At 64.9% G+C, this 225,616-nt stretch carries 212 protein-coding genes, 3 tRNA genes and 3 pseudogenes (1 of these 218 cut by a window edge); 95 read left to right on the top strand and 123 right to left on the bottom strand.

What is annotated here, in order from left to right:
* The 4 genes from TSA1_RS03975 to TSA1_RS03960 all read left to right on the top strand — a co-directional run.
* Positions 1 to 867, top strand: partial view of an ABC transporter substrate-binding protein gene (locus TSA1_RS03975; protein WP_100175209.1) — the 3' portion only. The gene continues 369 nt to the left of window position 1, outside the view; only the last 867 of its 1,236 coding nucleotides appear in the window; the start codon falls outside the window, past its left edge; the stop codon is at positions 865 to 867.
* A gap of 120 nt (positions 868 to 987) precedes the next feature.
* The gene (locus TSA1_RS03970; protein WP_100180955.1) at positions 988 to 2,217 is read left to right on the top strand and encodes an ABC transporter substrate-binding protein; all 1,230 of its coding nucleotides are present in this window, start codon (positions 988 to 990) and stop codon (positions 2,215 to 2,217) included.
* 241 nt (positions 2,218 to 2,458) lie between these two features.
* Positions 2,459 to 3,688, top strand: coding sequence for an ABC transporter substrate-binding protein (locus TSA1_RS03965; protein ID WP_100175208.1), 1,230 nt, complete (start codon positions 2,459 to 2,461; stop codon positions 3,686 to 3,688).
* 207 nt (positions 3,689 to 3,895) lie between these two features.
* Positions 3,896 to 5,179, top strand: coding sequence for a glycerate kinase type-2 family protein (locus TSA1_RS03960; RefSeq protein ID WP_100175207.1), 1,284 nt, complete (start codon positions 3,896 to 3,898; stop codon positions 5,177 to 5,179).
* A gap of 61 nt (positions 5,180 to 5,240) precedes the next feature.
* On the opposite strand, the gene TSA1_RS03955 is transcribed toward TSA1_RS03960, so the two are convergent.
* The 8 genes from TSA1_RS03955 to TSA1_RS03920 form a co-directional block, all read right to left on the bottom strand.
* A complete protein-coding gene (locus TSA1_RS03955; protein WP_100175206.1) occupies positions 5,241 to 5,765 on the bottom strand; it encodes an NADH-quinone oxidoreductase subunit B family protein in 525 nt (174 codons plus the stop codon).
* 3 nt (positions 5,766 to 5,768) lie between these two features.
* Positions 5,769 to 7,295 carry a hydrogenase large subunit gene (locus TSA1_RS03950; protein WP_100175205.1) on the bottom strand — a complete coding sequence of 509 codons (1,527 nt, stop codon included), beginning with the start codon at positions 7,293 to 7,295 and terminating at the stop codon, positions 5,769 to 5,771.
* Between the two features lie 3 nt (positions 7,296 to 7,298).
* The gene (locus TSA1_RS03945; RefSeq protein ID WP_100175204.1) at positions 7,299 to 8,738 is read right to left on the bottom strand and encodes a hydrogenase 4 subunit F; all 1,440 of its coding nucleotides are present in this window, start codon (positions 8,736 to 8,738) and stop codon (positions 7,299 to 7,301) included.
* Positions 8,735 to 9,397 (bottom strand): hydrogenase-4 component E, encoded by a 663-nt coding sequence (locus TSA1_RS03940; RefSeq protein WP_100175203.1) that lies wholly within the window; start codon positions 9,395 to 9,397, stop codon positions 8,735 to 8,737. Before TSA1_RS03940 ends, TSA1_RS03945 begins: the two co-directional genes overlap by 4 nt.
* A gap of 3 nt (positions 9,398 to 9,400) precedes the next feature.
* Positions 9,401 to 10,357 (bottom strand): respiratory chain complex I subunit 1 family protein, encoded by a 957-nt coding sequence (locus TSA1_RS03935; protein WP_100175202.1) that lies wholly within the window; start codon positions 10,355 to 10,357, stop codon positions 9,401 to 9,403.
* Entirely contained in the window at positions 10,354 to 12,354 is a 2,001-nt protein-coding gene (hyfB, locus tag TSA1_RS03930) for a hydrogenase 4 subunit B (protein WP_100175201.1), read from the bottom strand. Before hyfB ends, TSA1_RS03935 begins: the two co-directional genes overlap by 4 nt.
* A 34-nt stretch (positions 12,355 to 12,388) precedes the next feature.
* Positions 12,389 to 12,664: a transcriptional regulator gene (locus TSA1_RS03925; RefSeq protein ID WP_142250090.1), complete on the bottom strand. Its 276-nt coding sequence runs from the start codon at positions 12,662 to 12,664 to the stop codon at positions 12,389 to 12,391.
* A gap of 322 nt (positions 12,665 to 12,986) precedes the next feature.
* Entirely contained in the window at positions 12,987 to 13,508 is a 522-nt protein-coding gene (locus TSA1_RS03920; RefSeq protein ID WP_100175199.1) for a MarR family winged helix-turn-helix transcriptional regulator, read from the bottom strand.
* 178 nt (positions 13,509 to 13,686) lie between these two features.
* Between TSA1_RS03920 and TSA1_RS03915 the strand changes: the two genes are divergently transcribed.
* Genes TSA1_RS03915 through TSA1_RS03905 form a run of 3 tightly spaced genes read left to right on the top strand, consistent with a single transcriptional unit; the run spans position 13,687 to position 17,232 of the window.
* Positions 13,687 to 14,727 (top strand): branched-chain amino acid ABC transporter permease, encoded by a 1,041-nt coding sequence (locus TSA1_RS03915; RefSeq protein WP_174718744.1) that lies wholly within the window; start codon positions 13,687 to 13,689, stop codon positions 14,725 to 14,727.
* 7 nt (positions 14,728 to 14,734) lie between these two features.
* Positions 14,735 to 16,504 carry a branched-chain amino acid ABC transporter ATP-binding protein/permease gene (locus TSA1_RS03910; protein ID WP_100175198.1) on the top strand — a complete coding sequence of 590 codons (1,770 nt, stop codon included), beginning with the start codon at positions 14,735 to 14,737 and terminating at the stop codon, positions 16,502 to 16,504.
* Positions 16,501 to 17,232: an ABC transporter ATP-binding protein gene (locus TSA1_RS03905; RefSeq protein ID WP_100175197.1), complete on the top strand. Its 732-nt coding sequence runs from the start codon at positions 16,501 to 16,503 to the stop codon at positions 17,230 to 17,232. Before TSA1_RS03910 ends, TSA1_RS03905 begins: the two co-directional genes overlap by 4 nt.
* 181 nt (positions 17,233 to 17,413) lie before the next feature.
* Here the strand turns inward: TSA1_RS03905 and TSA1_RS03900 are convergent, their stop codons facing one another.
* Entirely contained in the window at positions 17,414 to 18,040 is a 627-nt protein-coding gene (locus TSA1_RS03900; protein ID WP_100175196.1) for a pyridoxamine 5'-phosphate oxidase family protein, read from the bottom strand.
* Between the two features lie 120 nt (positions 18,041 to 18,160).
* Here TSA1_RS03900 and TSA1_RS03895 point away from each other — a divergent pair, with 120 nt between their 5' ends.
* Positions 18,161 to 19,045 (top strand): LysR family transcriptional regulator, encoded by an 885-nt coding sequence (locus TSA1_RS03895; protein ID WP_100175195.1) that lies wholly within the window; start codon positions 18,161 to 18,163, stop codon positions 19,043 to 19,045.
* An 85-nt stretch (positions 19,046 to 19,130) separates the two neighbouring features.
* Here the strand turns inward: TSA1_RS03895 and TSA1_RS03890 are convergent, their stop codons facing one another.
* On the bottom strand, positions 19,131 to 19,550 hold the full coding sequence (locus TSA1_RS03890; RefSeq protein ID WP_100175194.1) for a PaaI family thioesterase: 420 nt from the start codon (positions 19,548 to 19,550) through the stop codon (positions 19,131 to 19,133).
* Between the two features lie 222 nt (positions 19,551 to 19,772).
* Positions 19,773 to 20,942, bottom strand: a complete 1,170-nt coding sequence (gene pobA / locus TSA1_RS03885) for a 4-hydroxybenzoate 3-monooxygenase (protein ID WP_100175193.1) — start codon at positions 20,940 to 20,942, stop codon at positions 19,773 to 19,775.
* Positions 20,943 to 21,209: 267 nt separating this feature from the next.
* Between pobA and TSA1_RS03880 the strand changes: the two genes are divergently transcribed.
* From TSA1_RS03880 to TSA1_RS03840, 9 genes are all read left to right on the top strand, one after another.
* Positions 21,210 to 22,226: a TRAP transporter substrate-binding protein gene (locus TSA1_RS03880; RefSeq protein WP_100175192.1), complete on the top strand. Its 1,017-nt coding sequence runs from the start codon at positions 21,210 to 21,212 to the stop codon at positions 22,224 to 22,226.
* A gap of 230 nt (positions 22,227 to 22,456) precedes the next feature.
* Complete coding sequence (locus TSA1_RS03875; protein WP_100175191.1) at positions 22,457 to 22,966, top strand: TRAP transporter small permease; 510 nt, start codon at positions 22,457 to 22,459, stop codon at positions 22,964 to 22,966.
* Between the two features lie 2 nt (positions 22,967 to 22,968).
* Positions 22,969 to 24,288: a TRAP transporter large permease gene (locus TSA1_RS03870; RefSeq protein ID WP_100175190.1), complete on the top strand. Its 1,320-nt coding sequence runs from the start codon at positions 22,969 to 22,971 to the stop codon at positions 24,286 to 24,288.
* 224 nt (positions 24,289 to 24,512) lie between these two features.
* Complete coding sequence (locus TSA1_RS03865) at positions 24,513 to 24,971, top strand: DUF3237 domain-containing protein (RefSeq protein WP_100175189.1); 459 nt, start codon at positions 24,513 to 24,515, stop codon at positions 24,969 to 24,971.
* A 227-nt stretch (positions 24,972 to 25,198) separates the two neighbouring features.
* A complete protein-coding gene (locus TSA1_RS03860) occupies positions 25,199 to 26,008 on the top strand; it encodes a crotonase/enoyl-CoA hydratase family protein (protein ID WP_100175188.1) in 810 nt (269 codons plus the stop codon).
* On the top strand, positions 26,005 to 27,888 hold the full coding sequence (locus tag TSA1_RS03855) for a feruloyl-CoA synthase (protein ID WP_100175187.1): 1,884 nt from the start codon (positions 26,005 to 26,007) through the stop codon (positions 27,886 to 27,888). Before TSA1_RS03860 ends, TSA1_RS03855 begins: the two co-directional genes overlap by 4 nt.
* 25 nt (positions 27,889 to 27,913) lie before the next feature.
* Positions 27,914 to 28,675 carry an SDR family NAD(P)-dependent oxidoreductase gene (locus TSA1_RS03850; RefSeq protein ID WP_100175186.1) on the top strand — a complete coding sequence of 254 codons (762 nt, stop codon included), beginning with the start codon at positions 27,914 to 27,916 and terminating at the stop codon, positions 28,673 to 28,675.
* A gap of 12 nt (positions 28,676 to 28,687) precedes the next feature.
* Positions 28,688 to 29,107, top strand: a complete 420-nt coding sequence (locus TSA1_RS03845; protein ID WP_063200585.1) for an acyl-CoA thioesterase — start codon at positions 28,688 to 28,690, stop codon at positions 29,105 to 29,107.
* A gap of 78 nt (positions 29,108 to 29,185) precedes the next feature.
* The gene (locus TSA1_RS03840; protein WP_097660036.1) at positions 29,186 to 30,337 is read left to right on the top strand and encodes an ABC transporter substrate-binding protein; all 1,152 of its coding nucleotides are present in this window, start codon (positions 29,186 to 29,188) and stop codon (positions 30,335 to 30,337) included.
* Positions 30,338 to 30,537: 200 nt separating this feature from the next.
* Here TSA1_RS03840 and TSA1_RS03835 read toward each other — a convergent pair whose 3' ends face one another.
* Both TSA1_RS03835 and TSA1_RS03830 read right to left on the bottom strand, forming a co-directional pair.
* Entirely contained in the window at positions 30,538 to 31,266 is a 729-nt protein-coding gene (locus TSA1_RS03835) for a glutathione S-transferase family protein (RefSeq protein WP_100175185.1), read from the bottom strand.
* 36 nt (positions 31,267 to 31,302) lie between these two features.
* Complete coding sequence (locus tag TSA1_RS03830) at positions 31,303 to 31,563, bottom strand: hypothetical protein (protein ID WP_100175184.1); 261 nt, start codon at positions 31,561 to 31,563, stop codon at positions 31,303 to 31,305.
* Positions 31,564 to 31,676: 113 nt separating this feature from the next.
* Between TSA1_RS03830 and TSA1_RS03825 the strand changes: the two genes are divergently transcribed.
* Both TSA1_RS03825 and TSA1_RS03820 read left to right on the top strand, forming a co-directional pair.
* A complete protein-coding gene (locus tag TSA1_RS03825; RefSeq protein WP_097660039.1) occupies positions 31,677 to 32,375 on the top strand; it encodes a helix-turn-helix transcriptional regulator in 699 nt (232 codons plus the stop codon).
* A 5-nt stretch (positions 32,376 to 32,380) separates the two neighbouring features.
* The gene (locus TSA1_RS03820) at positions 32,381 to 32,704 is read left to right on the top strand and encodes a YkgJ family cysteine cluster protein (RefSeq protein ID WP_174718743.1); all 324 of its coding nucleotides are present in this window, start codon (positions 32,381 to 32,383) and stop codon (positions 32,702 to 32,704) included.
* A 100-nt stretch (positions 32,705 to 32,804) separates the two neighbouring features.
* Here the strand turns inward: TSA1_RS03820 and TSA1_RS39550 are convergent, their stop codons facing one another.
* Positions 32,805 to 33,203, bottom strand: a complete 399-nt coding sequence (locus TSA1_RS39550; protein WP_142250097.1) for a hypothetical protein — start codon at positions 33,201 to 33,203, stop codon at positions 32,805 to 32,807.
* A gap of 274 nt (positions 33,204 to 33,477) precedes the next feature.
* On the bottom strand, positions 33,478 to 33,825 hold the full coding sequence (locus tag TSA1_RS03810) for a DUF3307 domain-containing protein (protein WP_174719270.1): 348 nt from the start codon (positions 33,823 to 33,825) through the stop codon (positions 33,478 to 33,480).
* Positions 33,826 to 34,241: 416 nt separating this feature from the next.
* Between TSA1_RS03810 and TSA1_RS03805 the strand changes: the two genes are divergently transcribed.
* The 4 genes from TSA1_RS03805 (at position 34,242) to TSA1_RS03790 (ending at position 38,085) form a co-directional block, all read left to right on the top strand.
* On the top strand, positions 34,242 to 35,687 hold the full coding sequence (locus TSA1_RS03805) for a TAXI family TRAP transporter solute-binding subunit (RefSeq protein WP_100175180.1): 1,446 nt from the start codon (positions 34,242 to 34,244) through the stop codon (positions 35,685 to 35,687).
* A 115-nt stretch (positions 35,688 to 35,802) separates the two neighbouring features.
* Positions 35,803 to 36,021: a hypothetical protein gene (locus TSA1_RS03800; protein ID WP_100175179.1), complete on the top strand. Its 219-nt coding sequence runs from the start codon at positions 35,803 to 35,805 to the stop codon at positions 36,019 to 36,021.
* 158 nt (positions 36,022 to 36,179) lie between these two features.
* Positions 36,180 to 37,286 carry a cyclic nucleotide-gated ion channel gene (locus TSA1_RS03795; RefSeq protein WP_100175178.1) on the top strand — a complete coding sequence of 369 codons (1,107 nt, stop codon included), beginning with the start codon at positions 36,180 to 36,182 and terminating at the stop codon, positions 37,284 to 37,286.
* Between the two features lie 13 nt (positions 37,287 to 37,299).
* Positions 37,300 to 38,085, top strand: a complete 786-nt coding sequence (locus tag TSA1_RS03790) for an enoyl-CoA hydratase/isomerase family protein (protein WP_100175177.1) — start codon at positions 37,300 to 37,302, stop codon at positions 38,083 to 38,085.
* Here the strand turns inward: TSA1_RS03790 and TSA1_RS03785 are convergent, their stop codons facing one another.
* Positions 38,086 to 38,520, bottom strand: coding sequence for a DUF6157 family protein (locus TSA1_RS03785; RefSeq protein ID WP_174718742.1), 435 nt, complete (start codon positions 38,518 to 38,520; stop codon positions 38,086 to 38,088).
* 40 nt (positions 38,521 to 38,560) lie between these two features.
* A complete protein-coding gene (locus tag TSA1_RS03780; protein WP_100175176.1) occupies positions 38,561 to 39,205 on the bottom strand; it encodes a glutathione S-transferase family protein in 645 nt (214 codons plus the stop codon).
* 83 nt (positions 39,206 to 39,288) lie between these two features.
* Between TSA1_RS03780 and TSA1_RS03775 the strand changes: the two genes are divergently transcribed.
* Positions 39,289 to 40,269: a helix-turn-helix transcriptional regulator gene (locus TSA1_RS03775; RefSeq protein WP_100175175.1), complete on the top strand. Its 981-nt coding sequence runs from the start codon at positions 39,289 to 39,291 to the stop codon at positions 40,267 to 40,269.
* A 138-nt stretch (positions 40,270 to 40,407) separates the two neighbouring features.
* The gene (locus TSA1_RS03770) at positions 40,408 to 40,650 is read left to right on the top strand and encodes a hypothetical protein (RefSeq protein WP_100180952.1); all 243 of its coding nucleotides are present in this window, start codon (positions 40,408 to 40,410) and stop codon (positions 40,648 to 40,650) included.
* Between the two features lie 56 nt (positions 40,651 to 40,706).
* On the opposite strand, the gene TSA1_RS03765 is transcribed toward TSA1_RS03770, so the two are convergent.
* The 5 genes from TSA1_RS03765 to TSA1_RS03745 form a co-directional block, all read right to left on the bottom strand.
* A complete protein-coding gene (locus TSA1_RS03765) occupies positions 40,707 to 41,939 on the bottom strand; it encodes an EAL domain-containing response regulator (protein ID WP_100175174.1) in 1,233 nt (410 codons plus the stop codon).
* A 274-nt stretch (positions 41,940 to 42,213) separates the two neighbouring features.
* Complete coding sequence (locus TSA1_RS03760) at positions 42,214 to 43,179, bottom strand: fatty acid desaturase (RefSeq protein WP_100175173.1); 966 nt, start codon at positions 43,177 to 43,179, stop codon at positions 42,214 to 42,216.
* A 15-nt stretch (positions 43,180 to 43,194) separates the two neighbouring features.
* On the bottom strand, positions 43,195 to 44,211 hold the full coding sequence (locus TSA1_RS03755) for an alpha/beta fold hydrolase (protein ID WP_100175172.1): 1,017 nt from the start codon (positions 44,209 to 44,211) through the stop codon (positions 43,195 to 43,197).
* 157 nt (positions 44,212 to 44,368) lie between these two features.
* Complete coding sequence (locus TSA1_RS03750; protein ID WP_100175171.1) at positions 44,369 to 45,172, bottom strand: MBL fold metallo-hydrolase; 804 nt, start codon at positions 45,170 to 45,172, stop codon at positions 44,369 to 44,371.
* A 208-nt stretch (positions 45,173 to 45,380) separates the two neighbouring features.
* Positions 45,381 to 46,232, bottom strand: a complete 852-nt coding sequence (locus TSA1_RS03745; RefSeq protein ID WP_100175170.1) for an outer membrane protein — start codon at positions 46,230 to 46,232, stop codon at positions 45,381 to 45,383.
* A 512-nt stretch (positions 46,233 to 46,744) separates the two neighbouring features.
* On the opposite strand from TSA1_RS03745, the gene TSA1_RS03740 reads away from it, so the two are divergent.
* On the top strand, positions 46,745 to 47,464 hold the full coding sequence (locus TSA1_RS03740; RefSeq protein WP_245448096.1) for a helix-turn-helix transcriptional regulator: 720 nt from the start codon (positions 46,745 to 46,747) through the stop codon (positions 47,462 to 47,464).
* Here the strand turns inward: TSA1_RS03740 and TSA1_RS39545 are convergent.
* Entirely contained in the window at positions 47,386 to 47,712 is a 327-nt protein-coding gene (locus tag TSA1_RS39545; protein WP_174718741.1) for a hypothetical protein, read from the bottom strand. The two genes, TSA1_RS03740 and TSA1_RS39545, sit on opposite strands and share 79 nt — an antisense overlap.
* A gap of 15 nt (positions 47,713 to 47,727) precedes the next feature.
* Positions 47,728 to 49,341, bottom strand: coding sequence for an acyl-CoA synthetase (locus TSA1_RS03730; RefSeq protein WP_100180951.1), 1,614 nt, complete (start codon positions 49,339 to 49,341; stop codon positions 47,728 to 47,730).
* Positions 49,342 to 49,552: 211 nt separating this feature from the next.
* Here TSA1_RS03730 and TSA1_RS03725 point away from each other — a divergent pair.
* The 4 genes and pseudogenes from TSA1_RS03725 to TSA1_RS03710 all read left to right on the top strand — a co-directional run bounded on the left by TSA1_RS03725 (position 49,553) and on the right by TSA1_RS03710 (position 55,957).
* Positions 49,553 to 50,758, top strand: a pseudogene (locus TSA1_RS03725) (ABC transporter substrate-binding protein).
* A 248-nt stretch (positions 50,759 to 51,006) separates the two neighbouring features.
* Positions 51,007 to 52,074 (top strand): HlyD family secretion protein, encoded by a 1,068-nt coding sequence (locus tag TSA1_RS03720; protein ID WP_100175168.1) that lies wholly within the window; start codon positions 51,007 to 51,009, stop codon positions 52,072 to 52,074.
* Positions 52,071 to 54,842: a ribosome-associated ATPase/putative transporter RbbA gene (gene rbbA / locus TSA1_RS03715; protein ID WP_174718740.1), complete on the top strand. Its 2,772-nt coding sequence runs from the start codon at positions 52,071 to 52,073 to the stop codon at positions 54,840 to 54,842. The genes TSA1_RS03720 and rbbA overlap by 4 nt, the downstream gene beginning before the upstream one ends.
* Positions 54,843 to 54,844: 2 nt before the next feature.
* Positions 54,845 to 55,957: an ABC transporter permease gene (locus TSA1_RS03710; protein WP_100175166.1), complete on the top strand. Its 1,113-nt coding sequence runs from the start codon at positions 54,845 to 54,847 to the stop codon at positions 55,955 to 55,957.
* Here the strand turns inward: TSA1_RS03710 and TSA1_RS03705 are convergent.
* On the bottom strand, positions 55,920 to 57,155 hold the full coding sequence (locus TSA1_RS03705; RefSeq protein ID WP_100175165.1) for an OpgC domain-containing protein: 1,236 nt from the start codon (positions 57,153 to 57,155) through the stop codon (positions 55,920 to 55,922). The genes TSA1_RS03710 and TSA1_RS03705 overlap by 38 nt on opposite strands.
* Before the next feature lie 311 nt (positions 57,156 to 57,466).
* A complete protein-coding gene (locus tag TSA1_RS03700) occupies positions 57,467 to 60,523 on the bottom strand; it encodes an ATP-binding protein (protein WP_100175164.1) in 3,057 nt (1,018 codons plus the stop codon).
* 222 nt (positions 60,524 to 60,745) lie between these two features.
* Here TSA1_RS03700 and TSA1_RS03695 point away from each other — a divergent pair, with 222 nt between their 5' ends.
* The 3 genes from TSA1_RS03695 to TSA1_RS03685 all read left to right on the top strand — a co-directional run bounded on the left by TSA1_RS03695 (position 60,746) and on the right by TSA1_RS03685 (position 63,437).
* Positions 60,746 to 61,237 (top strand): hypothetical protein, encoded by a 492-nt coding sequence (locus tag TSA1_RS03695; protein ID WP_100175163.1) that lies wholly within the window; start codon positions 60,746 to 60,748, stop codon positions 61,235 to 61,237.
* Between the two features lie 32 nt (positions 61,238 to 61,269).
* The gene (locus TSA1_RS03690; protein ID WP_100175162.1) at positions 61,270 to 62,712 is read left to right on the top strand and encodes an MATE family efflux transporter; all 1,443 of its coding nucleotides are present in this window, start codon (positions 61,270 to 61,272) and stop codon (positions 62,710 to 62,712) included.
* Between the two features lie 179 nt (positions 62,713 to 62,891).
* Positions 62,892 to 63,437: a hypothetical protein gene (locus TSA1_RS03685; protein ID WP_100175161.1), complete on the top strand. Its 546-nt coding sequence runs from the start codon at positions 62,892 to 62,894 to the stop codon at positions 63,435 to 63,437.
* A gap of 335 nt (positions 63,438 to 63,772) precedes the next feature.
* On the opposite strand, the gene TSA1_RS03680 is transcribed toward TSA1_RS03685, so the two are convergent.
* Positions 63,773 to 64,891 (bottom strand): FAD-dependent oxidoreductase, encoded by a 1,119-nt coding sequence (locus TSA1_RS03680; protein ID WP_100175160.1) that lies wholly within the window; start codon positions 64,889 to 64,891, stop codon positions 63,773 to 63,775.
* A 79-nt stretch (positions 64,892 to 64,970) separates the two neighbouring features.
* Between TSA1_RS03680 and TSA1_RS03675 the strand changes: the two genes are divergently transcribed.
* A complete protein-coding gene (locus tag TSA1_RS03675; protein ID WP_210248333.1) occupies positions 64,971 to 65,669 on the top strand; it encodes a TetR/AcrR family transcriptional regulator in 699 nt (232 codons plus the stop codon).
* Here TSA1_RS03675 and TSA1_RS38725 read toward each other — a convergent pair.
* On the bottom strand, positions 65,661 to 65,951 hold the full coding sequence (locus TSA1_RS38725; RefSeq protein ID WP_145984262.1) for a hypothetical protein: 291 nt from the start codon (positions 65,949 to 65,951) through the stop codon (positions 65,661 to 65,663). The genes TSA1_RS03675 and TSA1_RS38725 overlap by 9 nt on opposite strands.
* Positions 65,952 to 65,981: 30 nt before the next feature.
* Positions 65,982 to 66,058 (bottom strand) — tRNA-Met (locus TSA1_RS03665).
* Positions 66,059 to 66,368: 310 nt separating this feature from the next.
* Here TSA1_RS03665 and TSA1_RS03660 point away from each other — a divergent pair.
* Positions 66,369 to 67,802, top strand: coding sequence for a coniferyl aldehyde dehydrogenase (locus TSA1_RS03660; protein ID WP_430649759.1), 1,434 nt, complete (start codon positions 66,369 to 66,371; stop codon positions 67,800 to 67,802).
* Positions 67,803 to 67,961: 159 nt separating this feature from the next.
* Positions 67,962 to 69,560: a GMC family oxidoreductase gene (locus TSA1_RS03655; RefSeq protein ID WP_100175156.1), complete on the top strand. Its 1,599-nt coding sequence runs from the start codon at positions 67,962 to 67,964 to the stop codon at positions 69,558 to 69,560.
* Positions 69,561 to 69,693: 133 nt separating this feature from the next.
* Here the strand turns inward: TSA1_RS03655 and TSA1_RS03650 are convergent, their stop codons facing one another.
* Positions 69,694 to 70,455 (bottom strand): SDR family NAD(P)-dependent oxidoreductase, encoded by a 762-nt coding sequence (locus TSA1_RS03650; RefSeq protein WP_100175155.1) that lies wholly within the window; start codon positions 70,453 to 70,455, stop codon positions 69,694 to 69,696.
* Positions 70,456 to 70,564: 109 nt separating this feature from the next.
* Between TSA1_RS03650 and TSA1_RS03645 the strand changes: the two genes are divergently transcribed.
* Together TSA1_RS03645 and TSA1_RS03640 are read left to right on the top strand one after the other, a co-directional pair.
* Positions 70,565 to 71,077 (top strand): CvpA family protein, encoded by a 513-nt coding sequence (locus TSA1_RS03645; RefSeq protein WP_100175154.1) that lies wholly within the window; start codon positions 70,565 to 70,567, stop codon positions 71,075 to 71,077.
* Between the two features lie 199 nt (positions 71,078 to 71,276).
* The gene (locus TSA1_RS03640) at positions 71,277 to 72,059 is read left to right on the top strand and encodes an SDR family oxidoreductase (protein ID WP_100175153.1); all 783 of its coding nucleotides are present in this window, start codon (positions 71,277 to 71,279) and stop codon (positions 72,057 to 72,059) included.
* Between the two features lie 49 nt (positions 72,060 to 72,108).
* Here TSA1_RS03640 and TSA1_RS03635 read toward each other — a convergent pair whose 3' ends face one another.
* Positions 72,109 to 72,585, bottom strand: coding sequence for a DUF3775 domain-containing protein (locus tag TSA1_RS03635; RefSeq protein ID WP_100175152.1), 477 nt, complete (start codon positions 72,583 to 72,585; stop codon positions 72,109 to 72,111).
* Positions 72,586 to 72,698: 113 nt separating this feature from the next.
* Here TSA1_RS03635 and TSA1_RS03630 point away from each other — a divergent pair, with 113 nt between their 5' ends.
* The 8 genes from TSA1_RS03630 (at position 72,699) to TSA1_RS03595 (ending at position 81,570) form a co-directional block, all read left to right on the top strand.
* Entirely contained in the window at positions 72,699 to 73,547 is an 849-nt protein-coding gene (locus TSA1_RS03630) for an MBL fold metallo-hydrolase (RefSeq protein ID WP_174718739.1), read from the top strand.
* 244 nt (positions 73,548 to 73,791) lie between these two features.
* Positions 73,792 to 74,634, top strand: coding sequence for a fumarylacetoacetate hydrolase family protein (locus TSA1_RS03625; RefSeq protein ID WP_100175151.1), 843 nt, complete (start codon positions 73,792 to 73,794; stop codon positions 74,632 to 74,634).
* A 188-nt stretch (positions 74,635 to 74,822) separates the two neighbouring features.
* Positions 74,823 to 75,434, top strand: coding sequence for a glutathione S-transferase family protein (locus TSA1_RS03620; RefSeq protein ID WP_100175150.1), 612 nt, complete (start codon positions 74,823 to 74,825; stop codon positions 75,432 to 75,434).
* A gap of 23 nt (positions 75,435 to 75,457) precedes the next feature.
* Positions 75,458 to 76,648, top strand: a complete 1,191-nt coding sequence (locus TSA1_RS03615) for a serine hydrolase domain-containing protein (RefSeq protein ID WP_100180949.1) — start codon at positions 75,458 to 75,460, stop codon at positions 76,646 to 76,648.
* A gap of 17 nt (positions 76,649 to 76,665) precedes the next feature.
* Positions 76,666 to 77,535: an MBL fold metallo-hydrolase gene (locus TSA1_RS03610; RefSeq protein ID WP_100175149.1), complete on the top strand. Its 870-nt coding sequence runs from the start codon at positions 76,666 to 76,668 to the stop codon at positions 77,533 to 77,535.
* Between the two features lie 211 nt (positions 77,536 to 77,746).
* The gene (locus TSA1_RS03605; protein ID WP_174718738.1) at positions 77,747 to 78,895 is read left to right on the top strand and encodes an alpha/beta hydrolase; all 1,149 of its coding nucleotides are present in this window, start codon (positions 77,747 to 77,749) and stop codon (positions 78,893 to 78,895) included.
* 65 nt (positions 78,896 to 78,960) lie between these two features.
* Positions 78,961 to 79,932 (top strand): iron exporter MbfA, encoded by a 972-nt coding sequence (gene mbfA / locus TSA1_RS03600; protein ID WP_100175147.1) that lies wholly within the window; start codon positions 78,961 to 78,963, stop codon positions 79,930 to 79,932.
* Positions 79,933 to 80,097: 165 nt separating this feature from the next.
* Positions 80,098 to 81,570 (top strand): amidase, encoded by a 1,473-nt coding sequence (locus TSA1_RS03595; protein ID WP_100175146.1) that lies wholly within the window; start codon positions 80,098 to 80,100, stop codon positions 81,568 to 81,570.
* A 168-nt stretch (positions 81,571 to 81,738) separates the two neighbouring features.
* On the opposite strand, the gene TSA1_RS03590 is transcribed toward TSA1_RS03595, so the two are convergent.
* Entirely contained in the window at positions 81,739 to 82,827 is a 1,089-nt protein-coding gene (locus tag TSA1_RS03590) for a Zn-dependent alcohol dehydrogenase (RefSeq protein ID WP_100175145.1), read from the bottom strand.
* Between the two features lie 45 nt (positions 82,828 to 82,872).
* Positions 82,873 to 84,657: an acyl-CoA dehydrogenase family protein gene (locus tag TSA1_RS03585; RefSeq protein WP_100175144.1), complete on the bottom strand. Its 1,785-nt coding sequence runs from the start codon at positions 84,655 to 84,657 to the stop codon at positions 82,873 to 82,875.
* A gap of 232 nt (positions 84,658 to 84,889) precedes the next feature.
* On the opposite strand from TSA1_RS03585, the gene TSA1_RS03580 reads away from it, so the two are divergent.
* Positions 84,890 to 85,591: an SDR family oxidoreductase gene (locus TSA1_RS03580; protein ID WP_100175143.1), complete on the top strand. Its 702-nt coding sequence runs from the start codon at positions 84,890 to 84,892 to the stop codon at positions 85,589 to 85,591.
* A gap of 118 nt (positions 85,592 to 85,709) precedes the next feature.
* Positions 85,710 to 86,540, top strand: coding sequence for an enoyl-CoA hydratase (locus TSA1_RS03575; protein WP_100175142.1), 831 nt, complete (start codon positions 85,710 to 85,712; stop codon positions 86,538 to 86,540).
* A 78-nt stretch (positions 86,541 to 86,618) separates the two neighbouring features.
* Here the strand turns inward: TSA1_RS03575 and TSA1_RS03570 are convergent, their stop codons facing one another.
* The 3 genes from TSA1_RS03570 to TSA1_RS03560 all read right to left on the bottom strand — a co-directional run bounded on the left by TSA1_RS03570 (position 86,619) and on the right by TSA1_RS03560 (position 88,323).
* On the bottom strand, positions 86,619 to 87,326 hold the full coding sequence (locus TSA1_RS03570) for a hypothetical protein (RefSeq protein WP_161497182.1): 708 nt from the start codon (positions 87,324 to 87,326) through the stop codon (positions 86,619 to 86,621).
* 100 nt (positions 87,327 to 87,426) lie between these two features.
* On the bottom strand, positions 87,427 to 88,050 hold the full coding sequence (locus tag TSA1_RS03565; RefSeq protein ID WP_100175140.1) for a GNAT family N-acetyltransferase: 624 nt from the start codon (positions 88,048 to 88,050) through the stop codon (positions 87,427 to 87,429).
* Between the two features lie 69 nt (positions 88,051 to 88,119).
* The gene (locus tag TSA1_RS03560) at positions 88,120 to 88,323 is read right to left on the bottom strand and encodes a DUF1127 domain-containing protein (protein WP_100175139.1); all 204 of its coding nucleotides are present in this window, start codon (positions 88,321 to 88,323) and stop codon (positions 88,120 to 88,122) included.
* A gap of 110 nt (positions 88,324 to 88,433) precedes the next feature.
* Here TSA1_RS03560 and TSA1_RS03555 point away from each other — a divergent pair, with 110 nt between their 5' ends.
* Positions 88,434 to 89,333, top strand: a complete 900-nt coding sequence (locus tag TSA1_RS03555; protein WP_100175138.1) for a transcriptional regulator GcvA — start codon at positions 88,434 to 88,436, stop codon at positions 89,331 to 89,333.
* 141 nt (positions 89,334 to 89,474) lie between these two features.
* Positions 89,475 to 90,806 carry an MFS transporter gene (tcuC, locus tag TSA1_RS03550; protein WP_100175137.1) on the top strand — a complete coding sequence of 444 codons (1,332 nt, stop codon included), beginning with the start codon at positions 89,475 to 89,477 and terminating at the stop codon, positions 90,804 to 90,806.
* A gap of 175 nt (positions 90,807 to 90,981) precedes the next feature.
* Here the strand turns inward: tcuC and TSA1_RS03545 are convergent, their stop codons facing one another.
* The 3 genes from TSA1_RS03545 to TSA1_RS03535 are packed head-to-tail and all read right to left on the bottom strand — an operon-like array spanning position 90,982 to position 93,645.
* The gene (locus tag TSA1_RS03545) at positions 90,982 to 91,395 is read right to left on the bottom strand and encodes a Rieske (2Fe-2S) protein (RefSeq protein ID WP_100175136.1); all 414 of its coding nucleotides are present in this window, start codon (positions 91,393 to 91,395) and stop codon (positions 90,982 to 90,984) included.
* 53 nt (positions 91,396 to 91,448) lie between these two features.
* Positions 91,449 to 92,561, bottom strand: coding sequence for an amidohydrolase family protein (locus tag TSA1_RS03540; protein ID WP_100175135.1), 1,113 nt, complete (start codon positions 92,559 to 92,561; stop codon positions 91,449 to 91,451).
* 25 nt (positions 92,562 to 92,586) lie between these two features.
* Positions 92,587 to 93,645, bottom strand: coding sequence for an amidohydrolase family protein (locus tag TSA1_RS03535; RefSeq protein ID WP_100175134.1), 1,059 nt, complete (start codon positions 93,643 to 93,645; stop codon positions 92,587 to 92,589).
* A gap of 168 nt (positions 93,646 to 93,813) precedes the next feature.
* On the opposite strand from TSA1_RS03535, the gene TSA1_RS03530 reads away from it, so the two are divergent.
* Positions 93,814 to 94,296: a CinA family protein gene (locus TSA1_RS03530; RefSeq protein ID WP_100175133.1), complete on the top strand. Its 483-nt coding sequence runs from the start codon at positions 93,814 to 93,816 to the stop codon at positions 94,294 to 94,296.
* A gap of 197 nt (positions 94,297 to 94,493) precedes the next feature.
* Here the strand turns inward: TSA1_RS03530 and TSA1_RS03525 are convergent, their stop codons facing one another.
* The 12 genes from TSA1_RS03525 to TSA1_RS03470 all read right to left on the bottom strand — a co-directional run bounded on the left by TSA1_RS03525 (position 94,494) and on the right by TSA1_RS03470 (position 107,739).
* Positions 94,494 to 94,802, bottom strand: coding sequence for a DUF1488 family protein (locus TSA1_RS03525; protein WP_245448094.1), 309 nt, complete (start codon positions 94,800 to 94,802; stop codon positions 94,494 to 94,496).
* Positions 94,803 to 94,848: 46 nt separating this feature from the next.
* The gene (locus tag TSA1_RS03520) at positions 94,849 to 96,318 is read right to left on the bottom strand and encodes an AMP nucleosidase (protein WP_100175132.1); all 1,470 of its coding nucleotides are present in this window, start codon (positions 96,316 to 96,318) and stop codon (positions 94,849 to 94,851) included.
* A gap of 217 nt (positions 96,319 to 96,535) precedes the next feature.
* Positions 96,536 to 97,870 carry an HlyD family type I secretion periplasmic adaptor subunit gene (locus TSA1_RS03515; RefSeq protein WP_100175131.1) on the bottom strand — a complete coding sequence of 445 codons (1,335 nt, stop codon included), beginning with the start codon at positions 97,868 to 97,870 and terminating at the stop codon, positions 96,536 to 96,538.
* 10 nt (positions 97,871 to 97,880) lie between these two features.
* Entirely contained in the window at positions 97,881 to 99,629 is a 1,749-nt protein-coding gene (locus TSA1_RS03510) for a type I secretion system permease/ATPase (protein WP_100175130.1), read from the bottom strand.
* Positions 99,630 to 99,893: 264 nt separating this feature from the next.
* On the bottom strand, positions 99,894 to 100,163 hold the full coding sequence (locus tag TSA1_RS03505; protein ID WP_100175129.1) for a GlsB/YeaQ/YmgE family stress response membrane protein: 270 nt from the start codon (positions 100,161 to 100,163) through the stop codon (positions 99,894 to 99,896).
* 218 nt (positions 100,164 to 100,381) lie between these two features.
* The gene (locus TSA1_RS03500; RefSeq protein ID WP_100175128.1) at positions 100,382 to 101,359 is read right to left on the bottom strand and encodes an ABC transporter ATP-binding protein; all 978 of its coding nucleotides are present in this window, start codon (positions 101,357 to 101,359) and stop codon (positions 100,382 to 100,384) included.
* Positions 101,356 to 102,771 carry an amidase gene (locus TSA1_RS03495; RefSeq protein ID WP_100175127.1) on the bottom strand — a complete coding sequence of 472 codons (1,416 nt, stop codon included), beginning with the start codon at positions 102,769 to 102,771 and terminating at the stop codon, positions 101,356 to 101,358. Before TSA1_RS03495 ends, TSA1_RS03500 begins: the two co-directional genes overlap by 4 nt.
* Complete coding sequence (locus TSA1_RS03490; RefSeq protein WP_100175126.1) at positions 102,768 to 102,965, bottom strand: hypothetical protein; 198 nt, start codon at positions 102,963 to 102,965, stop codon at positions 102,768 to 102,770. The genes TSA1_RS03495 and TSA1_RS03490 overlap by 4 nt, the downstream gene beginning before the upstream one ends.
* Entirely contained in the window at positions 102,962 to 104,023 is a 1,062-nt protein-coding gene (locus TSA1_RS03485; protein WP_174718737.1) for an ABC transporter ATP-binding protein, read from the bottom strand. The genes TSA1_RS03490 and TSA1_RS03485 overlap by 4 nt, the downstream gene beginning before the upstream one ends.
* 3 nt (positions 104,024 to 104,026) lie before the next feature.
* Complete coding sequence (locus tag TSA1_RS03480; RefSeq protein WP_100175125.1) at positions 104,027 to 104,929, bottom strand: ABC transporter permease; 903 nt, start codon at positions 104,927 to 104,929, stop codon at positions 104,027 to 104,029.
* A 4-nt stretch (positions 104,930 to 104,933) separates the two neighbouring features.
* Entirely contained in the window at positions 104,934 to 105,887 is a 954-nt protein-coding gene (locus TSA1_RS03475; protein ID WP_100175124.1) for an ABC transporter permease, read from the bottom strand.
* A 190-nt stretch (positions 105,888 to 106,077) separates the two neighbouring features.
* The gene (locus TSA1_RS03470) at positions 106,078 to 107,739 is read right to left on the bottom strand and encodes an ABC transporter substrate-binding protein (protein ID WP_100175123.1); all 1,662 of its coding nucleotides are present in this window, start codon (positions 107,737 to 107,739) and stop codon (positions 106,078 to 106,080) included.
* A 199-nt stretch (positions 107,740 to 107,938) separates the two neighbouring features.
* Here TSA1_RS03470 and TSA1_RS03465 point away from each other — a divergent pair, with 199 nt between their 5' ends.
* The gene (locus TSA1_RS03465; protein WP_100175122.1) at positions 107,939 to 109,534 is read left to right on the top strand and encodes an ABC transporter substrate-binding protein; all 1,596 of its coding nucleotides are present in this window, start codon (positions 107,939 to 107,941) and stop codon (positions 109,532 to 109,534) included.
* Between the two features lie 153 nt (positions 109,535 to 109,687).
* Here the strand turns inward: TSA1_RS03465 and TSA1_RS03460 are convergent, their stop codons facing one another.
* Positions 109,688 to 111,919, bottom strand: coding sequence for a CHASE2 domain-containing protein (locus TSA1_RS03460; RefSeq protein WP_100175121.1), 2,232 nt, complete (start codon positions 111,917 to 111,919; stop codon positions 109,688 to 109,690).
* 127 nt (positions 111,920 to 112,046) lie between these two features.
* Positions 112,047 to 117,941 carry a VCBS domain-containing protein gene (locus TSA1_RS03455; RefSeq protein WP_430649758.1) on the bottom strand — a complete coding sequence of 1,965 codons (5,895 nt, stop codon included), beginning with the start codon at positions 117,939 to 117,941 and terminating at the stop codon, positions 112,047 to 112,049.
* Between the two features lie 620 nt (positions 117,942 to 118,561).
* On the opposite strand from TSA1_RS03455, the gene TSA1_RS03450 reads away from it, so the two are divergent.
* Both TSA1_RS03450 and TSA1_RS03445 read left to right on the top strand, forming a co-directional pair.
* Positions 118,562 to 119,293: a transglutaminase-like cysteine peptidase gene (locus TSA1_RS03450; protein WP_100175120.1), complete on the top strand. Its 732-nt coding sequence runs from the start codon at positions 118,562 to 118,564 to the stop codon at positions 119,291 to 119,293.
* A gap of 86 nt (positions 119,294 to 119,379) precedes the next feature.
* Entirely contained in the window at positions 119,380 to 120,492 is a 1,113-nt protein-coding gene (locus tag TSA1_RS03445; protein ID WP_100175119.1) for a lysozyme inhibitor LprI family protein, read from the top strand.
* 182 nt (positions 120,493 to 120,674) lie between these two features.
* Here the strand turns inward: TSA1_RS03445 and TSA1_RS03440 are convergent, their stop codons facing one another.
* The 6 genes from TSA1_RS03440 to TSA1_RS03415 all read right to left on the bottom strand — a co-directional run bounded on the left by TSA1_RS03440 (position 120,675) and on the right by TSA1_RS03415 (position 127,527).
* Positions 120,675 to 121,874: an ABC transporter substrate-binding protein gene (locus TSA1_RS03440; RefSeq protein WP_100175118.1), complete on the bottom strand. Its 1,200-nt coding sequence runs from the start codon at positions 121,872 to 121,874 to the stop codon at positions 120,675 to 120,677.
* A 142-nt stretch (positions 121,875 to 122,016) separates the two neighbouring features.
* Positions 122,017 to 123,855, bottom strand: coding sequence for an AMP-dependent synthetase/ligase (locus TSA1_RS03435; protein WP_100175117.1), 1,839 nt, complete (start codon positions 123,853 to 123,855; stop codon positions 122,017 to 122,019).
* Positions 123,856 to 123,946: 91 nt separating this feature from the next.
* Complete coding sequence (locus TSA1_RS03430) at positions 123,947 to 124,735, bottom strand: ABC transporter ATP-binding protein (protein WP_100175116.1); 789 nt, start codon at positions 124,733 to 124,735, stop codon at positions 123,947 to 123,949.
* 4 nt (positions 124,736 to 124,739) lie between these two features.
* Positions 124,740 to 125,498, bottom strand: a complete 759-nt coding sequence (locus TSA1_RS03425; protein WP_100175115.1) for an ABC transporter ATP-binding protein — start codon at positions 125,496 to 125,498, stop codon at positions 124,740 to 124,742.
* Positions 125,495 to 126,646: a branched-chain amino acid ABC transporter permease gene (locus TSA1_RS03420; protein ID WP_100175114.1), complete on the bottom strand. Its 1,152-nt coding sequence runs from the start codon at positions 126,644 to 126,646 to the stop codon at positions 125,495 to 125,497. The genes TSA1_RS03425 and TSA1_RS03420 overlap by 4 nt, the downstream gene beginning before the upstream one ends.
* A 5-nt stretch (positions 126,647 to 126,651) precedes the next feature.
* Entirely contained in the window at positions 126,652 to 127,527 is an 876-nt protein-coding gene (locus TSA1_RS03415) for a branched-chain amino acid ABC transporter permease (RefSeq protein ID WP_100175113.1), read from the bottom strand.
* Positions 127,528 to 127,789: 262 nt separating this feature from the next.
* On the opposite strand from TSA1_RS03415, the gene TSA1_RS03410 reads away from it, so the two are divergent.
* The 5 genes from TSA1_RS03410 (at position 127,790) to TSA1_RS03390 (ending at position 132,771) form a co-directional block, all read left to right on the top strand.
* A complete protein-coding gene (locus TSA1_RS03410) occupies positions 127,790 to 128,539 on the top strand; it encodes an ABC transporter ATP-binding protein (protein WP_174719269.1) in 750 nt (249 codons plus the stop codon).
* Positions 128,536 to 130,065, top strand: a complete 1,530-nt coding sequence (locus tag TSA1_RS03405; RefSeq protein ID WP_100175111.1) for a permease — start codon at positions 128,536 to 128,538, stop codon at positions 130,063 to 130,065. Before TSA1_RS03410 ends, TSA1_RS03405 begins: the two co-directional genes overlap by 4 nt.
* Before the next feature lie 91 nt (positions 130,066 to 130,156).
* Positions 130,157 to 130,969 carry an MBL fold metallo-hydrolase gene (locus TSA1_RS03400; RefSeq protein WP_100175110.1) on the top strand — a complete coding sequence of 271 codons (813 nt, stop codon included), beginning with the start codon at positions 130,157 to 130,159 and terminating at the stop codon, positions 130,967 to 130,969.
* Positions 130,970 to 131,034: 65 nt separating this feature from the next.
* Positions 131,035 to 131,556, top strand: a complete 522-nt coding sequence (locus tag TSA1_RS03395; RefSeq protein ID WP_174718736.1) for a hypothetical protein — start codon at positions 131,035 to 131,037, stop codon at positions 131,554 to 131,556.
* Positions 131,557 to 131,718: 162 nt separating this feature from the next.
* Complete coding sequence (locus tag TSA1_RS03390) at positions 131,719 to 132,771, top strand: amidohydrolase family protein (protein WP_100175108.1); 1,053 nt, start codon at positions 131,719 to 131,721, stop codon at positions 132,769 to 132,771.
* A gap of 80 nt (positions 132,772 to 132,851) precedes the next feature.
* Here the strand turns inward: TSA1_RS03390 and TSA1_RS03385 are convergent, their stop codons facing one another.
* Positions 132,852 to 133,307 (bottom strand): cupin domain-containing protein, encoded by a 456-nt coding sequence (locus TSA1_RS03385; protein WP_100175107.1) that lies wholly within the window; start codon positions 133,305 to 133,307, stop codon positions 132,852 to 132,854.
* A gap of 236 nt (positions 133,308 to 133,543) precedes the next feature.
* Here TSA1_RS03385 and TSA1_RS03380 point away from each other — a divergent pair, with 236 nt between their 5' ends.
* Entirely contained in the window at positions 133,544 to 134,098 is a 555-nt protein-coding gene (locus tag TSA1_RS03380) for a hypothetical protein (protein WP_174718735.1), read from the top strand.
* A gap of 86 nt (positions 134,099 to 134,184) precedes the next feature.
* On the opposite strand, the gene TSA1_RS03375 is transcribed toward TSA1_RS03380, so the two are convergent.
* Entirely contained in the window at positions 134,185 to 135,441 is a 1,257-nt protein-coding gene (locus tag TSA1_RS03375) for an aminopeptidase (protein WP_100175105.1), read from the bottom strand.
* A gap of 112 nt (positions 135,442 to 135,553) precedes the next feature.
* Complete coding sequence (pcaB, locus tag TSA1_RS03370; RefSeq protein ID WP_100175104.1) at positions 135,554 to 136,915, bottom strand: 3-carboxy-cis,cis-muconate cycloisomerase; 1,362 nt, start codon at positions 136,913 to 136,915, stop codon at positions 135,554 to 135,556.
* A 515-nt stretch (positions 136,916 to 137,430) separates the two neighbouring features.
* Between pcaB and TSA1_RS03365 the strand changes: the two genes are divergently transcribed.
* Positions 137,431 to 139,002: a winged helix-turn-helix domain-containing tetratricopeptide repeat protein gene (locus tag TSA1_RS03365; RefSeq protein ID WP_100175103.1), complete on the top strand. Its 1,572-nt coding sequence runs from the start codon at positions 137,431 to 137,433 to the stop codon at positions 139,000 to 139,002.
* Between the two features lie 61 nt (positions 139,003 to 139,063).
* On the opposite strand, the gene TSA1_RS03360 is transcribed toward TSA1_RS03365, so the two are convergent.
* The 4 genes from TSA1_RS03360 to TSA1_RS03345 all read right to left on the bottom strand — a co-directional run bounded on the left by TSA1_RS03360 (position 139,064) and on the right by TSA1_RS03345 (position 142,091).
* Entirely contained in the window at positions 139,064 to 139,771 is a 708-nt protein-coding gene (locus TSA1_RS03360) for a hypothetical protein (protein ID WP_100175102.1), read from the bottom strand.
* Between the two features lie 87 nt (positions 139,772 to 139,858).
* Positions 139,859 to 140,590, bottom strand: a complete 732-nt coding sequence (locus TSA1_RS03355; protein ID WP_174718734.1) for a hypothetical protein — start codon at positions 140,588 to 140,590, stop codon at positions 139,859 to 139,861.
* A gap of 136 nt (positions 140,591 to 140,726) precedes the next feature.
* Positions 140,727 to 140,975 carry a hypothetical protein gene (locus TSA1_RS03350; protein ID WP_100175101.1) on the bottom strand — a complete coding sequence of 83 codons (249 nt, stop codon included), beginning with the start codon at positions 140,973 to 140,975 and terminating at the stop codon, positions 140,727 to 140,729.
* 141 nt (positions 140,976 to 141,116) lie between these two features.
* Positions 141,117 to 142,091 (bottom strand): NAD(P)H-dependent flavin oxidoreductase, encoded by a 975-nt coding sequence (locus tag TSA1_RS03345; protein ID WP_174718733.1) that lies wholly within the window; start codon positions 142,089 to 142,091, stop codon positions 141,117 to 141,119.
* Between the two features lie 125 nt (positions 142,092 to 142,216).
* On the opposite strand from TSA1_RS03345, the gene TSA1_RS03340 reads away from it, so the two are divergent.
* Positions 142,217 to 143,779 (top strand): AMP-binding protein, encoded by a 1,563-nt coding sequence (locus TSA1_RS03340; RefSeq protein WP_100175100.1) that lies wholly within the window; start codon positions 142,217 to 142,219, stop codon positions 143,777 to 143,779.
* Positions 143,780 to 144,123: 344 nt separating this feature from the next.
* Here TSA1_RS03340 and TSA1_RS03335 read toward each other — a convergent pair whose 3' ends face one another.
* The 7 genes from TSA1_RS03335 to TSA1_RS03305 all read right to left on the bottom strand — a co-directional run bounded on the left by TSA1_RS03335 (position 144,124) and on the right by TSA1_RS03305 (position 149,860).
* Positions 144,124 to 144,897 (bottom strand): thioesterase family protein, encoded by a 774-nt coding sequence (locus tag TSA1_RS03335; RefSeq protein WP_100175099.1) that lies wholly within the window; start codon positions 144,895 to 144,897, stop codon positions 144,124 to 144,126.
* Between the two features lie 11 nt (positions 144,898 to 144,908).
* A complete protein-coding gene (locus TSA1_RS03330; protein ID WP_100175098.1) occupies positions 144,909 to 145,877 on the bottom strand; it encodes an NAD(P)H-dependent flavin oxidoreductase in 969 nt (322 codons plus the stop codon).
* Positions 145,878 to 146,130: 253 nt separating this feature from the next.
* Positions 146,131 to 147,531: an aspartate ammonia-lyase gene (locus TSA1_RS03325; RefSeq protein ID WP_100175097.1), complete on the bottom strand. Its 1,401-nt coding sequence runs from the start codon at positions 147,529 to 147,531 to the stop codon at positions 146,131 to 146,133.
* Positions 147,532 to 147,568: 37 nt separating this feature from the next.
* Positions 147,569 to 148,108, bottom strand: coding sequence for a hypothetical protein (locus TSA1_RS03320; protein WP_100175096.1), 540 nt, complete (start codon positions 148,106 to 148,108; stop codon positions 147,569 to 147,571).
* Between the two features lie 213 nt (positions 148,109 to 148,321).
* A complete protein-coding gene (locus TSA1_RS03315) occupies positions 148,322 to 148,924 on the bottom strand; it encodes a YqaA family protein (protein WP_174718732.1) in 603 nt (200 codons plus the stop codon).
* A gap of 45 nt (positions 148,925 to 148,969) precedes the next feature.
* On the bottom strand, positions 148,970 to 149,374 hold the full coding sequence (gene hisE / locus TSA1_RS03310) for a phosphoribosyl-ATP diphosphatase (RefSeq protein WP_100175095.1): 405 nt from the start codon (positions 149,372 to 149,374) through the stop codon (positions 148,970 to 148,972).
* Positions 149,375 to 149,491: 117 nt separating this feature from the next.
* Positions 149,492 to 149,860, bottom strand: a complete 369-nt coding sequence (locus TSA1_RS03305; protein ID WP_100175094.1) for a hypothetical protein — start codon at positions 149,858 to 149,860, stop codon at positions 149,492 to 149,494.
* 226 nt (positions 149,861 to 150,086) lie between these two features.
* On the opposite strand from TSA1_RS03305, the gene TSA1_RS03300 reads away from it, so the two are divergent.
* The 6 genes from TSA1_RS03300 to TSA1_RS03275 all read left to right on the top strand — a co-directional run bounded on the left by TSA1_RS03300 (position 150,087) and on the right by TSA1_RS03275 (position 157,729).
* On the top strand, positions 150,087 to 151,130 hold the full coding sequence (locus tag TSA1_RS03300; RefSeq protein ID WP_174718731.1) for an ABC transporter substrate-binding protein: 1,044 nt from the start codon (positions 150,087 to 150,089) through the stop codon (positions 151,128 to 151,130).
* A gap of 85 nt (positions 151,131 to 151,215) precedes the next feature.
* A complete protein-coding gene (locus tag TSA1_RS03295; protein WP_100175092.1) occupies positions 151,216 to 153,012 on the top strand; it encodes a glucan ABC transporter ATP-binding protein/ permease in 1,797 nt (598 codons plus the stop codon).
* Positions 153,013 to 153,201: 189 nt separating this feature from the next.
* The gene (locus TSA1_RS03290) at positions 153,202 to 154,689 is read left to right on the top strand and encodes a D-alanyl-D-alanine carboxypeptidase family protein (protein WP_100175091.1); all 1,488 of its coding nucleotides are present in this window, start codon (positions 153,202 to 153,204) and stop codon (positions 154,687 to 154,689) included.
* Positions 154,690 to 154,878: 189 nt separating this feature from the next.
* On the top strand, positions 154,879 to 156,564 hold the full coding sequence (locus tag TSA1_RS03285) for a long-chain fatty acid--CoA ligase (protein ID WP_097662140.1): 1,686 nt from the start codon (positions 154,879 to 154,881) through the stop codon (positions 156,562 to 156,564).
* A 16-nt stretch (positions 156,565 to 156,580) separates the two neighbouring features.
* Positions 156,581 to 157,135, top strand: coding sequence for a DUF924 family protein (locus TSA1_RS03280; protein WP_100175090.1), 555 nt, complete (start codon positions 156,581 to 156,583; stop codon positions 157,133 to 157,135).
* 108 nt (positions 157,136 to 157,243) lie between these two features.
* Positions 157,244 to 157,729 carry a peroxiredoxin gene (locus TSA1_RS03275; RefSeq protein ID WP_100175089.1) on the top strand — a complete coding sequence of 162 codons (486 nt, stop codon included), beginning with the start codon at positions 157,244 to 157,246 and terminating at the stop codon, positions 157,727 to 157,729.
* Positions 157,730 to 157,824: 95 nt separating this feature from the next.
* On the opposite strand, the gene rnhA is transcribed toward TSA1_RS03275, so the two are convergent.
* From rnhA to ispH, 3 genes are read right to left on the bottom strand one after another with little or no spacing between them, the layout of a single operon-like run.
* Positions 157,825 to 158,289: a ribonuclease HI gene (gene rnhA, locus TSA1_RS03270; protein WP_100175088.1), complete on the bottom strand. Its 465-nt coding sequence runs from the start codon at positions 158,287 to 158,289 to the stop codon at positions 157,825 to 157,827.
* Positions 158,286 to 159,269, bottom strand: a complete 984-nt coding sequence (locus TSA1_RS03265) for a homoserine kinase (RefSeq protein WP_100175087.1) — start codon at positions 159,267 to 159,269, stop codon at positions 158,286 to 158,288. Before TSA1_RS03265 ends, rnhA begins: the two co-directional genes overlap by 4 nt.
* A gap of 6 nt (positions 159,270 to 159,275) precedes the next feature.
* On the bottom strand, positions 159,276 to 160,244 hold the full coding sequence (gene ispH / locus TSA1_RS03260) for a 4-hydroxy-3-methylbut-2-enyl diphosphate reductase (protein ID WP_100175086.1): 969 nt from the start codon (positions 160,242 to 160,244) through the stop codon (positions 159,276 to 159,278).
* A 266-nt stretch (positions 160,245 to 160,510) separates the two neighbouring features.
* On the opposite strand from ispH, the gene TSA1_RS03255 reads away from it, so the two are divergent.
* Positions 160,511 to 161,206 carry a DUF1013 domain-containing protein gene (locus TSA1_RS03255; protein WP_174718730.1) on the top strand — a complete coding sequence of 232 codons (696 nt, stop codon included), beginning with the start codon at positions 160,511 to 160,513 and terminating at the stop codon, positions 161,204 to 161,206.
* A gap of 140 nt (positions 161,207 to 161,346) precedes the next feature.
* Here TSA1_RS03255 and TSA1_RS03250 read toward each other — a convergent pair whose 3' ends face one another.
* From TSA1_RS03250 to TSA1_RS03220, 5 genes are all read right to left on the bottom strand, one after another.
* Complete coding sequence (locus TSA1_RS03250; protein WP_100175084.1) at positions 161,347 to 162,093, bottom strand: OmpW/AlkL family protein; 747 nt, start codon at positions 162,091 to 162,093, stop codon at positions 161,347 to 161,349.
* 181 nt (positions 162,094 to 162,274) lie between these two features.
* Positions 162,275 to 162,544, bottom strand: a complete 270-nt coding sequence (locus tag TSA1_RS03245; RefSeq protein ID WP_100175083.1) for a hypothetical protein — start codon at positions 162,542 to 162,544, stop codon at positions 162,275 to 162,277.
* 155 nt (positions 162,545 to 162,699) lie between these two features.
* The gene (locus TSA1_RS03235; RefSeq protein ID WP_100175081.1) at positions 162,700 to 164,610 is read right to left on the bottom strand and encodes a propionyl-CoA synthetase; all 1,911 of its coding nucleotides are present in this window, start codon (positions 164,608 to 164,610) and stop codon (positions 162,700 to 162,702) included.
* Between the two features lie 360 nt (positions 164,611 to 164,970).
* Positions 164,971 to 166,356, bottom strand: a complete 1,386-nt coding sequence (locus TSA1_RS03225; RefSeq protein ID WP_100175079.1) for a tetratricopeptide repeat protein — start codon at positions 166,354 to 166,356, stop codon at positions 164,971 to 164,973.
* Positions 166,357 to 166,443: 87 nt separating this feature from the next.
* Positions 166,444 to 167,208, bottom strand: a complete 765-nt coding sequence (locus TSA1_RS03220; RefSeq protein ID WP_100175078.1) for a tetratricopeptide repeat protein — start codon at positions 167,206 to 167,208, stop codon at positions 166,444 to 166,446.
* A 126-nt stretch (positions 167,209 to 167,334) separates the two neighbouring features.
* On the opposite strand from TSA1_RS03220, the gene TSA1_RS03215 reads away from it, so the two are divergent.
* Together TSA1_RS03215 and TSA1_RS03210 are read left to right on the top strand one after the other, a co-directional pair.
* Positions 167,335 to 168,879 carry a cation:proton antiporter gene (locus tag TSA1_RS03215; RefSeq protein WP_100175077.1) on the top strand — a complete coding sequence of 515 codons (1,545 nt, stop codon included), beginning with the start codon at positions 167,335 to 167,337 and terminating at the stop codon, positions 168,877 to 168,879.
* A 225-nt stretch (positions 168,880 to 169,104) separates the two neighbouring features.
* On the top strand, positions 169,105 to 169,875 hold the full coding sequence (locus TSA1_RS03210; protein ID WP_100175076.1) for a hypothetical protein: 771 nt from the start codon (positions 169,105 to 169,107) through the stop codon (positions 169,873 to 169,875).
* 190 nt (positions 169,876 to 170,065) lie between these two features.
* On the opposite strand, the gene TSA1_RS03205 is transcribed toward TSA1_RS03210, so the two are convergent.
* From TSA1_RS03205 to TSA1_RS03185, 5 genes are all read right to left on the bottom strand, one after another.
* Positions 170,066 to 170,872, bottom strand: a complete 807-nt coding sequence (locus TSA1_RS03205) for an SDR family NAD(P)-dependent oxidoreductase (protein ID WP_100175075.1) — start codon at positions 170,870 to 170,872, stop codon at positions 170,066 to 170,068.
* A 96-nt stretch (positions 170,873 to 170,968) separates the two neighbouring features.
* Positions 170,969 to 171,382 (bottom strand): DUF1850 domain-containing protein, encoded by a 414-nt coding sequence (locus tag TSA1_RS03200; protein ID WP_100175074.1) that lies wholly within the window; start codon positions 171,380 to 171,382, stop codon positions 170,969 to 170,971.
* Positions 171,343 to 173,460: a TRAP transporter permease gene (locus tag TSA1_RS03195; protein ID WP_100175073.1), complete on the bottom strand. Its 2,118-nt coding sequence runs from the start codon at positions 173,458 to 173,460 to the stop codon at positions 171,343 to 171,345. The genes TSA1_RS03200 and TSA1_RS03195 overlap by 40 nt, the downstream gene beginning before the upstream one ends.
* Positions 173,461 to 173,572: 112 nt before the next feature.
* Entirely contained in the window at positions 173,573 to 174,520 is a 948-nt protein-coding gene (locus tag TSA1_RS03190) for a TAXI family TRAP transporter solute-binding subunit (RefSeq protein ID WP_100175072.1), read from the bottom strand.
* A 375-nt stretch (positions 174,521 to 174,895) separates the two neighbouring features.
* Positions 174,896 to 175,375 (bottom strand): hypothetical protein, encoded by a 480-nt coding sequence (locus TSA1_RS03185; protein WP_174718729.1) that lies wholly within the window; start codon positions 175,373 to 175,375, stop codon positions 174,896 to 174,898.
* Between the two features lie 195 nt (positions 175,376 to 175,570).
* Here TSA1_RS03185 and TSA1_RS03180 point away from each other — a divergent pair, with 195 nt between their 5' ends.
* Entirely contained in the window at positions 175,571 to 175,885 is a 315-nt protein-coding gene (locus TSA1_RS03180; RefSeq protein ID WP_100175070.1) for a hypothetical protein, read from the top strand.
* A 175-nt stretch (positions 175,886 to 176,060) separates the two neighbouring features.
* On the opposite strand, the gene TSA1_RS03175 is transcribed toward TSA1_RS03180, so the two are convergent.
* Both TSA1_RS03175 and TSA1_RS03170 read right to left on the bottom strand, forming a co-directional pair.
* The gene (locus tag TSA1_RS03175) at positions 176,061 to 177,275 is read right to left on the bottom strand and encodes a hypothetical protein (RefSeq protein ID WP_100175069.1); all 1,215 of its coding nucleotides are present in this window, start codon (positions 177,273 to 177,275) and stop codon (positions 176,061 to 176,063) included.
* Positions 177,276 to 177,328: 53 nt separating this feature from the next.
* Entirely contained in the window at positions 177,329 to 177,955 is a 627-nt protein-coding gene (locus TSA1_RS03170; protein WP_174718728.1) for an NUDIX hydrolase, read from the bottom strand.
* Between the two features lie 71 nt (positions 177,956 to 178,026).
* Between TSA1_RS03170 and TSA1_RS03165 the strand changes: the two genes are divergently transcribed.
* The 4 genes from TSA1_RS03165 to TSA1_RS03150 all read left to right on the top strand — a co-directional run bounded on the left by TSA1_RS03165 (position 178,027) and on the right by TSA1_RS03150 (position 181,700).
* The gene (locus TSA1_RS03165; protein ID WP_174718727.1) at positions 178,027 to 178,452 is read left to right on the top strand and encodes a PaaI family thioesterase; all 426 of its coding nucleotides are present in this window, start codon (positions 178,027 to 178,029) and stop codon (positions 178,450 to 178,452) included.
* A 134-nt stretch (positions 178,453 to 178,586) separates the two neighbouring features.
* Entirely contained in the window at positions 178,587 to 179,609 is a 1,023-nt protein-coding gene (locus TSA1_RS03160; RefSeq protein WP_100180943.1) for an aldo/keto reductase, read from the top strand.
* Positions 179,610 to 179,626: 17 nt separating this feature from the next.
* Entirely contained in the window at positions 179,627 to 180,940 is a 1,314-nt protein-coding gene (locus TSA1_RS03155) for a tetratricopeptide repeat protein (protein ID WP_100175066.1), read from the top strand.
* A gap of 151 nt (positions 180,941 to 181,091) precedes the next feature.
* On the top strand, positions 181,092 to 181,700 hold the full coding sequence (locus TSA1_RS03150; protein WP_100175065.1) for a hypothetical protein: 609 nt from the start codon (positions 181,092 to 181,094) through the stop codon (positions 181,698 to 181,700).
* A gap of 3 nt (positions 181,701 to 181,703) precedes the next feature.
* Here TSA1_RS03150 and TSA1_RS03145 read toward each other — a convergent pair.
* A pseudogene (locus tag TSA1_RS03145) lies at positions 181,704 to 183,293 on the bottom strand (oleate hydratase); the annotation flags it as partial.
* Positions 183,294 to 183,357: 64 nt separating this feature from the next.
* Positions 183,358 to 185,184 (bottom strand): AMP-dependent synthetase/ligase, encoded by a 1,827-nt coding sequence (locus TSA1_RS03140; protein WP_174719267.1) that lies wholly within the window; start codon positions 185,182 to 185,184, stop codon positions 183,358 to 183,360.
* 112 nt (positions 185,185 to 185,296) lie between these two features.
* Between TSA1_RS03140 and TSA1_RS03135 the strand changes: the two genes are divergently transcribed.
* On the top strand, positions 185,297 to 185,644 hold the full coding sequence (locus TSA1_RS03135) for a DUF3088 domain-containing protein (RefSeq protein WP_100175062.1): 348 nt from the start codon (positions 185,297 to 185,299) through the stop codon (positions 185,642 to 185,644).
* Positions 185,645 to 185,806: 162 nt separating this feature from the next.
* Complete coding sequence (locus TSA1_RS03130; RefSeq protein WP_100175061.1) at positions 185,807 to 186,376, top strand: cysteine hydrolase family protein; 570 nt, start codon at positions 185,807 to 185,809, stop codon at positions 186,374 to 186,376.
* Here the strand turns inward: TSA1_RS03130 and TSA1_RS39255 are convergent.
* Positions 186,359 to 186,541 carry a hypothetical protein gene (locus TSA1_RS39255; RefSeq protein WP_174718726.1) on the bottom strand — a complete coding sequence of 61 codons (183 nt, stop codon included), beginning with the start codon at positions 186,539 to 186,541 and terminating at the stop codon, positions 186,359 to 186,361. The genes TSA1_RS03130 and TSA1_RS39255 overlap by 18 nt on opposite strands.
* Here TSA1_RS39255 and TSA1_RS03125 point away from each other — a divergent pair.
* Entirely contained in the window at positions 186,540 to 186,860 is a 321-nt protein-coding gene (locus TSA1_RS03125; RefSeq protein WP_174718725.1) for a hypothetical protein, read from the top strand. The genes TSA1_RS39255 and TSA1_RS03125 overlap by 2 nt on opposite strands.
* 31 nt (positions 186,861 to 186,891) lie before the next feature.
* Here TSA1_RS03125 and TSA1_RS03120 read toward each other — a convergent pair whose 3' ends face one another.
* The 7 genes from TSA1_RS03120 to TSA1_RS03090 all read right to left on the bottom strand — a co-directional run bounded on the left by TSA1_RS03120 (position 186,892) and on the right by TSA1_RS03090 (position 192,729).
* A complete protein-coding gene (locus TSA1_RS03120; protein WP_100175059.1) occupies positions 186,892 to 188,163 on the bottom strand; it encodes a flavin monoamine oxidase family protein in 1,272 nt (423 codons plus the stop codon).
* A 9-nt stretch (positions 188,164 to 188,172) separates the two neighbouring features.
* Positions 188,173 to 188,880, bottom strand: coding sequence for a RibD family protein (locus tag TSA1_RS03115; RefSeq protein WP_100175058.1), 708 nt, complete (start codon positions 188,878 to 188,880; stop codon positions 188,173 to 188,175).
* 22 nt (positions 188,881 to 188,902) lie between these two features.
* A complete protein-coding gene (locus TSA1_RS03110; protein WP_100175057.1) occupies positions 188,903 to 189,577 on the bottom strand; it encodes an FABP family protein in 675 nt (224 codons plus the stop codon).
* A gap of 234 nt (positions 189,578 to 189,811) precedes the next feature.
* Positions 189,812 to 189,991: a hypothetical protein gene (locus TSA1_RS03105; protein WP_100175056.1), complete on the bottom strand. Its 180-nt coding sequence runs from the start codon at positions 189,989 to 189,991 to the stop codon at positions 189,812 to 189,814.
* A gap of 294 nt (positions 189,992 to 190,285) precedes the next feature.
* On the bottom strand, positions 190,286 to 191,653 hold the full coding sequence (locus TSA1_RS03100; protein WP_210421880.1) for a toll/interleukin-1 receptor domain-containing protein: 1,368 nt from the start codon (positions 191,651 to 191,653) through the stop codon (positions 190,286 to 190,288).
* Between the two features lie 218 nt (positions 191,654 to 191,871).
* The gene (locus TSA1_RS03095) at positions 191,872 to 192,369 is read right to left on the bottom strand and encodes a hypothetical protein (protein ID WP_100180942.1); all 498 of its coding nucleotides are present in this window, start codon (positions 192,367 to 192,369) and stop codon (positions 191,872 to 191,874) included.
* Between the two features lie 111 nt (positions 192,370 to 192,480).
* The gene (locus TSA1_RS03090; protein ID WP_100175054.1) at positions 192,481 to 192,729 is read right to left on the bottom strand and encodes a hypothetical protein; all 249 of its coding nucleotides are present in this window, start codon (positions 192,727 to 192,729) and stop codon (positions 192,481 to 192,483) included.
* 301 nt (positions 192,730 to 193,030) lie between these two features.
* Between TSA1_RS03090 and TSA1_RS03085 the strand changes: the two genes are divergently transcribed.
* The 4 genes from TSA1_RS03085 (at position 193,031) to TSA1_RS03070 (ending at position 195,200) form a co-directional block, all read left to right on the top strand.
* The gene (locus TSA1_RS03085; RefSeq protein ID WP_100180941.1) at positions 193,031 to 193,576 is read left to right on the top strand and encodes a sigma-70 family RNA polymerase sigma factor; all 546 of its coding nucleotides are present in this window, start codon (positions 193,031 to 193,033) and stop codon (positions 193,574 to 193,576) included.
* Complete coding sequence (locus TSA1_RS03080) at positions 193,573 to 194,214, top strand: ChrR family anti-sigma-E factor (protein WP_100175053.1); 642 nt, start codon at positions 193,573 to 193,575, stop codon at positions 194,212 to 194,214. Before TSA1_RS03085 ends, TSA1_RS03080 begins: the two co-directional genes overlap by 4 nt.
* 79 nt (positions 194,215 to 194,293) lie before the next feature.
* Positions 194,294 to 194,878: an RNA polymerase sigma factor gene (locus TSA1_RS03075; protein WP_100175052.1), complete on the top strand. Its 585-nt coding sequence runs from the start codon at positions 194,294 to 194,296 to the stop codon at positions 194,876 to 194,878.
* 19 nt (positions 194,879 to 194,897) lie between these two features.
* Positions 194,898 to 195,200 carry a hypothetical protein gene (locus TSA1_RS03070; protein ID WP_142249798.1) on the top strand — a complete coding sequence of 101 codons (303 nt, stop codon included), beginning with the start codon at positions 194,898 to 194,900 and terminating at the stop codon, positions 195,198 to 195,200.
* Between the two features lie 28 nt (positions 195,201 to 195,228).
* Here TSA1_RS03070 and TSA1_RS03065 read toward each other — a convergent pair whose 3' ends face one another.
* Both TSA1_RS03065 and TSA1_RS03060 read right to left on the bottom strand, forming a co-directional pair.
* Complete coding sequence (locus tag TSA1_RS03065) at positions 195,229 to 195,630, bottom strand: DUF2177 family protein (RefSeq protein ID WP_100175050.1); 402 nt, start codon at positions 195,628 to 195,630, stop codon at positions 195,229 to 195,231.
* 91 nt (positions 195,631 to 195,721) lie between these two features.
* Positions 195,722 to 196,528, bottom strand: a complete 807-nt coding sequence (locus TSA1_RS03060) for a DUF1295 domain-containing protein (RefSeq protein ID WP_100175049.1) — start codon at positions 196,526 to 196,528, stop codon at positions 195,722 to 195,724.
* A 167-nt stretch (positions 196,529 to 196,695) separates the two neighbouring features.
* On the opposite strand from TSA1_RS03060, the gene TSA1_RS03055 reads away from it, so the two are divergent.
* The 4 genes from TSA1_RS03055 to TSA1_RS03040 all read left to right on the top strand — a co-directional run bounded on the left by TSA1_RS03055 (position 196,696) and on the right by TSA1_RS03040 (position 201,396).
* Positions 196,696 to 198,009: an NAD(P)/FAD-dependent oxidoreductase gene (locus TSA1_RS03055; protein WP_100175048.1), complete on the top strand. Its 1,314-nt coding sequence runs from the start codon at positions 196,696 to 196,698 to the stop codon at positions 198,007 to 198,009.
* Positions 198,010 to 198,049: 40 nt separating this feature from the next.
* The gene (locus tag TSA1_RS03050) at positions 198,050 to 198,796 is read left to right on the top strand and encodes a DUF1365 domain-containing protein (protein WP_245448089.1); all 747 of its coding nucleotides are present in this window, start codon (positions 198,050 to 198,052) and stop codon (positions 198,794 to 198,796) included.
* 3 nt (positions 198,797 to 198,799) lie between these two features.
* Positions 198,800 to 200,017, top strand: coding sequence for an SAM-dependent methyltransferase (locus TSA1_RS03045; RefSeq protein ID WP_100175046.1), 1,218 nt, complete (start codon positions 198,800 to 198,802; stop codon positions 200,015 to 200,017).
* A 251-nt stretch (positions 200,018 to 200,268) separates the two neighbouring features.
* A complete protein-coding gene (locus tag TSA1_RS03040; protein ID WP_100175045.1) occupies positions 200,269 to 201,396 on the top strand; it encodes a Bug family tripartite tricarboxylate transporter substrate binding protein in 1,128 nt (375 codons plus the stop codon).
* A 109-nt stretch (positions 201,397 to 201,505) separates the two neighbouring features.
* Here the strand turns inward: TSA1_RS03040 and TSA1_RS03035 are convergent.
* From TSA1_RS03035 to TSA1_RS02995, 9 genes are all read right to left on the bottom strand, one after another.
* Positions 201,506 to 201,581: transfer RNA gene (locus tag TSA1_RS03035), tRNA-Phe, on the bottom strand.
* 185 nt (positions 201,582 to 201,766) lie between these two features.
* Positions 201,767 to 201,949, bottom strand: a complete 183-nt coding sequence (yacG, locus tag TSA1_RS03030) for a DNA gyrase inhibitor YacG (RefSeq protein ID WP_100180940.1) — start codon at positions 201,947 to 201,949, stop codon at positions 201,767 to 201,769.
* Positions 201,950 to 202,092: 143 nt separating this feature from the next.
* Entirely contained in the window at positions 202,093 to 202,722 is a 630-nt protein-coding gene (locus TSA1_RS03025) for a Maf-like protein (protein ID WP_100175044.1), read from the bottom strand.
* A gap of 204 nt (positions 202,723 to 202,926) precedes the next feature.
* Complete coding sequence (locus tag TSA1_RS03020; RefSeq protein WP_100175043.1) at positions 202,927 to 203,394, bottom strand: arsenate-mycothiol transferase ArsC; 468 nt, start codon at positions 203,392 to 203,394, stop codon at positions 202,927 to 202,929.
* 72 nt (positions 203,395 to 203,466) lie between these two features.
* A complete protein-coding gene (locus TSA1_RS03015; RefSeq protein WP_100175042.1) occupies positions 203,467 to 203,964 on the bottom strand; it encodes a UPF0262 family protein in 498 nt (165 codons plus the stop codon).
* A complete protein-coding gene (hisD, locus tag TSA1_RS03010; protein ID WP_100175041.1) occupies positions 203,961 to 205,256 on the bottom strand; it encodes a histidinol dehydrogenase in 1,296 nt (431 codons plus the stop codon). Before hisD ends, TSA1_RS03015 begins: the two co-directional genes overlap by 4 nt.
* Before the next feature lie 145 nt (positions 205,257 to 205,401).
* Positions 205,402 to 205,851, bottom strand: a complete 450-nt coding sequence (locus TSA1_RS03005) for a DUF2948 family protein (protein WP_100175040.1) — start codon at positions 205,849 to 205,851, stop codon at positions 205,402 to 205,404.
* A gap of 82 nt (positions 205,852 to 205,933) precedes the next feature.
* Positions 205,934 to 206,593, bottom strand: coding sequence for an NAD(P)H-binding protein (locus TSA1_RS03000; RefSeq protein WP_174718724.1), 660 nt, complete (start codon positions 206,591 to 206,593; stop codon positions 205,934 to 205,936).
* Between the two features lie 26 nt (positions 206,594 to 206,619).
* Positions 206,620 to 207,558, bottom strand: a complete 939-nt coding sequence (locus TSA1_RS02995) for an SDR family oxidoreductase (RefSeq protein WP_100175038.1) — start codon at positions 207,556 to 207,558, stop codon at positions 206,620 to 206,622.
* An 84-nt stretch (positions 207,559 to 207,642) separates the two neighbouring features.
* Between TSA1_RS02995 and TSA1_RS02990 the strand changes: the two genes are divergently transcribed.
* Positions 207,643 to 208,272, top strand: coding sequence for a TetR/AcrR family transcriptional regulator (locus TSA1_RS02990; protein WP_430649757.1), 630 nt, complete (start codon positions 207,643 to 207,645; stop codon positions 208,270 to 208,272).
* A gap of 6 nt (positions 208,273 to 208,278) precedes the next feature.
* Here TSA1_RS02990 and TSA1_RS02985 read toward each other — a convergent pair whose 3' ends face one another.
* From TSA1_RS02985 to TSA1_RS02965, 5 genes are all read right to left on the bottom strand, one after another.
* On the bottom strand, positions 208,279 to 209,103 hold the full coding sequence (locus TSA1_RS02985) for an alpha/beta fold hydrolase (protein ID WP_100175037.1): 825 nt from the start codon (positions 209,101 to 209,103) through the stop codon (positions 208,279 to 208,281).
* A 129-nt stretch (positions 209,104 to 209,232) separates the two neighbouring features.
* The gene (locus TSA1_RS02980) at positions 209,233 to 209,742 is read right to left on the bottom strand and encodes a hypothetical protein (RefSeq protein WP_100175036.1); all 510 of its coding nucleotides are present in this window, start codon (positions 209,740 to 209,742) and stop codon (positions 209,233 to 209,235) included.
* Positions 209,743 to 209,933: 191 nt separating this feature from the next.
* Positions 209,934 to 210,242, bottom strand: coding sequence for an EthD family reductase (locus TSA1_RS02975; protein ID WP_100175035.1), 309 nt, complete (start codon positions 210,240 to 210,242; stop codon positions 209,934 to 209,936).
* A gap of 125 nt (positions 210,243 to 210,367) precedes the next feature.
* Entirely contained in the window at positions 210,368 to 212,074 is a 1,707-nt protein-coding gene (locus TSA1_RS02970; protein WP_430649792.1) for an FAD-dependent oxidoreductase, read from the bottom strand.
* A gap of 25 nt (positions 212,075 to 212,099) precedes the next feature.
* Positions 212,100 to 212,288 carry a hypothetical protein gene (locus TSA1_RS02965; protein WP_100175033.1) on the bottom strand — a complete coding sequence of 63 codons (189 nt, stop codon included), beginning with the start codon at positions 212,286 to 212,288 and terminating at the stop codon, positions 212,100 to 212,102.
* A 317-nt stretch (positions 212,289 to 212,605) separates the two neighbouring features.
* On the opposite strand from TSA1_RS02965, the gene TSA1_RS02960 reads away from it, so the two are divergent.
* Positions 212,606 to 212,680 (top strand) — tRNA-Thr (locus TSA1_RS02960).
* Positions 212,681 to 212,742: 62 nt separating this feature from the next.
* Complete coding sequence (locus tag TSA1_RS02955) at positions 212,743 to 213,093, top strand: RidA family protein (protein WP_100175032.1); 351 nt, start codon at positions 212,743 to 212,745, stop codon at positions 213,091 to 213,093.
* 974 nt (positions 213,094 to 214,067) lie between these two features.
* Here TSA1_RS02955 and TSA1_RS02940 read toward each other — a convergent pair.
* From TSA1_RS02940 to TSA1_RS02930, 3 genes are all read right to left on the bottom strand, one after another.
* Complete coding sequence (locus TSA1_RS02940) at positions 214,068 to 214,544, bottom strand: cyclic nucleotide-binding domain-containing protein (protein WP_100175031.1); 477 nt, start codon at positions 214,542 to 214,544, stop codon at positions 214,068 to 214,070.
* 83 nt (positions 214,545 to 214,627) lie between these two features.
* Positions 214,628 to 215,266, bottom strand: coding sequence for a ferric reductase-like transmembrane domain-containing protein (locus TSA1_RS02935; RefSeq protein WP_100175030.1), 639 nt, complete (start codon positions 215,264 to 215,266; stop codon positions 214,628 to 214,630).
* 12 nt (positions 215,267 to 215,278) lie between these two features.
* The gene (locus tag TSA1_RS02930; RefSeq protein ID WP_100175029.1) at positions 215,279 to 215,782 is read right to left on the bottom strand and encodes a peptidase associated/transthyretin-like domain-containing protein; all 504 of its coding nucleotides are present in this window, start codon (positions 215,780 to 215,782) and stop codon (positions 215,279 to 215,281) included.
* Positions 215,783 to 215,998: 216 nt separating this feature from the next.
* On the opposite strand from TSA1_RS02930, the gene TSA1_RS02925 reads away from it, so the two are divergent.
* Positions 215,999 to 216,994, top strand: coding sequence for an LLM class flavin-dependent oxidoreductase (locus tag TSA1_RS02925; protein WP_100175028.1), 996 nt, complete (start codon positions 215,999 to 216,001; stop codon positions 216,992 to 216,994).
* A 169-nt stretch (positions 216,995 to 217,163) separates the two neighbouring features.
* Here TSA1_RS02925 and TSA1_RS02920 read toward each other — a convergent pair whose 3' ends face one another.
* Genes TSA1_RS02920 through TSA1_RS02895 form a run of 6 tightly spaced genes read right to left on the bottom strand, consistent with a single transcriptional unit; the run spans position 217,164 to position 221,760 of the window.
* The gene (locus tag TSA1_RS02920) at positions 217,164 to 218,039 is read right to left on the bottom strand and encodes an amidohydrolase family protein (protein ID WP_100175027.1); all 876 of its coding nucleotides are present in this window, start codon (positions 218,037 to 218,039) and stop codon (positions 217,164 to 217,166) included.
* A 13-nt stretch (positions 218,040 to 218,052) separates the two neighbouring features.
* Positions 218,053 to 218,439, bottom strand: a complete 387-nt coding sequence (locus tag TSA1_RS02915; RefSeq protein WP_100175026.1) for a RidA family protein — start codon at positions 218,437 to 218,439, stop codon at positions 218,053 to 218,055.
* 25 nt (positions 218,440 to 218,464) lie between these two features.
* A complete protein-coding gene (gene hpaH / locus TSA1_RS02910) occupies positions 218,465 to 219,268 on the bottom strand; it encodes a 2-oxo-hept-4-ene-1,7-dioate hydratase (protein WP_100175025.1) in 804 nt (267 codons plus the stop codon).
* A 3-nt stretch (positions 219,269 to 219,271) separates the two neighbouring features.
* Positions 219,272 to 220,132 (bottom strand): fumarylacetoacetate hydrolase family protein, encoded by an 861-nt coding sequence (locus TSA1_RS02905; protein WP_100175024.1) that lies wholly within the window; start codon positions 220,130 to 220,132, stop codon positions 219,272 to 219,274.
* Between the two features lie 41 nt (positions 220,133 to 220,173).
* On the bottom strand, positions 220,174 to 220,791 hold the full coding sequence (locus TSA1_RS02900) for a flavin reductase family protein (protein ID WP_100175023.1): 618 nt from the start codon (positions 220,789 to 220,791) through the stop codon (positions 220,174 to 220,176).
* Positions 220,792 to 220,794: 3 nt separating this feature from the next.
* Complete coding sequence (locus tag TSA1_RS02895; RefSeq protein ID WP_100175022.1) at positions 220,795 to 221,760, bottom strand: Bug family tripartite tricarboxylate transporter substrate binding protein; 966 nt, start codon at positions 221,758 to 221,760, stop codon at positions 220,795 to 220,797.
* Between the two features lie 129 nt (positions 221,761 to 221,889).
* On the opposite strand from TSA1_RS02895, the gene TSA1_RS02890 reads away from it, so the two are divergent.
* The 4 genes and pseudogenes from TSA1_RS02890 to TSA1_RS40560 form a co-directional block, all read left to right on the top strand.
* Positions 221,890 to 222,681, top strand: a complete 792-nt coding sequence (locus TSA1_RS02890; protein ID WP_174718722.1) for an IclR family transcriptional regulator — start codon at positions 221,890 to 221,892, stop codon at positions 222,679 to 222,681.
* Positions 222,682 to 222,938: 257 nt separating this feature from the next.
* Complete coding sequence (locus TSA1_RS02875) at positions 222,939 to 224,234, top strand: O-acetylhomoserine aminocarboxypropyltransferase (RefSeq protein ID WP_100175019.1); 1,296 nt, start codon at positions 222,939 to 222,941, stop codon at positions 224,232 to 224,234.
* Between the two features lie 4 nt (positions 224,235 to 224,238).
* Positions 224,239 to 225,021 (top strand): alpha/beta fold hydrolase, encoded by a 783-nt coding sequence (locus TSA1_RS02870; RefSeq protein ID WP_100175018.1) that lies wholly within the window; start codon positions 224,239 to 224,241, stop codon positions 225,019 to 225,021.
* 68 nt (positions 225,022 to 225,089) lie between these two features.
* Positions 225,090 to 225,224 (top strand): annotated as a pseudogene (locus TSA1_RS40560) (DNA-binding protein); the annotation flags it as partial.
* Positions 225,225 to 225,616: the final 392 nt, after the last annotated feature.

Below are 225,616 nucleotides of genomic sequence, written 5' to 3'. Positions count from 1 at the left end.
CAGAAATATCTCAACGCCAAGAAGATCCCGCAGCTGTTCGTCGCCACCGGCGCCACCAAGTGGAACGATCCGAAGAACTTCCCCTGGACCATGGGTTGGCAGCCCTCATACCAGAGCGAAGCGCATATCTACGCGAAATGGCTGATGAAGGAGAAGCCCGACGCCAAGATCGCGATCCTCTATCAGAACGACGATTTCGGCAAAGACTACCTCAAGGGCACCAAGGACGGCCTCGGCGCCAAGGCCTCGTCCATGATCATCATGGAGGAGAGCTATGAGGTGTCCGAGCCCTCGATCGACGGCCACATCGTCAAGATCAAGGCGGCCAATCCCGACGTGCTGCTGATCTACACCACGCCGAAGTTCGCGGCCCAGACCATCAAAAAGACGGCCGAGCTCAGCTGGAAGCCGCTGCAGATCCTCACCAACGTGTCGATCTCGGTCGGCAGCGTGATGAAGCCGGCCGGCTTCGAGAACGCGCAGGGCGTGCTGTCGGCGGCTTACGCCAAGGATTCCACCGATCCCCAGTGGGCCAACGATCCCGGCATGAAGAAGTGGAACGAGTTCGTCGACAAGTACATGCCCGGCGCCGACAAGTCCGACACCAGCATGGTCTATGGCTATGGTGCTGCGTCAACCCTCGCCAAGGTGCTCGAGATGTGCGGTGACGATCTCACCCGCGCCAACATCATGAAGCAGGCCGCGAGCCTGAAGGACTTTGCGCCGGATACGCTACTGCCCGGTGTCAAGATCAACACCAGCCCGACCGACTTCGCCCCGATCGCCCAGCTCCAGATGCAGCGCTTCAAGGGCGAGAAGTGGGAACTGTTCGGCGAGATCATCAGCGGCGACGTCGCTTCCGAGTGACACGCTGACGTCATAGTCCGGCCCCGAGAAGCCCCCGCGAACGATCGCGGGGGCTTTTTGTTGACGACACACGCCAATCTTGTTCAATGCGGCGTCGAGCCAACTCGGGGTGGGAGAATGATGACTGCCGTTCGATTTCAGGTTGCGGCGCTTCTGGCCGTCGTCGCGTTGTGCACTGCGATGGGCAGCAGCGAGGTGCTGGCGCAGAAGAAATACGACAGCGGCGCTTCCGATACCGAGATCAGAATTGGCAATATCATGCCCTATAGCGGTCCGGCCTCGGCCTATGGCGCGATCGGCAAGGCTGAAGAAGCCTATTTCAACAAGGTCAATGCCGAGGGCGGCATCAACGGCCGCAAGATCAAGTTCATCTCCTATGACGACGCCTATTCGCCGCCGAAGACGGTGGAGCAGGCGCGCAAGCTGGTCGAGAGCGACCAGGTGCTGCTGGTGTTCGGTTCGCTCGGCACCTCCACCAACAGCGCCATCCGCAAATACATGAACGAGAAGAAGGTGCCGCAATTGTTCGTGGCAAGCGGCGCCTCGAAGTGGAACGACCCGAAGCAGTATCCCTGGACCATGGGCTGGCAGCCGAGCTACGCCAGCGAAGCGCGCATCTACGCCAAGTACATCATGAAGGAGAAGCCGGACGGGAAGATTGCCGTGCTCTACCAGAACGACGATTTCGGCAAGGATTACCTGAAGGGGCTGAAGGACGGCCTTGGCGCCAAGGCCTCGATGATCGTGCTGCAAGAGCCCTACGACACGTCCGAGCCCGCCATCGACGAGCACGTCGTGAAGCTGAAGGCCTCGGGCGCCGACGTCTTCATCAGCATCACCACGCCGAAATTCGCCGCGCAGGCGATCAAGAAGGCGGCGGAGATCAACTGGCATCCGGTCTACATCGTCTCCAACGTCTCGGCCTCCGTCGGCGGGGTGATCGAGCCGGCCGGTCTCGAGATCTCACAAGGCATCCTGTCGGCGACCTACACCAAGGACGGCTCCGATCCGCAGTGGAATGCCGATGACGGCATGAAGCGGTTCTACAACTTCCTCGCGCAGTACGACCCCAAGGCCAACAAGCTCGATGCCGGCGTCGTGTTCGGCTATGCCGCCGCGCAGACCATGGTGAAGGTGCTGCAGATGTGCGGCGACGACCTCACCCGCGAGAACGTCATGAAGCAGGCCGCCTCCCTGAAGGATTTCGAGCCCGACACGCTGCTGCCCGGCATCAAGATCAACACCGCGCCGGACAATTTCGCCCCGATCGAGCAGCTGCAGATGATGCGCTTCAAGGGCCGGAAATGGGAGCTGATCGGGGACATCATCTCCAGCGAGATGGATCATTGACGCGACGCAACTCAAAATCGCACCCGGATTGGTCAAACAACTCAAGACAGCCGCACCTTCTCGCAGTCGCACACGAGAGCCCTGCCGCCGCTGACTACTAAAGACGCAGCCCCTGCGACCCCGTCGCGGGGGCTTTCTGTTGAAGCCGTTGGCCAAATCGTATTGAATTGCGGCCGCGCCGCCAAAAACAATCAAGACAAAAAAAGGGACGCACACACACCAAGAAAATAGGGAGATAGGAATGCCCGCTGTCACCGGCAAACTTGCGGCCGCATCACTGGCGCTTGCGCTCATTGCGGCCTCGGCCTCCACCGCATCGGCCCAGAAGAAATACGATACCGGCGCGACCGATACGGAGATCAAGATCGGCAACATCATGCCCTACAGCGGACCGGCCTCCGCCTACGGCATCATCGGGCGGACCGAGGCCGCCTATTTCAAGAAGATCAACGACGAGGGCGGCATCAACGGCCGCAAGATCAACTTCATCTCCTATGACGACGGCTATTCGCCGCCGAAGACCGTCGAGCAGGCGCGCAAGCTGGTCGAGAGCGACGAGGTGCTGTTCATCTTCAACTCGCTCGGCACGCCGCCAAACTCGGCGATTCACAAATACATGAACTCCAAGAAGGTGCCGCAGCTCTTCGTCGCCACCGGCGCCACCAAGTGGAACGACCCCAAGGACTTCCCATGGACCATGGGCTGGCAACCCAACTACCAGAGCGAAACGCAGATCTATGCGAAATGGCTGTTGAAGAACAAGCCGGACGCCAAGATCGCCGTGCTCTATCAGAACGACGATTACGGCAAGGACTATTTGAAGGGCCTGAAGGACGGCCTCGGCGCCAAGGCCGCTTCGATGATCGTCATGGAGGAGAGCTATGAGACCTCCGAGCCGACCATCGACAATCACATCGTGAAGCTGAAGTCGACCGGTGCCGACGTCTTCATGAACATCACGACGCCGAAATTCGCGGCGCAGGCGATCAAGAAGAACGCCGAGATCGGCTGGAAACCGCTGCACTTCCTCAACAACGTCTCGGCGTCGGTCGGCAGCGTGCTCAAGCCCGCGGGCTTCGAGAATGCCCAGGACATCATTTCCGCGGACTATCTCAAGGACGTTTCCGATCCCGAGTGGAACAACGACCCCGGCATGAAGGACTTCCTGGCCTTCATGAACAAGTACTTCCCCGAGGGCGACAAGCTCGACCATGGCACCATCGTCGGCTACGGCGTGGCGCAGACCCTGGTCCAGGTGTTGAAGCAGTGCGGCGACGACCTCACCCGCGCGAACGTCATGAAGCAGGCGGCCAGCCTGAAGGACTTCCGCACCGAAGTGCTGTTGCCCGGAATCCAGATCAACACCTCGCCGACCGACTTTGCACCCATCAGCCAGCTCCGGCTCGAGAAGTTCAAGGGCGAGAAGTGGGAGCTGTTCGGCGACGTGATCAGCGCCGACGTCGGCGGCTAGCCGCCCGACGATCTGACGACGGAAAGCCTCCTGCGAGAGCATCGCAGGGGGCTTTTTCCTGCGTGCCGATTATGATCACGCGATTGCATAATCGTATGATGGCAAAGCCGACTTACGCTTCGGCGCCCAATGCGGTAGGCAGGGGAACGGCGGCGCTTGTCGCCACTCTGTTCCGTCTGTCCAATCCGTCTGCTCAAGGCCATCGTCATGACCGACCGACGTCCCCTGCTCCGCGCGCTCTATGACGCCGCCGTCGCCGCCGCCCATCCCAATGTGGTGCTGGCGCCGCACTTGCGGCCCGCACCCAGGGGACGCGTGATCTGCCTCGCCGCCGGCAAGGGTGCGGCCGCCATGGCCGCGGCGGCCGAGCGGCACTATCTCGACACGCTTCAGCTCGCACCGGAGCGCCTTGTCGGCATCGCCACCACGCGTCACGGCTACGGCGTGCCGACCCGCCGCATCCGCGTCGTCGAAGCCGGCCATCCCGTGCCGGATGAGGCCGGCCTGAAGGGCGCGGCCGACACGCTCGCGCTCGCAGGCGAAGCCGGGCCGGACGATCTGCTGCTGGTGCTGCTCACCGGCGGCGGCTCGGCGAACTGGATCGCGCCGAGCGAGGGCATCAGCTTCGCGCAGAAGCAGGCGGTCAACAAGGCGCTGCTGCGCTCGGGCGCGCCGATCGGCGAGATGAACGTCGTGCGCAAGCACCTCTCGCGCATCAAGGGCGGGCGTCTGGCGCGCGCCGGCAAGAATGCCGGCGAGATCGTGACGCTCGCGATCTCCGACGTGCCGCATGACGATCCTTCCGCCATCGCCTCGGGCCCCACCGTACCCGATCCGACCACGCTGGCCGATGCACGCGCGATCGTGGCGAAATACAAGCTCGACATCGACGACGCCGTGCGCCGCGCGCTCGATGACGAACGCAACGAAAGCTGCAAGCCCGACGATCCCGCCTTCGCGCGGGCGCGTTTCGAACTGATCGCGCGGCCCAAGCAGTCGCTCGACGCCGCAGTGAAGCTCGCGCGCGACTCCGGCTTTGAGACGATCGACCTCGGCGCCGATCTCGAAGGCGAGGCGCGCGAGGTCGCCGCCGCTCACGCCAGGCTGGCGCTCGACGCGCGCGCACGAGGCAAGCGCCTCGCGATCCTCTCCGGCGGCGAGCTCACGGTCACCGTGCGCGGCAACGGGCGCGGCGGGCCGAACCAGGAATACGCGCTGGCGCTCGCCAGCCTGTTCAAGGACACACCGAACATTTCGGCGCTCGCCGGCGACACCGACGGCGCCGACGGCGGTGCCGGCCACCCGACCGACCCCGCCGGCGCACTGATCGACGCGGCGACGTTTGCGAAGATGAAGATGCTGGGGCTGCAGCCGCAGGCCTATCTGGACAACAACGACGCGACCAGCTTCTTCGAGGCGACGGGAGATCTGCTGCAGCCGGGCCCGACGCTCACCAACGTGAACGACATCAGGGTGATCCTGGTGGATTAGAGCTCGCTTTGTTCGATGCCATCGCGGAGTCCGGCGCGCCGGCAATGACGGAGAGCGCGGCTTAACGCTTGGCGCTGACATGCTCGAGCAGCGCGAGCAGGCCCTTCAACAAGTCCGTCGGCGACGGCGGGCAGCCCTTGATATGCAGATCCACCGGCACGGTCTCGGACACGCCGCCGACGCAGGCGTAGCTGCCTCTGAAAATGCCGCCATCGATCGCGCAGCCTCCGACCGCGACGACCCATTTCGGATCGGGCGTCGCGTTGTAGGTCCGCTCCAGCGCCTGTCGCATGTTCTTCGTCACCGGACCGGTGACCAGCAGCACGTCGGCGTGCCGCGGCGAGGCGACGAAGCGCAGGCCGAAACGTTCGATGTCGTAGAAAGCGTTGGACAGCGCGTGGATTTCCAGCTCGCAGCCGTTGCAGGATCCGGCATCGACCTCGCGAATGGCAAGAGAACGCCCGAGCCTGGCCTGGGCCGCGCGGTCGACTTTCGTTGCAAGCTCCGCCAGCGCCGAATCGTCCGGCGCCGGCGCGGGCTCCGTCAACGAACCATGGGTGAGGCTTTCGAGCAGGGTCTTGCGCATGGTTTAGAGGTCCGCGCCCGAATAGGAACAGTTGAACGACTTGTTGCAGAGCGGGAAGTCGGCAATGATGTTGCCGTCGATCGCGGTTTCCAGCAACGGCCACTGGAACCAAGAGGCATCGCGCAGGTGGCAGCGTTCGACGCGCAACTCGCCATCGAGCCGCAGCCAAACCAGCACGTCGCCGCGGAAGGCCTCGGTGAGCGCCATGCCTTCACAAGGACCGCGGCCGATCCTGGGAGGCAGCGCGGTTTGCAGCCCGCCCGGCCCAAGCCGGTCGAGAATCTGCTCGATCAGCGCGACGCTCTGCTCGACCTCGCGAATCCGGATCCAGACCCGCGCATTGACGTCTCCGGCCTGGAGAACCGGCACCTCGAACGACAGCGCGTCGTAGGGCATGTAGGCCAGCGCCCGCCGCGCATCAAAATCGCGGCCCGAAGCACGGCCGACATAACCGCCGGCGCCGAACTGGCGCGCATACTCAGCCTTCACGATGCCCGTGGTGACGGTGCGGTCCTGTAAGGACGCCGTGTTGTCATAGAGCTCGATCAAGCGCGGAAAGACCTTGCGCAGCTCCGCGAGCAGCGCGCGCAGCGCGGAAACACCGTCCGGCGCGATATCGCGCGTCACCCCACCGGGCACGATGACGTCCATCATCAGGCGATGGCCGAACGCGACATTTGCGGCGCGCAAGCAGCGCTCGCGCAGAATACCGGTCTGGGCATGCATCAGCGCGAACGACGCGTCGTTGCAGATGGCCCCGATGTCGCCCAAATGATTGGCGAGCCGCTCCAGTTCCGCCATCAGCGCTCGCAATAGAGTCGCCTGCCTCGGCGCCTCGATCTGCAGCGCCGCTTCCACGGCACGCGCAAAGGCAAAGGCGTAGGCCACCGCGCTGTCGCCGGAGGTGCGGTTGGCGAGCTTTGCCGCGGCATCGAGGCTCGCGCCCTGCATCAATGACTCGACGCCCTTGTGGGTGTAGCCGAGCCACTGCTCCAGCCGCACCACATGCTCGCCATTGGCGGTGAAGCGGAAATGGCCGGGCTCGATGATCCCGGCATGGACGGGGCCAACCGCCACCTGGTGCAACGCCTCGCCTTCGGCCGGCAGGAACTGGTACGGCTGCACGTCGCGCGATGCATTGCGGCCGGAGAGCGGATAGGATTTGCCCCAGGCATGGTGATCGAGCCAAGGCCGGAGATCTGGCCGCAGATCGCCAGCGGCAGTGGGAACGAGCCCGAACAGATCGTGGATGGTCCGCTCCAGCCGAAGCGCCGGCGGATGACGGCTGGCAACGCTTGGAAATGTGCCGGCTGTACACTCGTAGGTGACGACCGCGATCTCGGCCAAGCCTCCATCGAGCAGCGCCATATGCACCGCCGCCGGCTCGCCCCAGAAGCCGAGCAGCGTGAGGCCTCCCTCGACCAGTCGATCGATCGCCGCCTGCCAACCCGCCTCCGTCACGACCGCGCGCGGCCAGGGCCGGTGCGACAGCACCGCGTTGACATGGGGGATGCTGTCGAAGATGCCCATGGCCTACCCCAGGAGCTTCGCGACGTTCTGGAAGCCAGTGACCAGCCCCGGCGGCAGATAAATGCCGGCCATCAGCACCAGCGCGAGATGCGTGAACATTGGCACATAGGACGCCTCCGCCGGCGCGGTAGGTCCCTTGGGTTCGCCAAACATCACGGAGCCGACGCGCAGCAGCAGGCCGCCGAGCGCGATGATGATGCCGAGCACCAGGATCATCGTCAGCCAGGGCGCGTGCGAGAAGGTCGAGCTCACCACCAGGAACTCGCTCATGAAGATGCCGAGCGGCGGCAGCCCGACGATGGCTATGACGCCGAGCATCAACCCCCAGCCGAGCACGGGATTGGTCACCGTAAGTCCACCGATGTCGGCGATCTTCTGCGTGCCCTTGACCTGCGCGATGTGGCCGACGGCGAAGAAGATCGCCGACTTGGTCAGGGAATGCATGGTCATGTGGAGGAGGCCGGCAAAATTCGCGAGCGGCCCGCCCATGCCGAAGGCGAAGACGATGATGCCCATATGCTCGATCGAGGAGTAGGCGAACATGCGCTTGATGTCGCGGCGGCGGTAGAGCATCAGCGAAGCGAAGATCACCGAGATCAGGCCCATCGTCACCATCAACGGCCCCGGCGCGATGGCCGCGAGATTGACCGCGAGCATCATCTTGAAGCGCAACAGCGCGTAGAGCGCCACGTTGAGCAGGAGGCCCGAGAGCACCGCCGAGATCGGCGTCGGGCCCTCCGCATGGGCATCGGGCAGCCAGGCGTGCAGCGGCGCGAGGCCGACCTTGGTGCCGTAGCCGAGCAGCAGGAAGACGAAGGCGACGTTGAGCAGCGCCGGGTCGAACCGTGCGGCGTGCTTCACCAGCACCGTCCACACCATGCCGTCGAGCCCCTCACCGACCACGGGGCGCGCCGCCATGTAGACCAGGATGGTGCCGAACAGCGCCAGCGCGATGCCTACGCTGCCGAGGATAAAGTATTTCCAGGCCGCTTCCAGCGCCTCGTGGGTGCGGTAGATGCCGACCATCAGCACGGTCGTCAGCGTCGCCACTTCGACTGCGACCCACATCAGGCCGATATTGTTGGCGACGAGCGCGAGGTTCATCGCGAACATCAGCGTCTGATACATCGCGTGGTAGAAGCGAAGGAACGTCGGCGTCAGGCGTCCGATCTCGATCTCGTGCTGGATATAGCTCGCGCTGAACACCGATGTGGTGAAGCTGACGAAGGTGGTCAATACGATGAAGACCTTGTTGAGGTCGTCCACCAGCAGATACTGCCCCGACACCGGCTCGACCACGAACAGCGAGAGCGAGGTCAGGAAGGTCGCGAGTGCGGCCACCACGTTCAGCTTCGCCGTCTGCACATAGCCCGGCAAAATCGCCAGCAGCGCTGCCGAGACCGCCGGGATCACGAGGATGGCGCTGAGGACGTCGATGTTCATCGCCGCTCTCCGCGGAAACGGTCGAGCGCCTGCATGTCCACGCTGTCAAAGCGCTCGCGGATGCGGAATAGGAAGATGCCGATCACGATGAAGGCGATCAGCACCGAGAAGGCGACGCTGATTTCGACCACCAGCGGCATGCCCTTGGCGCCGGTTGCCGCCAGCACCAGCCCGTTCTCCAGCGACATGAAGCCGACGACCTGGCCCACCGCGTTGCGCCGCGTCACCATGATCAGGAGCCCCAGCAGCACCACCGACAGCGCGAAGGCGAGGTCCTCGCGCGCGAGCGCATCTGCGCCCGGCGTCACCCGCAGCATCACCACCATCGACAGTGCGACGAGGCCGATGCCGGCCATCATGGTCAGCCCGATCCCGATCACGTTCTCGATCTCGCGGTGGATACCGAGCCGCTTGATGATCCGGTGCAGCGCCACCGGGATGATGATGGCCTTGAACACCAGCGCGATCAGCGCCGTGACATAGAGATGCGGCGCTTGTTGCACATAGGCCTGCCAGGCCACCGACAGCGCCAGCATGCCGGCATGCAGCGCATAGACGTTGAGCAGCGCATAGAGCCGGTCCTGGTAGAGCATCATGAAACTCGCCAGCACGAGGGAGCCGGCGAGCAGATGGGCGATGTCGAATTGCAGGCTACTCATCTCTCAGAGGCTCCCCGACACGAAGCGCAACAGGGTGGCGAGCAACGCCAGCATCAGCGCCGCGCCCAAGAACTCCGGAATCCGGAACACGCGCATCTTGGCGATCGACGTCTCGAACACGGCGAGCAGAAAGCCAAGAGCCGTCAGCTTGCCGAGATAGAGCAGCGCGCCGAAGGCGAGCCGGGCGACGCTCGAATCCGCAGTCGCCATCCCCCATGGCAGGAACACGCAGGCGATCAGCGAGACATAGAGCATGAGCTTGAGCTGTGACGATAGATCGATCAGCGCGAGATGCCGTCCCGAATATTCCAGCACCATGGCCTCGTGCACCATGGTGAGCTCGAGATGGGTGGCGGGGTTGTCGACGGGGATACGGGCGTTTTCCGCCAACGCCACGATGGTCAGTGCCACGAACGCCATGCCAAGCGACACGCGCAAGCCGACCGCGTCCGAGCCCATGAACTCGGCCACGTTGGCGAGCTGCGTCGAGCCGGCGATCATGGCGACCGAGAATACAGTGATCAGCATCGCGGGCTCGGCGAGGGAGGCGATCATGACCTCGCGGCTGGAGCCGATGCCGCCGAAGGCGGTGCCGACGTCCATGCCGGCGAGCGCCTGGAAGAAACGGGCGCTGCCGAGCAGCGCAATGATGGCGATGAGGTCGGCGGTCCAGGAGAACAACAGACCATTGCCGAAAGTCGGCACCAGCGAGACGGCGACCCAGGTGCCCGAGAACATCAGATAGGGAATGACGCGGAACAGCCATGACGCATTGTCCGCGAGCACGGCGTCCTTGCGCATCAGGCGAATGAGGTCGCGATAGGGCTGAAGCAGCGGCGGCCCTCGCCGGCGCAGCAGCCGCGCCTTCACCTTGCGCACGAAACCCGTGAGCAGCGGCGCGAGCCCCAGCACCAGCGACATCTGGGCGCCCTGGGAGAGGATGTCGCGCAGCGCGCTCATAGTGCCACCACCAGCAGCAGCACGATCAGCGCCACGAAGACCAGCGTCAGGTAGCGGCGAATGGTGAGGAACTGGAGGACATTGACGCGGTCCGTCGCAAAGCCGACGACCATCGCAATCGGCGCGTACAGCGCTTCCCAGATCAGATCGTGCAGTTCGACCCGGAGCCGCGCAGGACGCGGCGAGGACGGCGGCGGCATCTCGCCGATCTCGCGCGCGGCAAAGACGACGCTGCCGAACACGCGGCGGATCGGCTGCGAGAAGCTGGAAGCCGAATACTGGATCGCCGGGTTTGGATCGGGATGGCCGCAATCCCAGGCCGGTGCGCGGCGCAAGCGATCGGAGGCGAAACGGTGAATGGCTGATGCCGCCGCCGTGCCGCAGAGTGCCGCGAACACGAACACCAGAAGGCCGTTATAGGAGCTACGGCTTTCCGCAATCGGCACGATGGTGAGCCACTGCAGACCGACCTGATGCGGCATGATGTTGCCGACCATGGCCTTGCTCACTGGCGCCAGCGCATCGATGAACAGCCCGGGCAGGATACCGGCGATGAGGCAGAAGGCGGCAAGCACGAGCATCGCGGTCAGCGAGAAGCGGTCGGTCTCATGCGCTGACGCCGCGACGTCCGAACGCGGCCGGCCGAGGAAGCTGATGCCATAGAGCTTGACGAAGCAGGCCGCGGCAAGGGCGGCCGCGAGCGCCAGCAAGCCGCCGACCGCCGGAATCACCAGCTTGAGGCCCCAGGAGGGCAATTGCGGTGAGAGCAGGATCGCCTGGAAAGTCAGCCATTCCGAAACGAAGCCGTTGAACGGCGGCAATGCCGAGATCGCGACGCAGCCGATCAGCATCGCGAACGCCGTCTTCGGCATGCGATGGATGAGCCCGCCGAGTTTCTCCATGTCGCGCTCGCCTGTTGCTGCCAGCACCGCGCCGGCGCCGAAGAACAGCAGGCTTTTGAACAGTGCATGATTGAAGACATGCAGCATCGCCGCGGTGAAAGCCAGTGCCGCCACCCAGTCGAGCCCTTCCGCCTTGAAAGCCAGTGCCAGCCCGAGGCCGGTGAAGACGATGCCGATGTTCTCAATCGTCGAATAGGCGAGCACGCGCTTGATATCGCGCTGCATCAGCGCATAGAGCACGCCCAGCGTCGCCGTCGGACCGCCGACCAGCAACACCACCATGCTCCACCACCACACCGGTTCGGGCAGAAGGTCGAAGACGATGCGCACGAAGCCGTAGACGGCGACCTTGGTCATGACGCCGCTCATGAGGCCGGAGACGTGGCTGGGTGCGGCGGGATGGGCGAGCGGCAGCCAGGCGTGCAGCGGTACCAGGCCAGCCTTGGAGCCGGCGCCCAGCAGCGCGAGGATCACCACCGTGCCGGTCACTGCAGCGGAAGGATGTGAGGCCCGGATCGCATCGAAATCGTAACCTGCGCCGCTTACGAGCAGGCCGAACGCGAGCAGCAGCGCCAGCGTGCCGAAACTCGCCATCAATAGATAGACGTAGCCGGCGCGGATGTTCTCGGCCTCCCGGTGATGCGACACCACCAGCGCCCAGGAGGTCAGCGACATGAATTCCCAGGCGACCAGGAAGCTGAAGGCATCGTTCGCCAGCACGACGACGTTCATCGCTGCGAGATAGGCAGGATAGAACGGCAGCACGCGGCCGGGAGAGTCCTCGTGCCGGCCGTAACCGAGCGCGAAAAGGCTCGCAGCGACGCCGCCGAGATTGACGACGACGAGGAAGAAGGCGGACAGCGCATCGAGCCGAAAATGGGCACCGAGCCAGGGCAGGCCGATCGGCAGTGTCGCGCTCGGCGTTAGTTGAGGGGCATGGAGCAGATCGGACAGCGCCGTGACGCATAGCGTCGATGTGGCGATCAGGCATCCGCCGTAAACGATGAGCGAGCCGCGCGGGCGCGTCGACAGCACGACTCCCGCAGGCGCCAGAGCGAGCAGAGCCGCCACCGACCATAGCGCCACGGCGATCATGGCCGCTCCTGGATCATGATTTGCGCGCGCGTCGTCATCGCTCTTGGCCGCCCGCTCTCGGAGGTGGAGACCTCAGCCGCACGCCGCGGCCCCCGGCGCTCGACACCGCCCCCTCGGCGATCAGCTCGATGCCGGCAAGCGACAGCGCCTCAACCAGCTTCACCAGGGAATCGACGTTGCCGCGGATCACCCCTTCGGAGGCCTCCATGCGCTGGATCGTCGGCAGTGACAGCGAACAGCGCTGCGCGAGTTCGCGCTGGTCAATCCTGAGCAAGGCACGGGCGGCTCGAAGCTGCGCGGCGGTGATCACGGGCAGGATATCCGTGGCAGTTACGGTGCTTGATTAGGCAAGCTTAGAGTGCGCAGAATGACGTTTCAAGCATCAATTTCTATATGCGGCGCATCATACCGCTCGACGTTGCCAGGACTCCCTCCGGGGGCGTGAGGCGCGGCTCCCCAATCCGCAATTGCGGATTTACGTCAGGCCGTGTGGCCGTCGCGGATTGACGGAGCGACGCGGATGCCGGGACAAACCTGGTCAAGCCCTCGTCAAGCCCTGGCATGACGACCGCGCAAATGCAGCGCGAGCTTCCGGGGTCGCACCCGCGCGCGCCCAGGAACGACTGTCCGCCTCAGAACTCGTTCGCGATCTTCGAGAGCATCGCGATCAGGGCCTCGCGGTTGCTTTGCCCGAGCAGATCATTGAGCCGCGCCTCGTGCTTGGTGGCGACGAGCTTCTTGGCGCGGGCCAGCACGGCCTTGCCCTTGTCGGTCAGCACCAGGATGTGCGAGCGGCGGTCGTTGGTGGAGCGGATCCGGGCACAAAGATCGCGGCTCTCGAGATTGTCGAGCATCGCCACGAAGTTCGGCCTGAGGATGCCGAGGGTGGAGGCGATCTCGGTCTGGTTACGGCCCGGGTTCTTCTCGACCAGCAGCAGCACGGAGAACTGCGCCGGCGTCAGCTGCAGCGAGGCCATGCAACGCAAGAAGTTCTCGAACACCTTGAGCTGCGCCCGCTTCAGCACATAGCCGAGCTGCTCGGAGAGCTCGCCGAGCTGGAGGGTTTCCGCCAGCGGCTCGCCTGCGTCCTTGCGGCCCTTGGCCGCCTCGCCGGACTTTTCGGAGGACTTCTCAGCGGTCTTGGAAACGGTCATCGCCTCATGCTCGTAATCCCGCTAAATTCGGGTCGGGTCGTTCCTCACCCTTGATGTTATATTTGATAATTGTTATGGACCATATCAAATATCGCCAGTGCATTTCAATGGCTGTGAGGGGACCATCCACCGCAATTGCGGAGACCGGTCCTTAAATCTTGAGGGGGAGCGTCCGGTCTTGAATACCACCATCATGCTGTTTCTGGTGCAGGACGGCATCACCAATGGCGCGATCTATGCGCTGCTCGGCCTTGCGCTGGTGCTGGTGTTCGCCGTCACCCGCGTCATCCTCATTCCCCAGGGCGAATTCGTCACCTACGGCGCGCTGACCTATGCCTCGCTGGCCGCGGGCCAGATGCCGGGCACGGCGAAGCTCGCGCTCGCGTTGGGCATCGGCGCCTTCGGCTTCGACCTGTTCGTCGCCCGCAGGGCGCTGCATGGGCGCCTGATCCTGCGCAGCCTCGTCACCAACGTCGTGCTGCCGGCCGTCGTGCTGGCGTTGACCGTGTACTTCGCCGCCCAGAAGCCGCCGGTCGCAGTTGCGATCGTGCTGTCGCTGGTGATCGTCGCCATGATCGGCCTCTATCTCTACCGCATCGCTTTCCAGCCGCTGGCGCACACTTCCGTGCTGGTACTGCTGATCGCATCGGTCGGCGTCCACCTCGCGCTGCAGGGCCTCGGCCTGTTGTTCTTCGGCGCCGAAGGCCAGCGCGGACCCGCCGTGCTGGCGGGGTCGTTCACCGCGGGCGCGCTGCGCTTCACCGGCCAGAGCCTCACGGTCTACGGCATCACCATCGCCTTCATCGTCGGGCTCTGGCTGTTCTTCGGCCTGACGCTCTACGGCAAGGCGCTGCGCGCGACCGCCGTGAACCGGCTGGGAGCGCGGCTCGCCGGCATCCGCACCACGCTGTCGGGGCAGATCGCCTTCCTGCTGGCGTCCGTCATCGGCGCGCTGTCGGGCATCCTGATCGTGCCGATCACGACGCTCTATTACGACAGCGGCTTCCTGATCGGCCTGAAGGGTTTCGTCGCCGCGATCATCGGCGGCCTCGTCAGCTACCCCCTGACCGCCGTCGCGGCGCTGGTCGTCGGCATCGTCGAGGCGTTCTCGTCCTTCTATGCCTCCAACTACAAGGAGGTGATCGTTTTCATGCTCTTGATCCCCGTGCTGCTGCTGCGCTCGCTCGCCGCGCCTGCGGTCGAGGAAGAGAAGGACTGAGGCCAAGATGCAGAGCCGGCTTCCCATCACCATCTTCGCAGCCGTCATGGCGGCGATCCCGTTCGTTCCCGGCATGCCTCCGTTCTGGATCGTGCTGCTCGACAATATCGGCCTCGCGGCCCTCGTCGCGATGGGCCTCGTGCTGCTGACCGGCGTCGGCGGCCTGACCTCGTTCGGACAAGCGGCCTTCGTCGGTTTCGGTGCCTACACCACCGCGGTGCTGTCGACGGCCTACGGCCTGTCGCCCTGGCTGACGCTGCCGCTGTCGCTCGTGGTCAGCGGTTCGCTGGCGGTGCTGCTCGGGCTGATCACCGTCCGCCTCTCCGGCCATTATTTGCCGCTCGGCACGCTGGCCTGGGGGTTGGGGCTGTTCTACCTGTTCAGCAAGCTGGAGTTCCTCGGGCGCAACGACGGCATCTCGGCGATTCCGCCGCTGTCGATCGGCACGTTCAAGATGCTCTCGCCCGGCTCGATCTATTACGCGATCTGGGTCGCCGTGATCCTTTCGGCCCTGCTGACGATGAACCTCCTGGACTCCCGCACCGGCCGCGCCATCCGCGCGCTGCGCCGCGGCCATGTCGCCGCCGAAGCATTCGGCGTGCATACGCCGCGCGCCAAACTGCTGGTGTTCATCCATGCCGCCGTGCTCGCCGGCCTGTCGGGGTGGCTCTACGCGCATCTGCAGCGCGCGGTGAATCCGACGCCGTTCGGCGCGCAGGCCGGCATCGAATATCTCTTCATCGCCGTGGTCGGCGGCGCCGGCTATGTCTGGGGCGGCGTGCTGGGCGCGGCCATCGTCGTCGTGCTGAAAGAGGTGCTGCAGAGCTATTTGCCGCTGATCCTACCCGGCTCCGGCCAGGTCGAGACCATCGTGTTCGGCATCATGCTGGTGGCGCTGCTGCAGCTTGCGCCCGGCGGCCTCTGGCCCTGGCTGATATCGTTCCTGCCGGAAGCTACCCGTGGCAAGAAGCCCGACACCTCGTTGAAGCTGGAGCAGCGCACCCGCTCGCCCGGCGAGGCCAGCATCCTGCTCCAGGTCGAAAAGGCACGAAAGCAGTTCGGCGGCGTGGTCGCCGTCAACAACGTCTCCTTCGACGTCCAGGCCCGCGAGATCGTCGCGCTGATCGGCCCGAACGGCGCCGGCAAGAGCACCACCTTCAACCTGATCACCGGCGTGCTGTCGGCCACCTCGGGCTCGATCTCGGTGCTCGGCAAGAAGGTCGACAACGCGCCGCCGCAGGAGATCGTCAAGCTCGGAATCAGCAGGACGTTCCAGCACGTCAAGCTGGTCCCTGACATGACCGTGCTGGAAAACGTCGCCATCGGCGCCCATCTGCGCGGCCATTCGGGGCCGATCTCCTCGATGCTGCGGCTCGACCGCGCCGATGAGGCGAAGCTGCTTGCCGAAGCCGCCCGCCAGATCGAGCGGGTCGGCCTTGCCGACCAGATGCATCAGCTCGCAGGCAGCCTCTCGCTCGGCCAGCAGCGCATCGTCGAGATCGCCCGCGCGCTCTGCGTCGATCCGATGCTGCTGCTGCTCGACGAGCCCGCCGCGGGCCTGCGCCACATGGAGAAGCAGCAGCTCGCCAAGTTGCTGCGGGACTTGCGCGACGGCGGCATGAGCGTGCTCCTGGTCGAGCACGACATGGGCTTCGTCATGAACCTCGCCGACCGCATCGTGGTGCTCGATTTCGGCACCAAGATCGCGGAAGGCACCCCCGCCACGATCAAGACCAATCCCGAAGTGATCAAGGCCTATCTCGGAGTGGCGGCATGAGCGCGCTGTTGTCCGTCACCGACGCCCATGTCGCCTATGGCAAGGTCGAGGCCGTACGCTCGGTCTCGCTCGAGGTCGGCGCCAATGAGATCGTCACCATCGTCGGCGCCAACGGCGCCGGCAAGACCACGCTGCTCTCGGCCGTCATGGGCATCCTGCCGCTGAAGGGCCGCGTCACCTTTGCCGGTGAGGATCTCGCCCGCCTCGATATCGAGGACCGCGTCGCGATGGGGCTCGGTCTCGTCCCCGAGCACCGCGAATTGTTCGTCACCATGAATGTCGAGGACAATCTCGAGCTCGGCGCCTTCCGCATCGAGCGGAGCCGGGCGAAATCCTCGATCGAACGGGTCTATGCGCTGTTTCCGCGGCTCAAGGAGCGGCGCAAGCAGCTCGCCGGTACCTTGTCCGGCGGCGAGCAGCAGATGCTCGCGATGGGCCGCGCGCTGATGGGTGAGCCGAAGCTCCTGATGCTGGACGAGCCGAGCCTCGGCCTCGCCCCGATCATCGTCGCCGACATCTTCCGCATCGTCACCGAACTGCGCACCGCCGGCGTCTCCGTGCTGCTGGTCGAGCAGAACGCCCAGGCCGCGCTCAAGATCGCGGACCAGGCCTATGTGATGGAGCTCGGCGAGTTCGTGCTCAGCGGGAAAGCCAGCGACATCGCCGCGAACGAGCGGGTCGCGGCGAGCTATCTCGGCTTCCAGCACGAAGGCGAGAGCGTGTTGTAGCTCTTACCCTCCCCTGGAGGGGGAGGGTCGCTTCGCATGTAGCGAAGCGAAATGCGAAGCGGGGTGGGGTGACGGTCTCTCCCCGCGCACAGTGCCCGTGTTGAGAGATCACCCCACCCCGCTCGCGCTGCGCGCGATCGACCCTCCCCCTCCAGGGGAGGGTGAAAGAGCACCGCGCCGTTTAACTCGCAGTACCCTTCTCACCCTTCAGCGCCGCGACCTCCGCTTCCAGCTCCGCGATCCTCGCATCCCTCGCCGCCAGCGCGGCTGCCACATCGCCCGCGTCGAATTTCTGCGGGATGTGCTGCGGGCAGTTGGTGTCCCACGCGGCGATCTTGAACAGGATCACCTGCTCGGGCCGCGCACGATAGCCCTTCGGCATCAACGATGTCGTCAGCGCCTCGTCGTCCTCGACGACGCGCGCCTCGCCCCAGATCTTCACGCGGCGGCGATGGGTGTAATCCATCACGAAGATGTAGGCTTTGGGATTCTCGGACAGGTTTCCCTGGGTGATGTATTGCCTGTTACCGGCGTAGTCGGTGAAGGCGAGCGTCTGCTTGTCCAGCACCTTCAAGAACCCCTTCGGTCCGCCGCGGTGCTGGATATAGGGCTGGCCGTCGGCCGAGGCCGTCGCAAAATAGAAGCTGTTGGCATCGGCCAGGAACGCCGCGAGGTTCTCGTCGACCTCGGTGCGCCATCCGCGCTGCTCAGCGTGGGCATAGCCCTCGCGCGAGCCCTTTCGGGTCTGAATCGATTTCACCGCCGGCGAGAAGGCGACGTCGCTGGCATAGGTGTGGACTTCACTCATCGGAACATCTCCTGAAATTCCGGCGCATGTCTGCGTCTTCGCCTGTCAAAATGGACCTTTCTGCGACTAGAACAATCTGTCCTATTGACACTTCATCGTTGCAATATATGCAATAATCCCATGGACCGCCTCGAGGCCATGCACGTCTTCGTCACCGTTGCTGATCTGCGCGGCTTTGCCCCGGCGGCGCGCAAACTGAGGCTGTCGCCCTCGGCGGTGACGCGGCTGATCGCGGCGCTGGAGGAGCATCTCGGCGCCCGGCTGTTGCAGCGGACCACGCGGCAGGTGACGCTGACCGACGTCGGCACGCGCTACCTGGAACGCGCGCGGCGCATCCTCGCCGATGTCGAGGAGGCCGACGGCTCCGCCCGGGAGGAACGCAACCGGCCGAGCGGGCGCCTCGTGGTGTCGGCCCCGGTCGGTTTCGGCCGGCTGCATGTTGCGTCGGTGATGACGGCCTATCTCAAGCGCTATCCCGAGGTCGCCGCCGAGCTCAGGCTGTCGGACCATCTCGTCAACCTCGTGGAAGACGCTGTCGACGCCGCGGTGCGGATCGGTCATCTCGCCGATTCCTCGCTGGTTGCGCGCCAGGTCGGCGAGATGCGGCGGATCACGGTGGCGACGCCGGGCTATCTTAGGCGTCACGGCGAACCGAAGACACCGCAAGAATTGCTCGCGCATCAGACCATCGCGTTCGGCCCGTCCGCCATCTGGCATTTCGTTCAGGACGGTCGCGACATCGAGGTGACGACGGCCCCGCGCTTCGCCAGCAACAGCGCCGACGCCGCCCTGCAATATGCCGAGGCCGGCGGCGGCGTGACGCGCGTGCTGGCCTATCAGGCCGCCGAGGGGCTGAAGCGCGGGCGGCTCAAAATCGTGCTCGCGGCATACGAGCAGCCGGCGCTGCCGATCCATATCGTCTATCCGACCTCGCGCCTGCTCTCGGCCAAGGTGCGCGCGTTCATCGATCTCGTGGTGGAGACGGCAGAGTGGAGATTCGGGTGACGACCGTCATTCCGGGACTCGCGAAGCGAGCCCCCGGAATCTCGAGGTTCCGGGTTCGGTGCGTCGCACCGCCCCGAAACGACAACTAACCCTTCTTGGGCACCACGCGGAACGTGCCGCTCGCCCGCGCGATCACGGCGTCGTCGGCCCTCACCAGGCACTGCGCGAAGCAGATCGTATTGCCGGTCTTGATCGCTTCGCCTTCGACCGCGAGCCATTGGCCGATCCCGGCGGCGCCGACATAGTCGATCGACAGCGAGATGGTGACGAACGACGTCGTCCAGCCCGTCGCCTGGGCGCAGCTGTAACCCATGGCGGCATCCGACAATGCCGCGATCAGCCCGCCATGGATCAGGCCGCGCGCGTTGGTGTGTGGCGTCGCCAGACGCAAGCCCACGGTGACGCCCTTGTCGGTCTTTTTCGAATAGAGCGGCTCCCAGGGATCGGTCAGCGGCGCCTTGCGAAAATGCGGCTCGAAGCCGGCGGGGATGTCGGGAGCGGTCATGACTGTCTCGCGTTACCGTGTCGCCGGCATTGAACGCGATGGACGAGACGAACGCATCAATTACAAAGTTTTAAACGCGATTTGCGCGGGTGTTTGAAACACGGACGGCACCACAATGACGGAGCCGTAGAGTGGGCAAAGCGAAGCGTGCCCACGCGTTTTCGCAATCATGGGAAGGTGGTGGGCACGGCGCAAGAGCGCCTTTGCCCACCCGGCACTGTCTTAAAACGGCAGCCCCACGTAATTCTCCGACAATGACGTCATCGCGGCCTGCGACTGCGTGACGTAATCGAGCTCGGCGAGCTGGATGCGGGCGCCGATGGTGCCGGTGTCGGGGAATTTATGCAGCATCGAGGTCATCCACCAGGAGAAGCGCACGGCCTTCCAGACGCGCGCCAGTGCCGTGGCGGAATAGGCGTCGAGGCCTGCGCTGGATTTCTCGTCGTAGAATTCGCGCAAGGCGCTCGACAGATAATGCGCATCGCTGGCAGCTAAGTTGAGGCCCTTGGCGCCGGTCGGCGGCACGATATGCGCGGCGTCGCCGCACAGGAACAGCTTGCCGAAGCGCATCGGCTCGGCGACGAAGCTGCGCAGGGGCGCGATGCTCTTCTCGATCGAGGGACCGGTGACGAGGCCGTCGGCCGCCTCCTGATCGAGCCGCCGCCTCAATTCGTCCCAGAAGCGGTCGTCCGGCCATTGGTCGACATGATCCTCCAGCGAGCACTGCACGTAGTAGCGGCTGCGTTTGGTCGAGCGCATGGTGCAGAGCGCAAAGCCGCGAGCATGGTTGGAGTAGATCAACTCGTGGCTGACCGGCGGCGTATCCGACAAGATGCCGAGCCAGCCGAACGGATAGACCCGCTCGAACTCCTCGATGGCCGAAGCCGGAACGCTGGCGCGGCTGACGCCATGGAAACCGTCGCAACCGGCGATGAAATCGCAGTCGAGCGTGTGGGTGACGCCGTCCTTGACCCAGGTTACGCGCGGGTGACCGCCGTCGAAATCGTGCGGCTGGACGTCCTTGGCCTCGTAGACCGAGACGAGACCGGCGGCCTTCCGCGCATTCATCAGGTCGAGCGTGACCTCGGTCTGGCCGTAGATCATGACCGTCTTGCCGGTCGCGGCCTTCATGTCGATGCGATGACGGCGGCCGGAAAAGGCAAGCTCGATACCTTCATGCACTAGGCCCTCGGCATCCGCCCGGGTCCCTGCGCCAATCTGGTCGAGCAGCGCGACGGTTCCCTCCTCCAGAAGCCCGGCGCGGATGCGACCGAGCACATAGTCGGGGCTCTGCCGCTCCAGAATGACATTCTCGATGCCGTAAGCCTGCAGCAGTTGCCCAAGCAACAATCCGGCCGGCCCGGCCCCGATGATTGCGACTTTTGTCCGCAATACTTGCTCCTCCCGATCCTGTAGGCTTTCGTCGCGGCCCGCTTGTCGCTTCAGGTCGCGCGGGATAATTATACCATATAACGGTTGGGCAAAAGGGGAGTGCGGGTCGCCGCGAACGGCGACACATCCATGCAACAGGGCTGACGTTGAGGATGCGACAGAGCTGCGCGCCAGTTCCGGCTTGAACACGTCCGCCATTTAGATAACATGTTAATTAAAGAGACCGGGCCATCGAAGCCCGCCGTCGACAACAGGGAGAGACGTGTGATGAGGAAAGCCTGTCTGGCTTTGCTGCTGGCAGCAAGCGTGACGCCCGCGTTCGCGCAGGACAAGACCTTCGATTTGAAGATCTCACACTGGGTGCCGGCCTCGCATCCGCTGCAGAAGTCGCTGGAGGACTGGGCGGCCGCGGTCGAGAAGGATTCCGGCGGCACCATCAAGGGCAAGGTGTTTCCGGCCCAGCAGCTCGGCAAGGCGTTCGACCATTACGACATGGCGCGCGACGGCATCGCCGACGTCACCTACGTCAATCCCGGCTACCAGCCCGGGCGCTTCCCGATCGTCGGCGCCGGCGAGCTGCCGTTCCTGATCTCCGACGCCAAGGGCGGCTCGATGGGCCTGGACGCCTGGTATCGCAAATATGCCGAGAAGGAGATGAAGGACGTCAAATATTGCCTGGCGTTCGTCCACTCGCCCTCCTCGTTCCATTCCAAGACCAAGAAGATCGTGATGCCCGAGGACGTGAAGGGCATGAAGATCCGCCCGGCGCACGCCACCATGGCGAACTTCGTGACCTCGCTCGGCGGCACCAACGTGCAGTCCTCGGCACCGGAGGTGCGCGACATCATCGAGCGCGGCGTCGCCGACGGCGTCACCTTCCCCTGGGGCTCCCTCGTGCTGTTCGGCATCGACAAGGTGACCAAGTACGACATGGAGGCGCCGCTCTACACCACGACCTTCGTGTTCGTGATCAACAAGGACAAGTACAATGCGATGTCCGACAAGCAGAAGGCCGCGATCGACAAGAACTGCTCGGTCGAGATGGCGGGCGTGGTCGGCGAGCACTGGGGCAAGTTCGAGGACGCCGGCATCGACAAGGTGAAGGCGGAATCCGGCCACGAGGTCTACAAGCTGACGGCGGAGCAGACCGCAGCCTGGAAGAAGGCCGCCGAGCCTCTGGTCAAGACCTGGGCGGACGGAGCCAAGAAAGCCGGTGCCGATCCCGATGCGGCGCTCACGGAGCTCAAGGCTTCGCTGAAGAAGTACAACGCGCTGGCGGAGTGACGCCGCGGCGCGATCGGTCTCTCCTCCCCCTCTCCCCGTCCTTACGGGGAGAGGGCTGGGGTGAGGGGCCGCTTCCGCAAAAGATGGTGACAGATGGACTCGCGGAGAGTCCCCCCTCACCCGCATCGCATCTTCGATGCGATGCGGCCTCTCCCCGCACGCGGGGAGAGGCGAGGAGCCGCCGCCGGAGTCGAGATCGAACGATGACAGCACACGATGTGACCCCTCCCATGAAGCGCTCCTGGATGGATCGCGTGATCGACTCGATCGAATGGATCGCGGCCGGCTTCGTCGGCATCGTCGCGCTCGACATTTTCCTGTCGGTGCTGCTGCGCAACACGCTGAACTATTCGATCCCCGACAGCTTCGACATCGGCCGCATGCTGCTCGGCATCCTCATCTTCTGGGGCATCGCCGCGACCTCCTATCGCGGCACCCACATCACCGTGGATCTCGTCTGGGGCAATGTCGGGCCGCGCTATCAACGCTGGATCGACGTGTTCGCCACCCTGGTTCTGCTGTTCGTCGTTACGGTCCAGACCTGGACCTTGTTCGACAAGGTGCGCGGCACCTACAACGACAACGTCCAGACCTTCGACATGCACATGCCGACCTGGCCGTTCTTCGCGGTCGCCTGGATCGGCGATGTCTCGGCCGTGCTGCTGATCGCGATCCGCACCTACCGGCTGATTTTCCATCCTGAAGAGATGCACGACCCCAAATTGAAGGCGACGGAGTAATCATGAGCACCGATGCCGTCGCCTTAATCGGCTTCGTTTCCCTGTTCGTCCTGATGCTGCTGCGCGTGCCCGTCGGCATGGCCATGGGCCTCGTCGGCGTCTCCGGCTTCGCCTATCTCGTCAACGGCAATGCGGCGCTGAAGCTGGTCGGCCAGACCTCGATGCGCACGGTGACCGACTATACGTTCGGCGTCATCCCGATGTTCCTGCTGATGGGCTCGTTCGTGTCCAACTCCGGCATGAGCCGCGAGCTGTTCCGCGCCGCCAACGGCTTCGTCGGCCATTTGCGCGGCGGCCTCGGCATCGCCACCGTCGGCGCGTGCGGCGGCTTTGCCGCAATCTGCGGCTCGTCGGTGGCGACCGCCGCGACCTTCTCCGCCGTCGCCTATCCGGAAATGCGCCGCTTCGGCTATCCGCAGTCGTTCGCCACCGGCGTGATCGCGGCGGGCGGCACGCTGGGCGCGATGCTGCCGCCCTCCACGGTGCTCGCGGTCTACGGCATCATCACCGAGCAGGACATCGGCAAGCTCTTCATCGCCGGCATCATCCCGGGCTTGCTGGCGATGAGCATGTACATGATCACGATCTTCCTGATCGGCTATTTCCGTCCCGACTTCCTGCCCAAGGGCAAGGTGACCCCGTGGCGCGAGCGCTTTGCGGGCCTGAAGGAGATCTGGGCGCCGGTGCTGCTGTTCATCTTCGTGATCGGCGGCCTCTACGGCCTGCCCTATCTGCCGCGCTTCACGCCGACGGAAGCCGGCGGCGTCGGCGCCGCCGGCGCGTTCATCATCGGCGTGCTCACCGGCCGTCTCGACCGCGAGAAGATCCTGGCCTCGCTGCTGCAGGCGACGCGCACCGCGGCCGCCGTCTTCACCGTGCTGATCGGCGCGCTGATCTTCGGCTATTTCCTCACGGTGACGCAGACACCGCAGAAGGTGACCGAGTTCCTCACCGGCCTCGGTCTCGGCAGCTACGGCGTGCTGGCGCTGATCATGGTGATGTATCTCGTGCTCGGCTGCCTGATGGACGCCATGGCGATGATCATCCTCACCGTGCCGATCATCTTCCCCGTGATCACCCATTTGGGTTTTGACCCGATCTGGTTCGGCGTCATCATCGTGATGACCGTCGAGCTCGGCCTGATCCATCCGCCGGTCGGAATGAACGTCTTCGTCATCAAGAGCGTGGTGAAGGACGTCTCCTTCTCCACCATCTTCAAAGGCGTGATCCCGTTCGTGGTCACCGACCTGATCCGCCTGGTGATCCTGATCGCCTTCCCGCTGCTGGCAACTTGGCTGCCGACGCGGATGATGGCGAATTGAGGATTGAGACTGAATTGTCGCCGCGACGCCGGTGAGCTCCCTCGCCCCGCTTGCGGGGAGAGGGTTGGGGTGAGGGGGGAGCCTCCGCGGGGACGGTGACAGTTGGACTCGCGGAGACTCCCCCTCACCCGGAATCCGCGCTAATCGCGCGGATTCCGGCCTCTCCCCGCTTGCGGGGAGAGGCGAAGACATCGACGCCTTCTGACACGAAATTGGAGCAATCCATGACTCCCATTCTCGAGACCAAATACGTTTTCACCGTCACCGCTCGCATCGGCGACGTCGTCACCGCCGGCGAGACCGGGATCGGCGTTCGCCGCATCATCCCGATCATCGGCGGCGAGGTGACGGGCGCGATAGCAGGCAAAGTGCTGCCGTTCGGGGCCGACTTCCAGACCATCCGTCCCAACGAGCTGATCGACTTAGAGGCCAAATACGCCTTCGAGACCGACGACGGCGCCGTCGTCTATGTCGAGAACAAGGGCATGCGCTTCGGTCCCGTCGATCTGCTGCAGAAGCTCAAGCGCGGCGAGCCTGTTGATCCCAAGCTGATCTATTTCCGCACCGTGCCGAGATTCGAGACCGGACATGAGAAGTATCGCTGGCTGATGGAGCACATCTTCGTAGGCTCGGCCGCGCGTCACGCGGACCGCGTGGTGATCGACGTGCATCAGGTGGTTTGACCGCACGCTCCGCTGCCGTCCCTGGGCACGCAGGAACCCATGCCGCAGGATTTATCGATTGCGAACGGTCGGAGTACCGGACGACGGGCTTTCGCCAGACTTTCCCCTGGGGTTATGGGCCCCTGCATTTGCAGGGACGACACCGTATGCTGAGCCCGATTCTGCCGTCCTGACCTTGACTCCCCCAGAATTCGTTATACAACATAACTATTCTGATAAGGACGCAAATGACACAGGGAAACGCCGATACCGCGAAGGCGGGTGCCTCCGGGCTGCTCCGGATCGAGAGGGCGGACCGGGTTCTGACCGTGGGTCTGAACCGGCCGGCCAAGCGCAATGCGCTGAACGACGGCATCATCCTGGAGATCGGCGAGTGTTTTGCCTCCTTGCCCGAGGATATCGGCGCAGTCGTCATCCACGGCATCGGCGATCATTTCTCCTCCGGCCTCGATCTCTCCGAGCTGACCGAGCATGACGCGACCGGCGGCCTGCTCCATTCCCAGATGTGGCACCGGGTATTCGACCGCATCCAGTACAGCCGCGTGCCCGTGATCGCGGCGCTGAAGGGGGCCGTGATCGGCGGCGGGCTGGAGCTTGCCTGCTCGGCGCATATCCGCGTCGCCGAGCCCTCGACCTATTTCGCGCTGCCGGAAGGCCAGCGCGGCATCTTCGTCGGCGGCGGCGGCTCGGTGCGGCTGCCGCGGCTGATCGGCGTCGCCAGGATGATGGACATGATGCTGACGGGCCGCGTCTACAGCGCGACCGAAGGCGCCTCCTACGGCTTCGCGCAATATGTGACGGAAGCCGGCAACGCGCTCGGCAAGGCCATGGAGCTCGCGACCAAGGTCGCGTCCAACGCGCCGCTGACCAATTTCGCCGTGCTCCAGGCGCTGCCGATGATCGCGGAGGCCAATCCGCAGACCGGCCTGCTGATGGAATCGTTGATGGCGACCGTCGCGCAGAGCGACAAGGAAGCGAAGCGCAGGATCCGCGAATTCCTCGAACACAAGACCGCAAAGGTAAAGCCGAAGTCATGAGCGCGCAGCCGTCCTCTTCCAGCATGGAGCGCGGCGCGAGCACTTTCCCGCTGCGGCCCATCTCGTTCGGCGATCCCGTCGTCAACATCGAACGGCGCGACGACGGCACGATCTACCTGCGGCCCAAACAGCCGCTCGGCGACTATCCCGTCCGCATCACCGACCGCCTGCATCACTGGGCCAATACCACGCCGGACCGCGTCTTCATGGCCGAGCGCGAAGGCGGCCGCTTCTGGCGCAAGATCACCTATGCCGAGCTGCTCGTCGCCAGCCGGCACATCGCGTCGGGCCTGATCGCGCGCGGCCTGTCGGCGGAGCGGCCGGTCGTCATCCTCTCCGGCAATTCGATCGACCACGCCCTGCTCGCGTTCGGCGCGTTCTATGCCGGCATTCCGTTCTGCCCGGTGTCGCCGGCCTATTCGCTGGTGTCGAAGGACTACGGCAAGCTGTCCTATCTGATGAAGCTGCTGACGCCCGGCCTCGTCTTCGCCGAGGATGCCGACAAGTTCGCCGATGCACTCGCCGCCAATGTCTCGCTCGGCACCGAGATCGCCGCGTCCTATGGCCACGTGCCGGGCCGCGACGTCACCCTGCTCGCCGATCTCATGGCGACGCCGATCCGCAGCGATCTCGACGACGTCCACGGCAGGATCGGCCCCGACACGATCGCGAAATTCCTGCTGACCTCGGGCTCGACCGGCAACCCGAAGGCCGTCATCAACACCCAGCGCATGATCTGCGCCAACCAGGTGATGCTGCGCGAGACGCTCGCCTTCCTCAAGGACGAGCCGCCCGTCATCATCGACTGGCTGCCCTGGAATCACACCTTTGGCGGCAACCACAATATCGGGCTGACGCTCTACAACGGCGGCTCGATGTATCTGGACGCGGGCAAGCCGATGCCCGGCGGCATCGAGGAGACGGTGCGCAATCTCCAGGAAATCTCGCCGACGGTCTATTTCAACGTGCCCAAGGGCTATGAATCGCTGCTGCCCTATTTGCGCGACGATCAGGGCCTGCGCGCAAAGTTCTTCGACCGCCTGCACGCGATGTTCTTCTCGGGCGCCGCGCTCTCGCCGTTCATCTGGGACAGCCTCGACGAGCTCGCGGTGAAGGAAAAAGGCTATCGCGTGCCGATGCTGACCGGCCTCGGCGCGACCGAGACCGCGCCGTTCTTCATGTCGGTCAATCCGCGCACCAGCCGATCCGGCCATGTCGGCCTGCCTGTGTCCGGCAACGATGCCAAGCTGGTGCCGAACAACGGCAAGCTGGAAGTGCGCGCCAAGGGGCCGAACGTGATGCCCGGTTACTGGCGCCAGGCCGACATCACCGCAAAATCCTTCGACGAGGAAGGATTTTACAAGATGGGCGACGCGCTCAAGCCCGCCGATCCCGACGATTTCAACGCCGGCTTCGATTTCGACGGCCGTGTCGGTGAAGACTTCAAGCTCGCCAGCGGCACCTGGGTCAGCGTCGGCCCCTTGCGCGCGCGCCTCACGGCAGCCTGCGCACCGCTGGTGCGCGACGTCGTCATTGCCGGCATCAACCGGGACGAGGTCTCCGCGCTGGTCGTGCTCGACCTCGACGGCTGCCGGCTGATCAATCCGACGCTGCCGACCGACGATCTCCTCGTTGCGACGCGCGACCGGCTGGTCCGCGAAGCCTTCCGCGAGCGCCTGACCCGCTTCCTCGGCCAGGCCACGGGCTCGTCGACCAGGATCACGCGCGCCATCCTGATGGACACGCCGCTCTCGATCGACAAGGGCGAGGTCACCGACAAGGGCTCGATCAACCAGCGCGCTGTGCTCGAGCACCGCACCGAATTGATCGAGGAGCTCTACGCTGCCAATCCATCCAACCGTGTGATATCGGTCGGATAAGAAATCACCGCACCAGGAGAACGCCATGTTGTTGAAGGATCAGGCAGCCATCGTCACCGGCGGCGCATCGGGACTGGGCGCGGCCACCGCGCGAAAGCTGGCGGCGCAGGGCGCCAAGGTCGCGGTGTTCGACCTCAATGCCAAGCTTGCCGAAACCGTTGCCGCAGAGATCAAGGGCGTCGCGATAACCTGCGACGTTTCCGATGCCGCTTCCGCTGAAGCCGCGATCGCGCAGGCGATCAAGACCGTCGGCGCGCCGCGCGTGCTGGTCAATTGCGCCGGCATCGGCGTTGCCAAGCGCGTGGTCGGCCGCGACGGCCCGATGGCGCTCGCCGATTTCGACAAGGTGATCAAGGTCAACCTCATCGGCACCTTCAACATGCTGCGCCTTGCCGCGACCGAGATGTCGAAGCTGGAACCGCAGGCGACCGGCGAGCGTGGTGTCATCATCAACACGGCGTCCGTCGCCGCCTATGACGGCCAGATCGGCCAATCCGCCTATTCGGCCTCCAAGGGCGGCATCGTCGGCATGACGCTGCCGATCGCGCGCGAGCTCGCGCAGTTCGGCGTTCGCGTACTGACCATCGCGCCCGGCCTGTTCCTGACGCCACTGCTGGCGAACCTGCCGCAGGAAGCCCAGGACTCGCTCGCCGCCGCGATCCCCTTCCCGCGCCGGCTCGGCAACGCCGACGAGTTCGCCGCGCTCGCCCTGCACATGGTCGAGAATTCCTACCTGAACGGCGAAGTGGTGCGCCTCGACGGCTCGCTGCGCATGGCGCCGAAGTAGGGCAACAATCGCATGTTCGTGAACCGGCGCGAGGTCCAGATCCAGTGGGGTGATTGCGACCCCGCCAACATCGTCTACTACCCGCGCTATTTCGCGATGTTCGACGATTCGACCTCGACCCTGTTCGAGGTCGCCGGCTTCTCCAAGCAGGACCTGGTCCGCAAATACGGCCTGGTGGGCATCCCCATGGTCGACACGCGGTCCAAGTTCTACATCCCCTCGACCTATGGCGACTGGATCACCATCGAAACCAGAATCGAGAGCATCAAGCGCTCGAGCTTCGAGGTGAAGCACAACGTCTACAAGGGCGAGGCGCTCGCGATCGAGGGCTTCGAGACCCGCGTCCTGGTCGGCCGCGATCCCGTTAACCCCGACAAGCTGAAATCGGCACCATTCCCGGCGGAAATGGTAGCCAAGTTCACGGGAAGCTAAATCGCCGCATCACCAAAAGAGGGGGCTGAATTACCCCCCGATTTCTGCTTTCAAAGAAACACGTCAAGGGAGGAACAAATGAAACGCTTTTACCTGACCGCCGCCATCGCGGCTGCGACGCTCGCCTTGCCGGCGCTGCCCGCGCTGGCCCAGACCGCCGAAGTCACCATCGGCATCACCACCACCACGACCGGCCCGGGCGCAGCCCTCGGCATTCCCGAGCGCAACGCGCTCGAATTCGTGCCGAAGGAGATCGGCGGCGTGCCGCTGAAGGTGATCGTGCTCGACGACGGCGGTGATCCCACCACGGCGACCACCAACGCCCGCCGCTTCGTGACCGAATCCAAGGCCGACATCATCATGGGCTCGGCGCTGACGCCGCCGACCATCGCGGTCTCCAACGTCGCCAACGAAGCCGGCATTCCGCATTTCGGCCTGGCGCCGTTCCCGATCACGCCCGAGCGCATGAAGTGGTCGGTGGCGATGCCGCAGCCGATTCCGATCGTCGGCAAGGTGCTGTACGACCACATGAAGGCCAAGGGCGTGAAGACGCTCGGCTATATCGGTTACTCCGACTCTTATGGCGACCTCTGGTTCAACGACCTCAAGGCCCAGGCCGTGCCGATGGGCATGACCATCGTCGACGAGGAGCGCTTTGCCCGTCCCGATACTTCGGTGACCGGACAGGTGCTGAAGCTCGTTGCCGCCAATCCCGACGCGATCCTGGTCGGCGCCTCGGGCACCGCGGCCGCGCTGCCGCAGACCGAGCTGCGCGAGCGCGGCTACAAGGGCCTGATCTACCAGACCCACGGCGCCGCCAGCATGGACTTCATCCGCATCGCCGGCAAAGCGGCGGAAGGCGTGCTGATGGCCTCGGGCCCCGTGATGGATCCGGAAGATCAGCCGGACAGCGCGCTCACCAAGAAGCCCGGCCTCGCGCTCAACGCGGCCTATGAGGCCAAGTATGGCCCGAACAGCCGCAGCCAGTTCGCCGGCCATTCCTACGATGCGTTCGAGATCCTGAAGCGGATCATCCCTGTCGCGCTGAAGACGGCCAAGCCCGGCACGCCGGAATTCCGCGAAGCGATCCGCCAGGCATTGCTGTCGGAGAAGGACCTCGCAGCGAGCCAGGGCGTCTACAACTTCACCGAAAAGGACCGCTACGGCGTCGACGAACGCGCCCGCATCCTGCTGACGGTGAAGGACGGCAAGTACTCGCTGGTGAAGTAAGCGCGGCGCGATTGAGAGACGACGAGAGCCGGCCCGATGGGCCGGCTCTTTTGTTTTGTGTGTCCGTGAGATCGAGTTGCAGTGGGCGTGAAATCAAATTGAGTTCGGCCAACAGCACCACTCTCTCCGTTCCCTCCCCACAAGGGGGGAGGGAACGCACTTCCTGCGAGGTACGGGAAGGAGCCTCATCGCATCGGGCTTCACGCCGCCTGCCGCAGCGGCGTCCACGCGAACTCGGGATAATAGCCATCCATCATGCGATCGACATAGGCGGTGAGATTCGGAAACCCCTCGGCGCGCTCGCGCAGGGCCGATTCGAAGAACGGCGTGAGGATGCCGGCGAGCATGCCGAAGGCGGTGGCGTCGACGCCGCAGGGCTTGTTGCCCATCAGGAAGGACTTGTCGCCGAGCTGCACCGACAGCGCGAACAGCGAGCGCACGGCAAGGTCGACATCGTCGTCGGGCCCATGGCGGCCGAGCCCCGAGAGCAGATAGTTCTCGGCGACGCGGAATTGCGCATCCTCGCGCAGCTTCTCGCGATTGTGCTCCGGCGCGCCGTCGAAGAAATGCGCAGGGCCCTTGGCGAAATTGACCGGATCGACCCAGCGGGCGCCGACCAGCCCCCAATAGACGTGATGCTCGATCATCCGTTCGAACGCCCAGGCCTGCGCCCGCTCGGCCAGTGAAAGACCGGCGTCGAAATCAAAGCCGTAGCGACGTTCGATATGGGCGCGGATGAAGGTGGAATCGGCCACCGCCTCGCCACCGTCGTCGATGAACGGCAGCTGCCCCTTGGGCGAGGCCGGCGGCATCGCCCGCTCCTTCCGGTAGGGCAGTCCCGCCATCTTGAGCTGCACCTCGGTCTTGGTGACGAAGGGGCTGATTTCAGGCAGGCCGAAGCCGGTGCCGAAGCCGTAAAGTGTGATCATGCGATCTCTCCTGGACCTCTCGAAAGTTTGGGGAACCTAGTGGCCGGCTGCTGCCACCATGGTGGCAGCAGTCGTGATATCTTCTGCGAAGCGAGCCCCTCGCCAGGCGCGGCACATCACGTGGCGGACCAGCGCGTCGGCGGCCCGAACCAGCGAGCCTGTCACTGCGCCGGCGAGGGCAAACCGGAGGTCGACGGCCATGAGATCGAGCGAAACGAGGCGGCCGAATACCGCCACGGACCATGCCTGGGCCCGCAGCATCGGAATGACCGGGCCGAAATGGGTTGGAATGATCATGGACAAATCCTCTTCAGTCGCTGTGTTGTCCCGGTATAGAACTCCCCTGCTGCCAACATCCTGTCAGCAGCCGCGCGCCGCTTTCTGAAAAGATCACCGATAAGAGAATTGTCATGAGACGCGCCGACCGGCTGTTTCAGATCATCCAGGTGCTGAGACGCACGCGTAAGCCGCTGACGGCGGATGCCATCGCGGCCGAGCTCGAGACCTCGAAGCGCACGATCTATCGCGACATCGCCACGCTGATCGGCCAGCGCGTGCCGATCCGCGGCGAAGCCGGCATGGGCTACATCCTGGAAAAGGGCTTTGACCTGCCGCCCCTGATGCTGACACCCGACGAGATCGAGGCCGCAGTGCTGGGCGCACAGTGGGTCGCGGGCCACGCCGATTCCGCGCTGGCGCGCGCGGCCGAAGACTTGATGGCCAAGATTGCCGACACTGTGCCTGAGCGCCTGCGCCCCTTCGTGCTGGAGCCGGCGAGCCGCGCCCGGCCAAGCTGGAACAGGGAGCCGGACCGTCTCGACATGGTGCGCACCCGCACGCAGATCCACGAGGGCAAGAAGATCATGCTGCGCTATCGCGACGAGCAGGGACGCGCCAGCGAGCGCATGATCTGGCCGATTTCGGTCGGCTATCTCGAAGCCGTGCGGCTGCTCGCGGCCTGGTGCGAACTGCGCGGCGACTTCCGCAGCTTCCGCACCGACCGCGTGGTGGACGCGAACTATCTCGACGAGAAATATCCGGAGCGTCGCGACGTGCTGCGCGCAAGATGGCGGCAGAGCCTGGTCTGGGGCCCGCCAAAGGACACGTGACGAGTATGCAGCAAGATTTCCCCACCGATCCGTCGAGCTATTGCCAGAGTTGCGGCGCGTGCTGTGGCTATTCGGCCAACTGGCCGCGCTTCTCGGTCGAGAGCGACGAAGAGCTTGCAGCCATTCCGGAGGCGCTCGTCAACGCGCGTCAATCCGGCATGCGGTGCGAGGGCGATCGCTGCTCGGCCTTGCAGGGGGAAATCGGGAAAGCGACCGCCTGCGGCATCTATGCCGTGAGGCCGGAGGTGTGCCGCACCTGCATGCCGGGCGATGCCGAATGCGCGATGGCGCGGCGGAAGTTCGGGTTGCCCGTGATCGTTAGCGCATGATCCGGACCCGGAGGGCCGCGTTAGCGCAAAGTGTGCAGCGGTTTTCCGCGAGACAAACGCAAAGCGTTTGCGCGGAGATCATACGCCAACAAGGAGCCGCTTAAGCCGGAACCGCTTCGCTGATCTCGTCGTCGATCTCGTCGTCCAGCGGCGCGAGCACCGAAAGCGGCTTGGTCGACAGCGTGATCGGCTTGCGCCCGCCCGACAGCGACGGCGAGGATTTCGCCGTGCTCTCGCGCGACAGCGCGTAAAGCGTCGAGCCGACGCGCCCGCCGTTCTCGATCAGGTCGCGCTCGTTGCAGCTGCCTGCGATCGCGACCGCCAGCGAGTGCAGATGGCTGCGGCGATAGCAGAACAGCGCCAGCCTGGCGCGCGCGTCGGGGGAAACACTCTCAACCAGCCTCGGCAGGCCACTCTCGCTGGCGCGATACATCTCGCCAAGGAGCTCGTCGCGGACCGGGCAGAAATCGCTTTCAAAGGTATCGCGGCTTGAAAACATTGCAGTTCTCCCTCGTCTCGGGGAAGATGCAGTGCAATTCTCTAACGAAAGGTTAACCACCCTGGGCGGTAGTCACCCGGGGTGGTTGCGCCCTGGCCGCGAATCAGGGAGCCGGCGGACGGCTCACCTGTGGCCATCCTTCGAGACGCCCGCCTTTGGCGGGCTCCTCAGGATGAGGTCTGCTTCTGCTGCAAGACTCCAACCCCTCATGGTGAGGAGGCGCGAAGCGCCGTCGAACCATGCCGGCCGGCGGCTTCTCCAGATGGCCACTAACTCAGTTCGCCGCCATGAAGATGGAGAGGCCGAAGCCGGTGAGGTGGTGCAGGGCCTGGTCGACGCCGATCAGGGTCCAGAACCAGGGATGCTGGAGGTCAACACCGAAATTGGCCGAAACGAACCCCTTGGCGCGGTCGATCGTGATGTGGATCACGAAGTCGATCAGCGCCACGAACCAGAATTTCGGCGCCACGATCAGTATCAGCGGCAGTGCAACTGCAAGGTGAACCAGGCAGTGCACCAGAAGCGGCAGGGCCCAGCCGTGCTTTTGGTCCTTGCCATGCGCCATCCAGGCGGTCTGGAGGACGAAATCGGCGATGATGTGCTTGAAGGTGAGCAGCAACATCCAGCCAATGAGCGCTTCGACCGGAACCGCCGATGACATGGGTGGAAACGACAAGGCTGACGCCCTCATTGACGTGACAAGAAAAATGGGAGCCGTTCAGCGCAACTTCTTCTTGGACCAGTTCTGGACCGGTCAAATCGCCGGGACGCGCGATTTATGACATCTCCCGCGGAGGAATGCAGCCGGGGGAACCGGAAAATCGCCAAGTGTGGCTAACTGGTGATAGGATGACCAATCGCCGCGGACACATCGCGTAAGGTTACCGTCGGCTCGAAATTTGCATTCCGCGACCTTCGCGCTATCATTGAAGACAGAGAATATCGTTCTTTTTTCAGACGCTTACGAATTAGAGGGCGCTCGCCGCGATCACATTCGCGAGCCACCCGCCACCGAAAGAATAAGGCCAGAGTGCTGCCATGAGTGCTGAAGGCCCCATTTCGTCGCTGACCGAGCCGCCGCCCCGGCGACCCAAGGTGATCAAGACCAATCAACAGCAGGTCTTCCTCTACGTCGTGCTGACCCTGCTGTTGTCGCTCGCCACCGTCTGGGGTGGTCGCGCCTTGCTGCACAATTCGGAGACGCTGACCTTTGCCGCCGGCGCTCCCAACAGCGAGGAGGCGTTGTTCGCGGCCAAGCTCGCCGCCGTGCTCAACGCCAACGCCTCGCGCTTCCGGATCAAGATCGTCAACAACGCAGACGGCGCCAAGGCGCTCGCGCAGTTCGACCGCAAGCAGGCCGATCTCGCCGTCCTGCGCACCGACGCCAAGGTCCCGTTGCGAGCGCGCACGCTGGCGATCCTCGAGCACGATCTCGTGCTTCTGCTCGGTCCCGGCAACAAGAAGATCAAGTCGATCGCGGAGCTGAAGAAGAAGAAGGTCGCGGTCGTCGCCGAGAGTGAAGCCTCCCTCGCCTTCGTCCGCAGCATTCTCGACATTCCCGACGGGCCGGAGGCCGCCAAGATCCAGATGGCGCCGCAGGGCGCAACGCTGGACAAGCTGTTCGCAGCATCGAACGGCTTTGGCGCGGTGATCGCCATCGTCCATGCCTCCAAGGCCGTCAGGGACAAGGGCTATGAGCAACTCGCCAAGCGCGGCGGCTTCACCCTCAATGCAATCGACGAGGCCAAGGCGCTGGCGCGCAGGCTTCCCGGCATTTCCAGCGAAACGCTGACGGCGGGCACGCTATCGACCTCGCCGCAAATCCCCGACGACGACCTCGACACGATCGGGCTCGAATGGCTGCTGGTCGCGCAATCCAGGATGTCCCCGACCACGGCAGGCGAGCTCGCCCGTGTCGTCTACGAGAACAAGCCTGCGCTCGGGCTCGACAACGGCTTTGCCACAAGGATCGAGCCGGCCTCCGTCGAGAAGGACGCCTTCGTGATGGCGCACCAGGGTGCGGCCGACTACATCAACGACGACACCAAGTCGTTCATGGAGAAGTACAGCGACCTGATGTATCTGGGCGCCGCCGCACTCAGTGTCATCGGCTCGATCTTCGCGGCGATCTACGCCAAGATCACCCGCATCGCGCCCGAGAAGGCCAGCGAGCTCTCTACCGCCATCCTCGACATCGGCGAGCGGATCGAACACGCCCACTCCCTGGATCAGCTCGAATGCCTCCAGGACGAGCTGGAGGGCATCCTGCGCGGTGCCGTCATCGGCCTCAGAGACGGCACGATCAGTACCGACGGGCTCGACACCTTCAAGCTGGGCTACGAATTCGTCCGCGACGAGATCGGCATGCGCCGCGACTATCTGAAACGTCACGCCGGAGAGACCGAGGAGACGGTGCAGGCCGGCGGCCCTGCCCAGCACGACGAGAGCAATGTCGTCGTGGTGAAGACCGCCCAAAGTGCCTGAGGCGCGGGGTCTTGCCCCCGTTCCTGTCGGATGTTCCTTGTCGAGGACACCGCTTCATTCGGGAACTGGCGTGTTCTGCAACCGTTGGTTCGCGACTACAACCGGAGACCGCAGCATGCGTGCACTCCTCATCCTCCTCCTTCTGGGAATGCTGGCGGCGGCCGGCTATTTTGCTTATTCCGCAATAGCGATCCAAGGTGAGCCGATCCCGACGGAAGGCTACGTGGCGCTGGCGCTGGGCGCGGGGTTTTCCGTCGTGGTCGGCATCGGGCTGATGGTGCTGCTGTTCTTCAGCAGCCGCCGCGGCTACGACGAGCCGCCCCATTTCAGGTAGGCACCGCCAACGACGGCGGCACAGACCGGCCAGCCCGGCGCAGCAGCGCCGGCAAAGCCGCCTGCCGTCGTTGACGGCCTCCCCCCGGACAGGCACTTTGGCGCCGACGTCCCAACCGGGGCCTCGAGACCTGCCCCGAGACAAAACAGCCTTCCCGCATGTTCAAGCCGCTGATCTCCGCTTTGGCCCAGTTCACGGCCGCCACGGCCGGCCGCAACATGACCAAGGCGGCCTACGTCGCGGTGACCGTGGGCGTGCTCAGCATGGTGCTGCTGACGGACAACCGGGCCAGGGGGGCGCGCGGCTGGGTCGACAGCCTGCTCTGGACCTGCCTCGCCTATTTCGTGTTCGAATGGCTGGTCCGGCTACGCCACATGAGGCAACAGGGACGGCTTTCGCTCTATGTGTCCTCCTCCGCCGGCATCGTCGATGCGATCGGAGCGCTGGCCGTGCCGGCCGCGCTTCTCCTTGGCGTCGACCCCAGGACGGCTTGGCTGCTCGGCGTGCTCTGGGTGTTGAAGGTGATTCCGGGCATTCCTGGACTGCGGCAGCTTCGTCGCGTGCTGGTGCTGGAATCGGGGCCGCTGGTCAGCGTGCTCGTGATCTTCCTGACCGTGGTCTTCCTCGCCTCCGTCGCCGAATATTTCCTGGAGCGGGACGTACAGCCCCAGACGTTCGGCAGCGTGCCGGCCGCGCTCTGGTGGGCCGTCGTCACGCTCACGACCACCGGCTACGGCGATGCCGTGCCGGTCACGCCGCTCGGGCGCATGGTGGCGGCCGCGGTGATGATCTCCGGCCTCGGCGTGTTCGGCCTCTGGACCGGTATCCTGGCAACCGGGTTTGCCGCCGAGACGCGGCGCGACAATTTTCTCAAGACCTGGGAGTCCGTCAGCAAGGTGCCGTTCTTCGCGGCGCTTGGACCCGCCGCCATTGCCGACGTCACCCACATGCTGCGCACCATGGAGCTTCCTGCGCGCACCATGATCATCCGCAAGGGCGCGCAAGGCGATTGCATGTATTTCATCGCCGCCGGCGAGGTCGAGGTCGAGCTGCCCGGCAAGAAGGTGCAGCTCGGCGAGGGCGCCTTCTTCGGCGAGATGGCGCTGCTCGGCAACAACAAGCGCGGCGCCAACGTCTCGACCACGAAAGTGTCGCGGCTTCTGGTGCTCGATCTCGTCGACTTTCGCGTGCTGATGGCACGGCACCCGGACCTCGCCGAGACCATCGACGCGGAAGCAAGACGCCGCGCGCTCGAAAACAAGTAAGAAGGAGACAAGAATGTCGGATATCGCCGACGCGGCATCCAGCCCCGTGCTCGAAATCAACGGCGCGCGCGCCACCATCCGCCTCAACCGGCCAAAACATCTCAACCGGCTGCAGGCCGAGGATCTCGGCGAGCTCCTGAAATTGTTCGACCGGATCGAGGCCGATCCCGCCATCCGCGTGCTGGTGCTGACCGGCACCGGCCGCGCCTTCTCCGCGGGCTATGACCTCAATTCGGTGGCCGAGCGCGCGGTGAGCGCGAACGAGCAGCAGAGCGCGGGCTCGGCCTTCGAGGTGGTCGTCAACCGGCTTGAGGATCTCGGTGTGCCCACGATCTGCCGGCTCAACGGCGGCGTCTATGGCGGCTCGACCGACCTCGCGCTCGCCTGCGATTTCCGCATCGGCGTCGACACCGCCGAGATGTTCATGCCGGCGGCGCGGCTCGGGCTGCATTATTACCGGAGCGGCATCAAACGCTACGTGACCCGGCTCGGCGTCGACAATGCGAAGAAGCTGTTCCTGACGGCGCAGAAGATCAGCGCGCCGGAAATGCTGCGCATCGGCTACCTCACCGCGATGGTGCCGGAAGAGTCGCTCGACGAGGAGGTCGACAAGCTCGCCGGTATCCTCGCCGGCAACGCGCCGCAGGCCATGCGCGGCATGAAGCGCGCGATCAACGAATTCGCCCGCGGCGAGCTCGACGATCGCGCCGCCGACCAGCGCCACCGCGACAGCATGCGCGGCGACGAGATCAAGGAAGGAATCAAGGCGTTCGCGGAGAAGAGAGCGCCAAAATTCTGATCAGGCCCGCTTCGACCGCATCGCACGCTCCTGCGTGAGCTTGGGATCGCGGACGAGCGCCTGGTAGCGTTTGCTGTCGACGGCGTAGATCGCGATCCGGCCCTCACTGTCAGCATGAACGCCCCAGCCGAAGCGCTTGCCCAGGCTCGACGCCCTCATGCACGCCTGCCCCCGGGAAAAGAACGCTTCGCGAGCCGCATGCTTCTCCGTTTCCGTCGCCTTCACGTCGAGATCGCGTCCCGGCGCGGATGTCGCGAAGATCACGTCGTCGGAGGTGTGCTTGTAGGGCGCCTTGGCGATCATCCCGTATTGAAGGCACGCCACCGTCGGCTTCCCCGCGCGGAGCGGCGGCTCCTCGCCAGTACGCGCGGGACAGTCTTCAGCGACCTGGATGAAGGTATTGAAGCAGTTGGTCGTGTGCATCGGCTTCGTCATCTACAATCCAGGTTCATTGTCATCTACAATCCAGGTTCATTCAACCATCGGCAACCGCGGCATGCTGCGCCGCCATCTCATCGTCAGCGGCATTGATCCGCTGGAACGCGGGACGCGCTGTCATGCGCTCGGCATAGCGGACGAAGACGTCCTTTTTCGGCACGATGCCGAACATCATGGTCCATTTGAACGCGACGCCCCACAATACATCAGCAGCCGTCATGCGTTCGCCGAGCAGGTACGGCCCCTTCGACAGCTGTGCTTCGAGCGCCCCCAGCATGGTGTCGTAATCGGCATAGGGCGATTGCGTGATCGGGGCCGGCTCGCGCTGCATGAACTTGTCGATCAGCGCCGGCTCGAACGAGGCGCCGTAATAGGCGATCCAGCGCAAATATGGACCGCGCAGCGGATCGTTCAGCGCAGGCGTCAGACCTGCCTGCGGGAAGAGATCGGCGAGATAGATGGTGATCGCGACCTGCTCGGTCACCAGCGCCTCGCCATGGCGGATCGCCGGAACCTTGCCGAGCGGATTGACGGCGAGATAGGCGGGCCGACGCTGCTCGCCGGCCTTCATGTTGAGGACGTGGAGATCGTAGGGCGCGCCCAGCTCCTCCAGCAGCACCCGCGTGCCGGTGGCGCGGCTTTGCGGCGAGTAATACAGCGTGATGCGGTTCGAATCGGTCATGGCAGGTCTCCTGGGTACTGGCTGGCGCCCCCTTTTTACGCACCCATACCTGACATCCTGTGTCAGGTATGATTTAAGGAGTTATGCGTGCGAGCCGGATGCTGTCGATCCTCACTACCCTCCAGGCCAAGGGGCAGGTCACTGCGCCCGAGCTTGCGGAGGCCTGCGAGGTCTCGGTGCGCACGATCTATCGCGACATCGATGCGCTCGCAGCCTCCGGCGTACCTGTCTATGCCGATCGCGGCGCGGAGGGCGGCTATCGCCTGCTCGACGGCTACCGCGTTCGGCTGAATGGACTGTCGCAAAGCGAGGCCGGCGCGCTCTTCCTCGCGGGGCTCCCGGGCCCCGCTGCGGCGCTCGGGCTCGACGCGGCGATGATCGCCGCGCAGAACAAGCTGATGGCGGCCCTGCCGGTCCACCTGCGCGAAGACGCCGGACGGATGCAGGAGCGCTTTCATTTGGATGCACCGGGCTGGTTCGGCGAGGCGGAAGAACCAAAACATCTGCGCGCCATTGCCGGCGCCGCCCTGCGCGGGACACTGATCAAGATCCGCTACCAGAGCTGGCGCGCCGAGAAGCAGCGCCGCGTCGCACCGCTTGGCCTCGTGCTGAAGGGCGGCAGCTGGTATCTCGCAGGACAGGTCGACGGCAGCGTGCGCACCTATCGCGTGGCGCGCGTGCTCGACTGCACGGCGCTCGACGACCGCTTCGATCGCCCCGGCGATTTCGATCTCGCCGCCTATTGGCAGGCCGCGACGCTTCGCCTCGAGGCCGAGATGCATCCCAACGTCGCGGTGGTGCGGCTGTCGCCGCTCGGCGTCAAACTGCTCGACGCGCTGAGCCAGCCCTACGTCAAGGCACGCACACAGATCGAGGACAGCGCCGATGCGGACGGCTGGCGCATCGCGCACGTGCCTGTCGGCAAGACATCCTGGCACGCCGCGGCCGAGTTGTTGCGGCTCGGCCCCGAGGCCGAGGTGCTGGAGCCCGCCGATCTCCGCGACAAGATGATGAAGATGACGCAGGCGATGGCCGCGCACTATCGCGCGGCGCCGAAAGCCTGACGGCGGCATATTTTGCCGCGGGCCACGAAACATTCCTGAAACACGATTCTCCTCGTGCCGCGTGAACGCGATCGCATCTCGGCCCGACCGAGATGCAGGGACACAACAACGGCCCTAGCGCCATACTGGAGAATGAAGATGTTTCGTAAGCTTGCTCTTGGTCTGATCGCCGCCGGTTCGCTCGGCGCCGCCGCTCTCGCGCCCACCGCCGCCTCCGCCCACGGCTTCCATCACTGGGGCCATGGCTGGGGTCCGGGCTGGGGCTTCGGCGGTGTCTACGTCAACACCGGCGTCAGCAACTGCTACCAGGAGCGCGTTGTCCAGACCCGTCACGGCCTGCGCGTCCGCGTCGTGAACGTCTGCGCCTACGGGATCTACTGAGCCCGCCTGCATCGACTGGCGCAACCCCGGTCGTTCCGCGACCGGGGTTCGTCGTCTTAGCTCGCGAGCGCCGCCTGTGTCACGGAAGCGGCCTGTTCGTCCGCGAGGGAATTGCGCTCGGAGATCCATCGTTCGGCGCGCGAGCGCCGCAGCGAAGGCGCGAACAGGAAGCCCTGGGCGACATCGCAGCCGATCCGGCGGATGATCTCGAGCGCCTCCGGACTTTCGACGCCCTCGGCCACCACTTTCATGTTGAACGCCTTGGCAAGCGCGACCGAAGCATCGACGATCTTCATCATGTCGTCGTCGGATTCGCAGCCCTTGATGAAGGACTGGTCGATCTTCAGCTCGCTGAACGGCAGCCGCACCAGGGCCGCGAGCGACGAATAGCCGGTGCCGAAATCGTCGATGGCCGTCCCGATCTTCTTGATCCGCAGCCGGACCAGGATGTCGTTGGCGCGGTCGACGTCGGCCATCGCCGAGGTCTCGGTGATCTCCACCGTCAGCGAGGTCGGCGAGATGTGTTCGCGGCGCAGGATCTCCTCGATGCGGTCGGGCAGGGTCAGATCCGACATCAGCGAGCCCGAGATGTTGACGGCAATGGTGAAGCCGGGATTGCGCTCGATCAGCTTGCGGCCCTGCGACATCGCCGACGACAGGATGCAATCGGTCACCTCGCGCATGATGCCGGCTTCCTCGGCGATCGGAATGAAGATCAATGGCGAGACCATGCCGAATTCGGCGCTCCGCCAGCGTGCGAGTGCCTCGGCGCCGACGACTCTTCCGGTCTCGAGCGCGATCTTCGGTTGAAACTCGACGAAGAACTCACCGTCGGCCAGTCCGCGCAGGATTCTCTCCGGCGTGATCCGAAGCTGCGGCGAGGCGGACGACGCGGCCAGCGGTGCGCGCTGCGGCAATTCCAATGCACTGCGCAGGCGGTTCAGATCGAGCGGCTTGGTCAGGCATCCGCCGACCGACAACTTCAGCCCGTTCGCGACCCGTCGCGTCGCTTTCATGATGCGATCATCGCAGCCGCTGATGATCACGATCGACATCGCGCGCAGCCCGGCTTCCGCAACGAAGCGCAACAGCTCCACGCCGTCCCGCTCGCCGAGCGACAAATCGAGCGCCATGATTTCGAAGGTGTCGCGGGCCAGAAGCTCGGTTGCGGCCTCAAAGGAGGACGCAACGACCGTCTCGTAGCCGAGCTTCGCCCCGATCTTGCCGATCAGAACGCGCTGCACCAGGTCGTCGTCGACCACCAGAAGACGGCCTCTCGTCGCACTCATCACCAATTTCTCCAGACGTCGGCAGCGTTGATGGCACCAACATTAGAGCGGCGGTCTCGCCTGGTCATGAATACAAGACGGCTAAAACTTTCCAGATCCGGAAGCATTCGTTAGGCACGTTTTTGACGCCCTCAAGCGATTGATTCTTCTCGCACTTATGCGACGTGCGGCGGGACGGTACTCCAATGCTCTTCCTCATGCGCAAGTGCAATGAACGCGTCGTAAAGCTCGCTATCGGAAGCCGGCAAATGCCCGATAAATTACGGGGGCATCTTCAGCGGCGCGCGTCGATTGGCCCGGCCCGCAGCTGCCGATGAAACCAGGCCCAGGTCTCACGCGTCGTTCTGATGTAGCCGCGGCCGCGATGGACGATCTCGCCGTCGACGATCGCGTTCAGCTTCGGCAGCGCGTGAAACGGGATCGAGGGATAAGCGTGGTGCTCGACGTGATAGGGCATGTTCCACGCGAACCATTTGACGATCGCAGCGGTGTAGGTGGTGCGCGTGTTCTCGAAAGCGCTGCGGGTGCGCTCGCAGCCGGTGTGCTCGGCATAGAGATAGGGCCGCAGGAAGAACTGCCCGATCACGAGCGGGACGATCCAGACCCAGAGCAGCAGCGCCGACGAGAACCACAGCGACAGTGCAAGCAGCAGGGCATACAGCGCGACATAGGCACGCGCCTCCCTGACGATGACGGCGCGCTTGCCCTCGGGGATCCAGGGCACGACGACCTTGCCGGTGATCGCGTGGCCGAGCATCAGCCGTAGACGGCCGGCGACCTGGAGCAGGCCGCTATAGGCGATTGCGAGCTGCGTGTCGGATGTCGGCTTCACGCCGACGATCAGCTCGGGGTCCTTGTCCGGATCCTGGGTGTAGCGGTGGTGATCCCAGTGAAACAGGCAGTAATATTCGTAAGGCAGGCCGATGATGAAGGCCGAAAGATTACCGACCGCAAGATTGAGGCCGCGGCTCTTGAACGCGGTCTTGTGCGCGGTCTCGTGCACCGCCATGAACAGGAAGGCGACGACATAGCCCTGCACCATCATCAATGGCAGCGCCCAAAGCACGCCCCATGTCGACGACACCATCCAGATCAGCGCGCCCACGAGCGCGATCATCGCGTAATGGCCAAGGCTCTGGCCTGCGCCCCGGAGATCGGAGCGGACCGACAATTCGCGCAGCATCGCCGGCGTCAGCGGCTTCAGGCGATGGCCGGACTCTGAAACTGTCGCGTCGGTCATGATTGGATGCCTGTTCTATTTGTCGAGAAGTGCCGCGACCTCGGCCTTGAGAAAGGCCTGGTCGCGCGGATTGCTGACGGGATTGCCGGCGCGATGGCCGTGCAGCGACGGGATCGGATGCAGCACGGCGGACTTGGCGTTCACCAGCCGGCCGAGCTCGTCCTCGTTGTCGCGGACATCGAAATAGCGATCGGTCGCGCCGGGCATCAGCAGCATGTGCGCTTTGATCGCCGCCAGCGCGCGATCGAGATCACCACCGAATGCCTCACAGCGGCTGATGTCGCCCCGCTGCCAGATACCGACCTGCGCCAGGAGATCATTGGCGTCGCGCCGCGCGAACGTCGCGTCCCAGGTGCGGACGAGATAGTCCTCCAGCGAGGTGAAGCCGGCCTCGCGCCAGAGCTCGTCGCGATAGAAGCCGTGCGACATCGCCCAGCCGGCATAGACGCGCCCCATGGCGCGATAGCCGGCGACGGGTTTCTCGACGAAGCGGCCGTCGCGGAAGGCGGGATCGGCGGTGAGCGCGGCCTTCACGCTTTCCAGGAAGACGTAGTTGTAGGGGGCGCAACGCGCGCTGCCGCAGACCACGGCGGCCCGCTCCACCATGCCGGGATGCAGCGCCGCCCAGTGATAGGCCTGCATGCCGCCCATCGACCAGCCATACACCAGGGCCAGCTTCGAGATGCCAAAGCGCTCGGTGAGGAGCCTGTGCTGGACCGCGACGGCATCGTGATAGGTCACCTCGGGGAACGGCGCGGCGGTGTTCGACGGCGAGGATGACAGGCCGTTGCCGAGCAGATTCGGGATGATGACGAAGTAGCGCGTGGTGTCGAGCACGCCGTCGGGCCCGATCAGCCATTCGGTGTCGGTGTGCTGTGCGCTGAACGAAGTCGGATAGAGGATGACATTGTCCCTGGCCGGGCTCAGCGTGCCGTAGGTCTTGTAGACAAGCTTCAGCGCAGAGAGCACGGCTCCTGACTGGAGCGTGACGTCGCCTACCTCGAAGATCTGACCATCGCTTAGCGCCGTCATGCGTCCAACTCCCGCTCACGCGGCCGCAGAGCGCCGCGGCTTCCATCATGCATCGACCATGCCGGACCCGCAGCTGCGCCGTCGCAGCAGTTTTAATAACTGTACTTATAGTACAGTTATTAGCGGCCGGCAAGATAAATCCGCTTCTCCCGCCGGCTCAGGCGATGGCCGCAATGTAGCGCTCCACCGATGCCGCGAAGGCGGCCTTGGCGCCGCCGGCGATGTTGCGGCCCCACCACGCGCCATAGATGCGATCGAAGGCGAGCGGCTCGACGGCGGCCGCGATCCGCCGCACTGCGGTTGCGTTGAGCGGCATGTAGTTGGGATAGGAGTACATGAAGCTGACGAAGCGGCGGTCCATCGTCACCTGGGCGATGTCGCCGGTGAGCAGCGCGCCCCGGCCGTCCGCACTGCGCGCCGAATGCAGCATGGTGGCGCCGGCGAAATGTCCTCCAGTGCGCAGCAGCAGCGCGTCGTCGGAGATCCGAAGACTGTCGCCGGTCCAGTGCATGATCGAGGGATGCGGCCGCGTGACGAAGGCGCGATCGTCGGCGTGCAGATATATCGGCACGCCACCGAAAGCATCGCTCCAGTCGGCCACCGCGCCATAGTAATGCGGGTGCGAGATCGCGATCGCCTTCAGCCCGCCGAGCGCTGCGACATATTGAATGGCGTCGTCGGTTGCGAGCGGAATGCAGTCCCACATCACGCAGCCGTCGCCTTGCGGCACCAGCAGCGCGCGCTGCCCGATGGCGAAGCTCGGCTCCAGGCCGATGCCGGTGAGGCCGAGATCGTCGCGTCCGACCAGCCGATGCGTCTGCATGAGTTGCTCGCGCGTGAGAAAGGTCTGCCCCTTCCAATTCACGAACTGCCGCTCGTCCTCGCAGATCAGGCAGGAGGCCGGCGGACTCCCGCCGTTCGGGAATTGCGCGCCGCAGGTTTCGCAGGTCCAGAGAGGCATGAGCAGAGCTCCGTGGCAGGATCGCAACATGGCATCGCGGACGCGCCTTCAGCAAGGTCGATGAGCGGGGTGGCTCGAACCAACGCAGAAAGCGCCCGTTACGTTCAGTTCAATGCCAGAACGATTGGCCAGGAGGATCGCGACACACGAACAGCATGCTCAGGTATCGAGCCGTGGCCGAGGGACAGGCCACTGAGCCTCATCGAGATCACGGCGTAAATTGCCGGTTCAGACCGATCCTGAAGGTGTGAAGCTCGATGTCGCTGGCCGCAAGGCTCGTCGCGGGAATGGACAGGGAAAGCTGACGACCAAGGTTGAGATACAGATACTCCGCCTTGAGCGACCAATGCGGCGCGAACGCCCACTCTCCACCGCCGCCGACCGCATAGCCGATATTGTAGCCGCTGGCCGAGGCATGACCGTCCAGTGCACCGGGAAGACCGGGGATCGGGAAGTTGTTGGTCAGCCTGACATGGCTGCTGTCGAGACGTGCCTTGACATGCGCCCAGGCCAGACCGCCTGTCGCATAGAACAGCCAGTTGTGGCTGGCGTAACCGAGGCGGCCGCGCAGCGTGCCGAGATAATCGATGTCCTGCGTCACCGTCACGGTGCCGGTGTAATTGTCGAAATCGCCGACGAGGAAGACCGGGCGGAACGCATACGAGCCTGATGCGCGTCCGCCAATCCCGGCCGCGCTGACGTCGGCTTCAACACCGGCGACCAGATGGCCGCTCTGCCAATTGTAGCCGGCCTGCAGGCCGCCCAGCCAACCCGATTGATCGACACCGAGCGTGAACGGAGCAGATGCCGTCGAGGTGAGATTGTTCACGCCGGGAAACATCGCCAGAAGCGCGGCGGGATCGACCCGCGCAGCGTTGCCGTCGCCGGTGCCGTAGCCGGCGTGAACACCGGCATAGAAGCCTGTCCAACTGAAGCCGGCCGGCAGCAGCGCTGGCGGAGCCTTGAGCGCGATGTCGGCGGCCGTTGCATCGACGGCGCCGAGGGCACCAAGGCCAAGCGCCAGCAAAGCCGGCCGCCAATCGCGCGCACGAGGTGTCATTGGTCATTTCCTTCCAATTGGTCGATCGTTCGCCGGCGACGATAGGCAGGAAGCGATCCGCATTCGTGGCGAGGCGCGAAGCGCCGAATGGACTGAAATGAAAGGCGGCGGCAAAGCCGGAGCCTGTTGCGATCCGGGCACACCGGGCTGCGGCACCTGGTCGCGGTCTCAGCACGCCATCGCGAATGGCTTATCACGCAATCCGGCGCTTTTGCCGTTGCGGCGCACCAGACTAACGATACAACCTGCAGGACATCGCCAACTCACTGCCTTTCTGATCGATGATCCAGCCTCAACTCTCATTCGACGGCGACCCGAATGGCCAGGCCTATGAAAGATGGCGCGAGCAGTTCTGCCGTCAGGTCGCCAATGTCGATTTCGTCCCGGTTGGAGAAGGGCGCGTTCACCGGACCATTGCGCCGGCCATTCTTCCCCGTCTCAGGCTCTCGGCCTCGTTTGGCTCGCCGATATCTTTCGTGTCGCTGGGGACGAATGACGAACTGGTGATTACGATGTCGCCCAATTCAGCGCTCAGCGGCGCCATGGGGCATCGTCCGCTGGAGGTTGCCGCGGGCGACGTCACGATCGGCGACCCCTCGATCAAGGGCGCTCGGATCACCCAGATAGGGCATGGCAATTTTCAGACCGCGCTGCTGCCGCGCAAGGCGCTGCTGCGCGCCTGCCCGAATGCGGAGGATCTGATTGCAGGGTCGATCCCCGGCGCCAATCCAATCACGTCGATGTTCGTCCGATATTACGATCTCGCGCACGCTTATGCCGACAAGCTCGCGCCCGCGGAGCTCGATGCGGTCTCGCAGCATCTGTTCGATCTCGCCGTGCTGATGATCGGGGCCCGCGGCGACGTCGCCGAGGAAGCGCGGACGCGCGGCCTTGCCGCAGCGCGCCTGGAGACTCTCAAATCCGACATCCTGGCGCAGCTGGACAGTCCCGCGCTGTCGCTCACCGTCCTGTCAGCCGCGCATCGGGTCAGCCCACGCACGATCCAGCTGCTGTTCGAGCAGGCCGGCATCACCTACAGCGGCTTCGTGCTGGAGCAGCGCTTGCTGCGCGCCGAGCGGCTGCTCCGAAACCCAGCCATGCGCACCCGCAAGATCATCGAGATCGCGCATCTCGCGGGCTTCCACGACGTCTCCTACTTCCATCGCGCGTTTCGCCGTCGCTTCGGGCAAACGCCGGACGATGTCAGGAAGCTTTCCGGCGAGAGCAAATAGAGCTTCCTTCTTGCGCGTTCTCTTGACGCGAACCGATAGCCACTTCGTTCGAAAACGCTTTGGTCGAACTCGACCACGATCTTGCCGAAATGGCCGCCACCCTGCTGCATCAGCCGCAGCGCGTCCGGCACGGCATCGAAGCTGAACACGCGGTCACTCACTGCACCCGGTCCGGGCACAGGCTCGGGCAGATCGGCCGGCTCCATTCCCTCGATCGACCAGTCGCGCGCGACCTGCCAGGCTTTCATGGGAGGCGCTCCCTCTCAGGTGCCGAAGCTCTTCTGCACCGCCTTGTCCAGCGTCTCGCCGCCGACAAACCGCTGGCGCAGCTCGCGCTTGAGCAGCTTGCCGCTCGGATTCTTCGGCAACGCATCCACGAAGATGACGCGCTTGGGCACCTTGAAATGCGCCATCTGGCCGGCGCAGTGCTTGATGACGGATTCCTCGTCGAGCTTTTCGCCGCTCTTGACCACGACGATGGCCGTGACCGCCTCGATCCAGCGCGGGTCGGGCAGGCCGACGACGGCGACCTCCGACACGGCGGGAATGCGATAGACCATCTCCTCGACCTCGCGGCTGGCAACGTTCTCGCCGCCGGTCTTGATCATGTCCTTGACACGGTCGACCACGGTGATGTGGCCCTCCTCGTCGACGGTCGCGAGATCGCCGGAGTGGAACCAGCCGCCGAAGAACGCCGCCGCGGTCTTTTCAGGATCGTTGTAATAGCCGGAGAGCAGATGCGGCGAGCGATGCACGATCTCGCCGACTTCGCCGACCTTGACGTCCTCCATCGACGTGTTGACCACGCGCGTCTCGACATTGAGCACGGGCTTGCCGGCCGAGCCGGCCTTGCGCAGCTGGTCCTCCGGCCGCAGCACGGTCGCGAGCGGCGCGATCTCGGTCTGACCGTAGAAATTCCAGAATCTGACATTGGGCAGGCGGCGCTGGAGTTCGAGCAGCACCTCCACCGGCATGATCGAGGCGCCGTAATAGCCTTTCTGCAAGGTCGACAGATCGGTCTTGTCGAAGTTCGGCGAGCGCAGCATCGCAATCCAGATCGTCGGCGGCGCGAAGAACGACGTGATCTTGTGCGCCTGGATCAGCGCGAGAATGTTGCCGGCGGTCGGCTTGCCCGTGATGACGCCGGAGGCGCCAAGATAAACTTGCGGGCCCAGGAACACGTCGAGCTGGGCGCAGTGATAGAGCGGCAGGGCGTGCAGGAACTTGTCGTCCACGCTCATGCCGCCGTCGATGATGCAGCTGACATACTGCCACATCACCGCTTCATGGGTCAGCATCGCCCCCTTGGGCAGCGATTCCGTGCCTGAGGTGTAGACGATCTGCGCGAGATCGCGACTGTCGACCGACGCGTCCAGGAACGAGCCGTCGGCATGGAGCAGATCGTCGAAGGTGGTGAGGCCCGCGGGCGCCGACGCGGAATCTTCGCCCGGCAGCCAGATCATCTTCTCGACCGCGCAATCCTTCGCGCTTGCGGCCTTGGCCGGATCGACGAAATCAGGACCCGTCGCCAGCAGCTTTGCCCCAGAGCTCCTCAGGATGAAATTGATCTCGTCGGGATTGAGCATGAAGTTGATCGGCACCAGCACCGCGCCGATCCGCGCCGCGGCGAAGCGCAGCGTCGCGAAGGCATGCGAGTTGCGCGAGAGAACCGCGATGCGATCACCCTTCTTGACGCCGAGGCCGAGCAGGCCGCGGCCGAGCCGATTGCAAATCGCATCCATCTCGGCAAAGCTCCAGCTGACCTTGCCGCAGCTCACGGCGAGCTTGTGCGGTTCGCGGGCCGCGGAGCGGCGCAGCAGATCGCCGATCGAATGCTCGCGGGCTTTCGCGATCGTGGCTGCGGTCTCGCTGGACATATCCATCCCCTGAACTTCTGATGTTTGGCTTGGCCGCCCGCCTCGACGCCAATGAGGCGCGGCGCTTGCCGCTTTTGCTCCGCGGACCGTAATTGCGTCAATTGACCGCGTCAAATCGCACTTCGCGCCGGCGCCGTCGCGCAAGACCTTGCACTCCTCGGAGGCAAATCTAGGCTTTCAGCAACAAGAAACTTTACAGAGGGAAATGTTCATGTGCCGGAATACTCGCTTTGCCGTCACCGTTGGATTGCTGTTCGCGTCTCTGCTCGGTTCGGCTTCAGCCCAGCAGGCGCCGCTCAAGATCGGGGTGCTCTCCGATTTCTCGTCGGTCTATTCCGACATCGGCGGCCAGGGGAATGTCGAGGCCACCAAGATGGCGATCGAAGATTTTGGCGGGCAGATGTTCGGCAAGCCGATCGACATGGTCGCGGCCGACGTGCTCAACAAGCCCGACGTCGCCTCCACCATCGCGCGTAAATGGTGGGAGACCGAAGGGGTCGACATGATCATCGACCTGCCGACCTCGGCCACCGCGCTCGCGGTGATGGAGCTGTCGAAGCAGTACGAGAAGATCATGATCGTGACGGATGCGGCCAGCTCCGACATCACCGGAAAGTCCTGCTCGCCCTACACCGCGCACTGGACCTACGACACCTATGCCAACGCCCACACCGTCGGCAGCGCCATCGTCAAGAACGGCGGCGACACCTAGTTCTTCCTCACCGCCGACTACGTATTCGGCCATTCGGTCGAGCGCGACACCGGCGATGTCGTGAAGGCGGCGGGCGGCAAGGTGCTCGGCAGCGTCAAGCATCCGCTCAACACAGCCGATTTCTCCTCGTTCCTGTTGCAGGCCCAGGCGTCCAAGGCCAAGATCATCGGGCTTGCCAATGGCGGTGGCGACACCATCAACGCAATCAAGCAGGCCGGCGAGTTCGGCATCGTCGCCGGTGGCCAGAATCTGGCGGCGATCGTGATGTTCATCTCCGACGTGCACAGCCTCGGCCTCAAGCTTGCGCAAGGCCTGATCATCACCGAGGCCTATTACTGGGATCTCAACGACAAGACCCGTGCTTTCGGCAAGCGCTTCATGGAGCGGGTCAAGCGGATGCCGACGATGAACCAGGCCGCGACCTATAGTGCAACGTTGCACTATCTGAAGGCAGTGCAGGCCGCCGGCACCCGCGACACCAAGACGGTGATGGCGAAGATGCGCGAGCTGCCGGTGAAGGACGCCTTCACCGACAACGGCGTGCTGCGCGAGGACGGCCGCATGGTGCACAGCATGTACCTGTTCCAGGTGAAGAAGCCGGAGGAGTCGAAGGCACCGTGGGATTACTACAAGCTGCTCGCCGAAGTGCCCGCTGACCAGGCGTTCCGCCCGCTCAAGGACGGCGGCTGCCCGCTGGTGAAATGAGGCAGCCCGGATCAGGCCGATGGCAATCCGTTGAGCAGGCCTGGCTCGTCCGCTTGACCAATCAGGGCGGACGAGCGGCGACGACGCGGAGCCAAGAATACGGGCACTGACGCCTCGCGCCAACGTCTGATCTGCATCAAGTTGCGATGCAAAATTGGCTGCAATGTTGGGGCTGCCCTCCCCGCGCCATCAGCGGGCCGGGCGTACGTTTCTCAACAGTGGGCGCCGCCTCACGGCGTTTTGAACAGATGAAATTCACTCCGGGTCGCGTCATCGCCGCGATCGCCGTCCTCGTTGCTGGCGGCGGCTATTACTATTGGCAGCACCGCGATACCAACACGCTGCCGGCAGGCTTCGCCCGCGGCAACGGACGCATCGAAGCGGTCGAGATCGATATCGCGACCAAGACGCCGGGCCGGATTCGCGAGATCCTGGTCAACGAAGGCGACCTCGTGCGCGCGGGCCAGGTTCTGGCGCGTATGGACACCGAGCAATTGCAGGCCCAGCGCCGCCAGGCCGAGGCGCAGCTGCAGCGCGCCGCCATCAATGTCGAGACGGCCAAGAGCCTGGTGAATCAGCGCGAGGCCGAGCGCAAAGCGGCCGAGGCCGTGGTCGACCAGCGCATCGCGCAGCTCGACACCACGAGCCGCAAGCTCGATCGCTCCGAAAAATTGATCAAGACCAGTGCCGTGGCGCAGCAGGTCCTCGACGACGACCGCTCCGCCAACGCCACGGCGAAGGCGGCGCTCGCCGCGTCCCACGCCCAGGTCGCCGCATCGGAGGCCGCGATCAGCTCCGCGCGCGCCATGGTGATCGACGCCGGCGCTTCGGTCGACGCGGCAAAGGCCGCGATCGAAAGCATCAATGCCGACCTCAACGACAGCGTGCTGAAGGCGCCGCGCGACGGTCGCGTGCAGTATCGCGTGTCGCAGCCGGGCGAGGTGCTGGCCGCCGGCGGCCGCGTCCTCAACATGGTCGATCTCGGCGACGTCTACATGACGTTCTTCCTGCCGACGGCCGACGCCGGCCGCGTCGCGATCGGCGCCGAGGTTCGTCTCGTGCTCGACGCCATCCCGCAATATGTGATCCCCGCCAAGGCCACCTTCGTCGCCGACGTCGCGCAATTCACGCCCAAGACGGTCGAAACCGAGGAGGAGCGCCAGAAGCTGATGTTCCGCATCAAGGCGCATATCGCACCCGATCTGCTGCGCCAGCACGTCGAGCATGTGAAGACCGGCCTGCCGGGCATGGCCTATGTGCAGCTCGATCCGGCCGCGCAATGGCCCGACAACCTCAAGATCAAGCTGACGAGATGAGCACGACTGCCGCAGCCGAAGCACCGTCTGCCGTCGGCAGCGTGGTGCATCTGGAAGGCGTAGGCCTGAGCTACGGCAAGGCCCGGGCGCTCGAGTCCATCACGCTCGACCTGCCGGCCGGGTGCATGGTCGGGATGATCGGCCCCGACGGTGTCGGCAAATCCAGCCTGCTGTCGCTGATCGCCGGAGCCCGCGCGATCCAGCAGGGGCACGTCCACGTGCTCGGCGGCGACATGGCAAGCTCGCGCCATCGCCGCAACGTGTGCCCCGACATCGCCTATATGCCGCAGGGGCTCGGCAAGAACCTCTATCCGACGCTGTCGGTGTTCGAGAACATCGACTTCTTCGGCCGCCTGTTCGGACATCACAAGGTGGAACGGGACAGGCGGATCGCCGGCCTGCTGCGCGACACTGGTCTCGCGCCGTTCGCCGATCGGCCCGCCGCAAAGCTGTCCGGCGGCATGAAGCAGAAGGTCGGCCTGTGCTGCGCCCTGATCCACGATCCCGAGCTCTTGATCCTGGACGAGCCGACCACCGGCGTCGATCCGCTGTCGCGGCGCCAGTTCTGGGAATTGATCGCCTCGATCCGGAGCAGCCGGCCCGGCATGAGCGTGATCGTCTCGACCGCCTATATGGAGGAGGCGGCGCAGTTCGATTTCCTGATCGCGATGAACGCCGGCCGCGTGCTGGCGACCGGAACGCCCGCCGAGCTGAAACGGCAGACCGGCGCCGAGACGCTCGACGAGGCCTTCATCCGCCTCCTGCCCGAAGCCGATCGCGGCGACCATACCAAAGTGGTGATCCCGCCGCGGAGCGACGGCCATGAGGAGATCGCGATCGAGGCCGATCACCTGACCCGGCGATTCAACGGCTTCGTGGCGGTAGACGACGTCAGCTTCCGTATCAGGAAGGGCGAGATATTCGGCTTTCTCGGCTCGAACGGATGCGGCAAGACCACGACCATGAAGATGCTCACCGGCCTTCTGCCGGTCAGCGGGGGCACTGCACGGCTGTTCGGCAACACCATCGATGCCGGCGACATGTCGGTGCGGCGGCGCATCGGCTACATGTCGCAAGGCTTCTCGCTCTATTCGGAGCTCACGGTCGCGCAAAATCTCGATCTCCACGCGCGCCTGTTCCAGCTGCCGGCGGAGACCATCGGCCCGCGCATCAGCGAGATGGTCGCCCGGTTCGATCTTGCCGACGTCACCGATGCCCTGCCCGACGCCCTGCCGCTCGGGCTGCGGCAGCGATTGTCGCTCGCCGTCGCGATGATCCATGCGCCGGACATCCTCATCCTCGACGAGCCGACCTCCGGCGTCGATCCGGTCGCGCGCGACCGCTTCTGGCAGATCCTCGCCGAGCTCTCCCGCAAGGACAACGTCACCATCTTCGTCTCGACGCACTTCATGAACGAGGCCGAGCGCTGCGACCGGGTCTCGCTGATGCACGCCGGCAAGGTGCTGACGTCGGACACGCCCGCGGCCATCGTGGCCGCACGCGGCTCCGCGACGCTGGAGCAGGCCTTCATCGCCTGCCTGGAAGAAGCGATCGCCGACACCTCGGATGCAGCCATCCAGCCGGCAACCGCACCGGCCGTACCGGCCGGGACGACGGCAGCGTCGCGCAAGCGCGGCATGACGTTCAACCCGACCCGCATGCTCGCCTATTCCCGGCGCGAGGCGCTCGAGCTGCGGCGCGATCCGATCCGCGCCACGCTCGCGATCCTCGGCAGCGTGCTGCTGCTGTTCGTGCTCGGCTACGGCATCAGCATGGACGTCGAGAACCTGACCTTCGCCGTGCTCGACCGCGACGACAGCGCGATCAGCCGCGACTACAGCCTCCAGATCGCCGGGTCGCGCTATTTCACCGAGAAATCCCCCATCATCGACTATGCCGATCTCGACCGCCGCATGCGTGCGGGCGAGATCGGCCTCGCCATCGAGCTGCCGCCCGGCTTCGGCCGCGACGTCAGCCGCGGCCGCCATGTCGAGATCGGCGCCTGGGTCGACGGCGCCAATCCGACGCGGGCCGAGACGCTGCGCTCCTACGCCCAGGCGATCCACGCCGCCTGGCTGGCGCAGAAGGGCCGCGAGCTCTATGGCGAGGCGGCGATCGCCGGCTCCTACCAGCTCCAGCTGCGCTACCGTTACAATCCGGACGTCCGGAGCGTCGTCGCCATGGCGCCCGGCATTATCCCGTTGCTCCTGATCATGATCCCTGCGGTGCTCGCCGCCCTCGCCGTCGTACGCGAGAAGGAGCTCGGCTCCATTGTCAATTTCTACGTCACACCAGTGACGCGGCTCGAGTTCCTGCTCGGCACCCAGCTGCCCTACGTGGTGCTGGCCTTTGGCAATTTCCTGCTGCTGGTCGCCTTTGCGCTCGTCGTCTTCCGCGTTCCTTTCACGGGCAGCTTCCCGACCTATGCGGCCGCCGCGCTGCTGTACGTCACGGCCACCACCGGCATCGGGCTGGTCATCTCGGCCTTCATGAAGAGCCAGATCGCCGCGCTGTTCGGAACTGTGCTGATCACGCTGATTCCCGCGATCCAGTATTCCGGCCTGATCGATCCGGTCTCCTCGCTGCAAGGGGCCGGCAAGATGATCGGCCTTGTCTATCCGACCAGCTATTTCGTGACCATCTCGCGCGGCGCATTTTCGAAGGCACTGGGATTCGGCACGCTCCACAACGAGCTCCTGGCGCTCGCCGTCATGATCCCGGTGCTGGTCACCGCAGCTGCGCTGCTCCTGAAGAAACAGGCCCGCTGACCATGCGCCTTGGCAACCTGCTCCAGCTCGGAATCAAGGAATTGCGCGGACTGGCACGCGACCCGGTGTTGCTCGTGCTCATCGCCTATTCCTTTACGTTCGCGGTGTATGAGGGTGCCAACACGCTGCCGGAGACGCTGAACCGCGCCGCAATCGCCGTCGTCGACGAGGACCATTCGCCGATCTCGACGCGCATCGCGATGGCATTCACCGCTCCGTACTTCTCTACACCTCGGATGATCTCGCAATACGAGATGGACCGACGGATGGATGCCGGCCTCGACACGTTTGCCCTCGACATCCCGCCGGACTTCCAGCGCGACCTCCTGGCGCGGAAGGCGCCGTCAATCCAGCTCAACGTCGACGCGACGCGCATCTCGCAAGCCTTCAACGGCGGCGGCTATGTCGAGCAGATCGTCGGCGCCGAGATCGCGGAATTTCTGGCGCGAAACCGCCAGGCTCAGGCACCGCAGATCGACCTCGCACTGCGCGCCCGTTTCAATCCGGAGCTGAAGAGATCCTGGTTTGGCGCGGTCGACCACCTCATCATGTCGATCACCATGCTCTCGATCATCCTGACGGGCGCGGCACTGATCCGCGAGCGTGAGCACGGCACCATCGAGCATTTGCTGGTGATGCCGGTCACGCCGCTCGAAATCATGGTCAGCAAGGTGTGGTCGATGGGAGCCGTGGTGCTCGCGGCCTCGGCGCTGTCGATCGCCTTCGTGATCCAGGGATGGCTGGCGGTCATGATCGAGGGCTCGGTCGCACTGTTCCTGCTCGGCGCGGCGCTGCATCTGTTCGCCACCACCAGCATGGGCATCTTCCTCGCCACCGTCACCGGCTCCATGCCGCAGTTCGGGTTGCTCCTGATGATGACCCTGCTGCCGCTGCAGACCCTGTCGGGCAGCATGACGCCGCGGGAGAGCATGCCGCTCTTCGTTCAGGACATCATGCTGGCGGCGCCCAACACGCATTTCGTGATGCTGGCGCAGGCGATCCTGTTCCGCGGCGCGGGCCTCGAGGCCGTGTGGCCGCAGCTGGCCGCGCTCGCCGTGATCGGCGGCGTCTTCTTCGTCATCGCGCTGCGCCGGTTTCGCGCGTTTCTGGCCTAGCGGACGGGGCCGCAAGCGGAGCAGCTTCCGTTGCGGTCCCCGCGTCCTCGTCGTCCGTCACCTTCACGAACAGGTCGGGGACGCGCTTGACGCGATCGAGCAGCCAGGCCGCACCGGTCATGATGACGATGCCGGCGAGAGAGACGGCGAGTTGCTCCCACACGCCTTCCGAATATTGCGTCAGGATCCAGTGCGCGGAGAACGACAGGAAGACGCCCAGGCAGAAGATCGGCAGCGAGTGCTGCCCGCACAGGATGACGGGGCGCAGCCAGACCGAATGGAGCGCCGGCCATTTGCGCGAGACGCAGCAGGTCACCAGGATCGCCAGCGCGAGGAAATGGCTGAAGCGCAGCAGGTCGAGGTTGGACTTGTCGATCGGGTAGATCGCCTTGATCATCCATTTCGGGACGAAGGCTTCGAGCGCGTGGAAGTGCCAGGTCATCACGATGAGAAAGGCGAAGACGACCCACGCCGCCGCCAATGCCATCGCCGTCCTCGACCAGACCCATCTGCCGATCTTGTCGATCTGTCCGATGCCGCACCAGGCGGCGAAGATGAAGATCAGCTGCCAGCACAACGGGTTGAAGTACCAAGTCGTGCCCGGCGGATAGGAGGCGATGTTCCAGTCGAACCAGCGCGCCAGCCCAAAGAGCACGACGGAGCCGGCGAGCGTCAGGTTCGGCCGGCGCACAAGGCACCAGACGATGAAGGGCGAGGCGAACACCAGCGTGATGTAGAGCGGCAGCACGTCCAGATTGACCGGTTTGTATTTCAGCAGGATGGCCTGCTCGATCAGCTCGTCCGGATGCGCCAGGAAGTTGAACACGTTGAACTCATGCGCATACATCGGATTGTCGAAGCGGCGCGCCGTCCGTGCGACCTGCGCGGTGAACAGCAGGAACAGCATGATGTGCGCGACATACAGCGACAGAGCGCGACGCCAGAGCCGCTTGAGCGCGGCGAGGAAGTAACCGCCGGCGATGACCGGCCCGTAGAGCCAGCCGACCAGATAGCCGGAGATGAAGACGAAAACCTCGGCAGCGTCGCTGAAGCCGTAGTCGCGCAGCGTGAGCCAGGCCACGACCTCGTGCGGGATGTGATCGAGGAAGATCATCCACAGGCCGATGCCGCGGAACAGATCGAGCCGAAGATCGCGCTCGATCGGCGACAACAGGGCCTGCTGGTCCCGTGTGATCATGGCCCCGCCTCTCCAGCCGGGCGCCGCGCCATGGCAAACATCTCGATCAAAAAGTCATCCGGTCCCCGGGGCTGGTGTCAACGGTAGCCGAGCTTGGCCTTCATGCAAGGGACTTGTCATTGGCGAACGGGGCACCGCTGGGCGATTCTGCGCTCCGACCTCGAGCAGCGCCGATTCAAAAACTCGAAAACAACCCCATGCACAGTAGCGAGGGCCGCCTAAGCGCTTGCTTTGACTACGAAACTCAAATGACCCGTCGGGCAGGAAAATCGGCGCAACGGTATGATCGCACGGGCAACGACGAGCAACGGTCAGGCGGGCCGGTCGTCCCGGGCGAGCATCCCGGCCAGCATCGCTTCGGCCTTCTGCTGGAGCGGCTTGGCGCCGCTTTCGGAGGCGATCGCGATCGCCGCGCGCAGGGACGCCAGGACGGCGGCCTTGTTCGCCTCGGAGGCGGCAGGCGTCACGACGGCTTCGCCGACCAGGGCCTCGGCCTCGAGGCCGGAAAACCCCTGCTGGCGCGCGGTGTTGCGTGCCTCGCGCAGCATGTTCTGCGCCGCCTGACCATCGCCGAGGCGCCAGGTCGCGAGCGCGAGGTAGATCGAGCTGCGCAGCACGGCCGAGGTATAGCCGACCGCCCTCGCCTCCTCGCGCGCCTCGGTCAACATGCCGCGCGCCCGGTCGAACAGCCCCTGCTCCAGGTAAGCCATGCCGAGATGGCAGGCGAGCACCGGCACGAACAGGCGGATGCCGTGCTTCTGCGCCAGCACGAAGCCGTCCTCGAGAATGGCGGCGGCAGCTGTGGGATCGTTCTGACCGAGCTTCAGCCAGCCGCCGCTATAGGCGGCGGCGACGCGATCATAGGGCCGGCCCGTCTCCTCGGCGATCGCCTCGGCCTGTTGCTGGAGCTGCCCGGCGGCGGCGAACTCGCCCATGACGGTGTGGGTGATGCTGTTCATCATGCAGCAGAGGAGGAGGAGGTATTGCGGAGTCGTTCCGATGGGCGCATGGGCTTCCGGGTCGAGCAACCGGGCGCGGACCGCAGCCAACAGTTTTTCGGCGCTATGATAACGGCCGGCGACAAAGTATGCCTGCCCGAGACCATATTGCGCCAGATTGCTCCAGCCTTGATTGCCCCAGTCCGCCGCCAGGCGCACGACGGCCTCGCCGATAGCGACGGCCTCGCTCGGCGTTCCGTAGAAATTCTGCGCACTCGCTCTCACCGTCATGGCCGCGACTTTACGCTCGACGTCATTGATTGCGTCGGCCCGTTCCTCAGCTTCATTTCCGAGTTCCAACGCCCGAGCAACTGAACCAGACCACATGAAGGCCATCCGCGCCTCCATCCGGAGATCAACCGCGTCCGCCTCGCGCGACCGAGTTATTGGAGTTTTGTCGAGCGAGTTCATCGCGATTTCAAAGTAGTCGGCGGCATCCGCATAAGCCGAGCGCACCAGACATTTTCGTGCCGCGGCTCTCCCATAGCTAGACGCCTTCTGCCAATTCTTCGCTCGTGTCGCGTGATAGCAGAGCCTCTCGGGAGCATCGCGCCATGCTTCGTCGTTCTCGAATGCGGCCACGACGCGAGCATGTAAATTCTCGCGCACCTTTTCGACCATCGAGTCGTAGGTCACCTGGCGAACCATCTCATGCCGAAACTCGAGAGCGTCCTCCACCTCGCTATCAATCCTGACCAGCAGTTCGGCGCGATCGAGAGTAGAAAGGCAATTCTGCAACGCCTCTTCAGGCAGCCCGACGACCTTCCGCAGCATCGCTTCGCTCGATCGCTGACCTAGCGTTGCGGCGATCTGGAGAATGAAACGCTCCTGCTTCGACACGCGATCAAGCCGTGCCGCGATCACGCCTTGGATGCTGGCGGGGATACCGAGTTCATCAATGGGGCGCACGAGAGCAAGATCACCCCACTGACCGCGAAGCGTCCCACTATCCTTCAGCCCACGGCAAACCTCTTCGATGAAAAGGGGGACATTGGACGTATGAGAAATGATCCGATGCTTGAGGTCGGCATTCGTCTCGGAAGGACCGAGCATGTCCGCCAGCATTGCCAATCCAGAATCATCGTCGAGAGGCCGCATCGCGACGACTTCCGCGTGACAACTGGCGATCCAAACCGGCATGCCATCCGGCCGCGTGGTGAGAAGCACCAAAAGACCTCGCGCTCGTAACGAAGCGATCATGGCCACGACCGTGTCGCTCGCTCGATCGATCCAGTGCAAGTCCTCGATCAAAAGCACCGTGCGCTGGCGATGGGCCATACCTTCGATGATTGCGCAGCTCGCATCGGAAATCGCGCGTCTTCGAGCATCAGGCTCCAGGTCGTTCCACTGCGGATCGGATATGGGCAAATCGAGCACCGCATCGAGCGCGCACCGCTGAATCGCGGGCAGGTCCTTACGAGGATCGGCGGGATCATCGGGATCCTTTGCGGCCGCCTCCAGGATCGGAAGCAACACGCGCTTGAGCGTGCTGAACGGCGCTCCCTGAAGGTTTGGGCTGCACTCGGCGGCGACAAGGCTCCAGCCCTCGGCCCGCAGCCCCTGCGCGAACTCATGCGCGAGCCGGGACTTTCCGATTCCAGCATCGCCCAACAGCAGAACCGTCTGGCGGAGCTCGCTCGTTTCTTCGGCCGCACGCGCCAGCAGGGCGCGCTCCGTGGTGCGGTCGACGAACCGGGAGATGCTCCGCGCCCGTCGGACCCGCCAGCTCGACAGGTCACTCGCGCCCATAATCCTGTAGACCGGCAGGGGCTCATTGAAGCCGCGCAGCGTCTTGGACCCTAAAAACTCAAAACGGACGTGCCCATCCGCAAGGCTCTGGCAGGCTTCGGACACGTAGATCTGATTCGCCTCGGCAGCCGACTCCAGCCGCGCGGCCAAGTGCTGCGCAGCACCACCAATCTCGTAAACCTTGGAGAACTCGCTTGCGACCATGTAGGCGACGACGTGGCCGGAATGCAGGCCAACACGCACCTGAAGTCCGGGATCGCCCAGGCTCGCGACGCGCCGGACGAGTTCGATGGCGGCATGGCAAGCCAGCGGCGCATGGTTATCGTCCGCGATAGGGGCACCGAACACCGCGGCAAGCCCGTCGCCAAGCTCTTTGCTGACGATGCCGCCGAACTGCCGTACCGCGCCCCTCATCGCCGCCAAGGCCGGCTCCAGGCGCAAGACCGCCTCTTCCGGTCCCAACTCGGCAACGAGACCGGTCGAATCGATGACATCGGCGCGGAGGATCGTCACAAACCTCCGCTCATTGTCGGGATCAAGGCGATGCCCGACTGCTGCCCCGCATTTGCGGCACCAGCTATCGCCTGGGTCAATCATCGACTGGCACGCCTGGCAATTCATTCCTGCGTTCTCACCGGGCGCGGAGATGGCGCGCTCAATTAAGCGTAAGATTACCGATCGGGATATCCATGGCAATCAGTCTCGCACAGAACACAACTTATTGGGGTAGCTCTCTGGACGCGACGCTTTCTTGGATGGTAGCGTCTAAGAGCAGGCACTAGGCGGCGGATAAGCTTTGATACCTGGGCCACGAGCCCAGCAATTTCGATTGGGGAAAAGACGATGAGCGGACTGGCATATAGCGGCAAGGCATTTCGAGACTTGATGAACGCCAATTACTATCCCCTGGCGAACATGAAGAAGAGCGTCGCCAAGCTCAAGGCGTCGGACGACATCGATCTGCCGACCCTGGAATACGGCCAGTACCACCTGATCCTGACCCCACCCTCGAAATGGCCACAGGGAAGCGCCAAGTACTGGCACAAGGAAAAGGGCCGGGCGCGCGTCGATCTCAGCACCCAGCCGAACACCGTCCCCCTTTCCAGGGACGAGCCGGGCGTCATCCCGCTGACGCGATGCGACCTGCTCGATGCCTGCGTCCGGAAGTGCTTCAACTCCGAGCCGCCGATCCCGATGAAGACGAAGATCATCACCCACGCAGCCAGCGACGCCTACGCTCACCGGCACGAGATCCGGCTCGAGTGGGAGTACAAGAAGGGCTCGGACACGCCGACACTGCTCAATCTGACGATGGTCTGTCCGCACAGATCCTGAACACGATCCGAGCCCCAGGGGCGGATGCTCCGATGGAGACGCCCGCCCGCCAAGCGAAAGAAGACAGTCCGTTGCCGCCGACCGCGCAGGCAGCTGCGAACAAGCTGCTCGACGGACCGGTCCTGCACACGCTGCTCTCACTGGCCTGGCCGAATGCCATCGCATTCTCGGCCGGGACGCTGGTCGCGATCGCGGAGACATCCTACATCGGACAACTGGGCGTCGAATCGCTGGCGGCGATGGCGCTGGTGTTTCCCTGCGTGATGCTCACCATGAGCGTTTCGGGGGCTGCCATGGGTGGGGGCGTATCTTCAGCTATTGCGCGCGCGCTCGGCGCAGGTGACCGCGATCGCGCCGAGAGCCTTGCCACACACGCGCTTCTGATCGCGGTCTTCTTTGGCCTCGTCTTCATGCTGGGCATGCAGATGGGCGGCAGGCAATTACTGCAGCTGCTCGGCGGCAGGGGCGACGTGTTGGCGCAGGCAATCGCTTACAGCGAGATCTATTTCGGCGGAGCGGTGCTGACCTGGCTGGTCAATATTCTGGCCAGCATCCTGCGCGGCACCGGCAACATGAAACTGCCGTCGATGATGATCGTGAACTCCGCGATTTGCCAGACCATCCTCGGCGGGACGCTCGGTCTCGGCCTCGGTCCCGTGCCGCAGTTCGGCATGCCGGGAGTCGCTACCGGTTCTTTGATCGCTTATTCGATCAATATCGCGATCATGGCCTGGTATCTGTTCTCGGGCCAGAGCCGCATCGCTCCCCGGCTGCGCGGGTTTCGCATGCAGTGGCCCCTGTTTGTCGACATCCTCAAGGTCGGCATGGTCGCCTGCCTCTCCCCGCTGCAAAATACGCTGACCAACCTCATCTTCACCCATATGCTGGCCGTGTTCGGCACCGCGGTTCTCGCCGCCTATGGCATCGGGGCACGGCTCGAATACGTGCTCGCGACCATTGCCTTCTCCGTAGGCATCGGCTCGGTACCGATGATCGGGGTAGCGGTCGGCGCGGGGCGCATCCCGCGGGCCCGCCGTGTCGCCTGGACGACCGGCCTTGTCGCGCTCGTTGTGGTCGGAGGGCTCGCAAGCGCGGTCGCGCTCTTCCCGGATCCGTGGGTTAGCCTCTTTACCGACAATGCCGAAGCGCACGCCGCCAGCCGGCAATATCTCCGGACCGTCGCCCCGTTCTATGCCTTCATCGGGCTCGCCTCGGCGATGTACTTCTCGTCGCAGGGTGCCGGCAACGTGCTCGGTCCCGTGCTGGCGCAAACGGCGCGCCTGCTCTTCATCATCCTTGGCGGCTGGTATCTGACATCGCAGGCGGCAACAGCCGAGAGCTTCTTCATGCTGACGGCCGCGTCGATGATATTGCTCGGCCTTCTCTCTTGTGCAGCAGTTGCGTTGACTCGCTGGGGGCCGCGCATGACCGGCGCAAAGGGCTCGCTGAGCTTGGCGAATGCGGCGGACAAATAGCAGCGCAAGGTCACACCACGACGCTCTCAGGTTGCTTTCGTTGACGCCGCATCTGCACGAATGGTAGCGTTCGCAGTTGTAAGCTTTGGGGCACAAGCGTGGTTCATCATGGGCCACGCGGCTTTGGAATGTCTCGCCGGCACGCGTGCCAGTGCTCAGGCGAAGATCGGGAGCGATCGATGGGCGGAATTTACGACGACCAAAACTACAAGAACCTGATGAACGCCAACTACTACCCGCTCGAAAACATGAAGAAGAGCGTGGCGAGACTCAAAGCCTCCAAGCAGATCGACATCGAGACGATGGAATACGGCCAGTACCAGCCGATCCTGTCGCCGCTCGAGACGTGGCCGAATGGCAGCGGCAAGGTGTGGTTCAAGGCGCTCGGCCATGCCCGGCTTCAGCTCACCGCGCAGCCCAACACCACGCCGCTCTCGAATGACGAGCGCGTCGTGGTGCCGCCAACCAAATGCGCGCTGCTGGATGCCTCCATCCGCAAATGCTTCAACTCGGAGCCGCCGATTCCGATGAAGGCCGACATCACGCAGCATCAGCAGGACGACGTCAATTCCGACCAGCACGAGATTCGTCTGGTCTGGGAATACGGCAACGGCGAAGACCAGGCGCCGACGCTGCTCAATCTGACCATGGTCTGCCCTTACACGACCAAGTCGCGGAAGGCGGATGCCTCGGCAGAGGTTCGGCAGGAGCACTCTGCCAGGTAAGCTGCGCCACGGCAGCGGCCGGCCCGCGCTCCTGCTGGTCCGCTCGGAGACCGTCCCAAAACAAAAATGGCCCGCTCGCGCGGGCCATTTTCGTCCCGGATCCGGTCAAATCCGAATTTTGGCGCGGGGATAGGATTTGAACCTACGGCCATGAGCAGGCGGACACCCCGTCTAATCAACTGACAATCAATATGATCCCATCTGAAAATACTCTTATGCCGCCGGAGGCGTGGTGCCACCTGGCCCGACATGGCGGGTGAACGCGGTGAACGCGCTCGCTGCGCGATCGGAGACACGTTCGGCAACGCCAGCGTCGCTTGCCCGAAGCACCGTGGCTATTGCGCGGCGCCGAGAAAGTCGACGAGGCTGAAGGGCGCACGCTCACCCAGGCAAAGGTCCAGGACCCGGTGCGCGTCCACGGCAGCGGCCTCGCTGCGCGAGAACATCACCGCCTCATAGGCGGCCAGCGCGCCCTCGATGTCTCCAGCCCGAGCGGCTATGGCCTCGCCAAGCTCGGCCCCGTCGAGCATCGCCAGGTTTGCGCCGTCGCCGGCCGGCGGCGACAGATGCGCGGCATCGCCGAGCAGCGTCGCGCCGGGCGTGCGATTCCATCGGTGACCAACTGGCAGCGCATTGACCGTTCGCAGGACCAGCCCCGTGTCGCTACCTGTGATCAATGTGGTGAGAGTCGATGTCCACCCGTCGAATTCGGCTGCTATCCGGGCTTTCGCGATCGCTGTGTCGTTGAAGTCGATTTCTGCAAACCACGCCGCAGGTCGCATCAGTTGAACGTAGGTGTGAAGCGCGCCTGCCGGCTCCCGGTGCGCGGTGATCCCCTTGCCCGGTTCGAGCGCGAACATTCCGCCGGCTCCGACCGCCACAGCCGTTGCGGGGAATCGCCGATCAGCGTCGTGCAGGTAGGCCTCGACGAAGGACACGCCGACATAGGCAGGCTCCGCGTCTGACAACAGCGGGCGTACTTTCGACCAGGCGCCGTCGGCGCCGACAAGCAATTCGGTCTCTGCAGCCGAACCATCGGTGAAGGTCAGCTCGTGACGACCGGCGCCACAGGGCGTGGCTCCGACCAGTTTCCGCCCCCACTGGATCGTCCCGGCAGGCAAGGAGTCGATGAGGATGCGCCGCAGCTCGCCCCGAAGCACCTCGGGACGCCTGCCATCTCCGGGCTGGTCGAGCAGCACGTTGCCGTTTCGGTCGAGCGCGCGCGTCGCGTCGCCGCCCTCGTGAACGATCGCGCGAAACGGGTCTGTCAGGCCGGCCGCAGCGAGCGCGCGCTGACCGTCGTGTTCGTGAACATCGAGCTGGCCGCCTTGAGCGCGCGCGCTCTCGGAGGGCTCTGCTTCATAGATCGTGGCAGCGATGCCGTGGACGTGGAGTACACGGGCGAGGGTCAGGCCGCCCAAGCCTGCACCAACAATAGTAACGGAGGCGGTCATGGTGGTCCCTCGAGAGGATTGGAACAGTGTTCCATATAACATGGATTGGAACGACGTTCCAGGTATGCCATGGTGGCGCATGTCAAAACGGGCCCACCGGTCGGCGCGGCGCGCGGACGCCCTCTCCAAGGCGCGGATTGTTGAGGCGGCGATCGAGATTCTCGATGCGCGCGGGGAGGCCGCTCTGACATTCCGGGCGCTGGCGACACACTTGGCGACGGGCAGCGGGGCGATCTACTGGCATATCGCCGACAGGAACGGCCTCCTTGGCGCCGCGACGGGCGATGTTCTCGCCCGCGCTCTGGCGAAAGTGGCCAAGGAAAAGGAGCCAAGGGTCGCGATCCGCGCCATCGCGCTCGCGGCATTCGATGCGATTGACGCTCACCCCTGGGCAGGCGCTCACCTTTCCCGCGAACCATGGCATGCCGCGGTTGGAGAGATCTTCGAACGCATCGGCGAATGGCTCCAGCCGCTTGGCGTCCCTGTGCATGCACAATTCGACTGCGCCTCAGCGCTGACGAACTACATCCTCGGTGTGGCCGGCCAGAACGCGGCCAACGCCCGCACGCTTCCGCGCGGAACGGATCGCAAGGCCTGGCTGAAGGGCATAGCCAGCGGCTGGATTCAGGATGATCCCGAATCGCGTCCATTTCTTCGGCGGGTGGCGGCACAGCTGAGCGAGCATGACGATCGGCAACAGTTCGTCGCCGGCGTCGACTTCATCCTGGCGGGCGCCTGCGTCAAGCGAAACGCCTGCAGCGCAATGCGATCAAGATGAAACGCCATCGCGCTGCAGGTTGTTGTTTGAGCCTGATCTTGCGGAAATCCGCTGCACACCTTTCCGGATCATGCTCGAGGCGGGGCGGCGCTCAAGCTTCCGCGGTTTGCAGCTGACATGTCCGGCCTTCCGCCATGCACCGCCGAGGCCAAAGATATCAGGCTTCCTGAGCGCCTTCTTTTTCCCGATGCTGCACGAGCCGGCACTTTGCCGGCCCGCGCTCTTGCTGGTCCGCTCGGAGACCGCCCCCAAAACAAAAATGGCCCGCGCGATGCGGGCCATTTTCGTCTCGGATCCGGTCAAATCCGAATTTGGTTGCGGGGATAGGATTTGAACCTATGACCTTCAGGTTATGAGCCTGACGAGCTACCGGGCTGCTCCACCCCGCGTTAAACACCTGCGCGCCTTCAGTTTAGTCCCGGGGACGATCGGTTGAGGCCTGCGCTGTTCGCGTGGCTTTTCTCGTCCGTCCCAAAGGCTTCCTTGGAAGGCAACCCCGGGCAAGCCCTCGGGTGCGGGGCGTATGTACCAACCCAAGCTGCCTTTGGAAAGGGCTGCGGGAACGTTTTTTTTCGACTTTATGACAGGGGAATCGACCGATTTCCGCTGCGTTCCCTGCGCTCTTGCCAGAAGTTCCACAAAGGGCCAGCTTGCGGCAACAAGATGAGGGCCGAAACGCGCCCTCGAGGGAGAAACGCCGTGGACAAATCCGCAACGAGCGCCCCGGTCCGAGCGCTGGAGGAGGCCTTCCACGCCATGGTCGCGCGGTCGCGGGACGAGCCGGCGCCCGGCCTTGCCGAGCGGCTCGACCGGCTGGCGCGGCTGCGCAGCGTCGTCGCCGACAACGAAGAGCGTTTCCGGCAGGCGATCTCGGCCGATTTCGGCCACCGCTCGGCGGTCGAGACCACCATTGCCGAGACCATGCTGCTGTATTCGGAGATCCGGCACGCCACAAAGCACCTGAAGTCCTGGATGGCGCCGCAGCGGGTAGCGACCGCGCTGCAGTTCCTCCCTGCGCGCAACCGGCTGATGCCGCAGCCGCTCGGCGTCGTCGGCATCATCGCGCCGTGGAACTATCCGCTGCAGCTGACGCTGGCGCCCGCCATCGGCGCGCTCGCCGCCGGCAACCGCGTCCTGATCAAGCCGAGCGAGCTCACGCCGCATTTCGCAGGTCTGCTGAGAGAGACGATCGCCGCGAGGTTCGATGCGACGGAGCTGCTCGTCACCGGCATCGAGAGCGAGATCGCGCAAGGCTTTGCGCGCCTGCCGCTCGATCATCTCGTGTTCACCGGCTCGACCCGGGTCGGGCGGCTGGTCGCGGAGGCCGCGGGGCGCAACCTGACGCCGGTCACGCTCGAGCTCGGCGGCAAGTCGCCTGCGATCATCGACGCCTCGGCCGATCTCGAGGAGGCCGCCGAGCGCATCGCCTACGGCAAGCTGCTCAATGCCGGGCAGACCTGCATCGCGCCGGATTATGTGCTGGTGCCCGAACCTGCATTGCAGGCCTTCGCCGAGAAGGTGCGCGCCCAGATGCGGCGGATGTTCGGCACCGATCCTTCGAACAAGGACTACACCTCGATCATCTCGGACCGGCACTATGCCCGGCTCGAGGGCCTCGTCGCGGACGCGGCGCAGCGCGGCGCAAAAATCCTGCAGCCGGCGAAGGCGGACGACCCGAACTGGAAGGCGCACCGCAAATTCCCGCCGACGCTGATCGTCGGCGCGACCGATGCGATGGCGGCGATGCAAGAGGAGATCTTCGGCCCGGTGCTTCCCGTGCTCGGGTATCGCGATCTCACCGAGGCCATCGCCTTCATCAACCATCGCGACCGGCCGCTTGCCCTTTATTGGTTCGGCAAGGACGGCGCCGCGCGCGACGAGGTGCTGGCGCGCACCATCTCCGGCGGCGTCACCATCAACGACTGCCTGTTTCACTTCACGCAAATCAACCAGCCGATGGGCGGCGTCGGCGCATCCGGCACCGGCGCCTATCACGGCGAATGGGGCTTCCGCACGTTCAGCAAGCTGAAGCCGGTGTTCTACCGCTCCAAGTTCAACCGCCTCGCCGACCTCTATCCGCCCTATGGCGGCAAGATCGCGCGGCTGGAGAAGCTGATGCGGTTCATGTCGTAGCTAACAGTCGTTCTGGGGCGATGCGCAGCATCGAACCCGGAATCCATTCATCCGCATCAATGGTGGTGAGATGGATTCTCAGGTGCGCAATTGCGCACCATAGTTCGCGCTACGCGCGCCCCGGAATGACGAGAAAGAAAATGCAGGGGGAAACAAACATTGACTGACACATTCGATTTCGTCGTCGTGGGCGCGGGCTCAGGCGGCTGCACGGTGGCGGGGCGGCTGTCGGAGGATGCGGGGACATCCGTCGCGCTGCTCGATGCAGGCGGGCGAAACGACAGTTGGCGGATCACGACGCCATTCGGGCTCGCCCTGCCCTACCAGGCGGCCAATTGGGCGTTCGATACCGTGCCTCAAAAAGGGTTGAACGGCCGCATCGGCTATCAGCCGCGCGGCAAGGGTCTTGGCGGCTCCTCGGCGATCAACGCCATGGTCTACATCCGCGGCCACAAATCGGACTACGACCACTGGGCTTCGCTCGGCAACGCCGGCTGGTCGTTTGCGGACGTGCTGCCCTATTTCAAGGCTTCCGAGAACAATTCCGATTTCGACGGCGAGTATCACGGCAAGGGCGGCCCGCTGCATGTCAACCGGCTGCGCTCGGACAATCCGATCCACGATATCTTCCGTCAGGCCGCACGCGAGGCGCAGTTCCGCATCCGCGAGGACTTCAACGAAGACGACCACGAAGGGCTCGGCAGCTACCAGGCGACCCAGCACAATGGCGAGCGCTGGAGCGCGGCGCGCGCTTACGTGCAGCCCCACATGGATAAGCGCGCCAATCTGCGCGTCGAGACGGGCGCGCACGCCACGAAGATCCTGTTCGAGGGAGGGCGCGCGGTCGGCATCGAATATTTGCAGGGCAAACAGACGAAGCAGCTGCGCGCGCGCCGCGAGGTGATCCTTGCCGGCGGCGCCTTTCAGTCACCGCAATTGCTGATGCTGTCGGGCATCGGCGATGGCGAGGCACTCGGCAAGCACGGCATTGGCGTCGTCCATCATCTGCCGGGCGTCGGGCGCAATCTGCAGGACCACCCGGATTTCGTGTTCGTCTACGCCTCCGACTATCCGCACTTCGTTCACGCCTCGCTCGGCCGGCTGCCATCCCTGCTCCGCGCCATCCAGCAATATCGCCGCGAACGGCGCGGCCTGATGACCACCAATTTCGCCGAATGCGGTGGCTTCCTGAAGACCCGGCCCGATCTCGACGTGCCCGACATCCAGCTTCACTTCGTCATCGCGATGCTCGACGACCACGGCCGCAAGAAGCACAAGGAGGCGGGCTTCTCGTGTCACGTCTGCCTGTTGCGGCCGAAGAGTCGCGGCAGCGTCTGGCTGAAAAGCGCCGACCCGCTCGCAGCTCCCATGATCGATCCGAATTTCCTCGGCGAGGAAGAGGATGTCGAGAGGATGGTCGCAGGCTTCAAGACGACGCGCCGCCTGATGGAGACGCCGGCGCTGCGCGCGCTGCAGAAGAAGGACATGTTCACGGCCGACGTGCGAACCGACGACGACATCCGCAACATCCTGCGCGAGCGCGTCGACACCGTCTATCACCCCGTCGGCACCTGCAGGATGGGGACGGATGCGATGGCCGTGGTCGATCCGGCCTTGAAGGTGCACGGCGTCGAGGGATTGCGCGTCGTCGATGCCTCGATCATGCCGACGCTGATCGGCGGCAACACCAATGCGCCGACCATCATGATCGGGGAGAAGGCGGCGGATATGATACGGGGGGAGATGCGGGCGGGTTAGTCGCTGTTTCCGCTTTGTCGTTTCAGTGAGGCGCGAAACTGCCGCGTCATCCTCCGCTGTCGTCCCCGCGAAGGCGGGGACCGTCCGGGACGACAGCGGAGTGAAACTCGCTTGCCGAGTAATACGACGGCAGTCAATTCAGCAGGAAGCCACCATCCACCGTCACCACACTCCCCGTCATGTACCGCGACGCCTGCGAGGCCAGCAGCAGGATCGCGCCGTCGAGATCGGACTCGGCGCCGACGCGGCGCTGCGGGATGCGTTTGGCGAGACGCTCGCCTGCGGGCGTCGACCAGAAGGCGTGGTTCATCTCGGTGTCGATATAGCCGGGTGCGAGCGCGTTGATGCGGATGTTCTGTCCGGCGAGTTCCAGCGCCATCGCTTTCGTCGCCTGAATGATGCCGGCCTTGGAGATCGCGTAGGGCGACACCGCCTTCAAGACGCCGGTGCCGAGCACGGAAGCGATGTTGACGATGTTGCCCGACTGCTTGCGCGCGATCATGCGCCGCGCGATCTCGGTCGCCAGGAAATAGGCGCCCTTCAGATTGGCACCGATCACCGCGTCCCAATCGGCCTCGGTCTGCTCGGTCGCGAGCTTCTCGATGGCGATGCCGGCATTGTTGATCAGCACCGTGACGGGGCCCAGCGCCGCTTCTGCCGCATTCACGGCCGCGGCGATCGAGGCGATGTCGGTGACGTCGAGCGCGATCGCAGCAGCGCGGCCGCCCTTGCCGCGGATCTCCTCCTCCAGGCTCCTCAGCTTGTCAGCCTGCCGCGCCGCGAGCGCGACCGCCGCCCCATGGGCCGCCAGCACCCGGGCAAATTGCCGCCCCAGCCCCTGGCTCGCGCCGGTGACGAGGATGGTTTCTTTACTGACGTCGAATAGGTCTGACATTGGCACAATCCCTGGACTTTTGGAGGCATCAATACAGACGATTTTATCGATCTGAAACCGGAATGATCGGTTCGGCGTTCATTCGTTCCACCGAGGCAGGGCTTTGCTCATGAACAGTTTCGATCTCGCCGTCTATGCCGCGCTCGCCGTCGCGGTCGGCTTCGGCTTCAGGACCGGCCTGCTGCGCAGCGCCATGACCATCCTCGCCTATCTTCTCGCTGCACCGATCGCAGTCGCGCTGATGCCGCTGATCGCGCCGCAGATTGCAAGCAACCCGAATTCACCGCTGCTGCAGAACTGGATCTGGCTGTTCGGCATCTTCGTGGTGGTCGGCATGCTGTTCGGGCATATCGGCCGCATCGCGCTGAACGACACCATCGGCGAGGCCGGCATCGGCGACCGGCTCGGCGGCGCCGCGCTCGGCGCCATCAGGGTCGGCCTCGTCGCCACCACGCTGGTGCTGGTGTTCGACCAGATCGTGCCGGCCAACCGCCAGCCGCCGTTCCTCGCCGGTTCGCATCTGCGGCCGTTGTTCTCCACGGTCGGACAGATGGGCTTCAAGTCGCTGCCGCCGGAGGCGGCCTCCGCGATCGACCGCCTCAAGCAGGAGCAGCGCATCTGACGCGCGATAGGATCGCGCTTTGTTCTTGGGCATGATCTTTCCGGAAAACCGCCAACACTTTTCCGGATCATGCCCGCGCATTTGCATCGCTGGCGCACGGTCGCATGCATTTTGATGCGGGCCCATCCCTTACCAGCCGCGCCACATTTGGCTAGAGTGCCGCCATCCAAACCTGCCTGCTATTTTCGGGAGTGAAACTGTGGATCTTGGGATCAAAGGTCGCCGCGCCATCGTCTGCGCATCCAGCAAGGGCCTCGGCCGTGCCTGCGCCATCTCGCTGGCGGAGGCCGGCGTTGACGTCACGCTGACCGCGCGCGGCACTGAGGCTTTGAAGAAGACGGCGGACGAGATCCGAAAAGCCCATCCTGATGTGAAGGTCACCGAGATCGTCGGCGACATCACGACGCCGGCGGGCCGCGAGGCCGTGCTGAAGGCCTGCCCCGAGCCCGACATCCTGATCAACAATGCCGGCGGCCCGCCGCCCGGCGATTTCCGCAACTGGACCCGCGACGACTGGATCAAGGCGATCGACGCCAACATGCTGACCCCGATCGAGCTGATCAAGGCGACGGTGGACGGTATGATGGCGCGCAAGTTCGGCCGCATCGTCAACATCACCTCGGCCGCGGTGAAGGCGCCGATCGACATCCTCGGCCTCTCCAACGGCGCCCGCGCCGGCCTCACCGGCTTCATCGCCGGCCTGTCGCGCAAGACGGTGATCAACAACGTCACCATCAACGGCCTGTTGCCGGGCCCGTTCGAGACCGATCGTCTGACCAGCACCGCGAAGGGCGAAGCCGACAAGCGTGGCATCACGCCGCAACAGGTCCTGGCCGAGCGCGCCAAGCTCAACCCCGCCGGCCGTTTCGGCCAGCCCGACGAGTTCGGCTATGCCTGCGCCTTCCTGTGCGGCGCCAAGGCCGGCTTCATCACGGGCCAGAACATTCTGCTGGATGGCGGCGCATTCCCGGGGACGCTCTGACGTCCCCTCGCTCTCTCCCCGTCCTGCGGGGAGAGAGCACCTTGCAGGATCACCGCTGCTTGGTCGGCTCGTCTTCGTCCTGCTGACTCGGAGCGGAGGAATCGGCCGTCGTGCGCTCGCCGGTCCAGTCGATGCCGAATTCATCGAGCCCATCCGCGAGCAGGTCGCCCAGCATGGGTTCACCGAGCAGATAGTGCACGGTTTCGCGGCGCGGGCTGCGATATTCGGCACGCGCCTCCGCCGCGCGGGCGCGCAGATCGTCCCAATCGTCGATCGTGCCGTCGCCGCGACCGAGCCAGGTCAGCGCGACGAGATCGAGCTGCTCGTCCTCGTTCAACGCGATCATGAAGCCGCCGAGCTCCTGGACGACTGGATCGGAGCCGTCATCCTCGAGCACGTCGAGCGCATCGTCATCGCTCGGGTTCGAGCCGGAATCCGGATCGGAATCTCCCTCCTTGACGTCGAATTCGCGCGCCTTCTCGATGATGAAGGCGACCTTTTCAGCGGATATTGCAAGCTCTGGCATGGCTCCTCCTCCGGTTCCCGCGATAACGCCGTATCGCGTCAGATGATCCGTTGCGCTCGATGGCGGAAAACCGCATGTTCCGGCACCAAAGCAAGAACATGGGAAGACGTCGGATGCAGTGGAAGGTGGGCAGGGTCAAAATCACGAAAGTGGTGGAATTGGAGACGGTCGGCTCGACCCGCTTCATCCTGCCGCTCGCGGACCACGCAGAGATCCAGAAACTGCCCTGGCTGATGCCGCATTTCGCCACAGAGGAGGGACGGCTGAAGATGTCGATCCATTCGCTGGTGGTGGAGACGCCGACGCGCCGGATCGTGGTCGACACCGGGCTCGGCAACGACAAGCAGGGCCGCAACGTGCCGACCTGGAACAACCGCACCACGCCATTTCTGGAGATCATGGCTGCGGCCGGATTCGCTCCTGACAGCATCGACACGGTGCTGTGCACGCATCTTCACGTCGATCATGTCGGCTGGAATACGAAACTGGTCGATGGCCGATGGGTGCCGACCTTTGCGAACGCGCGCTATGTGTTCGGCAAGACTGAATACGAGCACTGGCGCGATCATTCCACCGAACCGGACAAGGCCGCGGTATTCAATGATTCCGTGCAACCGATCGTCGAGGCCGGCAAGGCCGACCTGATCGCGAGCGACCATCGGCTGTCGGACGAGATCAGCATGATCCCGACGCCGGGCCACAGCCCCGGCCATATGAGCATCCTGATCCAGTCGGATGGCGAGCAGGGCCTGCTCACCGGCGACGTTGCCCATCACCCCTGCCAGATGGCGCATCTCGACTGGTCCTCGACCGCCGATTCCGATCAGGCGCGATCGGCCGAAACACGGCGCGAATTGTTCGGCCGCTTTGCCGGCACGCCGACATTGGTGATCGGCGGGCACTTCTCGGCCGGCCATATCCAGCGGGACGGGGACGCGTTCAGGTTCGTGGCGCTGGGATGATCCGGTGTCCCGGACGCGGTGCAGCGTGCAACGCTGCTCCGCAGAGCCGGGACCCAGAATGCCGCTGCATGGGCCCCGGCCCTGCGGCGCACCGCTTCGCGCTGCGCTGCGTCCGGGGCACGAGACTGGCCCCGCCTGCCGAATTTCGAGAGCTGCAATGCATCCCTTTTCGGCGGTTGAATTTCCCGCCGCCCTGTTCCATGAAGCTGTTAACCGATCGGTCCATTCCTAGGGAGAAACGAGAATGAAGCTTGTTCGCTATGGCGAGAAGGGTGCGGAAAAGCCCGGCCTGATCGACAAATCCGGCCAGTTGCGCGACCTGTCGGCGCATGTGAAGGACCTCACGGGCGAGGCCTATTCGCCTGAGAGCCTGAAGAAGCTGGCGGGCCTCGATCCCGCCTCGCTGCCCGCCGTCTCGGGCAAGCCGCGGTTCGGCGCTCCCGTCACCGGCATCTCGAAATTCGTCGCGATCGGCCTCAACTATTCCGACCACGCCAAGGAGACCGGCGCCGACATCCCGAGCGAGCCGATCATCTTCATGAAGGCCAACACCTCGCTGTCCGGCCCGAACGACGCCGTCGAGAAGCCGCGCGGCTCGACCAAGCTCGACTGGGAAGTCGAGATCGCCGCCATCATCGGCACCCGCGCCAAGTACGTCTCGGAAGCCGACGCGCTGAACCACGTCGCCGGCTATTGCGTCTGCAACGACGTCTCCGAGCGCGCCTTCCAGATCGAGCGCCTGGGACAGTGGACCAAGGGCAAGTCGCACGACACGTTCGGCCCGCTCGGACCGTGGCTCGCAACCAAGGACGAGATCAAGGACGTGCAGAACCTGTCGATGTGGCTCGACGTCAACGGCCAGCGCCGCCAGACCGGCTCGACCAAGACCATGATCTTCTCCATGGCCAAGTGCATCTCCTATGTCTCGCAGTTCATGACGCTGCTGCCCGGCGACGTCATCACGACGGGCACCCCGCCCGGCGTCGGCCTCGGCATGAAGCCGCCGACCTTCCTCAATGTCGGCGACGTCGTCACGCTCGGCATCGAGGGCCTCGGCGAGCAGAGGCAGGAGATCGTGGCGGCGTAAGCTGCGACCTCCGCCCTCATCCTGAGGAGCGCGCAACGCGCGCGTCTCGAAGGATGCGCCACAAGCACGGTCGCCCGGCGTTCGCGCCGGGTGACGAGAGAGCCCCGCCCGTTGCCCATCCTTCGAGACGCGCGCCAAGGGCGCGCTCCTCAGGATGAGGTCTGTATGTTTGGACAGAGGTCATCCCGATGAAACTCTCCTTCTCCCCCGCCTCGCCCTTCGCCCGCAAGGTGCGCATCGCCGCGATCGAGCTCGGGCTGATCGACAAGATCGAATTCACGCCGGCGACCGTCGCACCGGGCACAGTCAACGAGGACTATTCGAAGATCACGCCGCTGAAGAAGCTGCCGGTGCTGATCACCAATGATGGCGACGTCATTCTGGATTCCTACGTGATCGTCGAATATCTCAACGAGATGGCCGGCGGCAGCCTGATCCCGGACTACGGCCCGCGGCGCTGGAAGGCCAAAACCAATCACTCCCTGATCAACGGCATGCTCGATTCCATGCTGCTGTGCCGCTACGAGAAGATGGTGCGGCCGCAAGGCCTGCAATGGCAGGCATGGTCGGACGACCACTGGAACCGGGCCTGGACCGGCATGGCGCGCTTCGAGAACATGCCCGAGGTGCTGAACGGCCCGTTCGACATCTCGCAGATCGGCCTCGTCTGCGTGCTCGGCTATGCCGACTTCCGCTTCGCCGATTGCGGCTGGCGCAAGGCCTATCCGAAGCTCGACGCCTTCCACCAGAAGATGCTGGAGCGCCCCTCCGTGAAGATCTCGGTGCCGCCGGCGGCGTAGCGGGATGGGCCAGGAGAATGACGGTGCACGATCAATTCTCCCGGTTCACAATTCTCGGCGCGGGCCTTGTGCTCGCGCTGTCCATCTCAGCAACCCATCTACGGGCCGAGAGCACGCCGCCTGGACAACAAGGCCAGGCCTGCGGATCGCCGTCATCGATCGACGATGGTTGGGAGATCGCCTCGCCCGACAATGTCGGCATGGACGGCGCACAGCTTTGCACCATCGCGGCGCGGCTCACGCAGAGGTCAACCGCGGTCCACTCGATCGTCGTCGTCAGGCATGGCAAGCTCGTCTTCGAGCAATATTTTCCCGGCTACGACCAACCCTGGGGACAGCCCGACGGCCAGTACAAATTTAACGCAACGACGAAGCACGACATGCGTTCGGCATCCAAGAGCGTGACGTCGCTGCTGGTTGGAATCGCGATCGACCGCAAGCTGATCGCGGGTGTCGATGAGCCCGTCCTGAAATTCTTCCCCGACTACGCGGCAGTGAAGCAGCCGGGATGGGACGCCATCACACTGCGGCATTTGCTGACGATGTCCTCCGGCTTCAAATGGGACGAGGCGCGGGACTGGACCGATCCGAAGAACGACGAGCCGCATCTCCTCACCGAGCCGGATCCGCTTGGCTACGTGTTGTCGCGACCAATCGCAGCACCGCCCGATACGTTATGGGCCTATAGTGGCGGCAGCACAGAACTGCTCGGAAACATCGTCGAGCGCGCCTCGAAGACGTCGCTGGAGGCGTTCGCGCGCGAGGTGCTGTTCCAACCGCTCGGCATTACCGATGTCGAATGGAAGAACTACAAGAACGGCAAGCTTGCGGCGGCCGCGGGGCTGCGCTTGCGGCCGCGCGATGCGGCCAAGATCGGCCAGCTCGTACTCAATCGCGGCCAGTGGAACGGCCAGCAAATCGTCTCGGCCGACTGGATCGCACAATCGATCACGCCACGTTTCCAAGCCGTAGGTTATTTCGGTGGCACGCTCTTCTACGGCTATCAATGGTGGATGGGTCGTTCGCTCGCCGGCGGCAGGGAGATCAACTGGGTTGCCGCGTTCGGCTGGGGCGGACAGCGCATTTTCATCGTGCCTGAGCTTGACTTCGTCATGATGACGACCGCCTCGCAATACGGCCAGCCGAAGGAGGGCCTGGCCGCGGTCGACATCCTCACCAATATCGTCATTCCATCCGTGCGCGACGCGCACTGATCACGAGGGAAGCAAGCATGAGTCTGAAGTTCTCGGTCGGCGATCTCACCATCCATCGCATCATCGAGCAGGAAACCTCGTTCGTCCCGGCGCTGGAGATGCTGCCGGGACTGACGCCTGAAGTGCTGGCCGAGAACCGGGCGTGGATGCGCGAGGCGAAGGCGCTGGACGAGCAGGACGTGCTGCTGCTGTGCTTCCAGTCCTACGTGGTGAAGACGCCGCACCACACCATTCTGGTCGACAGCTGCATCGGCAACGACAAGCCGCGGCCGAATCGTCCCAAATGGAACATGAAGACGGACGACACGTATTTGCGTGCTCTGGGTGCTGCCGGATTCTCGGTCGATGACATCGACTTCGTGATGTGCACGCATCTGCATGTCGATCACGTCGGTTGGAATACGCGGCTGGAAAACGGCCGCTGGGTGCCGACCTTCCCGAGGGCGCGTTACGTCTTTGCCAGGCAGGAATTCGACCATTGGTCCGCGCAGAACGCGAAGGCGGAAGTCCCGCCTTTCGCCGACAGCGTACTGCCGGTGGTCGAGGCGGGGCGCCACGAGCTGGTCGCCAATGATCATGTGATCGGCGACCATGTCCGCATCCTGCCGACACCCGGTCACACGCCGGGCCATATCGCCATCACGATGGGCCGCGGCAAGGACGACGCCGTGTTCTCCGGCGATCTCATGCATTCACCGCTGCAGACGCTCTATCCGGAGCTGTCGATCAAGTTCGACGTCGACCCGGCCAAGGCGGCGACGACGCGGCGGAGCTTCCTGGAACGCTATTGCGACACCGAGACGCTGTGCTGCACGGCGCACTTCCCCTCGCCCTCGGTCGGCAAGATCCGGCGCAAGGGCAACGCGTTCGTATGTGAGGCGTTGTGATTGGCGTGGCTCGCGCCGCGAACTCCCATCCTCCCCTGGAGGGGGAGGATCGGTTCGCATGCAGCGAAGCGCAATGCGAACCGAGGTGGGGTGACGGTCTCTCCGCTTCGTCAACTGCCCGCGTTGAGAGATCACCCCACCCCGCTCGCGCTTCGCGCGATCGACCCTCCCCCTCCAGGGGAGGGTCAGAGAGGCTCTAGTGGAGGAAACGATGACCGCACTCCCCGACATCCCTGTCCCCGCCGGCATACGCTCGCGTGACGTCGACGGCATCAACGGCTTGCGCGTGCATGTGCTGGAAGCCGGGTTCGAGACCAAGGGCCGCCCCTGCATCCTCTTGCTGCACGGCTTTCCCGAGCTCGCCTTCTCCTGGCGCAAGGTGATGCCCGCGCTCGCTGCGGCCGGCTACCACGTGATTGCACCGGACCAGCGCGGCTATGGCCGCACCACCGGATGGAGCGCGGACTATGACGGCGACCTGGCCCCGTTCTCGCTCCTCAACCTGGTGCGCGACGCGCTCGCTTTGGTGTCGGCGTTCGGCTACAGGCAGGTCGATGTCGTCGGGCATGATTTCGGCAGCCCGGTCGCGGCCTGGTGTGCGCTGATCAGGCCCGACGTGTTTCGCTCGGTGACGATGATGAGCGCGCCGTTCGGCGGAGCGCCGCCGCTGCCATTCAACACGGTTGATACTCCCGCAAAGCCTCCGGTCGAAGACCCCGTTCATCGCGAGCTCGCCGCGCTGCCGCGTCCGCGCAAGCACTATCAATGGTACTATTCGACACGTCAGGCCAACGCCGACATGCAGCACGCGCCGCAGGGCGTGCACGATTTCCTGCGCGCCTATTACCATCACAAGAGTGCGGACTGGGCCGGCAACAAGCCGTATCCGCTCAAGTCGTGGTCGGCAGGCGAGCTCGCAAAGCTGCCGACCTACTACGTGATGGACGCCGGCGAGACCATGGCGGGGACCGTCGCCAAGGAGATGCCGTCGCCCGCCGCGATTGCCGCCAATCAATGGCTGCCCGATGGCGAGCTTGCCTATTACGCCGCCGAATATGGCCGCACCGGATTTCAGGGCGGCTTGCAATGGTATCGCTACGGCACGTCGGGCTTGCTCAACAGCGAGATGCAGCTGTTCTCCGGCCGCAGCATTGACGTGCCCTCCTGCTTCATCTCGGGCCAGCAGGATTGGGGCACCCATCAGCGACCCGGCGTGTTCGAGGCGATGCAGGGGCGCGGCTGCACGAAGATGCTCGGCTGCCATCTGGTCGACGGCGCCGGCCATTGGGTGCAACAGGAGCAGCCGGCCGAGGTCAGCCGATTGGTGTTGGACTTCTTGGCCGCGGCCCGCGCGGCCTGATTTGACCCGGGAACCGCGACACCCTATATAAATTAGAATAGTTCTAAACTGAGTTCAGGGCCGTCGTGAAGAATTTTGCCGATCTAACCGAGCGCGAGGTGCTTGCGGTCGCGATTTCCTCGGAGGAGGAAGACAGCCGCATCTACATGACCTTCGCCGAGGACTTGAAGGAGCGCTATCCGGACTCGGCCAAGCTGTTCGAGCAGATGGCCGAGGAGGAACGCGGCCACCGGCACATGTTGCTGGAATTATACGAGCAGCGCTTCGGCCCGCATCTGCCGCCGATCCGGCGCGAGGACGTCAAGGGATTCCTGCGCCGCCGTCCGGTCTGGCTCACCAAGAACCTGTCGCTCGATGCCATCCGCCGCGAAGTGGAGACCATGGAGATGCAGGCGGAGCGCTTCTACGTGAAGGCTGCCGAACAGGCCCAGGACGTCGGCGTGCGCCGCCTGCTCGGCGATCTCGCCGAAGCCGAGAAAGGTCACGAGGAGACAGCCGCAAAGCTGACGGGCGAGATCCTGAATTCCGACGTCCGCGCCGAGGAGGATCGCACCAACCGCCGCATGTTCGTGCTGCAATATGTGCAGCCCGGCCTTGCCGGCCTGATGGACGGCTCGGTCTCGACGCTGGCGCCGCTGTTCGCGGCCGCTTTCGCCACCCACCAGAACTGGCAGACGTTCCTCGTTGGTCTTGCCGCCTCGATCGGCGCCGGCATCAGCATGGGCTTTGCGGAGGCGCTGTCGGACGACGGCTCGCTGACGGGGCGCGGCTCGCCCTGGCTGCGCGGCGTCACCTGCGGCGCGATGACGACGCTCGGCGGGCTCGGCCACACCGCGCCTTATCTCGTGCCGGACAGCTGGGCCAATGCGTTCTGGATCGCAACGGCCATCGCCTGCGTGGTCGTGTTCTTCGAATTGTGGGCGATCGCCTTCATCCGCTCGCGCTACATGGACACGCCGTTCCTCCAGGCCGTTTTCCAGATCGTGCTCGGCGGCGCGATCGTGCTCGCGGTGGGGATATTGATCGGGGCGGCGTAGGAACCACACACCCACTGTCATGCCCCGGCTTGACCGGGCGATGACGGCGAGTTCTTTACTCCGTCCGCTTCGGACCTGCCCACATATCAATCGCGATCAAACAACCGTTGCGGCCTTCGGCCAGACTGCGCATCATCGCCTGACAATGAGAACAGGAGAGGCGCCGTGGCCAAGTCGCAATGGAGTTTCAAGAGCGCAGTCGAGCTGTCGAACGCACTGAGCACCAAGAAGGTCTCCGCGGTCGAACTCGCCAGGGACGCGATCGAGCGCATCGAACGGCACGACGGCAAGATCAACGCGATCTGCGTGCGGGATTTCGAGCGCGGGCTCAGTGCCGCGCGCGAGGCGGATGCCGCCTTGGCGCGCGGCGAGCGCAAGCCGCTGCTCGGCCTTCCCGTCACGGTAAAGGAATCCTACAACGTAGCCGGCCTGCCGACGACCTGGGGCTGGACGCCGCAGAAGGATTTCAGGCCGGCGGAGGATGCGCTGTCGATCAGCCGGGTCAAGAATGCCGGCGGCGTCATTCTCGGCAAGACCAACGTTCCCGTCGGGCTCGGAGACTGGCAGAGCTACAACGACATCTACGGCACGACGAACAATCCGTTCGATCTCGGCCGCACGCCTGGCGGCTCATCGGGCGGCTCGTCGGCCGCGCTTGCAGCCGGCTACGGACCACTCTCGCTCGGCTCCGACATCGGCGGCTCGCTGCGCGTGCCGGCCTTCCATTGCGGGGTCTATGCACACAAGCCGACCTACAATCTCTGCCCGACGCGCGGCCATACGCCGCCGCCATTTCCCGCGATCCCGATGGAGCGCGATATGGCGGTGATCGGCCCCATGGCCCGGAGCGCCGCCGATCTGACGCTGCTGCTGGACGTGATGGCCGGCCCCGATCCGCTCGACCTCGGCGTCGGCTACAAGCTCGCGCTGCCGGAGGCGCGCCATGCCGGGCTGAAAGATTTCCGCCTGCTGGTGATCGACAGCCATCCGCTGCTGCCCGCGAATGCCGAGATCCGCGGCGCGATTGAAAAGCTGGCCGGGCAACTGACGCAGGCCGGCGCGAATGTCGCGCGCGAAAGCCCGCTGTTTCCGGACTTCCGGGAGGCCTCCCGCCTCTACATGCGCATGCTGATGGGCTTTCTCGGTGCGTTCTTTCCGCCGGACATTCTCGCCGGCGCACGTGCCGGCGCGGCCCAGCTCTCGCCCGAGGACAAGAGCCTTGCGGCCGAGCGGCTGCGCGGCATGACCTCCAGCCATCAGGCCTGGGTGTTCGACGAGGGCGCACGCGCCGGACTGCGCGCGCAATGGCGGCATCTGTTCAGGACGTTCGACGCGGTGATCTGCCCGATCATGCCGACCCCGGCCTATCCGCACGATCATTCCCCGGAGCAGGAGAAGCGCCGGATCAATATCGACGGCAAGGATCATGCCTATCCGGACCAGCTTGCCTGGCCCGGCATCGCCACGCTGACGGGCCTGCCGGCCACGGCGATCCCGCTCGGCCTGTCGAAGGACGGCCTGCCGGTCGGCGTCCAGATCATCGGGCCGTTCCTCGAGGATCGCACGCCGCTCAAGCTCGCCGAGCTGATCGAACGCGAATTCGGCGGGTTCGTGCCGCCGCCATTGTTCAATGATTAGCGCTTCCGTCATTGCGAGGAGCGAAGCGACGAAGCAATCCAGACTGCATCCCCGGAGACATTCCTGGATTGCTTCGCTACGCTCGCAATGACGGCTTGTAATGCTGGATCGCCCGGTCGAGCCGGGCGATGACACCTTCCGTGAGGTTGCGTTAACGAGTACCAGCGCTCAGCTATCGAACACGATCACGCTGCGCAGCGTCTTGCCGGCCTTCATGTTGGCGAAGCCCTCGTTGATCTCCGAGAGCTTCAGCTTGGCCGAAATCCAGTCCTCGAGGTGCAGCCGTCCCCGCAGGTAGAAATCGACCAGCCTCGGCATGTCGACGCGAAAATGGTTCGAGCCCATCGACGAGCCCTGGATCCGGCGCTCCCTGAGGAAATCGAAGCCGTGCAGCTCGATCTTCTGGCCGAAGGGGATCATGCCGACGATGGTGGCGGTGCCGCCGGAAGCGAGCATGCCGAAGGCCTGCTCGGCGGTCTCCTTGCGGCCGAGCACCTCGAAGGAATGATGCACGCCGCCATTGGTGAGATCGCGCACCTGTTTCACCACGTCGCCATCGGCGGGATTGATGATGTCGGTGGCACCGAGCTTGGTCGCGAGCTGGAGCTTTGCCAGATTGGTGTCGATGGCGATGATGCGCCCGGCGCCGGCAATCTGCGCGCCGTTGATCGCGGCCATGCCGACGCCGCCGCAGCCGATCACCGCGACGGTCTCGCCGGCCGTCACCTTCGCCGTGTTCACCACCGCGCCGTAGCCGGTGATGACGCCGCAGCCGATCAGCGCGGCGAGATCGAGCGGCATTTCTTTCCTGATTTTGACGATGGCGTTCTCGTGCACCAGCATCTGCTCGGCGAAGGAGGACAGGTTGAGGAACTGGTGCAGCTTCTCCTGCCTGTTCCACTGCATCCGGTTCGAAGCGCCCGGCAGCAACTTCACTGTGGTGTCGGTGCAGAGCACCGTGCGGCCGGTGGTGCAATTGTCGCAGGTGCCGCAGAACACGGACAGGCAGGTGACGACGTGGTCGCCCGGCTTGACGTAAGTGACATCGGAGCCGACCTGCTCGACCACGCCGGCGGATTCATGCCCGAGCACCGCCGGCAGCGGATGCGGATAGAGGCCTTCCATGAAGTGCAGATCCGAGTGGCAGAGGCCGGCGACCGAGGTGCGGATCAGGACCTCGCGCGGGCCGGGCTTCGGCAGGCTGACATCCTCGATGACCAGCGGCTTGTTGACTTCATAGAGGACGGCGGCCTTCATCGAGCACTCCCTGTCGCGTTTCTTTGGTTGAGCTTGAAGCGCAGCCTACGCCGTCAGAACCAGTTCGCCAACCTCGCTCATGCCGGCGTCACGATCGCCGAGCAGCAATGCAGCGATCTTCGCCTGCGCGGCATTTTCCGTCAGCCGGAACGGATCGCCCGGCAACACCCGATGATCGATCACGAGGCGCGACAGCAGCAGCCGCCGCGCATCGCCGCGCATCTCGTGGATGCGGTGTGCCTCCCAAGCGAGCGCCACCGCACTGGCAACGTGATAGAGCAGGCTGGTCGCACGACGCGCATCGGCTTCGTTCTCCGATCTCGCCGCAACCTCGCGCGCGAAGCCGACCGCACGATCGACGAGACCACGCAGCCTGTCGCGCCAGGCCTGCGGCACCGACGCGCTGTCGGCGAGCCGCGCATGCAGATCGGCGGCGAGCGCGGCTTCCGCGCCATGGCGGCCGACCGCGCGCCGCAGCGCGTCGATCGCGACGATGTTGCCGGTGCCTTCCCAGACCGAGCCGAGATGCGCATCGCGCAGCAGGCGGGGCGTGGCGAATTCCTCGATATAGCCGATGCCGCCGCGCATCTCGAGCGCATCGCCGCAGACCTTCCGCGCATCGCGCGTGGCGCGGAATTTCAATGTCGGCGTCAGAATGCGCAGCAGGGCCGCCGCATCCTGGCTGCCGGCCTCGGCGCGGTCGAGCGCATCGGCGGTGAGGAAGCTCATCGACAGCGCCTGCTCGACCGGCAGCATGATCTTCAGCATCTGCCGCCGCCCCAGCGGCAGGTCGATGATGCGACTGCCGAACACCACGCGATTCTTCGCAACCGTCATGGCGTCGTGATAGGCGCGGCGCATCAGCGCGGTGGATTTGACGCCGTTGGAGAGCCGCGACGAGTTCACCATCTCGGCCATCTGCACGAAGCCGCGGTCGAGCTTGCCGACCGTATAGGCGATCGCGCCTTCGAGCTTGATCTCCCCCGAGGCCATCGATCGCGTGCCGAGCTTGTCCTTCAGGCGCACGATCCGGTAGTGGTTCTGCGCGCCGTCGTCGAGGAAGCGCGGCATCAGGAACAGGCCGACGCCGCGCGTGCCGGGGCCGGCGCCTTCGGGGCGTGCCAGCAGCATCACGACCTTCGCATCGGCATTCGAGCAGAACCATTTTTCGCCGTAGAGGCGCCAATGGTCGCCCTCCTGCACCGCGCGCGTGGTCAGCGTACCGACGTCGGAGCCGCCTTCCTTCTCGGTCATGAACTGACCGCCTTGCGTCAGCTTGCTCATGTCGGTCGAGGTCAGCCCGTCGAGATACCTGGCCTTCAACGCCTCGCTGCCGAAATTCGCCAGCAGTTTTGCGCAGCCGTCGGTGACGTTGATCGGGCAGCCCATGCCGAATTCGGTCTGGTTGAACAGAAAGGTGAACGCGTGCTTGGCGGCCACGGGATATTTGTCCGGCCAGCCCATGATGCCCTTGCGGATCGAGAGTGCGTGGATGCCGAACTCGCCGAACGCGGCATTCTCCAGCTCACGATAGGCCGGGTGGTATTCGATCGACTGCATGTCGCGGCCGAACTTGTCGCGCTGGTGCAGGATAGGCGTGTGCCGGTCGGCGAGGCGCGCGCATTCGTCGAGCCGGCCGCCGGCGAGCGCGCCGAGGCGATCGAGATGCGGCTCGATGTGACGGAACAGATTCTCCGGCAGATGGATGCGGAGCAGATCCGTCAGCGCCGGATCGGCGCGGTAGAAGTTCATGCCGGTGGTATCCGGCGCCAGCAGGCCAGAGGGCTCGGCCGCGGCGTGTTTCGGCTGTGCTGAGACCGGCTTGTGCATGATCGTCCTCTATCGTTTCCGCCTTGCGGACATTTTGCGCTGATTTGGCGCTTGCCGCTTGAGATGATGTCGATCATGCTCCAGCCGCGGAGTGCGATAAAGCCGCAAATTGTCAGGGCGGCATGATCGCCGCGACGGAGCAATTCGCTCTGCGGAATTGTGATCGCGCCGGCTGGTTGTTCGCGCGGCCCATGCATAGATCAACGGCTCCTCGTCCTGAAGAGATCACGCCATGGAACACCCCAAATACAAGATCGCCCTCATCGTCGGTGCCGGCGAAGGGCTGAGTGCCTCATTGGCGCGATTGCTTACCGCGCAAGGCATTCGCGTCGCACTGGCGGCGCGAAAGATCGAGAAGCTCGGCGCGCTCTGTAGCGAGACCGGCGCGAAAGCCTATGCCTGCAACGCCACCGATCCTGACGAGGTCGAGCGGCTGTTCGGCCTCGTCGAGCGCGAGATCGGCACGCCGGATCTCGTGGTCTACAACGCCAGCGGCCGCACCCGCGGGCCGTTCGTCGACCTGGTCCCGGCCGATGTCGCACAGGCGATCGCGGTCAGCGCCTATGGCGGCTTCCTGGTGGCGCAGCAGGCGGCCAAGCGCATGCTGCCGAACAAGCACGGCGCGATCCTGTTCACCGGCGCCTCCGCCAGCGTCAAGGGCTACGCGCAATCGGCCTCGTTCGCGATGGGCAAGTTCGCGCTGCGCGGGCTGGCGCAAAGCCTGGCGCGCGAATTGTCGCCGCAGGGTATCCATGTCGCGCATTTCGTGATCGACGGCGGCATCCGCAGCGCCGCACGGACGGAGCCCGATGACAAGCCGGACTCGATGCTCGATCCCGATGCGATCGCGCAGAGCTATTGGAACGTGCTGCAGCAGCCGCGCAGCGCCTGGAGCTGGGAGCTCGAGCTGCGGCCCTGGGTGGAGAAGTTTTGAAGGCGGAATGCCTTAGGGTGGGCAAAGACGCATCGCGCCGTGCCCACGATCTCACGCATGCGGACAAAGGTGGTGGGCAAGCTTCGCTTCGCCCACTCTATGAGAGCAGGGAGAAACAATGACCACGGAAACCAATGTCGATACCGGCACCAACGAGCTCCTCTGTACGATCCGCGACCGGGTCGCAATCATCACGCTGAACCGGCCGGAGGCGCGCAATTCGCTGTCGGACGCGCTGACACCGGCGCTGCGCGCGATGATCCGGAGCTGCGGCGAAGACCGCAATGTCGGCGCGCTCTTGATCACCGGCGCGGGTGAAGCCTTCTGCGCGGGCGGCAACGTCAAGGGCATGGGCGCGCATCGCGACCCGAAGAAGCTGGAGATGTCGCTGGAGGAGAGGATCGCCGATCTCCAGGAGCGGCAGCGGCTGCTGACGGGCGCGCTGGTGTCGGTGCGCAAGCCGACCATCGCAGCCCTGCCCGGCCCCGCGGTCGGCGCCGGGCTCGCGATCGCCATGGCCTGCGACATCCGCATCGCCGCGCAATCGGCCTTCGTCGCCACCGGCTATGCCCGCATCGCACTGTCAGGCGATTACGGCATCGCCTGGCTGCTCACCCGCCTCGTCGGCACCGCGCGGGCGCGCGAATTGATGTTCACCGGCGACCGCGTCGATGCCGCGCGCGCCGAGACAATCGGCCTCGTCAACCGCGTGGTGCCCGACGACAAATTGCAGATGGAAGCCTTCGCACTGGCAAAGTCGCTCGCCGAAGGCCCGCGCCTCGCGCTGCGCTACATGAAGGACAATCTGGACGAGGCCGTGTTGTTCGACTTCGAAACCGCCAGGGATCACGAAGCCGAGCGGCTGGTGCGCCTGACCACGACCGCCGACCACAAGGAAGCCGTCCAGGCCTTCATCGAGAAGCGGAAGCCGGTGTTCGCGGGGAAGTAGGGACGTCGCAAGCCTCCGACCGTCACTCTGAGAGCTTGTGATCCTATGGGTCGCGAGCTCTCAGGATAACGGGATGCGTCAGTGGGCGCGACGCGGTGCGACTTCGCGCTTTATCCGAGCGACTTCATCGGGATTAGCGAGAAGCTCCAGAGCCCGTTCACTTAGAAACCCGCCATCGCATGGTCCGAACATCGCATCGATTCGGCCGCGGTAGACAACCCGTTTGGTGGTGGCCTCCGCCGCCTTCGACGGATCGGCAAACGTGTTAGGATAGGCCGCCACACCAACAAACTTGCCAGGCAGCCAATCTGCTGTTGCTTTCCTGCCGGCGCAGCTGCCATCGCACCATCTTTCGCTGATGACGAAAGCTTTTCGATCTCTCGCGGCCGTGAATAAGCGCCCCTTCAGGATTTCGACGCGATCGAAGATGAGCAGACTGGTTGGGATATTCGTCTTGCTGATATCGGAGAGATCGCGCGCAGAAACGACGCGGCCGCGAAATATGATTGGTGCCCGCTCAAGCCGATAGATACTCCAGCGATCTTCGCTATTGCGGCGTTTTTGTTCAGCGGAGACTTCATCACTGGCAGCCGATTGGGACCAGATGCCCGGCGGAATCGGGCAGTCCAGTGCTTCCACCCTCCGCGGAGACGCGAGCAGACTCAGCAGCAACAGTGGGAGGATGACAACACGCATATGACGAGAGGTTTTCCAGTTCTCTGGCGAACAAAGAACGGCCGGATCGACCTTTTCCACGAAGCTAGAGGGCGGCCGCGCGTTTGACAATCGGCTGATCCGCGCAAGTAGAGCCGGGCCGGCGACGCCATTCAGCACGAGCGCAAAAAAAGCCCGGCGCTGGATGACCAGGCCGGGCGTCTCAGTGGTGTCAGGCCGAGGCTGAGGGGCTATCGGCCTGACGGGAAAGCGCGGCGAGGCGCCAGCTTGCGCATGGGATGTCTTTCGGCGCGACGCGGATCTCCTTGTCGAAACGCACCAGCTTCCAGTCGTCAGGATGATTGACGAAGGTGAAGCCGGATTTGCGCGCGAGCGAGACCATGGTCTCGTTGGAGCGCAGCGTGTCGCCGAACATGTGCTCGGCGCCGAGCGCAGCCGCGCGGCATTCGAGATTCTTCATCAGCGCGGTGGCGATGCCGTGGCCCTGCCAGCGATCGTCGACCGACAGCCCGAATTCCAACGTCGCGGTTTCGGCATGCAAAGCATAGCGCGCTTCGGCGACGATGGTCTCGAAGCCGTCGACCATCATGGTCGCGACGACGGTGAAACGATCGCGCTCGCCAATCTCGAGGAAGTCATGCAGCAGCCCTTTCGGAAGCTCGCTGATGGCGCCGAAGAAGCGGTTGTAGCGGGAGCGGGTCGAGAGCGAGCGGAAATAGTGCTGGAGCTCGTCAGTGTCGCGCGGCTCGACGAAGCGGACGTCGAGCGCCGTGCCGTCGCGGGTGCGCAGCGTGTCCGAATATTGCTTGAGGTCTTCGAGGCGTAGCGTGCTCATGACACGAACCCTTCACAAAAAGGGACCGCCGGCGCCCCTGTCGTCAGGCGGCGCCGGCCCGGCGGCCAATCAGGCCCGCCAGAAGGGTTTGTCCGCCTCGAAGGCGATGTCGCTCCAGGACAGTCCGACGTCCTGGAGATCACGCGCGGTCCATTGGGTGAGCTCGCGCCTGGTCCGGTAGCGCTCGTGCCAGACGTGGAGGATCTCACCGACCTGCTCAATCAGGCCGGGCGCATGATGATTTGTCATCGAGTTGTGGGTCAAAGTAGACATTTTCAGCTCCTGGAGCTAACCTGACCGCTAATATCTGCCTCTCGTTGCACTGCGACAAACGACAATTTGTACCCGTTCGCATGAAATAACGTCATGTATCCTGCTGCCAAATGACTGCCAGATTGCCGTCCCTGAACGGATTGCGGGCGTTTGAGGCCGCCGCGCGCCATCTCAGCTTCACGCTGGCGGCGAGCGAGCTGAACGTGACGCAGACCGCGATCAGCCATCAGATCCGCAGGCTCGAGGAGGAGCTCGGCATCCGCCTGTTCATCCGGCAGAACCGCGCGCTGGCGCTGACGCCGGAGGCGCGCGACTACCTCCCGGGGGTGCGCGCTGCCTTCAACGATTTGCGCCTCGCCACCGACCGGCTGCTGCGCAAGGACGACGACAAGGTGCTGACGGTCTCGACCCTGGCCTCACTGGCCGCGAAATGGCTGCTGCCGCGGTTGACCGATTTCCAGGAGCAGCATCCCGGCATCGACGTGCGCATCACCACCTCGACCAGCCTGGTCGACTTCCAACGCGACAATGTCGATGCGGCGATCCGCTATGGCCGCGGCCAATGGCCGGGCCTGCGCGCCGACTGGCTGATGGCGGACGAGCTGTTTCCGGTGTGCAGCCCGTCCCTGCTGCGCGGCGACAAGCCGCTGCGCCGGCCTGAAGACCTCCGAAACCATCCGCTGCTGCACACGTCCAACGCCAATAGCGATGACTGGCGGCTCTGGCTGACCGCGGCGGGCCTGCCGGCCGATATCGCGCGGCATCCCGGCATCACCTTCGACATGATTTTCATGACCATCCAGGCCGCGATCGACGGCATCGGCGTCGCGATGGGGCGCACCTCCTACGTCCAGGACGACATCGCCAAGGGCCGGCTCGTCGTGCCCTTCAAGATTGCGCTGCCGGCCGACGCCGGCTTCTACCTGGTTGCGCCGGAGGGGCGCCGCGATGCACCGAAGCTGACCGCGTTCCGCCAATGGCTGATTGCTGCAACGCAAAATAAGACCTGAAAAATCAGCAGCTTCCTCCGCAAAACGGATTGACTCGCCCCGTCTCGCGCGGGAAGGGGTAGGACAGATTGTCGCAGCCTCTGTCGCCTTGCCGTGAGATGAATTCCCGGTCCGGCCACGCCTATCCAAGGGAGCAACGCCATGGCTGGACCAGCCACATCAACCAATCCGCCCGCCATCAAGTCGCGCATCGGCGCGATCCTGCGCGCCACGAGCGGCAATTTCCTCGAGCAGTTCGACTTCTTCCTGTTCGGCTTCTATGCCGCCGCGATCGGCAAGGCGTTCTTCCCCTCGACCAACGAGACGGCGTCGCTGCTCAACACGTTCGGCGTGTTCTGGCTCGGCGCCCTGATGCGGCCCGTCGGTGCGATCGTGCTCGGGGCTTACATCGACCGCATCGGCCGCCGCCAGGGCCTGATCGTCACGCTCGGGATCATGGCTATCGGCACCGTCGTCATCGCGTTCTGTCCGAGCTATGCGACCATCGGCATCGCCGCGCCCGTTATCGTGCTGATCGGCCGCCTGCTGCAAGGCTTCTCCGCCGGCGTCGAGCTCGGCGGCGTGTCGGTGTATCTCGCGGAGATCTCGACGCCCGGCAACCGCGGCTTCTACACCTCGTTCCAGTCGTCGAGCCAGCAGGTCGCGATCTTCGTGGCCTCGATCCTTGGCTATCTCCTGTCCGAGGTGATGCCGGCCGACACCGTCGCCGCCTGGGGCTGGCGCATTCCCTTCTTCGTCGGCTGCCTGATCATTCCCTTGATCTTCGTGCTGCGACGGACGCTGGAGGAAACGCCGGCCTTCCTCGCCATGAAAAAGCATCCGACCGCCAGCGAAGTGTTCGCCTCCGCGCTCGCCAACTGGCGCATCGTGCTGCTCGGCATGATGATCGCGATCCTGACCACGACGACGTTCTACTTCGTCACAGTGTACACGCCGACCTTCGGCAAGACCGTGCTGAAGCTGTCGACGCAGGATGCGCTGCTGGTGACGCTGCTCGTCGCCGTCACCAACTTCTTCTGGAATCCGGTCGGCGGCGCGCTGTCCGACCGCATCGGCCGCAAGCCGGTGCTGATCACGATCGCCTGCCTGTCGCTGGCGACGGCCTATCCGGCGCTGCACTGGCTGGTGGCGGCGCCGACCTTCGGCAAGCTGCTCGCGGTCGAGATGATGTTCTCGTTCTATTTCGGCGTCTACAGCGGCACCATGCTGGGCGCGCTGGTCGAGATCGTGCCGGCGCATGTGCGCACCACCTGCTTCTCGCTTGCGTTCGCGCTTGCCGCCGCGCTGTTCGGCACCTTCACGCCGTTCGCCTCGACCTGGCTGATCGAGCGCACCGGCGACAAGGCCTCGCCCGGCTTCTGGCTGATGTTCGCCGCGCTGCTCGGCATCATCGCGGCTTCGACCGTGTATCGCGGCGGCGGCAAGGCGGTGCCGACGTATGATGCGGTGCCGGAGCCGGTAGCGGGACATTAATGGTTTGTCTTCACCTCTCCCCGCTTGCGGGGAGAGGTCGGAATGCGCGCGAAGCGCGGATTCCGGGTGAGGGGGTACAGGTCCATCGGCAATCTCGCGTGCGGAGAGAGGCCCCTCACCCCAACCCTCTCCCCGTAAAAACGGGGCGAGGGAGCGCAGCTCCCGCGCAGTGGGGCTATAGCTCCACCACCACGTAGTCGCTCTCGACGCTCACCGGAACAGTCTCGGCGACATAAGGCCCTTTCACCACGCTGGCGCCGGGCTCGACATGGGTCGGATAGGCCTTCACGCGGAAACGGCGGGGGTCGCAATAGGACTGGCCGGTGCGGATGTCGAACTCCCATCCGTGCCAGGGGCAGCGGATGATCTCGCCGTGTTTTGTATATTCGATCTCGCCGGGCTCGCTCGACTGCGCGAGCCCGATCAGCGGCCCCTCGCACAGCGCCGCGCCCTGATGCGGGCAGCGGTTCATCAGGCCGAAATATTCGCCCTTGATGTTGAAGACCGCGATCGGCCGCCCGTCGATCTCCAGGAATTTTCGCGTGCCCGGCGGAAGCTCGTCGACCGCCGCAATCACATGACGCGCCATGCTTTATGTCTTCCGCATGATCTTATCGAAGAACCGCTTCACTCTTTTTCGGATCATGCGGCTATCCCATATAGCTTGCGCGCATTGCCGAGATAGAACGCCTCGCGATTGGCCTCGCTGACGCCGGCCGGCAAGACGCGCGACGGCTCGTCATAGTCCCAATGCGGATAGTCGGTCGCGAACAGGAGGCGGTCCCAGCCGATCCAGTTGATGACGTCGAACAGATCCTCGCGCCTTTCAGGATCCTCCATCGGCTGCGTGGTCCACCACACCTGCTCGCGGATGTATTCCGACGGCGGTCGTTTGACGTGCGGCACCTCGCTGCGCAGCCGCCGCCAGACCTTGTCGAGCCGCCACGCCAGCGACGGCGCCCAGCCGAAGCCGGCCTCGATCATCACCATCTTCAGTTTCGGGAAGCGCTCGAACACGCCCTCCAGCACGAGGCTCGCCAGCGCCGATTGCTGGCATTGCGAGTGCCCCACCATCTCCTCGATGTAATAGGACGGCCAGCCCGACGGCGTGATCGGGTTGCCGCCGAAGCCGAAGGCGTGGACGCCGACCGGAAGGCCGGCTTCCTCCGCGGCCTGATAGATCGGCCAATAGCGGCGCTGGCCGAGCGGCTCGACATTGCGGCTGAGCAACAGCACCTGGACGAAATTCCTGTCGCCGGCACGCTCGCGGATTTCGGCGGCGGCCGAGAGGCCGTCCTCGTTGCCGACGACGATGGATGCCTTCAGCCGCTTGTCCCTGCTGGTCCATTTGTCGATCTGCCAGTCGTTGATCGCCGAGCATAGCGCCGCCGACAGCTCGTGATTGCGGATGCCCTGCCCGGTGCCCAGCGGATTGAGCACGCCCAGCTGCACGTTGTTGGGATCGAGCAGCTGCTTCTGCATGAAGGAGAGGGAGGAGCCCTGCGGGCCGCCTTCCGGCGGATAAGCATCCCGCCGCGAGGCATTGGGCTGCGCCTTTGGGTAAGGCGGTCCTTCCATCATGCCCTGATAGGCATGGACCCCATAAACTTCGAGATGATGCTGCCAGCGTTTGGCGAGGTAGGGATAGAGTTCGGTGCGGGTGGCGCGTGCCGGATGGATGTCGCAGTCCGCGATTGCGGTTTTGACGGCCAGTGGGGAAGCGGCTTCTTGGTTCTCGCGGAACTGGATATTCATCGCCTTGCCTCCTTTGGCAGCGGGCTCATTTCAGGCGGGGATAGGTCGCATGCGGATTGTCGATCATGATCTTGCGCACGAGATCGGGGGACAGACCGTCGGGCAGCGCGTCCTGGCCGTCGAACTGCCAGTGCGGATAGTCCGTGGAGAATAGGACCAATTCGTCGGACTGCATATGATCAAACAGGCGATTTAATGTCGCCTCGTCTGGCGGCGCATCAAATGGCTGTAACGAGAAGCGGATGTTGCTGCGCACAATATCCAGTGGCGCGCGATCGACCCACGGCGTCTCCATCCGCACCCCGCGCCAGAACTTGTGCAGGCGCCAGAGATAGGGCGAGATCCAGGAGACGCCGGACTCCAGCATCACCATCTTCAGCCCAGGATATTTGGCGAATACGCCCTCGACGATCAGGCTGGTGAGCTGGGTCTGGAATGCCTGGGCCTGACCGACATAATCCTCGATGTGGTAGGACCCCCACCCCACCGCGGTCGGCGGATTGTGATAGGCGGAACCGGCGTGGATGCCGATCGGAAGTTCCAGCCGTTCCGCGGCTTCATAGATCGGCCACAGCGCGCGCTTGCCGAGCGGCGTGTCGCCCATGACCAGCATCAGCACCTGAACGAAGCGCTTGTCCTGCGCGCAGCGCTCGATCTCGGCGACAGCTTTCTCGACGCTCTGAGTCGGGATCACGATCGAACCGCGCAGCCGCGCGTCACGATCGAGCCATTCCTTCGCCAGCCATTCGTTCAGCGCGCGGCAGAAGGCGGCCTGCATGTCTTCCGAAAACACCATCTGCACGCCGTAGAGCGGGTTGCAGATGGCGTAGCCGAACTGAAAGGGATCGAGCACGTGGCGCTGCATGTCCGCAAGGCTCTCGCCGGGCTTGCCGGTCTCGGGGCGCCAATCCGGACGCGCCGTGATCGGCGAATTCTGCGGATAGGACTGCGAGACGAGATCAACCATGCCGCGCGTCGTCACCTGATCGCGCCAATAATCGTTCAGGTACGGCAGCAGGCTGGTCAGATGCGGCACGGCTGGATGCACATCGCAATCCACCCCGCCGGCGATCAGGGACGCCATCACGTCTCCTCGTTGCGTTTCCTCGTGACGTTACTTTGCGCAGCGCTTCACCGCGCTGTCTTGCGCCTGCCATTCAAGCAGGCCTGCCCGTCGTCCGCAACTCGGCCAAGGCGATTGGCATATGCTAGGAAGGCGCAGCTCGGTTGCGAGGCATGGGAGGATCAAGGGATGAAAGAGCTCGTCGGCATTGCGGAACAGGTCGCGGCCCAACTGATCGCGCGCAAACAGACCATTGCGGTGGCCGAATCCTCGACCGGCGGCCTGATCTCGGCGAGCCTGCTCGCGGTCCCCGGCGCCTCCGCCTATTACCTCGGCGGGGCCGTCGTCTACACCCGCGATGCCCGGCGCGTGCTGATGGATATTTCGGACGAAGGAATGAAGGGCTTTCGCTCCTCGTCGGAGCCCTATGCGCAACTGCTGGCGGAGCAGATGCGCAGTCGCTTCAACTCCGACTGGGGCCTGTCCGAGACCGGCGCAGCCGGCCCCACCGGCAACCGCTACGGCGACGCCGCCGGCCACAGCTGCATGGCGGTGAGCGGACCTGTGACGGAGGTGATGACGCTGGAGACGGGTGAAAACGAGCGGTTCGCGAACATGCAGGTGTTTGCGGCGACGGCGCTGAGGTTGTTGTTGAGGAAGCTGGAGGGGTGATGGTGGTATCCCTCGCAGCGATCACGCTTTCAATACCGTCATCCTGAGGTGCGAGACACGTGGCGCAACGCGCCACGTGGAGAGCCTCGAAGGATGAACGGCCGAGGTGCAGCGGGGCCGTCGCCCTTCGAGGGCCGCTGAAGAAGCGGCCACCTCAGGGTGACGGGGAGAATTTGGGCTCGCGGCCCATTTCAATCTCACCGCCCCAAATGCCGCATGAAGATCCGCACCACATAGCCGTGCACCCGCGGCCCCTCGTCGTAAACATCCGACGCGATCCGCTCGATGGTCTCGCGCAGCGACAGGAACTGCGCCTGCCGCGCGCTGCTTTCGGTGCCCTGCATGCCCGCGAGCTCGTCCATCGCAGCGTCGCTGATCTGGCACTGCACGACCTCGTCGTCATTGAGCATGGTGAAGCGAAAGGCCAGCCGTTCGAGGTCATGGCCGATGATCCTGTCGCGCGTCAGCGGCATCAAGTCGTCCCAGTCGAGCCCCGCGCCGGACAATGCTGAAAATCGTCCGGCTTGTCAGCGGCAAAGCTGCCGCTTCGCCCTACTGGAACGCGACTTCGGCAAAACTGCGGAGCTTTCGCGAATGCAGCCGCTCCGACTCCTGCTGCTTGAGCCGCTCCAGCGCCTTCAGGCCGATCTCGAGATGCTGGCCGACGCGGCGGCGGTAGAATTCGCTGGCCATGCCGGCGAGCTTGATCTCGCCGTGCAGTGGCTTGTCGGAGACGCAGAGCAGCGTGCCGTAGGGCACGCGGAAGCGATAGCCGTTGGCGGCGATCGCGGCCGATTCCATGTCGAGCGCGACGGCGCGCGACTGCGACAGCCGGCGGATCACCTCGGGGCCGGAAATCTCCCAATTGCGATTGTCGACGCTCGCCACCGTGCCCGTGCGCATCAGGCGCTTGAGCTCGAAACCTTCGAGGCCGGTGACGTCCTCGACTGCCTCTTCGAGCGCAACCTGCATCTCGGCGAGCGCCGGGATCGGCACCCACAGCGGCAGCTCGCGATCGAGCACGTGGTCCTCGCGCACGTAACCATGGGCGAGCACGTAGTCGCCGAGGCGCTGCGTGTTGCGCAAGCCCGCACAATGGCCGAGCATCAGCCAGGCGTGCGGGCGCAGCACCGCGACGTGGTCGGTGACGTTGCGCGCGTTGGAGGGGCCGGTGCCGATGTTGATCAGCGTGATGCCGCGATAGCCTGATGTGACCAGGTGGAAGGCCGGCATCTGCGGCATGCGTGAAGGCGCGTCCCCGCTCGTCGCGCCGCCGCTGCGCGTAATCACATTGCCGGGCGCGACGAAGGCTTCGAGGCCGGCCTCGCCGGACTGAAGCCGCTGCTGGCAGGCTTGCGCGAAGGCGTCGACATAGAACTGGTAGTTGGTGAAGATCACGAAGTTCTGGAAGTGCTCGGGATCGGTGCCGGTGTAGTGATAGAGCCGGCGCAGCGAGTAATCGACGCGGGCGGCCCGAAACAGGGACAGCGGCTCGGGCGCACCGGGCAGGAGCTCGAAGGTGCCGTCTGCGATGGAATCGTCCATGGTGGCAAGATCGGGCACGTCGAAGGCGTCACGCAGCGACCGCGCCACGGGCGAGTTCTCGCTGGTGGTGATGGCAGCCTCGATGTTGATGTCGCGACGATAGGCGAAGTGGATCGGGATCGGCTCGGCGGATTCGCCGATCTCCACGGGCACGCCGTGATTCTGGATCAGGAGGCCGATCTGCTCGGTGAGATAGCTGCGGAACAGATCCGGCCGCGTCACGCTGGTCTCGTGCACGCCGGGCCCGGCGACGAAGCCGTAGGCGAGCCGCGAATCCAGCCGCGCATGCGTCGCAGTCGTGATGCGCACGAAGGGATAATAGGCGCGCACCCGCGTGGTGATCGCCTCGCCGCCGACATAGGCTTCGAACCGTTCGCGCAGGAATTTCGTGTTGCGCTCGTAGATCTCTTCGAGCCGCGCGACGGCGAGGGACGCGTCGGAGAAGGATTTGGTGGCGATGGAGGGGGGAGATTGCATGTTCGACCGCCGGGCTATTTGGAGCTCTGAGTCGAACTATAGCAAAGAAGGCGGTGCCGTAGGGTGGGCAAAGCGAAGCGTGCCCACCATCTCGTCGTATCGGAGAAAGATCGTGGGCACGGCGCTTTGCGCCTTTGCCCACCTTACGAGAGCGAATTTGCGGCACGGGATCCCGGATGCGCGCTAAGCGCGCTCCGGGATGACGCGCTTTCGCGCGTCACTTCTCCCGGAATGCGCGCATCAGCTGGTCGTGCAGCGGCTTCATCAGATAGGACAGCATGGTGCGGTCGCCAGTCTGGACGAAGGCCTCCACGGGCATGCCGGGAATCATCTTGACGTCGCCGAGGCGGGCGATCTCTTCGGCCGGCATCGTGACACGGATGGTATAGTAGCTCTGGCCGGTGCGCTGGTCAGTGGTGACGTCGGGGGAGACGCGGCTGACGAGGCCGTTCAGCTCGGGCGTGGTGCGCTGGTTGAACGCGGAGAGGCGCAGCAGCGTCTTCTGGCCGATCTGAAGCTTGTCGATGTCGACCGGATTGACCTTGGCCTCGACCTGGAGATCGTCGGCCTGCGGCACGATCAGCATCAGCGCGTCGCCGGCGGTCACAACGCCGCCGACAGTGTGCACGTTGGATTGCAACACCATGCCGTCCTGCGGCGCGCGGATGTCGATGCGGCGGAGCTGGTCTTCGGCGGCGACCTTGCGCTCGATCAGCTCGCCGATCTTGTCGTTGGTCTCGCGCAAATCCTTGGAGACCTCGCTCACCACGTCCTTGTCGACCTGGATGATCTGGAGCTCGGTCTCGGTGATCTTGCCCTTGGCCTGGGCACGCGAGGCGATGTACTGCGCGCGCTCGCCGTTGAGACGTGCGGAGTCGCGCTCGAGCTGGGTCAGCCGCGAGATCTGCACCAGACGCTTGTCGTAGAGCTCGCGCACGCCGGTGAGCTCGTTCTGCACCAGCGCAATCTCCTGATCCTTGGCCTTCTCCTGGGCGCTGAGACCCGCGATCTCCTCGTTGAGCTGGGTGATGCGCTCGCGAAGCTGGGCCTTCTGTCCGGTACGGCCGTTGACGCGGACGTCGAACAGCTTGGTCTCGGCGGACAGCAGCAGCTTGACGTCGGGATCATTGGCGCGATCGAGCAGGGCTTGCGGAAATTCGATCCTGTCGACACCACGCTGCTCGGCCTGCAGGCGCGCTGCACGCGCCTGCGCGGCGTCGAGATTCTTGGTGACGATGGCAAGGTTCGCCTTGGTGACCGTGTCGTCGAGCCGCACCACGATGTCGCCGGCCTTGACCAGGTCGCCGTCGCGGGCGCGCACCTCGCCGACCACGCCGCCAGTCGGATGCTGCACCTTCTTGACGTTGGATTCGACCACGATCTGGCCGGGCGCGATCAGCGCGCCCGAGATCAGCACGGTCGAGGCCCAGCCGCCGAGACCGACGACCAGCACGAGCACGATGCCAAGTCCGAGCAGGAGGTGGAACCTGATGGACTCGCGCACGGTCTTCTTCGGGGCCGGCTTCGCGCCGCCGATGGCCATCGTACTCATGGCTTTGTACTCATGGCTTGGCCACTCCGCCTTCGCTGACGATCTTGATCGGGGCCGGCGGGGTCACGCGCGGCTGCAGCACCTGGGCGAGCACCTGCTCCTTCGGGCCGAACGCCTGCATGCGGCCGTCGCGCAGCACCAGCACCTGGTCGACCGCCTCGACGCCGATCGGGCGGTGCGCCACCACGACGACGATGGCGCCGCGCTCGCGCGCGGCGCGGACGGCGCGGGTCAGCGCCTCGTCGCCTTCGGTGTCGAGGTTGGAGTTGGGTTCGTCGAGCACGATCAGGAAGGGGTTGCCATAGAGCGCGCGCGCCAGCGCCACGCGCTGCGCCTGGCCGGCGGAGAGCGCGGTGCCCTGCTCGCCGACTTGCGTGTTGTAGCCCTCGCGCATCTTGATGATCATCTCGTGCACGCCGGCTTCCTTCGCCGCGGCGATGATGGCCTCGGATGTCGCCTCGGGATCGAACCGGCTGATGTTCTGCGCGATGGTGCCGCCGAACAATTCGACGTCCTGCGGCAGATAGCCGATGTGCCGGCCAAGCATGTCGGACGACCATTGATCGAGCGCCGCGCCGTCGAGCCGCACCTTGCCGCGCACCGGCTGCCAGACGCCGACCAGCGCGCGGATCAGCGACGACTTGCCGGAACCGCTCGGGCCGATCACGCCGAGGCCGTTGCCCGCGGCGAGCGCGAAGGTGATGTCCTGAACGATGAGGCGCTGGTCGCCCGGGGGCACCATGGCGACGCCTTCGACCGAGAGCCGGCTGGTGGGCGCCTGCAGCTGGGTCGGCATCGTCTGCGCCGGCATCTGCTCCAGCAGGCGGGTGAGGCGGTGCCAGCTCTGGCGCGCCGCGACGAAGGATTTCCAGTGCGCAATGGCGAGATCGACCGGCGCCAGCGCGCGGGCGGAGAGGATCGAGCCGGCGATGATGATGCCGGCGGTCGCTTCCTGGTGGATGACGAGATAGGCGCCGACCGCGAGCACGGCCGATTGCAGCATCATGCGCAGCACCTTGGCGACCGCACCGAGACCGCCGGCGACGTCGCTCGCGCGCTGATTGCCGGCGAGATATTTTTCGTTGGCCTCGCTCCAGCGCGCGTTCATCCGGCCGGTCATGCCCATCGCCACCATGACTTCGGCATTGCGGCGGCTCGACTGGGCGAGATCGTTGCGCTGGGCGGCAAGGCCCATCGCCTCCTTCGCCGGCTGGCGGGACATGAATTCGGTGACCAGCGTCAGGCCGACCAGGATGATGGCGCCGACCAGTGCGGTGACGCCGATCATGACATGGAAGGCGAAGCAGATGGCGAGATACAGCGGCAGCCAGGGCAGATCGAAGAACGCGCTCGGGCCCATGCCGCCGAGGAAGGAGCGGACATTGTCGAGATCGCGCAGCGGCTGCAGCCCCTCGTTGCGGCTGCCGACCAGCAGCGGCAGGCGCACGATGGTGTCGAACACGCGCTTGTTGAGGGCCTCGTCCAGAGCGGTGCCGATCCGACCCAGGATCCGGTTGCGGATCATGTCGAGCACGCCCTGCGCCATATAGAGGAAGCTGGCGAGGATGATCAGGCCGACCAGGGTTGGGACGCTGCGGCTCGGCAGCACCCGATCGTAGACCTCCAGCATGAAGATCGACCCGGTCAGATAGAGCAGGTTGATCATGCAGCTCATCAAGCCAACGCCGATGAACGCGGTGCGACAAGCGCGCAAGGCGTCACCGAGCTCTGAACGGCGGACGCCAGGACCGGCTGCCATCAGTGTGATCTCTTTCAGGTGGGGGCCAAAGCCCCTGATTTCACTGTTAATTCAGGGTACGCGCCCCGAATTAACATCATGTTGGCGCGGCGTCCAACGCGGGCCGGGTCCATCCCAAACCCTGATGGGCCACATCTACCTCCGAAGGCCTCGCACGCAAGTCCGGTATTTCACAGTCTTTGCGGCTTTTTGGTGCAGAGATCGCCGCCCCTCCCCCAGCTCCGGAGAGGCGGCCAGTCTCCGATCGATCGAACCGGGCAGTTGCTAGAACCGGCCGCCGCCCCGCACCAGCCGCACCACCAAGAGCAGAATGACGGCGCCGATGGCGGAATAGACGATCTCGGACACGAGCCCGGTGCCGATGCGAATACCGAGCTTTGGGAACAGGAAGCTGGCCACAAACGCGCCGGCGATGCCGACCACGATGTCGCCGATGATCCCGAACCCTGTTCCGCGCACCACCTTGCCGGCGAGCCAGCCGGCGACCAGGCCGACGAACAGGATCACGAGCAGGCCTTCGTTGGAAATGTACATACGTCTGGTCCCTCTCCATGAACGTCCGCATGGGACGGGAACCGGGATGAATGGGGTCTGAATGCTATTCGCCTCTGCCGGCCCCGACAAAAATGTCGAAAACAACCCCATGCAAAGTAGAGGCGGCTTTGGCCCGCAGTCCCGGAGAACTGTGACAACTCGGTGTTGCCGCAGAGGAATTTCAAGGGAAGGAGCGCAGCAAAAGCGCCATTCAAATATTATGACAGCGCCGCCACCTGCTCCGCCAGCACACATCGCGCCGCCCGGCCCGGCCCGACCTCCACATTGGCAGGCAATTGCTCCAGGCAGCGGGGCTGCGCCACCGAACAGCGTGGGGCGAAGGAGCAGTTGTGGGGCTTTTCCGCCAGCGAGGGCGGGGTGCCGGGGATGGTCTCGAGCCGCTGCCCGCGCTTGGCGCCATGAATAGTCGAGGCGAGCAGGCCCTTGGCGTAGGGATGCACCGGCGAGCGGACGATGTCGCGCAGCGTGCCCTGCTCCACGATCTGACCGGCATACATCACCGCGACGCGGTCGCAGATCTCGATGGCAACCCCGATGTCGTGGGTGACGAAGATCACGGACATGCCGAACTCGCGCTGCAGCTCGCGCAGCAGGAGCAGGATCTGGATCTGCACGGTGGCATCGAGCGCCGTGGTCGGCTCGTCCGCCAGCAGGATCTTGGGCCGGCAGGCGAGCGCCAGCGCGATCATCGCGCGTTGGCGCATGCCGCCCGACATCTCGTGGGGATAGGCGTCGAGCCGCCGTTTTGCGGAGGGGATACGCACGACCTCGAGCATTTCGAGCGCGCGTGCCCTGCCCTCCGCGTAGCTCTTGCCTTCATGGCGCACCACGCTTTCGGCGATCTGCGCGCCGATGGTGTAGACCGGATCGAGCGCGAGCGCCGGCTCCTGGAAGATCATCGAGACGGTCTGGCCGCGGAAGGACGACAATTCCTCGTCGTTCATGGCGAGCACATCGCGGCCCATGACGTTGACCTTGCCCGATATCTGCGTGCGCTTCTTCGGCAACAGCCGCATCAGCGCACGCAGGGTCACGCTCTTGCCCGAACCGGACTCGCCGAGCAGGCCCAGCACCTCGCCGTCGCCCAGCGACAGGCTGAGGTCGTTCACGGCATAGACCGTGCGCTCGCCGGTGAAGCGGATGTTGAGGCCTGAGATCTCGACGAGCTTTGTCATGACGGCAATTTCGGCAATCGATCGTGATAGTCGGTGACGCGCTGGAAGGCCGCGCCGATGGTGAGCAGGGTCGCTTCATCGAAGGAGCGGCCGATCAGCTGCATGCCGACCGGCAGACCACTCTTGGTGAAGCCGGAGGGAACGGTGAGCGACGGCAGGCCCAGAAAATTCACCGGGCGGGTGAACAGCGTCAGCCGCTGCAGCAGCGCCGGTGCGTTCGGGCCGCCGCCGACATCACTCTCCTCGATCGTCGGCGCCGGCACCGGCGAGGCCGGCGCGATCACCGCATCGACGCCCGATGTCGCGGCGTTGTGCGCAGCCAGTGCCGGGCCACGCCAGCGCATCGCCTCCAGATAGGTGATGGCGGGAACGGCGAGACCGTTCTGCAGCCGCATCAGCACCTGCGGGCCATAATCCTGCGGACGCTCGATCATCCAGCGCTTGTGGAAGGCGGCAGCTTCCGCGGCGAGCACGAGCTGGCTCGCCGAGGACAATTGCCGCTGATCCGGCAGCTCGACCTTGACGATGTCGGCGCCCTCGCGCTTGAGCACCGCGATGGTCTCGTCCAGCACGCGCGCGACCTCAGCGTCGAGATCGTCGACGTAGAAGGACGCGGGCACGCCGATCTTCAGACCCTTCAGCGAGCCCTTCGTCGCCGCGACGTAGTCTGACAGCGGCGCGTGGCTGCAGGTGGAATCCAAGGGATCTGCGCCCGCCATCAGCGCCAGCAGCAGCGCGCAATCCTCGGCGGTCCGCGCGAGCGGGCCGACGGTGTCGAGCGATTGCGACAGCGGCATGGCACCGGCGCGGCTGACGCGGCTCCAGGTGGTCTTCAGCCCGGTGACGCCGCAGAAATGCGCGGGCATGCGGATCGAGCCGCCGGTGTCCGAGCCGAGCGCCGCATAGGTCAACCGCGCCGCGACCGCCGAGCCGGAGCCCGAGGACGAGCCGCCGGTGATATGCGCGACGTTCCAGGGATTGCGCACCGGGCCGTAATGGGCGTTGTGGCCGGTCGGGCCGTAGGCGAATTCGGCGAGATGCAGCGTGCCCAAGCGGACCTGGCCGGCGTCCTTCAACCGCTGCAGGGCGGTCGAGGTCACGGTCGGCACGAAATCGCGGCGGATCAGCGAGCCGCAGGTCGCGACCTTGCCGGCGTCGTAATACATGTCCTTGTGCGCGAGCGGCACGCCGTGCAGGGGGCCACGGACATTGCCCTTGGCAAGCTCGGCGTCGGCAGCTTCGGCCGCCTTCAGCGCGGGCTCTGCCTCGATCGACATGAAGGCGTTGAGATGCGGCTGCCACTGCGCGATGCGATGCAGCAGCGCACGCGTCACCTCATGCGAGGACACCTGCTTCATCGCGATCGCATGCGCGACCTCGCTGAGCGTCATCAATGCGGGCTCGGTGCTCATTTCGACACCTTCGCGGCTTGCGCGATCGGATAGAGCGCGGGCTCGAGGTCGAACGGCAGCGTGCCGGCGATGGCGGCAAAGCCTTCGAACGCAGGTCCGATGGAGTTGGAGATGCGGGTTGCGATCTCGTCATCCACGGGAACGCCGGCGACTTGCGCGATCGGCTTGATCTCTTTCGGTGTCGGTCTCGTCATGCGGTCTTCTCCCTCGGCGCGCGGCTATGGCCAGAACCCGGAATGGCCATGTAGCAAGCCGCCTCGTGGCCGATCTTATCGAGCGCAGTGAGCTTTGGTGCGACATTTGCGCAGAGCGGCTCCGCAAACGCGCAGCGGGTGTGGAAGCGGCAGCCCGGGGGCGGATCGATCGGATTGGGCGGATCGCCTGTGATCGGCGGCTTCTCGGTGCGCCTGTCAGGGTCGGAGGACGGCATCGCCGCAAGCAGCGCCCGGGTGTAGGGATGAGCCGGGCTGTCCCAGACCTGGTCGACCGGGCCGAGCTCGACGACCTCGCCGAGATACATCACCAGCACGCGGTCCGAGATGTAACGGACGACGTTGAGGTCGTGGCTGATGAAGAGATAAGTGAGACCGAACTCGCGCTTGAGATCGGCCAGCAGATTGAGCACCTGTGCCTCGACGGATTTGTCGAGCGCGGAGACGGCTTCGTCCAGAATCACCAGACGCGGCGACAGTGCGAGCGCGCGGGCGATGTTGACGCGTTGGCGCTGGCCGCCCGAGATCTCGTGCGGATAACGGTTGGCGAAGTTTTCCGGGCGCAAGCCCACCTTGCCGAGCAGCTCGCGCGCCAGCGCCCGGGCGGCGCCGTCAGCCATGCCGTGGACCTTGGGACCGAAGGCGATGGACTCCTCGATCGTCAGGCGCGGATTGAGCGAGGCATAGGAATCCTGGAACACCATCTGCATGCCGCGGCGCAATTCGCGCAAGGAGAGCGACTGCCCGACGGTCATGCCGTCATAGATGATGTCGCCGTCATCGCGCGGCATCAGATGCATCAGCAGCCGCGCGGTGGTGGACTTGCCGCAACCGGACTCGCCGACGATGCCGACGGTCTCGCCCTTGGCGACGGCGAAGGAGACGTTGTCGACGGCGCGGACGGTACGCTTGGCCGCGAACAGCCCGCCGCGGACGGGAAAATGCTTGGTCAGGCCGTTGACCTGCAACAGCGGCTGCGCGAGCCCGCCGACGTCCTCGACCGGCTCCAGCATTTCGACGGATGTGTTGCTCTCGCTCATGGCCTAGTTCCTGATGTCCATGGCGCTACGGAGGCCGTCCGAGAGCAGATTGAAGCAGATCGAGACCGCGAAGATCATCGCGCCCGGAAGCGCGGCGACCCAGGGATTGACGTAGATCGCGGTGCGGAGCGTGTTCAGCATCAGCCCCCACTCCGGCTCCGGCGGCTTGGTGCCGAGACCGAGGAAGGAGAGACCTGCAGCCAGGATCATCGAGACCGAGATGAGACTGGTGGCATAAACGAAGATCGCGCCCAGCACATTGCCGAGGATGTGCACGCGCATGATGGTGAAGGGACCCGCGCCGGAAGCACGCGCGGCCTCGACGAAATCCATGTTGCGCACGCCCGTGGTGACGCTTTCGGCGACGCGGGTGATCTGCGGCACGAACACGACCGTGAGCGATACGATGGAGTTGAGGATGCCGGCCCCGAGCGCGCCGGAGATCGCGATCGCCAGCAGCACCGACGGGAAGGCGTAGAACACATCGATGGTGCGCATGATCGCGGTGTTGAGCTTGCCGCCGACATAGCCGGCAATGAGGCCCAGCGACGTGCCGATGCAGAAGGCCAGGATCACAGGCAAAATACCAATGACGAGCGACAGCCGTCCGCCATAGATCAGGCGCGCCAGCATGTCGCGACCGAGCTCGTCGGTGCCGAGCGGGTAACCGACGGTGCCGATGTGGCGGAGGCGACGGATCATCGAGCCCTTGTAGGGATCCTCAAGTCCGAGCCACGGCGCGAGAATCGCGGAAAGGAAGATCAGGATCAGCACCAGCGCACAGGCCATGCTGACCTTGTCGCGCGTGATGCGGCGGCCGACGGTCGCCCAATAGCCGCGCGCCTTGGTCGCGGGCGCGGCCTGCAGCGCGGCGTCGGCGGTGGCGGACAACGGCAGCTCGCTCATCCCGTCAGCCCCGCTTGATGCGCGGGTCGATCGCGGCTTGCGCGATATCGACCAGCAGGTTGAGAAAGACGAAGAACAGCGCCAGGATCAGGATCGTGCCCTGCAGCAGCGGCAGGTCGCGCTGGAAGATCGCCGAATTGAGCAGGAAGCCCGAGCCCGGCCAGGAGAACACGGTCTCGATCAGGATCGAGCCGCCGAGCATGTAGCCGAGCTGAAGCCCCATCACCGCGAGCGCGGTGGGCGCGGCGTTCTTGATGACGTGGCGGAACACGCCGGTCTCGTGCAGGCCCTTTGCCCGCAATGCCTCGACGAAATCCTGGCTGAGGATGTCGCCGGTGAGCGCGCGCACGGTGCGGGTGACGATGCCCATCGGGATCACCGAGGTCGTGATCGCCGGCAGCACGAGATATTGCAGATGCGCCCAGTCCCAGGCCCAGGAGTTGGAGCCGTTGGGCCCGGCGCCGACCGCGGGCAGCCAGTTCAGCTGCACCGAGAAGATGATGACCAGCACCATGCCGAGCCAGTAATGCGGCACCGAGACGCCGGCGATGGCAAAGGAGGTCGCGACCTTGTCGATCCAGGTCTCGCGGAAATAGCCGGCGATGAGGCCGAGCAGGATGCCCATGGTGAAGCCGATGATGGCGGCCGCAATCGCCAGCGTGACGGTGTTGCCGACCGCGCGCATGACCTCGGCGAGCACGGGGCGTCCCGTCGCGATGGAATTGCCGAGATCGCCATGCAGTGCGCGCAGCAGCCAGAGCCCGAACTGCACCGGCAGCGGGCGGTCGAAGCCATAGGCGGCACGCAATTGCGCCGCGAGCTCCTGCGACGCATCAGCCGGCAGCACGGCAACGAGCGGATCGCCCGGCGTGATGTGCACGAGCAGAAAGCACACCAGCGCCACGCTGATGACGATCGGGATGACATAGACGATGCGTCTGGCGATATAGGCGAGCACGGATTGACCTGACGTGATGTCGCACGATTGGGTGCGTGGGCTTGAGTAAGGGACGCGAGATGCGAGGGTTCCCTCCCCCCTTGTGGGGGAGGGTTAGGGAGAGGGGTGGCCACACGACGACCGCCCGTGTGGACCCCCTTCCCCGACCCCTCCCCACAAGGGGGAGGGGAGCCCTGCCAGCGTGCTCACCTCACGGCGTCATCGACACCGGCGAGAAGTCGATGAACCAGCTCTTCGGCTGCACCACGCCCGTCACCTTCGGGCTCATCGCACGCGGGCCGACGTCGTGGGCGACGTAGAGGAAGGCGGCATCGTCGACGGAGGCTGCGTGCAGCTCGGCAAGCGCGGCGTCGCGCGCGGCGGGATCGAAGGTCTGGCGCGCCTTCTTCACCAGCTCGTCGAACTTGGGATTGTTGATGAAGCCCCAATTGTTCGAGACCGGTGGCGCCATGCCCGATTGCAGGAAGCGCACCAGCGCGAAGAACGGGTCCATCGCCGCATAGGTGACGTTGGTCGCATTCGAGCCGTTGGCCGAGGGGTCCTTGGCGCCGCGGCGCCAGTTCGTGAACAGAGTGTTCCACTCGATGACGTCGAGCTTCACGTCGAAATAGCATTCGGCCAGCGCCTGCTGCAGATACTCGTTCATCGCCAGCGGCTGCATCTGGCCCGAACCGGATGCCGACGTCTGGGTCTTCACCGTCAGCTTCTTGTTGGGACCGAAGCCGGCCTCCTGCATCAGCTTTTGTGCGGCCGCCTTGTCGTACTTGATCTGGAAGGTGGGATTGCCGCGCCAGGGATGGCCGGGCTCGAATGTGCCGGTCGCGGGCACCATCAAACCGGCGAGCAGCCCGTCCCTGAGGCCTTCACGATCGATGCAGAGGTTCGCGGCCTTGCGGACGCGGATGTCGTTCCAGGGCGAGCCCTCGACGCGCGAGAACTGCCAGGGCCAGACGTGCGGCTGCTCGTTGGCGTAGAGCTTGAAGCCGCGCTGCTTGAGCTCGGGCAGCGCGTCCGGCGCCGGCGCCTCGACCCAATCGACCTGCCCCGAGAGCAGTGCCGCGGTGCGGGCGTTCGCCTCCGGCATCGGCAGCAGCACCATCTTGTCGATCTTGGGCACGCGCGCCTTGTCCCAATAATTCGCGTTCTTCACGAGCTCGAGCCGCTCGCGCGGCGTGAAGCTCGCCATCTTCCACGGGCCGGTACCGGCGGCGTCCTTGGCGAACGCCGTCCATGCCGCCTGCGATTTCGCCTTGGCGTCAGCACCTTCCGCCTTGTCGTAGAAATGCTGCCACTTCGCCGGGCTCGCCATGAAGAGATTGGTGAGGTTGATCGGCAGGAAGCTGTCGGGCTCCTTGGTGGTGAGCTCGACCGTCATGTCGTCGATCTTCTTCGCGGACGCCAGCGTCGGCATGCGCGAGGCCGTAACGCCGACCTGGCTGGCGTCGAACTGCGGCGCGTCCTGCTTCAAGACCTTGTCGACGTTCCACACCACGGCGTCGGCGTTGAACGGCGAGCCGTCGTGGAAGGTGACGCCGGGGCGCAGCTTGAAGATCCATTTGGTCTTGTCGGCATCGTCGACCTTCCACTCGGTGGCAAGGCCTGGAATCACCACGCTCGCCTTGTCGGCAGATGACAGGTCCCATCCGGTGAGCGCATCGTACATGGTGAGGCCGGTGAAGCGGTTGCCCTCAAACCCCTGATCGGGCTGGCCCAGGGTGCGCGGAATATCGGCAGCGGTCATGCCGATGCGCAGCACGGTCTCCGCACTGGCGACACGCGGCCATGCGGCCGCGCTGCCGAGTGCGAGCAGCGCAATCAGCGCCGCGCGGGTCTTGTTCTTCTTGATAAGCATCGCCTCAGTCCTTTTCCGGCTTTCGATGATTAATTTTGATGCAATCGTATGCAATGGCTATGCCAAGGAGAAACATTTTCTGCAAATTGCCCCTGCGGCGACAAGTCCTTGTGATCACGCGGAGGCAAAGTCGTCGCGCTGCCTATTCTGGCATCAAGATTGCACGTTTGGCCCCGAAATCTCCTGGGAGCTTTGGGCCATGCGTATTCGTCTATCGACTTGTCTCGCCGTGCTTGCGCTGGCGTTATCCGCAATCTCGGCGCGCGCCGAAACAGTGGTGCGTTACGGAATCTCGATGGCGGACATCCCGCTGACCACGGGCCAGCCCGATCGCGGCGCCGGCGCCTATCAGTTCACGGCCTACACGATCTACGATCCGCTGGTCGCCTGGGAGATGGACGTCGCGGATCGCCCCGGCAAGCTGGTGCCGGGGCTCGCGACCGAGTGGAAGGTGGACGACAGCGACAAGACCAAATGGCGCTTCACGTTGCGCAAGGGCGTCAAGTTTCACGACGGCAGCGAGTTCAACGCCGACGCGGTGATCTGGAATCTGGACAAGGTTCTCAACGACAAGGCGCCACAATTCGACAAGCGGCAGAGCGCGCAGGTGAAGACCCGCCTCCCCTCGGTCGCGAGCTACGCCAAGATCGACGATTCCACGGTGGAGATCACCACCAAGACGGTCGATTCCTTCTTTCCCTATCAGATGCTGTGGTTCCTGGTGTCGAGCCCGGCGCAATACGAAAAGCTCGGCAAGGATTGGGACAAGTTCGCCAGCCAGCCCTCCGGCACCGGCCCGTTCAAGCTGACGAAACTGGTGCCGCGCGAGCTCGCCGAGCTTACGAAGAACCCGGATTACTGGAACAAGAAGCGTATTCCCAAGGCCGACAAGATCGTGCTGGTGCCGATGCCGGAAGCGCTGACGCGCACCAACGCGCTGCTGGCGGGACAGGTCGATTTGATCGAGACGCCGGCGCCGGACGCCGTGCCGCAGCTCAAGGCAGCCGGCATGAAGATCGTCGACAACGTCACGCCGCATGTCTGGAATTATCATCTGAGCGTGCTGCCCGGCTCGCCCTGGACCGACATCCGCCTGCGCAAGGCGCTGAACCTCGCGATCGACCGCGATGCCGTGGTCGGCTTGATGAATGGCCTTGCCAAGCCCGCGAAAGGCCAGGTCGATCCGTCCAGCCCGTGGTTCGGCAAGCCGAGCTTCGAGCTGAAATACGATCTCGCCGCCGCCAGGAAGCTGGTCGAGGAGGCCGGCTACTCCAAGGCGAAGCCGCTGAAGACCACCTTCATCATCGCGCAGGGCGGCACCGGCCAGATGCTGTCGCTGCCGATGAACGAATTTCTGCAGCAGAGCTTCAAGGAGATCGGTATCGAGATCGACTTCAAGGTGGTCGAGCTCGAGACGCTCTATACGCATTGGCGCAAGGGCGCGGCCGACGAGATGAACGCCGGCATCACCGCCAACAACATCGCCTACGTCACCTCCGACCCGCTCTACGCCATCGTCCGCTTCTTCCATTCCGGCCAGATCGCGCCCGTCGGCGTCAACTGGGGCGGCTACAAGAACCCGAAGGTCGACGCGCTGATCGACGAAGCGAAGCAGACATTCGACAGCACCAAGCAGGACGAGCTGCTGGCGCAGGCGCATGCGCTGATCGTGGACGATGCCACGCTGGTCTGGGTCGTCCACGACACCAACCCGCACGCGCTGTCGCCGAAGGTGAAGCAGTTCGTGCAGGCCCAGCACTGGTTCCAGGACCTGACGACGATCGGAATGGAGTGAGGGGAAGCTGCGCGTCAAGCTCCACTGTCGTAGGGTGGGTTAGCCGAAGGCGTAACCCACCACTGGTTTGTCGCTGTGGAAACCAAAGTTGGTGGGTTACGGCTTGCAGATGCGCTTCGCGCATTTGCAAGCCTAATCCACCCTACAGACCGCCTACTTCGTCAGCAGCGCGTACGCTCCGGTCCAGTTCTCCGGCGGCGGATTGACCTGGAAATCCTTGATGCGCGCCTCGTAGAGCCTGAACAGCTTCTCCAGCGTGTCGGCGTCCTCGCTTTTGCGGCCGCGTTCGATCGCATCCAGCGCGCCCTGCCAGTCGCGGCCGCGGTAGCAGCCGAGCATCTCGATGGTGATGTTGCGCAGGCGCTGGAAGGCGCCGGAATGCATCACCTCCTCGCGGCCGGCGATGGCGTAGATCACCTCCGGCTCGCTCTTGCCCTTGACCATGATGAAGTCGAGCTCGAGGATCGCGAACTTTTCCTTGGCGGCAAGCGCGGTCCTGGATCCCACGATGATCGGGAAGCCGTATTCCTTGGTCTGCCCTTCCAGGCGCGATGCGAGGTTCACGCTGTCGCCGAGCACCGAATAGTTCTTCTTGAGGTCGGAGCCCATGTTGCCGACAACGCCGATGCCGGTGTTGAGGCCTATGCCGACATTGAGCGGGATGTAGACGTGGCCGCCGTCGGCGGCCTCCTGCTCACGCTCCCTGTTGACCACGTCGATCCGCTCCAGCATCTGGATCGCAGCCTCGCAGGCGTTGACCTCATGCTCGGTATCGTCGAGCGGCGCGTTCCAGAACGCCATGATCGCGTCGCCCATATATTTGTCGACGTAGCCCTTTTCTTCGATGATCACGTCGGTGAGCGGCGTCAGGAAGCGGTTCATCAGCTCGATCAGGCCTTGCGGATCGTGCTTGTAGCTCTCCGAGATCGTGGTGAAGCCGCGCACGTCGGAGAACATGATGGTCATCTCGCGCTCCTCACCGCCGAGCACGACCTTGTCCGGTGATTGCGCCATCTGCTCGACCAGCACAGGCGACATGTATTGCGCGAAGATGCCGCGGATCTCCTTGCGCTGGCGCTGCTCGCGCACGAAGCTCGCGAAGATCAGCGTCAGATAGACCGCGGTGGTCGAGAGCAGCGGATAGGTGAAGTCGATGAGGAAGCGGTACTGGGCGTAGAAGAACCAGGACACGCCGACCAGGATGGCGGCGAACGACGCCCCCGCCAGCACCAGTCGCACCGGCCCGAGATTCGGCGTGAAGATGATGACGAGCAGGCCGATGATGAGCGCGGCGAGCAGCTCGACGCCGAGCGCGTAATTCGGCTGCGAGATCACCGCGCCGCTCAAGACGCTCTCCAGCACCTGGGCATGGACCTCGACCCCCGGCATGGCCCGGGAGACCGGCGTGGTCTTGATGTCGTTCAGGCCGACCGCAGAGGTGCCGACCAGCACGAGCTTGCCGGCGATCCTGGCGGGCGGCACGGTGTTGTCGAGCACGTCGGCGGCGGAGACGTAGATCGAAGGATCCTGGCGGGCATAATGCACCCAGAGCTGCCCGTTCTTGTCGGTCGGAATCTCCACGCCCTTGAGCCGCACGGCGCGCACGCCGGTCTTGTCGGTCCGCACCAGCAGCGTCGGCGTGCCCGTGACGACGCGCAGGATCTCGAGGCTGAGCGAGGGCATGATGTTGCCCTGGGCGCGCATGATCATCGGCACGCGGCGGATCAGGCCGTCGCGCTCGGGCCTGATCGTGAACAGTCCGCGGCCCGCCGCGACCTTCTCGATGACGGGGACGTTGCGCAGCAGGCCGGGGAATTCGAACAGGAAGCGCTCGGCGCTCTCCTCCCCGACGGTGGCGACGCCGGTGAAGGGCAGCGACTTGTCGATCTCGGAGGAGATCGCCCGCTGGCCGGTCTCGCCCAGCACGACGCGCGAGCGCTTGATCGCGTCGGAGAGGACCTGGTCGTTGCTCGGCAGCTCGCGCAGCTTGGCCCGGGTGGCGTCGTCCAGATATCGCATCTGGTTCGCGACCTGATCCGGGTTGAGCCGGTCGGCTTCGGAGAACACCACGTCGAAACCGATCGCGACCGCGCCGTTGCTGGTGAGGTTCAGGATCAAATCCGCGATCCGCGTCCGCGGCCACGGCCACTGGCCGAGCTTGGCGAGGCTCTTGTCGTCGATATCGACGATCACGACCGGCCGCGCCGCCTTTTGGCGCGGATCGATCAGCTGGAACATGTCGAAGGTGCGCAGCCGCAATTCCTGGATCGGCAGCGGATCCCACAGGCGCGCGCCGGCGAACACAACCAGCAGCGCAAGGCACATCAGCCGCGCGAAGCCGAACTTCTTCGCAAACCACCGCCGCAGGATCTTGAGACGTTTCATTTCGATCGGACTTCCTGCCCCGGACCGGGCCGGGCGCGCCGATCATGGAGCGTCGGCGCGCGATTTTCTATGCCTGACAGCTGAGGCTGATGGATTTTTTGCCGCGGTCGAGCCGCGCCTCGCACCGCTAAGTGATGTGAGTGCCGAAGATGAAATCGCTGGCGTGGAGATTCGCGACGGCGACGTTCTTGAGCAGGATGGTCTCATGGTTGTCCAGCGTGAGCAGCGTACCACCATCCTGCTCGGTCAGTGCCAGGTCGCTCAAGGAGCTGATGCCGCTGAATTGCCGTAGGTCGATCTTGTCGAGGCCGAGCTCGAAATCCTTCACGGTGTGCTGGACGGCATCCTGCGAGGACGCCGGCGCGAACACGAACTGATCCTTGGCGCCGCCGCCGATCAGCGTGTCACTCGACTCCGTCGCGAAAATGACGTCCTTGCCGGCAGCGCCTTCAAGGGTGATGCCCTGGCCGCTGCCGGCCTCCACGAAGATGAAGTTGACGGTGTCGAACAGGCCGGTGGTCTCGTCAGTCACCGTCAGCGTGATCTGGTCCTGATCCGGCGGCGAGGCTTCCGGATCTGAGCTGGCACCGGTCGGATGATAGGAAATGCCGGTCTCGAAGCCCGTGTTGATGTTGTCGAGCGAACCGGTGGCAGGATAGAAATCGACGCTGCTGAGCGTCGGATGCGCCGTCGAGACCGCAACGGTGAAATCGTCGGTCGCGGCGCCGGCATCGGTGTCAACGACCACGAGATCGTGGATGATGTCGCTGCTGTTCTCGATGATATGCTCGACGTAGAAGCTGTCGGTGTTGATGACCGGACCACCGGCGGGCGCTGTCACGCTCGTGCCGATGGTGGTGACGTCGTGCGAGACCGGCGTGGTGCCGCCGGTGCCGGTGGCGGTGATGTCGATCGTCGCCGCCGACGAAGCGTTGGTGATCGCGCCGGCATAGGTGTCGTCGAGGGCGTGGACGCCCAACGGGTCCGGCGTACCGGTGAAGCCATTGGCCGGCACGAAGCGGATCAGCGTATCAGAGCTCAGCACCAGAGCGGCCGTGTCGCTGACCGGGCCGATGTCGATCCATTGATTGCTGCCGGCGACCTCATACTGCCAGACGCCCTGCGCAGCGCTGGCCGCATCCGATGTCACGGCGATCGCCTTCAGGCTTGCACCGGCGTCGGCATCGTGGAACTTGTCCGCGAAGAGCGCGCTGATGGTGCTTCCGCTCGGATCGGCCTCATTGCTTGCGACCGAGTCCAGCGTGGCATTATCGAGCGTCGGCGCGTCGTTCGTGCCGTCGACGGTGATGGTGACGACTGCCGCCGTGCCGGCACCATATCCGTCATGCGGGACGATGGTGTATTGCAGCGACAGCGTCTGGCCGGCGGCGAGGAAGTCGAAGGCTTGGCCGCCCGAATTGAACTGCCAAGTGAACTGGGCGTGAGTCGCCGTGCCGTCGAGGATGTCGCCGGACGGGACGGAGAGATAGTTCAACAGGGCTTCATGCGACAGCCCTCCGACGCTGCCGGTCTGCGTCACGCCGTCGAGGGTAACCTGCACCTCGCTGACCGCCACGCTGACGTGATCGGTGGCGTCGACGTCGGACACGATCAGCGTACCGGACTTGGCCAGCCCCTCATTGGTCTCCTTGAGGTCGGCAAGGTCGATGTCGAGGCTTTGGGCGGGGTTGACCGAATTGACGACGGTGTTGCCGCTGCCGCCGAGCTGGTAATACGCGGCCAGATTCGTCTCGTGGCCGGTGAGTGCGGTGAAATCGATCGACTGGATCTGCGTTTGCGTGAGCGCGTCGGTCCAGACGCTGACGTCTGCGATCGAGCCATAAAAGCCTTCCGCGCCAAAGCCCGCCGAGCCCGGCGCGCTCGCGGCGCCTATCATCATGTAGGAGTGCGACGGGTTCGACACACTGCCGTCGATCGGGTTGACCGACCATGCCTGCGAATATGCGAGATGGCCGTCGAGATAGAGCTTAAAGGTGCCGTTCTCGCGGGTCAGCGCGATGTTGTGCCACTGCGACGCGGCGATTGCCACGCCGGTATCGGCGATCTGGACGCCGCCCGCGAGGATCTGCAGCTCCATCGCACCGTTGGCATTGACCGTGCCGAGCAGGCCGAAGCCCGTCGTCGAGGTATTGCCGTTGTAGAACAGGATCTGGCCGTGACCAGCCTCGGCGCCCCCGTTCCAGTTCACCCGGCCATCCAGCGTCACGTCATCGGTGGCGACCGTCGGCGCGGCGCCGACCGCGATGGTGTGGCCGTCGAAGCCCATGTCGTCCGACGTGGCATAGGAGACGGCCGGCGCGTCGTTGGTGCCGGTGATGGTGACGGTGACGTCCTTGCTGACCTTGCCGCCGTGCTGGTCGTCAAACGTGACGGTGTAGACTTGCGTGATGGTCTGGCCTTCCGCCAGCGACTGCAGCACGGGATCGCTGTTGTCGAGGGTGAAGTGCCAGCCGAGCGTGGCGCCATTGTCGGTGTCCGTCGCGGATTCCGACACCGCATCGATCGAGAACGTGCCGATATGCGAACTCGCTCCGAAGCCCGGCAGGTCCGAGCTGGTGGACGAGGATTTGAACGACCATGCCGCAGTGTGAGTGTCGGTCAGGTCCAAATCCTGAATCGCAAGCGTGCCTTCGGCCGTGAGCGAGGCGCTGGCATCCTCCGTGATCGCGCCCTTTGCGGCGTCGATATCGCTCGTGATGGTCGGCGCGTCATTGACGCCCGTGATCGTCACGGTGACGTCCTTGCTGACGGTGCCGCCATGATGATCGTCGAACGTGACGGTGTAAACCTGGGTGATGGTCTGCCCTTCCGCCAGCGACTGCAGCATCGCGTTGCTGTTGTCGAGCGTGAAGTGCCACTGCAGCGTCGCGCCATTGTCGGTGTCGGTGACGGATTCGAGCACCGACGGATCGATCGTGAAGGTGCCGAGATTCGTGCTGTCGGCATCGAAGCCCGGCAGGGCCGAGCTGATGGACGACGACTTGAACACCGCTTCCGCCGTGTGGGTGTCGATCAGGTCAAGGTCCTGGATCGCCAGCGTCCCGTCGATCGACAGCGTCAGGCCTGCGTCCTCGGCGACATGACCCGTCGCCGCCGCGGCGCCGCTGGTGATCGTCGGCCCGTCGTTGACGCCGGTGATCGTGACGGTGACGTCCTGCGTGACCGTCGCGTTGTGATTGTCGGTGAAGGTGACGGTATAGACCTGGGTGATGGTCTGACCTTCCGCCAACGACTGCAGCATCGCATTGCCGTTGTCGAGCGTGAAGTGCCAGCCCAGCGTCGCGCCGTTGTTGGTGTCCGTATTGAATTCGAGCACCGACGAATCGATCGTGAAGGTGCCGATATTCGTGGCACCCTCGACAAAGCCGGGCAGATGCGCGTCCGAGGACGACGACTTGAACACCGCATGCGCGGTATGGGTGTCGATCAGGTCGAGATCCTGAATCGCCAGCACGCCGTCGATCGACAGCGTCAGGCCGGCATCCTCGATCACCTTGCCCGTTGCCGCCGCGGTGCTGCTGGTCACGGTCGGCGCGTCGTTCTTGCCGGTGATGACCACCGTGACGTCCTGGGTGACGGTTCCACCGTGATGGTCGTCGACCGTCACGGTGTAGACCTGCGTGATGGTCTGGCCTTCGGCCAGCGACTGCAGCACCGGATTGTTGTCGTCGAGCGTGAAGGTCCAGCCCACCGAGCCGCGGGAGCTGGCACCCGGACTTTCGACCACCGGATCGAGCGCGAACGTGCCGATATGCGACGTGCCGTCGCTGAAGCCGGGCAGATGCGCGCTCGAAACCGTCGACTTCAGCACGTAGCTCGCGGTGTGCGTATCGGTGAGATCGGGGTCGTTGAAGGCAATGGTGCCGTTGGCAGCCAGCGTGGTCGAATCATCTTCGGTCACCGCACCGGCCGGATTGGTGTCTTCTCCGACGATCGTCGGCACATCGTTGGTGCCCTCGACATTGACGTCCGCGCCGTTGATGGACACGGTGATCGGCGTGCTGACGACACCGCCGTGCCCGTCATCGACCTGCACCACATAGTTCAGGGTCAGCGTCTCTCCTTCGGCGAGGAAATCGAACAGATGATCGGGAACACTGTAGGCCCAGGTGGCCGAACCGTTGTTGCCGTTCCCCGCGCCCTGCACCACCGTCAGCGGCACCTCGACCGCGGCGATCGCCGCCAGCTGCTGCGGCGTCAGCGTCGAGGTGATGTCGTGACCTTGCGCGTCGAGATATTTGAACGGATGGGTGGACGAGAGCGCCGCGCTCACGATCGGCCGGTCGGTCAGATCGACGTCGGTGAAGGTGACCGTGCCGGTGATGGTGTCGAGAGCCTCGTTGCCGGTGCCGACCTTCTCGATGACCGTGCCACCCGACGTCGCCACCGTGGGCTTGTCGTTCGTCCCCGTGACCGTGATCGTGATCGGGATGAACTTGCTCTCGGGGTTGACGGCGAAATTGGTGTCGACCCGGACCATGTAGGTCAGCGTCAGGGTTTCGCCGGCCGCGAGGAAGTCGAAGACCTTGTCCGGGATGGTGTAGGTCCAGACCGCCGAGCCGTTGTTGTCGTTGCCGGCGTCGGGGACGACGCTGATCTGGATCAGCGTCGCCGCGATATCCTGCTTCTGCAGCGCGGAGAGCGAGCCGGTGACGTCGTGCTGACCGGCATCCTTGTAGACGTAGTTTGGCGCCTCAGCGAGGCTGATGCTGACCGTCGGCCGGTCGCCGAGGTTCTGATCGACGAATCTGATCAGGCCGGAAATCGTGTCGCTATGCGTGTCGCCGGTCGTGTCGGCACGCTCCGTCAACGCGAACGCCGACTTCACATTGCCGCTGGCGTCGAAGCTCTGCGCAATCGGCTGGCCGGGGATACGCGTGACACCCGGCGTGGAAGCGCCGGGCAGCTCCGATCCCTGCGGATTGAGGTTGACGAAGGTCGCGGTCACGACGGCGCCGGAACCCGACTTGAACACCAGGTCCTGGCTCATCGGCGTGAGCGTGTCGGTGAAGTTCGTCGTCAGCTTGGTGTTGGTGTTGTTGTCGGTGAACTTCAGCGTGAACACGTCGCTGATCAGCTTCTGGATGTCCGGCGACATCAGCGCATTGGAGATCGAGACGTTGCCGCCGCTGATCTGGATCATCTGGCCGGCCTGGTTGACCGTCGCGATCGGCAGCAGCGTGATCTTGTCGAACAGGATGTAGGAGCCCGTCGTGCCGTTCGGCTCGACCAGCACCTGGAAGCTCGCCTGCGGCTGCGGATCGCCGCCGCCGGGGGGAACCACGAAATTGATCTGGGTGAGCACCGCGGTGCCGCGGATACCCATGGTGGCGACCGGCGTGTCGATCTTCATGTCGCCGTGCTTGGCGGTCTCGCCGGCGACGAAGGTGATGGTGCCGGCGACAAGGCTCAGCAGCGAGGAATTGCTCGACCCGTTGGGGTCGTAGACCATCTCGTTCAGCACCATCCGCGCGTTGGAGGACAGGCCGAACACCGTGCCGTCGATGAAGGTGATGCCGAGGGTCGAATCCGCGCCGGTCGAGACCACGTCGCCCTTCTCGACGTTGTCGCCGTTGTTCAGGATGACCGAGACGCCATTGCGGACGGCGGTCGCGCTGCCCACGAGCTTGGTGACGTGGCCGATGACCTGGGCCGCGGCAGCGCCCGGCGCGGCTTGCGCAACCTGGACATGGCCCGTGAGCGCGTTGACGATGTCGCCGGTGAGGTGGGCGCCGTCGGGCGAGGCGAGCGCCGCACGCTTGTCGCCCCGGAAATAATCGTGAACGACGAACTCGTGCCCCTCGTGGGACAGCACGAGATCGAGACCGGTGCGCTTGAATTCGCCGTTGAAGATCAGGTTGGGGTCGGGAACGACGAACGCGCCCTCAGGCACGTGACCATGGGCTTTCGCCGTAAAGGAATCGACATGGGCGCCGGCGGGCGAGCGGGAACCCAGGCCGTCCAAGGAAATCGCGCCGTCAAACTGGCCAGCGTAATTCAACCGGGCACCGTAAAAAGGGTTAAAATTTAAGTAAGTATCGACCGCCTAAGCTTGCATAGCATTAGCAAGTCCTTAGGGATACCATCTATTGCTTGTGTGATTTCGCATCACTTGGCCCAAGGAGGCCATACGGCTGGGCACCGCTACAGAGAAGCGAAAGTAATCTCTCAAATACTCGGAAGTCGAATCCGGCCTTTTTCCACGCATTTCCAGTCATCCAAAGTAACCTTCCGTATAGTCACGGAGCAGATACTTGCGTCATCTTTCCTTCGCGAGGTCCCGCGGCATCCTGCGGCAAATACGGAGTTAAATCTGTGACCTAACTAACAGAACCCCATGAAATAGGGGGTCGTTAGCCATAGGACCCAGATTCGGCACGCCCCACAACTTGTGCCTGCAATTGGTTCCATTTCGCGGCAGCACGACACCTCCTAGCCCGCGAATCGTAAAATTTTACGCAATTTGGCCAGGCGCATTTCAGCCTGTTCCCCGGTTTTGGGACCCCCGGCCGGCGCGTTAAGCAGAGCAAAACGGCCGATCTCGCACTATCTCCGCGAAAGCAACAGCCCGGCACGCCGAGGTCGAGGGGGACCTGGCGAAGCCTGGGAAGGGGATGTCAGATGGAGACCGCTGCTCGCTCGCGCGCCTGGCGCGCAATCCTTGTCCTGTGCGGACTGGTCCTGCTCGGATCGGCCGCCGAGCTTCGCGCCGGCACACTGCTGTCGCCGGGAGCCGGAATGCTCGTGCGCAAATCCGCCGAGCCGTTCGGCGTGTTCGCCTTCGCCATCTCGTCCGGCAGTCTCCAGCAGAAATGGTCGGCCCTGAAGAGCAGGCTCGACGACGACATGGTGCAGCTCGCACTATGCGATGGCGACCGGGACAATTGCGCCTCGCCCGCAGCCCTGAAACTGCTTGGCATCGTCGACCAGGCCCGCGCCCGCGACGGCCGGGCGCGGCTCGGCGAGACCAACCGCGCCATCAACCTCGCCATCCGGGCCGCCAACGACGGCCTTGACGACGTCTGGAGCTCGCCGCTTGCGACCTTCGCCCGCGGTGCCGGCGACTGCGAGGACTACGCCATCGCCAAGCTGGCCGCGCTGCGGCTGGCAGGCATTGCCGCCGAAGACCTTCGTATCGTCGTGGTGCGCGACGTCAGGGCCGGCGAAGAGCATGCGGTTGCCGCAGCAAGGCTCGACGGCCACTGGCTGATGCTCGACAACCGCCGCATGGCGATGGTCGAGGATGGAGCTGCACGGAGCTACCAACCGCTGTTCACACTCTACCAGTCGGCCGTGATGAAATATGTCGACGAGCCGGTGCAGGTCTCGGTGGCGGCCGCCGAGGCGCGTTGATTCCCACGGGCGACATCCGCCACAAACCCATTTCGCCGCGCGATTCCAGACGCTAGCATGGCGCCTTCCATGCGGGGGCGACCGGAATGCGGTTCATCGTGCTGTCTGTGCTTGCGCTGCTGGCGCTCGCCGCTCCCGCGTCCGCACAGCCCGCCCCCTCTCTCGTCGATCGGCTGCCGCTGTTTGCCAGGAACAACTGCCAGCAGATTCGCGACCCCGGCAATCAATTGTTCTGCGGCGATCCCACGCTGGCCGCCGCCGCCGAGAAGCTGAACACGGCGATCGAGGCGCGGCTCGCCCGCCTGCCCGATCGCTTGCCCGCGATCGAGGAGAACGCGATCTGGATCCGCCAGCGCAATCTCAGCTGCGGCATCGTCGGCCAGACCGCGGTCCGCATCGACGATCTCGATCGGGTAAAGGCGTGCCTGCTCAAGGTGACCGAGGAGCGCGCCGCAATCGTGGGCGATCCTGATTTCGACTGCCTCGCGGCCAACACCGCAGCCGGCGCCCTGATCTGTGCAGATCCATCGCTGGCGCAGGCCGAGACCGAGCTCAATGGCCAGGTGCGCACTCTGATCGGCAAGCTGGACCCGACCGCCGCGCGCTTTGCCTTCGCCGAATATGGCAGGTGGACCCGCGAGCGCGACCGCAAATGCAATCTCGTCGGCAAGGAGAACGTGCCGCTGCAGGAGCTCGATTCCGCGGAAGATTGTCTCGCCGAGCATTTGAAGCGCAGGACCGACGAAATCCGCGCGGCAAAGGGAGATCCCAAGAAGGTGTTCGGCCGGCAGGTCGCGGCCCGCATCCCCGACACCGACGCCATCGACTTCTGTGCCGCGCGGATCCATGCGGCCAATTCCTGCGGCAGTTTCCTCCGCATCAACCGCGTCTACGCGCTCGACAGCCAGGTGACCGAGCAGGAGGCGCAGGTCACGGGCGAGATCGAGATGGCCGTGCTGGCGCCTTTCACCATGTGCAGCAAGGTCGCCTCCACCTGTACCGGCACCTGCTGGGACGCCAGGACGGGTCTTCCGCAGCCAGGCGCCGCCAACAAAGAGCGGGCGGCAGAAGCCTTCAACGTGACGCGCCGCCTGCGCATCCAGCGGACCTTCGCGTTCGTCAAAGCCGCCGACGGCTGGCGCTGCCGCGAGGACGAGCTGGCGCCGGTGAGTTCAGGCACCGCGAGCGGGGGATCGTGAGTTTCCCTTACCCTCCCCTGGAGGGGGAGGGTCGCTACGCATGTAGCGAAGCGAAATGCGTGGCGGGGTGGGGTGACAGTCTCTCCACAACGAAGGCTGTGCCTGCGTGAAGAGATCACCCCACCCCGCTCGCGCTGCGTGCGATCGACCCTCCCCCTCCAGGGGAGGGTCAACGCGAAGCATCAGAACATCAGATTGTCCTTGACCAGCACCCAGCGGCCGCCCTTGACCTGCTGCACTTGGGTGATCGTGTTGGCGAGGTGGTCGGTCTTGGAGAACTTGGTCGGCGGCGAGTTGAAGATGTCGAGGAATTTTTCGCCCGACTCCAGCGAGTCCAGCATCTTCTGCCCCGTGAGATCCTTGCCCGCCTTCTGCGCATAAAAGGCAAACGTCATCATCGCATTGTAGCCGATGATCGCCTGCGTGTTGGCGTCGGTGCCGAACATCTTCTTGTAGTTGACGAGCCAGTCCTTGACCTTGCCCTTCGCGGTGTCCTCGTAAGGGATCTCGAAGCCGCTTGCGGCGTAGAGGCCTTCGACCGCCTCCTTGCCGAGCATCGGCACTTCCATCACGTTGGTGGGCGTGGCGCCGAGGAAGGTGACGTCCCAGCCGAGCTTCTTGGCCTCGGTCATGGCGCCGATCGGCTCACGCAGCACTGCCCCGAGCACGACGAGGTCGCAGCCGTCGGACTTCATCTTGGCGATCTGAGCGCTAAAGTCGGAGGCGCCGCGCTTGTAGCTCGTGATCGACGCCGGCTGCACCTTCATGGCGGTGAGCTGCTGGTTGAAGCCGTCGAGCACGTTCTTTCCGTACTCGTCGTCCTGATGCATGATGCAGGGCTTCTTGAAGTTCTTCCACTCCATCATGTATTTCAGCGCCGCGCGCGTGCTCTCGACATAGGGCAGCAGGTTGTTGAACTTGAGCCGTTCCTGCGGCTTGGCCGGATCGAACTTGAAGGTGAACTCGGCCGCGGTCAGCGGGAAGAGCTGAAGCACGCCGGCGTCGAGCAGGATGTCCTGCGCGGCGAGCACGGTGGGCGATCCCATCGGCCCGACCATCGCGAAGATCTTGTCTCGCTCGATCAGTTTTTGCGAGGCCAGCACGGCCTTCTTCGGATCATAGCCGCTGTCCTCGACGACCAGGCGGATCTTGCGGCCGTTGACGCCGCCGGCCGCGTTGATCTCCTCGACCGCCATCTTCATGCCGTTGGAGACCGGGACGCCCCAGCCCTTGATCGGGCCCGAGAGATCCTGGTGGGTGCCGACGACGATCTCGCTTGCCGAGATGCCCTCGTTGGTGACCTTGGTTTGCGCCGTGGCCGGCAGACAGGTGAGCACCACGGCACTCACAGCGAGGCCGAACGCGCTGAACGATTTCGACATTGACGTCTCCTCTCCTAAAGGCCCGTGTTACGCGGAGGGCGGGGGCCGTCGCTCCTTCGCTTTCCCAAATCCGACTTTTCTCTCTTGCGCATGCTCCTTCCCCGGAAAACCGGTTCCCACTTTTCCGGGGCATGCGCATGCGTCACGCCACGGCGCGCTGGCGATACATCGCTTCGATCTCGGCGGCATACCGCTTGTTCACGAAGCCGCGTTTCAGCTTCATGGTCGGCGTCAGCTCCTCGTCCTCCGGCGTGAGCTGGCGCTCGATGAGGTAGAACTTCTTGATGGTCTCGACGCGGGCAAAATTGCCGTTGACCTGCTCGATCTCGCGACCGATCAGGTCCTGGATCTCCATGGCTCGGCACAGGCTCGCATAATTGGTGAAGGGAATGTCGTGGTCCTGGGCGAACTTCTCGACGTTCTCCTGGTCGATCATCACGAGGCAGGTGAGATACGGCCGCTGGTCGCCGATCACGACGGCATCGGAGATGTAGGGCGAGAATTTGAGCTGGTTCTCGATCTCGGACGGCGTGATGTTCTTGCCGCCGGAGGTGATGATGATGTCCTTCATCCGGTCGGTGATGCGGACGAAGCCTTCATTGTCGATGGTGCCGACGTCGCCGGTGTGCAGCCAGCCGCGGGAATCGATGGTCTCGGCGGTCTTCTCCGGCTGGTTCAGATAGCCCATGAACAGGAAGTCGCCCTTGATCAGGATCTCACCCTCGGGCGACAGCGCGACCTCGCCCCAGGGCACGGCGGTGCCGACCGAGCCGAGCTTGATGCGCTCGGCCGGCATCATGGTGGCGACGCCGCAATTCTCGGTCTGGCCGTAGACCTCGTGGATGTCGATGCCGAGCGCGAGATACCAGCGGATCAGTTCCGGCGCGATGGGAGCGGCGCCGGTGAAGGCGGTGCGGCAACGGTCGAGCCCGATCATGCGGCGGATGTTGCGGAATGCGACGAGGTAGGCGACGCGGTTCGCAAGGCGCAGCAGCAGCGGCGGCGCCCTGCCCTCGATCCGGCATTCGACCATGCGGTAGCCGATGTCGATGGCGCGGCGATAGACCCATTGCTGCAGCGGCGTCGCATCCTTCAGCGCGATGGTGATGGCGGAGTAGAACTTCTCCCAGATGCGCGGCACCGCGAGGAAGATGGTCGGCTGCACCTCGCGCAGATTGTCCGGCACGGTCTCCGGGCTCTCGGCGAAATTCATCACCGAGCCGAGCGCGACCGAGATGTAATAGCCGCCGATGCGCTCGGCGACGTGGCAGAGCGGCAGGAAGATCAGCCGGTCCTCGTCCTCTCGCGCCGGGATGAAGTCATTGGCGTGCCGCATCTGGTGCGTGACGCTGCGGTTGGCGTGCATGGCGCCCTTGGGCGGACCGGTCGTGCCTGATGTGTAGACGAGGATGGCGAGATCGGCGGCGCTGCGGCTGTCGATCATCTCCTGCCACAGCGCCTCGCGGCCGACCATGTGATTGCGGCCGAGTGCACGAAACTCGTCGAGCGACATCACCATGTCGTCGGTGAAACCGCTGAGACCCTCCATGTCGAACACGATGATCTTGTGGAGGCTCGGGCAACGCGCGCGGCAGGCGAGGATCTTGTCGAGCTGCTCTTCGTCCTCGGCGAAGATCACTTTCGTTTTGGAATCGTTGACGAGATATTCGACCTGGGACGAGGCGTCGGTCGGATAGATGCCCGAGGAGACGCCGCCCGCGCAGAGGACGCCCATGTCGGCGTGGACCCATTCCGGGACGGCGTTGGCGATGATGGAGGCGACGTCGCCGGGCCGGAAGCCGGAGGCATGAAGCGCGTAGGCGATCTCCTTGGAAATCTCCAGCCATTCGCGCCAGCTGGTCGGCTGCCAGATCCCGAACTTCTTCTCGCGGATCGCCGGCCTGTCGCCCCGCATCTCGGCGGCGCGCAAAAAGCTCTTTGCGATCGTATCAGCGACCGTCAGCACCGCCGTTCGGGCCATGCGCCTCTCCTCCCTGTCGCCTGCCTCCGCTGCCTGCCTTGCCGGCGGTCTTGATTGCGGATGGCAAGCTCATCTTACTGCCAGCTTGTCCTCACCGCCACGTCTTCTTCTTTTTCCAACGCCGCTCGCCTCGCGCGCCTGCTTCCTTGGCGCCAAGGTAGAACTCCTGGATGTCCTGGGAATGCATCAAGCGGTCGCAGCTGTCGTTCATCACGATGCGGCCGATCTCGAGCACATAGCCGTAATGCGCGGTCTCCAGCGCCACCTTGGCGTTCTGCTCGACCAGCAGGATCGACATGCCCTGCTCCTCGTTGACGCGCCGGATGATGGTGAAGATCTCCTTCACCAGCAGCGGCGACAGGCCAAGCGAGGGCTCGTCGAGCAGGAGCAGCGTCGGCCGGTTCATCAGCGCGCGTCCGATCGCGAGCATCTGCTGCTCGCCGCCCGAGAGCTGGCCGGCTGGCTGGTTGACGCGCTCCTTCAGGCGCGGGAAATAGCCGTAGACGCGCTCCAGATCCTCCGCGACGCCGTCACGGTCCTTGCGCGGATAGGCGCCCATCATCAGGTTCTCGCGCACCGACAGGAATGGGAACACCTCGCGCCCCTCCGGCACGTGGCTGAGGCCGAGCCGTACGATCCGGTCGGCCTCCATGCGCTGGATCGGCTTGCCCAGAAATTCGATCGAGCCCTTCTGCGGATCGAGAATGCCCGAGATGGTCTTCAGCACCGTGGTCTTGCCGGCCCCGTTCGCACCCAGCAGCGTCACGATGCGGCCGCGCGGCACCTCCAGCGAGATGCCGCGGATCGCCATGATCGGCCCGTAATAGCTCTCGATGTTGGAGAGTTTCAGGATGATATCGGTTGTCACCGCGGCATCCATGGCGTCAGGCTCCCAGATACGCGGCGACGACATCGGGGTGCTGCTGCACCTCGGCGGGCGAGCCCATGGCGAGCACCCTCCCGTAGTTCAGCGCGATGACGCGGTCGGAGACGCGGTTGACCAGCGACATGTCGTGCTCGACCATCAGCACGGTGATCCCGAGCTCACTCTTCATGTCGCGGATCCAGAACGACATGTCGTCGGTCTCCTCGACGTTGAGGCCGCTTGACGGCTCGTCGAGCAGGATCAGCTTCGGCTCCGAGCAGAGCGCGCGCGCCAGCTCGATCACCTTGCGCACGCCGTAGGGCAAGCCGGAGATCAGCTTGTCGCGATAGGGTTCGAGATCGAGGAATTCGATGACCTGCTCGACCCTGCGGCGGTGCACTTTCTCGTTGGCGCGCACGCTCGGCAGGAACAGGAGCTCCTGCCAGAGCTGCGTGGTCGAGTGCCGATGGCGGCCGACCAGCAGGTTGGAGAGCACCGTGGCGTTCTCGAACAGCTCGATGTTCTGAAAGGTGCGGGCGATGCCGAGCCTGGCGATGTCGTAGGGCGGCTCCTCCGTGATGTCCTGGTCCTCGAAGAAGATACGGCCCGAGGTCGGCCGGTAGATCCGCGAGATCAAATTGAAGATCGAGCTCTTGCCGGCGCCGTTGGGGCCGATGATCGACAGGATCTCGCCTTTCTCGACCGCGAAGGACACCGCATCGACGGCCTTGAGGCCCCCGAAATGCAGCGACAAATTCTCCGCGCGGAAATAGCTCATCGGTTCCGCTCCGACTTCACGTAGATCTTCTGCCGCTTGAAGGTGGCGCGCTTGTAGAGCGGGAACAGCTGGAAGAAGAGCTTGATCTTGAGCCAGCGGCCGTAGAGCCCGAGCGGCTCGAACAGCACGAACAGCACGATGATGATGCCGTAGATCGCGCCCTTCAGGCCATTGAGCGAGGCAAAGGCGGCGACGTTCGACTTGATGCTTCCCGCAGTGGCCGGACCGGCACCGAATGTCGCGGCGATGCCGGCGATCATGCCGGGCATATCGTCCTTCAGATAGGTCAGGAACGGATCGATCATCACGATGAAGATTGCGCCCAGCACCGCGCCGTGCAGGCTGAAGGCGCCGCCGATCAGGATCACGATGATGAACTCGATCGAGAGCTGCAGCGTGAACATCTCCGGCGAGATGAAGGAGAGCTTGTGCGCGAACAAGACGCCCGCAAAGCCGGTGATGGCCGCGGAGATCGCAAAGGACTTCACCTTGTAGAGCGCGACATTGACGCCCATGCTGCGCGCCGCCGTCTCGCTGTCGCGGATCGCGACGAAGGCGCGCCCCGTCGGCGAGCGCAAGAGATTGAGCGTGCCGATGATGGTCAGCACCAGCACGGCAAGACAGAGATAGTAGAAGGTCGGGCTGTCGCGCGGCACGGTGACGCCGAGCAGCGACAGCGTCTTGACCCGCATGCCCTCGTTGCCGTTTGTGACGCTTTCCCACCGCGCCAGGATCTCCTCGACGATCAGGGCAAACGAGATGGTGGCGATGACGAGGTAGATGCCGGTCAGGCGCAGCGCGGGAAATCCGACCATCGCACCGATGATGCCGGTCAGGCCGCCGGCGGCGAGGAAGTAGACCGGGAACGGCACGTTGTATTTCTGCAAATAGGCCGCCGTGTAGGCCCCGATGGCGAGGAACGCGGCATGCCCGAGCGAGGCTTGTCCGGTGAAGCCGGTCAGGATCAGAAGCGCAACGCCGACGGTTGCATAGATGCAGACGAAGACGAGCTGGCTCATCAGATAGCTGGAGAGCAAATAGGGCGCGATCAGCAGCAGCGCGAGCAGGACGCCGTAGGAGACCAGATAGCCCGAATGCGGGAACAGCTTGATGTCGTCCTCGTAGTCGGTCTTGAACAGGAAGCGCATGGCGTTCAGACCTTCTTGCGGACGTGATGGCCGAACAGGCCTTCGGGCTTCAGCAGCAGCACGGCGAGCAGCACGACGTAAGGCGCGACATCCTTCCAGCCCTCGGGCAGGTAGAACCCAGCCATGCTCTCGATCACGCCGATCAGGACGCCGCCCACCACTGCACCGGGGATAGAGCCGAAGCCGCCGAGCACGGCGGCGGGAAACGCCTTCAGGCCTAGCACGAGGCCGACATTGGAATGGATGAAGGTGATCGGCGCCAGCAGCACGCCGGCGCAGGTCGCGACCGCCGCGCTGATCGCCCAGACGACCGACACCACGCGCTTGACCGGAATGCCCATATAGTAGGCGGCGAGCATGTTCTCGGAGCTGGCCCGCATCGCGGTGCCGAGCGTGGTCTTGTTGAAGAAGAGATAGAGCAACGTGCACAGGATCATCGTCGCCGCGATCACCGACAGCTTGTCGTAGGCGAGCACCAGCGAGCCGATGCGCAGCACGCCCTGGCTGAACGGCGTCTCGATCTTCAGATCGTCGGTGCCCCAGATCATGCCGGCGATCGAGCGCAGGAAATAGCCGAGGCCGATCGTCGCCATGATGATGGAGAATTGCGGATAGCCGAGGATCGGCCGCACCACGACGCGCTCGGCCAGCATGCCGAACAACGCCATCGCCGCCACCGCACCGGCAAAGCCGATCCAGTAGTTCAGGCCCATCATGCCGATGAAAGTGAAAGCGAAGAAGCCGCCGAGCATCATCAGATCGCCCTGGGCGAAATTGACGACCTCGGTGGCCTTGTAGACGAGCACGAAGCCAAGCGCGATCAGGCCGTAGACGCAGCCGAGCGCAACACCGCTGACCAGCTGCTGAACGAAATCCAGCATTGACGCGCGTCCTCCCGATACAACCGGCGGTTCTTCCCGACCGCCTTGCCGCATCTTGTGTCCAGTCGCTACGCAGTCGTTTCGCCGCGTTAGCGCCATTTGTCCGGAACCAATTCAGCCTGAACCGCCCAGCGCTGTCAACAAACGGTGACTTGCCATTAGTCCAATCCGGATGACGGAATTTGCCGCAGTGCGATTCACCGTGCCGAAACATCTTCGGGTCATGGTCGCGAGCGATGCAAAACCGGATGGTGTGGCCGTCATGAAGCCGGACAGCTCCGCGCTGGAAGTTAAGGGGTTAACGAAGCGTTTTGACCGCTTGGCGGTCGACAGCCTCGATCTCACCATTCACGCCGGTGAATTCTATGCCCTGGTCGGCCCCAACGGCGCCGGCAAGACCACGACTCTGCGCATGGTTGCGGGCCTCTTACGCCCCGACGGCGGCGCGGTCTCGATCTTCGGCATCGATGCGCTCCAGAGCCCTGTTGCCGCCAAGCAGGTGATGGCGTGGGTCTCCGACGAGCCAATGATCTACGACAAGCTGACCCCGCTCGAATATCTCGAATTCGTCGCCGGCCTGTGGGGCATCGCGCCGTCGGTCTCGCAGCCGGTCGCGCAGGACCTGCTGGAGTCGCTCGGCCTCGCGCCGCACCGTCACGAACGCTGCGAGGGCTTTTCCAAGGGCATGCGCCAGAAGGTGGCGCTCGCGGGCGCGCTGGTGCACGATCCCCGCCTCATCATCCTCGACGAGCCGCTGACCGGGCTCGATGCGGTTTCCGCCCGACACGTGAAGGGCCTGCTTGGGATGCGCGTCCGCGCCGGCTGCACGGTCATCATGACCACGCATATTCTCGAAGTGGCCGAGCGCATGGCCGACCGCATCGGCGTGATCGCCTCGGGCCGCCTCGTCGCCGAAGGCACGCTGACCGAATTGCGCCAGCAGAACGGCCATGCCGATACCAGCCTGGAGGATCTCTTCATCGCGCTGGTGACGCTTCCGGAAGCCGCATGAGCTCGGCAACCGCGCTGTCCTGGTTTGCCCGCCACGAGCTCCGGCTCGCCTGGCGCGAATGGTTCGCCATGATGACCGGCGGGCGGCGCAAGCGGACGCGCGCCGCCATCATCGGCCTCATCTGCTTCGCCGCGCTGCTGCATTTGCCGGCCTGGGCGGTGATCGGCCGTTTCGCCGACCTGCGACTGCCGCTCGACAAATCCACGCTGATCGTGATCTCGGCGACGATCTTTCTGGCCTGGACCTTGATGCTGTCGCAGGCGATCGAATCGGTAACGCGGGTGTTCTACGCCCGCGCCGATCTCGACCTGATCATGTCCTCGCCGGCGACACTGGCCAATCTGTTCTCCGTCCGCATTGCCGCGATCGCGCTGTCCGTCACCGCGATCGCGGTGCTGTTCTCGACGCCCTTCATCGACGTGCTGGTGATCGGCGGGGGTGCGCGCTGGCTCGCGGCGTTCGGGGTGGTGGTCGCGATGGGCCTGTCGGCCGCGGCGATCGCGATCGCCGTCACCATCCTGTTGTTTCGCCTGATCGGCCCGGCGCGGACGCGCCTGATTGCCCAGATCCTCGCGGCGATCATCGGCGCCGGCTTCGTGATCGCGCTCCAGGTCGCCGCGATCATGTCCTACGGCACGCTGTCGCGCTTCACCATTTTGACCTCCGGCACCGTGGCCGCCCATGCCCCCGATATCGACAGCATCTGGTGGGGGCCGGCGCGGGCGGTGATGGGCGACAGCGAGGCGCTGCTGCTGCTCCTGGCTCTCGCCCTGGTGCTGCTCGGAAGCGTCATGGCGATGTTCTCGCACCGCTTCGCCGACACCGCGATCGATGCCGCTCCCTATGGCATCCCCGGCAGCAGGCGGGCAAAGGAGCGGCCGTTCCGCACGGGCTCGCGGCAGCAGGCGCTACGGCGCAAGGAATTCTCGCTGCTCTGGCGCGATCCCTGGCTGATCTCGCAGACCCTGATGCAGCTGCTCTATCTGGTGCCGCCGGCCCTGCTGCTCTGGCGCAATTTTGCCGACAGCTCCGCGGCGCTGACGCTGATCACACCCGTCATCGTGATGGCGGCCGGACAGCTCGCCGGCGGACTGGCCTGGCTGACGATCTCGGGCGAGGACGCCCCCGACCTGGTCGCGACCGCGCCGCTGACGCCGTCAGGCGTCATCCGCGCCAAGATCGAGGTGGTGCTGATCGCGATCACCGTCATCTTCTGCCCGCTGGTTGCCGCGCTCGCTTTCGCTTCGCCTTACCAGGCCGCGGTCAGCGCCGCCGCGATCATCGTCAGCGCGGCCTCCGCGACCGCGATCCAGCTCTGGTTCCGGGTCCAGGCCCGGCGCAGCCAATTCCGCCGCCGCCAGACCTCGTCGCGGCTGGCGACCTTCGCCGAAGCCTTCTCCTCGATCGGCTGGGCCGCCAGCGCCGCGCTGCTGCTCGCGCTGCCGATCGCCGGCCTCATCTGCGGCCTGATCACCGCAAGCCTCGTTGCGATCACCTGGAAATTCAGCCCTAGGCGCGAGCCATAGGTGCGACACTGACGCGCTGTTGATCCCACCCCATTGGCGAGGCGCTGCATTGCACGCTAGACTTCGTCGTGAAGTCATCGGGGACGGATCCATGCGGCGACTGGTTTCGGCGGCTCTGGCGCTGTGCGGCGCATTCCTGACCCCTGCCCTCGCCCAGCAGCCTCAGCGCAGCGAATGCCTGGCGATGGCTAACGCGGCTCCGCGGGCCATGCCCGTGGCATTCCGGCAGGCGGCGACCGCGGCCGAGGTCGAGATCACCTATGCCGGCCACTCCACTTATTTCATCGACACGCCCGGCGGCCTCCGCATTGCGACCGATTACAGCGGCGCTTATCAGGTGGGACGGCTCCCCGACGTCGTGACCATGAACCGGGCCCATAGCACGCACTACTCGCTGTTTCCCGACAAACGCATTCCCCACGTGCTGCACGGCTGGAGCGATGACGGCAGGCCGGCGATCGTGTCGGAGCGCATCAGTGACACCTTCATCCGCAACGTCACCACCGACATCCGCCGCTATTTCGGCGACGATGCCGGCGCCGACATGATCCGCGACGGCAATTCGATCTTCATCTTCGAGGTCGCGGGCCTCTGCATCGGCCATCTCGGCCACCTCCACCACAAGCTCGACGACAGCCATTTCGCCCAGATCGGGCGGCTCGATATCGTGATGGTGCCGATCGACGGCACCTACACCATGTCGCTGGGCGGCATCTCCGAGATCACCAAGCGCCTGCGCGCCTCGGTGGTGCTGCCGATGCACCGCTTCGCCACCCCGCTCGACGACTTCATGCAGCGGATCGGCCAAGAGTTCGAGATCGACCGCCGCACCGGACGGTCTTTCCGGATGTCGCGGGATGCACTGCCGTCGAAGCCGACGGTGATCATCCTCAACGGGGTCTGAGGCGCAATTTTCTCCAAGCCTTCTGCTGCCCGGCGGTGCAGATCTCCTCACGAGAGGAGATCGACATGTCTGATTTTGCGCGATTGTTGCACGCCGATGGTCCGAATGCGGAGCACGCCGCGGCCCTGCAGCTTTACGGCCGCTTCGTCGGCGACTGGGATGCCGAGATCACCGCCCATGGGCCCGACGGAACGAAACACATCGCGCCCGGCGAAATCCATTTCGGCTGGGTGCTGGAGGGCCGTGCCGTCCAGGACGTCTGGATCATTCCACGGCCCGCGGGCGCGCCGGCCTTTCCAATCGCCGGCAATTGGTACGGCACGACATTGCGGGTCTACGATCCCACCATGTCCGCGTGGCGGATCTGCTGGTTCGATCCCGCGCGCTGCGTGTTCCGCCAGCAGATCGGCCGGCCACGTGGGCAGGACATCGTGCAGGAGGGATCGACCGAGACCGGCGAACTGACGCGCTGGAGTTTTGCGGAGATCACCGAAGATTCCTTCCATTGGCTCGGCGAGGTCAAGCCTGTCGCAGCGGCAGATTGGCGGTTGGTGGTCCATGTGAAGGCGAAGCGGCGGAAGAACTAAGATCGACCGTGCCAGCTCCGGGCTCGTTGCAACCTCCCCCGCAAGCGGGGGAGGGAGTGCACCTCCTTCGCCGCTGCTATGGTGCTCTGAACAACGCGCGCTGCTGTGCGTGAGAACGAGGTGCTAAGCTCCCCTCACAATAACATGAGGGAGCGAACGTCGATGGCTGCAAGCAGTGTGCCCGCCAACACGAGCGGGCTGTTCGTCGAGCCGCGCGAGGACTGGCTCGCGCTGCATCAGGAGGAGATCATTGATCCCGCGCGGCCGATCGTCGATCCCCATCATCATCTGTGGAATCGCAGGCACCGCTATCTGATCGAGGAGATGGCCGACGATATCGCCTCCGGCCACAACGTGATCGCGACCGTCTATGTCGACTGTCGCTCGATGTATCGCGCGCACGGGCCGGAAGCATTCCGGCCCGTCGGCGAGGTCGAGTTCGCCAACGGCGTCGCCGCGATGAGCGCGAGCGGTGGCTACGGCAAGGCCGCGATCTGCGCCGGCATTGTCAGCCACGCCAATCTGTTGCTCGGCGACGTCGCAAAGGGCGTGCTGGAGGCCCAGATCGCGGCCGGCAACGGCCGCTTCCGCGGCATCAGGCATTCCTCGGCCTGGGACGAGGACCCCGTCGTCGCCGGCATGTATGCGAGCCGGCCGAAGGGACTGTTGCAGGACGCGGCCTTCCGCAAGGGATTTGCCTGCCTCGCGCCGCTGAACCTCAGCTTCGATGCCTGGCTGTTCCATCCGCAGATCGGTGAGCTCGCCGCGCTGGCGCGCGCCTTCCCCGACACCAGGATCGTGCTCGACCATTGCGGCGGCCCCGCCGGGATAGGTCGCTTCGCAGGACGGCGCGAGGAGGTGTTTCGACAATGGCGCGCCTCGATCCAGGACATCGCCAAATGCGAGAACGTGGTGGTGAAGCTCGGCGGGCTCGCGATGTGCCTGCTCGGCTACGACTTCCATTTGCGCGAGAGGCCGCCATCGTCGGAGGAGCTCGCCGCAGCGTGGCGGCCCTATGTCGAGACCTGCATCGAGGCGTTCGGGCCCAGGCGCGCGATGTTCGAGAGCAATTTCCCGCCGGACAAGGGCCAGTGCAGCTACCAGGTGATCTTCAACGCTTTCAAGCGGATCGCCGCGCCGCTGAGCGAGGCCGAAAAGACGGCCCTGTTCTCGCAGACCGCAACGGATGTCTACCGGCTCGAGCTGCCGTCATGACGAGAAAAGGGGCCGGGATGTGATCCCGCCCCCTCTTCGTCGTGGCCGCTGGGAAGCGTCCTTCAAACCTTATGAGAGCTCTAGCCGGCGCCCATCAGCGAGGCCGGACGGCGCTCACCGGTAAAGGCGAAGGTCTTCTTGAGCTTGTTCACGACCCGGATCAGGAAGCCGATCATCACGGGATTGGTCTTGCGGCAGAAGGCGATCTTCTTGACGTAGCCTTCGACATGCCATTTGGCATGCGCGCCGTCGCGGAAGAAGATGACGTCGCCGGGGCCGTAGCGCTTCGGCGGCATGCCCTCGCTTTCGAGCACGATCGATCCTTCCATGATCATGATCGTCTCGTCGATATCGTAGTACCAGTTGAAGCGCCCTTCGGTGCAGTGCCAGATGATGGTCGAGGCGGTGCCGTCGGCGCTGGTGGACAGGATGTGGGAGCGCGATACCGGGTTGCCCTCGATGATCCAGGACGGCTCGATCGGCCGCAACTCGAGGTCCACATTGCAACTACCGATTTCAATCAATGAGCGCGACATCTTTTTCCCCAGGGGATATAATAAGTATGGCCGGGTCTCGGCCCGGATTGTTTCGAAGATGGCGGGAACGCTAGTCACCTGTTTTTAATTCTTTCTTACGCGGGCCTCGAAAATCAGCCGGAAGTTGCAGGCCCAACGCGGTTAACGTCGCGATTTCCCTGCAAAATCGCGCACATGAACCCATCCTTTCTGGGGTGCGACAAAGTGCGCGGAAGCACCACAACGGAGCCATGCCGATGCCCCTCACGCCCGAGGTTGTGACAGCCGATCGCGCGGTCCTCGCCCGGCTCGCCAGTCTCGATGTCTCCTTCGTGCCGGACGAGGAGCCCTGGTTCACCATCGACGGCGTCGAGAATCCCCGGCAGATCGGCAGCGACGGCAACGGCGGCGCGTTCGTCCTGCTACCGTCGCAGGATGTGCTCTACGTCTCATCGGAGGGCCGCGCAGGCATCGTCGCGGACAGTTTCGAGGCATTCATCCAGCTGGTCGTTACCCGCCCCTATTGGCTCGACATCCTCAAATTTTCAGGCGGCGGCGACCTCCAGGAGATGCGGCGCGCGGCGGAGGCGCTGGAGGCGACGCTCGAGGACGAGGACGACATCAACGAGGCGCGCGAGGAGATCCGCAAGCGCCTCGACCTGGGCGAGGCGGACGATCCAGTCGCCGCGCTCTACGAGGCGATTGCGGCTTCCGACGCCATCGTACGGGCCACCGACGGCAGCCCGTTCACGACGCTGTTCAACCGCTTCAGCATCGACAACAATCCAATCCTGCGCAACGCGGCGGCGTGAACGCACTCGACGATCGCACATGGATTTTATGTGCTTGCACCGTCACGGCCGGGCTTGTCCCGGCCCGGGCATGACTGGCAGCGGCGTTACTTCACCCACTCGCCCTTGCGGAACACGGGGACCTTGCTGCCGTCGGGCAGGATGCCGTCGATGTCGGTCTCGGCCGAGCCGATCATCCAGTCGATATGGATCAGGCTCTGGTTGCCGCCTTGTGCGGCGATCTGCTGCGGGGTGAGCTGCGCGCCGTTGACGAAGCATTTCGAATAGCACTGGCCTAGCGCGATGTGAGACGCCGCGTTCTCGTCGAACAGCGTGTTGTAGAACAACAGCCCGCTTTGCGAGATCGGCGAGGAATGCGGCACCAGCGCCACTTCGCCGAGCCGACGCGCGCCCTCGTCGGTGTCGAGCACCTTGTTCAGCACCTCCGCGCCGCGCGAGGCCTTGGCGTCCACGATCTTGCCGTCCTCGAAGCGCACCGCGATGTTGTCGATCAGCGTGCCCTGGTAGGACAGCGGCTTCGAGCTTACGACATGGCCGTAGACGCGGCGGCAATGCGGCGTGGTGAAGACCTCTTCGGTCGGGATATTGGCGTTGCAGCTGATGCCGTTCTTCGAGAGCGAGGCACCGCCCTCCCATTCATGGCCGTCGGCGAGACCGATGGTGAGGTCGGTGCCTGGGCCGCTGTACTGCAGGGCGCGAAAGCGCTGGCCGTTGAGCCAGTTGGTGCGCTCGCGCAGCACCGCATTGTGGCTCGCCCAATTGCCCATTGCGTCCTCGCGGTCGACGCGCGAAGCCGCGAAGATCGCGTCCGCGAGCTTGCCGACCGCAATGTCCTCGGGATCGTTGGGGAACACCTGCTTCGCCCAGGACGGGCTGGGATAGGCAATGATATTCCAGTTGGTGTCGAAATTGACGATCTTCTCCAGCGCCGGCTGGTAAGCCATCGAGTTGGCCTTGCTGGCGCGCGCCACCTTGGAAGGATCCTCGCCCGACAACAGCATCGGATTGTCGCCGACGATGGCGAGCCGCGCGGTGTTGTCCGAGAACGCCTTGGCCATGCCCTCGTAGAGCCAGTTGGCGGCGCGATCGAAGCTGTTGTCGTGGCCGTGGCGATAGCGCGCCAGCGTCATCTCCTCGTCCGACAGGATCGGCGTCACGATACCGGCACCGGCCTTGTAGGCATGCACGGCGATCCGCCGCACCAGCGGCAGAGCGATCGCAGGCGCCGTCAGAAGCAGATCCTGTCCCGGCCGCAAGCCCAGGCCCACCTTCACCGCCACCTCGGCCAGCCGGTCGAGCTTTACGGGATCGATGGGAGCGGTGGAATTGCGGTGATCGGTCATGCGGGGTCCTCTGCCGAAGTCTCTCGTTCAATCTAAGTCTAGCATCACGAGGCGCAAGTGCGCGAGCACCTTGCGACACCGAGAAGATACGCAGTTTTGCGCATTTTGGTTTTCAACGCGTTGCCGATTTCAGCACCCGGTCGACCATGGCGGGCGCGAGCCCGAGGTAATTTTTCGGTGAGGTCAGCGCCTCGATTGTGGCACGATCGATGCGGCTCGTGATCCGCGCGTCCGCGGACAGCGCATCGGCCAGGCTCGTGCCCTTCTCGTTGGCCTGACGGCAGGCGTCATAGACCACGTCGTGGGCCTCCTGCCGCCCGAGCTGCGGCGCGAGCCCCATCATGACTGCTTCGGCCACGATCAGGCCGCGGCTGATGGCGAGGTTGTCGCTCATCCTCGCCTCGTCCACGATGAGGCCCGCGAGTGCGAACTTCGCCTGGTGCAGCGCGCCGGCAGTCAGCACGAAGCTTTCGGGAATCGCCATCCATTCGGCGTGCCAGGGACCCGTGGCGCGCTCGAAATCCTGCACCATCGCATCCAGCATCAGGCCGGCGTGCTGGCGCACCGCCTTGGACGCCGCCAGCATCAGCTCCGACGAGATCGGGTTGCGCTTCTGCGGCATGGTCGAGGAGGCGCCGCGCCCCTTGACGAACGGCTCGTAGACCTCGGCGAACTCGGTCGAGGCCATGATCATGATGTCGAGCGCGATCTTGCCGAGCGAGCCGGTGACGAGTGCGAGAAAGTTCACGGCTTCGGCGAACCCGTCGCGTGCGACATGCCAGGTCGATGCGGGAACGCCGAGCTTCAGCTCGGCGCACAGGGCCTCCTGCACCTCGAAGCCCTTGTCGCCGAGCGAGGCCAGCGTACCGGCAGCGCCGGCGAACTGGCCGACCAGCACCCGCGGCTTCAACTGCGCCAGCCGCTCGGCGTGACGATCGAACATGGCGAGCCAGATCGCGGTCTTGTAGCCGAAGGTGACCGGCAACGCCTGCTGGAGGTGGGTGCGGCCCGCCATCGGCGTGTCACGATGGCGTTTCGAGAGATCAACGAGGATCCGACGCAGCTCGGCGATGTCGCGTTCGACGATCTCCAGCGCGGCGCGCAATTGCAGCACCACGGCGGTATCCATGATGTCCTGCGTGGTCGCGCCCCAATGCACGTAGCGGCCGGCCTCGCCGCACTGCTTCACCATCTGATGCACCAAGGGCAGGATGGGGTAGCCGACGATGTCTGTCTCCTGCCTGAGCAGATCGAAATCGAGCGCGGAAACGTCCGTCCGTGCCGCGATCGCCTCGGCCGCCTCCTGCGGGATCACACCACACTTCGCCTCCGCCTTCGCCAGCGCCACCTCGACCTCGGCATAGCGCGCGACCAGCGCGACGTCGGAGAACACCTCCCGCATCCCGGGCGTGCCGAAGGCGTCGCGGAACAGCATGGAATCGAGCACGGTGGTGGAGGCTGGGAAGGCGGGCATGGGGCGTTTCTTTATGGTTGATGTTCTGTGTGGGCGATAGCTTACGCAGGCCGTGCAGCTCGGCAATGGACATTCGCAGTTTCGCCACACATTCGTCCCGCCGACATTGCGGCTTGCGTCTCTTCATGGAGCGTCATCCTGAGGTGCCGGAGCGAAGCGAAGGCCTCGAAGGATGCGCAGCCCGGGCGCATCGTGCGCCGTTCATCCTTCGAGGCTCTCCACGCAGCGCTTTGCGCCGCGTGTCTCGCACCTCAGGATGACGGATGATTGCATCGCAATGACGGAGCGGCGTCTGCGTAGCGGGGCGCCCCGTCGCGGATGTCGCTTCGCTCATCCGGGCTACATTCCATCCGCGGGCCTGAAACCGGCGCTCGTCATGGTTGCATTCTCTCCATGGCTGCCCTCACGCAATCGCAGTGAACCAAGCATCCCTCTCGGCAGACCCATTGTTTTCGACCCAAATTTCATTTTGTCGCATTGCCTGCCTGTTTCGTCATGAGGCCCGAGTTTTCGACGTGCAGTTTCTGTTCCGGGACCATCTTCTCGATACCGACCGGCGCGAGCTGAGCCGCGAGCAGGTTCCAATTGCCGTGGAGCCGCAGGTTTTCGATCTCGTCGTCCACCTCATGCAGAACCGCGACCGGGTGGTCAGCAAGGACGAGTTGATCGACAAGATCTGGCACGGACGCAGCGTCTCCGAATCCACCCTGACCAGCCGGATCAACGCGGCGCGCAAGGCGGTCGGCGACAGCGGCGCCAGCCAGGCGCTGATCCGCACCATCGCCCGCAAGGGGTTTCGCTTCGTCGGCGATGTCGAGGCCAAGGATGGCGCGACGGGTGAAGCGACCGCGCCGACAGCCGGCCGCACCGCATGGGTGCAGAGCGCGGCGCTCACGCTTCCCGAGCGGCCTGCGATCGCCGTGCTGCCATTCACCAATATGAGCGGCGAGGCCGGGCAGGACTATTTCTCCGACGGCATCAGCGAGGACATCATCACGGCGCTGTCGAAGCTGCGCTGGTTCTTCGTCATCGCGCGCAACTCATCCTTCGTCTACAAGGGCCGCGCCGTGCACATCAGCGAGGTCGCGCGCGAGCTCGGCGTACGCTACGTGGTGGAAGGCAGCGTGCGGCGGAGCGGCGAGCGGGTGCGCATCTCGGCCCAGCTCAACGACGTCTCGACCGGCAGCCATCTCTGGGCCGAGCGTTACGACCGCGAGCTCGCTGACATCTTCGCCGTGCAGGACGAGATCACCGAGGCGATCGTCGCCGCGATCGAGCCGCAGCTCTATGCCGCCGAAAGCTTTCGCGCCCAGCAGAAGCCGCCGGGGAGTCTCGACGCCTGGGACCTCGTGATGCGCGCATTATCGCATCACTGGCGCATCACGCGCGAGGACAACGCCGTCGCGCAAGCGCTGCTCGAAAAGGCCGTCGCGATCGATCCCGCCTACGGCAAGGCGCTGGGCCTGCTCGCAACCAGCCACATCTTCGGCGCGCATATGGGCTGGGCCGACATGGCTGCGACCGTGCCGGTTGCCGAGCGCGCGGCGCTTGCTGCCGTGGAGGCCGATCGCGAGGACGCCTTCGCCCATCACGGCCTCGCCTACGCCTATCTGTTCCGCCGCCGCTTCGACGACGCGCTGGCCGAATTCGAGCTGGTCTTGCGACTCAATCCGAACTTCGCGATGGCGCATGCCTTTTACGGCGTGACACTGTGCTACGCCGGACGGTGGCAGGATGGCGATGCCGCCGCGCGCCGTGCGCTGCGGCTGAGCCCGCGCGACCCGCTCGCGGCGATCTATTGCGGGGTTGCGGCCTATGCCCGCTTCGTCGGCCGCGACTACGAGGGAGCCGTGCAGATGGCGCGGGAGTCGATGCGGCAGCGCGGCGATTTCGTCGGCGCGCACCGCGTGCTGACGGCGGCGGCCGGGATGTCGGGAGATCCGGCGCTCGCAGCGTCCGCCTTGGAAGGTCTGCGCCGCGCCCAGCCCGAGGTCTCGCTCGCCTGGATCACGCGCGAGCTGCCGATGCTGCGCGACGAGGATCGTTCGCATTATCTGGAAGGATTGCGGCGCGCGGGAATGAGGTGACGGCGGCGCGACAATGAGCGCGCGCCTTCCCTCATGACGGCCACGATCGCGGGGCCAAGCGCTAATCGTCGTCGGGCCCGAACAGCCTGATCTGCGGGAAGCCGCCGCGCGGCCGGCTGGCGTAATCGCGCGCCTCGGTATCTTCGCGGATGTTGCGCGCGACGTCGTCCCAGTCGGTGCGGTCACGCATACCGCGCTGCTCGCGGGAATCGTAGTGGCGGCGCTCCGTCCAGCGCTCGCGACGCTCCATCCGTCGCCGCTCCGACGCAGCGCGCTTCACGTCGGAATCTTTCGCCTTGGCATAGGCGTTGTCAGGTGAAGAGACCGGATCGGTCGAAGCCTGCTGCTCGGCAGGTTTTGCGGCTTTCGGTAACGATGCGACTGCCGGCCTGGATTGTTCCTTCGTCTGTTCCCTGGACTGTTCTTTGGGCGGCTCGACCGCGGCAGCTTGTGAAGGCGGGGGCGCTGTCGGTTCGGCATTCGCCTGGGCGGGCTGCGTATCAGGCTTTGCTTCGGCCTGCGCCGGCGTCGCAGCGATCGCGCCGAAGACTTGCGTGCCGGTGAGATAATTGACGCGTTCCGAGGGCGCGTTGGTCGCTGCCGGCGCGCCAGCGGATGCGGCGCGCTGCGCCACCTTGCTGGTGTCGGGGCCCTGTTTGGACGCGACCGGATTCATGATGTTGCCGGCGACGATGCCACCGCCGAGACCAATGGCGATGGCTGCGATGATGGTTCCGGCACCGACGAAATAGGCTGTCGAGGCGCGCATTGATCCACTCCCTCTTTGGAGCGAGCAACGCACGTTGATTGCCAGATGTTCCTGATGCAGGAGCGGTTCCCGGAGGAAACCGCCGCGTCAGATCTGCTGCGCGACCTTCTCGAGCCCGATCAGGCGGGCGAGCTTGCGCACTTCTTCCTTCTGATCGTCACGCAGTTGGAACAGCAGCGGCATTGCGGCCGACTTCAACTGCTGGACCTCGTCGCAATTCGGATCGATCTGCGCGCTGGGCGGCGCGTTCGGATTGGAGAGCTTGTTGGCCGAAATCTTGCGGACGACGTTGCGCAGGGCGGTCTCGACCGAAGGCCAGTAATATTCCTGCGACGAGGACAGCTTCAGGCGATCCCTGATGCCGGAGATCTGTGCGTCGGACAGCAAGGTATAATGTTTCTGCGGCTGCGGCTTGGCCACAACCTTCGGCTTGGCCGGAACTTCGACGGCGGGAACCTCAGCCGCGGCGGGCGCTTCGGACACCGCCGGCGCGGCCTTCAACGGCTCCTTGGGCATCGGGAAATCGGTCGGGGTGGCGGCGGCGAAGGCCTGACGCAGCGGCTCGGCCAGCACGGGCGCCTGCGAAAGCCGGTCGGCCGGCACCTGGACCGGCTCGATCGCGGCCGAAGCCAGGGCAAGGGTCGGGACCAGACGGTCGGCCTTGGCGGCGCGATTGGTTGCAAGGGGCTTCGCCGGAGGCGCCTGCGACATCATCTCTTCGCTGACGCTGGGCACGCTGTCGCGGCCAAGGATGGCAGTGGTGGCAGCGCCGAGGACAAGGAAGCAGGTCAACACAACGATGGTGATGGCTTTGGACAAACGTCTCTCCGGGAACCGCCGCTTCACGAGTTTGTCAACGTTGCCCGTGAAAAAGGAACGAATTAAGGCTTGAGTGTGCCTTCGTTGCGACAATCAGCATGCCTGCAACGACACGCGGCGCAAAAAGCCAACGAAATCAGGCGGCTGCGGCCAGATCGTAGGCGTCCTGGATGTCCGAGACGATCTCCGAGGCCTCCCACACCGCGCGCGGCTCGACCGATTGCAGGGTCACTGTCCAGTTGCCGCCCCGGCGGGTACGGGGAACGCTGACAATGTCAAAGCGCACGTTGCGGCACAGCGGGTGACGGGCCAGCGCATGGGCGACGCGGATGCGGATTTCGTCCAAGGTCGCGGCTGTCTTGCTGTTGAGATAATCGAAGTCCATCGCCTGTCCCTCTCGGTCCTGATTGGCGGCCGTGAGGGGATTCTTGGCGGGCGTTGGTTAATCCACCGTTAAGTGGGGCATTTCGAGCAGGCGCTCGATTAACTGTGATCGGGGCAACCCGTCCCGGCCCTTTCCGCAATCCTACGGAGAGAGGCGCACGCTCGCCTCTCGATATTCGGCCACCGTCCGCGCCACGAGATCGTCGACGGCGAGCACCTCGGTGACCCCGGAGGTGGAGTGTCCGCCGCTCCAGATATCGCGCCAGCGCTTCGGCCGATTCTCGCGCGCGGCGACGTCGATATCTTCAGCAATGTTGATCGCGCCGCGCGCTGGCAAATCGTCGGGGTCGAGCCCGGCGGCCACGATCGAGGGCCTGAGCATGCTGGTCTGCAGGCCGGTGAACGCAGTGGTGAGAAGAATATCGTCGGCAGTGCTCTCGACCAGCATCCGCTTGTAACGTTCATCCGCCGCGCTCTCACGCGTCGCAATGAACTTGGTGCCCATATAGGCGAGATCGCAGCCGAGCACTTCGGCCGCGTGCAGCGCACGGCCGTCGCTGATGCCGCCCGCGAGGACGATGATGCCGTCGTAGAACGCGCGCACCGCACGGACGAAGGCGAACGGGTTGAGCCAGCCGGTCTGCCCGCCCGCACCCGCGGTGAGCAGCACCAGCCCGTCGGCACCTGCTTCCGCCGCGCGCTCGGCGTGGCGGATCGAAGCGACGTCCGCCAGCACCAGCGCGCCTGCATCATGCAGCGGCTTCAACACCGGCGCCGGTGAGCCCACCGACGTGATGACGATCTCCGGCTTGTGTCGCAGCAGCATTGCGAGATCCTGCTCGAGCCGTGCGTTCGAGCGGTGCACGATCAGGTTCGGACAGAGCGGCGCGGCCTTGCGGCCGGTCTGGTCCTCGTGCTGACGCAGCCTCGTCTCGATCGCGATGAGCCATTCGTCGAGCTGGTCCGTGCTGCGGCAATTCGCGGTGGGGAAGCTGCCGATCACCCCGCTCCGGCAGGCGGCGACCATGAGCTCGACGCCCGACACCAGGAACATCGGCGCTGCGATCAGCGGCAGAGCGAGACGATCGCCGAAGCGTTGCAGTCGATCGGATGTCATGCAAATCTCCTCGTCACGCATGCCTCCCTCGCGCGGGCTTTGTCGTTTCCTCCCGCAGTCTCTGTGCTAGCGTCGTCGGCAACATTGGCACGTCAGAAGCCGGTTACAAAGCAACGAGGAAACATATGTCCGATCCGCTCCACGCATCGTCCCCGACTTGCGCGCAGACGCTGCGGGCACTGTCGCGCTATCCCGGCCGTACCGCTTTCGCTTGGCCCGAGGGATCGCTGAGCTATCAAGGCACGATCGACCTGATCGGACGCATCCAGGGCGTGTTCATGCGGCTCGGATTGCAGACGGGCGCGCGCGTCGCCTTCCTCACCGCGAACCGCGCCGACACCTGGTGCGCCGGCGTCGCCGCGCAATTGTCGCGGCTCTGCATCACCTGGCTGCATCCGTTGGGATCGCTGGAGGACCAGCTGTTCCAACTCGAGGACTCCGAGGCCGAGATGCTGGTGGTCGATGCGGCCGCCTTCCGCGACCGCGGCGGCGAGCTCTCCGCGAGGGCGAGCCGGCTTAAGGCGGTCTTCACGATGGGGCCGGCCGGCTATGGTGTCGATCTGCTCGCGGCCGTCGACAGCACAGGACACGCCAGCCCGGTGTGCCTCGCCGGCGCCGACGATCTGTCCACACTGAACTACACCGGCGGCACGACAGGCAAATCCAAGGGTGCGCTGCGCTATCACCGCGAGAATGCCGGAGCCGCCGCCGCGATCCTGGCCGATTTCGAGATCCCCGACGCGGCATGCTATCTCACCGTCGCGCCGATCAGCCACGTTGCCGGCACGAAGGTGCTGCCGACCCTGATGCGCGGCGGCACCGTGCACATGCTGAGGGGTTTCGATCCCGACGCCGTGCTGGCCACGATCGCGCGCGAGCGCATCAACTTCACGCTGTTCGTGCCGACCATGATCTATGTGCTGCTCGATCATCCGGCGCTTGACAAGACCGACCTGTCCTCGCTCGAGCTGGTGCTCTACGGGGCGTCGGCGATGTCGCCGAGCCGGCTGGTCGAAGGCATCGAGCGCATCGGACCAGTGTTCTCGCAGCTCTACGGCCAGACCGAATGCTATCCGGTCTCGGTGCTGCGCAAGGCGGATCACGATCCCAAACAGCCGGAGCTGTTCTTGTCCTGCGGCTTCCCGATCGCAGCCTGCGAGGTCAGGATCCTCGACGACAACGACCGGGAAGTGAAGACGGGCGAGGCCGGCGAGATCTGCGTGCGCGCCCCGCATGTGATGGCGGAGTACTGGAAGCGGCCCGACATCACCGCCGAGACGCTGAAGAACGGCTGGGTGCACACCGGCGACATCGCGCGCCAGGATGAGCGCGGCTACGTGTTCATCCTCGACCGCAAGAAGGACATGATCGTCTCGGGCGGCTTCAACATCTTCCCGCGCGAGGTCGAGGACGTGCTGTCGCAGCACGCCGATGTCGCGATGGTCGCGGTCGTCGGCATTCCCGACGAGAAATGGGGCGAAGCCGTCACCGCCATCGTCGTGCCGCGCGAGGGCGCAAGGCCCGATCCGGACGAGCTGATCAATCTGGTCAAGACCCGGAAAGGCTCGGCCCATGCGCCCAAGCAGATCCAGTTCGTCAAGCAGCTGCCCATGACCGGCGTCGGCAAGGTCGACAAGAAGGTGCTGCGCGCGGGCTTCTGGAGCGGTCGGGACCGCATGGTGGGGTAGGTACCCGGGATTCTACGGGGCCGTTGTGGCCCCGGCACCACAACGCGCGACGGAGTGCACGCCGCCGAGCCCCGCGCGATTGCCGGCGAATCGGGGAATCACCTAGACCGCTGATGGGGCTGGGAAGCGGAGAGTAAGATGAGAGTCGCTTCCCTGGAAAGTGCAGTCGCCGCGGTCACGTTGATCACGGCTATCATCGTGGTGCTGTGGGAGATCAAGATCTTCTACGGAGTGTGAACTGGCAGGATGCGTGCGTCGAGCAAGAGCTCGCAGCCAAGTATCCCTTCCGCGGCGGCGGAAGCCTGCCGTTCAAGCCAACCCGAAGAGCGACGCTTGCGTCACACTCACCGCTTCTCGATCACGAGGCTCTGCACCGCGCGGCCGAAATAGCCCTGCCGGTCCGCCAGCCGCGACATCGCAAGGCCTGCGCCATCGGGACCGATCCAGGAGTCGCCGTCGAGCAAAATCCACTCGCCGACAGGCTGGCGCGCGAAGCTCACGGTGAGATCAGCATTGATGTAGGTCCAGGCGCGGAAATCGAGCGTCGAGGCGGTACCGTTGGAGAAATCGGCCGCGACCACGGCGCGCATGGCCTGCGAGATCGCTTCGCCTTCGATGAGCGGATGATCGACGCGAAACCAGATCGCGCCGGCACCGGCCTGACCGAAGCGGCCGCGCGCGGCGCGCATCGAGACCGAACGCACGAATGGGCTGGTGGCGGCGTGACCGTCCTCGATCAGGGAGTCCTCAGGCGACGGCAACGTGACCGGCAGCTCCTTGACCTCGTCCGGCAGCGCCTGCACCTGGCGCCTCACCTTGAGCACGGTGGCGCCGACGACCTGCACGCCGTCGGCGAGCAGCTTGATCTCGCAGAGCTGGATCTTGCGGCCCTCGCGCAGCACTTCGCTCGCAATCGTGAGCGGCGCCACCGGCACCGGGCGCATCAGATCGATGGTGACGCGCGCGATGTCCATCGGAGCAGGCGTCGGAATGCGCTCGGCCGCCCACGTCACCAGCGATGCCGGCGCCGAGCCGTGCTGCATGCGCCTGTCCCAGGGACCGGCGGCATCCGGGCTGGTGACGACGCTATTGCCCTCGACGCGGTAGATGGGGGGCATATCGACTGCCCTCACAACGGGGGATCGATCGCCTCGTCATATTCCTTCTTGAAGCGCGCGATCAGTTCTGCGGCGGGGACGACTTTGTCGATGCTGCCGATGCCCTGGCCCGAGCCCCAGATCTCCTTCCAGGCCTTCGGCTTGGCGCGTTCGCCGGAGGCGTCGGTGCCGAAGTTCATCTTGGACGGATCGGAGGTCGGAAGATTCTCCGGATCCATGCCGGCGGCGAGGATCGAGGGCTTCAGATAGTTGCCGTGCACGCCGGTGAAGAGGTTGGAATAGACGATGTCGTCGGCCGTCGAGCCCGCGATCATCTCCTTGTACTTCTCGACCGCGTTGGCCTCCTTGGTCGCGATGAAAGCCGAGCCGATATAGGCGAAGTCGGCCCCTAGGATGCGCGCCGCACGGATCGCCTTGCCGTTGCCGATCGCGCCCGACAGCGCGATCGGGCCGTCGAACCACTTCCGCGTCTCCGCGACGAAGGCGAGCGGGGAGATGGTGCCGGCATGGCCGCCGGCGCCGGCCGCGACCAGGATCAGGCCGTCGGCGCCCTTCTCGATCGCCTTGTGCGCGAATTTCTGGTTGATGACGTCGTGGAAGACGATGCCGCCCCAGCCGTGCACGGCCTGGTTCAGCTCCTCACGCGCACCGAGCGAGGAGATGACCATCGGCACCTTGTACTTGGCGCAGAGCTGCATGTCGTGGTCGAGCCGGTTGTTCGACTTGTGCACGATCTGGTTGACCGCGAACGGCGCCGACGGCCGCTCGGGATGGGCGCGGTCATAGGCCGCGAGCTCCTCGGTGATGCGTGCCAGCCATTCGTCGAGCAGCTCCGGCGGCCGCGCGTTCAGCGCCGGAAACGAGCCGACCACACCCGCCTTGCACTGCGCGATCACGAGATCGGGCACCGAGATGATGAAGAGCGGCGAGCCGATCACGGGGATCGACAGGCGCCCTTTGAACAAGGCAGGCATGGACATTGCGAAACGATCCTCTGTTGGCGGGTCGATGGCAGGTTGGGCACCATACCAACAAGGCAATCTTTCCACTGTCAAGTATTGCGTTTGCACGCCGTGGGGAGGCGGCTGCCGCAATTCCAAGGAACGGAATTCCTCTGCTGTCATTCCGGGGCGACGCGCAGCGTCGAACCCGGAATCCATCGTGCGTCAGCGCGCGCGGCGAAATGGATTCCGGGCTCGCGCTTCGCGCGCCCCCCGGAATGACAGCGAACGCCTACCCGATCAGATCCGGATTGATCAGCCGCTCGAACGAGAACATCTCGTCCCACTTCTCCTGCGTCAGCAGCTTGCGCTCGACCACCACGATCTGGTGCAGCGACTTGCCGCTCTTGTAGCCCTCGCGCGCGATCTCGGCGCATTGCTTGTAGCCGAGCAGCGGCTTCAGCACCGTGACGATGCCGAGCGAGTTCAGCACCATGTTGCGGGTGTGCTCCTCGTTGGCGGTGATGCCGACGACGCAATTCTCGCGCAGGCTGTTGACCGCGCGCTCCATGGTGCGGATCGAGAAGAACAGCGCGAACGAGATCACCGGCTCCATCACGTTGAGCTGGAGCTGGCCGGCGCTGGCGGCGAGCGTCACCGTGGTGTCGAGGCCGATGACGAGGAAGCTGGTCTGGTTGACGACCTCGGGGATCACGGGGTTGACCTTGCCCGGCATGATCGAGGAGCCCGGCTGAAGCTGCGGCAGGTTGATCTCGTTGAAGCCGGCGCGCGGGCCGGAGGCGAGCAGGCGGATGTCGTTGCAGATCTTCGTCAGCTTGCTCGCCGTGCGCTTCAGGACACCCGAGAGCTGCACATAGGCCCCGGTGTCCGAGGTCGCCTCGACGAGATCGCCGGCGAGGATGAAATCGACGCCGGTGAGTGCGCTCAAATGCCGGACCGCGAGCTTGGGATAGCCGACGGCCGCGGTCACGGAGGTACCGATCGCGGTGGCGCCGAGATTGATCTCGCGCAGCAGCGCCCGCGCTTCCGAGATGCGGTCCACCTCCTCACCGATCGTGGTGCCCCATCCCCGGAATTCGGCCCCCAGCGACATCGGCACGGCATCCTGGAGATGCGTGCGGCCCATCTTCAGCACGCGGTCGAACTCACGCCCCTTGGTGAAGAAAGCCTCCTGGAGCTGGCGCAGTGCGGTCATGTAGCTCTCGAGCCGCAGGATCAGCGCGAGGCGAAACGCGGTCGGATAGGTGTCATTGGTCGACTGGCCATAATTCACATGATCGTTCGGGCTGACATGCTGGTACTCGCCCTTCTTGAAACCCAGCGATTCCAGCGCGAGGTTCGCGATCACCTCGTTGGCGTTCATGTTGGTGGAGGTGCCGGCGCCGCCCTGGATGAAGTCGGTGACGAACTGATCCATCATGTCGCCGGCGATGACGCGATCGCATCCCAGGATGATCGCGTCGGCGACCTTGGCGTCGATCGCCCCGAGGTCGCGATTGGCCATGGCGGCGGCCTTCTTGACGTAACCGAGCGCCTTCACGAAGTAAGGCTCCTGGTTCATCGGAATGCCGGTGATGTGGAAGTTCTCCTTACCCCGGATGGTCTGGACGCCGTAATAGATGTCGTCGGCGATCTCACGCTGTCCGAGGAAGTCCTGCTCCGTGCGGCTCATGGGCGCTCCTTAGTTGCTCGCGCGCGGCGAGGTCACGTCAGTTCTGGCACAGCGCGCTTGTCACGAAAGTGTCGGTGCGGCAGTCGTCCGGTTTGCGTTGCCGGCCCGGGATCAGGACCTTGGCCGAGCATTTCTCGGCGGAGTCTGCGTTCAGGCTCTTGCCTTCCTTATAGCCCTTGCTCTGGCAGAGCTGGTCGGCGGCGTGCTTGCAGTCGGGGGCGCCGTTCGACGAGGCCGGACAGGCCACCCGCCCCGACACCATGGTCGAGGGCTTGGCCAGCCGCGACAGGTCGTTCATGGTCTCGCTGGGACTTTTGATCGGCGGCAGGATCGAGGGCAGCTTGTCGAACAGCTTGCCCATTTCATTGATCAGCCCGGGATTTTCCTCGCGCGCCGGCGGCGCCGAAGGATCGGGTGTCGACGGCGGCGGAGCTGCCTGCGGCCCCTGATCCTGCAGGCCAAGCGTCGGAGGCGCGGATTGCGGCCAAGCCGTCCCGCCCGCGGCGAGCAGGAGCAGCAGCGCCGCTGACATCAGCGTCCCCAGCCGCGCCGCCGGATTGCCGGATCGAACCATCATGATGGCAACCGTAGCCGAAGCCGGCCCGACGGCAAAGCCGCCTTGGAGTCTACTGATTAAGCATGATCTTCTCGGAAAACCGCTTCGCACTCTTCCGGATCATGCTCAAGAGCATTTTCGGTTCTGATTGAATCAGAACCGAAGCTCTATATTCTTGTTTTGACGCGTTTTCTTCACGCGAACCGGTGTCCACTTCGCTCGAAAACGCTCTAGCTAGATCAATTTGATCGCGATGACGAAGCCCAGCACCAGTGCCGCAGCACCGACCGCCACCACAAGACCGAGATGCTTCTCGATCTTGACGCGGATCCAGTCGCCATAGCGGTTGAGCAGGATCGCGACGATGAAGAAGCGCCCGCCGCGCGCGACGACCGAGAACAGGACGAACAAAAGCAGATTGTAGCCGGCAAAGCCCGAGGTGATGGTGACGAGCTTGTATGGGATCGGCGTCAGCCCCTTGAGCAGGATGATCACCGCGCCCCATTCGGCGTATTTGGCACGGAATCCGTCGACCTGATCGCCGAGCCCGTAGAGCTGGATCAGCCAATGACCCAGCGAGTCATAGAGCAGCGCGCCGATGGCGTAGCCGAGAACCCCGCCGAGCACCGAGGTCACGGTACAGACGGCTGCATAGAGCCAGGCACGCTGCGGGCGCGCCAGGGACATCGGGATCAGCATGACATCCGGCGGGACCGGAAAGAAGGAGCTTTCGGCGAAAGACACGATGCCCATGATCCAGAGCGCATAGGGCTTGTGGGCGGCGTCGATGCACCAGTCGTAGATACGTTTCAGCATGGCGCCGCGATGAAGCACCATGGGACGGATTTGTCCATGCCGAGATTGAGGCGAATTATGACACTTCTAGTGGCGCTTGCGCGCGGCGCGGCCCTCGAGCGCGACAATTGGCCGCCTGGCGGCCACCCGCGGTGACGCGACCTTGGACAGCTTCATCGACGATTTCGGCAGCTTCTCGGCGATGCCGAGCATGTCTTCCCGCCTTGTCATCTCGCGCCAGACGTCCTCGGGGCGCACGCCGGCAGAGGCCCAGAGTACGGTGAGATTGTACAACAGATCGGCGCTTTCGCGGATGACGGCGTCGGTGTCGCCATTGACGGCATCGATCACGACCTCGATGGCCTCTTCGGCGAGCTTCTTTGCCATTTTGGAGGGCCCGCGCTGAAACAGCCGGGCCGTACGCGATGTTGCCGGATCAAGATCTCTGGCCGCGAGCACAGCCAGATATAGCCGCTCAAGCGAATCACTCATGATACTCAAAACTACTCTAAACAAATGGCGAGCGTGTTAACGCACGGCAATAAAAGCAGAAAACAGGCCGACGCGGCAAGCGCGACGGCCTGTCCCGGTTAATCCGAGCTGCCGCAGTTAGTAGCAGTTCTGGTAATATCCCTGGCCGCACGCCTCGGACGGAGCGGTGCCGCCATAGCGCTGATACTGGTAGTTCGGGCCCGGTCCGTAATAGGGGCCGTAGGCCGGGCCGCTGTAATAGGCGGGACCGCCGTAATAGCCGTAGCCCGGACCGTAGTCATAGGCGTAGGAATCGCGGGTCGCGGCGATGGCAAGACCAGTGCCGATGGCCGCGAAAGCCGCAGCTGCGGCCGCGCCGCCTCCACCGCCGTGCCAGTGGCGACCGCCCGCATAGGAAGCGGTAGGGGCAACCGCGGTCAACGCCAACACCGCGGCAGTGGCAAGAACGGCCTTGCGGCCGGCAAACTTCGAAAGGCTGTCAAACATCTCCTGGACCCTCCTTGGGACCTCGAATGGTGCCTGCAGACAGGCTCATGTCTTTCAAGCACGCAGCCCCATGTTGGGTTCCCCAACCCCAACACAAGCTGAACAGGGTTGCGTGATCGTGACGCAACCGCCGCTCATGCTCCGTTCATGTTGGCAGGGAGAGACTAATCGCCAGCCGGCGCTGCGAGCGTCACCAAACCACAACAATGCGGGACCGGCGCAACTGATGTCGAAATTCAAGACGACGGCCCTTCGTTGCCTGCTGGCTCTCTCGATTACGCTCGTTGCACGCGGTGTCAGCGCGGCCGAGACCGTTGCGCCGTCCTCCGTTGCGATTCACTTCACCTTCGACCGCCCGCTCGACGCCAGCATGGCGCCGTTCTTCCTTGCGGCGAAGGACGGAAGGTTCAGCGCCGAGCATCTCAACGTGTCCTTCAGCAGCGCGAGCGGATCGCCGGAGGCGCTCGCACGCGTCGCCAAGGGCGACAGCGAGCTTGCACTCGTCGACATCAACGAGCTGATCCGGTTTCGCGACAAGGAGGATGCGGCGCCGGTCAAGGCGGTGTTCGTGCTGTTCAACCGCGCGCCCTACGCAATCGTCGCGCGCAGGAGCCGCGGCATCAATGTCTTGCCGGATCTCGATGGCAAGACCGTGGGCGTTGCCGACGGCGATCTGTCGATGCGGCTATGGCCGGCGCTGGCGCAGCAGAACGGCATCAAGACATCGCACGTCAAATTCCACAAGATGAGCGCAGCCGTCCGCGAGCCGATCCTGTCCGCGGGACAGGTCGATGCCGTCGCGGGCTTCAGCTATCTCTCCCCGGTGAACCTGCGTGATCGCGGCGTGCCCGGAGCGGACCTCGTCGTGCTGCGTTATGCCGACTATGGCTGCGAGGCCTATGGCTTCGCGGTGGTGGCCAATGCCGCCTTCGCCGCAGCAAAGCCGGATGCCGTGAAGGGTTTCGTCCGCGCCTTGGTTGCCGGCGTCGCTGCCACCATCAAGGAACCGACGCGGGCGGCGGACGTGGCCACGAGCCGCATCGACGGCGGCGACCGCGACCTCGAGCTGGAACGCCTGCGCACCGTCCTCGCCGACAACATCCTGACCGACGAGGTCAAGCGCAACGGCCTTGGCGGTATCGAGCCACTGCGCCTGGAGCGCTCGATCGACCAGGTCGCGCAGGACTTCAAATTCCGCAAGCGGCCCACGGCGGGCGACATCTTCGACGACCGCTTCCTGCCGCCGGTCGCGGCGCGGCTGATCAATTGAGCAAAACCCGTAGCTTCCACTGTATCTCGCAGGCAATCCCTGCTTAGAATACGGGCCCCGCTATTTGCCTGAGTTACCCGTCCGCATGTCCATTTTCAGCCTCTACACCCGCGTTCTCGAGTTGCTTGGCAAGGAGGCGCGGCTGGGCTGGCTGCTGGCGTTTGCCAATCTCCTGCTGGCCGCCTCGCAGTTCGCCGAGCCAGTCCTGTTCGGCCGCATCGTCGACGTGCTCTCCGGCAAGTCGGTCGCCGGTTCGACCTCGGCCTGGCCGTTCCTCATCGCCTGGGTCGCGTTCGGGCTCTTCACCATTCTGTGCAGCGCGCTCGTGGCCTTGCAGGCGGACCGGCTCTCGCACCGGCAGCGCCAGGCCGTGCTGACCGACTATTTCGAGCACATCCTGCAACTGCCGCTGACCTTCCACTCCGGCACCCATTCGGGCCGGCTGATGAAGGTCATGCTCAACGGCACCGACGCCTTGTGGCGGCTGTGGCTCGGCTTCTTCCGCGAGCACTTTGCCGCGATCCTCTCGGTCGTGGTGCTGCTGCCGCTGTCGCTCTACCTGAACTGGCGGCTCGCGATCCTCTTGTTCGTGCTCTGCATCGTCTTCACCGCGCTGACGACCTTCGTGGTGCGCAAGACCTTCGGCATGCAGATGGAGGTCGAGGAGCACTACAGCGAGCTCTCCGCGCGCGCCTCCGATGCGCTCGGCAACGTCGCGCTGGTGCAGAGCTTCGTCCGTGTCGAGTCCGAGGTGAAGGGGCTGCGCTCCGTCGCCGATCAATTGCTCGAAGCGCAGATGCCGGTGCTGTCCTGGTGGGCACTCGTCACCGTGATCACGCGCGCCTCCACCACCATCACGGTGCTGGCGATCTTCTCGCTCGGCATCGCCCTGCACGACCAGGGGCTAACTTCCGTCGGCGAGATCGTGATGTTCGTGAGCTTCGCGACGATGCTGATCCAGAAGCTCGAGCAGGTCGTGGGCTTCATCAACAACGTGTTCATGGAGGCGCCGCGGCTGCGCGAGTTCTTCAATGTGCTCGACGCCGTGCCCGCGGTGCACGACCGGCCCGACGCGATCGATGCCGGCAGGCTGTCCGGCCTCGTCGAGTTCAACGACGTCACCTTCTCCTATGACGGCAAGCGGCCGGCGATCGAGGACCTCACCTTCACCGCGCTGCCCGGCCAGACCATCGCGCTGGTCGGCCCGACCGGTGCCGGCAAATCAACCGCGATCGCGCTGCTGCATCGCGCCTTCGATCCGCAATCCGGCTTCATCAAGATCGACGGCATGGACGTGCGCGGCGTGACGCTGACCTCGCTGCGGCGGAACATCGGCGTCGTGTTCCAGGAAGCGCTGCTGTTCAACCGTTCGATCGCGGAGAATTTGCGCGTCGGCAAGCCGGATGCGACCGAGGCCGAGATGCGCAAGGCGGCGGAGCGCGCGCAGGCGCTCGAATTCATCGAGCGCAGCGGCGGATTCGAGACCAATGCCGGCGAGCGCGGCCGCATGCTGTCCGGCGGCGAGCGGCAGCGCCTGTCGATCGCCCGCGCGCTGCTGAAGGACCCGCCGATCCTGATCCTGGACGAGGCCACCAGCGCGCTCGACGCCGTCACCGAGGCCAAGGTGAATGCCGCTCTCGACGAAGTGATGAAGGGCCGCACCACCTTCGTGATCGCCCATCGCCTCTCCACCATCCGCAATGCCACGCGGATCCTGGTGTTCGAGAACGGCCGCGTGATCGAAGGCGGAACCTTCGATGAACTCGTGGCCAAAGGCGGCCATTTTGCCGAGCTCGCGAGGGCTCAGTTCATGGTGCAGGACAGCGCACGGGCCAGCGTGACGGCCTCCGAGGCTGCCGCGACGGCTGCCAAATCCCCCTAGCAAGTCCCCATAGCACCGTCGAAATTCGGCCTATTTCATCGCGGAATACCGCACCGAGCCCCTATTCTCGACGCACCAGCCGGTATAGGTTTGCGGCGCCGCAAGCGGCGGCGCTTAAATTTCAGAACCGACAATCAGATCACGAGAGCCGCCCGTGTCAGGCGGGTCTCCAAGGACCGGAATCGGATAGTGCACGCCCTACGCCCGCTGCTTCGCAAATCCTTGTTCAACCTGTTCGCTGCGACGCTCGCCTGTGCCGCGCTGCTTGCGCCGCGCGCGGCGAGCGCCGAGGCGCTGCTGCTGATCGAGGCCGATAGCGGCAAGGTGTTGCAGGCCGATAATGCGACGGTTCCCTGGTATCCGGCCTCCGTCACCAAGATCATGACGGCCTATGTGACGCTGAAGGCGGTCAAGGACGGCAGGCTCACGCTCGACACGCTGCTCACGGTTTCGCCGACGGCCGCCTCGCAATCGCCCTCGAAGATGGGGTTCCGTCCGGGAACGCAGCTCACCGTCGACAACGCGCTGAAGATGATGATGGTCAAGTCGGCGAACGACATGGCCGTGGTGCTGGCCGAAGGCGTCGGCGGCTCGATCGACGGCTTCTCCGCGATGATGAACGACACCGCGCGGAAGCTCGGCATGACGCAGACCAGCTACGTCAATCCGAACGGCCTGCCCGCCGACGGCCAGATCACCTCGGCGCGCGATCTCGGCATCCTCGCGCGCTCGTTCCTGCGCGACCTGCCGGAATACGAATATTTCGTGCACATCCCGGCAATCCGCTTCGGCAAGCGCGTCACCGGTAATTTCAACAAGCTGATCGGCCGTTATCCCGGCGCCGACGGTTTCAAGACCGGCTTCATCTGCGCCTCCGGCTACAATCTCGTCGCATCGGCGACGCGCAACGGCCGCCGGCTGATCGCGGTGGTGCTGGGCTCCAATTCCGGCACGGCGCGCGCAGTGAAGGCGGCGCAGCTGCTGGAGCGCGGCTTCAGCCAGGACAATCTGACATGGCTGCGCCCCTCGCTCGGCACGGTCGAGAACCTCGTGCCGGTCGACGCCTCGCCGCCGAACCTGCGCGACGAGATGTGCGGGCCCCACCGCAAGCGGCCGGCGAGCGACGACGACGATGCGCTGATCGCGGCCAATGGCAGCCCATCAGGATCGGCCTCCGCGACCGGCGGCGAAGCCCAGATGACATTCTTCACCGCCGGCCTGCAGCCACCGCTGATGAAGGCCTCCGAGCTGATGGCCTCGGCGCCGGCGGCGGCCGAGCCCGTACTGGTCTACACCGGCCCGACCCGCACCGGCACCGCCCTGATCGCGGCGGTCGCGGCCGATGCCGACCAGCAGGCGGCTTCCAAGCCGCGTGGCAAGAAGTCGCGCGTGGCCAAGAAGCCGGATGCGGCCGACAAGCCGAAGGACGCGGGCAAGGATGCCAGCAAGGACACCAAGACGGCGGCCGTGAAGCCTGCTGCCAAGCCGGCCGAGGGCAGGAACGACGGCAAGAACGACAGCAAGACTGCGACGAAGCCGGCGGCGCCCAAGCATGCTGCCGCCAAGCACGAGACGGCGACAAAACCCGCCGAGAAGCCTGCAGCGAGCGGCGATCAGAAGCCTGCCAAACCCAAGGCCGCGACCAAGCCTGCCGCCAAGCCGGCCAACAACAGTTAACGGCGCCCCGCACGGCGGCGACCGGCGCTTCGCACCTGCGGCAGCGCCGTTTGCGATGATTCCAGTAGCCACTCCCCGACCTTTGCCCTAAGCCTCGACGGCTTGCCACCCGTCCCGGCAGGCTCGATACTGGCGGTAATGAGGCAAGCCCGAGACACAACGGGCTCTGGTAAATTGAGGGGAGTTTCCATGGAGCGCATCTGGCTCAAGCAATATCCGCCCGGCGTGCCTGCCGATATCGAGCCGACCCAATACGCATCGCTGGTCGACCTCTTGGAGGAGAGCTTCGCCAAGTTCGCCGACCGCAAGGCGTTCATCTGCATGGACAAGTCGATCAGCTACCGCGATCTCGACCAGATGTCGGTCGCGCTCGCCGCCTATTTGCAGGGCCGCGGTCTACAGCGCGGTGCCCGCGTCGCCATCATGATGCCGAACGTGCTGCAATATCCGGTCGCGACCGCGGCCGTGCTGCGCGCCGGCTTCGCGGTGGTCAACGTCAATCCGCTCTACACGCCGCGTGAGCTCGAGCACCAGCTGAAGGATTCCGGCGCCGAAGCCATCATCGTGCTGGAGAACTTCGCCCACACCGTCGAGCAGGTGATCGCCAAGACCCCGGTGAAGCACGTCATCGTCGCCAGCATGGGCGACCTGCTCGGCTTCAAGGGCGTGATCGTCAATCTCGTCGTTCGCCGCGTCAAGAAGATGGTACCGGCGTGGTCGCTGCCCGGCTCGGTCGCCTTCAACGACGCGCTGTCCGCCGGCCGCGGCATGGCCTTCAACAAGCCAAAACTGTCGCCGGGCGACGTCGCCTTCCTGCAATATACTGGCGGCACCACCGGCGTCTCCAAGGGCGCCACCCTGCTTCACCGCAACATCGTCGCCAACGTCCTGCAGAACGACGCCTGGCTGCAGCCGGCGCTCGCGGCACCGCCGCATGTCGACCAGCTCATGATCGTCTGCGCGCTGCCGCTCTATCACATCTTCGCGCTGACGGCCTGCTACCTGCTCGCGGTGCGCGCCGGCGGCTGCAATCTCCTGATCCCCAACCCGCGCGACATACCGGGCTTCGTCAAGGAGCTGGCGAAATACCAGGTCAACAGCTTCCCGGCCGTCAACACGCTCTACAACGGCCTGATGCACCACCCCGATTTCAAGAAGCTCGACTTCTCCAAGCTGAAGATCTCGAACGGCGGCGGCATGGCGGTGCAGCGGCCCGTCGCCGATCAATGGAAGGCGATCACCGGCTGCTTCATCGCTGAGGGTTACGGCCTGTCGGAGACGTCGCCGACGTTGACCTGCAATCCGGCAACCGCAACCGAGTTCACGGGGACGATCGGCATCCCCGTGCCGTCGACCTACATCTCGATCCGCGACGATGACGGCAACGAAGTGCCGCTCGGCCAGGCCGGCGAGATCTGCGCCAAGGGCCCGCAAGTGATGTCGGGCTACTGGAACAGGCCCGAGGACACCGCCAAGGTGATGACCGCGGACGGCTACTTCCGCACCGGCGACATCGGCATCATGGACGAGAAGGGCTACACCAAGATCGTCGACCGCAAGAAGGACATGATCCTGGTCTCCGGCTTCAACGTCTATCCCAACGAGGTCGAGGAAGTGATCGCGAGCCATCCAGGCGTGCTCGAATGCGCCGTGATCGGCATCCCCGATTCCAAGTCGGGCGAAGCGGTGAAGGCGTTCGTGGTGAAGAAGGATCAAAACCTCACCGCCGAGGCGGTGATCAAGTTCTGTCACGAGCAGCTCACCGGCTACAAGGTGCCCAAGCACATCGAATTCCGCACCGATCTGCCCAAGACCAATGTCGGCAAGATCCTGCGACGCGAGCTGCGTGACGAGAAGAAGGCTCAGGCGGCGTAAGCGCCGTCGCCGGTCCATGACCGCGGTCGGCGACATCGAGCCCTCAGGCGTTCTCGCCTTCTGGCGCGAGGCCGGCCGCGAGCGCTGGTACGAGCGCAGCGACGCTTTCGACGCGGAGGTCAAGCGCCGCTTTCTCGCGCTCTGGGAAAAGGCCGTCGCCGGCGAACTGGCCTCATGGGAAGACAGCGACGATGGTGCGCTCGCGCTCGTCATCGTGCTCGACCAATTCCCGCGCAACATGTTCCGCGGCATGCCCCAGGCCTTTGCCAGCGACAGCCTGGCGCGTGACGTCGCCCGCCGCGCCATCGCGAGGGGTGTCGATGCCAGGGTCGATCCAAGCCTGCTCGAATTCCTCTATCTGCCCTTCATGCATTCGGAGCACCTGCCCGACCAGCTGCATTGCGTCGCGCTGTTTGCGAACACCGACAATACCGAGAACCAGAAATACGCGCGGGAGCACGCCGACATCATCCAGCGGTTCGGCCGCTTTCCCCACCGCAACCGTCTGCTCGGCCGCGACACCACCGAGGAGGAGCAGGCTTTCCTCGACGGCGGCGGCTTTGCCGGCTGATGACATCACGGTGAAGGGCCGCATCCCTCGCCGCTTTCGCCGCCGGCAATATTGTGCAGGCCCGGCGCACGGTCTAAAAAGCGGGACCGATATTCAGGGAGACTGACGATGGCGATCCAGATTGGCGACAAGCTGCCCGAGGCGAAATTCCGCGTGATGACGGCGGAAGGTCCGCAGGTGAAGACCACCGACGATATCTTCAAGGGCAAGAAGGTGGCGCTGTTCGCCGTGCCCGGCGCCTACACCGGCACCTGTCACAAGATGCATCTGCCCAGCATCTTCCTCAACGCCTATGCCATGAAGGACAAGGGCGTCGACACCATCGCCATCGTCTCGGTCAACGACGCCTTCGTCATGAACGCCTGGAAGCGCGACACCGACCAGCGCGACGAGGCGATCTTCCTCGCCGACGGCAATGCCGACTTCGCCAAGGCGATCGGCATGGAGCTCGATGCCTCCGGCAACGGCCTCGGCATCCGCTCCAAGCGCTATTCGATGCTGGTCGAGGACGGCGTGGTCAAGAAGCTGAACCTCGAGGCGATGCCCGGCAAGGTCGAGGTCTCCGGCGGCGATACGCTGCTGGGGCAGCTGTAATTCTCACCGTCATTCCGGGGCGCCTCGAAGAGGCGACCCCGGAATCTCGAGATTCCGGGTTCGGTGCTTCGCACCGCCCCGGAATGACATTCCAACTACTCCGCGACCCGCGCTTGCGTTCTCGCCTTCACGATCCCGTCGCGCGCAAGCTGATCCGCCCGCTCGTTCTCGGGGTGGCCGGCGTGGCCTTTCACCCAATGCCAGCGAACTTCGTGCGCCTTCAGCGCGGCATCGAGGCGCTGCCATAGCTCGACATTCTTCACCGGCTTCTTGTCGGCGGTGCGCCAGCCGTTGCGCTTCCAGCCGTGGATCCAGCCGGTGATGCCCTGCCGGACATATTGGCTGTCGGTGTAGAGATCGACCGTGCACGGCTTCTTCAGCGCTTCCAGCGCGGAAATCGCCGCCATCAATTCCATCTGGTTGTTGGTGGTGTGGCGCTCGCCGCCGTTCAGCTCTTTTTCCTTGTCGCCGAACTTCAGGATCGCGCCCCAGCCGCCCGGCCCGGGATTCCCCGAGCAGGCGCCGTCGGTGTAGATCGTCACATTGGGCTTTTCGCTCACGCGACCAGTCCTGACGGCATCAGCCCGTAATCGCGCGCGCTCGTCACGCTCTGGTGGAAGCGCAGCTTGCGAAAATATTCCAGCGGGTCCTTCGGCTTGACCAGGGCGCCGGGCGGCACGTTGAGCCAGTCGACCAGCCGCGTCAGCAGGAAGCGGATCGCAGCGCCGCGCGCGAGCAGCGGCAGCGCGGCCTGTTCGGCTTCGGAGAGCTTGCGCACGCGGCCATAGGCGTTGAGGAAGGCGCGCGCCTTGGTGACGTTGAAGGAATGATCGGGCTCGAAGCACCAGGCGTTGAGGCAGATCGCGACGTCATAGGCCAGCATGTCGTTGCAGGCGAAGGTGAAGTCGATGATCCCGGAGAGCCTGTCGCCGAGAAAGAAGACGTTGTCGTTGAAGAGGTCGGCATGGATCACGCCTTCCGGCAGATCGGTCGGCCAGACGCCACCCGAGAGATAATCGAGCTCGGTGGCGAGGAAGGCGCGCAGGCCCGGCTGCACCTCGTCGGCGCGCCCCGAGGCCGCATCGAACAGCGGCCGCCAGCCTGCGACCGACAGCGCATTGGCGCGCCGAACCGCAAAGTTCGCGCCGGCCAGGTGCATCCTGGCAAGACCCTCGCCGACGCCGGCGCAATGCGCGACGTTCGGCTTGCGCGGCCACATGCCTTCGAGAAAGGTGATGATCGCCGCAGGCCGCCCCGACAGCTCGCGCAGCGCCTCGCCATCCCTCGCCTTGACCGGCAACGGGCAGCTCACCCCGTGCTCGGCCAGATGCGTCATCAGCGCGAGGAAGAACGGCAGATCGTTCTTCGCCACGCGCTTCTCGTAGAGCGTGAGGATGAACGAGCCCTTGCTCGTGTGCAGCAGGAAGTTGGTGTTCTCGACGCCCTCGGCGATGCCCTTGTAGGAGAGCAATTCGCCGAGATCATATTGCTTCAGGAAATCCGCAAGCTCGTCGGCGGCGACGTCGGTGTAGACCGCCATAAAGGTCTACTCGGCGGCGGCTTCGGGACGCACCTGACGCGGCAGCGGGAAGAACTCGTTCTCTTCCGCGGCGGAGACCGTCTCCACATGCAGCGTGTAGCGCTCGGCGAACGCGTCCATGATCTCCTCGACGATCACCTCAGGCGCAGAGGCGCCCGCGGTGATGCCGAGGCTGGTGATGTTGCCGAACTTGGTCCAGTCGATGTCGGTGGCGCGCTGCGCCAGCACCGCGATCTTGCAGCCCTCGCGCTCGGCAACCTCGCGCAAGCGCTGCGAGTTCGACGAGTTCGGCGCACCGACAACGATCAAGGCGTCCACCACCGGCGCCACCTTCTTCACCGCGAGCTGGCGGTTGGTGGTGGCGTAGCAGATGTCTTCCTTGTGCGGGCCGTTGATGTTGGGGAACCGCTCCTTGAGCAGCGCCACGATCTCCGCGGTGTCGTCGATCGACAGCGTGGTCTGGGTCACGAAGGCGAGGTTGTTGGGGTCCTTCGGAGAGATGGTCTTGGCATCCTCGGCGGTCTCGATCAGGGTCACGGCGCCGGTCGGAAGCTGGCCGAGCGTGCCGACCACCTCGGGGTGATGGGAATGGCCGATCAGGAAGATCTCGCGGCCGCGCTTGAAATGGATCGCCGCCTCGCGGTGCACCTTGGTCACCAGCGGGCAGGTCGCGTCCAGCGAGAACAGATTGCGGGACTGGGCATCGGCCGGAACCGATTTCGGCACGCCGTGGGCCGAGAACACCACCGGGGCGCTGGTGTTTTCGGGAATTTCGGCCAGCTCCTCGACGAAGATGGCGCCCTTCTTCTTCAACCCGTCGACGACGTACTTGTTATGCACAATCTCGTGGCGAACATAGACGGGGGCGCCGTACTTATCGAGCGCCCGTTCCACGGTGTCGATCGCCCGGACCACCCCGGCACAGAAGCCGCGGGGAGAACAAAGCACGATCTTGAGGTCTGGTTTGGCTGACATTGAGCGATCTCGGGACCGAATCACCCGTTTCGCCTTCTGGCGGGGGCGGTCGATGGGATGGAATTGGGCTTAAAACGGTCGGCTTGAACTATACCGCGATTTCCTAGGGAATTGGGCCCCCTTTCGGGCGCTGTCAAGGCACTATCTATAGCAGAACCATTGCGTGGCCACCCCCTCCGGGCTTATATAGCGCGAATTCCCTGTCATCGCTGATGACCACCGGTTTCGCCTCCAGAGGGGTGGGCGAAGCACAAAGGAGATTTGCCATGAGCAACGCACCTCTGATGCCCAAGGCGACCGCCGTCTGGCTGCTCGACAACACCGCGCTGACCTTCGACCAGGTCGCCGATTTCACCAAGATGCATCCCCTCGAGGTGCGCGCGATTGCCGACGGCGATGCGGCCCAGGGCATCAAGGGCATGGATCCCCTCTCCAATGGCCAGCTGACCCGAGAAGAGATCGAGAAGGGCGAGAAGAACCCGGATTACCGACTCCGCCTTCAGGAGAGCAAGGTCGTGCTGCCGCCCCAGCCCAAGCGCAAGGGCCCGCGCTACACCCCGGTTTCGCGCCGCCACGAGCGCCCGAGCGCCATCCTGTGGCTGCTGCGCAGCCACCCAGAGCTCAAGGACGCCCAGGTCATGCGCCTGGTCGGCACCACCAAGAGCACGATCGCCAGCGTGCGCGACCGCACGCACTGGAACACGTCCCAGCTGACCCCGATCGACCCCGTCACCCTCGGCCTCTGCTCGCAGATCGAGCTCGATTTCGAAGTGGCGCGCGCGGCCAAGGAGAAGCCGGTCGATGCAGCCTATGGCGGCGCCACGCTGCTGCCGGCCTCCGAGACCACGAAGAAGGACGAGTACGAGCCGGCCGAGCGCTCGAGCGACGACCTCAACGTCGATGCCGTGTTCGCCAAGCTGAAGACGCTCGGCGGCAAGAAACAGGAAGACGAGGAGGAATAGTCCTCGCTCTTCGTTTCACGCCAAACGCAAAAAGCGCGGCAGGAACACCTGCCGCGCTTTTGTTTTGTGTACCCCCTCCTTCGGTGGTCGTCCCCGCGAACGCGGGAACGACAGCGGGATCTGCCGCGAGAGCAACGGTCTCAGAACTTGTACGTCACGCCCGCGCCGACCAGCCACGGATCGATATGCGCGGTGCCGGTGACCGGCAGGCCGGAGACGGTCGCGCTGTAGTCCGGACGCAGCCAGAGCTTCTTGACGTCGACGTTGAGACCCCAGTGCCGGTCGATCATGTAATCGAAGCCGAACTGCACGGCGCCGCCCCAGGCGTTGCTGACATGCAAATTGGTGGTGGTGGCGACGATCGCGGGCGGACCGGCGATTGCGGCCGGCGTATTGGCCGCCGAATTGTTGAAGAACACGGTGTAATTCACGCCGGCACCGATATACGGCTTGAACGCGCCGAACTGGTCGAAGTGATATTGCAGCGTCAGCGTCGGCGGCAGCAGCGTGGTCTTGCCGATCGGCAAATTCGCGAGCGAGCCGGTGCCGGTGATCGAGTGCCGGGTCACGCCGAGGATCAATTCGGCCGCGATGTTCTTGGTGAAGAAATAGCTGATGTCGAGCTCGGGGACGACCTGGTCGCTGATCGACAGGCCGGAATTCGGCGAGGACAGCGAGGGCACGCCCGCCACATTGACGGTCGAGCCGCCGGCATCCGGCAGCACGCCGAGCACGCGCAGGCGCACCATCCACGGATTGAACGCCTCGACCGGCGGCGGCGCCTTCTTGTAAACCGGCAAATCGGCGGCCTGCGCCGATGCAAACGTGCCCGCGATCATCGCGCCGAGCGTCGCAAGCCGCGCCAGGTTTCTTGTCGTTCTCTGCATTTCAGTCCCCTTCAGCCATCTCTCGCGCGTCGTTGCGCGACATGAGCGTCAGAGCAGAAAGGGGCCGCTGAAGGATTTGACCTCGATCAATTCAGGCAAACGTCGCCACGATTTGGCCATGGCGTTGCAGATGTGTCACGGAAAGGACGCATGCGGCGGCAAGATAATGCCGCACCTCGTGTCACGGCCGGTCGGGATGGTTCAGCATGTATTCGCCGAGATCGCGCTGACGCCGGTCGGCACGTGCGGTCGCGGCGTTGCGCTGGACGTCGCGGTCCTTGCGGCAGGCCACATATTCCGGCGAGCCCTGCGCATAGCCGCGGCCCTGGCAAACGGCGTCGTCATCGTCACCGCCCACCGCAACCGGATTCTGGTAGCGCGCGGAGCAGGCGGAGAGAGCGATGGCGAGCAGCACAGCTGCAAGCAGGCGCGGCACGGCGGCGAGTGGCATACGAGGTCCCCTGTTGGCCGGCCCTGTTTAGCGCGGAATGCGGAGATTGTAAGTCGGCAAGGCCGTCATTCGGGGACGGTCCGCAGGACCGAACCCGGAATCTCGAGATTCCGGGTTCGATGCTTCGCATCGCCCCGGAATGACGGCTCTAAACTTCACACCCGTCCCTTCAGCGCCTCCCCGATCTCGTCGAGCGCCTTGGGATCCTCGATCGTCGCCGGCATGGTCCAGGTGTCGCCATCGGCGATCTTCTTGATGGTGCCGCGCAGGATCTTTCCGGAGCGCGTCTTGGGCAGGCGGCCGACGGTGATGGCGAGCTTGAAGGCCGCGACCGGGCCGAGCTTGTCGCGCACCAGCGCGATGATCTCCTTCTCGATCTCGCTCGGAGCACGCTTGACGCCGGCCTTGAGCACCAGGAAGCCGCAGGGCACCTCGCCCTTGATCGCGTCCTTGACACCGAGCACGGCGCATTCGGCGACGTCGGGATGCGAGGCCAGGATCTCCTCCATGCCGCCGGTCGAGAGTCGATGGCCGGCGACGTTGATGATGTCGTCGGTGCGGCCCATGACGAAGACATAGCCGTCCTCGTCCTTGTAGCCGGCGTCCGAGGTTTTGTAATAGCCGGGGAATTCGCTCAAATAGGCTTCCTTGAAGCGCTCATCCTGATTCCACAACGTCGGCAGGCAGCCCGGCGGCATCGGCAGCTTGATGACGATCGAGCCCATGGTGTTGGGTCCGACCGGCTTGGCTGCCTCGTCGACCACGTCGACCTGGTATCCCGGCATCGGCACCGTCGGCGAGCCGTGCTTCACCGGCAGCATGCCGAGACCGACCGGATTGCCGGCGATGCACCAGCCGGTCTCGGTCTGCCACCAATGGTCGATCACCGGCACCTTCAGCTGCTGCTCCGCCCATTCCACCGTCGGCGGATCGGCCCGCTCGCCGGCAAGGAACAGGGTGCGGAATTTCGAGAGGTCGTATTGCCGGATGAACTTTCCTTCCGGATCGTCTTTCCGGATCGCGCGGAACGCGGTCGGCGCGGTGAAGAACGCCACCGCCTTGTGCTCGGCGATGACGCGCCAGAACGCGCCCGCGTCGGGCGTGCCGACCGGCTTGCCCTCATACATGATCGTGGTCGCGCCGTGCAGCAGCGGGCCATAGACGATGTAGCTGTGGCCGACCACCCAGCCGATGTCGGAGCCGCACCACCACACCTCGCCCGGCTTGACGCCGTAGAGGTTGAACATCGACCATTTCACCGCGACGAGATGGCCGCCATTGTCGCGCACGACGCCCTTCGGGATGCCCGTGGTGCCCGAGGTGTAGAGGATGTAGAGCGGATCGGTGGCGGCAACAGGCACGCAGGGCGCCTTCTTGCCGTCGTTCAGCGCCTTGCGGCGCAGGCTCGCCCAATCATAGTCCCGGCCCGGGGTCATGTCGCAGGTGAGCTGCGAACGTTGCAGCACGATGCAGGCCTTGGGCTTGCTGCCGGCAAGCTTGATCGCCTCGTCGAGCAGCGGCTTGTACTGCACGATGCGGCCGGGTTCGATGCCGCAGCTTGCGGAGAGAATGAGTTTCGGCTGCGCGTCGTCGATGCGGGTGGCGAGCTCTTTTGCGGCAAAGCCGCCGAACACCACCGAGTGCACCGCACCGATCCGCGCACAGGCGAGCATCGCGACCACGGCTTCCGGCACCATCGGCATATAAAGGATGACACGGTCGCCCTTGGCGACGCCGAAATCCTGCATGATGGCGCCAAGCGCCTGCACCTCGCTCAGGAGCTCGGCATAGGTCAGCCTGGTGATCGAGCCCGTCAGCGGCGAATCGTGGATCAGCGCGACCTGGTCGGCGCGGCCGCGTTCGACATGACGGTCGAGCGCGTTGTAGCAGGTGTTGACAACACCGCCGGTGAACCAGCGACCGTAGGTTCCTTGGCTGGGATCGAAGATTGTCTTGGGCGGCTGGATCCAGTCGATCTCCTTCGCCGCCTCGGCCCAGAAGCCTTCGGGGTCGGCGAGAGAGCGCGCATGGACCTCATGATAACGACTTTTACCGTCGACGTTCATTCCCGCGCTCCCGTTCCCTTTATTTGCCTGGCCCCGAACCTCGTGGCAGGACAGGCGCCCCGCCATGACCAGGATCAATGCCGGCCTTGTTTGCGGGCTATTTTCCCGGGAACTGGCCGCAGTTCAAGCTGAAAAGGATGGGGCCTTTTGAAGGTGGAGTTCGCGCGGCATTGGCGCTGCGCTCCCTCTCCCGCTTGCGGGGGAGGGCCGGGGTGGGGGTGCTTCCGCGTCGGGATTGCTCGAGGCCCTAGCAGGAAATTTCCAAGAGGAGAGAGCCCCCACCCGCCGCGCTCTTCGAGCGCGTCGACCTCCCCCGCAAGCGGGAGAGGTAACCGAGCCAGCCGCGCGACCTCGACCTCTTCAACTCTCCATCGCGGTCAGCTTCTGCAGGCGCTCCTGCATGACCTTCTTCAGGTCGTAGCCGGGGCGGCCAAAGCTGGCGTTGCGGAGGCTGAGGAAATCGCGCTGGGTCTTGCGCAGATCGCCGGCGGCACGCTTGTTCGCCGCCTTCAGCACGCGCTCATAGGTCTCGGCGATCTGGCGATCGAGCGCGCCGAGCTGCGGATCGGCGCAGATTACCTTCTCGACTTCGCGCTTGGCAGTGGCGCAATCGAACGACGGGCCGTTGCCGGAATTCGCCGCGAGCGGACGCTGTGGCTCATCGCCGAATTTCGCGATCTCCGCGATCAAGCTGCGGCGGCCGTTGGCAGCGTTCTCGTTGCCCGGATCGAGCTTGAGTGCCGTCTCGTAATCGGCCAGCGCCTTCTTGCGCTCGCCCATCTTCTTGTAGAGCACCGCGCGATTGTTGTAGGTCAGCGCGAAATTCGGATCGAGCTTCAGCGCAGCCTCGTAGTCGCCGAGCGCGGCTCCGAACTCACCCTTGAACTGGTAGGAATCGCCGCGATTGGTGAAGAAGTTCGGCCGGGGCGCCAGCCGCAGCGCCTGGTCGTAATCGGCGATCGCCTTGTCGTACTCTTTCATCGCGGCATAGGTGAGCCCGCGATTGTCGAAGTATTCCGGCACCTTCGGATCGAGCCTGATCGCCTCGCCGTCGTCGGCCACCGCCTTGTCGAGCTGGCCGAGCTTCTTGTAGGCGGCGCCGCGGTTGGTGTAGGTGCGCGGACGGTTGGGATCGAGCCGCAGCGCCTCGCTGAGATCCCTGATCGCCTTCTCGTTGTCGCCGCCGAGATAGTAGTTCACGCCGCGGTCGGACCATGCCTGCGCATCGTCCGGCTTCAACTTGATCGCCTGGTCGTAATCGGCGAGCGCACGGTCGAGCCTGCGTTGGGTGGTGTAGACGACACCGCGCAGCTCGTAGGCCTCCGCGTCCCGCGGATCGAGCTCGATCGCCTTGCTCAAATCCGCCGCCGCGCGATTGAGATCGCCGCCGGCCTCGCGCAAGAGGTCGCCGCGCAGGCGCCAGCCCTTTGCATTCCTGCCGTCGAGTGCGATGGCGCGGTCGATGTCCCGCAGGGCTTGCGTGAGGCCGCCCGAGATCCGCGCATTGGCGTCGGCGCGAACCAGCAGCGCCGCGGTGCGATCGGCCGTCGCGTTTGAGGTCTGGTCGATGATGGCGCTGCAGGCCGTGATCAGCTCGGAGGGAGCCGCCTTGCTGCCCATCACGCAATCGGTCTCGGCGAAGGCGGAAGTTGCGAGGGCGAAGCTCATGGCCGCGCCGGCGAGAAAGATCCGCAACGATGTCTTGGCCAGCGACGGGATTTGCGCGGAAAAATGCGTGCCGCACATGACAGGCTGCTCCGTGACGTCAGGTTTTCACCATTGTCGCGGCGGGATTGGGATGGGTTCAAATCGCCTCCCTCCCGGGGCGCCCCCTCAATACCCGTCGACCCCGTTGATCTGTTGCAGCCGCTCCTGCATCGCCTTCTTCAGGTCGTAGCCCGGCCGGCCGTATCCGGCGTTCCTGCGCGCGATAAACTCGTCCTGCTCGCGCTGGATCTTGCGGGCCTCCGCCGGGCTCTGGGCCTCGTGGAGGACGCGCAGATGCGATCCGTAGATATCTCGATCGAGATCGGCGAGCTCGCGATTGGCGCAGATCGCCTTCTCCACCGCACGGCGCGCGCGCGCGCAATTGAAGCTGGGCTTGCCGGCCACCGCCATCTGCGCACCGATCCGTTCGATCTCGCGCGCCATTGCCTTGTGGTTGGCCTTGGCCTTCTCGTGGTTCGGATCGATCTTCAGCGCCGCGCCGAAATCCTGCACGGCCTTGGGCTTGTCGCCCTTCCTCAGCCAGAGCTCGCCGCGCGCATTGAAGATGTCGGCCAACGCGGGATCGAGCGACAGGACGCGGCTGTCGTCGGCGATGGCGCGGTCGATCTGGTCGTGCCGGGCATAGAGCGCCGCGCGCGCGATCAGCGCCTTGACCAGATCTCCCTTCGCCGTCTTCTCATTGTCGATCACGGCCGCACAGGCCGTGGCGGCCTTGTCCAAATCGTCGGCCGCGGTCGCCGCCAGGCACGGTGCGACATCGACCTGGATCACTGCAGCCGGCTCGCCGCCGGTCGCGGCCTGGGCAGCGGCGAGCGAGAGCGCACAAAGCAACGCGGCGGCTGACGGTTGGAAGAGTTTTTGAAAACGCATGTTCGTTGCAGTCGGACGCCTTGCTTTCGGGCTCGCCTTACGTTTTGCCTCGGGACCGTACTATCCATCATACGGCCGGATTGGTGCTAGCTAGTAGCGCCGCTCACATCGGTTTCGGGGATCAACGTGTCGACATTCGAATGGATCATCGTGCTTCTGCTCGGCGCGGTTGGCTTATCGGCGCTGGCGCGGCGGATCAAGGTCCCCTACCCGACCTTTCTCGCCATCGGCGGCGCGCTGATCGCCTTCGTGCCGTCGAGCCCGTCCTGGACGCTAGAGCCCGACCTGGCACTGGCCCTTTTTGTCGCACCGGTCCTGCTCGATGCCGCGTTCGACACCTCGCTGCGCGATCTGCGCAACAATTGGGTTCCAGTCTCGACCCTGGTCGTCGCCGCGGTCGGCCTGACCACGGCCGGCGTCGCCTTCGTCGCGCACCGGTTGATGCCCGACATGCCCTGGGCCGCCGCAGTCGCGCTCGGCGCCATCGTGGCGCCGCCGGATGCGGCCGCCGCGGTCGCGATCCTGAGCCAGGTCAAGCTGCCCCACCGCATGGTGAAGGTGCTGGAGGGCGAAAGCCTGCTCAACGATGCCAGCGCGCTGCTGATCTATCGCATCGCGGTCGGCGCGGTCGCGACCGAGCATCTGACATGGAGCCAGGTCGCGCCGACCATGGCGCTCGCCCTGGTCGGCAGCATCGTCGCCGGCCTGGTCGCGGGCCACATCATTCCGCTGATGATGGAGCGGGTGAGGGAAGCTCCGAGCGCGATCATCGTGCAGTTCGCCACCACCTTCATGGTCTGGATCGCCGCCGAGCATCTCGGCCTCTCCGGCATCCTCACCATCGTGGTCTATGCCATGACGATGGCGCGCTCGGCGGGGATGCGCATGCCGGCGCGGCTGCGGGTGCCGTCCTATGCGGTCTGGGAGACCATGGTGTTCGTGCTCAACGTGCTCGCCTTCATGCTGATCGGCATGCAGATGCGGCCGATCTGGACGCGGCTGGACGCGGACGTGCGCTGGGAATATTGCGTGGCCGCGGCCTGGATCCTGCTCACCGTGGTGCTGGTCCGGCTGCTCTGGGTGACGTTCTACCGCGCGACCTTGCGCGTGCTGGTCGCGCAGGGGATCTATCATCCGAAGGACCCCAAGGCCGTCGCCTCGCCCAAGGGCGGCCTCATCATCTCCTGGTGCGGCATGCGCGGCCTCGTCACGCTCGCCACCGCCTTCGCGCTGCCGGAGAATTTTCCCTATCGCGACTTCATCGTCTTCATCGCCTTTGCCGTGGTGCTGGGATCGCTGGTGATCCAGGGCCTGACGCTGCGGCCGCTGATCCTGGCGTTCGGCCTCAGGGACGACGATCCCGTCGGCACCGAGGTCGCGCACGCGCGCGCCGTCGCCTATCGCGCCGCGCTGGACGCGATCGAGAGCGATCCGTCGGAGGAGGCCGAGATCCTGCGGCTCGAATATCGCGCCATCCTGATGCAGGCCGAGAACGATCCCAGGGGCGGCATCGCCAATGGCGAACTGCCCGCCGATCCGCTGCGCCGCCGCGCCATCGAGGCCGCGCGGAAATCGATCATCTCACTGCGCGCCACCGAGGTGATCGGCGACGATGCGTTTCACCGGCTCGAGGAGGAGCTCGATCGCGCAGAATTGAGCGCGGGGGGATGAGGTAACAATTTCTCTGTCGTCCCGGACAAGCGCGCTCTCAGGCGCACGCAGATCCGGGACCCATATGCACGAAATTGTGTTTGACGAAGACTCGGAGTGGGCAGCGGGCGTCACAACCACGTCCTGTGGTTATAGGTCCCGGATCTGCGCTTACGCTTGTCCGGGACGACAGCGGTGGCGGAAGCGGGCGTTGAACCAAACGCCATCTTCCCAGACTCACTCCTGATGACGACCCTGACCGACGACCGTCGTGTACGCGCGCGTGATGCGTCGCCTGCACGATATTTTTATCTCCACATGGCCCTGGCCTGCGCTGCCACGGCCTTTCTCGGTTTCGCACCGACCTATTGGATGCCGCTCGCCCACCGGACGTTGTCCGCAAGTCCCGTGATTCATTTTCACGGATTCTTGTTCTTCACCTGGTCGCTCTATTTCGTGCTCCAGACCTGGCTCGCGGCCTCGGGCCGCATAGTCAATCACCGCTCGCTCGGCATTGCCGGCGTCTCGCTTGCGACTGCGATGACGATCTTCGGCTTTCTCGCCTCGGTACACGTGATGCAGCATTCCGCAGCACTCGGGCAGAAAGAGGCCGGCATCGGTTTCTCGATCGTGCCGATGAGCGGGATCGCATTCTTCGCCATCGTGTTCGTGCTGGCAATCGTGAACACGCGCAAGCCCGAGATCCACAAGCGGCTGATGCTGCTGGCCGCGGTCTCGATCCTCGATGCCGCGATCGCGCGCTGGTTCCTGACCTTCCTCGCCCCTCCCGGACCGCCCGGCCCGCCGCCGGTGCCGGTGACGATCGCGCCGGCCGTCGTCGCGTCCCTTCTGCTCGTCGTCGCCATGGTGCGCGACTGGCGCACCGAGGGCCGCGTGCACCCGGTCTACATCTATGGCACGCTGGCGCTGCTGGCAGTGAAGGTGCTGAACTGGCCGGTCAGCGAGACGGCCGCGTGGCATGCGTTCGCCGGCGGGATATTGGCGCTGGCGCAGTAGCCACCGCTGTCGTCTCGGAAAAGCGAAGCCCCAGACAACGCGCAGCGTTGACTGGGGCGAAGCGCCAATAACCACAGGCAGATGTGGTTACGAGGCCTCGGAGTTACCGTTTAACAAGACAACTGCAGCCTGTGGTTATGGGTCCCGGGTTCGCGCTCTGCGCGCCCCGGGACGACAGCGGAGATTGAAGCTACGCCCCCGCCTTGCACGTGATCCCGCCGTCGACCACCAGCTCGATCCCCGTCACATATTTCGACTCGTCCGACGCCAGAAACAGCGCGGCGTTGGCGACGTCGAAGGCATCGCCCATATGGCCCATCGGCACCTGCGCGTCGCGGGCGCGCCACATCGCTTCCACGTCGCCCTTGGCGTAGCTGGCGGCGAGGCCGGCGGAGTGCTCGACCATCGGCGTCTTCATCAGGCCGGGCAGGATCGCATTCACCCGCACATGATGGCGCGCGAACTCGATCGCCGTGGTGCGCGTCATCTGGTTCATCGCGGCCTTCGAGGTGCCGTAGGTGACGTAGGAGATGCCCATGTGGCGGATCGAGGCGATCGAGGAGATGTTGATGATCGAACCGCCGCCTTGCTTCACCATGACGGGGATGACGTGCTTCATGGCGAAATAGGCGCTCTTGAGGTTGACCGAGAAGACGCGGTCCCAGCTTTCCTCGGTCACCTCGACCACGCTGCCCATCTCGGCGATGCCGACATTGTTGTCGAGCACGTCGATGCGACCATAGGCCTTCAGGCACGCCGCCACCATCGCCTCGATCTCGCTCGCGCGGGACACGTCGGCCGTGAACGCCGTGGCCTTGCCGCCCTCGCCGGTGATGATCTTCGCGGTCTCCTCGGCAGCAGTGCCGTTACGGTCGACACAAAACACCTGCGCGCCCTCACGCGCAAAGGTCACGGCGGTCGCCTTGCCGTTGCCCCAGCCCGGCCCGATCGAGCCGGCGCCCACCACCATTGCAACCTTGCCTTTGAGCCGATCCATCGCGTGTCTCCCGTGTTGTTGCTCTTTTTGTAGCCCGGATGGAGCGCCAGCGTAATCCGGGATCACCCTCCCGCATTGCGCTTCGCTCCATGCGGGCTACGGATCTTTGCAGACCTTCATCGTGGTGACGTTAGCCCCGATCGGATGCCCGACAATCTCCGACAGCGTCTGGCAGCTTCCCTCATGGCACAGCCGCCATTCCCCGGCCGCACCCGAATTGCCGAGCACGACCTCCTGCATCGGCGCACGCTTCGGCTGCCACTGAAACCAGCCGTCGACGAGCCGTGCCTCGGGCGGCGGCTCCATGCCGGGGCCGGTGCCCTTGACGCGAGCCTGCACCAGTTCGAGGCCATCGGGCGTGACGCGCCAATCCTCCTGCCAGTCGACCTTCGCGATCGAATGCGTCCACACCAGCGTGAACGCGGACAGCGCCAGCGTCTTCACGCCGGCGGCCGTTGCGAAACAGAGGCTCACACCGCCTCGACCGGCGCCGGCGGGCGCTGCCGCCATTGCCACAACACGAGCGCCGCAGCGAGCACGAAGCCCGCGGTGTCGCTGAACTGGAAATCGCCGAGCAGGCAGAACGCGGCGCCGAGCGCGACCAGGCGCTCGATCAGCGTCAGCTTCGTGAACAGGAATCCGATCGCGACCATGCCGAACAATGCGATCGCGACCAGTGCCTTCACGCTCGCCAGCGCCACGGCGCCGTAGAAGCCGAGCCTGGCCGCCATGGGATCGCCGGCTTGCAGCATCAAGGCCGGCGAATAGACGAAGATGAAGGGGATGACGTAGCCGGCAAGCGCGATGCGCATCGCCTCCCAGCCGATCTTGTCCGGATTCTCCTTCGCGATCGGCGCCGCCGCGAGCGCGGCCAGCGCCACCGGCGGCGAGAGATCGGCCATGATGCCGTAATAGAACGCGAACATGTGGCTCGCGATCAGCGGCACCCCGAGCTTGGCCAGCGCCGGCGCGGCGAGCGCGGCGGTGATGATGTAGGTCGGGATGGTCGGAATGCCGGTGCCGAGCAGGATCGACAGCAGCATGGTCATGATCAGCGCCAGGAACAGGCTCTTCTCGCCGAGCCCGATCACCCAGCCGCCGAAGATGGTGCCGACGCCGGTCTGCGACATCATGCCGATGATGACGCCGACGATGGCGCAGGCCATGCCGACGGTGATGGCGGATTTGGCGCTCTCGGCCAACGCGTCGCGGCACTCGCGCAAGGCCTTGAACCCGCCGCGCACGAAAGCCGTGATCAAGATCAGCCCGACGACGACGCTCGCGACCGGCACGATCTTGAGGCCGTCACGCGACAACGCTGCAACGACCAGCGCGAGCCCGACCCAGAAGATGATGCGGATCACGTTCGAGGATGCGCCCGTCGTGATGGCGGTCCCCAGGATCAGCGCCACGGTCAGGGCCAGGCCCATGCTGCCGGCATAGAGCGGCGTAAAGCCTTCGAACAGCATGTAGACCAGCGCAGCGAGCGGCAGCACGAGATACCAGCGCGTCACCAGCGCCTTCCAGGCGCTCGGGATCTCCGAGCGCTTCATGCCGACGAGGCCGTGCTTGCCGGCTTCGAGGTGCACCATCCAGAAGGCCGAGGCGAAATAGAGGATCGCCGGGATCGCCGCCGCCTTGACGATCTCCGAATATTGCACGCCGAGCGTCTCGGCCATGATGAAGGCGACCGCGCCCATCACCGGCGGCATGATCTGCCCGCCCATCGACGCCGTGGCCTCGACGCCGGCAGCAAACGCGCGGCGATAGCCGAACCTGATCATCAGGGGAATCGTGAACTGGCCGACGGTGACGACGTTGGCGACTCCCGAGCCGGAGATCGTGCCCATCATCCCCGAGGCGAACACCGCGACCTTGGCGGGTCCGCCGCGGGTGCGGCCGAACAGGCCCAGCGAGACGTCGGTGAAGAGCTGGATCATGCCGGCGCGCTCCAGGAACGAGCCGAACAGGATGAACAGGAAGATGTAGGTCGCCGAGACGTAGATCGGCACGCCGTAGAAGCCTTCGGTGCCGAACGACAGATGCGTGACGATCTGATCGAAATCATAGCCGCGATGGTTGAGCGGCGACGGCAGATACTGGCCGAAGAACCAGTAGACGAGGCAGGCCCCGCACATCAGCGGCAGCGCCGCGCCCATCAGGCGCCGCGTGCCCTCGAAGATCAGCACCGCCAGCAGCGTGCCGACCACGAGATCGAGCCGCGTCGGGTCGCCGTCGCGCGCGATCAAATCGGCGTAGAAGATCCACTGGTAGAGCCCGCAGAAGAAGCCGGCGCCGCCGATCACCCAGCCGAGTGCGCGGCCGGCGTTGCTCCTTGCGGTGAAGTTGGCGATCAGGCCGAAGGTGAGCAGGACCAGGAAGCCGACATGGACGCCGCGCACCACCTGGCTCGGCAGATAGTTGAAGGCGGCGACATAGAGCTGGAAGGTGGCGAAGGCGATGCCGATCCAATAGGCGAGCGCGCCCCACCGGCCCGGGCCGAAGCCTTCCGGAAAACCGTGCTCGAAATTGTCGAACTCGACCTTGATCTTGTCGGGCGCAGCTTCAATGGCCTCTGCCTGCGACATCGATATATCCCCGCGCCCTGAAATCGTCATGCCCGGGCTTGACCCGGGCATCCATCGAAAGATCAATCATGGAGGATGGATGGCCGGGTCAAGCCCGGCCATGACACCCGTCCTACTTGATCAGCCCTTTTTCCTTGTAATAGCGGATCGCGCCGGGATGCAGCGGAACCGGGCTGCCCGTGGCGGCGGTCTCGAGCTTGATCTCCTTGCCGGCCGCGTGCGCATTCTGCAATTCCGGCAGCGACTCGTAGACCAGCTTGGTCATCTGATAGGCGAGATCGTCCGACACCGCGGAACTGGTGACGAGATAGTTGATCACGGCCGCGGTCGGCACGTCCTTGTCCTGGCCGGTATAGGTGTTGGCCGGAATGATCGCGGAGACGAAGGGCGGGCCGATCTTGTCGACGGTCTCCTTCGGCACCGACACCACCGTGATCGGGCTCGAGGTCGACAGGTCCTTCAGCGATGCGACGCCGAGGCCGGCCGATTGCAGCGTCGCTGCGAGCTGGCGGTTCTTCATGAGGTCGACGGATTCGGCGAACGGCAGATATTCGACCTTGCCGAGGTCCTTGTAGCTCATGCCGGCGGCGGCCAGGATCGCGCGCGAATTCAGCTCCGTGCCCGATTTCGGCGCACCGACCGACAGGCTCTTGCCCTTGAGATCGGCCAGCGTCTTGATGCCGGACTCGGTGGTGGCGACGATCTGGATGTAGTTCGGGTAGATCGCGCCGATGGTGCGGAGCTTGTCGAGCTTGGTCTTGAAGCCGGCTTCCTCCTCGCCGTCCCAGGCCGCTTTCAGCGAGTCGCCCAGCGTGAACGCCAGCTCGCCGCGGCCCTGCTGCAGCAGGATCAAATTCTCGACCGACGCCTTGGTGGCCTGCACCTGCGTCTTCACGTTCGGAATCTTGTCGCCGTAGATCTTCCCGATCGCGACGCCGAGCGGATAATAGACGCCCGAGGTGCCGCCGGTCAGCACGTTGATGAAGGATTGCGCCTGCGCGCAAGGTGCCGACGCCGCCAGGGCAAGGGCCGCGGCCGCGCCGATAATGGTCCGTTTCATGGTTGTTGTTCTCCCCAAACCGGCGGCGAAATTGGCTGGATGAGGGAGGCGGGTCAACCCATCCAATAGACAAAACAGAACTGCGGGAAACGGCCGTTCCGGGCTCGATTATTTCGGGAACCCGGCGGCTGCGGCGACGTGGCGCAGCATGGACTTGGCGTGAGGGGCAATAGCTCGCGCCGCAAGCTCGGTCACCTCTCCGGCGTGCGGGAGAGGTCGCGCCGAAGGCGCGAGTGAGGGTTTTCTCCTCCAGGGATTGTCCCGATGCGGAGACACCCTCTCCCCAACCCTCACCCGCAAGCGGGGGAGGGAGCGCACCGTCTACGCAGTGGCGATCGAGCGCTCCCTCACTGGCAAGCCCTCACTGGCAAGCCCTCACTGGAACGTCATGTCCAGGCACTTGGAGATGTCGGAGCCGAGGCCGGAGGAGATGATGATGCAGCCGCGCACCTTCTGCGCGGTGACGTCGGCCGCCCAGATCGAATAGCCGCCGGGCCCGAAGAACGAGTTGGTGTTCGGCGGCTCGGTCTCGGTGGCGTCGAAATCGTAATGGCCGTCGGCCTCGAAGATGCGCGGCTTCTTGGTGCAGCCGCCGTCGGTCTGGACGTTGATGACTTCCTTGTTGTCGCGGGTCAGCGCCAGCGAAACCTGGCAGCGGAAATATTCCGAGGTCCTGGTGTTGAAGAGATAGGTGTAGGACTTGCAGGTCGCCGTGTTCAGCTTGCCCGGGGCAAGCCCGCGGCTGCACGAAATGCGCTGGTTGTGGCTGAGCTGGTAGTCGTCGGCCCGGGCGGCCGGCGCCAGCGCCGTCAACGACAATGCAGCGGCCCAGCAGAGTTTAATCACACGGCGCATCCGAATCATCCCTACCCATAATTTTGTCGAGTTGCGTTCTAGACGGAAAGCGGAACATAGTCGCGAGGGGACGAGGAGAAAATCACAAACTGCTGGGCAAGACGTGATGCGCTGCGGCGCTTTCGCAAATTGACCCTGATATGCCGTTCGTGATTTGTTCAAGCCTGATGCCCCAGCGAAGGGGAGGATGGGATCATGGCATTTTCAACGAAGGCATTTGCACTTGTTTCGGCTGCACTCGTAGCGCTCGGCGCCTTCGCCGTGCCCGCTTTCGCGCAAGCCCCGGCAACGCCGTGGGAGCTCAAGCCCGACACGGGCTACGCCTATGACAAGGACGGCAAGACCTTTTCCTACAAGATGGGCACCAGCAACGCCGGCGAGCTCTTGAAGGGCGCCAAGAAGGTGCCGCGGGGCACGCTGTTCTTCATCGGCCACAACGGCCAGCTCTACATGCGCAGCGGCCCGTATCTGGAAGGCGACGGCAAGTTCAAATTCGGGCCGGATCAGTAGGGGCGCGATGACGGTGCGCTCCCTCGCCCCGTTCTTACGGGGAGAGGGTTGGGGTGAGGGGCCTCTCTCCGCGTATGAGATGGCAGAGGGACCTGTACCCCCTCACCCGGATTGCATCTTCGATGCAATCCGACCTCTCCCCGCAAGCGGGGAGAGGTGAAAAGATAGCGTGTTTTCAAAACGCCGCCGCCAATTCCCTTGCGCCGGGTTTGGCGCTGTTCGCATCCATCCGGTCGTCCGTCACCGCCAGCAGCTTGGCCACCGTGTTGTGGCGGATCGCGACGGGGTTGCGCTCATAGCCGCCGCGCTGGAAGAAGTTCGAGGTCGGCACCTGCTCGCGCATCGCCTGCGGCATCGTCACCATGTCGAGCCCGGTGCCGTCGCCGGTGAGGTTCATCATCTCGAGCTCCGCCGCGGTGAGCGGACGGGTGTAGCCCTTGGCGCGGGCGAACAGCACCGAGGTCAGCAGCTTGTGGGTCTGCAGCATCGGACCGACGTCGATGTCGAGCACCATCGCGTGCATGGCCCAGCCCTGCGCGGTGTTGCCGATCTTCTCGTGCTCCGACCAGGTGTCGGGCACCGACTTCGCATGCGCCACCATTTTCTTGAGCACGACGAGCTTGTGCTCGAGCGCCTGCCGCGCCGGTCCTGACGTACGCGCCACCTTCTCGGACAGCGCGCGGATGAGCTCGTGGCCCTGCTCGGCCAGCAACTCGACGCTGTTGGTGGTCAGGAGCTGGTTGTAGCCCATCGCGGTCGAGATCGCGCGCTTGCCGCCATGCTCGATGCCCGCCTGCACGTCATGGCTGCCGGTGCCGCCGGTCTCGAACGAATAGACCCGCACGGCCTGCTCGCGCGTCAGCCCGGAGGCGAGCGCGTAGCGCGCATAGGCGCGCTTGAACTCGACCTCGCTGGACGGGCGCTGCGGCGTGAACTGATAGAGCTCCTGCGCCGCGCGCAGGAAGTCGGAGACGACGGGGATCGGTTTGCGGGGCGGCCGGTCCGGCGTTTCCTCCGGCTCCGGATTCACCGGCTTCTTCGGCCCGTTGTAGAGCGGCGGATGCTCCAGCACGTAGTCATCGAGCGTGATCTGCTGCCCGCTGCGCCGCTTGGCGTTGCGGCCTTTCCGCTTCTCGGAGATCTGGCTCCAATAGGCGCCAGCCTCGGCGTCGAAAGCCGCGCGCGCCGCCTGGTATTCCGCGAGCTTGCGGCGATATTCGAGCACGGCTGGCGAAGCCCCACCCTGCGCGAAGAACTGCGACGGCAGCTGGGCGTTGGCATTGCGAATGGCCGGCGGCAGCGCGTCGGCCTCGCCGCCGCGCGCGGACGGCGTGATCAGGACGAGCGCGAGTGGAACCAGCGCCAATTTGTTTCGAATCGATCGATGCATGCCGCTCTCTTAGCAGGCATCCGGTAACCGTCACGTTAACGCGCCGTTTACCATCATTTCCAGGCGAATACAGGCTGTTCCAGCTCGGTGACGCGGGTGTGCCGCCCCGCCAGCACCTCGCGGAACTGGTAGATCAGGGCCGCCGTCGGCGCGTGGATCAGACTCATCCGGTGATGGAAGCGGATCACACGGCGGCTGCTTTCGGGGATCGCGGTGAAATCGAAGGCCTCGTCGCGCTCGATCGTGTCGAGCGCAATGCGATGGACGGAGGCGACCTCGTCCGGATTCGGCGTGATCGCGGCGCTGTCGGCCGCCCACACCACGACCGGCGTGATCAGATAGCCCGAGCGGGTCGGATAATCGTCGAGCAGGCCGAGCACCGCCTCGGCCGAGAGCTTGAGCGCTAGCTCTTCGTCCAGCTCGCGCAGCGCCGCTTCGACCGGCGTCTCGCCGGCATCGCAGCGTCCGCCGGGCAATGCCCATTGTCCGCGATGCGAGCGCAAGCTCGATGCGCGCCTTGTGAGCAGGAAGGCCGTGTCGTCGCCGTCACTGGATTCGGTCAGCGCCAGCACCACCGCCGCGCGCTTCAGCGCCGACGGTTCGGCCGCGTCAGGCAGCCGCGCGAAGGACGCGCAGGCGGCTTCGATATTCCGTCTGGTGGCATCGCCGAAAGGTCTCATGATGCTTGACTACACCAGGACTGCATCTGATGAAACGAGGAGAGAGACGCGTTGCAGGAATGGACGGAAAGATGACGAGCAAGGCCGCCGCAAGGCTCAAATCGGAGGGCTGGAGCATCCTCGAGACCACCGGCTTCATGCACCTCGTCGGTCCCCTGTGGGAGCGCAAGGTCGACGGCCATTACGAATTCGCGCTCGCGACCGAAGACAAGCACCACAACCGCCGCGGCATGGTCCAGGGCGGCGTGATGATGACCTTCGCCGACCGCACCTGCGGCATGACCGCCCGCTACACCTCCGGCAAGGAGTACATGGCGACGGTGCAGCTCGACACCCATTTCGTCGAAGCCGGCCAGATCGGCGACATCCTGATCTCCCGCCCCCGCGTCGTGCGCTCGACCCGCAGCCTGATCTTCATGAGCACGGAAGTGACGGTGGATGACCGCTGCATCGTGATGGCGAACGGTGTGTTCAAAATTCTGAAGGGGCCGGGGTAGCGGCTCGGCGCCCCGCCACACGTCCGCCTTCGCGGACGATGACAGTTTTGAGTATGGCGGACAAGTCGCTGCGCTCGCAATGACGGAACTGGGCGGCTATGCTTGCACCAGCCAAAAGCATCGAGGACCCGCCCATGCAATACCGTCAGCTCGGCCGCAGCGGCCTTAAAGTGTCGCCGATCTGTCTGGGCAGCATGATGTTCGGCGGACCGACCGATGAAACTACGTCCAAGCGCATCATCGACAAGGCGCGCGGCGCCGGCATCAACTTCATCGACACGGCGGATGCCTATTCGAAGGGTGCATCCGAAGAGGTCGTCGGCCGCGCCATCGCCAGCGATCGCAATGCCTGGGTGCTCGCGACCAAGCTCGCCAATCCCATGAACACTGGGATGGGCGACGATCCCAATCGCGTCGGCCTGTCGCGGCGCTGGGTGCTGCAGGCCGCCGACGAGAGCCTGAGGCGACTCGGCACCGACCACATCGACATCTACTATCTGCACAAGGAAGACCACGCGACGCCGCTGGAAGAAACGGTGCGCGCGATGGGCGACCTGATCCGCGCCGGCAAGGTGCGCTATTTCGGCGTCTCCAACTACCGCGCCTGGCGCGTCGCCGAGATCTGCAACATCTGCGACCGGCTCGGCATCGACCGGCCCGCGGTGAGTCAGCCCTATTACAACGCCATGAACCGCATGCCCGAGGTCGAGCACTTCCCGGCCTGCGCCTATTACGGCCTCGGCATCGTGCCCTACAGCCCGCTGGCGCGCGGCGTGCTCACCGGCAAGTACAAGCCCGATGCCGCCCCCGACAAGGAGACGCGCGCCGGCCGCAACGACACCCGCATGATGCAGACCGAATGGCGGCCGGAATCGCTTCAGCTCGCGCAGGAGATCAAGCTTCACGCCGAGAAGAAGGGCATCACCGCCGGCCAGTTCGCAGTCGCCTGGGTGCTCAACTCCGCCTTCGTCTCCTCGATCGTCGCCGGCCCTCGCACCGAGGAGCAGTGGGACGGTTACATCAGCGCACTCGACTATCGCTTCACCGGAGATGACGAGGCGCTGATCGACCGGCTGGTCGTGCCCGGCCATCCCTCGACGCCGGGCTACAACGACCCGGCGTATCCGATCGAAGGCCGCCGCGCCCGGACGGCCTGAACCTTCGCGAGACGACGATGGCACACGACGACCGCTACGGCCTGCCGCTCTCCACTACATCCGATGCAGCTGCCGCCGCCTATCGCGAAGGCGTCGACCTCATGCTCGCGGGCTGGACCGGCATGGCGGAGACGCTCGAGCGCGCCATCGCAGCCGATCCGGACTTCGCGCTTCCCCATATCGCCCGCGCCCGCGTGCACGCCTTCTATCAGCAGGGCGATCTCGCAAGAAGCAAGGCAGCGCTCGCGCGCGAGCTGGTCGCCAGGCGCGGCACGGAGCGCGAGCGTTCGCATGTCGAGACGCTGGCGCTGGCGATCGAGGGCCGTCTGCCGGAGGCGATCGCATCGACGCTGAAGCACATCGAGAGCTGGCCGCGCGATGCCATGGTGCTGTCGCTGCCGCTCGGCGCGTTCGGCCTGTTCGCCTTCTCCGGCATGGCCGACCACGACCGCGCGCGGCACGAGCTGTGCGAGCGCGTCAAACAGCATTACGGCGAGGATTGGTGGTTCCTCACCATGTCCGGCTGGGCCATGACCGAGAACGGCGACGTCGCGCGCGGCCGCGCCGTCACCGAACGCGGCTTCGACCTCCGCCGGGCCAATGCCCACGCCGCGCACGCCGTGCTGCATGCGATGTTCGAGGACGGCTCGATCGAGGCGGCCGACCGTCTCGTCGAGGCGTGGATTCCCTCCTACGACCGCGCCGGCATTTTGCACGGCCATATCCGCTGGCACCAGGCGCTTGGCGCGCTCGAGCATGGCGACGCGGCACGCGCGCTGTCGATCTATGCCGACGTGCTCCAACCGTCGGTCACGCAAGCGCCGCCGCTTAACCTCATCACCGACGCCGCCTCGCTGCTGTGGCGCCTGTCGGCTTACGGCCATTCCGTACCGAAGGCGCTGTGGCTGGAAGCCGAAGCCGCCGCGCAGCAGTTATTTCCGAAAGCGAGCCTGTCGTTCGCCGACGTTCACATGGCGCTGTTCGCGGCGGCGACGCAAAACCACGCGGCGCTCGGCGCGCGGCTTGCAACCATCGAGCAGCGCCTCGCCGAGGGCAAGCTGCCGGCCGGCCCCGTGGTCCCCGCGATCTTCCGCGCGCTGGCGGCCTTTGCGGATGAGGATTACGCAGCCTGCGCGCAAACGCTGGCGCCTGTTCTCACCGAGGTCGTGCGGATCGGCGGAAGCCACGCCCAGCGCGAGCTGGTCGAGGACACCTATATCGTCGCCCTCATGCGCAGCGGCGAGCTCGTCCGCGCCCGTGCCGTGCTGGACGCCCGCCTGCACCGCCGGCCCTCCCTTCGCGATACGCGCTGGCAGGCGGCGACGGGCTAGCGCTGCCACGAAAAAAACACCGGCCTGACGGCATGTGCCTGGCAGACGCTTGGCGATCGGGGCGAATCGCCGTCGGGGTGGCGCGGTGGTATTCCAGAGAAAGCTTGCAGGACAAACGCGATCGCAATCAATTTGCGGTTCAATCTCGGCGATGAGATTCCCGACGCGCGTCTGCAGACAGCCGCAGGTCGCCGCGCTGGTGCTGAGCACGGCCTTTGCTGCCGTCGCAAGCCCTTGTTTCGCCGAAACTTTGGGCCCGGCTCGGGTCGACAATCGGCAAGTCCTGCAGAATTCCTATATCGACCTGCTCGCGCTGATGTCCGGCCACTGCAAGACCTTCAAGGTCGCCGGCCGCTCCTTTGCCTGCAAGACGGTGGCCTACGCCCACGGCGACAAGGGCCGGGTCAATTTCGCGGTCGCAGTCGACGACCCCTCCGACGCCAACCACGTCGTGTCGTTCTCCGGCGAGAACGGCAAGCGCGCCGACGATAATTCCTACGAGCTGTCGATCGACCGCATGCTGCTCAACTCCAAGGACCGCCCCAAGGTCGACGGCCTGCCCGTGCCGGCCGAGCAGATCTCCACCGGCCGCTGCCGCCAGACTGGAAACTTCGCTGCCAGGAAGGTGAACGACGTGACCTGCTCGGCGACCGACAACGAAGGCCGTCAATACGAACTGCTGTTCGTCTCCGACGGTACGCCGGTGAGCGTGCGCCGCATCCGGCAATCGTCACCCTCGATCCAGGATCCGTTCAAGTAGCCGTCACGCGAACGCCTTCTCCAGAGTCGCGAAGATCACCGCGAGCGACTTGTCATGCCGCGTGATCGGCGGCACCGGGCGATCGATCTTCATCAGCTGATAGACCGCCATCTGCGCCGCCCGCACCGAATATTCGACGGTGAACACCACGTCGTCGGGGATCTCGACGAACTGGCTGACGAAGGCGAGATTCACCGAGTTCTTCGGCACCGGCAGTGGCCGATCAGTCAAATTGCGCGGCATGAACATGCTGGTGATGTAGGGCATGCGGCAGGGAACGCAGATCGCGTCCGCGAACACCGCGGGATCGAAGTTCAAATGTCCGCACAGCTCCTTCAGGATATCGGCGCCGCCGCAATCGGACATCGGCTTGGCGACGAAATTGCCGACGCGGTCGGGATGCAGCGCATAGCCCCAGAACACCTGCACGTTCTTCGGCTGTCCGGCGAAATGCGGCTGGTGATAGAGCACGACCGACATCAGCCAGTTGGAATCCTTGAACGTGACCAGCCCGCCGGTGCCGGCCCTGTTGCCGGAGAACGCCTCCATCCGGTCGAAGAACAGCGGATCGCGGCAAGTGACGGTGAAGGAGAGCCAATAGGATTCGGGGATCGATGAGTTGAAGGCGGCGGGATTGCCGAATTCTGGACGTCCTTGCGCGATCGTCTCCCACAACGTCCAGCCCTGACTGTCCTTCTTGGTCAGGCGCGGCGGCGGCTCGGTCATCGAGCCCAGGCTCGAGGCGTCGGTCATCGAGCCGTTCTGGAAGAACACGAGGTCGCCGTCCTCGAGCCGGACATTGGCCGTGCGGCCGTCGCGGTCGAGCACGAGCTGGCGCACCCGCACGCGCCCCTCCTCGCTCTCGAGCGCCATGTCGGTGACGCGCGTGCCGCGCACGAACTGTACGCCCTGCCGCTTCAGCCAGTCGGTGAGCGGCTGCACGATCGCGTCATACTGATTGTAGACGGTGCGCTTGACCCCGGCGAGAGTCTCGATGCGCGGAAATTCGCTCATGAAGCGATGCAGATAACGCTTCAGCTCGACCGCGCTGTGCCAGGGCTGGAAGGCGAAGGTGGTCTGCCACATGTACCAGAAATTGGACTCGAAGAATTTCGGCGACAGCCAGTCGGTGATGCGGCTATTGCCGAGCGTCTCCTCCGAGGCCTCAGTGAGCTTCAGCAGTTCGAGCCGGTCACGCGCGGAAAAACCCATATGCGAGACGTCGACCTTGAAGCGGTTGCGATCGACCAGCCGCGCCTTGGAGTGCGCGGGATTTTCTGCGTTGAACGCGATGGTTTCGTCGCGGACGCTGAGGCCCGGACGTTCGAGCGAGGGAATGCTGGAGAGCAGATCCCAGGTGCATTCGTAGTGGTCGGTGGTCAACATGCGCCCGCCGCGCAGTGAATAGGCCCCGTTCGCGAGCAGTGCGCCGTCGAGGCTGCCGCCGACCAGCGGCTGCGCCTCGTAGATCACGATGTCACGCCCCGGCAGTTGCGCATCGCGAACCAGGAACGCCGCGCCCGCCAGCGATCCGATGCCACCACCGATGAAATACGCCTTCATGACTTGCCTCGATTGCCGTTCGAATTCACGGGCGACATTGCATCGCGAGGCCCTGACCCAAGTTGCGCTGGATCAAGCGCGACCCAAGGCGAAATCACGTCGGCGTTATCGCCGCAGGCTTCTTCGCATAGATGTGCTCGATCTCGTCCGCGAAGCGGCGTTCGAGCGCGGGCCGCTTGTTCTTCAGCGTCGGCGTGAGCAGGCCCGCGGCAATGGTCCACGGATCCAGCGTCCACCACACCGCACGCGGTGTCGCGTAGGACGGATAGGCCTTCACGGCCGCCGCTATTCGCGCCAGCAGCGCGGCCCGCTCCGCGGCGCCGCCTTGCTGGCCGCGCGCAGCCAGCCTTTCCTTCTCCTCGACCCAGGCCTTGGCATTGAGCACGACCAGCGCGGAGAGGAAGGGCCGCTGCTCGCCGACCACCAGCGCCTGCTCGAACAGGGGATCGGCGAGGATCGCGGTCTCGAGATCCACCGGCGCGATCTTCTCGCCGGTCGAGGTGACCAGGATGTCCTTGATGCGGCCGGTGATGGTGATCCGCCCGTCCTCGATGCGGGCCTGGTCGCCGGTGTGCAGCCAGCCGTCGGCGTCCTTGACGCGGCGCGTCTCGTCCGGCTTGTGCCAGTAGCCGATCATCACGCTGGGACCGCGCACCAGCAATTCGTCGTTGTCGCCCAGCCTGACCTCGACGCCGTCGAGGACGTGGCCGACCGAGTGCGGATCGTTGTCGTCGACGGTGTTGACCGAGACCACCGGCGAGGTCTCCGTCATCCCATAGCCCTGGAGGACGTCGAGCCCGAGCGCAAGGAACAGCCGGATGACCGGCTCGGCGATCGGCGCGCCGCCGGACACCGCAACACGCAGGCGGCCGCCGAGCTGCGCCAGCACCTTGTCCGCGACGAGGCGCTCGAGGATCGGCCAGACCAGCCGGTCGGGCAGCGACGGCGCGCCATGCCGCTGCCGCGCATCGAAACGGCGCCCGCCGACGGCGATCGTGAGGTCGAGCAGCGCGCGCTCGACAAATCCGGCCGATGCGCGGTGCTGCATGATCAGCGCGTAGATGCGCTCGTAGATCCTGGGCACCGAGACCAGCACCGTCGGCCGCACATGCTTCAGGTCCTCCGAGAGCTGCGGCACCGAGCGGGCATAGGCGACGCAGGCCCCGGCCGCGATCGGATAGTAATAGCCGCCGGTGCGCTCGAAGGTGTGCGAGAGCGGCAGGAAGGACAGGAAGACGTCGTGCGGTGCGGCGGCGATGCGGTTCGCGATCGCCTTCACATTCGCGACGACGTTGCCATGCGACAGCATCACGCCCTTCGGCCGTCCGGTGGTGCCCGAGGTGTAGACGATGGCGGCGAGATCGTCCGGCTCGATCGCGACATCAGGCAGCGGCGCGCTCGCGCCGGGGGCCTGCGCGAGCCAATGGTCGAGCCCGACGATGCGCGCATCCGGCGTGATGAGCCCGCCCGCATCCGCGCAGACGACACGCTTGAGATGGTCGAGCGGCTGGCCGGTCGCCACGATCGCCTGCCAGCGCTCCAGCGTGTCGACGAACAAGAGCAGCGCACCGGAATCGACGAGGACGTAGGCGATGCTGTCGGGGTTGTCGACGGCGTGCATCGGCACCGGGACCAGGCCGCGCGACAGCGCCGCCTGGTCCATCGCGATATGCGCGATGCCGTTCGGCATCAGGATTGCGACGCGCTCGCCGGGCGCGAAGTTCTCCGCGGCCAGCGCCCGCCGCCACAGCTCGAATTCGGCATCGATCTCCCGCCAGGACTGGCCGACCCAGCGCTTTGCACCCGCGTCGTAATGCCGGTAAGCCTCTGCCGCCGGCGTCGCGTTGACGCGCCAGCGCAGCAACTCCGGCAACGTCCTCACCTCGGCAAGCGGGTCCGGTTGACTGATCGGCTCCGGCATGGCGTCCTTTCGCAACTCGATCGATTCCCCACCCATGTGGGGCGTCGACACTAGGCCGGCCAGTTCCCGCCGCTTTGATCCTCAGCAAGGTGGCCATGCTTTGGAGCGACCCATGACGCGCGACCGGCTGTTTCTGCTGCGCCCGGGTTTCGAGGACCCGGCCTTTCCGGGGCGCCTGTTCTATTGCTGGCATTGCGCACTGATCGAGGGCGTGCTGGCCTCGTTTCCTCAGCTCGCCGCAAGGCTCGACGTCGAGCGCATCCCGTGGCCGCGCCCGCGGCAGCCGGTGATCCCGCTGGTCGGTGAACAGAACCAATCGCTGCCGCTGCTGGTGCTGGCGGAGGGAGCGACATCGCCGCACCAGACCGGCAGCCACGAGGGCCGCGCCTTCGTCGCCGACAAGGACGCGATCCTCGCCGCACTCTCCGAACGCCACGGCTTTCCCGATCCGCACCCGTGAGAGAGGCTCGGAGCCCGCATGAGCGCAGCGACATGCGGGACAATCGTCCCGGATATCGCTTCGCTCATCCGGGCGACAGGTCGCAAAACGAGGGAAGATCGGCATTGCGCTTTGCCGACTGCTCCGCATAGTCGGCCCAACAGACCAAGCGAAAGCCCTTCCATGACCACTCCTCTTCCCGCCCTCATCGTCATCGACGTCCAGCGCGCGTTCGACGAATGGGAGACGGCGGGAAAGCGGCGCAACAATCCCGATGCGGTGGCGCGGATCGCCGATCTGCTGCAGGCGTTCAGGACGCGCGGCGCGCCGATCTTTCATATTCGCCATGAAGGCACCAAGCCGAATTCATCGTTCCTGCCATCGCGTCCCGGCTATGCCGTCAAGGACGAGGCGCGTGAGCAGCCGGGCGAGACGGTGATCGTCAAGCGCGTCAACAGCGCCTTCATCGGCACCGACCTCGAGGAGCGCCTGCGCGCAGGCAACATCGGCACGGTCGTGATCTGCGGCGCCACCACCAATCATTGCGTGGAGACGACGACGCGGATGGCCGGCAATCTCGGCTTCGACGCGCGCCTCGTACGCGATGCGACATGGACGTTCGAGCGCATCGGCCCCGACGGCGACAAGCACTCGGCCGAGGAGATCCATGCGATGACGCTGTCGAATCTCAACGGCGAGTTCGCGCGCATCGTTACCGCCGGCGAGGTGATCGCGTCATTCGCGGCCAAGTGATGGCGGCAATGCAATCACACCGGTGATGCGACAATAGACCTCACGACGCAGCATCATTTGCCGCGAATCGTACGCCGCGCGCTGCGTCGTTTCGACGCCCGCACTGGCCGGAACGCTGCCGACGCCCATGTGTTGTCCCACGACATTCAACTGGAGTGATGACATGAAGTATCTCATTGTCGCGATGGCGGTCGGAGCCGCGGCGCTCGCCGGCGGATCGGCGGCAAACGCGGCCGGCAGTTCAAGCGCGAAGCAGAACGCGCCAGCGGGCCAATCGACCGACATCAGCGCGCAGCACCGGCACCATCATGGACACCGTCATCATCACTGGCGTCCTCGTCACCACCATCACGGCTACTACCGTCCGCACTACCGCAACTACGGCTATTACCCGCGGCATCACGGCTATTACGGCGGCGGCCCGTACGGATATTACGGCGGTGGCCCCGGCGTGACCTTCAGCTTCGGCGGCGGACGCTGGTGAGACATGAGGCCCGCAGAGATGCGGGCCTCTTTCATTCCCGGAGGATCATCGCGGCCGTCTCCCGGCCGCTGGCCAATGCCGCCTCCACCGTGCCGATGTCGGGGCCGCGATAGAGCGCTTCGCCCGCGTACAGCACCATCCCATCGGCCCGCGCGAGAACCGCCTGCGCCGCACGCGTCCGCGGCGTCGCCCACGAATAGGCGCCGCGGGCAAAGGGATCGTGCGCCCAATTGATCGCCTCGGCCGCCACGAGCTGGCGCGCGACATCTCCATGCGACAGGCCGAAGACCGCGGCGAGCGAGCCGAGCCCGGCCTCGATCAATCCCTGCCGATCGAGGCTATTTAGCTCCACCGTACCAGGGCCGCCGAACCAGCCTGTGAGCACGGCATGCTCGCGCGGATATTGCGTCCACCACACCGGGATCCTCTGATCGGACAGCAGGAAGGTCATGCCCGCGAGATCCTGTTGCCGCTCGCGCCACCATGGCTTCGCGAAGCGCAGCAGGATCTTGATGACATTGCCGAAGCCGATATCGTCGGCAGCGGCAAGCTTGGCGCGCGCGCTCGCCGGCAGAGCGATCTCGCGCAGCAGCGGCAGCGGCACGGTGAGGATCACGCGGTCGCAACCATGCACGTCACCGCCGGTGCAGCGAACGGCCGGCATGTGGCCGTGCTCCTCGACCCCCGTCACCATGCAGCCGAGATGAATTGTCACGCCCCGCCGGCGGCAGTCGGCGGCCAGAAAATCGATCAGCGCGCCATAGCCGCCATCGATGCGCGCCTGCGGCGCGTGCCCGCCGTCCATCCATTCCTCGGCCAGCGCCAGCGTCGAGGCGCGCTCGGGGTCCGCCGCGTCATAGCCCTCGACCATGCGCTCGATCGAATGGCGCATCGGCGCATAGTCCTCACCGGCAAAATGCCGGCGCAGGAATTCGGCGACGGGGAGATCGTCCTTCAAATTCCGCAGCAAGGCTTGAAGCTCGGCCTCGTGGGGATCGTCGCGTTCTTCGCGCGAGAGCCCCGTCCCGTCGAAGCTCCACTGCTCGCCTTCGATCTCCTGAAGGGACAGTCCGGCCTCGCGCAGCAATCCGCGCGTGACCGGCGCCTCGCCATGGACGAATTCGGCGCCGCCCGCGGCGGGATAGCCGAACTCTTCAACCGGCAGCGGGTGGATGCGGCCGCCACAGCGCGTGCGCGCCTCCATGACCGTAGCTCTCCGGCCAGCAAGTGCCAGCTCGCGCGCCGCCATCAGGCCGGCCGCGCCGGCACCGACGATGACGATATGCTCCGGGGAAACCGACATGCCGGCGCTTCACCGGCTCGCGGCTTGCGGATCGTTCCTGATGAGATAGCGCAGCAGCAGGACACCGCCGCCGAGCTCGCGCGTGCTCTCCAGCGTCATCGCCGCAATCGGCGCGCGCTTGTCGCTGTCCGCGTCGGCCGACGAGAACACGAAGGGCGCGCCCGTTGCGCCGTCGATCGCAGGGCTGAGAATCAGGTTGAATTCGTCGATGAGACCGGCGCGCAGGAACGCGCCATTGGCGACGCCGCCGCCCTCCACCAGGAGGCGCTTCACACCGAGCTCGCGGTTGAGGATGTCCACCGTCAGCGCGAGGTCGATCTCGGACTTGCCGGCAAAGATGTAGGACACGCCCTCGCCCCGGAGCCCTGCAAGATGCGAATCCGGCACGCTATCGGTCAGCACGACGACGACGGGATCGCCGCCGATGTCCGAGCGGCCCCAGCCGATCTTGCCCTGCGCGTCGAGCACGACGCCATAGGTCTTCGCATCGCGCCGCGCGAACCAGTTTTCACGCGGCAGCTTCACGTCCGTCGCGGGATAGGGCTGGCCCTTGGCGAACTCCGAGCCGGTGACACGGCCGATCACCCAGGCATCGCCGCCGAGCTCATCATGGATCTTCTCGAACCAGTCCGTCCCCGCCCCCCTGGGGCGCCAGCGGCTGGGGTGGGTGCGGCCGTCGAGGCTGGAGTGCATCAGACAGATGACATGGGGCTTCATGCTAGTCTCCGAACGCCGCGCTTCACACTGCCGGCCCCTTGCTCATCTCGTCGCCCTTGGCGCGATCGGCGACGATCACCGCAAGCGGATTTGACGTCGGCGGCGCGACGAGCTGCAGCGTGTTGGTGTCGCGATGGTTGAACGGCGCGCCACGCACGAACAACGCAGTCTGGATCAGATAGGTCCAGCTGCCGTCGTCGTTGAAGGTGATATCGCAGCGGTAGGAGTCGGTGCGGAAGGCCTGTTCCAGAAAATCGGTCGAGCAGATGCCGTAAGCGGTGTCGCCGCGCTTGGCGGTGACGGAGATCGTCTTGTCGTCGGATGCGGCCTTGCCCGAGGCCAGCAGCACCTGCCCGCGCGGTATCGCCAGCGTCTGCATGATCAGCCCGGTCGCGGGCTCCCATAGCCAATAGCCGACCTGATCGTGAAAGGTGATGTCTTCCTCGGGCGTGTTGATGTGGATGTGATAGCGCAGTCCGTAGAACAGCTGCGGCCCGTTGGCCTGCGGATCGATCGGGTCCATGCCGATGCGCTCGATGAAGGTCCGCCGTTCCGGCCCCTCAGCCTTCGGATTGATGTCGATGCCCTTGTCCGCCTGCCAACGGCCTGCGAGACGGCGCAGCGGACCGAGATTGGCAAGGCCATCGGGCGAGACGTCCTCGGGTTCGGTGAAGATGTCGGCGGGAATGGGCAGCATGGCGTCCTCGCAGCAAGTTGCGGGAACAGCCATAGCATGGAGCAGCGAATCTTGCGCGTGCTCAGGCCTCACAATTGCGAATGGACATCGGCGTCGTGCGCGGAGCGATTGTCGGGCTTTTAGGGAAGATCGTGCATTGCGTGTCGCGGTAACATCCGCAGGGGATAAGCGGGATCACCTGCCTCAGGCGAACCGGAGCCGAACCTGTTCGATTCGGCTCCGCCGCCGGCACGTTTAGTGGCGATGATCGCGCACCTCGGGTTGATTGCGGTGATCCCTGACGATGGTCTGGTTGCGATGGTCGCGCACGATGGGCGGATCGCGATGATCGCGCACGATGGTCAGCGCGCTCGCGGGCGCCACCGCGCTTGCCAGGGTGATCGCTGCGAAAGCCACGAGGATGGTATTGCGCATGAGTCTTGTCCTTTGCCTGGTGGATCACTGCGAACCACCCGACGGCAAAGCTAGGTTGCCCCGAGAGGAAGAAATGTGTCGCGAGTCACGTGGCAATTATCGTTGCGCTGACTACCGCGCGTAGTCCAATCGTTTGAAAGGCCAGCCGCACCTTCGGGCCCGGACAGACCGAAAGCCAATCCAGACCGAGCGGAACGCGCGACCTGCTCGGGCAACACAAACGTCGCGCAGCGATACTATCTCGCGGTCGCTGTCAAGCCGTTATGCGACTGCCAAACGGGATGCGGAGAACATCTAGCCGCCTCTTCTGCCTTCTCTCAGTCTTCTATTTTGATCGTAATAGCCGCCAATAAAATCATACTTGATGAACCGGCGGCTAATTTCCGCGGATCGCTCCGAAAGACTTAGGGACTTGAGAGATTCGTCAATCAAGCTTTCAAGATCTGCCATGATGCTCCGAGAAAACTTGAACCTGCTATTGGCCTTCAGAAGCGCTCGATGAAACTCGTTTTCGCTATTAATAACATTACCTGTGCCGATCCAAGCGAAGGAATTCGTTCGCATCCCGTTCAACAGACGCGAGCGGACACAGTCTGGAAGCCAATTTGAAGCATCGGCGAGGAGCCAGATCAGGCAAGTGAACCCAGTATGAAACTCGCGTGTGTAGTGATGTGTGTGCGCGTGTACGAACGAGTAAGCCAGCTCGCCATCGGAAAAATTACCCAATCCGGGATGCCTCCATGCGAGCGCATCGCCGCAGAGCGGCTCGCCAGCGTCAAGCGTTTCCGCTCGACTGTAACGAAAGAAGTGAAGCGCTTCTTGGTAGGGCAATTGCAAAGAAGCATCTAGCACATCTGCGAAGCCATCATCATAGCCTGGAATTGTGAGTTGAGGCGCGTAGAGGGCTAGAAGCTCGGGATTTGCGCGACAACACTCAAACAGCCCCGGCCATTTTCGAATATAGGTGTGCACGCGCTCGGGATGCGTCAGCTGACAATATCCTTCGTGCTCAACCTCACTCAACCAATCCAGCTGCAATGCAGTCCACGCGATGTTAATGCCGCGTTCTTCCCCATAGTCGGGAGCATCATGCGGCAACGGGAAAATCCATCGATACGCCAAATTAAGGTCGGGAAAACGCAGCTGGCTTTCCTTAAATTCGACGATGTTGAGCCACCATTCGTCTGTGACGATGGGTGGAACAACCCCCTTTTCAATCAAGAAGTCGCGCGCGACTAGCAACGGGCTATTGTCCGGCCGTAGCCTCCTCAACAGCTCGGAGACTACACGCTCCAGGCCGGTGGAAGAGTTGGCAGCAAGCACATCAGCTAAGGGAGGCGAATGTTCGATGATCTCGGCTGGACCAATGTTATGCCAGATGGGGAGGACGAGTTCACGCCCTTCATGCATTTCTCGCGCGACCAAACCGTTCAGCTCGCGCTGGGTCCAACGCTTGCGAAAGAAGGCGGGGCTTAACACAACTACTCCAAACCGGGAGTTGGCCAACCCTCGGTCAATCGCCGCCCTCAGGCTATCCCCAACCTGGAGCGAGAACTCATCATACCAAACTTCGAGATGACGCGCTCGAAGTGCTTCCGCAAGAGGCCGAACAAAGTCGTTCTTATCCTCGCTTGCATGGCAGATGAATACATCGTGCAGCAAAATGGCCCACCACTAAGAATAGCAAACAGTTGGCATGGTATCAGAGTCTCCCTCAGATGAGAGAAATAGTGAGCCAGACACCCAATTTGACTGTGCATTCTGCCACAGCAGCTAGCCTCGGCGAAGCTTATACGCGGCGAGTGGCAGCCTCTTGAACCCGAATGTCACCTTGCTCGTCCGAATTCAAGGATGCCGCCCGCCGTATCGATCGCCCTGCGTCACCGCCAGCCCGCCGCCAACGCCACGCTGCTGCAATACGCCGACGTCTCACCCGACCGCCAGCCGGTGACGCGCCCGGCTTCCTTGCACTCATCGTAGCTCTTGTAGTTGCCGACGTTGCGACATGTTGCGGAGTACACGCCGCCCGTGGCGCTGCAGCCGACCCAGGGCTTGTCGCCCGTCTTGAAGCTCGACTGGCAGCCGCCGACGCAGTTGTTCGTCGTGGCGGCAAGCTTGGCAAGCTTCGCGACATCCGAGTTCGGTGCAGCCGGTGCCGGGGCCAGCGAGGTTGCGAGGCCCCTGATGCTGCGGGCAGTTGCGCGATGCGCCGGCCTGTGAGGTCTCGCCATCTGCTTCGGCGCCTCGACCGTGACGCCGGGAAGCTGGGTGTCGGCGGGCGTCGGCTGAGACATGGCCGTGCCGCTCAGGCCGCACAGCAGCAGGACAATCGATGGGATAGCGACGGCGGGACGGGCAACAAAGCGTGACAACGTCATGACCATGTCCTTCCAAATACGGGGGATCCGTCAATTCGGTACCCCAGAAGGGAGGATATCAGGTTCTTTCTCTAGTTGCAGCACGCCATCTCACAACCCACTCTCATCGCATCAAGCCGCTTCCGACACCGATTTCGCGCGTTGCTCGAGCACGCCGATCGTGGAGACCAGATTGTCGCGTCGCGCGCGCAGGTTTTGCGCGAGCAGCGGATAGGTCGGCTGGTGCACGTCGAACACCCCCGACTTGGCTTCCTCTTCGAGAATGTCGGTATTCAAGAGCCGAACGCGCCACCACAAATCGGCGATCAGCGCATCGAGCCGATGTTCGCCGGCAGTACCAGAACGGGACACTTCTTGCATCGCTTGCCTCAACCTGAAACGGGCCTCTCCATCGAGGCCTGACTTTGGTCAAGACTGAGCAAGCAGGGTGCCAAGGCTAACCCGCGTCCGCGGCAGACGGTCGGGGAACACGGAACAAATGGACGTTCCGCAGTGATCCGGCGGCCGGCCTCGGTCGTTTTCAGCCGGAGAGGTCGCTTGTCGAGGCGCTATGATCGCTGCTATCCGGGCTTTAGAGATGCCAATCCGGGCTGAGGCTGCTTTACCCCGGAGGGTGGCAGCGCGGCTGTCGATTGGTGCGAGCAAAGGGCCGAAGGCAAAGGTGGACTGGGCTGATTTGATCGGACGCGTCGCCTCCGACGGAGACCGGGAGGCTTTCAAACGGCTATTTGAGCATTTCGCGCCCCGCATCAAGGGGCTGATGCTCAAGGCCGGGTGCAGCCCGGACGAGGCGGAAGAGATCGCCCAGAATACCATGATCGCCGTGTGGCGGAAGGCCCACCAGTTCGATCCTGGGACAGCGGGCGCGCCAGCCTGGATATTTACGATCGCGCGCAATCTGCGGATCGACTCGTTCCGCCGCAGGGCACGGGCAGACCGCCTGCAGGCCGGTTCCGAGCTGCCTGACGAGCCGGATCAAGCCGAGGCGGTCGACGTCCTGATCTCGCGCGGACAGGACGCGGCAAGGATCTCCTCGGCCATCAAGCAACTCTCGGCAGAGCAATCCATGGTGGTGAGGATGTCGTTCATCGAGGAAAGGGCGCATCCGGAGATCGCCAGCGCGCTCGGGATTCCGCTCGGCACGGTCAAGTCACGGATCAGGCTGGCGATGAACCGGTTGCGAGACATTTTGGACGAAGACGCATGACGATCAGCCATCATCCGCCGGAAGATCTTCTGGCCGATTTCGCGGCCGGCAAGCTGGAAGAGGCCCACCAACTGGTCGTAGGCGTGCACGTGGCCGGCTGCGCGCGGTGCGCCCGCTTCGTGCAGGCCGTCGAGCACCTCGCGGGAGCAGCGCTGGAGGATGTCGAGCCGGCGCCGATCGCACCCGATGCGTTCGCCCGCGTGATGTCGGCAATCCACGAGTCTCCGCAAGAGACGGCGGCCCCTCCCCCTGCGTCCACCACGGACCCTGATCTTCCGCCGGCACTGCGAAGATATCGCATCGGCAAGCGCCGGCGTGTCGCGCCGGGTCTCAGCCTGCGACCGATCGAGCTTTCCGGTTCGGGCCAGGCGCGCGCCTTCCTGCTGCGGTCAGCACCGGGCTCGCGCATGCTCGAGCACACGCATACCGGCACCGAGCTGACGCTCGTGCTCGAGGGCAGCTTCAGCCATGAGGGCGGACGCTTCGGTCCAGGGGATTTCGATTACGGCGACGACGAGGTCGATCATCGCCCGATCGTTGGCGAGGAAGGCCCATGCGTCTGTCTGGTCGCCATGACCGGCGACCTGCGCATGAACGGTTTCCTCGGCCGACTGATCGGGCCGTTCGTCCGGCTCTGATTCTGCTTCGTCTTCCTCACGCCGGGTGATCCGCGCGCACGTCCGGAGCGTTTTCTGAGAAACGCAACGGAGACAGGACATGGCCTGTTCTAGCCCGCCAGGTCAGCCAGGAAGCGAGAGATTGCCGGAACTTCTGGCACGCGTCTCCGCAGGCGAGACACGTGCCTTCGCCGAGCTCCATACGCTGACACGCGGCAGGCTGCGCCGGATCGCGCTGGCCGTCGGCGCCTCGCCGCACGATGTCGATGACATCCTCCAGGACAGCTTCTTGAAGATCTGGCGCAATGCGGCCCGGTTCGATTCCGCACGGGCCCCTGCGACGGCCTGGATGTCCGCGATCGTCCGGCACACCGCGATCGATCATCTCAGGACCAGGCGACAGCCCAGTGTCGAGCTCGACAAGGCGCTGCTGGTCCCGACGGCAGCCGAGCCGTCACCGGCGGAGGATTTCGATTACGCCAGCGCAGAACCCATTGCCCGCGGCGCGTTCGATCGCTTGCCGGAAGAGCGCCGCAGGCTGGTCGCTCTGGCCTATCTCGAAGGCGAGAGCCGCGCGAGCCTGTCCCGGCGCTTCGGTGTGCCGGTCGGCACCATCAAGACCTGGCTGCACCGAACCATCGTGGCGATGCGCAAGGATTGCCTTGCCGCATCGGCCGCGGCCTGAAGCCGGCGAGAGCGCGCGCATGGACGCAGAGATCATCGAATTTCCCGAGCGCGGGCGCGACCACCGGTTGGTCTCCTCGACCGCAAGGCTCGAAGCCATTGTGAGAGAGGTTGAACGCCTCGTCGCCGACGAGCCTCAAGCCGGCATCGACCGGCTGCTCTCCATCATGGAGCGCATGGGCGATCAACTGGTCGATCTCGCAAGCCTCATGCTCGACGAGGAGTCGAAGCTGCAGGCCCGGATTGCCTTCAAACGCTTGTCCGACCAGATCGCGGAGACGAGAGCAGCGTTTGATCGGCTCGGAGGCGGGACATCCACCTGACGTGATCGGCACGCATGGTCGCGCCGGCTCAGTGCGCCAGCTTTTGGGCGACAAGAAATCCGATCCAGGCACTGATGCCGGCGAGGAACGATCCCCAGCAAACGTCCGCAAGGGTCAATCCGGTCGACCAGTTGCGCAGCGTCGCCTGATTGGTCAGATCATAGGTCGCATAGGTGAAGCAGCCGAGCATCAAGCCCGACGTGAACGCACGCATCGCGCCGCCGTCCTGCTGCGCAGGCAGCACGGCAAACCAGATCAAGCCGACGGGATACAACAGATAGAACGCCGCCGCGGCCGGCAAATTGGGCTCGGCCCGCAACATATCGCCCAGCACCGGCCGATACAGCCTGTCGACCATCATCGTCAGCCAGACCATGTCGACAGCGACGAAGGTCACGGCCACCGCGAGATAGATCAAGAAAAGAGTCATATCCGTGTTTCCCGTCGCGCTGCATCCGGCCGGCTTGTCGAAACGCCGCCAGATTAACGATCCGGAAGCCGCGGCGGATCACATCGGACACTCATCGCAGTGCCCGTCGCGGCGGCCATGGAAAGAATGCGCTGGTCCGGGCCTGATAGCGGCGATACCGGTCACCACGCGACTGCAGCATCTGTTCCTCGAGCGGCGGTATTCCCGTCACGTGGACCAGGATCCAGTACATGATCGCCGGAGCCGCCAGGCTGGCCCAGCCCCACGCATAGCCCGACGACAACGCGATGACCGGGTAAGCCAGCCATCCCAGCCATTCAAAGAAATAGTTCGGATGACGCGACCAGCGCCAAAGGCCGGCATCGCAGACAAGGCCGGCGTTGGACGGATCGCGCTTGAAGTGCCGCAATTGCCGGTCCGCCAGCGCCTCGCCGGCGACGGCCGCCAAGATGATGACGATCCCGGCATAGTCCTGCAGTCGCAATCCAGGCTCCGGCGCGTGCGCGGCGAGGAAGACGGCGAACGGCAGCGGCACCGAGACCAGCGCCTGTGACTGCAGGAACAGGAACATCCGGCGAGGGGCGTCAGGCCCCCATTGGCGCGCATAGTTCGCATATCTGGGATCGTCGATCCCGGCCGCGGAGCGGCGCGCAATGTGCGACCCGAGCCGCACCGACCAAAGCAGCACAAGCCCCGCGACGAGCACCCGGCGGGCCGGTGTCCCCTCGTCGAGCGGCCACAAGGCCGCCGCCGCGCCGACGAGGCCGGTCGCGTAGGACCAGATGGCATCGACCCAGCCGGAATTGCCGGTGCGCTGCTGAACGACCCAGGCCAGCGCCATCAGGAGGCAGAGGGCCAGTGCAATGCAGCCTATCGCCTGAACGTAGAGCAGGATCATGTCTCCACCCGAATTGACCTCTGTCGATACGTCACGGCCGGGCCATAGTTTCGCCCTCGGCAGCGGGTTTCCGACGACGACAGGTGATCCAGGCCATCTCGCCCGGCGTTTCCTCACGATTGCTTCAGGAACCGCCGCTGACGGTACCGCAATGGGGGCGAAAGAGGATGCGTTTGGCCGTGATCGGGACGGGTATTGCCGGCAATGCTGCCGCATGGCTCCTGTCGAAACGTTACGCCGTCACCGTTTACGAGCGTGAGCTGCAGCCGGGCGGGCATAGCCACACCGTTCGGATCGACTATGACGGCGACCCCATCGACGTCGATGTCGGCTTCATCGTGTTCAACGAGACGAACTATCCGCAACTGACGTCGTTGTTCACGCATCTGGGCGTGAAGACGGTCGAGACGTGCATGAGCTTCGCCTTGTCTGCCGATCACGGCCGGTTCGAATGGCGCGGTGGCGGCGAAACCGCCTTTCAGACCGCCTGCGGCCTGTTCGCGCAACCGCGCAATCTCGCATCGCCGTCCTACTTTCGCATGCTGGCGGAAGTCGCAAGGTTCAACAGGCAGGCCGTAGCCGATCTGCGTGCCGGCCGGCTGCGCGACCTGACGCTCGGCGAGTATCTGCGCCGAGAATCATTCGGGCCGCGCCTGTTCGCCGACTATCTCGGCCCGATGGGGGCAGCCATCTGGTCGTCCTCATCGGATGACATCCTGTCCTTTCCGGCGGAGAACTTCGTCGCCTTCTTCGACAACCACCGGCTCCTCCACCTCGATCGGCCGCGCTGGCGGACTGTGGAGGGTGGCAGCCGGCGCTATGTCGACAAGCTGACCGCTTCGTTCAAGCACAACATGCGGCTTGGCTGCGCGGTGACATCGATCGACCGCACCGGGCATGGCGTGACCGTCCGTGACAGTCAGGGCGGCGTGGAGACTTACGACGCCGTGGTGATGGCTTGTCACAGCGATCAGGCCCTGGCAGCGTTGTCGGATGCCGACGCGCAGGAGCGTTCCATTCTCGGGGCGATCAGATATGCCCCGAACACCATTTATCTGCACCGCGATCGCAGTCTCATGCCCCGGCGGCGTCAGGCCTGGGCATCCTGGAACTTCCTGCGATGGCCGCGGCAAACGCCCGCCCAGAATGACGTCGCGGTGACCTATTGGATGAACCGGCTGCAAGGCATAGATGACCGCAAGCCGCTGTTCGTCAGCCTCAACCCTCCTTTCGAGCCGGCAGCCGACCTGACGTTTGGAAAATTCAGCTTCGCCCACCCGCAATACGACCTGGCGGCGTTCGCGGCGCAACGACGGCTCCCCGCAATCCAGGGACGTCGTCGAACCTGGTTCTGCGGCGCCTGGACCGGCTATGGCTTTCACGAGGATGGATTGCAGGCCGGCATTTCCGTTGCCGAGGCACTCGGCAGCGAGACTCCGTGGCGTCAGCCGGATCCGCTGCTGGCCGAGGCCGCTGAGTAGGGCGATGGTCCAAACCAAACCAGCCAGAGCGGAGGATGCGATGGCGCCCGCCGCGCTCTATTGGGGGAAGGTGATGCACGCGCGATGGCGGCCCGTGCAGCACAGGTTCACCTACCGCGTGATGAACCTGTTGATCGACCTCGACCGGCTCGATGAAGCGGATCGCCAATCCCGGTTGTTCGGCATCAATCGCGCCGCGCCCTTCAGCTTCCACGAGCGCGATCACGGTGACGGCAAGGGCGGCCTCAGCCAATACGCCCGACGCCTTGCCGCGGCACGCGGCATCGACCTCTCCGGAGGCCGCGTGCTCCTGCTCTGCTATCCCAGGATCCTCGGCTACGTGTTCAACCCGCTGTCGATCTATTTCTGCTACGGCGCGTCCGGCGATCCCGCCCTGTTGATCTACGAGGTCCGCAACACCTTCGGCGAGATGCATTCCTACGTCCTGCCGGTGCAGGGCGCCGCGGACGGCACCATCCGACAACGCCAGGCGAAGGCATTCTACGTCTCGCCCTTCATGGCGATGGAGACGCATTATCGCTTCAGCGTGTCTTCGCCCGAGCAGGATGTGAAAGTCAGAATTCTGCAGAGCGGCGCGCAAGGCCCGATGTTTGCGGCGGCCTTCTGCGGGCGACGCCGTGCCCTGACCGGCCGATCCCTGTCGGCTGCGCTCGTCGGCCTGCCCTTCCTGACATTCAAGGTGATCGCAGCCATTCACTGGCAAGCGATGCGGCTCTGGCTCAAAGGTGTTCCCTACGTGCCTCGTTTGAAACAACGTGAGATCTAGACCATGGACCTCGCAGCCACGCATCAAGCCGTTCGATTTGACGACGTCCCGTTCTTCGCCCGACTGGCGCTGCGCCTCGCATCGCAGCTTCGGCGCGGCACCGTTCACGTGCGCCTTCCCGACCAGCGAATGGTCACGTTGCGCGGCCAGCTCCCGGGTCCGTCCGCCACGATCGAGCTCAACAATTACAGGTTCGCGCGCAGCCTCGTCATCGGCGGCGATATCGGCATGGCCGAGGCCTACATTCGCGGCGACTGGACCACGCCCGATCTCGCCCAGCTTCTCTACGTCTTCTGTCTCAACGAAGATCTGGTCGACAGCGCCTTTGCCGGAAACATGCTGGTCCGCCTGTGCCGGCAGGCGCTGCATCGCCTGCGCCGCAACACCAGGCAGGGATCGCGGCATAACATCCACCGGCATTACGACCTAGGCAACGAGTTCTTCGCGGCGTGGCTCGATTCCAGCATGACCTACTCGTCGGCCCTGTTCTCGGCTGGCACGGCCGACCTTCCCGCCGCGCAACAGCACAAATACGAGCAGCTGGCCAAGGCCATCGAATTGCAGCCCGGCCAGAGCGTGCTCGAGATCGGCTGCGGCTGGGGCGGCTTCGCCGAATTCGCTGCCAAGACTCATGGCGCCAACGTCCTGGCGCTCACCATCAGCAAGGAGCAGCATGACTTCGCCCGGCGGCGGATCTTCGAGGCCGGGCTGGCCGAGAAGGTCGAGGTCCGCTTGCAGGATTATCGCGACCAGGATGGTCGCTTCGACCGTATCGCCTCCATCGAGATGATCGAGGCCGTCGGCGAGCAGTTCTGGCCAGCCTATTTCAACCAGCTGAATCAGCGGCTGAAGCCCGGCGGCCTCGCCGGCATCCAGGCCATCACGGTCCGCGACGAGCTCTTCGGCAGCTATCGGCAGCGTGTCGATTTCATCCAGAGATACATCTTTCCGGGTGGCATGCTGCCGTCGACCAACATCCTGCGCGCGCTCGGCGAGCGCTTCGAGATGCCCGTGATTCGCGAGCGCGTCTTCGGGCAGGACTACGCCAAGACGCTCTCACTCTGGCGCGACAATTTCAGCCGCGCCTGGACCGACCTGACCTCGCTCGGGTTCGACGAGGCCTTCCGCCGCCTGTGGGAATATTATCTGTGCTACTGCGAGGCAGGGTTCAGGGCTGGGAAGATCGACGTCGGGCAGTTGGTGTTTGCGCGGCGGGGGTAACCGGCCATGCAGCACCGCTGGCTGCAAGGCTGCAGGTCATCGTCATCTGCCGTGGGCTCGGAGAAATGGCGTCCCGGGCAATAACCGTCGTCATCGACGTGCTGGCCTCGGCAAATGGTGCGCGATCGATCTTTTCATATTCTGCAAAAGAGATGCTCGGACTGCGCCAATGGTTGCAAGAGACTCGAGTCTGTAGCCTTCGGTCAACATGGCCATGAACGGCCACGCTGCAACGAGGGGGGACTGCATCCATGGAATTCGGACTCGTCGTCCTGTCGTGGCAGCGCGGCTGTCATCAATCCTCGCGGCAGGCGGTGGCCGGCGGTGCGCAAGGCCCGGCCGCGGGATTTGGCGCGCGCAACGACCTGCGCGGTCGCCCTCGATCGCCGTTGACGCGGACGCTCCTGTGTCTCGTCGTCGCGACGATGCTGACACTCCAGGCGGGCGCCGCGGGGGCTCAGACAGCCGCGGAATCCTGGCCGAACCGCGCGATCACCTGGGTGGTGCCGTTCGGGGCCGGCGGCGTCACCGACCTCGTCTCGCGCAAGATCGCGGAGCTGCTGCGGACGCGGCTTGGGCAGCCCGTGGTGGTGGAGAACCGACCCGGCGCCGGCGGGACCATCGGGACGGAGTTCGTGGCCCGGGCGCAAGCGGACGGCTACACCGTGCTCTACGCCTCCGGCGGACCGATGACGATCCAGCCGAATCTGGGAATGACGAAGCTCAACTACGACCCACTCAAGAGCTACGTCCATATCCGCGGCGTGAGCTCGGCCAACCAGATCCTCGTCGCGACCGCAGCAGCGCCCTACAGCACGCTGGCCGAGTTCGTCGCCTACGCGAAGGCTCACCCGGGCAAGGTCAATTTCGGCTCTCCCGGCCCGGGCACCGCCCAGCACCTTGCCGGCGAGATGTTCCAGGCGGCCGCCGGCATCAAGCTGACCCACGTACCCTACAAGTCGGGCTCGAGCCAGATGACCGACATGATGTCGGGCATCCTGGACGTCTCCTTCGACTACCTCGCCGTGCTCAGGCCGCTGATCGACACCGGCAAGGTCAAGGTGCTCGGCACCACCGGCACGGCGCGGCTGGCCGCGCTGCCCGACGCGCCGACGGTGCTCGAGGCCGGTTATCCCGACGCCGTCAGCGTTGGCTCGACCTGGGTCTCGGTCCCCGCGGGGACCGACCCGAGAATCGTGGACAGGCTCTCCGAGGCACTGACCGCCGTGCTCGCCGACCCCGGCATCGTCGCGGACCTCGCCAGCAACGGCCAGGTGTCGATCGCCGACAAGGGGCCGGCCGAGATGGGCCCGTTCATCGTCGCGGAGACCGCACGCTACAAGCGGGTGATCGAGAGCGCCGGCATCGCCGCGCATTAGCGCCGGCGCGCTACATCGCGCACGCGAGGGAGTGGCCGTGGGCGTGGCGCCGGCCGATCGCGAAGCCGCGCAAGGGTTGTTCGCTATTCTGTATTGGAAGGCCAAGAAATGGTGCCCAGGGGCGGAATCGAACCACCGACACTGCGATTTTCAGTCGCATGCTCTACCAACTGAGCTACCTGGGCGTGCTCCAAGAGAGGGGCCAAAGCCCATCGAGCGGGCGGTTTATAGTGGGCTCGGGGCGGCCTGTCCACCCGGCTTCGCCAAGAGGCTTCGCCGGGCGCGGCCCGGCTGTGCACAAGCTGCGGCCGCGTTGCCGCGGCCGGCGCGCGGCCGCTCGATCGTTGGATCAAGCCATTGATATTATTTACTATTCGACATCATCCACGTCGTCGTCGCGGCCGGGGATGACGTAGGAGCCTTTCAGCCAGCGGTTCAGATCGACGTCGCGGCAGCGCGAGGAGCAGAACGGACGGGTCGCCTCCGACTGCGGCTTGCCGCAGATCGGGCAGGTTTTGAGCGGGCTTACGGGCTTTTTGACCTGGTCGTCCATGATGTCGGCGGCGTGCACGGGGTGAAGGGGTTCAAGAGCCTGGCGGCAAACGGGTTCCTCGGGAGGAGGCGCATGCGCGCCGTCAGGCCATTCTACTGTGCATGGGGTTGTTTTCGCGATTTTGTCGAGCCGAGGCGTTCGGCTCAGACGGTGGTGGCGTTGAGCCAGCCGAAGCGAATCGGAAAGCCCTCGCCGCCAAGCAGGGTCGTTGTCTCGTAGAGCGGCAGGCCGACGACGTTGGTGTAGGACCCCACCATCTTGACCACGAAGGAGCCGGCGATGCCCTGCACCGCATAGCCGCCGGCTTTGCCGCGCCATTCGCCGGAGCCGATATAGGCCTGGATGTCGTCCTCCGAGAGGCGCTTGAAGCGGACGCGGGTCTCGATCAGGCGCTGGCGAAACGCCTCGCGCGGCGTGACCAGGCAGATCGCGGTGTAGACGCGGTGGTTGCGACCCGACAGCAGCCGCAGGCACTGCGCCGCCTCGTCCACCAGATTGGCCTTGGGCAGGATGCGGCGGCCGACCGCGACCACCGTATCGGCGGCGAGGATGAAGGCCCCGCGCAGCTCGTCGTCGAGCTGCACTGATTTGAGCGCCGCATCGGCCTTGGCCCGCGCGAGCCGATTGGCGCAGGCACGCGGCAGCTCGCCCCGCCTCGGCGTCTCGTCGACGTCGGCCGGCCGGAGCGCGTCCGGCTCGATGCCGGCCTGGTTGAGCAGCGACAGGCGCCGCGGCGAACCGGAGGCAAGTACGAATTTGGGGCGGCCGAGCATCAGGTGATTTGGGGGATGAAACAGGGGTGAATTGCGCGCGGAACCTATCGGAAGGGGGCTGATTTCACAACCCGGGAACCCGAGGTTTGGTGATTCGAGGAGATGCCGAGATTCGTGTGCCTGCGGTCTGTGACGCCGGTGTTACGCCTTCTTCGCCTCTCCCCGCACGCGGGGCGAGGGAGAAGAGGCGTCCGGGGCACGAGACTAACCGCTCGCCGCACCGACCTTCGCAAACCGCCGGCGGATGCGCATCATCAGCTGGTCGCAGACCTCGCGATAGGCGGCGAGCTTCTGGTCACGGCTGCCTTCGATGGTGGTGGGATCCTGCGTCGGCCAGTATTCGACGTCGGCGGCGAGCGTCCGCGTCAGCTCCAGCGCCTTGTGATGCGCCTCGGGCGAGAGCGTGATGATGAGGTCGAAATTCAGCCCCTCCCAATCCTCCAGCTCCTCGAAGGTCTGCGGCTTGTGGGCGGAGATGTCCTGGCCGAGCTCGGCCATCACGGCAACGGCAAACGGATCGAGCTCGCCCTTCCTGGCGCCGGCCGATTTCACGTAGAGGCCCTGCGGAAACATGTGCTGCAGCAGGCTCTCGGCCATCGGCGAGCGCACGCTGTTCATCGCACAGGCGAACAGCACGGACTGCGGATTGCTTGCGCGTGGCGGCGCAGCCATCGCTCACGCTCTTTTGGTCTTGCGCATGATCCGATCCGAAAACCGGTTCCCACTTTTCGGGATCATGCGCGTTTAACCCTTCCAATGAAGGACAGTGATGAGCGTGAACAGCCGGCGCGAGGTCTCGAAGTCGACCCGTACCTTGCCCTTCAGCCGCTCCTGCAGCGTGCGCGATCCCTCGTCATGGATGCCGCGCCGGCCCATGTCGATGGCCTCGATCTTGTCGGGGGTCGCGGTGCGGATCGCCTGGTAGTAGCTGTCGCAGATCATGAAATAGTCCTTCACGATCCGCCGGAACGGCGTCAGCGACAACAGATGCGCGACGACGGGCGTGCCGTCCTCGCGGCGGATGTCGAACATCAGACGGTTGCCGGTGATGCCGAGATGCAGCGTGAACGGGCCCTTCCCTTCGGCGCCGTCGGGCGCGAACAGGTTCTGCTCGATCAGATCGTAGATCGCGATCGCACGCTCGTGCTCGATGTCGGGGCCGGAACGGCCGATCGAGTCTTCGTCAAGCGTGACCGCGACGATGCGATTGTTGGAGTCGTCCTGTTCGGGCGGCTTTGTCATGACAGATTGAGGCGCAATCCAATCGAGCGCGAATGGGCGTCTAGCCCCTCCGCCTTGCCGAGCGTCATCGCGGCCGGGCCCAGCGCACGCAGCTGATCCGGGCCGCATTTCAGGATCGAGGTGCGCTTCATGAAGTCGTGCACCGACAGGCCCGAGGAGAATCGCGCCGAGCGCGCCGTCGGCAGCACGTGGTTGGAGCCGCCGACATAATCGCCGATCGCCTCGGGCGTATGCGGTCCGAGGAACACCGCGCCGGCGTTGCGGATTTTTGCGGCGAGCGCATCGGGATCCACGGTCATGATCTCGAGATGCTCGGCGGCGATCGCATCCGCAAGCGGAATGCTGTCGGCCAGGTTCTTCACCAAGATGATGGCGCCGAAATCGGCCCAGGAGGGGCCGGCGATCGCGGCGCGCGGCAGCGTCTTCAACTGCGCTTCGACGGCCTTTTCGACGTCGGCGGCGAGGCGCGCGGAGTCGGTGATCAGGATCGACTGCGCGCTGGCATCATGCTCGGCCTGCGCCAGCAGGTCGGCGGCGATCCAGTCGGCATTGCCGGTGTCGTCGGCGATGACGAGCACCTCGGAGGGACCCGCGATCATGTCGATGCCGACCTTGCCGAACACCAGCCGCTTCGCGGCGGCGACATAGGCGTTGCCCGGGCCGACGATTTTTGCGACCGGCGCGATCGTCGCGGTGCCGTGCGCCAGCGCGGCCACGGCCTGCGCGCCGCCGACGCGGTAAATCTCGGTGACGCCGCCGAGATGCGCCGCCGCCAGCACCAGCGGATTGAGCTTGCCGTCGGGCGAGGGCACCACCATCACGAGGCGCGAGACGCCGGCGACCCTGGCGGGCACCGCGTTCATCAGCACCGAGGACGGATAGGCCGCGGTGCCGCCGGGCACGTAGAGGCCGGCGGATTCGATCGCGGTATAGCGCCAGCCGAGCTCGACGCCGAGCGGGTCGGTGAAGCGCTCGTCCTGCGGCAGCTGCCGGCGGTGATAGGTCTCGATGCGGTCCCGCGCGAGCTTGAGCGCATCCAGCGTCGCAGGCTCGCAGGCCTTGGTCGCGGCCTCGATCTCATCAGCGGTCACGCGCAGGCCGGATGCGTCGAGCTTCAGGCGATCGAACTTGGCGGTGGCCTCCAGCAGCGCGGCATCGCCCCGCTTGGCCACGTCGTCGACGATCGCGCGTGCGGCGGCCTCGACGTCGGCCGAGACCTCGCGCTTGGCGGCGAGGAAGGCCGCGAATCGCTGGTCAAAATCGGCGCTGCTGCGGTCGAGACGAACGGGCATGTCTGGCTTGGCTTCTGGATGGTCTTTTGGGCGGATTGGCGCACCGGGCCCCTGCTCAATGGCGCGGCGGGGAAGCGGCGTCAACCCTCGCAAGGCGCCGTCCTGGCGCAGGCCCCGGGACGGTGCGGCTGGTATACAGGCAAACTCACAGCTTCCCCTCGATCTCCACGCCCGTTCCCAGCGCGTCCGCCCCGAGGTCGGTGAGCTCGCATTCCAGGCATTCGACGTCGAGCCGGACGGCGCCGCCTTGCGCGAACAAGAGCAGGGCGCTGCCGCCAGGCTCCGCTTCGCGCCCGTCCCGCGGGTGAAACTCGATGCCGACGAGGTCCAGGACCTTGTCGGGAGCGCCCAAGTCGATGTTGCGCGATTTGCAGGCGAGCACGCGGTCGAAGCGGAGCGCGGCAACCAGCCGGCGCGGCTCGGCCTGCCCTTCCAGCGTCTGCTCCCAGTCCAGCCGGCTCATCCCGACCACAAGCCGCTTCTCGGCCTGCCGCCAGATGATGTCGGAGATCTGGACACGGGCGTCCTGGACATGGGTCGAGATCACGGCGAGATCGTCGGCGTCGAGGGCGATCAGTTTGAGCTGGGGCGACATCGCCGACGCTTCTCCTTCGGAGTGGACAGGCCTCAACGCGCGCAGGCCGCGATATTTCCGCACAAACTAACGGACCGGCCGGCTAGAGGCTATTGATATCCGCCATCTCCAGCACCTTCCGCGGATACCCTTCCCGGACGACGCGGATCATGCCGCGGCCGATCTGCTCGGTCGAGGTGACGAGCCGCGGCGATATCAGGCGCAGCACCGACCAGAGCGGCCCGGTTGCGGTATAGACCGCCTGCACCCAGGCGGTCTTGGAACGGGCGCCGTGCAAAGGCTGGATCGCGCCGGGCCGGAACATGTAGGCGGCCCTGAACGGCAACTTGAGCAGATCGTTCTCGGTCTTGCCCTTGATCCGCGCCCACATCCGCGAACCCTGCTCGGTGGAATCGGTGCCGGCGCCGGTGACGTAGGTGAACACCATCTGCGGATTGAGGCGCGCCAGCGTCGTCGCCGCCGCAAGCGTCAGGTCATAGGTGAGATGGCGGTAGCGTTCCTCGCTCATGCCGATCGAGGAGACGCCGAGGCAGAAAAAGCAGGCGTCGTAGCCGGTCAGCTGCGCTTCGATTGCCGAATAGTCCAGGAAGTCGTGGTGGATGATCTCGACGAGCTTGGCGTTGCGCACGCCGGTCGGGCTACGGCCGACGACGAGCACGCGGTCGACGCCGGCATCGACCAGGCATTCGCGCAACACGCCCTGCCCAACCATGCCGGTCGCACCGAAGATGATCACCTTCATCGGAATGTCCCCGCCGGATCCGCGGCTCATGCCGCGGCCGCGATTTCGTCGAAGGATATACCGGTCAACGTCGCCGAGACATCCCACAGCATGGCGGCGACCGCCAAGTCCTTCGCGTGCGGCATGATCTTCGCCGCCGCGGGTGCCCCCTTCATTTCGTAGAATCCGTTCGGACCGTAATAGCCGCCGGGCTCCGCCGCGGGGGAGGTTGCAGCGAACAGCGTCGGTAGTGCGCCTTCGGCGGCGGACTGGCTGAACAGCGGCTGGAGCAGCCGGCCGACCCGCCACTGGAAGGTGTTGGCGCCCGGGCCGTTCGCGATGAGATCGGTGCGCGCAAAGCCGGGATGGGCGGCGATGCTCCTCACGCCCCAGCCTGCCGCATCGCTGCGACGCTGCAATTCGAGCGAAAACATCAGCATCGCCAGCTTGGACTGGCTGTAGGCGCGCCACGGACGATAGGAATGCTTGCCTTGCAGATCGTCGAAATCGATCGCGCCGGAGCGGTGCGCAAGGCTGGAGAGATTGACGACGCGCGGCGCTGTCGCCCGGCGAAGCTGCGGCAGCAGGCGTGCCGTCAGCGCGTAATGGCCGAGATAGTTGGTACCGAGCTGCATCTCGAAACCATCCTCGGTCTCTCGCCGCTTCGGCAGCGCCATCACGCCGGCATTGTTGACGAGGAGATCGAGCTGCTCGTTGCCGGCGGCAAAGCGGCGGGCGAAGTCGGCGACCGAGGCAAGGCTGGCGAGGTCGAGAGGCTCGTAGGCGATCAGCGCGCCCGGGAACCGCGCACAAATGCCTTCGATCGCCCGCAGGCCCTTTTCGTCGTTGCGTCCGGTGAGTATGACAATGGCACCGGCGCCCGCCAGCGCCATCGCCGTCGCGTAACCGAGGCCGCCCGTCGCTCCCGTCACGACGGCGGTCTTGCCGCCGAGCGAGGGGATGTCTGCCGTGGTCCAGTCGGTCATGCCAGATCTCCGTCCGGGGCTGGAACGAGGCCCGCGATCGCTCTAAATGTGCACTTGGTGCAACTTTGCAAGAGGTGACACAATTTGAAGACTTCGAAGGTTGCCCGGAAATTGCCCGCGAAGGGAAAAGCCCCTGATGTCACCGGGCTGCGCCAGCGCAAGCGGCAACAGACCCGCGCGCGGCTGACAAGGGCGGCGATGACGCTGTTCCTGGAGCGCGGCTTCGAAGCCACGACCATCGACGACATCGCGGCTGCGGCGAACGTGTCGCGCCGCAGCTTCTTCCACTATTTCGCGTCCAAGGAGGACGTGGTCACCGCCTGGCAGGAGAATGCCGCCAGCGCGCTGGTCGACGAGGTGGTCGCGCGGCCAGCGGACGAATCCATGCTGACCGCCGCGGAGAATGCGATCGCGGCAGTGGTCAAGCGGCTCGATCCCGCGGAAGCCGCCGCGATGTCGCGGCTCAAGCGCGACAATCCCGCGCTGCAGGCGCGCGATCAGCTCAAATACGAGACGATCGAGCGCGCGCTGGCCGAGGGCCTTGCCCAGCGCGGCCGAACCAGGTCCGACCGGCAGAAGGCGCGGCTCGTCGCCATGATCGCCACCGGCGCGATGCGCGTCGGCGGCGACAGCTGGATCGGCGACGGAGCGCGCGAGAAGCCGGAGGCCTTCGTCAAGCGCACCTTCGATGCGATCCGGGCGATCTTGACGTGAGGTGCCTTACTCCCTGAAGAACGCCAACAGGTCCGCGTTGATGGTTTCGGCGTGCGTGGTCGGCATGCCGTGGGGGAAGCCCTTGTAGGTCTTCAGGATGCCCTTCTTGAGCAGCTTGGCCGACAGCGGCGCGGAATCGGCGTAGGGCACGATCTGGTCGTCGTCGCCGTGCATCACCAGTACGGGCACGCTGATCTTCTTCAGATCCTCGGTGAAGTCGGTCTGCGAGAACGCGACGATGCCGTCGTAATGCGCCTTCGCGCCGCCCATCATGCCCTGGCGCCACCAGTTCTGGATCACCGCTTCCGACGGCTTTGCGCCGGGGCGGTTGTAGCCGTAGAACGGGCCGGCGGGGAGATCGCGATAGAATTGCGTGCGGCTGGCGGCGAGCTGCTTCTGCAGATCGTCGAACACGCTCTTCGGCAGGCCGCCGGGATTGGCCGCGGTCTGCACCATCAGCGGCGGCACGGCGGAGAGGATCGCCGCCTTCGCCACCCGGCTCTCGCCATGGCGCGCGATGTAGTGCACGACTTCGCCGCCGCCAGTGGAATGGCCGACATGGATGGCATTCTTGAGGTCGAGATGCGCGGTGACGGCCGCGAGATCGTCGGCGTAATGATCCATATCGTGGCCGTCGGAAACCTGCGACGAGCGGCCATGGCCGCGGCGGTCATGGGCGATGACGCGATAGCCGTTGTTGGCGAAGAATATCATCTGCGCGTCCCAGTCGTCGGCCGACAACGGCCAGCCGTGGCTGAACACGATCGGCTGGCCACTGCCCCAGTCCTTGTAGAAAATCTCGACGCCGTCCTTGGTGGTGATGATGGGCATGATCGTTCTCTTTCAGTGAAACTGGGTTTGTGTTGCGCGTGAACAAACACGCACCGACGTTGCGCAGATAGTTGCGCGAGATCTCGAATGCGACGCCTCGCATCGACCGGGATCTTGAGAATCGTGTGATCAGGCAAACGCCATCGGCTTGAAGCGGCGCCAGGCGCCGACGGTGAGCACGACGAAGAACACCAGCACGATGCCCTGCACCGCGGCGAACACCGGGCCCGACGGCGGCGCCGGCGCCACCGCCGGCGCGAGCGCGGCCAAAGCCGGCACCTTGAGGAACGACTGGATCACCAGCACGAAGACGTTGAAATAGAGCGAGATCATCGCCGTCACGATGTAGACCGGACGCCAGACGCCCGCGAGCTTCATGCCGTACAGCGCGAGGCAGGCGATCGCGAGCAGCACCAGCGAGATGATGCCGATGATGTGCGAGGGCAGCAGCTCCTTGAACGGAAACAGGAAGCCGGTGGCGCTGGTCAGGATCGTGAACGACAGGAAGATCGCGGTGAGGCCCGGCATCGACTTCGAGCCGAGCAGGCCGAACATCACGACGAGGCCGGCGGCGATGGCGATCAGGCTGATGACGACATGGACCATCGTGAAGGCGGGCAGGCTCAAGCCAAGGACCATGGCATCTCTCCTAACTCTCCGTTGAGATTCGGCAGAGTCGTATTACGGTCCTCATGCGATTACCATCTGCGTTGTCGTCACATGCATGTGCGCAGCCATGCGTCATCGTGCGAATCGACAAACGCATGGCTGAATTTTTTGCACCGCTGTCACAAACGGCGGCAGTTCTCGACGAAAGTCGAATCGAAGTCTCACACTTCCTTGGTGTCGAAGATCAGGAGATCGGCACCGCCGCTCGCAAATTTCGGCACGTCGCCTGCGGCCGCCTTGCCCGCTTCGCTGCCGAAGGCCTTCTGGATGTCGCCCACGCTGTCGAAGGTGAGAATGGCGACGAGATGAATCCCTGACGGCCCGGCGGGGGACCCGACCGCGCCGGTGCTGACAGCGTACTTCTTCAAGCCGGGAAGTTTCTTGGCGAGCGGAATGTGGGTCTCGGCATAATGCTTGTCGAAGGCGGCAGCATCCTTGGGCGTCTTGTAGAGCACGACGAGTTCGGCCATTTAGTCCTCCCTTGGGAATCTTTGTTCTTCCGCGCGCGATTGGCCTCGCGACGAGGCGATAGTCTGTGGGGCGCGGCAAGATGGCAAGTCCCATTCGTCTTGCCAACTGCTTGTCTTCTGCTCGACTAAAGCGCCGGTTTTGCGGCGTCGCCGAGATAGCCGTGCAGGGAGGCCACGACCTGGGCGCCTTCGCCGATGGCGCCGCCGACGCGCTTGACCGAGCCGGAGCGGACGTCGCCGACGGCATAGACGCCGGGCACCGAGGTCTCCAGCGGCGCCACGAGGCGGCCCTGGTTCTGCTCGGACTGCGCGCCCGTGACGACGAAGCCGCCGCGATCGAGCGTCACGCCGCAGCCGTCGAGCCAGGCGGTGGCGGGATCGGCGCCGACGAACAGGAACAGATTGCGGATCTCCGCAGAATCCTCGTCGTCGGACAGCCGGCTCTTCCAGCGGATGCGCCGCAGCAGCGCGGCCTCGTCGCCCTCGAGCGCGGTGATCTCGGTGTTGAACATCAATTCGATGTTCGGCGTCGCTTCGATGCGCTCGATGAGATAGCGCGACATGCTGGCGCCCAGGCCGCCGCCGCGGATGATCATCAAGACCTTCTTGGCGTGACCCGACAGGAACACGGCGGCCTGGCCGGCCGAATTGCCGGCACCGACCAGCGCGACCTCTTCGCCGGCGCAGAGCTTCGCCTCGACGGGCGAGGCCCAATACCACACGCCGCGCCCCTCGAATTTGTCGAGGTTTGCAATGTCAGGCCGGCGATAGCGCGCGCCGCTCGCGACCACGACCGAACGCGAGCGCAAGGCATCGCTGCCGTCGAGCGCCACCGAGAACGCGCCGTCCCTGCGGGTGCAGTCGAGCGACTTCACGGTGACGGGGATCATGATGTCGGCGCCGAATTTCTGCGCCTGGGTGAAGGCACGCGCGGTCAGGGCCTGGCCGGAAATGCCGGTCGGAAAGCCCAGATAATTCTCGATGCGCGCGCTGGTGCCGGCCTGGCCGCCGAAGGCGCGGATGTCGAGCACGGCCACAGACAATCCTTCGGAGGCCGCATACACGGCGGTGGCGAGCCCGGCCGGTCCGCAGCCGACGACGGCGACGTCGTAGATGCGGCCATCCGTGGCGCCGCCGATCATGCCGATGGCGCGGGCAAGCTCGGTCTCGCTGGGATTGCGCAGCACGGTGCCGTTGGCGGCGACGACCAGCGGCCAGTCTTCGGGCTTGGGCGAATAGCGCGCGATGACCTCGGCGGCGTCGCGATCGCGCGCGGGATCGAGCAGATGATGCGGCTGGCCGTTGCGGGTGAGGAAGCCCTGCAGCCGCACCACGCCGGCGGAGTTCGACGGGCCGATCAGCACGGGACCGCCGATGCCGCCCTGGATCAGATTGACCCGGCGCAGGATCAGCGCGCGCATGATGCGTTCGCCGAGCTCGGCCTCGGCGACCAGCAGCGCGCGCAGCCGGTCCGGCGGCAGCAGCAGCGTCTCGACATCGCCCTCGGCGCGGCCGTCGACCAGCGCCGGCTGGCCCGAGAGCTGGCTGAGCTCTGCCAGGAACTGCCCCGGCCCCTGGTCGATCACCGGCGTGACGTGACCGAGCCCGTCGCGCTGGGTGATGGCGACATGGCCCTTCAGCACGACGAACATGCCCGGCCCCGGCTTGCCGGTTTCGAACAGGAACTCGCCGTCCCGATAGAGGCGGACCTCGCCAAAGTGCCTGATCCGCTCGATCTCGGCCGGCGTCAGCGCTGGAAAGGTCTGTTCGGGGCGCGTGAACCGCGACATCATCGCGTCATCACCGCTTGGTTGCTGTCCGTCCTGCCCCATCGTCATTCTCGCTCATTCCAATCTGCTAAGTGCCGGCTTTGCCGGCGGCCCCCTCATTTAGGGAACCCTCGTCGTTTGGCGAGGGCTCGCCGCTTGCGGCGCGTTCGCGCGCCTGCAGCTTCCGCCGCTTGAGGTTTTCGCGCAGCGCCGATTTCAACCGCTCGTCGCGGGACGTCTTCGCCTGGGTCGCGCTCTTGTCGTTCTCGTCAGTCATTGCGGGTCCGATACTGCCATCGGCGATAACATGCCCGGAGAATGCGGCAGCTCAAGAGGCCTCTCGCGATCCGATCGTGCGAAACTCGAAATGGACCGAATCCGCCCCCTTGGCCACCTGGCCAGTTGGCGGGGATGAGCGGAGCTCGAATCAGCGCGAAGTGGGCCGTTTCGAGCCAAAACGAGCATTTTGGCCTCGATATCGGCCCGATTTTCTCGTTTTGACCGGCCGAGCAAGCTTGCGCAGGAGGGGGGCTTGTGGCAGATATCGGCCCGCTTGGCAGGGCCCCTCGGGCGCCCGATTCTTCACCAGCACATGCTGCCGTAGCTCAGTGGTAGAGCACTCCATTGGTAATGGAGAGGTCGACAGTTCAATCCTGTCTGGCAGCACCATTTTTCCCCTCACTGCAAGCTTTCTGCCGGCCCGCGAGCCCGCAATATCCACGGATGCCATCGTGATCACACGTTCCCTGCCCTACGAAGGACTGCTCCACGAGATCGTCGAGCATAACGGCGTGCTCTATCTCGGCGGCATCGTTCCTGAAGATGCGGCGCTCGACATGGCTGGCCAGGCCGACGATGTGCTGCGCCAGCTGAAGACGCTGCTCGATGGCGCCGGCTCCGATCTCTCCTGCGTTCTGCAGGTGACGATCTTCATGGCCGAGCTCGCCGACAAGGCGGCGTTCAACGAGGTGTGGAAGCGCTATTTCACCGCGGACCATCTGCCGGCGCGTGCGGCTGTTGGCGTTGCGGATCTCGGCCCGGGCGTCAAGCTGGAGCTGACGGCAATCGCCGCCTGTCGCTGAGCAGGCGACACCGGCGGAGCGGGAGCGCGCGGTCGATTTGTGTTCGCGCAAGAGCGCGCGATCATTCGGTGTTCCAAACATGAAGCGGCGTTCTCGCGGCGTGAATCGCCCGAGTTTTGCTCTTCTCTTTCGCCCTCTCTTGTGAAGAGGGCGCAGGGAAGACCGGGTGCCGGCTGGCACCCATGACCCGCTGCGCGAAAAATTTGCACACGCAAATGCGCAGGCGGAGAACAGGTGGGCCGGAAAACACCCGGCCTTCCCTGCGCGATGGTTTGACGGCCTATGCCTGCTCTCCCCGGAGCCGAATTCCTTCTGGCCTCCGTCACGTCCGCGAAAGGCGATGCACCGCATCCGGTTGGCCGCTGCATCTTCGCGAAGGCTTGGCTGTAGCAACGACAGCCAGGACCACATGGTTTAGCCGTACGCCACTGCGCCGTTCGTCACACGGAGAAGGACTTCACGAGGATCACCCGCCCTGGTCCCGCCTTGCCGTGCCCGACGCAGCCGCGTCCCACCGCCACCCAGCCCACATTCGTTGCGACGTACGATCGCCCCTCTCCTTGGGCCGGGATGGCGGGAATATGCCGCGAATCCGAATTTCGGTAAAGTGGAATATTTTCACAGGAAGGGCTTGACGGAATTGGGGTGTTTTGCCCGACGGGCCGACGCGGGTAAGGTTAATGCTTCCTTTCGATTGTCGGTAAAATTTTATCCATTATCGTGCTCGTCATTGATGACGAACCAGGGGCTCCGATCGTGCTTGCGCTTTTCTTGATCGTGACTGGGACTGCGCTGCTTCTCTCCGGCATCGTTGCCTTCGGCCTTCATAGAAACTCGCTGCACTCGATGGCGCTGCTGTAGCCGGACCAAATTCGTAGGATGGGTCGAGCGGAGCGAAACCCATCGCGGGTTTATCTGGTGCCGAAGCATGATGGGTTTCGCTTCGCTCGACCCATCCTACGCACTACGCATCATCAATTGTCGTTATCCGCTGCGCGTCGCGCGAACCGATCGTCCGCCCGGCGCAGCCGCCGGCACAGCTCGCGGTTGACGTTCTGCAGGACGATCACATAGGCGTGGATGTCGGCCTTGTAGCAGGCGTAGAGATTCTGGGCGGTCAGCTCAAACAGCACCGTCGGCGCCTCCGCGACCACCGTGGCGGAGCGGTTCTGCATCTCGATCAGCGTCATCTCGCCGAAGAAGTCGCCGGGCTGCAGAACGGAGATCGGGATGACGCTGCCTGCGCTCGTCCGTTTGCTCACCGCGAGCCGGCCGGACTTGACGATGAACATCGAACGTCCCGGCTCGTCCTCCTCCACGACAGTCGCGCCTGCCTCGAAGCGGCGCTCGGCCAGCATCGACATCAGGAGGTCGAGGCTTCCGTCCGAAAGCCCGCCAAAGAACGGCGTCGCGAGCAGGAACGCTCTCAGATCAGGGGCGGTGACGGTCATGGCGCGAGGTTACGCCGCGTCGCTGACTGCAGCAAGATGAGCGGCGTGAGCGTGGAGAGAACCGCAGCTCACGACTCCGCAGCCTATTGCCGCACGACACTTTCCCCGCGCAGCGTTCGTCGCTTTCGCCATACCTGCAGGTCGATCATGACCTTGATGGTCGCCGCGAGAACCGCGGCGCACAGCACGGCCTTGGAGACCGTCTCCATCGTTCCCTCGATCAGGAGGCAATGGACCACGCTGCCGAGGACGATGACGATGGCGAGCGGCATGTGAATGAAGCGCCAGGTTCGCGGGCGCAGCTGTAGCCGCCGGCGCAGGGACGCCAGCAGTGCGACAATGAAGATCGCCCACATCGCGGTCACGCCGAACGGCGAGAACGGCGTCGGCGAGGTGTAGGTCAGCGCGTCGATCATATCGGGCGGGCTGGTGATCCAGAGGCCGGCGACGTGAACCACCACGGCCAGCACCAGCGCGCCGCCGATCCAGTGATGGGCGCGCCGTCCGCGGTAGGCCGACAGCGGCGCCAGATAGCCGCCGATCAATAGCGGCTGAACCAGCACGAGCGCGAGCGCGAGGATCCCGGCGAAGCCGGCGAGAATGTAGACCGGCCCGCGCCAGGCGAGCTGCTCGCTGGTCGCAGCCAGCGCGACAGGCACGCCAAGCGCCAACGCGAGGGCAACCCAGATCAGGATCACCCGTGCCGATCGCCACCCCGTCATGCGCTGGGCCGATCAGGCCGGCTGCAGCACGAAGTGCGCCTCTAGGCTGGTTTCCTTGGCGCTGCGCATCACCGGGCGCAGGAACACTGTCTTGAACTCGCCGCTGTCATAGGCGAGGTGGCCGTGGGGCTGGCCGAAGATCGGGATGATCTGCGGCATCTCGAGCCGGAACTTGCCGTCCTTGTCGGTGAGCGTGGCGCCATGGCTCTGCGGCTCGTGCTCCTGGCCTTCGACCGTGTGCGCCCAGATCTGGATGCGCTGGCCTGCGAGCGGCGCCCCATCGCCGGCGCGGCGCACGGTGCCGCTCATCCAGAAGCCGCCCTTGCCGATGCGCTCCACGATCGCCGCGCCCTTGCGGTAGTTGTTCGCCCCGCCCGACATCGACTCGGTGGGCGCGAGCCCGTCGGCGCGGGCCGGCAGCAGGAGCCCGGGAATGCCGGTCGCCAAAATTCCGGTTGCGAGGACGGACCCGCCGGCAGCGAGGAGACCCCGGCGGTTGAGCAGGACGGTAGTCATGTCGGTTCCTCCCGGCGACGGGGCAGTTGCTTTCGCAAGCTACAACAACAGGCGTGAAACGCACAGTTGCGACGACAGGCGCCTAAGGTCGCAATAACAGTGTTGTGAACGATGGCGTCGCCGCCCAAACTGTAGGACAACAGTGTCCTCCCGACACTACATGTGATGCCGCAGACGCGCATTCTCGCGCGGCCCCTCCCCTTCAGGTGCCTCCCCATGATCCCCTTCTCCGTGCTCGACCTCGCGCCGATCTGCCAGGGCGGCGACGCCGCGCAGGCGTTCCGCAACTCGCTCGATCTCGCCCGGCATGCGGAAGGCTGGGGCTACAAGCGATTTTGGCTCGCCGAGCATCACAACATGACGGGCATCGCCAGCGCCGCGACGTCGGTGGTGATCGGGCACATCGCGGGCGGGACGACAACGATCCGCGTCGGCTCCGGCGGGATCATGCTGCCGAACCATTCGCCGCTGGTCATCGCCGAGCAGTTCGGCACACTGGCCTCGCTCTATCCCGGACGGATCGACCTCGGGCTCGGGCGGGCGCCGGGCACCGACCAGTTTACGGCACGGGCGCTGCGGCGCGACCTCGCCACCAGCTCGGAGAACTTTCCGCAGGACGTGCTGGAATTGCAGGCGCTGCTCGGTGACGCGCAGCCGAACCAGACGATCCGCGCCGTGCCCGGCATGGGAACGAAGGTGCCGCTGTGGATATTGGGATCGAGCACCTTTGGCGCGCAGCTTGCCGCCATGCTCGGGCTGCCGTTCGCGTTCGCCTCGCATTTCGCGCCGCAGATGATGATGCCGGCGCTGCGCGAATATCGCGCGCGCTTCGAGCCGTCGGCGCAGCTCGACAAGCCCTATGCGATGATTGGCGTCAACGTGTTCGCGGCCGACAGCGACGCCGAGGCACAGCGGATATTCTCCTCGCTGCAGCAGGCGTTCATCAATCTGCGCCGCGGCACGCCGGGCCCGCTGCCGCCGCCGGTCGACGACATGGACGCGCTGTGGTCGCCGGCCGAGAAGGCTATGGTGGGGCAGTCGCTGTCGTGCTCTGCGGTCGGCTCGCCGGGTGTGGTCGAGGCGAAGCTGAGGGCGTTGATCACCGATACCGGCGCGGACGAGTTGATGACCACGGGCCAGATCTACGACCACGCGGCGCGGCTGCGCTCGTTCGAGATCGCGGCGGGGGTAAGGGAGAGGCTGACGATGTGAGCGCGGTCGAGCGCCGACGAAGCTGCGCCCCCTCCCCCGCCTGCGGGGGAGGGCTGGGGAGAGGGTGTCTCCGCAAAGGGACACTCCCCAGGAGGAGAGAGCCCTCACCCCAACCCTCTCCCGCAAGCGGGAGAGGGAGTTCACCGCGTTTGTGGCGACAACTCGAATTCTAATCCGGAAAGCCGAAAAGCTTGGCCGGATTGTGCACCAGGATCTTCTCCAGCTCCGTCTGGTCGGCGGCGTAGCGGTACATCAGCTCGAGCAGATCGGCGTCGTTCGGCGGCTGCTTCACCGAGACCGGATGCGGCCAGTCGCTGGCCCAGACGCAGCGGTCGATTGCGGCCTCGATATAGGCGCGCGCGATCGGGATCACGTCGTCGTAAGGAGCTCCGGTCTTTGAGGTTTTTTCGCCGAGCGACAGCATGACCCAGAAATTGCCCTTGCCGAGCAGCTCCAGCATCTTGCGCAAATTCGGATCGTTCCTGCCTGCTTCGGGGTCCGGGCGCGCCATGTGGTCGATCAGCACGGGCACGTCGAGATTCTCGTATTTGGCGACGCTCGACATGATGCCGTCCTTCTCCGGCTGGATTTTGGCGTACCAGCCGAGCTCGCGGATGCGGGCGATGGCGCGGGCGAAATCGGCGTCCGACAGCACCGCGCCCAGCTCCTGGCGGAAGCTGAAGCGCGCGCCGCGCACGCCGGCGTCGTGCAGCTTGGCGAGATAGGCATCGTTCGCTTCCGCGAACACCAGCGCATTGGCGCAGCCGCGATAATTCGGGCCCATCGCCGCGAGCCCGTCGAGCACGACGGCATGGTCGGCGCCGTAGGTCGTGGTCTGCACGATGATGCCGCGCTCGATGCCGAGCGCCCTGTGCATGCGCAGCGCCGCTTCCCAGGTCGCGGTCGGCATCCGATAGGCTGCGCCGGGACGCTCCGGATATTTCTCGATCGGACCCAGCACGTGGAACTGGCTGTCGACGGTCTTCGGCGGCGGCGCCTTGCTCGGGCGGCGCGGATTGGGATCGAACGGCAGATAGGTCGGCATGTGCAAAACTCCCTCAGTCGATCACGGCGGTGAAGTCGCACTGCACCAGCGCGCCGCCATCCATATTGTCCATCGGCAGCGCGTGACGCGCGGGCCGGGAATGCTCGTCCGGAAACATCTTGAGCCATTCGACATTGATGGGCCCGCGGTTGCCGCGGTCCTTCAGCCACACCGTCATCTTGATGATGTCGGAGGTCGAGCCGCCGGCAGCCTCCACCGTCGCCTTCATATGCGCGAACATGTTGGCGCATTGGGCATCGAGGCTCTCCGGCATCGCGTTGGTCGCGGGATCGCGGCCGAGGATGACGCCGGACATCACGAGATTGCCGATGCGGCAGGCGTTCGGAATCGGGTTGACGTGCTTGAAGCCGCCGATGTGGATGCTCTTGCGCCGTGTCATGGTGCGCTCCCTCTCGATATCTGGTTCAGACGAACTGGCACGACACCGAGCCGAACGCGCCGTAATCGGCGTGGAAGGTGTCGCCGCGGCGGATGTCGACGGGCCGCGTGAACGAGCCCGCCAGCACGATCTCGCCGGCCTTGAGATGCTCGTCATGCGGCGCGAGGCGGTTGGCCAGCCAGGCGATGCCGTTGGCGGGGTGATTGAGCACGCCGGCGGCAAGCCCGGTCTCCTCGACCTCGCCATTGCGGAACAGCAGCGCGCCGATCCAGCGCAGATCCGCATCCATGGGGCGGATCGGCCGGCCGCCAAGCACCAGCGCGGCATTCGCCGCGTTGTCCGAGATCGTGTCCATGACCTTGCGCGTCTTGCCGGTCTCGGGATCGACGCGGTGCATGCGCGTCTCCAGGATCTCCAGCGCGGGCGTGACGTAATCGGTGGCGTTGAGCACGTCGAAGATGGTGCAATCCGGCCCCCGCAGCGGCGCCTTCAGCACGAAGGCGAGCTCGACCTCGATGCGCGGCGCGTGGAAGCGGTCGAACGGGATCGGCGTCGCGTCGGCATAGAACATGTCGGCGAACAGCACGCCGTAGTCGGGCTCGTTGATGCCGACCGCGTTCTGCATCGCCTTCGAGGTCAGGCCGATCTTGTGGCCCCTGATGATGCGGCCGCGGCCGAGCTGGAGCTTGGTCCAGGCCCGCTGGACGGCGTAGGCATCCTCGATGCTGAAATCCGGATATTCCTTCGTGAACATCGGAATCAGCGTCTTTGTACGCTCGGCCTCGTCGAGGCGCGCGGCAAGGCGTTCGATCGTCGCATTGTCCAGCATCGTCTATTGCTCCGCGGCGACGGTGTTGCGGAGCACGCCGATGCGGCTCGACTCGACCTCGACGACGTCGCCGACTTTCAGCCAGCGCGGTGGATCGAAGCGCGCGCCCGCCCCGGTCGGCGTGCCCGTCACGATCATGTCGCCGGGCTTGAGCGTGGCGAAGGTCGAGAGATAGGAGATGATGAAGTCGAACGGGAACATCAGCCGCTCGGTGGTGTCCTGCTGCCGGACCTCGCCGTTGACGCGGGTGACGATGTCATGCGGCCCGCGCGGATCGAGCTCGTCCGACGTCACGATCCACGGACCGATGCTGCCGGAGCGATCGAAGTTCTTGCCCTGCGTGACGTTGAACTTGCCGTGGCGCAGCCAGTCGCGGATGGTGCCCTCGTTGCACAGGGTCATGCCGAAGATGTGCGACCACGCCTTCTCGCGCGGAATGTGACGTCCGCCCTGCCCGATCACGATGACGAGCTCGCCCTCATAGTCGAGCTGCTCGGAGACCTTGGGCTTCTCGAGCGGCTGACCGGAGCCCGTCATCGACGACATGCTGCGCACGAACAGGCTGGGATATTTGGGCAGGTCGGAATTGTCTTTATATTCGGCGTTGCGCTCGGCGTAGTTGACGCCGATGCACCAGAGCTTTTCCGGCGCCAGCACCGGCGGCAGCAGGACGAGCTTGTCCAGCGCGTAATCGGGCTTTTGTCCGGCGACGGCCTCCTGCGCGTCGGCGAGCGCGTTGGCGGCGATCAGCGCCTTCACGTCGGAGAAGTCCCGGCCGATCCGCCTGGTCAGATCGATGACGCCATCAGCGACGGCCGCGCCGTAGCGCGGCTCTCCATCCAAGAGATAGCTTACGAGGCGCATGGTCGTTCTCCAATGGTGTTCGGGCAGCGCGGCGGGCGCGCTCAGTCTTTCGATTTGGGAGTCTGGAAGACCGTGTTCAGCGTCACGATCTCGCCGAGCCGGGCGTAGCGCGGACCGCCGATGCGCGCGATCGGGTCGAGCGCTTTGGTCTCGACCTTGCCGTCGTTCACGAGGCCCTCGCGCAGATGGAACATCACGACCTCGCCGACGATGAGCCGGCTCTTGGCGTCGCCGAACTCCAGGCACTGGCGGAAGCGGCATTCCATCGCGACCGGCGCGGCGGCCAGCCGCGGCACCTTGATGCGCTCGCTTGCGATCGTCTCGAGACCCAGCTTTTCGACCTCGCTCACGTCAGACGGATGCTCGATCGATGAGTCGTGCACCGCGTTCATCAGCGGCGTATCGGCGATGTGGATGACGTATTCCTCGGTGTCGAGGATGTTGTGCGCGGTGTCCTTGTAGTCAGCACCCTTGCGGCCGACGCTGATGGCGAGCATCGGCGGCTTCTGCGAGACGAAGGTGAAGGCGCTGAAAGGCGCGAGGTTGAGCACGCCGGTGGCTGACAGGCTCGTGACCCACGCGATCGGGCGCGGCACCACGATGCCGGTCATCAGGCGATAGATGCGCTCCGCGCCGAGCTCAGTCGGATCAATCCGCATCGATCATTCAGCCCTGATGTTGGCCTTGCGCACCACCGGAATCCACTTGGCGTCCTCGCGCTCGAGATAGGCCTTGAACTCGTCCGGCGTCATCGGCGTGGCTTCGCCGCCGAGCTTCTCGAACTTGTCGACTACGGCGGGGTCCTTCAGGATCGCAGACAGCGCCTCGTGCAGCTTGTCGATGACGGGCGCCGGCGTGCCCGCGGGCGCAAACAAGCCGGTAAAGGTCTGGCCGTCAAAGTCCTTGTAGCCGAGCTCGGCGAAGGTCGGCACGTCGGGCAGCGATTTCAGGCGGTGCGGGCTGGTGACGGCGAGCGCGCGGAACAGGCCGGCCTTGATGTGCTGGAGGCTGACCGTGAGCTGGTCGAACGCGAACTGCACCTGGCCGCCGAGCAGGTCGTTGATGGCAGGCGCATTGCCGCGATAATGCGCGGTGACCCATTGCAGGCCGAGGTTCTCCTGCATCAGCTCGCTGAGCAGATGGTTGGTGGTGCCGGGGCCGGGCGAGGCCATGGTCAGCTTGCCGGGCTCGCGCTTGGCGAGATCGATGAATTCCTTGAAAGTGTTGGCCTGCACCGACGGATGCACCTCGAGCACCAGCGGTGTCATCGAGATCGTCGAGATCGGCATGAAGTCCTTCTTCCAATTATAGGCATCACGCTTGTTGATCTCGGTCGCGAACAGCACCGGGCCGTTGGCGCCGACGAACAGGGTGTAGCCGTCGGGCGCCGACTTCGCGAACGCCTCGCCCGCGATCATGCCGCCGGCGCCGGCCTTGTTCTCGATGATGAAGGGCTGGCCGAGCTTTTCCTGCAGCTTGTCGGCGACGATGCGCGCGGCGCTGTCGACATTGCCGCCGGCCGGATAAGGCACGATCAGCTTCACGTTCCGCGCCGGCCATTGCTGGCCAGAGGCAGGCCCCGCCAGCATCGCGGCTGCAGCGGCTATGGCAATCCAGATTAATCTCATGTTAACCTCCCGGCAGCGCTTCCAATTTCATGTCGAATGCCCGACGTGGCGCAAGGCAACTCGATCGGCCCGCAATCTCCAGATGCGCGCTTTACCTGTCGAGTGAATTGTGGCGTTCTTGTCCATATTATGGACAAGACCAAATTCGCCCGTCACGCGACATCACCGCGGCAGGGCGCGCAGGCGATCCGGCGCGCACTCGCCGTGCTGCGCATTCTTGCCGCAGGCGGCGAGGCCGGTGTGCCATTGGCCGAGGTCGTGCAGGCCACCGGCCTCACCCGCCCCACCGTGCATCGCATCGTGCACGTGCTGATCGAGGAAGGCATCGTCGAGCGGAACGAGCGCAGCGGCCACTACGCGATCGGCAACCAGGTGCCCGAGCTGGCGCTGGCGCGTCCCCGCCCGTCGCGGCTCTTGATCGCTGCCAATCCGTCGCTGCAACGCGCCTCCGCCGAGATCGGCGACACGCTGTTCCTCACCGTGCGCACCGGCAACGACACGCTGTGCGTCGATCGCCGGATCGGCATCTATCCGATCCAGGTGCTGTCGATCGAGGTCGGCGCGCGCCGGCCGCTCGGCGTCTCGAGTGCCGGTGTTGCGATCCTTGCGGCGATGCCGGCGCAGGATGCGCGAAAGATCGTCGCGGCCAACGAGAAGAGGTTCGAGACGTACAAGACCGACATGGCGACGGTCCTTGGCGAGATCACCGCCGCGCGGCGGCTCGGATACGGCATGAGGGAGATCGGCCTGATCCAGGGCACGAAATCGATCTCGACCTGGATCAAGACGCCCGACGGACAACCGGCCGCGGCGATGACGGTCTCCGCTGTTCGCACGAGGCTCGGGCCGAGGCGGGAGCAGGAGGTCGCGGACATCCTGCTGCGGGAGGCCAAGGTCATCGAGCAGGCGATCGGGGGTTGAGCGTTGACGTGCTGACGGTGCTCCTTCGCCTCTCCCCGCTTGCGGGGAGAGGCCGGAATTCGAGCGAAGCTTGAATTCCGGGTGAGGGGGACTCTCCGCGAGTCCTACTGCCACCGTCCCCGCGGAGACTCCCCCTCACCCCAACCCTCTCCCCGCAAGCGGGGAGAGCGGGCGCACCACCGCTGTCAATGGGCTGACGTCGCACTCCGTTTTATGGCACAACGCCCCCACCGCCGACCGACCAAACGAGGCCACGCATGCCCGCGCCAAAGCCGCCTGCCTTCGAGACCCTGAGCCTGCATGCGGGCCAGCACCCGGATCCCGTGACCGGCGCCCGGGCGGTGCCGATCTACCAGACCACGTCCTACGTGTTCCAGGATTCCGACCACGCCGCCGCGCTGTTCAACCTGGAGCGCGCCGGCCACATCTATACGCGCATCTCCAACCCGACCACGGGCGTGCTGGAGGAGCGGCTCGCCGCACTCGAAGGCGGCGTCGGCGCGATCTGCACCGCGAGCGGCATGGCGGCGCTGCATCTCGCCATCGCGACGCTCTTGAATGCCGGCGACCACATCGTGGCGTCGAGCTCGCTCTATGGCGGCACCATCAATTTGCTGGCGCACACGCTGCCGCGCTTCGGCATCACCACCAGCTTCGTCAAGCCGCGCGACCACGACGCGTTCCGCGCAGCGATCAAGCCGAACACGAAGCTCGTGATCGGCGAGACCATCGGCAATCCCGGGCTCGAGGTGCTCGACATCCCTGAGGTCGCGGCGATCGCGCATGCGGCAAAAATTCCGCTGCTGATCGACAACACTTTTGCCACGCCCTATCTCAGCCGCCCCATCGAGCTCGGCGCCGACATCGTCATGCATTCGGCGACCAAATGGATCGGCGGCCACGGCATCGCGATCGGCGGCGCCATCATTGACGGCGGCCGCTTCGACTGGCGCGGCTCCGGCAAATTCGCCGTGCTGACCGAGCCCTATGGCGGCTATCACGGCATCGTCTTCGACGAGCAGTTCGGCACCGCGGCTTTCATCATGCGCGCGCGGACCGAAGGCCTGCGCGATTTCGGCGCCTGCCTGTCGCCGACCAACGCGTTCCAGCTGCTGCAGGGCGTCGAGACGCTGGGCGTGCGCATGGACCGGCACATGCAGAACACGCATCTCGTGCTCGAGGCACTGAAATCCAGCAAGGCCGTGGACTGGGTGCTGCATCCCTCGCTGGAGACGCACGCGGATTATCAGCTGGCCAAGCAGCTGCTGCCGCGCGGCGCCGGCTCGATCATCTCCTTCGGCATCAAGGGCGGCCGTCCTGCGGGGCGCAAGTTCATCGAGAGCTTGCGCATGATCAGCCATCTCGCCAATGTCGGCGATGCCAAGACGCTGGTGATCCACCCGGCTTCGACCACGCATCAGCAGATGGATGCCGAGCAGCTCAAGGCGGCCGGCATCGGCGAAGAGCTGGTGCGGCTGTCGGTCGGCATCGAGACGGCAAGCGACATCATCGACGATCTCGCGCAGGCGCTGCGCATCTCGCAGAAGGTCTGACACCATGAAGCTTTCCGTCAACGGCCTCGAGGTGTTCGCCGCAACCGGCGGCCGCGACTTCGACAAGTCGCTGCCCACGGTCGTCTTCCTCCACGGCGCCGGCTTCGACCACTCGACCTGGGCGCTGCACACCCGCTGGTTCGCCCATCACGGCTTTGGCGTGCTGGCGCCAGATCTTCCCGGTCACGGCCGCTCGACCGGGCCTTCGCTCGGCAGCATCGCCGAGATGGCCGACTGGACCGCGGCGCTGCTCGATGCGGCAGGAGCAACGAAGGCGCATCTGATCGGCCACTCCATGGGATCGCTGATCTCGCTGGAGACCGCCGCGCGGCATCCCGAAAAAGTCTCCGCGCTGAGCCTGATCGGCACCGCCGCGACCATGACGGTCGGCCCGGATCTCTTGAAAGCGGCGGAGGCCAATTCGCAGGATGCGAACGACATGGTCTCGATCTGGGGTCTCGGCTTCAACGCCGAGCTCGGCGGCAGCCTCGCGCCGGGCCTTTGGATGCATGGTGGCGCGCAAGCCGTGCTGAAAGCGTGCGAGCCGGGCGTGCTGTTCAGGGATTTGTCGGCGTGCAACGCCTACGCCAATGCGCTTGCCGCCGCCGCAAGCGTGAAGGTGCCGACGACGCTCATCCTCGGCGAGCGGGACATGATGACGCCGGCGAAGGCGGGCAAGGCGCTTGCCGCCGCGATCCCGCATGCGAAGACGGTCGTGGTGGCGGGCGCCGGCCACATGATCATGGCCGAGCGGCCGGACGAATTGCTGGCGGCGCTGCGGAACTAAGCGGATCGATCTTCCGCCTCGCGCGTTGCGGTCAGACATCCCTCACGCTCAAGAAGGGGAACTCGACCATGCCGAGACAGGAAGTCATTCGCAAAGCGAGACAAGACAAGCGCGCGGGCAAATCGGCCAGCACGCAGGCCGGCGAATTCGTCAAGGACGAGATCGACAGGATCCGGAAAGGCAAGCACGGCGCGCGCTCGACGAAGCAGGCCATTGCCATCGGCCTGTCGGAGGCACGCCGCGCCGGCGTCGACCTGCCGCCACCGCGCAAGGGACGCACGAAGAGATCGACGCGCCGCAGCGCCGAATACGCGTACGAGGTCGGCCAGGGTAAACGCACGCCGAAGCGCCGGCCCAAAGTGTCGCGCGCCGCCACGAACGTGCTGAAGAAGGAGTCGCGCTCGACCGCCTCGCGCAGCGCGCTGTCGAAGCAGGGCAAGCGCGCCGCGAGCCGACGAACCGCCGCATCCCGTTCGGCCGCGGCGCGGAAGGCCAGCCGGACCAAGGGTGCCAAGGCCCGCTCCACGCTCCACTGCCGCAAAGAATGCGGCACGCACCAGGGCGCGCCGTCGGAGGTAGGTCGGAGCGCCGCGTG

It is taken from the genome of Bradyrhizobium nitroreducens (assembly GCF_002776695.1).
GTDB lineage: Bacteria > Pseudomonadota > Alphaproteobacteria > Rhizobiales > Xanthobacteraceae > Bradyrhizobium > Bradyrhizobium nitroreducens.
Note: the sequence above shows the minus strand (reverse complement) of the source record. Positions and strands in the feature narration are given on the sequence as shown.

Bases quoted from the DNA above. Each gene is read 5' to 3' on its own strand.
- TSA1_RS03155 (WP_100175066.1), top strand. From the start codon at position 179,627: ATGGCACACGACGACCGCTACGGCCTGCCGCTCTCCACTACATCCGAT.
- TSA1_RS03740 (WP_245448096.1), top strand. From the start codon at position 46,745: ATGTCGCCCAATTCAGCGCTCAGCGGCGCCATGGGGCATCGTCCGCTG.
- TSA1_RS03945 (WP_100175204.1), bottom strand. From the start codon at position 8,738: ATGAACATCGACGTCCTCAGCGCCATCCTCGTGATCCCGGCGGTCTCG.
- TSA1_RS03315 (WP_174718732.1), bottom strand. From the start codon at position 148,924: ATGGTGCTTCATCGCGGCGCCATGCTGAAACGTATCTACGACTGGTGC.
- TSA1_RS03485 (WP_174718737.1), bottom strand. From the start codon at position 104,023: ATGAGCGAGAGCAACACATCCGTCGAAATGCTGGAGCCGGTCGAGGAC.
- TSA1_RS03695 (WP_100175163.1), top strand. From the start codon at position 60,746: ATGAGCGGACTGGCATATAGCGGCAAGGCATTTCGAGACTTGATGAAC.
- TSA1_RS03275 (WP_100175089.1), top strand. From the start codon at position 157,244: ATGGCGATCCAGATTGGCGACAAGCTGCCCGAGGCGAAATTCCGCGTG.
- TSA1_RS03875 (WP_100175191.1), top strand. From the start codon at position 22,457: ATGAAGCGCTCCTGGATGGATCGCGTGATCGACTCGATCGAATGGATC.
- TSA1_RS03565 (WP_100175140.1), bottom strand. From the start codon at position 88,050: ATGAGCACGCTACGCCTCGAAGACCTCAAGCAATATTCGGACACGCTG.
- TSA1_RS02905 (WP_100175024.1), bottom strand. From the start codon at position 220,132: ATGCGCCTCGTAAGCTATCTCTTGGATGGAGAGCCGCGCTACGGCGCG.
- TSA1_RS03425 (WP_100175115.1), bottom strand. From the start codon at position 125,498: ATGAGCTATTTCCGCGCGGAGAATTTGTCGCTGCATTTCGGGGGCCTC.
- TSA1_RS02980 (WP_100175036.1), bottom strand. From the start codon at position 209,742: ATGGTCCTTGGCTTGAGCCTGCCCGCCTTCACGATGGTCCATGTCGTC.
- TSA1_RS03520 (WP_100175132.1), bottom strand. From the start codon at position 96,318: ATGCAATCTCCCCCCTCCATCGCCACCAAATCCTTCTCCGACGCGTCC.
- TSA1_RS02965 (WP_100175033.1), bottom strand. From the start codon at position 212,288: ATGACTGACGAGAACGACAAGAGCGCGACCCAGGCGAAGACGTCCCGC.
- TSA1_RS03700 (WP_100175164.1), bottom strand. From the start codon at position 60,523: ATGAATTGCCAGGCGTGCCAGTCGATGATTGACCCAGGCGATAGCTGG.
- TSA1_RS03440 (WP_100175118.1), bottom strand. From the start codon at position 121,874: ATGTCGAAATCGTTCAGCGCGTTCGGCCTCGCTGTGAGTGCCGTGGTG.
- TSA1_RS03835 (WP_100175185.1), bottom strand. From the start codon at position 31,266: ATGATCACACTTTACGGCTTCGGCACCGGCTTCGGCCTGCCTGAAATC.
- TSA1_RS03335 (WP_100175099.1), bottom strand. From the start codon at position 144,897: ATGCCCCCCATCTACCGCGTCGAGGGCAATAGCGTCGTCACCAGCCCG.
- TSA1_RS03470 (WP_100175123.1), bottom strand. From the start codon at position 107,739: ATGCTTATCAAGAAGAACAAGACCCGCGCGGCGCTGATTGCGCTGCTC.
- TSA1_RS03905 (WP_100175197.1), top strand. From the start codon at position 16,501: ATGAGCGCGCTGTTGTCCGTCACCGACGCCCATGTCGCCTATGGCAAG.
- TSA1_RS03505 (WP_100175129.1), bottom strand. From the start codon at position 100,163: ATGTACATTTCCAACGAAGGCCTGCTCGTGATCCTGTTCGTCGGCCTG.
- TSA1_RS03730 (WP_100180951.1), bottom strand. From the start codon at position 49,341: ATGTCCAGCGAGACCGCAGCCACGATCGCGAAAGCCCGCGAGCATTCG.
- TSA1_RS03205 (WP_100175075.1), bottom strand. From the start codon at position 170,872: ATGGATCGGCTCAAAGGCAAGGTTGCAATGGTGGTGGGCGCCGGCTCG.
- TSA1_RS03025 (WP_100175044.1), bottom strand. From the start codon at position 202,722: ATGCTCGGCCGCCCCAAATTCGTACTTGCCTCCGGTTCGCCGCGGCGC.
- hisD (WP_100175041.1), bottom strand. From the start codon at position 205,256: ATGCCCGTTCGTCTCGACCGCAGCAGCGCCGATTTTGACCAGCGATTC.
- TSA1_RS03095 (WP_100180942.1), bottom strand. From the start codon at position 192,369: ATGACGTTGTCACGCTTTGTTGCCCGTCCCGCCGTCGCTATCCCATCG.
- TSA1_RS03635 (WP_100175152.1), bottom strand. From the start codon at position 72,585: ATGCCAGAGCTTGCAATATCCGCTGAAAAGGTCGCCTTCATCATCGAG.
- TSA1_RS02975 (WP_100175035.1), bottom strand. From the start codon at position 210,242: ATGGCCGAACTCGTCGTGCTCTACAAGACGCCCAAGGATGCTGCCGCC.
- TSA1_RS03160 (WP_100180943.1), top strand. From the start codon at position 178,587: ATGCAATACCGTCAGCTCGGCCGCAGCGGCCTTAAAGTGTCGCCGATC.
- TSA1_RS03435 (WP_100175117.1), bottom strand. From the start codon at position 123,855: ATGGCCCGAACGGCGGTGCTGACGGTCGCTGATACGATCGCAAAGAGC.
- TSA1_RS03490 (WP_100175126.1), bottom strand. From the start codon at position 102,965: ATGACGAGACCGACACCGAAAGAGATCAAGCCGATCGCGCAAGTCGCC.
- TSA1_RS03770 (WP_100180952.1), top strand. From the start codon at position 40,408: ATGTTTCGTAAGCTTGCTCTTGGTCTGATCGCCGCCGGTTCGCTCGGC.
- TSA1_RS03800 (WP_100175179.1), top strand. From the start codon at position 35,803: ATGCGTGCACTCCTCATCCTCCTCCTTCTGGGAATGCTGGCGGCGGCC.
- TSA1_RS39255 (WP_174718726.1), bottom strand. From the start codon at position 186,541: ATGTCATCACTCCAGTTGAATGTCGTGGGACAACACATGGGCGTCGGC.
- TSA1_RS03810 (WP_174719270.1), bottom strand. From the start codon at position 33,825: ATGTTGCTGCTCACCTTCAAGCACATCATCGCCGATTTCGTCCTCCAG.
- TSA1_RS03165 (WP_174718727.1), top strand. From the start codon at position 178,027: ATGACGAGCAAGGCCGCCGCAAGGCTCAAATCGGAGGGCTGGAGCATC.
- TSA1_RS03790 (WP_100175177.1), top strand. From the start codon at position 37,300: ATGTCGGATATCGCCGACGCGGCATCCAGCCCCGTGCTCGAAATCAAC.
- TSA1_RS03480 (WP_100175125.1), bottom strand. From the start codon at position 104,929: ATGAGCGAGCTGCCGTTGTCCGCCACCGCCGACGCCGCGCTGCAGGCC.
- TSA1_RS03180 (WP_100175070.1), top strand. From the start codon at position 175,571: ATGGCATTTTCAACGAAGGCATTTGCACTTGTTTCGGCTGCACTCGTA.
- TSA1_RS03245 (WP_100175083.1), bottom strand. From the start codon at position 162,544: ATGCCACTCGCCGCCGTGCCGCGCCTGCTTGCAGCTGTGCTGCTCGCC.
- TSA1_RS03895 (WP_100175195.1), top strand. From the start codon at position 18,161: ATGGACCGCCTCGAGGCCATGCACGTCTTCGTCACCGTTGCTGATCTG.
- TSA1_RS03070 (WP_142249798.1), top strand. From the start codon at position 194,898: ATGGACGCAGAGATCATCGAATTTCCCGAGCGCGGGCGCGACCACCGG.
- TSA1_RS03845 (WP_063200585.1), top strand. From the start codon at position 28,688: ATGTTCGTGAACCGGCGCGAGGTCCAGATCCAGTGGGGTGATTGCGAC.
- TSA1_RS03305 (WP_100175094.1), bottom strand. From the start codon at position 149,860: ATGTTTGACAGCCTTTCGAAGTTTGCCGGCCGCAAGGCCGTTCTTGCC.
- TSA1_RS03295 (WP_100175092.1), top strand. From the start codon at position 151,216: ATGTCCATTTTCAGCCTCTACACCCGCGTTCTCGAGTTGCTTGGCAAG.
- TSA1_RS02940 (WP_100175031.1), bottom strand. From the start codon at position 214,544: ATGACCGTCACCGCCCCTGATCTGAGAGCGTTCCTGCTCGCGACGCCG.
- TSA1_RS03530 (WP_100175133.1), top strand. From the start codon at position 93,814: ATGAAAGAGCTCGTCGGCATTGCGGAACAGGTCGCGGCCCAACTGATC.
- TSA1_RS03900 (WP_100175196.1), bottom strand. From the start codon at position 18,040: ATGAGTGAAGTCCACACCTATGCCAGCGACGTCGCCTTCTCGCCGGCG.
- TSA1_RS03090 (WP_100175054.1), bottom strand. From the start codon at position 192,729: ATGCAAGAAGTGTCCCGTTCTGGTACTGCCGGCGAACATCGGCTCGAT.
- TSA1_RS03065 (WP_100175050.1), bottom strand. From the start codon at position 195,630: ATGACTCTTTTCTTGATCTATCTCGCGGTGGCCGTGACCTTCGTCGCT.
- TSA1_RS02985 (WP_100175037.1), bottom strand. From the start codon at position 209,103: ATGCCCATCATCACCACCAAGGACGGCGTCGAGATTTTCTACAAGGAC.
- TSA1_RS03250 (WP_100175084.1), bottom strand. From the start codon at position 162,093: ATGCAGAGAACGACAAGAAACCTGGCGCGGCTTGCGACGCTCGGCGCG.
- TSA1_RS03510 (WP_100175130.1), bottom strand. From the start codon at position 99,629: ATGGCAGCCGGTCCTGGCGTCCGCCGTTCAGAGCTCGGTGACGCCTTG.
- TSA1_RS03220 (WP_100175078.1), bottom strand. From the start codon at position 167,208: ATGCGTTTTCAAAAACTCTTCCAACCGTCAGCCGCCGCGTTGCTTTGT.
- TSA1_RS03265 (WP_100175087.1), bottom strand. From the start codon at position 159,269: ATGGCGGTCTACACCGACGTCGCCGCCGACGAGCTTGCGGATTTCCTG.
- TSA1_RS03460 (WP_100175121.1), bottom strand. From the start codon at position 111,919: ATGAAACGTCTCAAGATCCTGCGGCGGTGGTTTGCGAAGAAGTTCGGC.
- TSA1_RS03555 (WP_100175138.1), top strand. From the start codon at position 88,434: ATGACTGCCAGATTGCCGTCCCTGAACGGATTGCGGGCGTTTGAGGCC.
- TSA1_RS02920 (WP_100175027.1), bottom strand. From the start codon at position 218,039: ATGCCGACCTATCTGCCGTTCGATCCCAATCCGCGCCGCCCGAGCAAG.
- ispH (WP_100175086.1), bottom strand. From the start codon at position 160,244: ATGTCAGCCAAACCAGACCTCAAGATCGTGCTTTGTTCTCCCCGCGGC.
- TSA1_RS03420 (WP_100175114.1), bottom strand. From the start codon at position 126,646: ATGCGCTTCCTGTTCAAGACCGACTACGAGGACGACATCAAGCTGTTC.
- TSA1_RS03690 (WP_100175162.1), top strand. From the start codon at position 61,270: ATGGAGACGCCCGCCCGCCAAGCGAAAGAAGACAGTCCGTTGCCGCCG.
- TSA1_RS03705 (WP_100175165.1), bottom strand. From the start codon at position 57,155: ATGATCACACGGGACCAGCAGGCCCTGTTGTCGCCGATCGAGCGCGAT.
- TSA1_RS03820 (WP_174718743.1), top strand. From the start codon at position 32,381: ATGCAGCAAGATTTCCCCACCGATCCGTCGAGCTATTGCCAGAGTTGC.
- TSA1_RS03385 (WP_100175107.1), bottom strand. From the start codon at position 133,307: ATGTCGCGCTCATTGATTGAAATCGGTAGTTGCAATGTGGACCTCGAG.
- TSA1_RS03125 (WP_174718725.1), top strand. From the start codon at position 186,540: ATGAAGTATCTCATTGTCGCGATGGCGGTCGGAGCCGCGGCGCTCGCC.
- TSA1_RS39545 (WP_174718741.1), bottom strand. From the start codon at position 47,712: ATGAAAGCCTGGCAGGTCGCGCGCGACTGGTCGATCGAGGGAATGGAG.
- TSA1_RS03195 (WP_100175073.1), bottom strand. From the start codon at position 173,460: ATGTCGCAGGCAGAGGCCATTGAAGCTGCGCCCGACAAGATCAAGGTC.
- hyfB (WP_100175201.1), bottom strand. From the start codon at position 12,354: ATGATCGCCGTGGCGCTATGGTCGGTGGCGGCTCTGCTCGCTCTGGCG.
- TSA1_RS03645 (WP_100175154.1), top strand. From the start codon at position 70,565: ATGAACAGTTTCGATCTCGCCGTCTATGCCGCGCTCGCCGTCGCGGTC.
- TSA1_RS03350 (WP_100175101.1), bottom strand. From the start codon at position 140,975: ATGGACTTCGATTATCTCAACAGCAAGACAGCCGCGACCTTGGACGAA.
- TSA1_RS03060 (WP_100175049.1), bottom strand. From the start codon at position 196,528: ATGATCCTGCTCTACGTTCAGGCGATAGGCTGCATTGCACTGGCCCTC.
- TSA1_RS03675 (WP_210248333.1), top strand. From the start codon at position 64,971: ATGTCAAAACGGGCCCACCGGTCGGCGCGGCGCGCGGACGCCCTCTCC.
- TSA1_RS03630 (WP_174718739.1), top strand. From the start codon at position 72,699: ATGCAGTGGAAGGTGGGCAGGGTCAAAATCACGAAAGTGGTGGAATTG.
- TSA1_RS03415 (WP_100175113.1), bottom strand. From the start codon at position 127,527: ATGCTGGATTTCGTTCAGCAGCTGGTCAGCGGTGTTGCGCTCGGCTGC.
- TSA1_RS03545 (WP_100175136.1), bottom strand. From the start codon at position 91,395: ATGGCGCGTCATGTGATTGCGGCGGTCGACGAGCTTCCGCCGGGCACG.
- TSA1_RS03445 (WP_100175119.1), top strand. From the start codon at position 119,380: ATGCGGTTCATCGTGCTGTCTGTGCTTGCGCTGCTGGCGCTCGCCGCT.
- TSA1_RS03340 (WP_100175100.1), top strand. From the start codon at position 142,217: ATGTCCGATCCGCTCCACGCATCGTCCCCGACTTGCGCGCAGACGCTG.
- TSA1_RS03130 (WP_100175061.1), top strand. From the start codon at position 185,807: ATGACCACTCCTCTTCCCGCCCTCATCGTCATCGACGTCCAGCGCGCG.
- pcaB (WP_100175104.1), bottom strand. From the start codon at position 136,915: ATGCCCGCCTTCCCAGCCTCCACCACCGTGCTCGATTCCATGCTGTTC.
- TSA1_RS03410 (WP_174719269.1), top strand. From the start codon at position 127,790: ATGAAGCCGGACAGCTCCGCGCTGGAAGTTAAGGGGTTAACGAAGCGT.
- TSA1_RS03720 (WP_100175168.1), top strand. From the start codon at position 51,007: ATGAAATTCACTCCGGGTCGCGTCATCGCCGCGATCGCCGTCCTCGTT.
- TSA1_RS03850 (WP_100175186.1), top strand. From the start codon at position 27,914: ATGTTGTTGAAGGATCAGGCAGCCATCGTCACCGGCGGCGCATCGGGA.
- TSA1_RS03880 (WP_100175192.1), top strand. From the start codon at position 21,210: ATGAGGAAAGCCTGTCTGGCTTTGCTGCTGGCAGCAAGCGTGACGCCC.
- TSA1_RS03825 (WP_097660039.1), top strand. From the start codon at position 31,677: ATGAGACGCGCCGACCGGCTGTTTCAGATCATCCAGGTGCTGAGACGC.
- TSA1_RS03755 (WP_100175172.1), bottom strand. From the start codon at position 44,211: ATGACGGCGCTAAGCGATGGTCAGATCTTCGAGGTAGGCGACGTCACG.
- TSA1_RS03395 (WP_174718736.1), top strand. From the start codon at position 131,035: ATGTCTGATTTTGCGCGATTGTTGCACGCCGATGGTCCGAATGCGGAG.
- TSA1_RS03575 (WP_100175142.1), top strand. From the start codon at position 85,710: ATGACCACGGAAACCAATGTCGATACCGGCACCAACGAGCTCCTCTGT.
- TSA1_RS03150 (WP_100175065.1), top strand. From the start codon at position 181,092: ATGAGATTCCCGACGCGCGTCTGCAGACAGCCGCAGGTCGCCGCGCTG.
- TSA1_RS03360 (WP_100175102.1), bottom strand. From the start codon at position 139,771: ATGCGCGCCTCGACAGCCTATTTCGTCGGTGCCGGAACCATCATCGCA.
- TSA1_RS39550 (WP_142250097.1), bottom strand. From the start codon at position 33,203: ATGTTTTCAAGCCGCGATACCTTTGAAAGCGATTTCTGCCCGGTCCGC.
- TSA1_RS03860 (WP_100175188.1), top strand. From the start codon at position 25,199: ATGACACAGGGAAACGCCGATACCGCGAAGGCGGGTGCCTCCGGGCTG.
- TSA1_RS03765 (WP_100175174.1), bottom strand. From the start codon at position 41,939: ATGAGTGCGACGAGAGGCCGTCTTCTGGTGGTCGACGACGACCTGGTG.
- TSA1_RS03785 (WP_174718742.1), bottom strand. From the start codon at position 38,520: ATGACGAAGCCGATGCACACGACCAACTGCTTCAATACCTTCATCCAG.
- TSA1_RS03005 (WP_100175040.1), bottom strand. From the start codon at position 205,851: ATGTCGCCCCAGCTCAAACTGATCGCCCTCGACGCCGACGATCTCGCC.
- TSA1_RS03515 (WP_100175131.1), bottom strand. From the start codon at position 97,870: ATGAGTACGATGGCCATCGGCGGCGCGAAGCCGGCCCCGAAGAAGACC.
- TSA1_RS03830 (WP_100175184.1), bottom strand. From the start codon at position 31,563: ATGATCATTCCAACCCATTTCGGCCCGGTCATTCCGATGCTGCGGGCC.
- TSA1_RS02890 (WP_174718722.1), top strand. From the start codon at position 221,890: ATGGACAAGACCAAATTCGCCCGTCACGCGACATCACCGCGGCAGGGC.
- TSA1_RS03650 (WP_100175155.1), bottom strand. From the start codon at position 70,455: ATGTCAGACCTATTCGACGTCAGTAAAGAAACCATCCTCGTCACCGGC.
- TSA1_RS03175 (WP_100175069.1), bottom strand. From the start codon at position 177,275: ATGCATCGATCGATTCGAAACAAATTGGCGCTGGTTCCACTCGCGCTC.
- TSA1_RS03870 (WP_100175190.1), top strand. From the start codon at position 22,969: ATGAGCACCGATGCCGTCGCCTTAATCGGCTTCGTTTCCCTGTTCGTC.
- TSA1_RS03840 (WP_097660036.1), top strand. From the start codon at position 29,186: ATGAAACGCTTTTACCTGACCGCCGCCATCGCGGCTGCGACGCTCGCC.
- TSA1_RS03055 (WP_100175048.1), top strand. From the start codon at position 196,696: ATGCGTTTGGCCGTGATCGGGACGGGTATTGCCGGCAATGCTGCCGCA.
- TSA1_RS03015 (WP_100175042.1), bottom strand. From the start codon at position 203,964: ATGACAAAGCCGCCCGAACAGGACGACTCCAACAATCGCATCGTCGCG.
- TSA1_RS03465 (WP_100175122.1), top strand. From the start codon at position 107,939: ATGCGTATTCGTCTATCGACTTGTCTCGCCGTGCTTGCGCTGGCGTTA.
- TSA1_RS03910 (WP_100175198.1), top strand. From the start codon at position 14,735: ATGCAGAGCCGGCTTCCCATCACCATCTTCGCAGCCGTCATGGCGGCG.
- TSA1_RS03625 (WP_100175151.1), top strand. From the start codon at position 73,792: ATGAAGCTTGTTCGCTATGGCGAGAAGGGTGCGGAAAAGCCCGGCCTG.
- TSA1_RS38725 (WP_145984262.1), bottom strand. From the start codon at position 65,951: ATGGCCCGCATCGCGCGGGCCATTTTTGTTTTGGGGGCGGTCTCCGAG.
- TSA1_RS02895 (WP_100175022.1), bottom strand. From the start codon at position 221,760: ATGAGATTAATCTGGATTGCCATAGCCGCTGCAGCCGCGATGCTGGCG.
- TSA1_RS03450 (WP_100175120.1), top strand. From the start codon at position 118,562: ATGGAGACCGCTGCTCGCTCGCGCGCCTGGCGCGCAATCCTTGTCCTG.
- TSA1_RS03115 (WP_100175058.1), bottom strand. From the start codon at position 188,880: ATGAAGCCCCATGTCATCTGTCTGATGCACTCCAGCCTCGACGGCCGC.
- TSA1_RS03040 (WP_100175045.1), top strand. From the start codon at position 200,269: ATGGAATTCGGACTCGTCGTCCTGTCGTGGCAGCGCGGCTGTCATCAA.
- TSA1_RS03045 (WP_100175046.1), top strand. From the start codon at position 198,800: ATGGACCTCGCAGCCACGCATCAAGCCGTTCGATTTGACGACGTCCCG.
- TSA1_RS03105 (WP_100175056.1), bottom strand. From the start codon at position 189,991: ATGCGCAATACCATCCTCGTGGCTTTCGCAGCGATCACCCTGGCAAGC.
- TSA1_RS03855 (WP_100175187.1), top strand. From the start codon at position 26,005: ATGAGCGCGCAGCCGTCCTCTTCCAGCATGGAGCGCGGCGCGAGCACT.
- TSA1_RS03590 (WP_100175145.1), bottom strand. From the start codon at position 82,827: ATGAAGGCCGCCGTCCTCTATGAAGTCAACAAGCCGCTGGTCATCGAG.
- TSA1_RS02970 (WP_430649792.1), bottom strand. From the start codon at position 212,074: ATGGGGCAGGACGGACAGCAACCAAGCGGTGATGACGCGATGATGTCG.
- TSA1_RS03780 (WP_100175176.1), bottom strand. From the start codon at position 39,205: ATGACCGATTCGAACCGCATCACGCTGTATTACTCGCCGCAAAGCCGC.
- TSA1_RS03865 (WP_100175189.1), top strand. From the start codon at position 24,513: ATGACTCCCATTCTCGAGACCAAATACGTTTTCACCGTCACCGCTCGC.
- TSA1_RS03255 (WP_174718730.1), top strand. From the start codon at position 160,511: ATGAGCAACGCACCTCTGATGCCCAAGGCGACCGCCGTCTGGCTGCTC.
- TSA1_RS03075 (WP_100175052.1), top strand. From the start codon at position 194,294: ATGGCCTGTTCTAGCCCGCCAGGTCAGCCAGGAAGCGAGAGATTGCCG.
- TSA1_RS03750 (WP_100175171.1), bottom strand. From the start codon at position 45,172: ATGCCTCTCTGGACCTGCGAAACCTGCGGCGCGCAATTCCCGAACGGC.
- TSA1_RS02925 (WP_100175028.1), top strand. From the start codon at position 215,999: ATGATCCCCTTCTCCGTGCTCGACCTCGCGCCGATCTGCCAGGGCGGC.
- TSA1_RS03760 (WP_100175173.1), bottom strand. From the start codon at position 43,179: ATGACCGACGCGACAGTTTCAGAGTCCGGCCATCGCCTGAAGCCGCTG.
- TSA1_RS03585 (WP_100175144.1), bottom strand. From the start codon at position 84,657: ATGCACAAGCCGGTCTCAGCACAGCCGAAACACGCCGCGGCCGAGCCC.
- TSA1_RS03285 (WP_097662140.1), top strand. From the start codon at position 154,879: ATGGAGCGCATCTGGCTCAAGCAATATCCGCCCGGCGTGCCTGCCGAT.
- TSA1_RS02870 (WP_100175018.1), top strand. From the start codon at position 224,239: ATGAAGCTTTCCGTCAACGGCCTCGAGGTGTTCGCCGCAACCGGCGGC.
- TSA1_RS03235 (WP_100175081.1), bottom strand. From the start codon at position 164,610: ATGAACGTCGACGGTAAAAGTCGTTATCATGAGGTCCATGCGCGCTCT.
- TSA1_RS03495 (WP_100175127.1), bottom strand. From the start codon at position 102,771: ATGAGCACCGAGCCCGCATTGATGACGCTCAGCGAGGTCGCGCATGCG.
- TSA1_RS03745 (WP_100175170.1), bottom strand. From the start codon at position 46,232: ATGACACCTCGTGCGCGCGATTGGCGGCCGGCTTTGCTGGCGCTTGGC.
- TSA1_RS03120 (WP_100175059.1), bottom strand. From the start codon at position 188,163: ATGTCGGTTTCCCCGGAGCATATCGTCATCGTCGGTGCCGGCGCGGCC.
- TSA1_RS03110 (WP_100175057.1), bottom strand. From the start codon at position 189,577: ATGCTGCCCATTCCCGCCGACATCTTCACCGAACCCGAGGACGTCTCG.
- TSA1_RS03185 (WP_174718729.1), bottom strand. From the start codon at position 175,375: ATGCGCCGTGTGATTAAACTCTGCTGGGCCGCTGCATTGTCGTTGACG.
- TSA1_RS03330 (WP_100175098.1), bottom strand. From the start codon at position 145,877: ATGTCCATGCCTGCCTTGTTCAAAGGGCGCCTGTCGATCCCCGTGATC.
- TSA1_RS03325 (WP_100175097.1), bottom strand. From the start codon at position 147,531: ATGAGCCGCACGGAGCAGGACTTCCTCGGACAGCGTGAGATCGCCGAC.
- TSA1_RS02930 (WP_100175029.1), bottom strand. From the start codon at position 215,782: ATGACTACCGTCCTGCTCAACCGCCGGGGTCTCCTCGCTGCCGGCGGG.
- TSA1_RS03500 (WP_100175128.1), bottom strand. From the start codon at position 101,359: ATGACAAAGCTCGTCGAGATCTCAGGCCTCAACATCCGCTTCACCGGC.
- TSA1_RS02915 (WP_100175026.1), bottom strand. From the start codon at position 218,439: ATGACACGGCGCAAGAGCATCCACATCGGCGGCTTCAAGCACGTCAAC.
- yacG (WP_100180940.1), bottom strand. From the start codon at position 201,949: ATGGACGACCAGGTCAAAAAGCCCGTAAGCCCGCTCAAAACCTGCCCG.
- TSA1_RS03400 (WP_100175110.1), top strand. From the start codon at position 130,157: ATGCGGCGACTGGTTTCGGCGGCTCTGGCGCTGTGCGGCGCATTCCTG.
- TSA1_RS03580 (WP_100175143.1), top strand. From the start codon at position 84,890: ATGGAACACCCCAAATACAAGATCGCCCTCATCGTCGGTGCCGGCGAA.
- hpaH (WP_100175025.1), bottom strand. From the start codon at position 219,268: ATGCTGGACAATGCGACGATCGAACGCCTTGCCGCGCGCCTCGACGAG.
- TSA1_RS03320 (WP_100175096.1), bottom strand. From the start codon at position 148,108: ATGATGGTTCGATCCGGCAATCCGGCGGCGCGGCTGGGGACGCTGATG.
- TSA1_RS03190 (WP_100175072.1), bottom strand. From the start codon at position 174,520: ATGAAACGGACCATTATCGGCGCGGCCGCGGCCCTTGCCCTGGCGGCG.
- TSA1_RS03560 (WP_100175139.1), bottom strand. From the start codon at position 88,323: ATGTCTACTTTGACCCACAACTCGATGACAAATCATCATGCGCCCGGC.
- TSA1_RS03080 (WP_100175053.1), top strand. From the start codon at position 193,573: ATGACGATCAGCCATCATCCGCCGGAAGATCTTCTGGCCGATTTCGCG.
- TSA1_RS02900 (WP_100175023.1), bottom strand. From the start codon at position 220,791: ATGCGGATTGATCCGACTGAGCTCGGCGCGGAGCGCATCTATCGCCTG.
- TSA1_RS03535 (WP_100175134.1), bottom strand. From the start codon at position 93,645: ATGGCGTCCCTGATCGCCGGCGGGGTGGATTGCGATGTGCATCCAGCC.
- TSA1_RS03430 (WP_100175116.1), bottom strand. From the start codon at position 124,735: ATGGATGCCGCGGTGACAACCGATATCATCCTGAAACTCTCCAACATC.
- TSA1_RS03390 (WP_100175108.1), top strand. From the start codon at position 131,719: ATGGCTGCAAGCAGTGTGCCCGCCAACACGAGCGGGCTGTTCGTCGAG.
- TSA1_RS03345 (WP_174718733.1), bottom strand. From the start codon at position 142,091: ATGACATCCGATCGACTGCAACGCTTCGGCGATCGTCTCGCTCTGCCG.
- TSA1_RS03920 (WP_100175199.1), bottom strand. From the start codon at position 13,508: ATGACCGTTTCCAAGACCGCTGAGAAGTCCTCCGAAAAGTCCGGCGAG.
- hisE (WP_100175095.1), bottom strand. From the start codon at position 149,374: ATGAGTGATTCGCTTGAGCGGCTATATCTGGCTGTGCTCGCGGCCAGA.
- TSA1_RS03795 (WP_100175178.1), top strand. From the start codon at position 36,180: ATGTTCAAGCCGCTGATCTCCGCTTTGGCCCAGTTCACGGCCGCCACG.
- TSA1_RS03135 (WP_100175062.1), top strand. From the start codon at position 185,297: ATGACGCGCGACCGGCTGTTTCTGCTGCGCCCGGGTTTCGAGGACCCG.
- TSA1_RS03210 (WP_100175076.1), top strand. From the start codon at position 169,105: ATGACGACCCTGACCGACGACCGTCGTGTACGCGCGCGTGATGCGTCG.
- TSA1_RS03020 (WP_100175043.1), bottom strand. From the start codon at position 203,394: ATGGCTGCGCCGCCACGCGCAAGCAATCCGCAGTCCGTGCTGTTCGCC.
- TSA1_RS03680 (WP_100175160.1), bottom strand. From the start codon at position 64,891: ATGACCGCCTCCGTTACTATTGTTGGTGCAGGCTTGGGCGGCCTGACC.
- TSA1_RS03950 (WP_100175205.1), bottom strand. From the start codon at position 7,295: ATGGGCATCTTCGACAGCATCCCCCATGTCAACGCGGTGCTGTCGCAC.
- TSA1_RS02875 (WP_100175019.1), top strand. From the start codon at position 222,939: ATGCCCGCGCCAAAGCCGCCTGCCTTCGAGACCCTGAGCCTGCATGCG.
- TSA1_RS03405 (WP_100175111.1), top strand. From the start codon at position 128,536: ATGAGCTCGGCAACCGCGCTGTCCTGGTTTGCCCGCCACGAGCTCCGG.
- TSA1_RS03280 (WP_100175090.1), top strand. From the start codon at position 156,581: ATGACCGCGGTCGGCGACATCGAGCCCTCAGGCGTTCTCGCCTTCTGG.
- TSA1_RS03710 (WP_100175166.1), top strand. From the start codon at position 54,845: ATGCGCCTTGGCAACCTGCTCCAGCTCGGAATCAAGGAATTGCGCGGA.
- TSA1_RS03805 (WP_100175180.1), top strand. From the start codon at position 34,242: ATGAGTGCTGAAGGCCCCATTTCGTCGCTGACCGAGCCGCCGCCCCGG.
- TSA1_RS03140 (WP_174719267.1), bottom strand. From the start codon at position 185,184: ATGCCGGAGCCGATCAGTCAACCGGACCCGCTTGCCGAGGTGAGGACG.
- TSA1_RS03940 (WP_100175203.1), bottom strand. From the start codon at position 9,397: ATGAGTAGCCTGCAATTCGACATCGCCCATCTGCTCGCCGGCTCCCTC.
- TSA1_RS03965 (WP_100175208.1), top strand. From the start codon at position 2,459: ATGCCCGCTGTCACCGGCAAACTTGCGGCCGCATCACTGGCGCTTGCG.
- TSA1_RS03375 (WP_100175105.1), bottom strand. From the start codon at position 135,441: ATGACCGATCACCGCAATTCCACCGCTCCCATCGATCCCGTAAAGCTC.
- TSA1_RS03890 (WP_100175194.1), bottom strand. From the start codon at position 19,550: ATGACCGCTCCCGACATCCCCGCCGGCTTCGAGCCGCATTTTCGCAAG.
- TSA1_RS03685 (WP_100175161.1), top strand. From the start codon at position 62,892: ATGGGCGGAATTTACGACGACCAAAACTACAAGAACCTGATGAACGCC.
- TSA1_RS03225 (WP_100175079.1), bottom strand. From the start codon at position 166,356: ATGTGCGGCACGCATTTTTCCGCGCAAATCCCGTCGCTGGCCAAGACA.
- TSA1_RS03540 (WP_100175135.1), bottom strand. From the start codon at position 92,561: ATGAATATCCAGTTCCGCGAGAACCAAGAAGCCGCTTCCCCACTGGCC.
- tcuC (WP_100175137.1), top strand. From the start codon at position 89,475: ATGGCTGGACCAGCCACATCAACCAATCCGCCCGCCATCAAGTCGCGC.
- TSA1_RS03050 (WP_245448089.1), top strand. From the start codon at position 198,050: ATGGCGCCCGCCGCGCTCTATTGGGGGAAGGTGATGCACGCGCGATGG.
- TSA1_RS03300 (WP_174718731.1), top strand. From the start codon at position 150,087: ATGTCGAAATTCAAGACGACGGCCCTTCGTTGCCTGCTGGCTCTCTCG.
- TSA1_RS03620 (WP_100175150.1), top strand. From the start codon at position 74,823: ATGAAACTCTCCTTCTCCCCCGCCTCGCCCTTCGCCCGCAAGGTGCGC.
- rbbA (WP_174718740.1), top strand. From the start codon at position 52,071: ATGAGCACGACTGCCGCAGCCGAAGCACCGTCTGCCGTCGGCAGCGTG.
- TSA1_RS03970 (WP_100180955.1), top strand. From the start codon at position 988: ATGACTGCCGTTCGATTTCAGGTTGCGGCGCTTCTGGCCGTCGTCGCG.
- TSA1_RS03935 (WP_100175202.1), bottom strand. From the start codon at position 10,357: ATGAGCGCGCTGCGCGACATCCTCTCCCAGGGCGCCCAGATGTCGCTG.
- TSA1_RS02995 (WP_100175038.1), bottom strand. From the start codon at position 207,558: ATGACCGACTGGACCACGGCAGACATCCCCTCGCTCGGCGGCAAGACC.
- TSA1_RS03000 (WP_174718724.1), bottom strand. From the start codon at position 206,593: ATGAAGGTGATCATCTTCGGTGCGACCGGCATGGTTGGGCAGGGCGTG.
- TSA1_RS03610 (WP_100175149.1), top strand. From the start codon at position 76,666: ATGAGTCTGAAGTTCTCGGTCGGCGATCTCACCATCCATCGCATCATC.
- TSA1_RS03170 (WP_174718728.1), bottom strand. From the start codon at position 177,955: ATGAGACCTTTCGGCGATGCCACCAGACGGAATATCGAAGCCGCCTGC.
- TSA1_RS03200 (WP_100175074.1), bottom strand. From the start codon at position 171,382: ATGGCGGCAGCGCCCGCCGGCGCCGGTCGAGGCGGTGTGAGCCTCTGT.
- TSA1_RS02935 (WP_100175030.1), bottom strand. From the start codon at position 215,266: ATGACGGGGTGGCGATCGGCACGGGTGATCCTGATCTGGGTTGCCCTC.
- TSA1_RS03775 (WP_100175175.1), top strand. From the start codon at position 39,289: ATGCGTGCGAGCCGGATGCTGTCGATCCTCACTACCCTCCAGGCCAAG.
- TSA1_RS03960 (WP_100175207.1), top strand. From the start codon at position 3,896: ATGACCGACCGACGTCCCCTGCTCCGCGCGCTCTATGACGCCGCCGTC.
- TSA1_RS03605 (WP_174718738.1), top strand. From the start codon at position 77,747: ATGACCGCACTCCCCGACATCCCTGTCCCCGCCGGCATACGCTCGCGT.
- TSA1_RS03955 (WP_100175206.1), bottom strand. From the start codon at position 5,765: ATGCGCAAGACCCTGCTCGAAAGCCTCACCCATGGTTCGTTGACGGAG.
- TSA1_RS03380 (WP_174718735.1), top strand. From the start codon at position 133,544: ATGCCCCTCACGCCCGAGGTTGTGACAGCCGATCGCGCGGTCCTCGCC.